This window comes from uncultured Litoreibacter sp. (assembly GCF_947501785.1).
Lineage (GTDB): Bacteria > Pseudomonadota > Alphaproteobacteria > Rhodobacterales > Rhodobacteraceae > Litoreibacter.
This window is the reverse complement of the sequence record NZ_CANMXB010000001.1, coordinates 786,246-1,016,931: the sequence shown is the minus strand read 5'-3', so window position 1 is coordinate 1,016,931 and position 230,686 is coordinate 786,246. Positions and strand designations below refer to the sequence as shown.

Genomic DNA, 230,686 nt, shown 5'->3' with positions numbered 1-230,686 from the left:
CACAACGCCCGATGGCACCAGCTCGATATTGCTGGCCTGCTGCGCGCGTGCAATCGCGGGGGTAAACAATGCGGCAGCCCCGGTCAAAAGCAGGGCGCGGCGTGTGGTCTTGCTCATCTCAAAGTCTCCGTTTTGCGAAGTTTTGATGTCCTTACAGCGTATCATGGAACAAATTAAGGGGCCAAATTGTCCATTTGGCCCCTTTCACGTCATTGTGTGACTTTGAATGGAAGGTGCTATTCCATGACCGGGATCGAGAACTCGCCGCCTTCTTTCAGGCCCGATGGCCAGCGGGAGGTGACGGTTTTCGTCCGCGTGTAGAACTTGAACGCGTCGGGCCCGTGTTGGTTCAGATCCCCAAAGACCGATTTCTTCCAGCCGCCAAACGTGTGGTAGGCCAAAGGCACAGGGATTGGGACGTTGACGCCGACCATGCCGACATTGACCCGGTTGGCAAAGTCACGCGCGGTGTCGCCGTCGCGGGTGAAGATCGCGGTACCGTTGCCATATTCATGGTCCATCGCCAGCTTCAGGCCGTCTTCGTAGGTCGGGACACGCACGGTCGACAGCACGGGGCCGAAGATCTCGTGCTTGTAGATGTCCATGTCTGGGGTGACGTTGTCGAACAAATGCGCGCCGACGAAGAACCCGTCCTCATAGCCCTGAAGCGAGAAGTCGCGGCCGTCCACGGCCAGCGTTGCGCCCTGGTCGATACCCGTCTGGACCAAACGTTCGATATTGGCCTTGGCCGCAGCGGTCACGACAGGACCGTAATCCACATCATCGCCAGCGGTGTAAGGCCCGACCTTCAGCGATTCCACCTTGGGGACCAGCTTTTCCAGCAGCCGGTCGGCAGTATCATCACCCACGGCCACGGCGACAGAGATCGCCATGCAACGCTCGCCTGCCGCGCCGTAACCTGCGCCGACCAGCGCGTCGGCGGCTTGGTTCATATCCGCGTCCGGCATGATGATCATGTGGTTCTTGGCGCCGCCAAAACATTGCACCCGTTTTCCGTGTTTGCAGCCCTCGGCATAGATGTAGGCGGCAATCGGGGTGGAGCCCACGAAGCCGATGGATTGGATCACCTCGTTCTCGATGATGGCGTCCACGGCCTCCTTGTCGCCGTTGACGACTTGCAGGATACCCTTCGGCGCGCCGGCCTCTTCCATCAGCTCGGCCAGCATCAGCGGCACAGATGGGTCACGCTCCGATGGTTTCAGAATGAAGGCGTTGCCGCAGACAATGGCGGGGGCGAACATCCACATCGGGATCATGGCAGGGAAGTTGAACGGGGTAATGCCAGCGGTCACCCCCAGCGCCTGACGCATGGAATACATGTCGATGCCGGGGCCTGCTGAGTCCGTGAAGTCGCCTTTCAGCATCTGAGGCGCACCGATGCAGTATTCGACCACCTCAAGCCCCCGGATCACGTCGCCCTTGGCGTCGGGCAGGGTCTTGCCGTGCTCGCGGCTCAGCGCCTCGGCCAGCTTGTCCATGTCGCGGTTCAGCAGGTCCACGAACTTCATCATCACCCGTGCGCGGCGCTGTGGGTTGACGGCGGCCCAGGCCGGTTGCGCGGCGGAGGCAGCGGCAACCGCCTGATCCAGCTCAGCCACGCTGGCCAGCGGCACCTTGGCCTGCACTTCGCCCGTGGCGGGGTTGTAGACGTCGGCGAAACGCCCGGACGTGCCTTTGACATGGGCGCCGTTGATGTAATGCGTCAGCTCTTGCATGGAATCCTCCTAAACTTCGTTGCGCGCATTCTATTCTTGCAATTTCGCCAGATAAAGCGCCAGTTTGCCAAAATCATTTTGCAAAAATGCAAGGATAGGTATGTCTGATCCAAAATGGGATGACCTGCGCGTCTTTCTGGCGGTCGCCCGGGAGGAAACTCTCTCGGCGGCGGGCAAGACCCTGAAGCTGGACCCCGCAACCGTCGGGCGGCGCGTCGCGCGGCTGGAAACCGACCTCGACGCGGCGCTGTTTCTCAAATCGCCACAGGGCTACGTGCTGACCCCTGCGGGACAGCGGCTGCTGGACAAGGCAACCACGGTTGAAACGGCCATGTTAGACCTCAGCGGTGACGTCACAGACCGGGCAGGGGCGCTGACGGGGCAAATCAGGCTCGGAGCCCCTGATGGTGCGGCCAACTACCTGTTGCCGCAAGTCTGTTCCAAAATCTGCGCCGACAATCCGGGGCTCGAGGTGCAGCTGGTAGCGCTGCCGCGCGTCTTCAACCTGTCCAAGCGGGAGGCAGACATGGCTGTCACCGTCTCCCCGCCAGCGACGGGGCGGCTGACGGTGCAAAAGCTCAGCGACTACAAGCTGCACCTCGCGGCCAGCACGTCCTATTTGCGATCCATGCCGCCGCTGCAGAGCCTGCAGGACCTCAAGGCGCATAAGATCATCGGCTACATCTCCGATCTGATCTTTGACAAAGAGCTCGATTACCTGTCGGAGATAGGCTCCCCCAAGGTGGATTTCGCGTCCAATTCCGTCTCGGTGCAGATCAACTGGGCGCGGGGCGGGGCGGGTGTGGTCATCGCCCATGACTTCGCGCTGCCCAACGCGCCGGAGCTGCAAAAGGTGCTGGCCGACCAAATGTCGCTGACCCGCAGCTTCTATCTGGTGCGCCACGCCGATGACCGCAAAATCGCGCGGCTGACCCGGTTTGCGGAGGAACTTGCGACGCATCTTCCGCGTGAAATCGCGCGTCTGGAGGCGCGTACTTGACGCAGGACCGCCGACCCGAGCAGAATTGTGCTATAGCTAGATGACATATTCACAATCGAAGGGGCCTGCCATGCGCGTCAGCCAAATCCTCCAAGCCAAACCTGAGGGCGGGGTCGTCACGATCGCCCCCGACGCCACGGTGTCTGACGCCGCCAATCTGTTATCGACCAAACGCATCGGGTCGGTTGTGGTGACGCCGGATGGCAAACACGCCATGGGCATCCTGTCGGAACGCGACATCGTGCGCGAAATCGGCAAGCGCGGCCCGGGCTGCTTGGACGATGCGGTCAGTGCCATGATGACCCGGGACCCGGTGACATGTTCGGTTGATGACACCGCTGACGAAGTGCTGTCGCGCATGACCGAGGGCCGCTTCCGCCACATGCCGGTGGTCAAGGACGGCGACATGATCGGGCTGATCACCATCGGTGACGTGGTCAAATCGCGGCTGAACGAGCTGGCAATGGAAAAGGATGCCCTTGAGGGCATGATCATGGGGCATTGATATGGGATTGACCGGAAAATGTTTGTGCGGGGCGATCAGCTACACGGTGACGGGCGAGCCCACCCATCTGTCGGCCTGCCATTGTTCGATGTGTCGCCGCTGGTCCGGCGGGGTTTTCCTTGGCATGGGCGCGGCGCCCGACGCTGTCACGTTCAAGGGCGAAGAAAATCTGACGATTTTTACCTCCTCAGATTGGGCGGAACGTGGGTTTTGTAAGACCTGCGGGGCCAATATGTTCTACCGCGTGACGGCACCAGGGCAGCATCAAGGGGTGTATCACTTGGGCTCAGGCACGTTGGACGACCACGGCGATTTGCAGCTGACGGAGCAATTGTTCATCGACATCAAGCCCAAGGGCTACGGGTTTGCGGACAAAACGAACGACATGACCCAAGCTCAGGTGGAGGCGATGTTCAGCGACGTCAGTTGAACTCACGCCCCGTCAACCGCTTGAATTCCCGCGCGGAATGCTGTTGCGTAGGTCAACGAACTGAGAGGCCCGCCCATGCGCACAGGATTGTACCCCGGCACGTTTGACCCCGTCACCCTGGGGCATACCGACATCATTCGGCGGGCCTGCTCGCTGGTAGACCGTTTGGTCATTGGTGTTGCAATCAATCGGGACAAGGGGCCGCTGTTCGAGCTTGAAGAACGCGTCGCCATGATCGAGGCGGAATGCGTCGCCCTGTCTGAACAGACCGGCTGCGAGATCGTGGCGCACCCCTTTGACAACCTTCTGATCCACTGCGCCCGCGATGTTGGCGCCAGCGTCATCATCCGTGGTCTGCGCGCCGTCGCGGATTTTGAGTATGAATACCAGATGGTCGGCATGAACCGCGCCATGGACGATTCCATCGAGACGGTGTTTTTGATGGCCGAGGCCCAACATCAGGCGATTGCCTCCAAGCTGGTCAAGGAAATCGCGCGCCTTGGCGGCGACATTTCGGGCTTTGTCTCGCCTGCGGTCGCGACCCAGTTAAAAGAACGGCTTGGCTAACTTTGCCTTGGGCTTTTCCTTCCTGCGTTCCCGCATTAAGTGTTGCGGCAACGATTATTGAAGGAGCAGCCACATGGCCGACGAAAAAGACCTCGAAAACACCATCCTCATCGAACTCAAAGACGGCACCGTCGAAATTGCGCTGCTGCCGGACGTGGCTCCAAAGCATGTGGAGCGGATGAAAACGCTGGCCCGTGCGGGCGCTTATGACAATGTGGCCTTCCACCGTGTCATCGAAGGCTTCATGGCGCAAACCGGCGACGTGGCAAACGGCAATATGGAGAAAGATTTCAACATCCGCATGGCGGGCACTGGCGGGTCCGAGCATCCAGATGTTCCGGCGGAGTTCTCCAAGCTGCCACATGATCGAGGCACTATCGGCGCGGCACGCTCTGCCAACCCTGACTCGGCCAATTCGCAATTCTTCATCAACTTCTCTGACAACGCCTTCCTGAACGGCCAATACACCGTCTATGGCCGCGTCACCTCGGGCATGGAGCATGTCGACAAGATCGCGCGCGGCGAGCCACCGATGAACCCTGATCGCATGATCTCCATGAAAGTGGCTGCGGATGTATAAGGCAGCACTAGCACTGGCTCTGATGTCCGGGGCGGCGTTTGCCTCCGGTCTGGAGATCGACGTCGCGGGCAAAGGCACGATCAAGATTGATCTGCTGGAAGACGTGGCCCCAAAACATGTCACCCAAATCACCGCAATCGCGGGCGAGGGCGGCTATGACGGCGTGGTCTTCCACCGCGTCATCGACGGCTTCATGGCGCAGACCGGCGATGTGGAGTTCGGCAAAGCGGGCGGCGATCTGCGGCGCGCAGGGACCGGCGGGTCACAATATGACGATTTGCCGTCCGAGTTCTCTGACCTCAACTATGACCGCGGCGTTGTCGGCATGGCGCGCAGCCAATCGCCCAATTCTGCCAACTCTCAGTTCTTCATCATGTTTGAGGAAGGCAGCTTCCTGAACGGGCAATACACCATCGTGGGCCGCGTCACCGAGGGCATGGAGGTGGTTGACGCCATCACCCGCGGCGACGGCGCAAACGGTGCGTTCGTAAACGCTCAGCAGGACGTGATGGAAGCTGTGCGGGTGACCGAGTAGTCGTCACATCAACCTCCCGTGAGGGGGGCTGAACAAGAACCGATTTTCGGGCCATGATGCGCTGACCAACAGGGGAGGCATATCATGGCCCGTTTTCTTTGCATCCTGGCATGCGCGCTGATGCTGCCAGCCATGGCGTATAGCAAGTCGCTGAAATCCGGATGGCCGGACACCGATTTTTCCAAAACCACCGTGGATCTGAATTCGATCCGCTCCGGCGGTCCGGGCAAGGACGGCATCCCGGCAATTGATGATCCGCAATTCATCAAGGTCGCTGACGAGACCCGCCTCGCAGACCGGGAACCCGTCATCGCATTGGAAATTGGCGGCCCGCCGCGCGCCTATCCGATCCGATATTTCATGGTCCATGAGATCGTCAACGATGTGGTGAACGGCACGCCCGTCGCGGTTACGTTCTGCCCACTGTGCAACTCGGCCATGGTGTTTGACGCGCGGGTGGGCGGCAAGCCGCACACATTCGGCGTCTCCGGCAATCTGCGCAATTCGGATATGGTGATGTATGATCGGCAGACGGAATCGTGGTGGCAGCAGGCCGTAGGCGAGGGGATCGTGGGACAGCACGCGGGGGCCGAGCTGAAACAACTGCCCAGCTGGATGGAAAGCTGGGCCGACTTCAAAGCCCGCAACCCCGACGGCATCGTGCTGAACGCGCCGCGCCGAAATTTCAACTACGGCTACAACCCTTATGTGAACTATGACAGCTCCGCCCGGCCGTTCCTCTATTCCGGCGAGCTGCCGCCAAATGGCATTGATCCGATGGAACGCGTGGTCCGCGTCGGCGACAGCGCGTGGCCAATGACCCGCATCGCCGCCCAGAGATCCATCACCGAGGCGGGCGTGACACTGACCCATGAGGGCCAGCAGGCCTCGGCGCTGGACACTGGCAACATCGCCAAGGGGAAGCCCGTGTCAACCATCCGGGTGCGCGACGCGCAAGGGCGCGACGTGCCCCATGATGTGATGTTCGCCTTCGCCTTTCAGGCCTTCTTTCCGGATGGGAACTGGCGGACAAACTGACGCCGAACTGCCGCCAGGCCGGGCACGGACACCCATGTGCCGCCCAGCGCGCGCGCCTGCGCGCCCGTGCCCAGCTTGAACCGCGCCAGCCCCGGCGCGGCGTCGATGTCCAGCGTGCCAAGGTCCAGCCGCACCACGCCGCGCGACGCAAAATGCGCCGCCGCCCGCCACAACATGACGCGATGCGCCTCCATCTGGCGGCCCAGCGGCGTGGTGAAGGAAATGTGGTAGGTGGCAACCTCGCCATGGCGCAAAAACACCATGCCCGCGACTACCGCGCCTTTGGCGCGTGCTTCGATCAACAAACTGTCCTTGGGGTGCAACGTGGCCCAGGCCCTTGTCAACCAAAGCGGCAACGCGCGGTAGCGTTTGTCCCGGGCCTGCCGCTGTTCAGCCATAAGCAGCCAATGGTTGCTGGCATCAGGCATATGGGTCAGCGCCAGCTTCAGCCCATCCGCGCGGTCCAAGGCGTGCCGCCAGGTTTTGCGCAGGCCGGACCGCAGATCAGGCCCCGAAATGTCCCATTCCGCGACTTTCACCGCCGGGCGCAGCCGGGCAAACCCGTGATCCTGCATCTCGGTGCCCATCGGATGGTCAGGGGTGAACAGCCGCAGCGTGCGGGCAGGGGGCTGCGCCTCCAACATCTCCGCCGAGCCGCGAGAGACCAAGCCCACATTCGCCAATCCGAACCGCCGCAGGAGCATCACGCCGGCATCTGTTTGCACGACTTCGCGCCCTCCGGCGCGCAGGCAGTCGGCAAAATGGGGGTGTTGTTGCAAGGGCCGCAGCATCGCTGCAGCCTCCTCCATCCATGGTTAAGGCGGGGTTAAACCAGCTTGACCAAAGCGTGGCGCTTCTTGCCTGCGCTCAACTTGATTGGTGCGGCCAATTCAGCCGGCGTCATGAACAGCCCCGCATCCGTCAGGTCCGCGTCATTCAGCTTGGCGCCGCCTTCCGCGATCAACCGTTTGGCGTCCTTGCCGGATTTCGCCAATCCAGAGCGCACAATCAACTGCACGACTGAAATGCCGTCGCCCAGATCGCTGGCCGACAATTCCAAAGTCGGCAGCTCGTCGCCCGTGCCGCCCTTTTCGAACACTTCGCGCGCCGTGGCTTCGGCGGCCGCTGCGGCTTCAGCCCCGTGCAAAAGGGTCGTCACCTCATTGGCCAACACGATTTTGGCGTCGTTGATCTCTTGCCCTTCCAATGCGCCCAATCGGTCGCACTCCGCAACCGGCAGTTCGGTATACAGCTTCAAGAAACGCCCCACATCCGCGTCCGTGGTGTTCCGCCAGAACTGCCAGAATTGGTAGGCCGAGACCAAATCCGCGTTCAGCCACACCGCGCCGTCCTGAGACTTGCCCATCTTTTTGCCGTCAGATGTGGTCAGCAACGGCGAAGTCAGCCCGAACACCTGATCGTCCAGAATGCGCCGGGTCAGGTCGATCCCGTTGACGATGTTGCCCCACTGGTCCGAGCCGCCCATTTGCATCAGGCATCCGTAGCGGCGGTGCAGCTCCATGAAGTCATACGCCTGCAGGATCATGTAGTTGAACTCCAAAAAGCTCAACGATTGTTCTCGGTCCAGCCGAGACTTCACGCTCTCAAAAGACAGCATCCGGTTGACCGAGAAATGCCGCCCCACGTCGCGCAGAAACTCAAGATAGTTCAGCCCGTCCAGCCATTCGGCGTTGTTGACCATGATCGCATCAGCCGCGGCCTCGCCAAAGGACACGTAATGCGAAAACACCTGTTTGATGCCCTCGATATTGCCGTTGATTTGGTCCTCGGTCAGCAAAGGCCGCTCATCCGCGCGGAAAGACGGGTCACCCACTTTGGTGGTGCCGCCACCCATCAAAACGATCGGTTTGTGGCCGGTCTTCTGCAACCAGCGCAGCATCATGATCTGGATCAGTGATCCCACATGCAAAGACGTCGCCGTCGCGTCAAACCCGATATAGGCTGGGACCACGCCTTTGACCAAAGCCTCGTCCAGCCCCTGATAATCGGTGCAATCGGCCAGAAAGCCGCGTTCGATCATCACGCGCAGGAAGTCTGATTTGGGGTGGTATGCCATGGGTTTTCCGTCCAGTATTTTTGCCACGGTATACGCATTGGCACGCGCAAGGGGAAGCAGTGAAAATCGCAATAAAGGCTGGCAAACCGATATGGGCGTTGGGGGCCATGTCCGGCACATCGCTCGATGGCGTTGATGCCGCGATGATCTTGACGGATGGGGAAGTGATTTCCGAGTTCGGTGGCACCGCCTTCCGCCCTTACAGCCCCAAGGAGCAGGCCCAGCTGCGAGCCGCCTTGGGCCAATGGTCGGATGGCGCACAAGTTCCCGCAGCGCAAGAGGTGGTGGAAACCGCCCATGCGGCAGTGCTCTCGCGCTTCACAGGTGCAGGCACTTCAGCCCGGAATGGCGAAGGCGAAACCGCACCGAAACCACGCCTTATCGGATTTCACGGCCAGACGCTTGCCCATGATCCTTACGGGCTGCAAGGCGCGCCACGAACGCACCAAACGGGCGACGGTGCGCTGATGGCTGAGCTGTTACAAACCCCGGTCGTGTGGGACTTTCGCAGCGCGGATGTCGAACTGGGCGGGCAGGGCGCGCCTTTGGCCCCGTTCTTTCACTTCGCTTGTGCCAAGTATATCGAGGCCACGGCCCCGGTCGCGTTCCTCAACCTTGGTGGCGTGGGCAACCTGACATATGTCGACCCCACCAAGACGCAGCCCGATGACGACGGCGCGCTTCTGGCGTTTGACACCGGCCCCGCCAATGCGCCAGTGAATGATCTCATGATGGCGCGGAGAAACCTTCCCTTTGATGAAAACGGCGACTGTGCGGCACGCGGGCATCCTAGCGCTGACATCGTGCAGAACTTCCTGACGCATCCCTATTTCCATAAAATGCCGCCTAAATCGCTGGATCGCGACGACTTCGAGGACCTGTCGGCAATGGTCGCATCGCTGTCTGACGAAGACGCCGCCACCACGCTTATCGCCTGCGCTGCCGCTGCCGTTGCGCGCGGGTTGGAACATGCGCCTAAGCCGCCAAAGACCATCTTTGTCACCGGCGGCGGGCGTAAAAACCTCATATTTATGAAATACCTACGAAACGAGATTAATGCTGATGTCGTAGACATCGACATCACCGGCCTGAACGGTGACATGCTAGAAGCGCAGGCCTTCGCCTTCCTCGCCGTCCGCGTCGCGCGCGGCTTGCCCACCAGCTGCCCCTCCACCACCGGCGTTGCCGCCAGTGTCGGCGGCGGGACGATCAGCAAGCCCTCAGAATAACCCCTTGAACACGTCTTTCGACGTGACCCCGCGCGGTATGTCGAAGCCTTCCGGCGCCAGTTCGAACCCCTCAAACTGAAACCCCGGCGACACGGTGCAGCCCACCAGCGCCCAGCCATCAGGCGCGGATGCCGCCTGCCACCGCCCGTCCGGCACCACGATCTGTGGCCGCTGGCCAGCCGCAAAATTCGGTCCCAACACATGGTCCGTAGCGGGTCCCTGATCCGTCTCTGACACTGACAGCACCAACGGGGTGCCCGCGTAGAAATGCCATATCTCGCTCGCGTCCACCCGGTGCCAATGCGAGCGCTCGCCCTGCTTCAGCAAGAAGTAGATGCAGGTCCCCGCAGGCCGCCCGTCGCCGTCCGCCGCCCAGGTCTGGCGGTACCAGCCGCCTTCGGGGTGGGGCTGCAGGGCGAGGCGGGCAATCAGGTCATCGGGTGTCATGCCAGCACCTTACCAAGCCAGCCGATGCCCGCAACGCCCCATCGCCTTGCCCCCCTCACACCTCGCGACTATACCGTGCCCCAACGGCAACCTCCCAGTAAGGACATCTCCTCCCATGAGCACCATCATCGATATTCACGCCCGCGAAATTCTCGACAGCCGGGGCAACCCGACGGTGGAGGTCGATGTGATCCTTGAAGATGGCACCATGGGCCGCGCCGCCGTGCCCTCGGGCGCGTCCACCGGCGCCTATGAGGCCAATGAGAAGCGCGACGGCGACAAAGCGCGCTACGCGGGCAAGGGCGTGCTGGAGGCGGTCGCCGCGGTCAACGGCGAGATTGCCGAGAACCTGCTGGGCGAGGACGCCACTGATCAAGTCTCCATCGATGAGATGATGATTGAACTCGATGGCACCGACAACAAGGCCCGCCTCGGTGCGAACGCCATTCTTGGTGTTTCGTTGGCAACCGCCAAAGCCGCTGCCGATTTCACCACCATGCCGCTCTACCGCTACGTTGGCGGCACCTCCGCCCGCGTTCTGCCCGTGCCGATGATGAACATCATCAATGGCGGCGAACACGCCGACAACCCGATCGACATTCAGGAATTCATGATCATGCCGGTCAGCGCCGGCAACATTCGCGACGCGATCCGCATGGGGGCAGAGGTCTTCCACGTGCTGAAAAAAGAGCTCTCCGCAGGTGGCTACTCCACCGGCATCGGCGACGAGGGCGGCTTTGCGCCCAACATCTCCTCCTCCCGCGAGGCGCTCGATTTCATTCTGAAGGCCGTCGAAAAAGCGGGCTACAAGCCGGGCGAAGACATCTATCTGGCCCTCGATTGCGCCGCGACCGAATATTACAGGGACGGAAAATACGAGATGAAGGGCGAGGGCAAAACGCTGTCTTCCGACGACAACGTCAAATACCTCGCAGCGCTTGCCGCCGACTACCCGATCATCTCCATCGAGGACGGCATGGGGGAGGATGACTGGGACGGCTGGGCCGCTTTGACGGCGGAACTTGGCGACAAGATCCAGCTGGTGGGCGACGACCTGTTCGTGACCAACCCCGCGCGTCTGGCCGACGGCATCGCTCGCAAATCGGCCAACTCCATGCTGGTGAAGGTCAACCAGATCGGCACGCTGACAGAGACCCTGCGCGCCGTCGACATGGCGCACCGCGCGGGCTTCACCAACGTGATGTCGCACCGCTCAGGCGAGACGGAGGACGCCACCATCGCAGACCTCGCCGTCGCCACCAATTGCGGCCAGATCAAAACCGGCTCCCTGTCGCGCTCCGACCGGCTGGCCAAATACAACCAGCTGATCCGCATCGACGAGGCGCTGGGCGAAAGCGCTGTCTACGCGGGCACGTCGATCCTGAAGGCTTAGGTTGATCAAAAGTTGATAGAACTTTTGGTTCGTTGGCTTCCTAATCACCTGTTCGACGTTTATCGCAGATGGTTCGGCACCTATGAAATTCTGGACCCGCGCCCAATGGCGCGGCAAAACCCTTACACTTTTCACCTTCCGGAAAACGAAGAGGTTGAGGCCATTGAACCCGGTGGTCTCGTCAAACTTATATTTACGTCCGTTCCAGAGGCGCGCGACACGGCTGGCGAAAGAATGTGGCTGATCGTGACCGGTCGTGACGGTGCTTTCTTTGAAGGTGTGCTGGACAATATTCCATCAGACATTCCGCAATTGCGGTATCAGCAGGAAATCAAATTTGAGGCGCACCACATCATTGATGTGATCTGGAACGACGATGCGAATCGCGCGAAATTTGCCGGTGACGATCAAAAGTGGTTCATGCGATGTCTAGTGGATGACTGCGTCGTTTATGAAGATGTACCAATAGGCTTGATCTACCGCGAAGAAGCCGAAAAACTTGGAGGTGAGCACGTCGATAGTGGATGGCGAATTCTCGGGGATCAGACCGGGCTTGATGAGTCTGAGATAGACGCACGCACCCGATCATGGATTGCGATAGGTGTCGTACTCAACCGGGACGATGGGTTTGTGGACCTACTTCATCATCCGGCCGGAAGCGCTTTCGAACGAGATGCAATTACAGGCCAGTATGTGCCCGAACGCATCCATTGATGCTGTGACAAGCTAGTCAGTTAGCATCCGTAACAGGCTTGGAGGTTCATAATTTTGAAAACCGCTCTCTACATCCTCGGCTTCATTGCCCTTGGCCTCGCCGCGCTCTTTGGTGTCGCGCTCTGGGTCCTGAGCGGCGCGCCCTCGTTCAATATCGCCCCGCGCAAGACCCCGCCGCCAGACGGCTTTGTCGCCGCCAACTTCCCGGTGATAGCCGACCTCGCTGGCACCGATGCCATCAGCGTCCTGAACCTCGGCGCGACCTATGGCCGACATTTCGAAAATTACTACCTGCCGGACCAACAAGTCGCCTATTTCATCCATCACAGCGATGAGGCGGGTGGCACCAATGTCTTCATCAACGCGTCCGGGGACAGAATTGGCACCATCAAGGACAGCGGCAATCGGCCCTTCCCGATTGGCAATGTTTTCGCGGGCTTGGACGGGTATCAGACCGTTACTTCCGATGGCGTCAAACCGTTCACGCCTTATGAGGTGCTGGAAAAGGATCTGACGTTTGAGGACCTCAAGGACCTGCACGCCGAAAGCACGTATTATCGAAGCTTTAGCCACAGTGACGCGGGCCCCGACCGCCCCGAATATGATGCCAAGCTGACCACACATGTCTTTCTACATGAAGGCGTGTGGAAGAAGGCCGTGACATCCGTCAGGGACTACATCGACTGGAAAGTTGCGTCGTTTGACGATCTAGACGTGCAATACGAGCATTCCGATCGGGGACGCTCGCCGTCATGGCTCAAGACGTTTTATGGCGGCAAATACCAGCTGCGCCTTACCCATTTTGACCAGCAGGATTACATTCGCAAAAGAGGCGCGCCGATGGGCAGCACCACCGGGACCGGCACGCCGGAGCATTGGCGCGGGACAGGGTACTATACGCTCAACGTCGGTGACGACGCGCTGCGCTTCTCTATCCCCAATGACATGCTGATCCTGTCGGGCGGGGGTCGCATCCTGATGACGCTTGAGGGCAACGAGGCGCTTGATTTCGTGTTTTTGAATTTTCACGGGTTCGGTGACGCGAAGGAGAGCTTCATCATCTCCACGCCGCAGTGACCGCTTCAAAGGTTAACGGCGCAAGTGGCTATGCGCTTTCTTCACAAGCGGCCCTAGCTGTCCTTGACCCCGTATAATTCCAGCCGGTGGCCCTTCAATTTGTAGCCCAACCGTTTGGCGATCCGCTCTTGCAGTTCCTCGATCTCGGGGTCAACAAATTCAATGATTTCACCGCTTTGCATGTCGATCAGGTGGTCGTGATGGTCCCGCTCCGCATCCTCATAGCGCGCGCGCCCGTCGCCGAATTCAAGGCGTTCCAGCAGGCCCGCCTCTTCAAAAAGCTTAACGGTGCGATAGACCGTCGCAATCGAGATGCTGGCGTCCCGCGCCACGGCGCGTTTGTGCAATTCTTCGACGTCCGGATGGTCCTGGGCATCTTCCAAAATACCTGCAATAACAACGCGCTGCCCCGTCATCCTCAAGCCCTTCTTGGCTGAGCGTTCTATCAATGTGTCCGCCATGGGGCCTCCGTGCTTTTGGTGCCATTTAAGCCAAGTTTTCCGTGCTAAACCACCCGAAAACGCACATAGCCATTGACTTACCACCCCCCAACCGCCACATCCCCCACAAGACGACGCCAAACGTGCCGCGTGAGACCTGCTAAGGGTTCAAGCATAGCGTCGCAAAACGTTCCCATTTTTCACGCGAAAGGGTCCGGCGGAACACGAGGTTCCGCACCCTGTAAACGCGACCCGTCCCTTGTTCGAAAGGGCGGTCTCCCATGTCTTGAAAGGACATGTCTTGAATAAATTCGAAGCCTTGGGCGTAGCGCCCAAACTTGGCCAAAAACTTACTGAAAACAATATTGTAGACCCAACACCGATCCAGGAAGAAGCGATCCCGATCATCCTGACCGGCCGCGATGTGATGGGCCTTGCCCAGACCGGCACCGGCAAGACCTTGGCCTTCGGTCTGCCGATCATTCACAACCTGATCAAAATTGGGACCAAGCCGGACCCGAAAACCGTCCGCGCGTTGATCCTTGCCCCCACGCGGGAGCTTGCAAAACAGATCCAGGACAACCTGAAAATGTTCCAGGGCGGCGGCCATTTGAAGATCAACATGGTTGTCGGCGGCCTGTCCATGAACACCCAGCGCAAGGCGCTGGAGCGCGGCACCGATATTCTTGTTGCGACGCCGGGTCGATTGATCGACCTGCTTGAACAAAAGGCGCTAACCCTCTCGGAATCCACATATTTGGTGCTGGATGAGGCGGATCAGATGCTCGACATGGGCTTCATCCACGCGCTGCGCCAGATCGCCAAACTGATCCCCGAGGAACGCCAAACCCTGCTGTTTTCGGCAACGATGCCGAAGCTGATGGAAGAACTGGCCGCCACCTATCTCGACCACCCCCGCAAGGTACAGGTGGCCCGTCCGGGTAAGACCGCAGACAAGATCACCCAATCGGTGCACTACGTCGCCAAAGCCGCCAAGAACGATCTATTGGTTGAGCTTCTGGATAAGCATCGGGACGAATTGGCGTTGGTGTTTTCGCGCACAAAACATGGCGCCGAGAAGCTGAAAAAGATGTTGGAAAAGAAAGGCTTCGCTGCCGGTTCGATCCACGGCAATAAGTCGCAAAACCAGCGCGACCGGTCACTGGCAGCGTTCAAATCCGGTGACATTCGCATTCTGGTGGCCACCGACGTCGCCGCGCGCGGTATCGACATCCCTGACGTGGCTTTTGTCTATAATTTCGACCTGCCCAATGTGCCGGAAAACTATGTGCACCGCATCGGCCGCACGGCCCGCGCCGGCAAAGAGGGGGAGGCAATCGCCTTCTGCGCGCCCGACGAGATGTCCGAGATGAAGGACATCGAAAAGGTGCTGAAAATGCAAATCCCAGTCGCGGGAGGCCGCCGTTGGGCCCCGTCCGAGGAAGAGGCCAAGCCCAAACGCGGCGGCGGCGGAAACCGTGGTGGCGGAGGCCGCGGTCGGGGCGCGCCAAAGGGCGGAAAACAGCGCAGCCAAGGCGCGCCGCAGGGCGAAAAACCGTCAGGCCCACCCAAACGTCGTCGCAATCGCAGACGTCGCGGGCAGGGGCCAAAGCAGGCAGCGTAATCCAAAAGGACGTCCCAAACGGGACGCCCTTCATAATTCTACCGATAGCAAACTCAGCTATAGAGCCGCGGGACGCCAAAACTGTCGTGGATCTCGTTCACCGTGCCTTCACTGATGCCCAGCGCGCCTGCCAACTCGTGCAGGTATTGGGCTTCGGCTGGGTGATCCGGCTCAATGGCCATAACGGACATTGAATAGACCTGTGTTTCCATACCCTGAGGCGTATCCTCTGCCAGGGTGCGGGCGCTGACTGGATCCTGCATTGCCGCGCGTACAAAATCCATGTCGGCAGGGGTCGCATCCTCGCCGATTGTTGCCATCAGCGTTTCACGTTCATTGCTGTCAATCTCACCATCGCAGCGCGCCGCCATAATCATGGCACGGATCATCAGACCGGCGCTTTCTTCCTCGGCGGGCTCTTCTTTAGGAACGTCCCGGCCAAGCAGGTCTTCGAGGCTTTCGCCTTGCGCCTCCGACCCGCCGCGTGCGGCCGCCATGCCACCAAGCAGCCCGCCGATACCTCCAAGTCCACCTGCGCCGCCGAGCATGCCACCCAATCCGCCGCCAGCAGACCCGGTGCTTCCGCCCGAGATACCACCTACGCCCTTGCTGGCGCTGCTCTTGAGGCCTTCCATCATTTTACCGACACCGCCTGACTTCTGGACTGCGTTGATACCCTTGGCGATTGCAAATCCGATCGCGACTTTGCCGACCATCTTCATCAATGACATGCGTGTTCTCCCAATGTGAGTGTTGATGTTGTTGCTATGAAGGTGGGGCACGACAGCCACGTTTGCAATGCGATCTCCCGGTCAAAACCATTTTCGGGCGCGAAACAGCAGATTGGGCCTCCACGAGGCGTCCCCGATCCGCTCCGTCAGCCTCCGCAGGTCAATGTTACCAGCGCCGCGGGGGACCGCGCCGCTTGGCCAGCCACAGCGGTCATACTAGATCCGGCTCGCGGCCCAACCGGCGCGCGAGGGGACCCACTGTCAGCCCCTGCACAATGATCGAGAAGATCACGACCACATAGGTCGCGGTCAGGATCGTTGCTTTCCATTCGCTCTCTGGCAATGACAACGCCAAGGCGACCGAGATGCCGCCTTTCAAACCACCCCAGGTCATGATCGGAATCACCCCGTTGGAGAATTCGCGGAAGGGTCGCAGCACCAGCACAGGTATGGCCACAGCAGCAAATCGGGCGATCAAGGCCAGCACAATGGACAGAAGGCCCGCCACGACTGCATCCGCCTCGAAGGCCACAGCGAAGACCTCAAACCCGATCATCAAGAACAGCACCGCGTTCAAAATTTCGTCGATCAACTTCCAAAACGCATCCACATAGTCCTGCGTTTCGTCCGACATGGCGTGTTGCGTGCCAATGTCGCCAATCAGCAGCCCTGCGCACACTGCCATGATGGGGGCAGAGACATGCAGGTACACAGCCAAGGAATACCCCCCGAATGCGAGGGCGAGCGTGATCAGAACCTCCAATGAGTAGTCGTTGACCCGCCGCATGACGCGGAAAGTCAGATAGCCCAACCCAAGGCCCAGCGCCGCGCCGCCCACGGCCTCCTGGAAGAACAGTTGCGCGGCGGCGGCCAGCCCGCTGGCGTGGTGATCGTCTTGAGGGAAGGCGATGCCCACCAGCACCAGAAACACGACGTATCCCACCCCGTCATTAAACAGGCTTTCGCCTGCAATCTTCGTTTCCATGCTTTTCTTCAGGTTAGCGGCGCGCAGGACGCCCAGCACCGCCACGGGGTCCGTGGGCGAAATGAGCGCGCCGAAAACCAGCGCCACGAGCAAGGGCATTCCGGTGATCCAGCTGAAACCCACCCCGGCGACAACCGTGGACAGGGCCACGCCCATAGTCGCCATCAAAGCCACCAGCCGCCATTGGTCTTTCAGGTCGCTCAGCTTCACATGGAGCGCGCCAGCAAACAGCAATAGGCCCAACATGCCTTCCAGCAAGGCCTCAGAGAAATCGACGCCAGTGACTACCGCCCGCACGGTGTCGGCCATCTGCAAAGCGGGCCAGACAAAGTCTGCACCCATCACCGCCAGGGACGCAATCAGCGCCACGATCAAGATGCCGATGGAGGAGGGAAGCTTCAGGAACCAATAGTTCAGCGTCCCGAAGAACGCCGCCAACACAATCAGCAGCGACGCGATTTGCAATAGGTCCATCTATTCCCCCTCAGCCCCATTCGGGGCAATTGGTAAGACCTTAGCGCGCGTTCACGTGCCGCAAAAGGTCTGATGCACCAGCTCTTGCGCGACCGGGGCGGACTGCAGGTCGCTATGATCGGGTTGATCCTCAAACGGAGTTGCCAGCACGCTCACAATCCGGTGGAAGCGGGAAAGGTCACCGGCGACCGCCTCCTTGATTGCCAGCTCAATCTGGTGGTTGCGCGGGATGAAGGCGGGATTGGCGCGCGCCATAAGTCCCGCATCCGGAGACAGGGCGTTCCAACCTGACGCCCAATCGTCAAAGGCAGTGGGATCCACAAATTGGTCACGGGCTGTCCCGTTTAGCAGGCCCTGGAATGTCAGGGTGAAATCCGCCTGATTTTCCGCCATCCGGGTGAGCAGATCTTGAACCAGCGCGACTTCTGTGTCGCCGCCATCCGGCAGTCCCAGCTTGGCAAAGAAGACCTCTTTCCAAGCGTCGGTGTAGGCAGGACCAAAATCCTGCAGCGCTGCTTGGGCGGTCTCAACGGCCTTGTCCATGTTGTCGTCAATCAGCGGCAGCAGCGATGTTGCCAACTGGGCGAGGTTCCAGACCAGTATCTCTGGCTGTGCGCCGTAGGCGTAGCGCCCGAACTGGTCGATGGAAGAGAAAACTTTCGACGGGTGATAGGCATCCATGAAGGCGCAGGGGCCGTAATCAATCGTCAGCCCGCCGACATGGCAGTTGTCAGTGTTCATTACGCCATGGATGAAGCCCAGCCCCATCCATTTGGCCACCAGGTTGGCCTGCGCCGCGATGACTGCCTTCAGGAACCCCAGAGCGTCGCCTTGTTCCAGGTCTGGATAGTGCCGGGTTATTGCGAAATTCAGCAGGGCGGAGATGCCGTCCGTGTCCTGCTGGGAGGCGAAGTATTGAAACGTACCGACGCGGACATGGCTGGACGCCACTCTCGTCAAGATCGCGCCGGGGTAGCGCTGCTCGCGTAGAACTGTTTCGCCGGTGCTCACGGCGGCCAAAGCCCGGGTGGTCGGCACCTCAAATGCGGCCATGGCCTCGCTGACAATGTATTCCCGCAACACAGGTCCCAGCCAAGCCCGTCCGTCGCCAGAGCGTGAGTAGGGCGTCGGGCCGGATCCTTTGAGCTGAATGTCCCAATGTGCGCCGTCAGGGCCGGTCACCTCCCCAAGTAACAAGGCCCGTCCGTCGCCCAACCTTGGAGACCAGCCACCAAATTGATGGCCGGCATAGACCTGTGCAATTGGCTCTGCGCCATCGGGCACGCTATTGCCTGCCAGCATCGCCAGCCCATCGGCTGACGCCAGAAAGCCGGTATCCAGCCCCATCTCGGCTGCAAGCGCGTCATTCAACTTTAACAGCGCCGGTGCAGAGACCGGTTCTGCCCTCATTTTGGTAAAAAAACGCTCCGGCAGACGCGCGTAGCTGTTGTCAAATTCTAGCACGGCACAGCCCCATCATTGTTGCCAAAGTATTTCCGCCAGAGGCGGCAGACCTTACAAGCGCGCAATCCGCTCGGTCAGGAGAGCAAAGAAACCATCGGCATCCAGATCTCCCATAAACATCGCATTGGGGGCGCGGTCAGTCACCCGCCACCAGTCGGCCACCGTCATGCCCAGGGTGAGTTCCGATCCGGTTTCAATCACCACATTGACATGCCGCCCGGTAAACAGGTCCGGTTCCAACAGATAGGCGATGACGCAGGGGTCGTGCAGCGGCGCGCCCGCCGAGCCATATTTTTCCTTGTCGAACCGTTCAAAGAAGTCGGTCCATTCTGCCACCATCCGCCCCGGTTCGGTCCCCATGGCGCGGAATGCCTCGACACGCGGTGCCGTGGTCAGGGCTTTATGGGTGACATCCAATGGCATGACAACAAGGGGGACGCCGGATTTGAACACAATATCAGCGGCTTCGGGGTCAACGTAGATGTTGAATTCCGCGGCGGGGGTGATGTTGCCGACCTGAAAATAGGCGCCGCCCATCAGTACAATTTCCTGAACGCGGTCGACGATGTCCGGCGCTTTGTCAAAGGCCGTCGCGATGTTTGTCAGCGGCCCCAGTGGGCAAAGGGTAACTGTTCCGGGGTCCTCGCGGCGCAGGGTTTCAATAATGAAGTCGACCGCGTGGCCGTCGTGCAATGCCATCTGAGGCGTCGGCAGCTGTGGCCCGTCCAATCCAGTTTTGCCATGCACATGCTCGGCAGTTACCAGTTTGCGCCCCATTGGCGCGTCACAACCGGCATAGACCGCGATATCGGTGCGGCCCGCCAATTCGCAAACGATCAACGCGTTTTTCTGCGTAAGCGGAAGGGGGACGTTGCCCGCAACAGCGGTGATGCCCAGCACATCCAGCTCTGGCGAGGCCAGGGCCAGCAAGATAGCAACCGCGTCGTCCTGTCCGGGATCAGTGTCAATGATGATCTTGCGCGCGCTCACAACGGGCGAACCTTCAAGTTGGTGATGCGGTTCTCCGATTTCTGCGCAACTTCAAAGCGGTAGCCATGGAAGCTGAAGACCTGACCCTCGTCAGGAATGGATTGCGCTTCGTGAATGACCAAGCCCGCAACCGTGTTGGCTTCCTCATCTGGCAGGTCCCAATCCATCTGGCGGTTCAGGTCGCGGATCGTCATCGCGCCCTCAATCGCGTAGCTGCCATCAGCGGCGGCCTCGGGCGCGCTTTCTTCCTCAAGGTCGAACTCGTCGGTGATCTCACCCACGATTTCTTCCAAAATATCTTCAAGTGTGATCAGCCCCTGCAGGCTGCCATACTCGTCCACAACCAACGCAAAATGGCTGCTCTGCGCGAGAAATTGGCGCATCTGCTCTTCCAGAGTGGTGGTCTCAGGTACGAAATAGGGTTTGCGCATGACTTGGGTCACGTCAAAGCCATTTAACGAGCCGGTAAGCCCGTTAGGGCCGCGCAAGGCCTTGTCCACAGCACGTAGCAGGTCTTTTGCATGCAGGACGCCTACAATATTTTCAGGTTCATCGCGGTAAATAGGCAGCCGCGTATGGGCTGACTTCAGGCATTGCGCGATGATGTCTTCGGGCGTTCCTTCGACATCGATCATCTCGATCTCGGAGCGGTGCAACATAATCTCTTCAACGTCGCGTTCCGCCAAATCGAGCGCGCCCAGCAAGCGATCCCGTTGTTCTTTCTCGACCACACCCTCTTGGTGGCCTAACTCCAAAGCACCCGCAATTTCTTCATGGACGGAAAGGATCTGGCTGTCGGGGTCGGTTTCGACGCCGAACACCTTCAACATCTGCCTGACAAGCGCGCGGACCACGTTGACGACAGGCGCAAACACAAGAACAATGACCGAGATCGGCCCAGAGACTTTTGCCGCCGCCGTTTCCGCATTTGTGATCGCGTAGGTTTTTGGGAGCACCTCCGCAAAGATCAGCACCAGCAGGGTCATCACAAGTGTTGCCAAAGCAACGCCGGATTCACCAAAAAGATTGGTAAACAACGCGGTAGCAAGCGAAGCTGCCAAAATATTCACAAGGTTGTTGCCCAATAGAACCGACCCGATCAGCCGCTCATTGTCTTCGGTGATAGTCAGGGCGCGTTCCGCCCCGGGGGAACCTTTGTCAGCTTGCGAACGCAGCTTACCGCGGGAGGCGGCAGTCAGCGCGGTTTCCGAGCCGGAGAAGAAGGCCGACATCACCAACAACAAGATGATCGCCCCCGCAGTGAGCCAGGAGGCGGTGTCGATCAGCGATGAAGGGTCGTCCATTTGGGGTGTTTTATCCAGCAACTATTAGGGTACGTAGCTGTTATGGGGCCACGGGCTGCCCGGTTCAAGGGCAGGCAGGTGATGAGCAGGACAAGACCATGACCAAAATCGCACAGATTGGCACGTTGACCGGCGATGTTTTGCTGTTTGGCGGTCCCTATTCCAACCTGCAAGCCGCGCAAGCCCTGTTTCGCGCCGCGGCACATATTCCCAAGCCAAACCGCATCTGCACCGGCGACATCATTGCCTATTGCGCCGACCCCGTTGCCACGACGTCATTAGTGTTGAGCGAAGCCGGTCATTGCATTGCAGGAAATTGTGAGGTGCAGATTGCCAACGAGGCCGCCGATTGCGGATGCGGGTTTGAAGAAGGCTCCAGCTGCGATCTGGCTGCCAAGGGTTGGTATCCTTTTGCATCCGACCAGTTGGGTGCCGATTTGCGGTCCACATTTGCCGCTCTGCCCGACGTTGCCGTCTTCACCCATAATGGCAGCAGATACGCCGTCATCCATGGCGGGATGACCGATATCGCGCGTTTCATCTGGTCAAACTCGCCAGAGACGGTCTTCAAACAAGAATTTGCCGCTGTTGAAGCGCTGACAGGGCCAGTTGATGGTGTGATCAGCGGGCATTCCGGCATCCCGTTCCACCGACGCATCGGTGGCAAGTCATGGATCAATGCGGGTGTCATCGGCATGCCGCCGCATGATGGGTCGCAGCGAACGAGCTACGCCACGTTGGGCCGGGACGGGGTGAAATTCCATCAGCTGACTTATGACGCGGACGCCGCGGCGCAGGCTATGACACGGGCCGGACTGACATATGGCTACGAGACGTCGCTACTGACGGGGATATGGCCGTCCGAAGATGTGTTGCCTTTGGATTTGCGACGCTGAGCGAAGAGGCCTCAGTTGCCCTTCGCCAATGGATGTTTTTCCAAGACCAGCTCTTTCAACCGCTCATCCAGAACATGGGTATATATCTCAGTTGTCGAGATGTCGGCATGCCCCAACAGGGTCTGAATGGCCCTGAGATCGGCGCCGCCCGCCAGAAGATGCGTGGCAAATGCGTGGCGCAATGTGTGAGGGGTGACCTTGGAGGGATCAACACCGCCCGCGACGGCTAACTCCTTGATCAACAAATAGAACCGGTGTCGCGTCAGGTGCCCCGTTTTCCCGCGAGATGGGAACAGGAACTTGGATGCTGCAGCGCCGTTTTTCCTGGCCGCATCTTCCAGAGCATCTCGTCGCTTTATCCAGACGCCCAGCGCATCACGTGCTGCGGGCGCAAGCGGCACCATTCGTTCTTTGTCACCCTTGCCGCGCACCAGGATCATGCGGGGGTCACCACGTGCGGCAGAGACGGGCAGGGTGACCAATTCGCTGACCCGCATTCCCGTCGCATAGAGCAGCTGCATCATGCAGGTGTTGCGCAGCCTGTCATCTTGGCTTTTGGCTGAGGTCTGCGCCGCGCCTAGCAACTGATCAACTTCCTCCAATGACAATGTCTTGGGAAGCGATTTCTGGCGGCCCGGGCCCTTGATTTGAATTGCGGGGTTTTCTGCGCGCCAGCCTTCCTCGTAGGCGAAGCGGTATAGCTGTTTGATCGAAGACAGCCGCCTTGCGCGGGTGGATTGAGCAAGGCCCGCAGCGTCACAATCGATCAGGTAATTTTCGACGTCTATCCGGCCTGCGACCTCAAATGTCAGCCCCTTGCGTTCCAGCCACGCGGCGTAGTCCATCAGGTCGCGCCCATAAGCAAGGCGGGTGTTCTCGGATGCGTCCAGCTCTGCCGCTTGCGCGTCAAGAAAGGCAGAGATCCAACGGGACGAGGCCTGCGATATCTCGCTCATGCCCGGGGCCGCGTCAGCAGCATGTGCAACGCGGTTTGCCGCGCGACGTCGGCGAGGCCGAGTTGGTTGAGCAGCGTGAGCCCACGCTCGATATCTGCGGGGTCACTGCGTGGCCCATCAGCCATAAGCCCCATTGCCTGGATCACGGCTTCCCCCAGCCGGCGCTCGCTTAGGAGGCTTGCGAAGATTTCCGGCGGCGTTTCGGCGTTGAATGCGGCGATGACGGCGGCTTCCAGCGCGTCATCGCTGCGCGCGCCACCCAATTGACCGGTCGCGACGCGCTTCCACAGCTCAGGCGTACCGGATGGCAGGTCGGAATTAGCGGCCAGTTCATAGTCCTTCGACATCAATCCCGCGCGTATCGCATCTGATTGCGCTTCCGAGGTGAGGGGGAATTTCCCCAACTGCGGACCGTAACTTTGTGCAAATGCATGTTCCAATCCGGCACTACGCATCGCCCGCATGGCACGGGGCAGATGGGTTGATATGCCTCCAGGGTCTCCGGCCTTTAGTGACGTCTCAAACGCCTGGATCGCCTCCACCCGATCCCAAACACCGCCAGAGGCAGCGGGCGTGCGTTCGTTGTACAACGCGAAGAGCTGCGAAGGTGGAATGGCACCGGTCCGTGTCAGCCGTTCAGCGGCCGAAATACGGGATTTCCAGCCATTCTTGTCAGACAGGTTTGCATAGGCAAACGCATGCGGCAGCCCGCCAAGGCTAAGCGGCTCGCCAATGGCTTCGTGCATTCGGAAGGTCAGCGGTGTGATGCGGTCGGGGATTGGCAGCAGAGGCTCGCCCTCAAACAGTTCGGGGTCAAGGAAGCGCGACAGCAGGTCGACTTCCTTTTTGGTGATGACGCCAAGCGTTTCGCCGGTTCCAAGGGTCAGTGCGGCTGCATCCCAATCGCCTGCGCGCGCCAGACAGAAAATGCGTGCGGGGTAGGTGGGGGCGATGGACGGTGTTTGCAGCATCGAAGTGCATGCGGCGTCTTCGCGCCCGGTCAGCAGGCTGACGTCAAACCACCTCCCAAATAGCACTGGCCGTGTGGGGCCGGCGCGTTGCACCAGTGCTTGCGCCTGGTCGAGCGCGCCAATTTCCAAAAACTTGTCCACACGGGCCAGAAACATCTCTGCCCCATCCGCGCTATCGGCCGGGGCTGGCAGTTCGGCCAGCAGCAAGGTTGTCAGGAATTGCGACAGCGGCGGGGGGAGATCGGCGCGCAGATCACTCAGCTGCATCCCCAGCGCCTTCGCCGACGATCGGGTCCAGAAATCAGCAGGTAAGCCGGTGGTCGAGCGGGGCAGCAACCCAACTGCGTCCAATTTTATTTGGCCTAATGGGGTCGTGGTCACCTCGATCACTGATGCGGACTCTGTCACATCTTGGCTAGAGGGCGCGGGTTGGTTGGTGATGGGCTTAGGCACTTCACGCACCACGTCGGACAGCCAGTCGATCGCCGAAAGCGGCTCAGAATCGGTTTGCGCGGCCAAGTGGATGGGCGCAGCCGCCAGGCTGAGGGTCAGGATTAGTCCAGGTCCGTTAATTCGCATCCAGCACAACCGGTTGATTCACCTCGACCCGATTTGGCGACAGGTCGCCAAAATACGCATAGCCGATAATTGCGACAATGCCCATCACGATCAGGAAAACCAATAGCTTTAAAAGCCGCCCCATATGCCTCTGCCTTAACTTTGCTCTGCCTCATTGGGGTGGTCATTCATTGTTACGCCGCCCCTTTCGTTGGATTTATATATGGCATTTGCAGCAAGATCACGCCATTCAGGCGTAAGAAATAATTTTTGAGCGAGAGAATGCCACCTGACGCGCCAAAATTACGCAAACCCGTCGTGCTAGTGGGGATGATGGGCGCGGGCAAAAGCGCTGTAGGACTGGCCCTGGCCCAATTGCTCGGCGTGGACTTCCTTGATTCAGATGACGCGATGGTGGAAGCGGCGAATATGAGCATCGCCGAGATTTTTGAACGCGACGGTGAAGACTTCTTCCGTGCCCGCGAAACGGAAGTGATTGATCGGCTGCTGACCGGAAAGCCAGCCATCGTGTCAACGGGCGGCGGCGCATTCATGGCCGAGCGCAATCGCATATTGATCGCCGAGAAGGCTGTCACGGTCTGGTTGAAAGCGGATCTGGAGCTGTTGTGGAACCGCGTAAAGCACAAAACCACCCGCCCATTGCTGCGCACCGACAATCCGCGCCGCACTTTGGGAGAGATTTTTGAGACGCGCACCCCGATCTACGCTTTGGCAGACCTGGCCGTTAACGCACGGGACGACTATTCAATCGAGGATATGGCGCGCGCGGTAATGGCCGCGCTGCAAGAGGCAGGAATTGTAGGGCAATGAGCATGGAAAAGCTGCGGGTTGAGCTGGGTGAGCGGTCCTACGACATTCTGATCGGTGAGGGATTGTTGGGGCAAGCCGGCCAGCTGATGTCCAATCTTGCTATTCGGGGCAGGGTGGCTGTTCTAACGGATGAAAACGTCGCGGCGCTGCATCTTGAGACTTTGCGGCACGGCTTGTCAGCAGCCGGTATTGAGATGGTGTCGCTGGCATTACCTGCCGGCGAGGCCACCAAAAGCTGGCCGCATTTCTCCCGTGCAGTGGATTGGCTGTTGGAACAACGTGTCGAACGCGGCGATGTCGTGGTTGCGCTCGGCGGCGGCGTCATTGGCGATCTTGCTGGATTTGCGGCTGCCGTGCTGCGACGTGGGGTGCGCTACGTTCAGATACCGACGTCTTTGCTGGCTCAGGTGGACAGCTCTGTCGGTGGTAAGACGGCAATCAATTCTGCGCATGGTAAGAACCTCATTGGCGCTTTCCACCAACCTGCTTTGGTTTTGGCTGATGTCACCGCTTTGGGCACTTTGTCGGATCGCGACTTTCTGGCGGGCTACGGAGAGGTGATGAAGTATGGGCTGCTCGGAGACGCCAGTTTCTTCGACTGGTTGGAATCCAACGCGCCCGATATGGCCGCGGGCGACGTGGCCAAGCGTATCTATGCGGTCAAACGGTCTTGCGAGATGAAAGCAGCGATCGTTGCCCGCGACGAGACGGAGCAAGGCGAACGGGCTTTGCTGAATCTTGGCCACACCTTCTGCCATGCGCTTGAAAATGCGACCGGATATTCCGACCGGCTACTGCATGGCGAAGGCGTCGCTGTGGGCTGTGCGCTTGCATTTGAGGTGTCGGCCCGGATGGGGCTTTGCAGTCAGGAAGATCCTAGCCGGGTTCGCGCGCATCTCGCGCAGATGGGACTTAAGCGCGACTTGCGCGATATCGCTGGCGACTTGCCGGGGCCAGACAAGCTGGTGGAGCTGATGGGCCAAGACAAGAAGGTCGTGGCGGGGACGCTGAATTTCATCATGGCACGTGGAATCGGCGAGGCCTTTGTGACTTCAGATGTTGATCTGCAAGTCGTTCGGGATGTCCTTGCCGACAGCGCTTAGGGTGCCCTTTCTTATCCAGTAAGCATGCCGGACGGTCGCTCCGGACCGCAATTGCCCTGTTTCCAAGGGTTTTGGGGTAGCAGGAAACCGTTGGCGTTAACCAATTTCCAAATTGGAAACGCTGTGTTCATGTCGAAAATGAGGCAACAATTTGACACCGAGGAGGCAATGGCAGACCTTCTCGCAGAGGGTTCATTGTACACGTCTGGGGTAACGACATGATTTCTGCTGCTTTGCTACTTGCCATATCTGGCTCATTTGCTGCTGGCTTGACGGTGTTTGAAGGCACCGATGAGGATGACCGCCTGGAAGGCACTGATGCTGATGAAGGGTTTAACGGTGGCGACGGTGATGACAGCATCTTCGGCGGCCTTGGGGCCGATGTCCTGTCGGGCGGTGCCGGCAACGATGAAATTGACGGCAGCTTTGGCGATGACCTGATTTCAGGGGGTGACGGCAATGACAGCCTGTTCGGCGGTCGCGGCGATGACGAGATCGCGGGCGGCGCGGGCGATGACTTTATCACCGCAGGTCGCGGCGACGACATCGTGTTCGGCGAGGATGGGGACGACATCATCAAGTCGCGCCAGGGCAATGACACGGTCTATGGCGGCAATGGGAACGACTCCATTGCGGCGGGTCGTGGCAACGATACGGTCGATGGCGGCGCCGGCGACGATGCCATTGACGGCAACTTCGGCGATGACACGATCAACGCGGGCGAAGGCGACGATATGGTCTTCGCCGGTCGCGGCGATGATGTGGTTGATTTGGGCGCGGGTGACGACAGCGTCACAGGCGGCCGGGGCGACGACATTCTGATCGGTGGCGAGGGCAATGACGTGCTGCAGGGCGACCGCGGCGACGATGTGCTGATCGCGGGCGACGGCGAGGACACGCTGACCGGCGGCAAGGCCGGTGCGGACCTGTTCGTGCTGGATCTGGGCAATCCGGGCAACACTATTACCGACCTGGATGCGCCGGACCAGATTGTGATCAACACTGCCACGCCGGTAGATATTGACGACGTCGAAATCGTGCAAGTGTCTGACGGCACAGCTGAATTGGTCATCGACGGCGCGGTGCATGCGACCATCTCTGGCGATGTGGCCGACCTGTTGCCTGAAGACATCCTGTTCCGCGACATTTCCGAGACGGGCAACACCGCCGAAGAAATTCTGGCGGGCTACTCGCTGCTTGAAGTGCCTTTGAACCTGATTGAGGGCACAGATATTGGCGAAGAGATTGACGGCACCGAAGTCGGTGACGACATCCAAGCGGGTGCTGGAGATGACATCGTGAATGCGCTTACTGGCGACGATAACATCTTTGGCGGACCGGGCGCAGATATGCTGAACGGCAATGAAGGTGACGACCGGGTATCCGGCGGGGCTGGAAATGATGTGGTCAACGGCAATGACGGGGACGACAACCTGCTGGGCGGCGGCAACACCGACCAGATCAATGGCGGCGACGGTGACGACCTGCTGAACTCCGGCGCGGGTGAGAACGACCTGCTGATGGGCGAAATGGGCAATGACACGTTGCTGGCTGAGGCGCTGAGCGTTGATGCGACACTCATAGGCGGCGAGGGCACCGACACATTCATTATTGAAGATGGTGCAAGCGGCGTGGAAATCGCCGATTTTGAAGCCGGCGAGATGATTGTCGTCCGCTTTGACGGGCTGGTACGCGACGTGGTGGTTGAGCCTCTGTCCGACACGCAAGCTCAGATCATCGTGAACCCGGGCAACATTGATTTGCGTTACGCGATTATCGTGAACGGGCCAGCGGCGGGCGCGCTGACAACGGATGATGTTGTGATCGAAGGCGATCTGCCTGTTGTAGCCGATCCGTTGCCACCTATAGCGGTAGACCCTGCACCGGAGCCAATGCCGGTTCTGTAGCGTCCAATCTGCGACTGATTAACTGAAGAGGCTGCGCCACATCTGGCGCGGCTTTTTCTTTTTTGTCAGACTAGTAACGGCGTTTCTTGATGTAACCCTTGCCGTAGCAATGGCCGCATTCCGTGTGCCCGCGCCTGCCATGATAGCTGCCGCGCCCGTCGCAGACATGGCAGGGTACGGTGTCGTCGCCGCCCTCACGGTCGTCGTCGAAATACCCCATCCGCATCTTGGCGATCTTGTTTCGGTCGGCGCGCCTTTGATTTTCGATGCGCTGCATCGCCAGCTTGTGTTCAAGCTGGCGTATATCTTCCGCGCGGCGATATTCAGGGTCGTCATTGAGCGAAAAGCGTTTTGCGATGGAAGGCTCAGTCGGCTTGGAGGTGGCCAGATGGCCAAGCGCGCCGAGCTTCACCTTCGGACCGCTCGGGGCAGGAGGCTCGGCAGCTTGCGCGCGGGCAGCGGCTTCTTCGGCTTTCTTCTTGGCCTGTGCTTCCTCATGTGCGTCCAGCACTGTTTTGGCGGCGGCGCGCAGCAGCTGTTGCCACAGGGGGCGTTGTGGGGCGGGCATGTCAGACTCCCATAAATACATCTCTTAAATGCGGGCAGGGTAACACAGACTGCCACTTTTGGGGAGGCCACGAAAAAGGCCGCCCCAAAGGGCGGCCTCTCGCAATGTCGTTTTGTGCAGCTTAACGCTTCGAGAACTGGAAGCTCTTACGCGCTTTGGCTTTACCGTATTTCTTCCGCTCAACCACACGGCTGTCGCGGGTCAGGAAGCCTGCGGCTTTCAAAGCGCCGCGCAGGGAGGGATCATAAAGCTGCAGCGCTTTCGAGATGCCGTGCTTGACCGCGCCCGCTTGACCGGACAGGCCGCCGCCTTTGACGGTCGCTTGCACGTCGAACTGATCTTCGGTGCCGGACACGGTGAAAGGCTGGCGCAGGATCATTTGCAGCACGGGGCGGGCAAAATAGGTGTTCTGCTCTTTGCCATTCACGGTGACCTTGCCGGAGCCCGGCTTGATCCAAACGCGGGCGACCGCGTCTTTACGCTTGCCGGTCGCATAGGAGCGGCCCAGCTCGTCACGGACAGGCTCGCGCGTGATGGCGGCGGACACGGCTTCAGCGGCAGTGTTTTCAGCCAGTGCACCGGCGTCCACAACCTCATTCAGGTCGTCGAGTGTTTTTACTTCGTCAGCCATGTCTATGCGCTCCGCGTGTTTTTCGGGTTCATGGCTTTAACGTCCAGAACCTCAGGAGATTGTGCTTCATGCGGGTGATCAGCCGATGCGTAGACACGCAGGTTGGTCATTTGCTGACGCGACAGCACGCCGCCGGGCAGCATGCGTTTGACTGCGTTCACAACAACGCGCTCTGGGTGTTTGCCTTCCAGAATTTGCTGCTTGGTGCGCGACTTGATCCCGCCGGGGTGGCCGGTGTGCCAGTAGAAGTTTTCTTCGCGCTTCTTGCCGGTCATCTGGATTTTGTCAGCGTTGATGATGATCACGTTGTCGCCCATGTCCATGTGCGGCGTGAAGGAGGGCTTATGCTTGCCACGCAGGCGCATAGCCACGATCGACGCGAGGCGGCCCAGAACAACGCCTTCAGCGTCGATCAGGATCCATTTCTTGTCGATATCGCTAGGTGTAGCGGTAAAGGTTTTCATGGTTCTTCCTCAGAAACTTGTGCCATGGGGCAGGTGCCCCTTGGGATTGGGGTGTTCTAAGGGAATTGGTGGCGTAGTCAACGCATGTTTTCGCGTTTTATGCTTTGCAAAACAATGGCTTGTAAATAAGGTATTTAGTTACCCCATATTTAGACGCCAATTTGCTCGGGCGGATTGTCCAACAGGTCGCGCAGCCGGGCAATGGCGTTCTCGTAGCTTTCCAGGCTGACCCCTGCATTCACCGCGAACCGCACTGCGTGGCAGGCGGGGGCTGAGCGGGCTTGATAATCCTCAGCAGATCGAATTTGCACTTCTTTCGCCTCCGCCGCCTGACAGAACGCACTTGCGCGCCAGCCCTCGGGCAGGGTGAGCCACATGAACAACACGTCATGGCGCCACTTCAGGTCATAGCCGCCAAGGATGTTCACCGCCGCTTGCACGTAGCTGTTTGTGGTTTCGCGGACGTGTTCGGTGATCTCGGGCAATTGCGGGTGGGTCAACAACTTAGCGCATAGGTCCGTCAAAGGGGTGGCGACGCCGAAGAAGGAATGCTCCGCCGCGCGGCGAAGGTAGGAGGCCTTGTCGGGCGGGGTCGCAACAAATCCCAAGCGAAGAGCTGGGGTCAGCGTTTTGGAGATGGAGGAGACGAACCATGTGCGTTCAGGTGCCAACATCCGGTAGGAGGGCGACTGCGCCGCGCTCATCCGGTAGCAGTCGTCTTCGAGAATTTCGATATCGAGCTTGCGGCAGACCCGCACGATCTGGTCACGACGTTCTTCAGGGGTAAAGGCGCAGGTCGGATTGTGGACCTCCGGCGACGTGCAGAGAATTTGAGCGCCATGATTGCGGGCGGCGGTTTCCAGGGCTTCTGGGATCAGCCCGTCCTCGTCCATTTTGATTGGTACAATGTCCGCCCGAAGCAGCTCAGCCGCGCGCCGGAAGCCGGGATAGGCCAGCTCTTCGACCAATATGGTAGGCTTGCGACCGCGCAAAAGCGCTTGGAACACCAGCAGGATTGCGTTTTGGCCGCCATTTGCAAGCACCACATCTTGTGCGCTGACGGGACCAATCGGCGCTTGTGAGAGCCATGTTGCCGTCGCCTCGCGCGCGGGCAAGGACCCTGCGCGGCTCGGATAATGCATCATGCCCGATGGCGGATCCTGCGCGATCTCGGCAAAAAGCGATCTAATGAGGCGTGACTGTCCGCGGCTTGGAAGGTGCGGGGACAGCATATTGACTGCGTAGCTGTTTGAGTCGGAATTGTGAGGGATAACATCGACTTCAATGGCGTTTCCCGTCAGTGGCGCATCTTGGCTGTCTGCGGAACCATCGGCAACGAAAGTGCCACGTCCCACCACGGCCTCCAAGGTTCCGGCATCGACAAGTAGTGAATAGGCGCGCGCGACGGTTCCCGGTGTGACGGACAACTGATATGCGACCTCGCGCACGGGCGGCAGCTTTTCGCCCTTGCGCAGATCGCCTTTCAGCACCGCGTTGCGGATTGCATCGGTCAGGGTTTGGTATTTGGGGCCGGTCGCGGCGGCCAGATCGGGAAACCATATTGTATTCATAACAATGTATCGCTCGACTCACACAATTTCACTTTGTATCAATGCATCTGTAGCAATCATGCTACATTGTATCAATACAAATTTGGAGGATTGTCCCATGTCATTGATCACTCAACCGCTCTCCGTTGACCTGACCGCATTGTCTGCCCGCCCCGTTTTGGCGCCAGCAGCCCGCGTGGCCGTCAAGGTGGCCGTTGTGTTGACGACTTGGGACGAGGCCTACCGCAGCCGACAGACGTTGAAGCAGCTAACCCCCGACCAGCTGCATGACGTGGGCCTGACGCGCGCCCAAGCGTTGACCGAGGCCAAGCGCGGATTCTGGTTCTCATAGTGCTTCCTGAGGGTCTCGCTTTCTTCCCCGTTGGCGCGACCCACAACTTGCCGGGCTCAAGGGCCCGGCCTTTTTTGCGGTTTATGTGGAATAGACGATGGCAGCGCCCATAGAGATACCCCACGCGATCAGCGCGAACCACGCAGGTGGGATGGCCAGCGACGCCAATGCGATTAGCCAACGTTTCCTAACCAGATAGCGCACCACCATCCCGAATTGTCCGAGTGCCAGCAGCATCCCGACAAAGAATGTGAAAATCTCCATCAGCACTGCGACCAATGGGTCCGCCATGCCTGCGAGAAACAGCTCCTGGCCCAGTTTCACTGCGCCCACGAAGGCTAGCCCCCAGACAATCGGGGAAATCAGGATTAGCGTCTCTATGGGTGTTGGGCGTGTCACGACGGCGGAATGGAATAGGTCAACGAGGCGCGAGCGACGGGTTTGTCGGGTGCAGCTTCGGAATAAAGCCGCCCTTCGGTGACGGCCAGCACGCGGCCGAGTTTCAATAGCTCCATTTTGCAAAGCAAGCGGCCGGGGGGCGGTTTGCGCATGAAGTCGATGGAGCAATTGGTGGTCACCGCCAAAGCCACGGGGCCAAGTTTGGACAGGATACAAAAATAGGCGCAGACATCGGCCAGTGCGAACATGGCCGGGCCGGACACAGTGCCGCCGGGGCGCAGGTGCTTGTCCTCGGCTGCAAGCGCCATGGTGACATGGGTGGGAGTGACCTCGACAAACTCGAAATCATCGGCGACCTGCGTGAAGTCGCGTTTGAGGAACTCTGCGAGGTCCTCTGCAGTCATTTTAAGGTCCATGCTTCCCTCTGGTCACTTTGTGGGGTTAGCTTGGCGCAAAGGAATGGGATGATGCAAGATGAGTGACGACTTACTGTTGCGCGAAGATCGAGGCGCGGTTGCATGGTTGACGATGAACAACCCGTCGAAGCTGAACGCCTTGTCGGACGAGATGTTGGCCGCTTTGCAAGGCGCGTTTGACGCGATTGCGGAAGATGGCGCGGTGAAGGCCGTTGTGTTGCGCGGCGCAGGCAAGGCGTTTTGCGCGGGCCATGACCTGAAGCAGATGACCGCCGCGCGCCAGTCGGAGGATGGCGGCACCGCTGCGTTCAAAGACCTGTTCGACCGATGCGCGGCGATGATGATGACGATCAAGCGGATGCCGCAACCTGTGGTGGCCTCGGTCCATGGAATTGCCACGGCGGCGGGCTGCCAACTGGTGGCGTCCTGCGATCTTGCCGTGGCCGAAGAGGGCACGCGCTTTGGGGTGAACGGGGTCAACATAGGGCTGTTCTGCTCCACGCCAATGGTGGCGTTGTCGCGCAACATCGCGGCGAAGCAGGCGTTTGAGATGTTGGTCACCGGCGAATTTGTCGAGGCCTCACGCGCCCGCGAGCTGGGGCTGATCAACCGCGTGGCGCATGATCTGGAGGCGGAGACGGCGGAGCTGGCAAACCTCGTGGCTTCCAAGCTGGGAGCGGCGGTTCGGATCGGCAAGCGCGCGTTTTATCAGCAGTTGGAGATGGGGTTGTCAGAAGCCTATGCCTTCACAGGCGACGTGATGGTCGAGAATATGGGCGTGGCCGATACGGAGGAAGGGATTGCCGCATTTCTGGAGAAGCGCCCGCCGAATTGGGACAGCTAGACGGCCCTGCGGGGCTTTGAGTATTTTTGGAGCAATGATGGAGGCTTAGCTGCCGAGAATTTTTCGGACGTAGTTCTTTGTCTCGCGGTAGGGCGGGATGCCGTTGTATTTTTCAACCGCACCGGGGCCCGCATTATAGGCCGCAAGGGCCAGCCGCCAGCTGCCGAATTTTTTGTACATCTGCCGCAGGTAGCGCGCGCCGCCTTCAAGATTTTGTTTCGGGTCATGCGGGTTGACGCGCAGCACGCGAGCTGTGCCGGGCATGAGCTGAGCCAGACCGATAGCCCCCTTGTGGGACCGTGCATTGGGGTTGAACCCGCTTTCTTGCTGCACGAGCCGCAAGAACAGGTTTTCGGGGATGCCGTGCTTGCGTGCGGCGGCTTTGGCTGCATTCAGGTATTGCCCACGATATTTGCCGCGGTATGTCGGGATCGTTGTGGCGCGGACCGACGCAAGTTTTGGCTTGCCCGGCTGATATCTGACTGAGCCTTTATATTGCTTGGACAGGCGCCCATCGAGCAGGCGGGCTTGCGATTTGAAGATGCGCTCACGAGAGGAGCTGGAGCCGGTCACGGACACGCCGTCGGCGAAGCCTGCTTGAGGGCCTATCAGCCCCAATGCCAGCACGACACTTAGTAATAACCGCATACTGCTCAACCACCCGTTTATCCTTGCGCGGGACTATAGCCGATTTTGGCCGATGGACCAGACCTTGTGTGTCTTGGGCGGGAATTCGCTGTTTATTAACCATCTGTAGGTGAGGTAGGGTCGCTGGAAATTCAGAATCGGGGAGAACGCCTGCCATGGCTGGTTCGGTCAACAAAGTAATTCTTATCGGCAATCTGGGGCGCGACCCCGAGGTGCGCACGTTCCAGAACGGTGGCAAAGTGTGCAACCTGCGCATCGCGACATCGGAGACCTGGAAAGACAAAAATTCTGGCGAACGCCGTGAGCGCACAGAATGGCACTCAGTCGCCATTTTCTCTGAGCCGCTGGCGCGTGTGGCCGAGCAATACCTCAAGAAGGGCTCGAAAGTGTATCTGGAAGGCCAGCTGGAAACCCGCAAATGGCAGGACCAAAGCGGCGCGGACCGGTATTCGACCGAGGTTGTGCTGCGGCCCTATACCTCGACCTTGACCATGCTGGACGGGCGTGGTGACAGCGGCGGAGGCGGCGGCAGCTACGGTGGTGGCGGCCAAAGCGGCGGCTACAGCGACGACCCGATGGGCGGCGGGGGTGGCAGCTACGGCGGCGGCCAACAAAGCGGCGGATCCAGCAGTGATTTGGACGACGAGATCCCGTTCTAGGCTCACGACCGGGGCTTGCTCTGAAAAGCTAATCGTTTCAAACTGATCCCCGGGTACGATGCCCGGGGATTTTTCGTCATAGCCACCTCACTTGATACCGAAGCCAAACGAGGGCTTTTGCTGATCTCGCCCACGGCGGTCTATGTGCTGTTGCTGTTAGCCGCACCTTTGGCGGCGGTGCTGACCTTCAGCTTTTGGACACAAGACTTTCTAACCATCGACCGCACCCTGACGTTGAACAACTACCGCGAGGCGTTCACCGACCCAATATACCGCACGCTGATGGTGCGCTCGCTCATCATCTCGGGCGTCGTGACGGTCGTAACGGTCTTGCTCGCTTTCCCGCTGGCCTATTTCGTCTCTTTTTATGTCGATCCGTCACGCAAGGCGCTATGGATTTTCCTGATCACCATTCCGTTCTGGACCAGCTACTTGCTGCGGGTGTTTCTGTGGAAGGTGATTTTGGGGTTCAATGGGGTCCTTAACTCTGGGCTTCTGTCGCTTGGGCTGATCGACGAGCCGATTACCTTTCTGCTTTATAACGCCAATGCCGTAGTCATCACGGCGGCCCATGCGTTTGCGCCCTTTACCATCTTGCCGATCTACGTCGCGCTCGAGAAGATCGACCGCTCGCTGTTAGAGGCGTCGCGCGATCTGGGCGAAAGCCGGATGAGGACGTTTTTTCGGGTGACCCTGCCATTGGCTATGCCCGGTGTTATCGCCGCAACCTTGATCGTCTTCATCCCGATCATCGGGGATTACGTGACGCCGCGCCTGGTCGGCGGGCCCAATGGTTTGATGATCGCAAACATGATCCAGACCCAGTTCCTGAAGCTCAACAACGCGCCCATGGGGGCGACGCTGGCGGTGTTGGCCATGTGCGCGGTCACGGCCATTTCGCTGATCTTCGTCTTCTTAAACCGAAAGTACCTGCGATGAAGGGCGGCTGGCTGCGCATATACGCGATCACTTACCTGATCTTTTTGTACCTGCCGGTGATCTTGCTGCCGATGTTTGCGTTCAACTCCGGCACCGTAATGGCGTTCCCGCTGAAGGGCTTCACCACGCAGTGGTTCGTGCAGCTGACAGGGATTGAGGCGCTACACGGCGCGTTGCTCAATTCGATCGTCATTGCGCTGACCACGGCGACATTGTCCGTGGTTTTGGGCATTTGCGCGGCGCGGGCCTCCACCCGGTTCAAGTTCCCGTTCAAGGCGCCGATCATGGGGGCCATTATGGTGCCGCTGGTGCTGCCCGAAATCATAGTTGCTGTGTCCTTGCTGGTGGTGGTGGTGCAGGTGTTCGGACTGCCATTGTCGGCGTGGACGGTGATTGCGGGCCACACTCTGATCTGCACACCATTCGCGATTGCAATCCTCACCTCGGCCTTCCAGGGGCTGGATCAATCTCTGGAAGAGGCCGCTGTAGATCTGGGTGAAACGCGTTGGGAGGCCTTCAAAAACGTAATTCTACCGCTCGTCTCTCCCGGCATTGTGGCGTCGTTTTTGATCTGTTTCACCATCTCGCTTGACGAGTTCATCATCGCCTTCTTCCTAACCGGGGCGGAGCCGACCTTGCCGGTCTACATCTGGTCGCAACTGCGCTTCCCGACCAAAATTCCGGCCGTTATGGCGTTGGGTACGCTGATGCTTCTGGCCTCGCTCATCATCCTGAGCGTGGCAGAGTTTTACCGGCGTCGCGGCGTGGCGCGGGTTGGCGGCAAAGACAGCGGGGGCTTCTTGTGAGCATCATTTCCCTTCAAGGCATCGAAAAGCACTATGGCGACTATCACGCGCTCAAGGGCATTGACTGCGAAATAGCGGAAGGGGAATTTTTCTCTCTTCTTGGGCCCTCGGGCTGTGGCAAGACCACGTTGTTGCGGGTGATAGCTGGATTTGAAGAGGTTTCAGGTGGGACGGTTCTGCTGGGCGGACAAAACATGGCCGGGGTGCCAGCCAATAAGCGCCCGACCAACATGGTGTTCCAAAGCTACGCCATTTTTCCGCATCTCAGCGTGGCACAGAACGTGGGCTACGGATTGCGAAAGGCGAAGCTACCAAAACCTGAGCTTGATGCTGCTGTTGCTGACGCTTTGTCGATGGTCGGGCTGACAGGGTTCGGAGAACGGGCCGCGCATGCCTTGTCCGGCGGGCAACGGCAGCGTGTCGCTTTGGCGCGCGCGTTGATCCTCAAGCCGAAGGTGTTGTTGTTGGATGAGCCGCTCTCAGCGCTCGACAAAAAGATGCGGGAACAAATGCAGTCGGAGCTGAGGCGCTTGCAACGCCAGGTTGGCATCACCTTCATTCTGGTCACGCATGATCAGGAAGAGGCGTTGATCATGTCGGACCGAATTGCCGTCATGTTCGAGGGCGAGATAGCGCAGGTCGCCTCGCCGCAGGAATTGTACCGCCGGCCAAATACCCGCAGGGTAGGTGAGTTTATCGGGGTAATGAATTTCCTTGAGGCCCGCCAGATTGATCTGGATGGTCAGGCGGTTCGCTTTTCCATCGAAGGCCTGGGCGAGGCGGAGATCACACCAGACCAGCTGCCCGCAAATGCCCGCGCCTTTGCGCCCGTGGTGGGGTTGCGGCCAGAAGCGCTATCGATCGTCTATGAGGACCCCAAATTGCGCGGACAGCGCATTGTTGAAGGCGAAGTCGTTGATCTCAGCTATTACGGCGACATGACCTACTACGAAGTCAAACTGGACGGCACCGCCCAACCGGTCTCCATTTCGATGAAAAACCTTGCGACACGCCCGGTACTGGAACGTGGCACGCGGACCTGCGTCACTTGGGATGAAGGCTCGTTGGTTATTTTTGCGGCTTAGCTATCGGGGCGGATCAAGCCCAAACCCCTGAGATAAATTCCGATACCTGTCTCTAACAAGTCCTCCGGCGGGAAGGGGGCTTTTGCGCCGGGGGTTCCCCGCGCATACAGCTCCACGACCCCGTGGCTTAACGCCCAGATATGAGCGGAGAACATGGACGCCGGTGGCCGCTTTTCCTCGGGAATGTGTTTGGACAGCTCGGCGGCCGCGGTTTCCAACACGCCGCGCGAGCGGCTTGCGGCAAGGGCGAGGTCAGGGTTGGCCTGCATCGACAACCCGCTTTCAAACATCGCCACGTAATGGCCGGGAAACTTGCGTGCAAAGGCCAGATAGGCGCGGCCCGTGGCCTCAAACGCTGCCAAGGCCGTGGGGTGGCCGCCGGCATAGGCATGTTCCATCAGGTCGCCGAAGATGCGGTGCCCTTGCAAGGCGCATTCCGCAATCAGGCTCTCGCGGCCATTGAAATGGCGATAGACGGCGGCTGGTGTAACGCCTGCGGCTTTCGCGGCCTCGGCCACAGTGAAGCCTGACGGGCCTTTGGTTTCGATCAGCGTCAGTGCCGCCTCAACCAAAGCCTGTTTCAGGTTGCCATGGTGGTAGCCGCGCTTAGGCATCTTGCCAGATGCTGGGGCCGCCGCAGATATCGGTGTCGGGGCGGGTCAATAGCTTGATGTCACGGCCCTCATATTCGACCTCACGCAAAACGGTTTTGATCGCGGCAATCCGCGCCCGGCGTTTGTCGTCAGAGCGGATGACGGTCCAGCGGCTTTGCTTTGTGTCGGTTTTGTCAAAGGTTTCTTTGATAGCAGCAGAGTAGGCGTCCCAACGCTTGAGGCCTTCCACGTCGATCCAGCTAAGTTTCCATTGCTTCAACGGGTCCTTTTCGCGTGACATGAAGCGTCGCAACTGTTCGGCGCGGCCTACATTGAGCCAGAGCTTCACAAGGATGATGCCTTCGTCTTTCAGCATTTGTTCAAACTGCGGAACCTGCCCAAAGAACTTGGCACGCTGCTCGTCAGTGCAGAATTCGAACACCTTTTCCACCACGCCGCGATTGTACCAGCTGCGATCAAACAGGACCATTTCGCCCTCGGTCGGCAGGTGGCGCACATAGCGCTGGAAATACCATTCTCCCTGCTCGCGATCAGACGGCTTGGAAAGGGCTACGGTGCGGGTCACACGTGGGTTCATATTCTCGCGGATGCGTTTGATTGTGCCGCCTTTGCCGGCGGCGTCGCGACCCTCAAACACCACGGCCATGCGGGTGCCGGTGGCCTTGATATGCGCCTGCATCTTGACCAGCTCAATCTGCAGCGCGGCCATGGTGCGGTCGTATTCCTTGCGGTCCATCCGCTCCGCATAGGGGTAGCTGTCAGACAGGACGTCCTTTTTGCCCGCGTTTTGGATCGCGTCGCGGACCTGTTTCGGCGTCTCGTCCTCGAAAAAGCGGCTGATCGCGCCGTCGAATGGCAAAGGCATAGTGGGCTCCGTTAAGTCAGCGCGCAGTATGGCGTGGATGCCTAGCGCAGGCCAGCCCGTTTCGCGGCGCGTTTGATGGCGGCTATGACCTGAGCCTCGGCGATATGCTGCGGCATGTGGCCGACCCCTTCCAGTACCGTGAGGTTTGCGCCGGGCACCTGCGTGACCAGCACCCGCCCATGCACGTCCAGCGGCACGGTGGTATCGCGGTCGCCATGCACAATTTCGACGGGCATTGAGATCGACGGATAGCGCGCCTCCATCTTGATGATCTCCGGCTTCAACCCGTTCACCTGCTGCGTGGTGGCATGCAGGATGGTTTTGTTCTTGGACAGCGCGACGCCCATATGGTCGAGATAGCCCTCAGGCACCGCGTTGGGTTCAAAGATGCCTGCTGTCGTGTCCTCAATGCGTTTGCGCGAGGCAAGGGCTGATGCGGTGGGAATCAACAAGTTCCGCCCCAGCCAAGAATTGGTGATGGTGTACCAGCTGCCCAGATCACCGGGCCACTCGTTGGACACTCCCGCCAGCATGACCAGCCCGCGCACCTGCTCTGAATGGTTCAAGACCCAAGCCAGCGAGACCGCGCCGCCGTAGGAATGCCCGACCACCACAGCATTTTTTACGCCGATCTGGTCAGCGGCCTTTGACAACAGGGCGGCCTGTTCCTGCGGGGTTTCTCCCAAATTTGCGCGGTCTGCGATCCGTTCGGTGTAGCCGTGGCCGGGGCGGTCGAACAGGATAACGCGGAAGTCAGATTTGAGCGCGTCGACGATGGAGAACGTGTAATCCCGCAAGCTGCCGCCCGCGCCGTGGATCATCACCAGATCAGGGCCTGACCCTTCGATCTGGTAATGTACCTTGGTGCCGTCCACGTCGATAAACTGCCCCGAGGGCGGCGTCTCCGCTAACGCGGCCCGGTCAATCTTCATGTTGGACCCTTCCACATAAGCCGCGCAGGATGCCAGCACCGTCACCGCACCGATTGCGATTATTTTCAAGGCCTTACGCACCGATCTTATCCACGTCAAACGGTGTCGTCTGATAGATTTGATTGATCCAGTTGCCATAGAGCAGATGCGCATGGCTGCGCCAACGGTTGAACGGTTTTTTTGCCGGATCATCATCCGGGTAGTAATTCATCGGTACGTTGATCGGCGTGCCAGCGGCAACGTCGCGGTCATATTCCTGCTTAAGCGTGTCATTGTCATACTCGAAGTGATTGAAGATATAGAGCGCCCGGTGCGCCGGGTCCTCGATCAGGCAGGGGCCGGTGTCCTGGCTACCCAGCAGTGTTTTCAATCCGCTGCCTGCGGCGTCAACTTCCGCCTGCTTCACTTCCGTCCAGCGGGAGACCGGAATCACGCATTCATCGGAGAACCCGTTTAGGTAGGGTGAGGTTTCATCCAAATTGGACTGCTTGAAACACCCAAACGCCTTGGCATCGAGCATATGTTTGTCGACCCCATGGAAATGCTTCAGCATCGCCATGGCGCCCCAGCAAATGCCGAAGGTTGCGTGCACGTTGGTTTGTGTCCAGGCCATCACCTCCAGGAGCTCGTCCCAATAGGTGACGTCTTCAAAGGGCAAATGCTCTATCGGCGCGCCGGTGATGATCAGCCCGTCGAATTTCTCACCCTTCACCTCTTGGAACGGGCGATAGAACTCTTCCATATGCGCGGCGGCGGTGTTCTTGGTCTGGTGCTCCGACATGCGGATCAGGGTCAGGTCGATCTGCAGCGGGGTGGACCCGATCAGCCGGCCAAATTGGTTCTCCGTCTGGATTTTCTTTGGCATCAGGTTCAACAGCGCGATGCGCAGCGGGCGGATGTCCTGCCGGTCAGCCTCGGCCAGGCCCATCACCATCACGCCCTCATCCTTCAACACCTTGAAGGCGGGCAGGGTGGAGGGCAGGCGAATAGGCATGGCAGGCGTTCCTTCGGTGTGGACTGACTAGGTAGGCCGCGAACTAGTCGTTGCCAAGTGTGTGGGCGATCAACTGATCGAGACCATCCGGCGTGGTGCATTTCGCCAAGTCGGTATGGGAGACCTTCACCCCGAAGTTTTCAAACATGGCGCGGTAGCGTGGCTCACGCTGCGAAATGGCGCGGGCGTAAGTGAAAGTGACAAAGTCGTTAGGGTCAACGTCGCCCTCTTTCACTTTGTTTTTGTTGAGATATTCGTCCCAGATATTGCTCAGAAACTCGGGCCGGTAACACATCGGCTTTGGCGCGCGTTTGAAGCGGCGCACCAGTTCAGCCTCATGTTCTTTCGAACCTTCGATCCAGACCATCAGATGGTCTTCGGCGAGGGCTGACAACAACGCGTCGTCTTTGTCGAACGGGTCGACTACCTCGCAGGTGGAGCCGCCGCTGTCGCACACGAAGTTATCGTAGCCATACAGATCCTTGGCGCGGTCAATGAAATGCGCGGTGTCATACAAGGCTGCCACCTCCGCGCGGTGATGTTGCGCCTGACGCTTCTGGTATTCGTCGAAGCTCAAACCGCCCTTTGCCGGATCGCCGGGTTTGCCCAGATAGGTGGACAGAGGCGACAGGTCGTCAAAGGTCAGGTTCGACGCAATGTAGATGCTGTCTGAGCGTAGAAGCTCCGCCAGAAACGGGTCCTGCATGGCGCGGCGTTTGAAATTGTCGGTGATGTATTCGCCCATGTAACGCGTACCGATGCGGTAGTCCGCGGAGTAATGAAACCATTGGCCTGAGGCGCGCAACATGTTGGAAACATGCGTTTTTCCAAGGCCGGACATGCCGAAGAACAGCACGCGTTTGGATTTGGCGTTCAGCCAGTCTTTGCCTGAATTGTATCTCATCACGCGTCTCCATTTCCCCGGCACCTGTGTTAGCGCCGCTGCCGCGACGCCGCTAGGGGGATTTGCGCAAAAGCCGCAAGATGCGGCCATCGAGTATCAGCAGTCCCAGCGCCAGCAGCGCGAACCCGGCCAAGGCCTGTGGGCTGAGTGTCTCGCCGCGCACCAATACGCCCAGCGTGATCGCAACCGGCACAATCAGCAATGTGCACAGCATCAGGTTGCCCGAGCCAGCCATGGCCAGCACCCGGTAATAGAGCAGGTAGGCCCCGGCCGTGGCGATGATGGCGTAGTAGCCCACGGCCAGAATGGTGTCGGTTTGCAGCGCCAGCTGCGGCGCGCCGTCGATGAAGAAAGCCAGCGGCACCATGATGAGTGTGGAGCCGGTCAACATCCCGGCGGCGGCGACCTGCGGGGCCAGCCCGCTCATCGTCGCGCGCGCCCACGAGCCGGCCAATGCGTAGGACACTGTGCCCAGCAAGACCGCCAATTGCGCCATGGATCGGATATCAAACTGCGTCAGGTTTTCAATCCCAATGGCGACCGTGACGCCCGCGAAGCCGATCAAGACCCCGATGATGCGGTTGGGCGTCAGCCGCTCATCCGTGAAGACGATCGCTGCCACAAGCACGCCAAAGATCGCGGTTGCAGCGTTGAAGATCGAGGTCAGCCCGGTTTCGATATACAGCTGGCCCCATGCCATCAGCGTGAACGGAATGGCGTTGTTCAACAGCCCCATGACCAGACAGGCCCCCCATATCCGCGCTGTGCCGGGCACGGGCAGGCGGCGCAACAGCACGTAAAGCCACAAGATCAACGCTGCCCAGAAGACGCGATGCGCCACGGCCGTCATCACCGGTATTTCGTCCAGCGCGACCCGGATTGACAGGAAAGAAGCGCCCCATATGGCCGAGAGCAGCGCCAGCTCGAACCAAGCGCGGGAGGACAGGGATATTTGTGCGTTCATGTGCGCAGCTAACGCGGAAGTAGCTCTGCCCGCGACCCGAAACTTGCCTGAAACCCTGTTTTGAAACTGAAAACGCCCTGCCGTTTCCGACAGGGCGTTTCAGAAATTTGTTTTTTTGGGGTCGGTTTAGAAGTTGAACCCGACGCGAACGCCTGCACCGAAGACGTCGTTATCCGTCCAAGTCACTGGCCCGAAGCTCTGATCGCCCAGCTTGCCGTAGGTAACACCGCCAGAAATCTTGGTGTTGCCTTGCGTGTAGGTCGCGCCGAGGCCGATGCTGCGGAAACCGGCGGTTGGCGCCAAAGGCGTTGTCGTCGGACGTGTTGTTGGGGATTCGTAACCAATGGTCACCGCGCCAGACCAATTTTCGTTGAATTTGCGTCCAACGCCCAATGTGTAGGATGTCGTATTTGCAGTGAAGTTTGCATAGGTGCCCAGACCGGGTGTGGTCAGGTTAAAGCCAGCCCATTCCACGTAGCGAACCGAACCGAACAACAACGTGTTTTCAGCGATGCCGGTTTGGAAGTCGAGGTTCCAGCTGGCCGGCGTTGTCACCGTGAATGCTGTTGGGTTGACCACATTTTCGGTGCCGGTCAGCCCGTGGTCAATTTCGCTGTTATATGTCAGCGCTACGCGAAGGGCGATGTCGGGGCGTTCGTAAGCAACACCGGCGACGTAACCAAGCTCAAGGTCGGATTCGGCTTGCAGCAAACCGATAGACACAATTGTGCCACCCAGTTCTTGCAGACGTAGGCCGCCATGTACGCTGAAGCCGTTATTGAACTTGTAGCGCAAGACACCTGTGAACGCGGTGCTGTCGATTTGCGCGGTACCGCCAGCGAAGGGGCCAGCGCCGTAGGTCACGTTCGCCGCAAAAGGCGTGTCCAGGATCAGAGCGAAGCTAAGCTGATCCGTGAGGTTCGTTTTGTATGCCAGACCAAACTGCGAATAGGCGTCGAGGCCGTCATCGCTGCCCAAGCTGCCGTTGGCGGTAGGGTCGGCGAAAGAATAGGAGAGCTCGGCATAGTTGCCCGTTTCGCCGCCGTCTTCGAAAAGAGCGCGGAGCGATTGACCTGAGCGGTCGATACCGCCTGCAGATGCCATCGAGGTTGTTGCGGCCAAAACAACTGCGGCTGTGGTGATGCGTTTCATGGGTGTCCCTCCCGGAAGACGTTTGTAATTTCCTTGTGACCAAAATAGCGGCGGTTTTGAAACTGCGTCAATTTGTGACCCTGCGTCAGACCGCGCACCCCCCTTGAAATCCTTCCAAGGTGCCCAAAGCGTGTCCTAAATCGCACAGGTGACCTAAGGGAACGGTTACCTGAGCGCCCTGTTGCGCCGACTTTCCGCTGAAATGTTTAGGTAATTTGCGCCGAAAATGATGCATGCCCCCAACAATACGGGCCATTCCAATGGCTCGGAGTACAACCAAACCCCGATCAATGCGATCACCGGAAGCCTGGCGAAATCGAAAGGCATCACGATTGTTGCCGGCGCATAGGACAGCGCGGTTGTCAGGCAGAAATGGGCAGCCAGTCCCGTGATCGCGACCACCCCAACCCACGGCATTATTGCCACTGATGGGATGGCGACATCGCCGTCAATTGCGGAACAGATTACGCCAAACACAGCCTGCATGACGGTGAGCCAGAACAGGATCGAGATAATGGGTTCGGTGCGGGTCAATATCTTGGTGAATATAGCTGACCCGGCAAAACCGATCGCCGCAGCCGCAGCGAAGATGACACCTGGCTCCACATTCGAAAAATCCGGTCGTGCGACGATCATTGCCCCAGCAAACCCCAGCGCCGCCACAAGTAGGCGCAAACGGGTCAATTTTTCGGCCAGAAAGATCGGGGCCAGCAGCGCGATCCAGATTGGGGAGGTGAATTCCAGTGCGATGACTTGCGCCAACGGGATCATGGTGATCGCGGCGAACCAGAAGTTCTGTCCGGCAAAATGCGAAATGTTTCGGGCCAGATGCAAAGGCATATTTTGCGTCGATATGTCGTTCAACTTGCCCAACGCGCCCGAAATGCCAACGACAAGCGCAATGCCGATGAAGGACCGGTACATCATCAACTCGAATGTATCGAGCTCTGCCGACACCGCACGACCAGCGACAGCCATGGCGCTAAACGAGGCAATTGCGCCGATCATCCAAGTGGCGGCCCTGACTGGGTTCGAGGCGTCGGTAGCTGAGGGCACGGGTTGCTCTGGCGATGAATGGATGTTGGCGCTACTCTTGTGCCCAGTTCGGGGAAAATGCAATGCGCCATATCTTCTTAGCCGTGGGCCTTGCGCTCGCTGCCTCTTCGGCAGCTGGCCAAGCCATCATTAAGACACCAAGCGACATAGAGGATGTAGCGCAAAAGCTCTTCAGCAACCTGCCGTCGTTGGAACCTGTGGTTCGCATGGAAGGGGAGTGCGGAGCGGATGCGAGCGTGAACCCTCAGGTGGCGTTTTGCACGACTAGAAACGTGCTTCTCTATCGCCTCAATGCCCATTTTGGCCTGGAAGAAATGTATGAGCTCGCCCATGTCTACGGGCACGCAGTTCAGGTGCGCCACGGGGTTGCGGATGTCGCGTTGCTCGAAATTCGAAAACGGCGCGACGATGAAGACAAGCTGCGCGGCTGGGTCACGCGGCAGGTGGAATGTATTGCCGGGTTCATTCTGGCTGAAGCGGGCGCACCGCAGCTGGATCTGCGCGCGCTTTTCGATGCCGAGCCAATGACCGACAGCCATTGGGGCAGGGACCCTCTGTCTGTTGGTCCCAAAGTCTCCATCGGGTTAGAGGCGCGGGCGGAATGGTTCGATATCGGCCAGAAAGGCTACCTATCGGCCTGCGCGGTGGGCGAATTCGGCGCGGAGCTGTTGATCGACGCGCTGCGCTGACTATTCTGCGACGGTGCAGCAGCCGGTCAAAATGACGGGCGTTTCACCCTTTTGGGTCAGGATGTTGACCTCGAAGGGGAAGGCGGTGACGAAGTCGCTGTCGCATCGGCGCTTGTTCAAGATCACAATCGCGGTGTCCCGCGCGGCCAATAGGGTCAGCGCCTTGGGGAAGTCCGCGCTCTCGGCATGCGTGATCTGCGGGACAGTCATGTCCAACGCTTTGCCGTTATAGTTGAATTGCGCGGTCTCCTCGTAGAGCCCCAGCTGCCAGTCCGGCGTGTCGCCTTCGCACGCGAGGGGCGGCAGGTTGTCCTGTGCCAACGCGGGCCATGCCGCGAGTGCAAATGCGAATAACGTCAGTCGAGCCATGGTTCCCGTGTCTCCAAAGTGATGCCGGCGACGCCGCCCAACTCGAAGCCTATCACGCGTATTCCATTAAACCAAAACGCGGCAACCTCCCGCAAGACCATGGTGATCGCGGGAAAACGGGAGCCGGGTGACGTGGCGCGAAACCGTTCGGAATGGCTGAGACGAATTTTTGGCTGTGCGGTGCCGTGATGCCATGCGGACCATCTGAACGAAAACGATCCGCGCAGCAGATGAAACCCTTCTGACACCAGTCGGATGCTGCGGGCCTCTGCGACAAAAGGATGCGAAAAATATGCGTTCTGCAGGGTAGATAGGGACCGATCTTCATGTGATATGGCGTCTGCAGGAACGCCCATTGATCGCGCCAATGCGGCCATCTGCTCCCCCGCCGAGGGGCCGTTTTCAATGGCCCTGCCACCAGCGAAATGGATGCGCGTAGCGGCCTTGGCGTGCCACAGCTTCACGCCGGTTTCGACCCGCAGCCTGGAAGACCGGTGCAGCGTGCCATCAGGGTCCATCCCTGCGCCGAGCACGACGATCATCTCCGTGGGAGGGGCGTTTTCGGCATCAAATGCGGGGTTGAACAGCGCCACACCGATGATGCCGAGTGCCGACACGGCAACCGCCATTAAGACTAATGCGGCAAGCGTCCTTAGCCTGCGAAGCAAGGGTTATTCCCACTCAATCGTGCCGGGGGGTTTCGAGGTTATGTCATAGGTCACGCGGTTGATCCCAGGCACCTCGTTGATGATGCGGGTGGCGGTTTCGCCCAAGAAATCATGCTCGAACGGGTAGTAATCCGCCGTCATGCCGTCGACCGATGTGACCGCCCGCAGCGCGCAGGCGTAGTCATACGTCCGCCCGTCGCCCATGACGCCCACGGTTTTGACCGGCAGGATTGCCACGAAGGCCTGCCAGATCTCGTCATACAGCCCATGTTTGCGAATTTGGTCGATATAGACGGCGTCCGCTTCGCGCAGAATGTCCAGCTTGGCGCGGGTGATCTCGCCCGGGCAACGAATTGCAAGGCCCGGTCCGGGAAAGGGGTGGCGGCCTATAAAGGATTTTGGAAGCCCCAGTTCCATCCCCAAGGCGCGCACCTCGTCCTTGAACAGCTCGCGTAGCGGTTCAACCAGTTTCAGGCCCATCTTCTCGGGCAAGCCGCCGACATTGTGGTGAGATTTGATTGTGACCGATGGCCCACCGGAGAAGCTGACGCTTTCGATCACATCCGGATACAGCGTGCCTTGGGCGAGGAATTCCGCGCCCTCGATCTCGTTGGCATATTTCTGGAACACGTCGATAAACAGCTTGCCGATGATCTTGCGCTTGGTCTCAGGGTCGGACTGGCCTTCCAGCTCGCCAAGAAACAGGTCCTGCTCGTCGGCGTGGATCAGCTTCATGTTGTAGTTGTCGCGGAACATGGTGACGACCTCTGCGGCCTCGTCCTTGCGCAACAAGCCGTGGTCTACGAACACGCATGTCAGCTGGTCGCCAATTGCCTCGTGCAGCAGCACAGCCGCGACGGAGCTGTCGACGCCGCCAGACAGGCCGCAGATCACGTGGCTGTCGCCGACCTGCTCGCGAATCGCGGCAATAGCCTGTTCGCGGTAGGCCCCCATGGTCCAGTCGCCGGTGAAACCCGCCATCTTAACGAAGTTTTCATACAATTTCGCGCCGTTGGGCGTGTGGTGCACTTCGGGGTGGAATTGCACCGCATAGAAGTTACGGGACAGATCGGCGGTGATGGCATATGGCGCGTTGGGGGAGGTGCCGTAGACCTCAAATCCCGGGGCCAGTTTGGCGACGTGGTCGCCATGGCTCATCCAGACCTGTTCTTTTTCAGCCTCAAACCAGCCATCCAGCAACGCCAACTCCCCGTTGGGAACGACGAAGGCGCGGCCAAATTCGGCCGTCCCGCCGCCGCCGGATATTTTGCCGCCCTCTACTTTGCCGCCCAGCATCTCCATCATGACCTGCTGGCCATAGCAAATACCCAAGATCGGCACGTCCAGGTCGAAGACCGACTCGGGTGGGCGGGGAGAGCCCGCATGTACAACCGAGGCGGGACCGCCTGAGAAGATCACCGCCTTGGGGGCGAACTCTGCGAGGAACGCGTCGTCGACCAAGTTGAACGGGTAGATTTCGCAATAGACATTCAGCTCCCGCAGGCGGCGCGCAATCAGCTGCGTGACCTGAGAACCGAAGTCGATGATGAGCAGGCGTTCGTGGCTTTGTTCTGTCATGGGCATGGGCTTAGGTCGAACGCGCAGCGGGTGCAAGCAGGGCGAATTTTCTTCGACGAAGAAAATTGCTTGGCCAATGTCGCTTTCTGGTCCCAAGGGGCGGTTTCCACCAACGCGAGGCAGGGGCGGGCCGCTAAGAGAACAGCAACATTTCTGCAGGGGAACACGTCCTATGACCGAGACAGCCGCACCCAGACGCCGCACCAGAGGCGGCGGAGGCGCAGCGCGCCGTGCCGAACGCACCGCCGTCAGCATCGAAACCGCCAAATATATCGAGCGCAATATCCCGAATTTCGAAGTCCTCGACGAGGAGGCCTTGCAAATCATCGAGGCCAATGCCGAAACGGTGCTGGCCGAGATCGGCGTCAATTTCGTCGATAACCCGCAAGCATTGGACCGCTGGCGTAACGCGGGGGCCGAGGTCGAAGGTGAACGGGTTCGCATTCCACGCGGTCTGGCACGCAAACTGTGTTCGACCGCGCCGTCGATGATCACGCAACACGCCCGCAATCCCGAACGCTCCGTCGAAATCGGTGGCCGCAACCTGGTGATTGCCCCGGTCTATGGGCCACCTTTCGTGCGCGACGCCGAAGGCGGGCGGCGCTATGCGACGATCGCGGATTTCGAGAAATTCGTGAAGCTGGGCTACATGTCGAAATGGCTGCACCATTCGGGCGGCACGGTGTGCGAGCCCACGGACATCCCGGTCAACAAACGCCACCTGGACATGCTGTACGCCCACATGGCCTATAGCGACAAGCCGTTCATGGGCTCGGTGACAGAGCCGGAGCGCGCGCAGGATTCGGTAGAAATGGCTGACATCCTGTTCGGTGGGCTAAATGACCGCACGGTGATGACCTCGTTGATCAACATCAACTCGCCCATGACATTCGATTCGATCATGATGGGGGCGCTGGAGGTGTACGCAAAGGCGAACCAGGCCTGCATCGTCTCGCCCTTCATTGTGGGCGGCGCCATGGCGCCCGTTTCTGTGGCAGGCACATTGACCCAAGTTCTGGCAGAGGTGCTGGCGGGCGTTGCCTACAGCCAGCTGATAAGACCCGGCGCACCTGTCATTATGGGCGCTTTTGTGACCTCCATCGACATGAACTCGGGTGCGCCAACATTTGGAACGCCTGAGGCGGCGCATATCACCTATGGTGCTGGCCAGCTGGCGCGGCGGCTAGGGCTGCCATACCGGTCCGCCGGTTCGTTTTGCGGTTCAAAACTGCCCGACGCGCAGGCGGCTTACGAGACATCGAATTCTCTGAATGTGGGACTTCTCGCGGGCGTAAACTTCATGTTGCACGGGTGCGGTTGGCTGGAAGGTGGGCTGGTCTCTTCCTTCGAAAAATTCGTTATGGATGCTGATCAGCTTGGGACCCTCCACGGGCTTGCAAAGGGCGTTTCTGTCGATGAAAACGCCCAAGCCATGGGCGCGATCGAGGAAGTTGGACCCGGCGGCCACTATCTTGGCTGTGCCCATACGCAGGCCAATTTCAAGGAAGCATTCTGGCGGTCTGATTTGTTGGATTACAAGCCCTTTGAAACCTGGCAGGACGAGGGCGCGCGCGATACGCAGGCTTTGGCCTCAGCGCGGGTTGAAAAACTGCTAAATGACTACCAGCAGCCGCACCTTGATCCTGCGATAGACGAGGCGTTGAAGGACTATATCCGGCAGAAAAAGGAATCTATGCCGGACGCCTTCGTCTGATCGTCAACTCTGAGTGGCGCGCGGAAGCAATTGGCATTCCGCCATCAACGCGACCAACAGCTCAATGTGGTGGGAGGCGCGATACGCCGCGTCGCCTGCCTTGCGCGTTTCTTCGAGCTGCTCTTCCTGCTCGACCAGATTTTCGACGATCGATCTGGTGCTTGCCCGTGCGTTTTGCCCGGTCAGGCGGTTTAGGTCTCGTCTGCGGTTGTAGTCGTGGAGGCCATGGCGGGCCGCACGTACCAAAAGGCGTGGCCGGCGCAATGTGGTCAGAATGTCGTGGACGTTCGGCATTGTTAATTTCCTAAATCTTTAGTTGGTCGAATCTCGGACCCAGAAATAGGCCGCCAAACCGACCCGTTGCGCCATTGATTGACCGCCGAACGGTTCATTTTCGTTTGTTCATTATTTGGAAACAATTTTGGGCCGATGCTGGCTTTGTTAACTAAGATTAAAGAAAGATCGCCCAATTCTGCCAGTGTTGCATTCGACGACGGGGGTAGACGTAACGTGCATATTATTAATCAAAATCAATTAGTAAGCGGTTTTCCTGGCTGGGTGCCCACCCCAGTGCAGAGGTATTTGAAGCATGTGGAGCATGGATTGTCGCTTCGTGATGTCGCTCGTGTCGAAGGATGCCATCCCTCGACCGTTTTGCGCCAGGTACGCCGGTTTGAAAACCGAAGGGACGACCCTCTCATTGATGAAGCCCTGGACGGTCTTGGCGCCTTGATGCGTCGGCCGACCTGCTCAGAAATTAAGAAAGGAAAACAGAACATGAATGCCTTTGCCCGCCCGCAAGCGTTGCCCGATGAAGAGACATTGGCCCGTGAGGCGCGCCGCATATTGCGACGGCTGTGCGAAAGCGGAGCGGTCCTCGCCTTGGCACCTGAGATGGGAAAGGCGGCCGTGTTGCGGTCACGACCGGACGCAGAACCGGTGCGCACGGCGGTGGTGGATCGGGACATTGCGCAGGCTTTTGCGCTGAAAGACTGGATCAGTTGCGCAGGAGCGGGGCGGGTTGCCCGCTATAGCATCACCACGGCGGGGCGGGCAGCCCTGAAACGCTATCTGGCCGAAGACATGAACAGCAGAAAGGCGCGTGAGCAGGGTGACCCTTTTCAGGACCAGCACATGGTTTGGGAAGAGAAATCCATCACCGACCCAAACAAGCCGGAACAAACTCTTACAGTCAGGTGCAATGTTGCAGAAAGCCCGCTCACCATGCTGGGCAGGCGTAAGGATCGCGACGGGAAACCATTCCTGGACACGGACCTGGTGCAAGCCGGTGAACGGTTTCGCGAAGATTTTGAATTGGCGCATATGGGACCAAGGGTGGCGCAGAACTGGGATCGGTTCATGACAACGGGCGATCGCGGCGCATTTGGGTCGGGAGCCGGTATCGGTGAGGGCCCCCGGGCCGCAAGGGCGCGCATTTTGACAGCGCTGAACGAACTGGGCCCAGGCTTGGGCGACATCATCATGCGGTGCTGCTGTTTCCTCGAAGGTCTTGAGGCTGCCGAGAAACGGATGGGCTGGTCTGCGCGTTCCGGTAAAGTTGTGCTCCGCATCGCGTTGCAACGGTTGCGCCGGCACTATGTCGAGCGGCATGGGTCGGTTAGCGCGTTAATCGGGGACTGAGGCACCGGTCCCTGTATGGGGCCGGAATGGGGCGGAAAAACTTGATGTGTGGGTGATCTTTCATAAGATAGTCTTATGAAAATCACCCTGCGCCAATTGTCCTACTTCGCTGCCCTTGCCGATGCCCGGTCTTTCGGGTCGGCAGCGGCACGATGCAATATATCTCAGTCTGCTTTGTCACAACAAATCAAAGAATTAGAGGGCAATCTTGATGTTCAACTCGTTGAGAGAATGCCCCGCGATTTACAACTGACGCGCGCCGGTGAAGACGTGCTGGCGCGTGCTTTACCAATTCTTGCGCAAGCTGAAGATCTTGAACAGGCGGCGCGGCTGCGCGACGGGCTGACGGGCGATCTGAAGCTCGGCATCATCCCAACGGTCGCGCCCTATGTCTTGCCTGACCTCTTAAGAGCGCTTCGCGCCGCTGAACCGGGATTGGACATCCGGGTTCGCGAAGCTCAGACAGAGCGGCTTCTGGATGGCGTGTTGTCGGGTCATTTAGATGCAGCGGTGATGGCGCTGCCGGTGAAGGACAAGCGACTGACGGCTCATCTGATCTGCAGCGACAGATTTGTGCTAGCCGGGCCCGCGGACCGCATAGCGTCCCTGCAGGGGCAAACGGATCGACTGCGGCCCAAACAGATCGACCCAGAGCAGCTGTTGCTTTTGGATGAAGGGCATTGTCTCGCAGATCAGGCCCTGGACGTCTGCGGATTGGCGGATCGCCGGCAAATCGACCTGGGGGCCTCATCTCTTTCGACGCTTTGCGGTCTGGTGTCCGAAGGTTTTGGACTTACTTTGTTGCCGGAATTGGCGGTCAAATCAGAGGGCTTGGCGCCAAATTTGTCGCTTGCTCGCTTCGCCGATCCGGAACCTGCCCGCAAATTGGCGCTTGTCAGAAGGACAAGCTCTCTGGATGCCGCGTGGGTGGATGAATTGTGCACTCATTTGACCGCCGCATGCGACGCGCAAACCGGATATGCGCGCAGCTTCCTTGCCCCGGCGAGCGGCGCGCCCTAGATTGTCCTTGAACGCAAAAGGACAAGCCAAATGGCCACCCGTGATTTGAAAATTCCCGATCAACGTCATCCTGAGAAGGCGCATAAGCCGGACAACGCCCAACCCAAGAAACCAAAGTGGATCAGGGTGAAAGCGCCGGTGGGGGAAGGTTACAAAGCGACCGCCAAGATCATGCGCGACAACAAGCTGGTGACCGTTTGCGAAGAAGCGGGCTGTCCTAACGTCGGCGAATGCTGGTCGCAAGGCCACGCAACGATGATGATAATGGGCGAAGTCTGCACGCGGGCCTGTACCTTCTGCAACATCGCGACGGGCAAACCGCCGGAGGCGCTGGACGTGTTTGAACCGGGCCGCGTGGCTGCGGCGGTCGAAAAACTGGGCCTGAACCACGTTGTGATCACCTCAGTCGACCGTGACGACATCGAAGACGGCGGGGCAGAGCATTTTGCGCAGACCATCCGGGCGATCCGGAAACGCTCGCCGTCGACCACGATCGAGATCCTGACGCCCGATTTCATCCGCTGCGCGCCGGAGGTTCTGGAACAGGTGGTCGAGGCGCGGCCTGACGTGTTCAACCACAACCTTGAAACTGTGCCGGGGCTTTACCCTGAGGTGCGGCCCGGGGCGCGGTACTTCCATTCGTTGCGGCTGCTGCAGCGGGTGAAGGAATTGGACCCGTCGATGTTCACCAAATCCGGTATCATGGTAGGCCTTGGTGAAGACCGGCAGTCCGTGGTGCAGGTTATGGAAGATATGCGGGCCGCGGATATCGATTTCCTGACCATCGGGCAGTACCTTCAGCCCACGCCGAAGCATCACCGTGTGGACCGCTTCGTGACACCGGAGGAATTCGCGGCCTATGAAAAGGCGGCCTACGGGAAAGGGTTCCTGATGGTCTCGGCCACGCCTTTGACGCGGTCTAGCTATCATGCCGGCGACGACTTTGCCCGGCTGAGAGAGGCGCGACTGAAGAAGCTGGGCGGCTGATCCGCGCGTGCGGGGGAAACGCTAAACCTCTGTAACAAAGTATCGATCATGAAATTGACGGATTTTTAGTTCGTCAACACGCCTGCGTTTTTCAGCTCTGCGGTGCTGGGGAACCACATGTCATCATGGGCAATCGCTAGGGCGCGGTCGAGGAAAGTGGCGTCGACGCCTTGGGCGATGAACGCGGCTTTGTCGCGGTCTTGTTCTTCGCTGGCATTGAGCGTCGCCACATTGCTGTTCAAGCGGTAGCCATGAAACCCGATACGAGCATTGCCTGACATCGTGCGACGGGGGCCTGCGGCGAAGATTAGGGTGCAGGCGGAGGCACAGGTGCCGTCAACATGCGTGGCCAGCCCGGCCTCCCGCACAAGGCGGGCCACACCGCGCGCGGCGCCGATACGACCGCCGCTGCTGTTGAGCTGCAGGACCGTTGGAGGCGGGGAGAGGGTCAGCGTTTTCTTCATAGCCTCATAGGTGTCAAAATCAATTGGGCCGGTGAGGTAGGCAATCTGGCCGTCCACCTTCAACGGCTGGGCCGATTTGATCGCAGGCGGCGGCAAGAGCCATGCCTTTGACAGCTGGTTCAGACCGGTGGTGCCAACAATCGCAATGGCGATGAGGCCCGCAATGCTCAGGACATAGGACCATAGTGAGGGGCCGGTGCTGCGGATAGTCGCGCGGATAAGACTGATTTGCCAAAGTAGAATGATTGTGTCGAGCAGCAAGCAGCCCCACAACACAACTGGCGCGGGCGAGGGGGGCAGCATTGCCCAAACGCCCAACATCGCAGCGCGGCCAAGGATCAGCGCAGACAGCGCGTGGGTCGGTTTGGTCTCTACAGAATGGGTCTGCATGGGGCGAGGCTACCCCAGTCTCGCAAAATCGCGAATACTTACTTGGGCACTCGCGGAATACGCTCCGCCGTGGCCCACTCGGGCCAACCCACATAATGCTCGATCAGGCCGATGGCGATGCAGGCGGCAATGATGGTGAAGACCAGCTTGACCCGCGCCGCAGAGGGCGGGTTCTGCGCCCATCGTTTGGCGCGTATGAGCCAGTGGAGGTTCATGGGGTTGGCCTTTTGGTTTTGACTGAGCTGGTATTTGCGGTTTCTGGCGTCAGGTCAAGTTTTGGCTTGGGGCGTGTCGGGACTAACCAGACTTTTAAAAAAAGTCTGCTGCCAAATCCTCAAAGAGGATTTGCGATCAATTTCTCCTCGAGAAATTGCCAGCACCATTGTTTTCCGATGAGGGGTGTTCACGTAACTCAGGGTTCAAAACAGACATTCATTCAACGCGCTGAACCGCCCGCCTTGGGGTGTTTAGATTGAGGGGCTTTGCGGACGCTCATCCAACGTGCTGGTCGGGACATTGGCGTCTACGCCGGATTTCAGGCGATTACGTAAACCGCACCTTCCCAATAAAGGGCAGGTTGCGGTTCCTCTGGGCGTAGTCGATGCCGTATCCCACGACAAATTCATCGGGGATTTCGAAACCGGTCCAGGTGGCTTTGACGTCGACCTCGCGCCGCGACGGTTTGTCGAGAAGGGCCACGGTTTCCATGCGGGCGGGTTCGCGGTTGGCCAGCAGCTTGACCACATGGGACAGTGTGAAGCCGGTGTCGACGATGTCTTCGACCACCAACACGTCACGACCATGAATTTCGCCGCGTAAGTCTTTGAGAATACGCACTTCACGCGAGGACTCGGTGCTGTCGCCGTAGCTGGATGCCTCAAGAAAATCGACCTCAACCGGCAGGTCCAGCTCGCGCACCAGATCGGCGATGAAGACAAAGGAGCCGCGCAAAAGCCCGACGATGACCAGCTTGTCGGTGCCCTCGAAATGGTCGTGAATTTCGGTGGCAAGGTCCTCGATCCGGGCGGCGATGGACTTGGCCGAGATCATCTGGTCGATCTCGTATGGTGGATGAGACATGTTACCCCCTTGAACTTGGGGCTTTATGCACCGAAAACCGTTGCGACGTCACTAAGGTTTATCTTCGACACATGCCCAGCCATTCCGAGACCCGCACCCTGCCGTTTACGGCTGACCAGATGTATGAACTTGTGGCGGATGTGGCCTCGTATCCCGAGTTTCTGCCCTGGACAGCCGCCGCGCGGATCAAGTCGCGGGAGGATCAGGGCGGCGTGGAAATAGTGATTGCCGATTTGGTGATCAGTTTCAAAGTGTTCCGAGAGCGGTTTACATCGAAAGTGACGCTGGCCCGAGAGGCGCGGCGCATTGACACCGAATATCTGGACGGGCCGATCAAGCATTTGGAGTCCGTGTGGCAGTTTGTGGATGTGGAGGGCGGCTGCGAGGTGGCCTTTGAGGTGGATTTCGAATTCAAATCGCGGTTGCTGCAGGGGGCGGCGGGGCTGTTTTTCAATGAGGCCATGCAGCGCGTTGTGCGCGCCTTTGAGGCGCGGGCGCATGACTTGTACGGCTAGTCAGTTAGGCAGGGCCATAAGGTAGGCGGCGATTGCCTCACGGTCTTCCTGCGTCAGCTGAGCGGTGTTTTCCACCACCTCCACCATGTGGCCGCCTGCGGTATCGAATTCCGGCGTGAAGCCGGAGTTCAGGTATTCGGCGATGTCGGCCTGCGACCAGCCCAGAATGGCGGGGGTGACACCCGGGATACGGCCTTTGCCGGAGGGGTCAGGCGCGCCTTGCATCCAATTGTCCTTTTGCAGCCCGCCAAGCGCATTCCGCGGCGTGTGGCATTCAGCGCAATGGCCCAGCGCCTCCACCAGATAGCGGCCGCGCTGCAATTGCGGATCGTCTGTATCCAGCACCCAGCTTTCCGAGACAAACAGCATCTTCCAACCGCCCAGCGTGCGGCGGATGTTGAAGGGGAAGCCTATGTCATGCGGCTGAGACGGCGTGGCATCCGCAGGCAGCGTTTGCATGTAGGCGTGCAGGTTAACCGCGTCCTGAGGCGTCATCTTGGCGTAGCTGGCATAGGGGAAGGCGGGGAAATAGTGCTGCCCGTCGGGGGAGGTGCCTTTAATGACGGCGCTTGCCAGGTCCGACGCGGACCAGCCGCCAATGCCGTGATCGGGGTCCTGGCTTATGTTGGGCGCAGTGAAAGTGCCAAAGGGCGACGGGAATGTCTGCCCGCCCGTGAGGACAAGCTTGTCTCCCGCCTCGGTCTTTGGGGCCGCGTGGCAGGACGCGCAGCCGGCGGCGGTGAAGACCTGCTGGCCCGCCGCCGCATCCGCAGTCAGCCCCGTCAATTCCCCGTCGGAGACCGATTGCGGCATCGTCACAAACCAGAAGGCGCCAAGCCCGACCAGACCCAGAAACACCCCCCAACGGAACAGACGCCCCAACATAGGCGCTTAGTTGCGCGGCCCTCGATAGGCCTTGTGGCAGTCGCCGCAGACCTTGCCCGCGCCGCCAATTCCACCTTGAAGAGCTTCCAACCCGTTGCCGGCAACGTCGGCCAATGCAGCTGACGCGGTTTGCAACTCGACGACGTGTTTCATGATGCCGCCACCGTCGGTCCAGATCTCAGCCTTGGCGCGCGATCCTTCGACCTCACCCTGGGCCGTGCCTTCGGGCCAGTAGCTGGATTGATCCATCGCGGCGAGCGTCGCCAGATTGGTGGCCGCGGTCTTTGCCGCGTCGGCGTTGTATTCTGTCGTGCCTTTGGCCATATCGCCCAGAATGCCAAGGTTGTATCCATATAGGCCCATATGGGCGTTGCGTGCTATTACCGCCGGGTTGCCTCCATGGCCGCCTGCGATAGCGACAGTACCGGTTGCGAGCGCAAGAGACATTGCAAGGATCGTCGATTTTTTCATCTGGGTGTCCTCCAAAAAGCTGGTGTAATGACGTTAACTGTACGCTAACATTATTTAAAATGAACTCTCCATTATTGTGAATTGGATTGCGATTAATGCACAGACAAAACTGGGATGATTTGCGTTTTGTGCTTGCGGTCGCCGAGACCGGGTCGGTGAGCGAGGCGGCCCGCGCCCTATCTGTCACCCATGCCACCGTGTTGCGCCGGGTCGCGGCGTTCGAGGAACGCCATGGCGAGCCCGTATTTTTACGCAGCGCGCGCGGTTATTCCGTGTTGCCCGACAAGCTGGCTGTCTTAGAGGCGGCTCAGGAGGTTGAGAATGCGGTGATGGCAGTGGACCGCCTGCTGACGGGCAGCACGGCCGCGCTGAAAGGGCCTGTCCGCATCACGTCAACAGACAGCCTTTGCCAAAGCGTGTTGCCGGGAATTGTCCAGGACATATCTGCGGCCTACCCGGATTTGCGGCTGACACTTCATAGCGCAAACCGGCATCTCGACTTCAACCGCCTCGCGGCGGATATCACGGTCAGGCCCGCAGAGCAGTTGGAGGACACGCTGATCGGCATCAAAGCGGGCGTTCTGACATTTGCGCTGTATGGTCCAACGGCCGCCGGGCGGGCGGATGAAAAGTGGCTGACGCTTGAGGGCCCATTGTCGCGTTCGAAGCCGGCCGAGTGGATGCGACATGCCTTGCGCAAGTCTCAGTTCGGCGTGGGCTCTGATAGCTTTATGGTGCAGATTGGGTTGATCGCCGCAGGCGCCGGGCAGGGGTTTCTTCCCACGTTTCTCGCTGACAGTAATCCAGGCCTTTCGCGCAAACCCGACGTCGCAGAAATCAGCGTCCCGATCTGGGTCGCAAGCGCTGCCGATATGGCGCACACATCCAAAGTGAAGGTGGTCAGCGAACAGCTGGTCGATGGGATACGCCGCGTGCTTGGCTAACAGCTACGCGCCGCGCCAGATCCAGCCGCCGCCGAGAATGCGGGTGGTGCCGTCTTCATAGAACACGCAAGCCTGCCCGGGGGAGACGCCTTCCTCAGGTGTCAGCAGTTCGACCGTTGCTTCCGTCGCTGAAAGCGGGCGGATGACAGCAGGCATGGGCGGCTTGGTGGACCGGACGCGCACATTGACGTGCCACTCTGCTTGGCTGTCAAAGGGGGCGTCCCCCAACCAGTTGATTTCGCGCACTGGCACCGTGCGGGTCGCCAATGCCTCTTTCGGGCCGACGATGACGTGTTTCTTGTCCACATCCAGCTTGACCACGTAAAGCGGCGTTTCCAGCCCGCCGATGCCAAGGCCGCGCCTTTGGCCGATCGTGTAGTGGATGACGCCGGCATGCTGCGCCATCACGTTACCGTCCATGTCGACGATATCGCCCGGGTCCGCGGCGTCCGGGCGCAGCTTTTCAATGACCGAGGCGTAGTTGCCGTTGGGCACAAAGCAGATGTCCTGACTGTCGGGCTTGTCCGCCACGCTGAGCCCATATTTTGCCGCAAGCGCGCGGGTCTCGGCCTTGGACGGCAGGTGGCCCAGCGGGAATCGCAGGTAGTCCAGTTGCGCGGGCGTGGTCGAGAACAAAAAATAGCTTTGATCACGGTTTGCGTCGGCCGCCGAATGAAGCTCGGCTTTGCTGTCGCCCATCTTGCGTTGGATGTAATGGCCCGTCGCCATGCAATCGGCGTCAAGGTCCTTGGCGGTTTCCAGCAGGTCCTTGAACTTCACCCGCTCATTGCAGCGGATACAGGGGACGGGTGTTGCACCGGCCAGGTAGCTGTCCGCGAATTCGTCGATTACAGCGTCCTTGAAGACGTTCTCATAATCCAGCACGTAATGCGGGAAGCCCATTTCTTCGGCCACCCGACGCGCGTCATGGATGTCGCGACCGGCGCAACATGCGCCCTTCTTGGCCAAGGCGGCGCCGTGGTCATAAAGCTGCAATGTGACACCGACCACATCATAGCCTTCCTCGGCCAGCATCGCCGCCACGACCGAGCTGTCAACGCCGCCAGACATGGCCACGACCACGCGGGTATCTGCCGGGGGCTTGGCAAAGCCCAGCGAATTGAGTTGTCCGTCGGTCCAGTCGAGGGCCATGATCTGCGCCTTGCATTGGTTGTGTCGTGGAAAGTCGCGCGAAATATAGGAAATTCTTACAGGTCTTCAAGCGCAGGCTTCACCGGTCTTTAAGGGTCTTGATGGCATGTGGGGCCGCACGAGGTAAGATGAAAGCCCTGAAATGTATATTAAACGCCCACACGGCCCGCGATTGGTGACGCTAGCGGATGGATCCACCATGACGCGCGCGGATCTGCCAAACGCCAATACGACCCGCTGGGTTGCCAGCCGAAAGGCCGCAGTGGTGAAGGCGGTGGACGCTGGCCTGTTGGAAAAGTCAGAGGCCTGCGCTACCTATGGATTGTCTGAGGAAGAACTGGACAGCTGGCGCAGCGCAGTCGCTGAATTTGGCGAAGGCGCATTGAAAACGACAGCTCTTCAGAAATTTCGTCACTCAGATCAAAAACTTAGCGGCCAAAATTGTTAGTAACCTTAGATTAACCTTTATAGATGATTATTAAGATTGAGTGTTTTGAGGGGACCTATCGGAGATAGTCCAATGCGCGTTCTTCTAGTCGAAGACGATCCAACGACAGCAAAATCCATTTCGATGATGCTAACCCACGCGAATTTAAACGTGTACACGACCGACCTTGGTGAAGAAGGGATCGATCTCGCGAAGCTGTATGATTACGACCTGATCCTGCTCGACCTGAATTTACCTGACATGACGGGGCATGAAGTGCTGCGGCAATTGCGGCTGAGCCGGATCGAAACCCCGATTCTGATTCTGACTGGCGCGGATGACACCGAAAGCAAGCTGAAGGGCTTTGGCTTTGGGGCCGACGACTACCTTACCAAGCCATTTCACCGCGAAGAGCTGGTGGCGCGCATCCATGCGATCATCCGCCGGTCCAAAGGGCATTCGCAATCGATTATCAAAACGGGCAGCATTGCTGTGAACCTGGACGCTAAAACTGTCGACGTGGACAACAAGGCTGTGCACCTGACGGGAAAAGAGTACCAGATGCTCGAGTTGCTGTCGCTGCGCAAGGGCACGACGCTGACCAAGGAGATGTTCCTGAACCATCTTTATGGCGGCATGGATGAACCGGAGTTGAAGATCATTGACGTCTTCATCTGCAAACTGCGCAAGAAGCTGGCCAATGCCAACGACGGAGAAAGCCACATCGAAACGGTATGGGGGCGGGGCTACGTGCTGCGCGATCCTCAACCGGCAGAAGACACTGGCGACGCGCGGTTGGCCATCGGCGCGTAATCTGAACCACCTATTTCCCCCCAAGAATGGCCTGCGCGCCCCGTGACACCGACATGTCGCGGGGCGCGGTGTCATTTGGCGTGACCGCATTGGTGCGGGTTAGAAACGCATGGCCGCCATCTTGTGGTGGACGCCCCGCCTGCACGCTTTTATCACTGGATGGCAAGATTGATTGCAAAGGCTCGGGATGGACCTGTGCCTGAAATCGCCGAGGGGTCATGTCCGAACTGAGATCAAAAGATGTTGGCGCGCTCGATATGTCCGAGGCGCGCATGGAACTGGCCCGTTTGGCGGAGGAATTGGCAGGCGCAAATCGTGCCTACCATACGCAGGACGCGCCGGACTTGGCTGATGCAGACTATGACGCGCTCAAACGTCGTAACGCCGATATTGAAGCGCGTTTTCCAGAGCTGAAGCGCGACGACAGCCCGTCTGATCAAGTGGGTGGGCCGTTGGCCGAAGGGTTCTCCAAGATCACCCATGAAGTGCGAATGCTGTCGTTGGGCAACGCGTTTGAAGACGGTGATGTTGCCGAATTTGATGGGCGCATTCGCAAATACCTTGGGCTGCGCGAGGACGCGGCACTGCAATATACGGCCGAGCCCAAAATTGACGGGTTGTCCTTGTCGTTGCGCTATGAGGGCGGCAATCTGGTCTATGCGGCCACGCGCGGGGACGGGGCGGTGGGGGAGAACGTCACCGCCAATGCGCGGATGATTGGCAACATCCCCCAAAAGCTGAACGGCGCGCCGGATGTGCTGGAGGTGCGCGGCGAGGTGTATATGTCGCATGCCGATTTTGCGGCGTTGAACACGAGGCAAGAGGCGCGTGGGGGCAAGGCATTCGCCAACCCGCGCAATGCGGCGGCTGGCTCGCTGCGGCAGCTGGATGCGGAGATTACGAAATCGCGGCCGTTGGAGTTTTTTGCTTACGCTTGGGGCGCGCTTAGCGCACCGTTGGCAGAGACTCAGATGGGCGCGATTGAACGGTTGGCGGAATTGGGATTTCAGACCAATCCGCTGACGCAGTTATGCGACGGGCCGGACGCGCTGATTGCGCATTACCAAAGCATTGACGCGCAGCGCGCGACCTTGGGGTACGACATCGACGGTGTGGTCTATAAGGTAAATGACCTTACGTTGCAGGGCCGTTTGGGCTTTCGGTCAACCACGCCGCGCTGGGCGATTGCGCATAAATTTGCCGCAGAACTGGCCTGGACCCGCCTCGAAGCAATTGAGATTCAGGTGGGCCGGACAGGGGCATTGTCGCCCGTGGCGCGCCTGCAGCCGGTGACTGTTGGGGGTGTGGTCGTGTCCAACGCCACGCTGCACAACGAAGACTACATCGCGGGGCGCGATGCCAAGGGCAACCCGATCCGGGATGGCAAGGACATCCGCGAAGGAGACTGGGTTCAGGTGTATCGCGCAGGCGACGTGATCCCGAAAGTGGCGGATGTAGATTTGAGCAAGCGGGCAAATGGCGCGACGCCGTATGTGTTCCCCACACTTTGTCCTGAATGCCAGTCCGACGCGGTGCGTGAGGAAGGCGATGCGGTTCGGCGGTGCAGCGGCGGGCTTATCTGTCCGGCGCAGGCTGTTGAAAAGCTGAAGCATTTCGTCAGCCGCGGGGCCTTTGACATCGAAGGGTTGGGGGCAAAGCAGGTCGAAGCGTTTTATCATGATGATCAACTGCCCATCAAAGAGCCCGCCGATATTTTTACCCTCAAGGAGCGTGACGCGGCGCAATTGGCCAAGCTGAAGAACCGTGACGGGTGGGGCGACAAATCGGCAGGCAACCTGTTTGATGCCATTGACGAGAAACGCAAAATTCCGGTGAACCGCGTGTTGTTTGCTCTCGGATTGCGCCATGTTGGCGAAAGCGCGTCCAACCTGCTGGCCAATCACTACACCAGCTGGTCCATTTTGGAAGCCTCGATGATCGAGGCGGCGGACCCTGAAAGTGCAGCGTGGGAAGAGCTCAATGGGATCGATGGGGTTGGCAAAGTTATGGCGTCTTCGGTCGTTTTGGCCTTTGCTCAAGGGGCAGAGCGCGCCTCAATCGATCGGCTGATTACGCAGTTGGATGTGCTCGACATGCCCAGGCGGGATACGTCCAGCAGCCCGGTGGCCGGTAAAACCGTGGTCTTCACCGGCACGTTGGAAAGGATGACCCGCGCTGAAGCTAAAGCACGGGCGGAAAGTCTGGGCGCGAAGGTTTCTGGCTCCGTGTCTGCCAAGACCGACATTCTGGTGGCAGGGCCGGGGGCAGGTTCCAAGGCCAAGAAGGCGGCTGACCTGGGTATTGAAACGATGGATGAAAACGGCTGGCTGGCGCTGATCGGGGCTGCTTAGGTGTCCGGCCGCCCCGAAATCCTATTCCCGCTTTTTGCGGATTTGACTAAGCTGGATGGTGTGGGCCCCAAGACCGCAACGCTGTTCGAGCAGCTGCATATCGAAAAACCCAAGGACCTGTTGTTGACGTTGCCGGGCTCGGGGATTGACCGGGCACGCAAAGCATCAATCAGGGACGCGATCTTGCCTGGTACAGTGACGGTCGAGGTTGAGATCGGAATGCATGTGCCCGCCCGCCAAAAGGGTCGGCCCTACCATGTGCATGTGCGTGACGCCCAGACCGAATTTCGGTTGGTGTTCTTTCACGCCCGCGGGGATTACCTGCAAAAACAATTGCCTACGGGGCAACGGCGGGTGATCTCAGGCAAAGTTGAAATGTTCGACAACATGGCGCAGATGGTGCATCCAGATCATATGGTGCCCGTGAGCGACGGGGACAGCATTCCGGAATTTGAGCCGGTGTATCCGTTGACCCAAGGCATCTCGCAGAAGGTGATGTACCGTGCGGCGCGGGCGGCTCTGGCGATGGTGCCGGAATTTGACGAATGGATTGATCCCTCGCAAATCAAACAGGCGAAGTGGCCCGCGTTTCGGGACGCCATTCATGGGGCGCATGCGCCGACCAGCTTGAAAGACATGGCTCCGACGGCTCCGGTGCGGGAAAGGCTGGCCTATGACGAGATGTTTGCCCATCAACTGACGCTGTCATTGGCGCGGGCCTCGGTGCGGGCGAAGCCGGGCATTGCCAGCGTGGCCACCGGGAAATTGCAATCGAAGGTCTTGGCGGCATTTCCCTACACACCGACCGGCGCGCAGACACGGGCGATTGCCGAGATTGCGGATGATTTGGGCACGAAGACAAGGATGAACCGGCTGCTGCAAGGCGATGTCGGCTCGGGCAAAACCTTGGTGGCCTTGATGGCGCTGCTGACGGTGGTGGAGGCCGGCGGGCAGGGCGTGCTGATGGCCCCAACCGAGATTTTGGCGCGCCAGCATATGGAGAGCCTTGAGCCATTGGCCGAAGACGCGGGCATCGTGATTGCGTTGTTGACGGGCCGGGACAAAGGGGCGGAACGGCGCGCGAAGCTGGAGGCCTTGGCCGCAGGCGACATCCATGTGCTGGTGGGCACCCACGCGGTGTTCCAGAAGGACGTGTTTTTCAAGGATTTGCGGCTGGCCGTCGTGGATGAACAGCACCGCTTTGGCGTGTCGCAGCGCATGGAGCTTGGCGCCAAGGGGACGTCGGTCGACGTATTGGTGATGACAGCAACGCCAATCCCACGCTCGCTGGCTTTGGCACAATATGGCGACATGGATGTGTCGGTGTTGGATGAAAAACCGCCCGGACGGAAGCCGGTGACGACGGCTACGGTCTCCACCAATCGCATGGACGAAGTGGTGGGCAAGCTCCGCAATGCCATCGACGAGAGAAGGCAGGCCTATTGGGTTTGCCCGCTGGTTGAGGAAAGCGAGGTATCCGACAAGACGGCAGCAGAGGAACGGTTCAAACGCCTGCGCGCGGCATTGGGCGACGGTGTGGTTGGTTTGGTGCATGGGCAAATGCCGCCCGCCGACAAGGACGCCGCCATGGCAAAGTTCGTCTCGGGAGAGACCAAAGTGCTGGTGGCCACCACTGTGATCGAGGTGGGGGTAAACGTGCCCAACGCCACGATCATGGTGATCGAACGCGCTGAGGGGTTCGGCCTGGCACAGCTGCACCAATTGCGGGGGCGTGTTGGACGGGGTGATGGCGCCTCGACCTGTTTGCTGATGTTCCAGGACCCGTTGAGCGAGACCGCGAAGCGGCGGCTGAACATTTTGCGCGAGACGGAGGACGGGTTCCGTATCTCGGAGGAAGATCTGGAAATGCGCGGGGCAGGGGATTTGATCGGGACCGCGCAATCAGGACTGCCACGCTTTCGTATTGCCAATCTGGAGACGCAAACCGCGTTGATGGCTGTGGCGCAAAGTGATGCGCGGGCGCTATTGACGACTGACCCTTCGTTAACCAGTCCGCGCGGGCAGGCGGCGCGCGTTCTTCTTTGGCTGATGGAGCAAGAGCGGGCGATCCGTTTGATTTCAGTTGGTTAGCGATGCTTTCGTCGCCAGAGGAACATTTTGTTCGCAAATGTTCTCAAAAAGTTCTTTACTTCGGTTAACGAAAATGAGAACAAAGTGACAACAAAAAGAACAAGACTTGAGGAGGTCACCGCCCATGATCGCAGATGTGAAAAAGATACTGTCCAACTCGCGCGCCACGCTGATGCAGGATGCCGCTGGAATTGCTGCGATCGGCGTGATGATGACCGTGACCTTGTATCTGCCGCAATTAATGTAACTCGGATAACTGCCTGCTGTCTGATGCCCTTGGAAGGGTTGTCCGTCTCTGTCCCGTGATGGATCAACCACCTGATACGCCCTTGTCCCCAACTTGTACGGACCGGTTTTGCCTCTTTCCCGCCGGTCTCCAGCGTATCAGACCATTCCAGACAAGCCGACTGCCGCCGCCTCCTGTCCCGGAGCGCGGCGGTTTTTTTATGCGGAGGTGGCCTCGACCAGGGCGTCGAGCGTCAGCATGATAGAGGCGTGTCGGTTTTTGTAATCGCGCGCGGGCAATAGGACTTTGAGCCCGTCAAAAGGTGCATCGGGTTCCGGACCGCCCTGCTTCAGCATGGCTTTCAACTGATCTCGGGCGGTTTCAATTTCCTGGGGTGTGCGCCCAACAGCTTGGGCGCCGACGACAGATGCCGCCGCCTGACCAAGCGCGCAGGCTTTGACGTCCTGGCCGAAGCTGTCGATCTTGCCGTCCTTCATCGTGATGTCGACGGTCACGGTAGACCCACAGAGCGGCGATCGTTTCTTGACCGTTGCATCGGGCGCGTCGAGCCGGTCGAGATGCGGGATATCTGCCGCCAGTGCAAGGATCTGGCCAGAATAGAGTTTGATAAGGTCGCCGTCAGTGCTCATGCCGCTTGTCCTTGCAGGGTCATGGGACATAGATAAGGCGGCACACGGCAGATGCAAAAGGAAACGTCATGCGCTTTGACCCTGCGACACTGAAATACAACGAGGCGGGGTTGGTGCCGTGCATCGCGCAAGCTGAAGGCACCGGTGAAGTGCTGATGATGGCGTGGATGAACGCGGATGCCGTGACGAAGACGCTAGAGACCGGGCGGGTGACCTATTGGTCGCGTTCCCGGCAGGCGTTTTGGATCAAGGGGGAGACATCAGGCCACACGCAGGAATTGGTGGATTTGCGGTTGGATTGCGACCGGGATTGCCTGTTGGCGATAGTGCGCCAGACAGGGGCCGCGTGCCACACCAACCGACGGGTGTGTTTTTACACCTCTGTCATGTCCGGCGACGAGGTGGAACTGATGGCGCCTTTGGCGGACTGACGGAGTCAGACTATTTTGATCACATAGCGATGGGGCCGGGCGCTTAGCCGGGCAGGCCGACCATTTTGCGGATATCTGAAGGTGAGAAGCCGTCCGCGCGGTATTTTGCGATCGCGCGCGCGTCGTCGCGCTTGGCAAGTCGTTTGCCCTGCTCGTCGCGGATGAGTTCGTGGTGATGATAGGTAGGCGTCGGCAGGCCCAAAAGGCGCTGCAGGATGACGTGGATTTTGGTGGCCTCGAACAGATCCTGGCCGCGGATGACATGCGTGATGCCTTGCGCCGCGTCGTCGAGAACCACCGAGAGGTGGTAGGACGTACCCATGTCTTTGCGGGCGAGGACGATGTCACCTATTTCGCGGGACACTTCGGACATATCGAATTCGATTTTTCCTGTTTCTTCGTCTGGGCCCAAGCCGGTCTCGGTGAAGCTGAATATGCCTTCATGGGCGACGCCGTTCGGCACGGAACTCATATCCAACCTTAGCGCCGCGGAATCGGGGGCGGGAATAGGGTAATGGTCGCGCTCCAGCACCGCGTTTCGACAGGTTCCGGGGTAGATCACGCCGTCGGGCCCGAGCAGCGGAGCGCCTTCCTGTGGCGCCGACGCCGCCTGCGCTATGTCACGACGGTTACAATCGCAGCGGTAGAGGAACTTATCCCACCACAGTTGATTGATCGTCTCACGATATGTCGCCAGCCTGTCGGATTGACGCATGACCGGAAGGGACCAGTCGAGGCCAAGCCATTCCAGATCATCGTAAATCTGCTGCTCCCAATCAGGGCGAGCGCGTGATCCGTCGATGTCTTCGATACGCAAGAGGAACGCGCCTCCGCTTTCCTTGGCCATGTCATGGGCGAGCATCGCTGAGTATGCGTGACCAAGGTGTAGCGGACCTGTAGGAGAAGGCGCGAAGCGAGTGGTGAAAGTCACGTTTTCTCAATGATATAGACGGTGGACTTCAAGTCAATGCCGGGGAGGTGCTCCCCATATTCTTCAAAGATCAACGCAAACCCGTTTTGACGATAATGCTGAACCCGCGCCGGGTACGTCGGATCCGCCAATGTATTGTCATTGAACGAAAAGGCGAGCCTATTGCCCGATGCCAGTTTTGTGGTCAGATCATCCAGCACCTTGATCGGTGCGGCTCCCGATCCAATGACGCCGCAGGCTGTGACCAGCCCGTATTCGCCGATATGGAAAGGAGGCGGCTGCGTTGCGTCGGCGTGGGTCAACGTACGGTAGGCGTTTTTAAGCCGCGCTTGTGCCAGCATGTCGGCCGAGACATCCATGCCGTCGATGACCTCGAACCCAATCAGCTTGAGCGCCGTACCAGACAAGCCCGTGCCGCAGCCAAAGTCGAGCACCGGGGCACCTTTGTCTTCTGTGACGCTGGCGACGGCATTGGCTATGCGGCCGGGTAGGGCGTAGCCGTTTTCGGACACTTCGGCATCGTAGGACGCGGACCATTGGCTGTAATGCTCCATCGTCTTCTCGACGCTATCGAGCCCGTATGTGTTCTTAAGAAAACCTTTGCTCATAGGCGGCAGAGTGGCGCAGGAATTAGGCTGCGTCCAGTCGCGCTTGGTCAAGCCACTGTGACCAGGCTGCTTTGGCGCGATCTGTGTACATCTTGTAGCGCGTGGCACGGTTTTTGCGGCCGGTCTTGGCGTCCACCACGGGCGGAAAAAGGCCGAAATTGACGTTCATGGGCTGAAAGGTCTTGGCCTCAGCGCCGCCGGTGATGTGGGTGACGAGCGCACCCATAGCGGTTTCCGGTGCCGGGCTTTCGATGCTTTGGCCCAAGATTTCCGCCGCCGCGAAGCGGCCTGCAAGCAGGCCCATGGCCGCGGATTCAACGTAGCCTTCGACGCCGGTGATTTGGCCTGCAAAGCGCAGATGCGGCTTGGATTTGAGGCGCATCTGGTTGTCCAGCAGCGTGGGGGAGTTGATGAACGTATTGCGGTGAATGCCGCCGAGCCGTGCGAATTCGGCCTCTTCCAGCCCCGGGATCATGCGCAACACTTCCTTTTGCGCGCCGTATTTCATCTTGGTCTGGAAGCCTACGATGTTGAACAGCGTCCCCAGCGCATTGTCGCGGCGCAGCTGCACGATGGCATGGGCCTTGACGTCAGGCTGGTGTGGGTTGGTCAGGCCCACGGGCTTCATGGGCCCGTAGCGCAGCGTTTCGCGGCCGCGTTCGGCCATGACTTCGATGGGCAGGCAGCCGTCGAAGTATTTGGCTGTTTCGCCGTCCTTGAACTCCGTTTTTTCAGCGGCGAGCAGCGCGTCGATGAAGGCCTCGTAGGTGTCCTTATCCATCGGGCAGTTGAGGTAGGCGGTGCGGTCTTCCTCGGTCTCGCCCTTGTCGTAGCGGGACTGGAACCATGCTTTGTCCATATTGATGGTGTCGAAATACATGATCGGTGCAATGGCGTCGAAGAACGCTAGCGCGTCTTGGCCAGTTTCAGCAGCGATTGCCTCTGCCAGATTGCCGGAGGTCAGGGGGCCGGTTGCGACGATCCAGTTGCCATCCTCAGGTAGGTCGGCAATTTCGTCATAGCTGACAGTGATGTTCGGGTGGGCTTTGATCTGCGCCGTGACGGTTTCTGCGAAAGGATCACGGTCGACAGCGAGCGCGCCACCTGCGGGCAGCGCATGTTTGTCGGCGGAGGCCATGATCAGCCCGCCAGCTTGGCGCATTTCCCAGTGGAGCAGGCCCACTGCGTTCTGCTCGTCATCGTCGGAGCGGAAGGAGTTGGAACAGACCATTTCTCCCAGATTGCCGGTGCGGTGCGCGAAGGTTTCAACCTTGGGGCGCATTTCATGGATGATGACTTGCACGCCCATATTGGCGGCTTGCCACGCGGCCTCTGACCCGGCCATGCCGCCGCCGATGATGTTCAGTGTTTTGATCATGTCGTGCATGTAGCGGGCCGGGGCTCGGATTGGAAGGTTTGGGAATTGAGTATTTTTGCCAAAACGAAGCGGTTAGTGGGCGTCGATGGAATACCTGCCGGGGCCGTAGGCGGCGAGCATCAGAAAGCCACCCGCGATGGACCAGTTCTTGACGAAGATGGACATTTGCCAAGGGTCCTCGGGGATATAGTGAAAGATGGATGTGACTGCGCAATAGGCGGCGGCCAACAGTGCGATGGGGCGAGTTTGCCATCCGGCCAGCAGTGCGGCACCGGCGACGGCGTTGAAGGCTAGGGCGGGGTAGACGAGGAATGCGGGCAGGCCCCAATTGGCGAGCAGCCCCATTGCGCCGCTTGCGTCACCAAGCTTTTGGAAGGCCCCCAGGATCAACAGAATGGCCAGAAGGAACCGGCCCGCGAAGGCCAGCCCGTCGGTCATTCTTCGGTGGCCTCTTCGCCGTCTTCTTCTTCACCCTGATCCGCGATGCGCGCAACAGAAGAGACGGTTTCGCCTTTGCCTGTGTCAAACACCTTCACGCCGCCAGCGGAGCGGGAGCGGAAGGAGATACCGTCAACCGGGCAGCGGATGGATTGGCCCTTGGACGTGGCCAGCATGATCTGGTCGTCCATCTCAACGGGGAAGGAAGCGACGATGTCGCCCGCTTTCATGGACATGGCTTGCACGCCCATGCCGCCGCGACCCCGCACCGGGTAGTCGTGGCTGGAGCTGATTTTGCCAGCACCTTGGGCGGTGATAGTCAGGATCAGGTCCTCGGCGGCGGACATTTCAGCGTAGCGTTCGGTGGAGAAGTTCGGATCGGCTGGTGCCTCGTCATCTGCATCCTCATCTGTGAGGCCCGCCATGGCGCGGCGCATCTTAAGATAGGCGGTACGTTCTTCTGGCGTGGCCACGAAGTGGCGGATGACGGACATGGAAACGACCTTCTGGTCGTCTTTCAGCTTCACGCCGCGCACACCGGTGGAGGCGCGGGAGCTAAACACCCGCACGTCTGTGGACGGGAAGCGGATGGCGCGGCCCGCGTTGGTGATGAGCATGACGTCGTCATTTTCATCCGCGATGCGGGCGTTCACCAATTCGACGCCCTCGGGCAGCTTCATTGCGATCTTGCCGTTGCGCATGACGTTGGTGAAGTCACTGAGCGCATTGCGGCGTACATCGCCTGCGGTTGTGGCGAAGACGATTTGCAAATCACCCCAATCTTCTTCGTCCCGGTCCACGGGCATGATTGCGGCGATGGAGACGCCTGTGGGGATCGGCAGGATGTTGACGATGGCCTTGCCTTTGGCGGTGCGGCCGCCTTGGGGCAGGCGCCATGTTTTCAGCTTGTAGGCCATGCCGTCTGTGGTGAAGAACAGCAGCTGCGTATGGGTGTTGGCCACGAAGAGCGTGGTGACGACGTCGTCTTCTTTGGTCGCCATGCCTGACAGGCCCTTGCCGCCACGACGCTGCGCACGGAAGTCGGCGAGAGGCGTGCGTTTGATCCAGCCGGACTGCGTGATGGTGACCACCACGTCTTCTTTCTCGATCAGATCTTCGTCTTCCATATCGCCGGACCAGTCGACAATTTCCGAGCGGCGATCGACGGCGAATTGTTCGCGGACTTCCTTCAGCTCGTTCGAAATGATCTCCATGATCCTTTCGCGGGAGCGTAGAATATCGAGATATTCCTTGATCTTGGCAGCGAGCTCTTCCAGCTCATCCGTGACTTCCTTGACGCCAATTTGGGTCAGACGTTGCAGGCGCAGCTCCAGAATGGCGCGAGCCTGAATTTCGGACAGATGATAGGTGCCGTCCTCGTTGACCGTGTGGGACGGGTCGTCGATCAGCTTGATATATTGCGCGATCTCGGCAGCGGGCCAGGCGCGGGTCATTAGCTTTTCGCGCGCCTCGGCTGCATCGGCGGAGTTGCGGATGGTGGCGACAACTTCGTCAATATTGGTGACCGCGACGGCGAGGCCACATAGAATGTGGGACCGTTCGCGGGCCTTGCGCAGCTCATATGCAGTGCGGCGGGCGACCACGTCTTCGCGGAAAGCGATGAAGTTGGTCAGGAAGGTGCGCAGGGTAAGCTGCTCAGGCTTGCCGCCGTTCAGCGCCAGCATGTTGCAGGAGAAATAGGTCTGCATGGGGGTGAAGCGGAATAGCTGGTTCAGGACGACTTCGGCGGTCGCATCGCGTTTAAGTTCGACCACGACACGGACGCCGACGCGGTCGGATTCGTCCTGCACATGGGAAATGCCTTCGATCTTTTTGTCGCGTGCGGCTTCCGCGATGCGTTCGATCATTGTGGCCTTGTTCACCTGATAGGGAATCTCGTCAATGATGATCGCCCAGCGGTCTTTGCGGATTTCCTCTGTATGGGTTTTGGCGCGCACGATGACGGAGCCTCGGCCTTCGGTATAGGCTTTTCGCGCGCCGGTGCGGCCCAGGATGATGCCGCCCGTGGGAAAGTCAGGGGCGGGGACGTATTCGATCAGGTCTTCCGAGCTCAGGTCAGGACTTTCGATCAATGCCAGCGTCGCGTCGATCACCTCCCCCAGATTGTGGGGCGGGATGTTGGTCGCCATGCCAACCGCGATGCCGCCGGCGCCATTGACCAGCATGTTGGGGAAGCGGGCGGGTAAAACCGTGGGTTCTTGCTGCTTGCCGTCGTAATTGTCCTGGAAATCGACCGTGTCCTTGCCGATATCGTTCAGCAGGAAGGCGGCGGGTTTGTCCATCCGCACTTCGGTATAACGCATGGCGGCGGGGTTATCGCCGTCCATCGAGCCGAAATTGCCCTGACCATCGAGCAGCGGCAGCGACATGGAGAAATCCTGCGCCATGCGCACCAGCGCGTCGTAGATCGCGCTATCGCCATGCGGGTGGTACTGGCCCATCACATCGCCCACGGGACGGGCGGATTTGCGGTAGGATTTGTCGTGGGTATTTCCGGTCTCATGCATCGCGTAGAGGATGCGCCGGTGTACCGGTTTCAGCCCGTCGCGCAGGTCGGGAATGGCGCGCGAAATGATGACGCTCATGGCGTATTCGATGAAGGAGGTTTTCATCTCGTCAGAGATGTTTACCTGTGGGCCGTCATGCTCCATGCGTTCAGGCAGGTTTTCTTCTTCGTTTTCAGGGGTTTCCGGCGTGTCGTTCACGTTGAGTCCGTTCTTTGTCTTTGGCCGTTATTTTGTTGTCTTGATATATAGCGCATACAGCATATGGGGTGCAATGGGGCGTGCCGTTTCGCAAATGTGCGCGTTCCGCGCGCGTGATGTTGTGCGTTTTTGGGGGAGTTTCACTCCCCCGCCACGCGGGCATCCCCCTTGAGCATATTTCCGGCAGAAAGAAGCTAGTTAGACCTGCGGGCCGCGGCGATCCAGATCAGGGCTAGGATTAGGGAGAAAACCGCATTCCAACCGGCCATAGAAAGGCCTGCGAATTGCCATGCGATCTCGTCGCAGCGCACGAGGGGGGCGTTGAGGATGCGTTCCAGCAGCTCATCAGGCGTCAGCCCTTCGGTCGAGCCGGAGGTGCAGGTGGAGGGGCCTTCCCACCATTGCTGTTCGACACCTGCGTGAAACAACCCTACGGCAGAGGTTGCGAGTGCGGCAATTGCGCCCAGCCAGAGCAGGGCGCGGGTCTTGAGCGCTATGAAGAGCAAACCGATGAGGATTGCCGCGGCATGCGGCCAGCGTTGCCAGAGGCACATTTTGCAGGGCGGGTAGCCTGCGAGTTGGAACAGGAAAGCACCGCCGAGAAGGAGGGCTGAGCCTGCAGCTGCAATCAGGGCGAGGCGGGTCGTGGTCATATGTATCTCACCAGAAGGAAACCGCCGATTAGCAATGCCAGAAAGACCGTGAAAACAAGGCCTAATCGACGTTCTATGAAGTCGCGTATGGGTTCACCAAACTTCCAGAGCAGCCCGGCGATGACGAAAAAGCGAAGGCCGCGCGCGATGATGGAGGTGATGATGAATGTGCCCAGCGGCATGCCGGTCCAACCCGACATAATGGTGATGACCTTGTAGGGGAACGGCGTGATGCCCGCGACCAGAACCGCCCAGAAGCCAAGATCGTTGAAACGTTGGTTGAATTCGGCAATGCGGTCGGCCTTTCCAAGCGCTTCCAGTATCGGTTGGCCAAGCCAGTCAAATGCCAATGCGCCGATCGCGTAGCCTAGAAGTCCGCCCAGCACAGAGGCCGACAGGCATACCGTGGCAATCAGAAAGGCGCGGTGCGGGGCCGCGATGATCATCGGGATCATCAGCAAATCAGGAGGGATTGGGAAGACCGAGCTTTCGATAAAGGCCACGAAGGCAAGCGCCCATAGCGCATTTGGATGCGCGGAGAGCGACATCGTCCAGTCATAGAGACGCTTCATCATTGGCCTGCCCGGTTTTTCTTTTTAGGGTATATGCTCATGGTCACCCCAACGGGGTCAAGTGTTAGGAGTGCGATATGCAGTGGCGGGGACGGCGTGGGAGCCGAAATATCGAGGATCGTCGCGGGCGGCGCTCTACAGGCAAGGCCGCGAGCGGCATTGGCGGGCTTGGCTTGGTCGCTGTCCTTGTGATCGGGTACTTTCTCGGGATTGATGTCACGCCGCTGCTGCAAGGCGGTGGTTTGACCGAGTCGCAAGAGCAGGCGGTTAGCCAGGAAATTACCCAGGCCGATCGGCAAGCCGGCGAATTTGTATCGGTCGTCTTGGCAGACACTGAAGAGGTCTGGGCAGAAATATTCCGCGACCAAGTTGGTGAGACCTACACCCCCGCTACTTTAGTCTTGTTCAAAGGGGCGACGCAGAGCCCATGCGGCGGGGCGTCAGGTGCCTCGGGGCCGTTTTACTGCCCTGCGGACAAGAAGGCCTATCTGGATACGGATTTCTTCGTGACCTTGGAAAAGCGACTTGGTGCCGGTGGTGATTTTGCCGCTGCATATGTGGTTGCGCATGAAATTGCGCACCATGTCCAGAACGAGCTGGGTATTTTGGTACAGGCCAACCGAATTCGACAGCAAAGCTCGCAGGAGCGGAGCAACCAGATTTCTGTGCGCATCGAGCTGCAGGCGGATTGCTTTTCTGGCATCTGGGCGCGCTATGCGCAGGCGCGGTTCAATTCGCTGGAACGCGGGGATTTGAGCGAGGCAGTGAATGCGGCCAGACAGATCGGTGACGACACGCTGCAGCGCAATGCCGGGCGCAGGCCAAATCCTCACACCTTTACACATGGGACCTCTGCGCAAAGGCAAAGGTGGTTTGCCAACGGTTACGAAAATCCAACGATTCAGGCCTGCGATACGTTCAGTGCCCAACAGCTGTGAAACTTTGCCCGGGCGCTGTTGACGGTTACAAAATGGTTTGAGACCAAGTTCGAGACCTAATTGAGGGGGGCCGCGGCTCCAAATTGTTTCTGGGAGGAAATCTAAATGAAAACATTCGTCACATCAGCGCTTGCAGGGGCCGTTGCCGTCAGCATCAGTGCGTCATTTTCTTTTGCGCAAGAGGTTACACTGCGCTGCCAGCATTTCTTGTCTCCAAAAGCGTCTGTGCCGCAATTCTTCATGCAGCCTTGGGCGGACAAGATCATGGCCGAAAGCGAAGGCCGCATTAAGGTAGAGCTGTATCCAGGCATGCAGTTGGGTGGCAAGCCACCGGCGCTCTACGATCAGATTCGTGACGGCGTAATTGACTGTGGCTGGGCGCTTCCCGGCTATACGCCGGGCCGATTCCCGGAAACAGAAGCGTTTGAACTGCCCTTCATGGGATCGATGAGCGCTGAGGCGACGTCGAAAGCCCTGTGGGAGTACTCGCAGAAATACCTGACTGAACGGATGGGGGATATTCATCTCTTGGCGACGCATGTGCATGGGCCGGGGGTCATCCATACCAAAGGGTCGACGGTGAACAAGCCAGGCGATCTGGCGGGGTTGAAGCTGCGCGGACCGTCGCGCCAGGCCAATGCGTTGCTGGAGGCCTTGGGCGCCACCACCGTTGGTATGCCGGTTCCTGCATTCCCAGAGGCGCTTTCGAAAGGTGTTGTTGATGGCGGGGTCATCCCATGGGAGATCGTTCCGCCTTTGAAAGTGCATGAGCTTGCCGACAGCCATACCCAGATCAGCGGCGACCGTGCGCTGTACAATACGTTTTTCGTCTGGGGCATGAACAAGGCCAAATACGACAGCCTACCGGACGACCTGAAAGCAATCATCGACAACAATTCCGGGTTGGAAGTCTCCGGCCTTGCCGGCGCTGCAATGGACAAAGGCGATGCGACAGGTGTTGACGTGGTCAAAGCCACCGACAACACGGTCGTCACATTTGACGACGCAAGCATGGAGCAACTGCGCGCAATTGGTGCCGAGCTCACCAACAAGTGGATCGAAGAGATGACCGCCGCCGGACTGGACGGCGCAGCGATGGTTGCGGATGCGCAGGCGCTGGTCGCCAAGTACTCCAACTGATCTGGACCTGACGGATGCGGATGGGGCCCTGAACGGATGTCAGGGCCCTATTCAATTGAGGGGGCAAGATGACGGTTCTTATTTCTGGAGCGGGGATTGGGGGGCTGACCCTTGGTTTAAGCTTGCACCAACGCGGTATCCCATTTCGGATATTCGAGGCGGTCCGCGAACTGCGTCCAATGGGTGTAGGGATCAACCTGCAACCCCATGCCGTCAGGGAGCTGTTTGAGCTGGGGCTCAAAGAGACGTTGGACGAAATCGGGCTTCGGACCGAGGAGCTTGCCTACTTTTCAGCGCAGGGCACACAGATTTGGTCAGAACCGCGTGGCGAACTGGCAGGGTATCAATGGCCTCAGTACTCGCTTCATCGTGGCAAATTTCAGATGGCGTTGTTTGAAGAAGTGGTCCGTCGGTGCGGGGCAGAGACTGTGTCGACGGGGGCGGCGTTGGGTCACTGGGACGATATTCAAGATGGCATTGAGATTTCACTGGTTGATCGGGGCAGCGGTGACGAACGCGGCAAGGCCCGCGGCGACGTCCTGATTGTTGCTGAAGGCATAAACTCTACGGCACGTGCCCGCTTGTATCCCGACGAGGGGCCGGCGCAGTGGGGTGGCACTATGATGTGGCGCGGCGTAACAAAAGGGCCGCGCTTTTTGACTGGGCGCTCGGTTACCATGACGGGGCGCAGGGATCTGAAATTCGCCGCGTACCCGATAGCAGACACACAGGACGGTGGCTCGGTCATCAATTGGATTGCCGATATGGCGATGCCAAAGGACTACATTTGGAGGCAGCAGGACTGGAATCGGGAGGGTGATCGCGCGGATTTCGCCAAACACTTTGAAGACTGGTCCTTTGACTGGCTGGATGTACCGGCGGTGATCGAAAATGCGGACGGTATCTGGGAATTCCCAATGGTGGACCGCGATCCGTTGGATCAATGGACCTTTGGGCGGGTGACATTGTTAGGGGACGCGGCGCACGCCATGTACCCAATTGGGTCAAACGGTGCGTCACAATGCATATTGGATGCGCGCCATCTGACGGCGGCTTTTGGCAATCACGGGCTGACCCCGGACGCATTGCACGCATACGAAGCAGAGCGGCGTCCGAAGGTGAACGCCTTGGTTCTGGCCAACAGAGGCGACGGGCCGGACAAAATATTGGACATCGCCGCCGCCCGCGCGCCCGATGGGTTTGCGCATATCAACGACATCATGACTCAAGCAGAGTTGGACGGCATGGCGAAAGACTATAAGGCAATTGCCGGAATGGATGTGGAGACGCTGAACGCGCGACCGTCCATTTTGGAAAGCTAGGGGCAACATACATGGCAATTGCGAAATCAGCAGAGGCGCGGGTCGGGCGTGGGTTGGAACATGTCAGTCGCTGGCTCGCCTATGCAGGTGGAGCGTTGTTGGTCAGCATGGCGCTTGTCACCGTCGCGTCGATTATCGGACGGGCTTTGTTGTCTTTGGGCCTTAGCCCGATACGGGGCGACTTCGAGATGGTGGAAGCGGGCTGCGCCATTGCCGTTTTCGCATTCTTGCCATGGTGCCAATTGAAACGTGGGCATGTGACGGTAGATATCGCCGTTGACCGCCTAGGGGCCCGCGCAAGGGCCTTCTTCGGGTTTATGGGCGATATCGTGATCGCGGTGATTGCGGGCCTCATTCTGTGGCGCATGTATTTGGGCTTCGGCGAGAAATTTCCCTATGGAGGCGAGGCGTTTCGGTCTGCACTGGGAATGGGGGCGAAGCCGTTTTTTCCTGAGACCACGTACGAGTTGGAACTGCCGGTATGGATTCCCTTCGGGCTGGCCACGGTTGGCGGCACGTTGTTCTTCATCGTGAGCGTCTACACCGTTTGGCGGTCTTTCAATTGGCTGGTGGACGGTGCGGAGGCAACGCCATGAGCGGCCTGGAACTCGCACTGTCCGGATTTGGGGTCATGCTGGTGGCGATCTTCCTGCGGGTCCCGATCGGCGCGGCAATGTTTGCCACCGGTTTCATTGGCACCTGGATCGTGCTTGGGCGGCCGTCAGCCACGCTGAGCCAAATGAAGACGCTGACCTATGACACGTTCTCCAGCTATTCACTGACCATCGTGCCGCTCTTTCTGCTGATGGGGCAGTTTGCCACCAAATCGGGTATGAGCGCGGCTCTTTTTAATGCAGCGTCCGACTGGCTGGGGCATCGAAAGGGCGGCGTTGCAATGGCCGCGGTCGGAGCCTGCGCAGGGTTTGGTGCAGTGTGCGGCTCGTCACTGGCAACGGCGTCGACCATGGGGCAGGTGGCCTTGCCCGAAATGCGCAAGCGGGGCTATTCGGACGCGCTGAGCACCGGTGTGCTGGCAGCGGGCGGGACATTGGGTATTCTTATCCCGCCTTCAATCATTTTGGTGATCTACGCCATCCTGACAGAGCAGAATATTGTCAAAATGTTCATTGCGGCCCTGGTGCCCGGCATCCTGGCAGCGCTGGGTTACATGCTTACCGTCGCAATCTATGTCCGGCTCAAGCCGGGGTCTGGTCCTGTTGCGGAACGCAAACCGCTGGGTGAACGGTTCCGGACATTGGGCCGAATCTGGCCAGTCGTGGTAATCTTCGGGCTGGTGATGGGCGGCATCGCTGGAGATTGGAACTGGTTCAAGCCGGGGTTGCAGGCGCTGTTTACGCCAACCGAAGGCGCCGCGGTTGGCGCGGTTGCGACCGGGCTCTACGGCGTGGCAACCGGGGGGCTAAATTGGCAGGGGTTTCTGGATTCAGTGTTGGAGACGGCGCAGGCCTCCGCAATGATTTTCTTCATCATCTTCGGCGCCCAGGTGTTCAATTCCTTTCTAGCCTTCACTCAAGCACCGCAGGCATTGGCGGATTGGGTGACGATGCAGGGCTATGCACCGATGACCATTTTGGTAGCCATGCTGGCGTGCTATCTGATTTTCGGCTGCGTAATGGACAGCCTGTCAATGATCTTGCTGACTATTCCGATCTTCTTTCCGATCATTGAGATTTTGGATTTCGGTATGACGGTCGAACAGACGGCGATCTGGTTCGGCATTCTGACATTGATCGTTGTGGAGGTTGGGCTCATCACTCCGCCAGTCGGGATGAACCTGTTCATCATCAATCAGGTTGGTCGCGACATTCCTATCTCGCAGACATATCGCGGTGTGTTGCCATTTGTGGCTTCGGACTTGGTGCGGGTCGTTATCCTTGTAGCATTCCCGTCCATCACGCTTTGGCTTGTCGGGGTGATGTTTTAGCCAACAATAGGGGCAGCTCACATCAAAGCCCGGTTGTTTGCGGGGGGGCGTGTGGGGCACGCGGACAGGGCCAGAGAAGGTTATGCCAATCGTAGTTTCTGTGTGACATCTGATCTGCCGGCGCCGAACCCCGGCCAGTGAGATATTTTTCGACTGTTTTTCTCGAGTAGGAGCGACGCCACCAATTGACGCCGCCTTTCAGCTTGGCTACACCGCCGCTACCCTGAGTGGCGGCTACCGCGCCATGATGACAACGGGGCCCGAGTGGTGGAATGGTAGACACGATGGATTCAAAATCCATTGCCGCGAGGCGTGCCGGTTCAAGTCCGGCCTCGGGTACCAAAACTCTCCGATACCAACCTGTCACTGCGACCGCCGCTCCGATGATTGTGAGCAAATTGAGGCGCTCGCATGTCATCACTTCGAATTTTAATACAATCCGACAAGAATCAGTCAGTTGTTTCTGATTTCTGGGTCAATAGGGGATGAAGGTGTCACAGTTCCCCAGGGGAAGGTGGCGGGTCGGCGTACACGATTCGGAGGCCGGTTGGCACATTTGTGGAACAATCAGCGTCTACCTGTGCGATTGTACACATTCGGTGCAAAGTGCCCCGACGTCATTTCGAGCATGGTTAATTCGCGCGGCAAGAGACATGCCGCAATTTGGACCTTTGCACCATTTCGGTGGAGTTGCTGCAAAATCATTCCTTTTGGCTACTCGAGCGCGCTGAAATAGATTAATTAATTCAAGAGCTTAAGTTCAATTGTGTCAGCTGAATTACCAGTCTATTCCAACCAGCCGGGCAAGGTTTCGGACGAAAAAATCCGATGGGTATCGTGATTTTTCGCCTCAATTTGCTGCCGAACCTTCGAGAATGTGACCGGATATGGACGAGTTTTGGCCATTTTTCGCTTTTTTTGACTCAAACCACCGGCTAAATCTGGCTCACACCCATCTGGGGGGTGAAGACATAGGCCACGGGGGCGGCCGCATGAAATGACGCATCTCTGCCGGATGCGGGAATTGATTTGTGCGACTGACCGTGTGCGCGTTTGGGTGTTCCAAGCCACTACACGACCGAGCGACCAAGTCTTCCGGGCCACACCCGGGACTCCTGTATATGGCGACCGCAACGTTTTGTGCGACCGCATCGACTGGCTGCTGTTTTCACTCATCACGGGTTTGAGACGTCTGATTTGCCTTGAGGGGAAAACACATGGCTTTTTATGCGACCGCGACGCTGGTTATGGCTGCCTTGGGCAGCCTTTTGGTGTTTCGGCAGACCTCAGCCGTGAACGCGTACATTTGTAATAGTAAAAAATTCTCTGGGTCGGGTGCGCAACGACCTGGTGCAGAGAATTTGTAAGGAGAAGACCATGCCTAACGTACTGCTCACGTTTGAAGACCTTCACAAAGGCGATATTGTTGGTAACCAGTACCAGAGCGACGGGGTCACGATCTCCACGCTGGACGATGATCATAAACCGATGGTGTTCGACACTGACCACCCAACCGGCCACGATTACGACCTTGCGACCAATAACATGGGCAACGTGCTGATCATTTCCGAGGATAATGACAGCCACGACCCGGATGATAACGCTGGCGGCGGCACCTTCGTATTTGACTTTGACGAGCCGACCGAGGTTCTGAACTTCCGTGTGCTGGACATCGAAGAGCATGGCGGTGTGGTGCGTCTGTATGACGAGGACGGTAACCTGATCAACACGGTCAACCTTCCTATCACCGGAAACAACGGCCAGGGCACGGTCCACATCAACACCGACAACGTTGCGCGTATGGAAGTTGAGTTGGCTGGGTCCGGTGCGATTGATGGCATTTGCTACTGCACACCAGACGACGTTGTGGACGGTATCGTGGAAGGCACGAATGATGGGGAAACCATTGACGTAGCTTACACCGGCGATCCAGACGGCGACATGATCGATGCCAATGACGCGGTGCCGGGCATCGGGTCAGGCGACGAGGATATTGTCGACGCATTTGGTGGCGATGACACTATCAACGCGGGTGAAGCCGACGATCAGGTCTTTGCAGGCTCTGGCAATGACACCGTGAACGGCGGCGCCGGTGATGACATCATCTATGGCGACAGCAACTATAGCGGCCCGGGCGAGGGCGTCACTGTACGTGAGAGCCTGAACTGGATTCAAAACCAGCACGACACTGGTGGCTTCACGCAAAACACCGGTTCCGTAGACGTTACGTTTTCGGTTGAGCGCGAAGAGGGCTCGGCAGAGACCGAATTTGCGTCAAATGATCAGCTGATCACTGGGATCAACTCCGGTGACGAAGCCATTGATGACGACAGCTCGCTCTCCTCGACCACAAATGGTCAAGGCAACGACATCGAATATGCGTTGGACTTCTCTGAATCGGTTGAGACAGTCTCGTTCCGCATCAACGACATCGATGGCGACGGGATCGTCACGGTTCGCGCATTTGACGAACATGGCAACCCGATCACCGTCAATCTGCGCGCAGGCGACGATCTGACATTGTCCGACACGGACGGTGTGGCTGGTGCCGACACGGCAGACAGCAATGGCGGCTACGCAAATGATACGGCAAACCAGTACTCGCTGCTTGTCACCATTCCGGGCCCGGTAAGCCGGATCGAAATCGATCACTCGCAGAACGGCGGCAACAACTCCGGCATCAACATCACGGACGTCTTCTTTGATGTCGCGGTTGTTGATAACGGCGAAGATGGCAATGACACGCTGCGCGGCGGTGACGGCAACGACACCATCTTTGGCGAGGGCGGCGATGACCGTTTGGAAGGCCAAGCTGGCGACGACACACTTGACGGCGGCGACGGCAACGACGTGATCATCGGCGGTTCGGGCAACGACACTGCCGAAGGCGGCGCGGGCAACGACGAAATCTGGATGGGGTCGGGTTCCGACACTGTAAATGCAGGTGATGGCAATGACTGGGTTCACGGTCAGGGTGGCGATGACACGCTGAACGGTGAAGACGGCGACGACATGCTCTTCGGGGAAGCCGGCAATGACACGCTGACCGGCGGCGCCGGTGCTGACGCCATCTCTGGTGGTGATGGTCGTGACACGATCATCGGCGGCAACGATGGCGACACTGTTGACGGCGGCACAGGCGGCGATGACTTCGACGTTCTGGATCTGACCGGCGAAGGTGTATTCCGTGTAGTGAACGAGACTGTGGATGCAGATGGCGATTCCACCTCCGGTACGGTTGAATTCCTGGATGGCGGCGGCAACGTCACCGGCTCGCTGGAATTCACGGAAATCGAACAGATCATCGGTGACCGCGTCAACCAAGGCCCAACGGCCAATGACGACACGGCAACTGTTGACGAGGATGACAGCGTCACCATCGACGTTCTGGGCAACGACACGGACCCAGAGGGCGACGACCTGACCGTGATCGAAGCGACATCTCCGGACGGCGATGTCACCATCAACGCTGACGGTACGATCACCTTCACGCCAAACGAAAACTTCAACGGCGATACGACGATCGATTACGAGATCGAAGACGAGGCCGGCAACATCTCGATGGCAACGGTCAATGTGACTGTGACACCGGTGAACGATGCGCCTGACGCGGTGAATGACGTCGATACGACAGACGAAGACACGCCAATCACCCTCGACGTGCTGGCCAATGACACTGACATTGATGGTGATGCACTGACTGTGACCGGGGCAACCGTTCCGGCAGAGCAGGGCACTGTTGAAATCGTTGGCAACCAAGTTGTCTTCACACCTGCTGAGAACTTCAACGGTCTGGCGACGATCAGCTACTCTATCGAGGACGGCAACGGCGGCACTGACACGGCGATCCACGAGGTCAATGTGACACCTGTCAACGACGCGCCTGTGGCCGTTGATGACATTGCGTCCACCCAAGAAGACACTGCTGTTGTTATCGATCTGATCGACAACGACTTCGACGTTGATGGCGATGACCTGACCATCGGAACTGTGTCCGTTCCTGCGGACCAAGGCACCGTGGTGGACAATGGTGACGGCACAGTAACCTTCACCCCCGCACCAAACTACACCGGTCCTGCAACAATCGAATATACGGTTGTTGACGGCAACGGTGGCGAGGACGTGGGCGGCGCAGTGGTCAACGTCTTCATCGAGGGCGTCAATGATGGGCCGGATGCTGTTGATGACGCGGTTACGACTGACGAAGACACGCCGATTACCATTGACGCGCTAGCCAACGACACCGACATGGAAGGCGATGCCCTGACGATCACAGGTGCCTCTGTGCCCAGTGAACAAGGCAGCGTCGAGGTTGTCGGCAATCAGCTGGTGTTTACACCTGCCGAAAACTTCAACGGCGAAGCGACGATCACTTACTCGATCACCGACGGGAACGGCGGCACTGATACAGCAGAAGTTGCTGTTACCGTGACCCCTGTGAACGACGACCCGGTCGCCGTGGACGATGTTGAGACAACTGATGAGGATCAAGCGATCACCATCGACCTGATCAGCAACGACACCGACGTGGATGGCGACCCGCTTAGCGTCGGCTCTGTGTCCGTTCCTGCGGACCAAGGCACCGTGGTGGACAATGGCGACGGCACTGTGACCTTCACCCCTGCGCCAAACTTCAATGGCCCGGCGACCATCACCTACACAGTGGTTGACGGCCAAGGCGGCGAAGACGAGGGCGAGGCGGTTGTCTCGGTCGGCGCGATAAACGATGGCCCTGTTGCGAATGATGGCAGCGACACCACCGATGAGGATACGCCGATCACGGTTGATCTTGTCGCAAACGACACGGATGCCGATGGCGACGCGCTGTCTGTGATTTCGGCCACCGTTCCTGCGGATCAAGGCACGCTGGTGAACAATGGCGACGGCACTGTCACCTTCACCCCAGCCGAGAACTTCAATGGTGACGCGACCATCAGCTACGAGATCTCCGACGGCAACGGCGGGACCGACACGGCTGACCACGTTATCACCGTGACGCCGGTCAACGACGACCCGGTTGCCGTGGATGATGATGTGACGGTAGATGAGGATGACAGCGTCATCATCGACCCGATCGCCAATGACACTGATGCAGATGGCGACACGCTGACGGTGCAAAGCATCGACACGCAGCCAACCAACGGCACGCTGATCGACAATGGCGACGGCACGTACACCTATGAGCCAGACCCTGGCTACAATGGGCCGGACAGCTTCACCTACACCGTCTCTGACGGCAATGGCGGCACGGATACAGGCACTGTCAACATCACCGTGAACAGCGTCAACGACGGCCCAGACGCCGTTGATGACACTGCGAACGGTACGATTGTTGCGCCGGTTATCATCAACGTTGTGGGCAACGATACCGATCCGGATGGCGATACCTTGACGGTGGACTCATTCACCCAGCCCGCTGCGGGCGGAACGGTCACCGACAATGGTGACGGTACGCTGACCTTCACGCCAGACGGAACTGTCGATGGTGAAATCACGTTTGAGTACACCATCACTGACGGCAATGGCGGTTTTGATACAGCGACTGTAATGGTCTTGGTCCGCGACGGTATCGTCGAAGGCACCGATGGTGACGACGTCATCCAGGCCGTGACCTATCTGGACGACCCGGAAGGTGATGTGATTGACGGCGGCGACGCAATCCTGCCGGGCGAAGCGCCACAGGACGACATCGTGTTTGCCGGTAACGGTAATGACATCGTCAATGCCGGCGAGGGCGATGATGAGGTCTACGGCGAAGATGGCGACGACACCCTGAATGGTGGTGCCGGCGACGACTACCTGTCGGGCGGCGAAGGCGCTGACATTCTGTCGGGCGGCGAAGGCAACGATACGCTGGACGCTGGTCAAGGCGGCGACGAGCTGTACGGCGAAGAAGGCGACGATCTGCTGCTTGGCGGGCCTGGTCCTGACTTGCTGGACGGTGGCGAAGGTGACGACGACATCCGCGGCGGCAACGCGTCGGATATCATCATCGGCGGTGACGGTTCCGACACGGTGCAAGGCAACGACGGCGACGACGTCATCGACACGTCCGGCGGCAGCCCAAGGCCTGATCTTGGTTATCCAGGCCTGTTCCCTGCGGACACCGACCCTAACGATGACATCGACTTCGTAGACGGCGGCGCAGGCGATGACACCATCACCACCGGCGACGACGCGGATACCATCTTTGGTGGCACCGGTAACGACACCATCGATGGCGGCATTGACGCCGACACGATCGACGGTGGCGAAGGTGACGACCGGATCGTTGGTGGCGAAGGCTCCGACATCATCGATGGTGGTGCTGGTGATGACACCATCTATGCCGGTATCGACCCCGATCTGGGCCTGCCTGACAATCTGGACATCCCAGACGCGATCGATCTCGTGCCGAACAACGGTATGGATGTGGTCAATGGCGGCGACGGCAACGACACTATCTTTGGTGCCGATGACGACGATGTGCTGAATGGCGACGCTGGCGACGACTTCATCGACGGCGGTATCGACGATGACACCATCACCGGTGGTACCGGCGACGATACCCTGGTTGGTGGCGAAGGCGCTGACGACATCTCTGGCGGCGACGACGCGGATACGTTCCTGGTTGGCGCTGGTGAGGGTATTGGCGATGTGATCGACGGCGGTACCGGCGGCAACGATTTCGACACGTTGGACCTGACCGGGTCTGGCCCGCTGCGGATCGTAGGTGAGACGGTTGATGCTGATGGCGACTCGACCTCCGGTACCATCGAATTCCTCGACGGTGTTGGCGGTGCGGTGATCGGCACGCTGGAATTCTCGGAAATCGAGAATATCGTGCCGTGCTTCACACCGGGTACCTCGATTGCCACACCACGTGGTGAGATGTTGGTCGAAGACCTTCAGGTCGGTGACAAGATCATCACCCGTGACAACGGCATTCAGGAAATCCGCTGGATCGGCGCCAAGCGCATGGACGGCCGCGAGTTGCAAAACAACCCGCACCTGCAGCCTGTCCTGATCCAGAAGGGCTCCCTTGGGAACGGCCTGCCAGAGCGTGATATGCTGGTCAGCCCGAACCACCGGATGCTGGTCAACAACGACCGCGTGTCGCTCTACTTCGAGGAGAACGAGGTTCTGGTTTCGGCCAAGCACCTGGTGAACCCGACAGAGGGTGTGCAGTCGATCAACTCGATGGGCACGACCTACATCCACTTCATGTTCGACAACCACGAGGTTGTGCTGTCGAACGGTGCGTGGACCGAGAGCTTCCAGCCGGGTGACTACTCGCTGAAAGGCATCGGCAACGCGCAGCGGAACGAGATATTTGAACTCTTCCCAGAGCTTCAAGGCCAGAAAGGTCGCGAGGCTTATGCCTCCGCCCGCCTGACGCTGAAGAAGCACGAAGCACGGATGCTGTTCAAATAAAAATATGCAGCTCTTCGGGCGGCGCCTTCGGGAGCCGCCCGAACAGAGAAGGGTAACGAGTTTTGGCTGTTCCTCCGGGGACAGCCTTTTTCGTTTCAGGACTTATCGCGCCAAGTGGCCCAGGCTTCTGGTGTATCCAAATCCAATGTTGCGTGGGTGCTGGGTAGGGGGACCAGATCAATCATTTCGTGATTTTGGCCCAGAATGGTGCGGCCGCTTTCATCGCCTTCAAGGGCCTGAAGCTTTGGGAAAAGGGCGCGTGGAAAGACAACCGGGCTACCGGCCACGCCGTCGCTGCTCGTCGCGCGAATGATGCGGTCGGGCGTCATGACATGTGCAGCAAGGAGCGCGTCTATGTCTGCGCTGGTCAGGTCAGGCATGTCAGCGGGCAAGATCATGGCCGCGTTTGTCGTCGGAGATAGCTCCGACACTCCGCACTTGATCGAAGAGGCCATCCCGCTGGCGGCATCCGCGTTGATGACTCGGCTACATTTAACATCCCGGATCACATCGGCACGGTCAATTTTGTCAGGCGGCAAGACGACCACCAACTGGCTTATGCCGCTGCCAAGCAGCATCAATGCCCGGTCCCGCAGCAATGGTACCCCTCTGACGTGTTCTGTGAGCTTATCCGCGCCGCGCATACGTCTGGACGCACCGGCCGCGAGCAATATTGCAGAAACACTCAATGCGCGGCGCTCTTTGAAAAGAGGTGGATCACGACGATGCCGGCGATGATCAGCGTTAGGCCAACAAAGGCGGGCAAATCCAGCTTTTGGCCAAAATAGATGAGCCCAATCCCCGCGATCAGAACGATGCCGAGCCCCGACCAGATGGCGTACATGATGCCAACGGGCATGTATTTCAGGGTAAGCGCCAACAAATAGAAGGAGATCGCGTAGGCCACCACCACCAGTACAGATGGCCAGAGCCGCGTGAATTGCTGACTGGATTGCAGGGCGGATGTGCCGACGGTTTCGGCGATGACGGCAAAGAGCAGGAATAGGTAGTGCTTGGGCATGGGCGCTCCGTTTTAGTCAGACTAGCCTTTGGTCCGACCTGTGGAAAGCGCCCTGAGTCACAAAAAAAGGCCAGCATATCAGCTGGCCTTTTCTACAAATTTTTGAGTGGCTTACATTGCCTTGTTCAAGTTCTCGTCGATCTTCTCAAGGAAGCCTTCGGTGGTCAGCCACTTCTGATCCGGCCCAACCAGAAGCGCGAGGTCTTTGGTCATGGAGCCGCTTTCGACCGTGTCTACTACAACGGTTTCCAATGTTGTCGCGAACTTCATCAGCTGTTCGTTGTTGTCCAGCTTGGCGCGGTGCTTAAGGCCGCCGGTCCATGCGTAGATCGATGCGATGGAGTTGGTCGAGGTTGCCTCGCCCTTCTGGTGCTGGCGGTAGTGGCGCGTCACGGTGCCGTGGGCGGCCTCTGCCTCGACCACTTTTCCGTCTGGCGTCATCAGTTGCGAGGTCATCAGGCCAAGCGAGCCGAAGCCTTGCGCGACCGTATCGGATTGAACGTCGCCGTCGTAGTTCTTACAGGCCCAAACAAATTTGCCGGACCATTTCATCGCTGCGGCGACCATGTCGTCGATCAGGCGGTGCTCGTATGTGATGCCGGCGGCTTCGAATTTCTCCGCGAATTCCTCGTCATAGACCTTTTGGAACAGGTCTTTGAAGCGGCCGTCATAGGCCTTGAGGATGGTGTTTTTGGTCGAAAGATAGACAGGCCAGCCAAGGTTCAGGCCGTAGTTCATCGACGCCCGCGCGAAGTCGATGATGGACTGATCGAGGTTGTACATGCCCATCGCGACACCGGCAGCGGGGCTGTCAAAGACTTCTTTTTCAATGACTTGTCCGTCTTCGCCGACAAATTTCATCGTCAGCTTGCCTGGCCCGGGCATTAGGAAGTCGGTGGCTTTGTATTGGTCGCCAAACGCGTGGCGCCCGATGACGATGGGGTCGGTCCAGCCGGGAACCAGGCGGGGGACATTGGCGCAGATGATCGGGGCGCGGAAGACGACGCCGCCGAGGATGTTGCGGATGGTGCCGTTTGGGCTGCGCCACATCTGTTTGAGGCCGAATTCTTCGACGCGCTGTTCATCCGGAGTGATAGTCGCACATTTTACGCCGACGCCAATTTCCTTAATCTTTTCAGCAGCATCGATGGTGATCTGATCGTTTGTTTCGTCGCGGACTTCCATGCCAAGGTCGTAGTAGAGCAGGTCCACATCGAGGTAAGGCAGGATGAGTTTCTTTTTGATGAAATCCCAGATGATGCGGGTCATCTCGTCGCCATCGAGTTCGACGACGGGGTTCTCTACCTTAATCTTGGACATGGGGCTGTTTCCCTTATGTGGTTGGCTGAATGAGGATTCGTTGGCCGCGTGATAGACCATGCGCAGCCGCATGGAAAGGCGGTATGCGAATGTATACCAAAAGAAAAGTTAACAGCGCGACATGTCCAAAACCCGCGTCTTCCTTTCGTCTATATTGCGTCTTCCTTTTGTCTATACAAACCCGCTCGGGCTCAATTCATTGGCGCGCGGCAAACCAAGCGCTGATTTGACCTTTCAAATGCATCCAAAGGGCAGGGGCGCCTTGTTTGACTTTGACGCCAACCCGCACCTCCAATTGTGCAGGCGTGACATTGTATTCCGGCCACGTGCCGCCGCCGGTTTCGAGATTGGCGACCACGGGCTGTACGCGGTCAACGGATTTGGCGAAGATCGCGTCATCTGTCTGGGCCGCTTCGAATTCGTCCCATAGCGCTCGGAACGTGTCGCGCTGATCTGGGGGCAGAAGGCCAAAGATGCGGTCCGCTGCTACGCGCTCGACCCTGTCTTGTTCCACCGGGTCGTGATCGCCATGGATCGGGTTATCGCCCGCGTCGATTTCGACTAGGTCGTGGATCAGCAACATCTGGATGACGCGGTCAATGCGGACCGGTCGGGTCGCGTGCTCTGCAAGGATCATGGCATAGAGCGCTATGTGCCATGAATGCTCGCCCGAATTTTCGCGCCGGGACCCATCGCAGAGCGTGGTGCCGCGCAATACGGATTTGAGGCGGTCGGCTTCCGTCAAAAACGCAAATTGGGCCGTGAGTCGAGAATCAGTCATGTTGTTTGAACGTCCGTTTTTGAGGTTGCGATCCGGTGGCTGCGAACCGCTGGGGTAGGATAAAACCATTTGTTGCAAAAGAGAGAATGGCCGTGGATTTTCTCTTCTGACGTTTGCGTCAATTTCGTCTTTCCGCGAGTTAGGCGCAACTAGGGAAAATACATAGGAAATTTGGGAGCAACGGTAGAACTGGCCGGTGAACAATCCGGCGGAAGTGGCGCAGTTTGTAGAGAATTCCCCTATTTCTGGTGGTTTACCGTAATTTACAACAAACATGTGGTGCGTTAGCGTCAGGCGGATCGACAGTTTGTTGCCATTTCGCTCGTCCTAAGTTGCCCGAATTTATGTGGGGCCAGTTTTTGAATTCGCATATTTTTTGCAGGCCGCGCGATTGGAAAAAATGAACCGCCCGGGACAAACCTGGGGGTGCACGGGGACCGATAGAATGACAAAGCTCTTTGAAGCGGTGTGGAGCAGATTTGTAGGGGCGGCTGCGATTTGCGCAGCGGCGTCGGGGATGGCTCCGACATCGGCCCATGCGACCACGTTTACGACCACCGTTCCCGGTACCTCCATCACGCTGCCCGATGACTACCCAGAGGCGGGCGGCGTCGTGATCGTGATGGTCGGCGTGAATGGCAATATCTACTACCAGTTCTCGGACCCCGAAAACGCGTTTCGCGGCTTTAACAATCGCGCCAACCGCGACGAGCTGGAAGGCAACCCGTTCACCGTCAATGACCCGATTGCGCTGGATTGCGGGTTTAGCAGCTGCCGGGACTATTTTGGCGGCGACCTTGCCCGGGTCTATATTCGCTTCTCAGCCTATGATGGTGACACGCAGGTTGGCGGGTTTGACCAGAACGACATCACCTTGCGGATCAACGGGTTCAACGTTGGCAATTGGTCAGGGCGGACCACGGAACGGACCAACAACAGCGGGACCCAATCACTTGGATTTGAAAATGGGTTTGGCAACAACGTGTTCAACACCGGCTGGTTTGACTCCACCAACCCCGCTTTGTTGGACAGCCTGTTGGACACCGGCGAGACCACCACGCAGGTGTTCGACCGAGACCCGAACGACAACTTCTGGGATTTCCAGCGCGGCCCACGGCTGACTCGCGACGAAATTCGGACGGTGGCGCCGGGCTACACAATTGAAAAGACCGCCTCGACCGGCACCTACACCGATGTCGGCGACACTGTGCTGTACACCTACCAGGTGGCCAATGTCGGCTCTGTCTTTATCCGCAATTTGGAGATTGAGGATGACAAGATCGACGAAGGCAGCAACCCGATTGTCTGTAACAAGACCACGATTGAGCCCAGACCTTTTGGTGACTTGCGCGGGCCTGACACCGCGACCTGCACGGTCACTTATTCCGTCACGCAGGATGACATTGATGCGGGATCTGTCACCAACACCGCCGTGGGGCAGGGCGATCCTGACGAGGGTGTTTTGGGGGCGGTGTCGGATGATGCCGTGATCACCGGCCCCACGGCGGCCCCCAGCCTGAACGTGGTCAAAACGTCGGTTTTGGACAATGGCGGCCCCGGGTTTGGCGCGGCGGGCAGCACCGTGCCATATGTCATCACCGCCACCAATGACGGCAACGTCACTCTGACCAACGTTGTGTTGACCGACGACCTGATCCCGTCCTTTTCCTGCACCATCCCCGAGCTTGAGCCCGGCGAAAGCGACAGCTGCAACGTCGACTACACCGTGCAGCAATCGGACGTTGACGCATTTGCGACCTCTGGCACCCAGCTGGTCAACACCGGGCGCGGCCGCGCTACGGCGGCGCGGGGCGCAAACCCCACCGGCTTTGGCCCCGGCGAGTTTGACGTGGACCAGATCCCCGGTCAGGCAGCCGCGCCGGACTTCACCATCGCCAAGACCGCGTTGAGCGGCACCTACGCCGCCGTCGGCGACACGCTGCAATACAACGTCGAGATCACCAACACCGGCAATGTGACCTTCCCGCAGGCGCCCACCGTCACCGACAGCCTTGGCGTGCCGGTGAACTGCCCCGCTGGAACCGTGGCCCCGAACGCCACCATTGTATGTACCGTCAGCTACGACGTGGATCAGGACGACATTGACCAGGGGCAGGTGGACAACACCGTCACGGCGGATATCACCGTGGGTGGCGTTGCCTCCCCGACGCGGACCTCCGACGCGACCGTGACCGCCACCCGCACGACCGGGTTGACCTTGGTCAAGCGTTTGGCCGCCAGCTCCCCCACCAGCTATGACGACGCGGGCCAGACACTGAGCTACGAATATGTGCTGACCAACACGGGCAACGTGACGCTGAACGCGCCGAGCGTGACCGACGACCGTATTGCGACCGTGACCTGCGCGCCGAGCGAAATTCTGCCCGACAGCTCGATCATCTGCACCGGCGATTATCCCACTGACCAGAACGACCTGAATGTGGGCGAGGTGACGAACACGGCCTCTGCCAGTGCCACGGCAGATGTCAGCGGCGAGACGGTCGCCTCCACCGACCAAACGCTGACGGTGCCCGCCGTGCAAACCCCCGCGCTGTCACTGGCGAAGTCGGGCGCGGGACCTGCGTCCTTCACCGTGGGGGCGACGGTGACCTACACGTTTACCGTGACCAATAGCGGCAATGTGGACCTGACCGACCCGATCACCATCACCGATGACAAGATTGGCACTTTCGTCTGTTTGCCCGGACCGCTGGCGCGCGGCGTGACGGACACGTGTACGGCGGATTACACCTTGTTGGTGGCTGATGTGGCGGCTGGCGCGGTGACCAATGTCGCGACGGCCTCGGATGGTGCTGTGACCTCGCCGGACGCCACGGCCACAGTGTCGAACGCCGGCACGCCGGCAATCACGGTGACCAAGCAGGCGCTGACCAACCCGATTGGGCCGAATGACACGTCGGTGCGGTATCGGTTCTTCATCACAAATACCGGCGACACGGACATTATTGAGAGTGTGTCGCCGATCACGATCACCGATGATAAGATCAATTCCTCGCCCTTCATCTGCTCTGGGCGGCAGCCGTCCATTTTGGCGCCCGGCGCCTCATATGATTGCGAGCGCAACTACAATTCCATCTCGTTGGAGGAACGCAACGCGGGGGAGGTGGTTAACACCGTCTCCGGCTCGTTCCCGTTCAACACCGGCACCGGCACCATTCAGGTGACTTCGCCGGAGTATGTTGAAACCACGCCGATCACGGCCGACACCTCGATGATCTTTACCAAGACTGCGCCTGCCCAGTTTACGCCGGGCGAGACGCTGACCTATTCCTTCTCGGTGGAGAATAACGGCTCTGTCACGCTGACCAACGTGACGGTGACCGATCCGCTGATCCCGGGGTTGAGCTGCCCCATCACGGACCTTGATCCCGGCCAGACGCAAACCTGTACAGGCGATTATCTGGTGATGCAGAACGACGTGGATACAGGCCAGATCGACAACAATGCGAGCGCCACGGGCGTCACCGCGCAGGGCACCCAGACCACCGACACCGATACGGCGACCTCGACGCTTGATCCGGCCAGCGACATCAGCAGCCTGACGGTCACCAAATCCGCGGACCGCGCGGCCTTTGCCGTTGCGGGCGAGATCATCACCTACACGATTGACGTGTTCAATGACGGCACCAAGACGCTGACCAACACGGTCGTCACCGACATTCTTGATCCGACTTATAGCTGCACCATCCCGACGCTGTTGCCGGGCAACAATTTTGACCTGTGCCAATTCACATATGAGGTGCAGCAATCTGACATTGATGCGGGGCAAATCGACAACCTGGCCTCTGCCGCAAACGCGGCGATCCCATTGCCGGTGGACAGCCTGCCTGTAACCGTGCCGGGCCCGACCCGCACGGCAGCGCTGGAGATCGAAAAGGTTGCGCGCAGCGGCTACACCAATGTGGGTGACGATGTCATTTTCGACATTCGGGTGCGCAACACCGGCAATGTGACATTGACAGGCGTGAGCGTAGAAGATGCCAGCATCTTCACGCCAGCAGAGACCTGTGCTGTCGGCGATATAGCTCCGGGCTTTGATCAGATTGTATGCTCGCTGACCTACACGGTGGATCAAGACGATCTGGACCGCGGCTTCGTGGACAACTCCGCAACAGCGACCGGTACCGGCGCCGACAGCACCGCAATCAACGAGACAGCGACGGAACGCGCGGATGGTCCTGCGGCCAACCCGATGGTGAAGGTCGAAAAGACCGCGGCGCAGCCGACCTTCAACAGCGCAACCGACAGCTTTGGGTTCACCTTCACGGTGACCAACACCGGCAACGTGACCCTGACCAATCTTGAGATTGTTGACCTTGAGGGCGACACGGATGGCGACGGCAACCCCGACGAGACGTTCCGTTGCTTCATTGATGATCTGCCACCTTTGCCCGCCGCCAACAGTACTTCTACCTGTACCGGCGGTTTGCCGATGCAATTCACCAAGAACTTCAGCCAGGCGGATGTGGACGCGGGGAGCTACACCAATACCGCGACCGTTACCGGCGAAAGCCTTGTTGGGGCGACGCCCGTTACCGACGAGGATGCGGAGACGGTGACAGGCCCAACGCAAACGCTGGATTTGGTGATCGACAAACGAGACACGTTCGGCACGACCTTCGCCGCCATTGGGGAAGAGATCACCTACGAGTACGACGTCACCAACAATTCCAACATTACCGTCTTTGGCGCGATCACTGTGTCTGACAGCGTCACCTCGCTGTCGCCTGCCGTTGATGTGCCCGTGTCTTGTCCGCCGACACCGGTGGCAGGGCTAGCCCCCGGCGCGAGTTTGACCTGCTCGGCCTCTTACACGGTGACGCAGCAGGATTTGGACAACAACCTGGTGACCAACTCGGCCACAGCGTCGGTTTCGCAGCGGATCAATGGTGGGTCGACGCCGACGACGGCCACGTCGGCCCCGGACAGCGTGACCGTGAATGCGGCGCAATCGCCGACATTCACTCTGTCTAAGGCGATCAAGGCGGGCTCCGCCACGACCTACACCAATGTTGGCGACCAGGTGACGTTTGAGTACACCATCACCAACACTGGCAACATCACCCTGACGCAGCCGATCACCGTCTCTGACGACCAGATCACCGGCACGACGACCTGTGGGCCATTGCCATTGGCGCCGATGGACAGTGTCACCTGCGAGCTGGTGTGGACGGCTGAGCAGGCGGACATCAACGCAGGCGACATCACCAATGTAGGCACCGCCTCCAGCCCCGAAGTGCCGCTGAACGCCACCGACACGTTCACCACGGCTGCGTTGCAGGAGCCGGGTCTGGCCATGGTCAAGACGAACACCGGCGGGAGCTTCGTATTCAACCCCGACCCGCTGGATAACAGCACTGACCTGACTTACGATTACGTCATCACCAATACCGGCAACACCGATATTGACACCGCCTTGATCAGCGTCACCGACAGCCGTACCACCGTGTCCTGCCCTCCGGGCGGCGGCATTCTGGAACCGCTTCGGGTTAACCCGACGGCGCAATACGTCTGCACCGCGACCTATAAGGTGACCTTCAACGACGCGCAGTTAGGCGAGGTGACCAACCTGGCCACGGCGACAGACGGCACTACGGACAGCCCGCAGGTATCAGAGACAGTGCCATCCGGGGCGACGCCATCCTTGAGCGTTGTCAAAAGCGCGATCAGCGGTGCCGACTTTGACGAGCTCGGCGACGAGGTGGTTTATGAGTTCGCGGTGACCAACACCACCAATGGCGGCGGCGCGACCTTCACGGAACCGGTGAATATCGTTGACGACAAGATCGGCGCTGAATTTCTGTGCTTCACCCCGACGCCCGCCAACCCATTCAACCCGGGCGAGACGGAGACCTGCCAGCGGAGCTACTTCATCACCCAGGCCGATCTGGACGCAGGCGAGGTAGTGAATGAAGCGACCTCAAACACCATCTTTGCACCGGCCAGCCCAAGCCCTGTGACTGTGGTGTCCGCGCCGGCTACGGAGACCATCGGCGGCGACACGGACCCTGAGCTGACCGTCACCAAGTCGGTGACCGGCGGACCGGCCGCGCCTGAATTGGGCCAGACCATCCAGTACACCATCCTGACCGAGAACACCGGCAACCAGACCATCAGCCAGGTCATGGTGTCAGACCCGCTGATCCCGACGCTGACCTGCACCGTGGATAACGGGGCGGGGACGCAGATACCGGCGCCAGCCAATGTGATACTGGCCCCGGATGAGATCCTGACCTGCACCGGCGACTATGAGATCACGCAAGGCGACGTGGACAACCAAGAGGTGGTGAACACTGCGTCGGCCATGGGCAACGACCCTCAGGGCAACAACGTGCCGGCCAGCGACGAAAACACATTTGACGCGGTTGTGGATGCTGACCCCGTACTGGTGGTCACCAAGCGCGTCACGCCGGAGCCGGGCGTGGGTGATCCCGCATTCAGCGGAGTGGATGAGGTGGTGACCTTCATCATTGAGGTCAGGAATGACGGCAACGTCACGGTGGACAGCATTTCGGTGGCGGACACGATCACCACAACGAACCCGGCGACACCAGCCACCTGCGACGTTGGCACATTGGCCCCGGGCGAGACTTTTGACAGCTGCGAGTTCTCCGTGGTGATCACGCAAGACGAGATCGACGCGGGCTCCTTCGACAACACCGGCACCGCGACGGGCACGCCACGCTCTGGCGGCAGCGTTGAGGGTACAACTACCATCACCGTGGAAGGCCCCGACGCGGAGCCTGCCTATGCCATGTCCAAAATCGCGGATGTGACTTCGTTCGATACGGTTGGCGACATCATCAACTACACATACACGGTGGGTAACACCGGCAACGTGACATTGTTTGCTCAGCCAGTCGTGACAGACGACAAGATCGGCACGTTCAACTGCGGCACGGTTCCGCCAGGCGGGTTGGCCCCGCTCGATACGGTGCAATGTGTGCAGCCCTATGCTGTGACGCAGAACGACGTGGACGCGGGGTTTGTGACCAACATCGCGCGCGTAGAAAGCACCGAAGTCACCACGCCTGCGGAGGCGACCGAGACAGTTGACGCGAACCGCACACCCTCGATGACGCTGGTCAAGACGCCCAGCATCGCGGCGGATGCGGCTGTGGATGACGTCATCACCTATACATATACCGTGACCAACACGGGCAACACGCGTCTGTTTGACGTGGCTGTATCAGACGAGCAGACCAGCGCCGCGGGCACCAATGCGCTGAGCATTGCAGGCGACACATTGGCCACGGATGCGGGTGAGCAGAACAACTCTACCGATACCAGCGCAGATGGCAGCTGGGACGTGCTGGGGCCGGGCGACGTGGCGGAATTTACGGCCAGCTATACGGTGACGCAGGCGGATGTCGACGCGGGCAACGCCTTGACCAATGACGCGACGGTGATGGCCACCGGTCCTCCGGGGACCACTGTTGACCCCGAAACGACCAGCGTGACTGTACTGCTGGAAGATCAAACGCCACTGCTGGAAGCTGAAAAGCTGGTGGCGGGCTCGACCGGCACGACGGCGGGCAGCACCGTGACCTTCTCGATCACTGTGCGCAACGCGGGTAACGTCACTTTGGACGGCCCGGTATTGACGGACACCCTGACACGCACCGATGGCACGCCGCTGACCATCACGACCGGTCCAGACTTTGACGGCACCGACATAGGTGAGGCGGGCAAACTGGATGTGGGTGAGATATGGACTTACGAGGCCACCTACATTCTGGAGCAGGCCGACATTGATGCTGGCGGTGTCGCCAACCAGGTCCTGGCGGAGAGCGCGGGCCCTGACGGCACCCCGACGCAGGATCAGTCTGGCAACGGTCTGCCGGGCGGCGACGACGCCACCACTGTGTTCTCAGTCCCGGCGGCTCCGGCCATTTCGGGTGAGAAGACCGTGACCTCTACCACTGTGCTGGTGGATGAGTTGGTTACCTTTGAGATCGACATTACCAATGATGGCAATGTCACGCTGACCGGCGTGAACGCCGATGATGACACGCTGACGCGCGCCGATGGCACGCCGCTGACACTGACAAGCGGGCCGAGCTTCCAAAGCGCCACCGAAGGCTCGCCTTCCGGCACGCTGATCCCGGGTGAGACCGCCACGTTCGTAGCCAGCTACCGGTTGGTTCAGGAAGACATTGATGCGGGTGGGATTTCGAACACCGCCACGGTTTCCGGCCAGCCGCCACTTGGGGCGCCAATCAGTGATGTGACGGATGATGGCGATGATGGCGACGGCAACACCGAAGATGACCCGACGGTGTTGGAGATTGCCCCAGCGCCGGTCCTGTCGGTGGCCAAAACCCTTGCCGCGGGCGAACCTGGCAATTTCGACACATTGGACCAAGAGGTCGCGTTCGACTTTACGATCACCAATGAGGGCAACGTCACGCTGAGCGGGCCGTTTACGGTCGCTGATGCGTTGATCGAAGGGCAGGGCAATGCCGTGTCTTGCCAGGCGGCCACATTGGCGCCGGGGGACGATCTGGTCTGCACCGGCTCCTATTTTGTGACGCAGGATGATCTGGACAACGGCTCTTTCACCAATGCGGCCACGGGCCGTGACGAGGGCACGGGCACTGACAGCCCCGAGGACACGATCACCGTGCCCGCGCTGCAAAACCCGTCCATGTCGGTTGAGAAGGTCGCTGAAGATGTGCCGCCAGCTGACTTCGATGAAGGGTTGGAAGTCACCTACACCTACACCGTTACCAATGACGGCAACATCACGCTTGAAGACCCGATCACGATTGACGACAACCTGATTGCGTCGGTCACCTGTGATCCGTTGCCTGCAGGTGGTCTGCTGCCAACCGAGTCTCTGGAATGTGAGGGCACTTACACCGTCACCGCCGACGACGTGGCGCTGTTTACGGTCACCAACCTTGCGTCCTCTGAAAGTGGTGGCGTTGAAAGTCCGCTGACATCCGAGACGATCCCGAATGATGCGGAGCCGTCGATCAGCGTGGTCAAGACGGCCGCTGCCGGGTCTACATTCGCGGAAGTTGGCGACCCGATCACCTACACATTTGACGTCACCAATGACGGCACGCAGGCGTTCAGCGCCGAGGTGTTGATCTTTGACGACAAGCTGCCGGGCGGCGATACCGGGCTGACCTGCCCGTTGCCTGCCGGGGACACCACGCTGAGCGCGGGCCAGACCATTTCTTGTGACTTCGTCTATGCCGTCAGCCAAGAGGATCTGGACGCGGGCGAGGTGGTCAATGAGGCCTTCGCGCAGACCAGCTTTGGCGATCCGGCAAGCCCGACGCCCGTGACCTCCGCTCCTACAACTGAAACCGTCGCCGCCGATGAGCAGCCGAATATGTCGCTGACCAAGACATCGGCGCCGAACCCGGCTGGGGCTGTTGGCACCACCGTGACCTACACGCTTGTGGCAACGAACACCGGCAACCAGACGTTGAACACGATTGCGGTGACAGACGAACGGCTGCCCGACCTGGTCTGTGAGGCGGCGACGCTGGACCGGGGCGAGGCGTTGACCTGCACGGAAGACTACATCGTCACGCAGGAAGACATAGATGCGGGCGAGATCGTCAACACCGCCGGAGTGACCGCGCAGAACCCGTCGGGCGATCCAGTAGGGGGCCCCGGCTCCCCGATCACCGGGACTGAAACCACCGGTGTGCCGGCGGCCGCCCCAGCCATGACTGTCAGCAAAACCGCCAGCCCGACCACTTTGGGTCCGGTTGGTAGCTTCGTGACTTATAGCTTCACAGTTCAAAACACCGGCAACACGACGTTGCAGAACGTCACTGTCGATGACGTTCTGGACACGGGGCCTGCCTGCGTGATCCCACGTTTGGCCCCAGATGCTGTAGACAACGTCAGCTGCTCCTTCATGCTGGAGGTGACCCAAGCCATGGTCGACGCGGGCGAGGTCGAAAACACCGTCAACGTCATCGCAACCGACCTGCTGGGCAACCCTACGGACACCAGCGACACACTGGTCACCGACGGCCCGCCGCGTGTGCCTGCGCTTGAGGCCACCAAGATCGCCACCACCACGGGGCAGGCGGTTAACGAGGTCGTGACCTACCTCCTGAGCGTCGAGAACACCGGCAACGTCACTCTGCAATTCCCATCGATCACCGACACGATGCGGCGCAACAACAACTCGCCGACCGCGCTTGATGCGCCGTTTGTTCTGGCCTCGGGCGACACCAATGGCGACAACCTGCTGGACGTGGATGAGACATGGGTGTTCGAGGCCCAACACACCATCACACAAAGCGACATAAACGCGGGAGGGTTCACCAACACCGCCGAAGTAACAGCCGACGGCCCGCCGGGCACCACGCCCGCCAACGACGTGTCCGACAACGGCGATGACGGCGACGGCAACACCGAAGACGACCCAACGGTGTTCGAGATCACCTCGGAGCCGCAGATCACCACGGTGAAAGCCATTTCCGGTACGCCGGGCGATGAGGCGGGCGAAAGCGTCACCTGGACCATTACGGCGCGCAACACGGGCAACGTGGATATCGCAGGCGTTTCGGTTACTGATACGCTGACCCGCGCGGATGGCACGGTGATCACCCCGGTGCCTGCGGCAGTGAACACGTCAGGCACCACCGATCTGGATGCGGGGCAGGAGATCGTCTGGACCCTGACCTACGTGCTGCAACAAGAAGACATTGATGCAGGTGGGCTGTCCAACTCAGCCACGGTACGGGGCGAGGCGCCAAACGGCGATCAGGTGGAGGATGTTTCCGCTAATGATGACCCGTTTGACGGCAACAATGAGGACGACCCGACGCCGCTGGTGATCCCGGCAGCTCCGGGGCTGGATGTGGTCAAGACGCTGACGACGCCGGGCGCGTTTGAGGGCGACGTCATCGCCTTTAGCGTGACGGTTGAGAACACCGGCAACGTGACGCTGGATGGCGTCACGGTTGCGGACAACATGACGCGGATCGGTGGTGGCGACCTAACGGTAGATAGCGTGAGGTTCGAATCTGCCACCGGAGGCTCGCCCGAGGGCACGATCCTTGTAGACGAGACGGCAACTTATGAGGTGCTCTACACGTTGCAACTGGCCGATGTGGATGCGGGCGGGGTGTCGAACTCTGCCGTGGCCACGGGCACAACACCTCTTGGCGCGACCTTGTCCGACACCTCGCGCGACGATGACCCTCTGGACGGCAACGACGTGGACGACCCCACAGTGGCTGTGATCGCGCCCGCGCCGGCCAACACGCTGACCAAGACGGCGAGCGAGCTGACCTTCTTGTTCCCAACCGTTTACCAGGTGACCTTCACCATCACGGCGGAAAACACCGGCAACATCACGCAGAGCGGCTACCAGATTGTCGACGACCTGTCGGACTTTGAGGGCAGTGCGGAAATCCTGCGCGAAGCGCCGTTCGGCATCGCAGTGCGCACATCCGGCTTCACCGGCGGCGGGCCGAACGGCGCCTATGACGGGGACGCTGTGGTGGAAACCATTGCAGGAGACGCCTCGCTTGCGCCGGGCGAGCAAGGCGTGGTCGAGATCGACGTCGTGTTCCAGGTGGATGCGGGCACCAGCGTGGGTGAAAACCGCGCCGAGGTTACATCAGCTGAGCTGACGACACCCACGCCGAGCAACTCTGCCATTGTGCCGGTGGTCGATACAGATGGCGACGGCTCGCCCGATGGGGTCGAGGGTTGTTCGCCACTGGCAGACAACGACCGTGACGGCGACGGCATCTGCAACGCGGAAGACTTTGACCCGACGGGATATTTCTACTGCGAGGATGACGGGCGCATTCTGCCGGGTGGCCTGATCTCGGTCACGGGGCCTGTGGGCACGCAGACAGGTGTTGGGTCCTCGAACAATATTCGCATCGTTCAGGATGGATCGACGGGCCAGTTTTCTTTCTTCGTGACGCGGCCGGGGACCTACACGCTGAACGCCACTTACCCCGCATTGGGCGCGCAAAGCACCACGCGGCTGAGTTCTGGCACGATTGATGTCACCTCGCTGCTGCCTGCCAACCCCGCCTCGCTGGGCGGTTCTGAGGTTGGCAATACGAACGTGTTGTCCGATTTCTCTGCGGGTGGGAATACGTTCTACACGACCTTCACGTTCGAACCGGGCGACCCGTTGATCATCAACAACAACCTGCCGCTGGAGAATTGTCAGGGCATCCCGGACATTCTGGCGACCAAGCAGGCGGACCGCGAAAGCGCCGTGTTTGGTGAAACGGTCAACTTCACACTGACCTTCACCAACAACACCTCAAACGTGGTTGCAAATATGAACCTCGTGGACCTGCTGCCAGCTGGCATGCTCTACACGCCAAACAGCGCCGCAGTGGACGCCGTCCCGACTGAGCCCACTGTGGACGGTTTGCGCCTGACATGGAGCGGGCTGACGATTGCGCCCACGCAGACGATCACAGTAACGCTGGCGGCGCGCGTGGTGGCCAATGGCAGCTATGGCGAGCTGATCAACCGCGCCTTCATGACGGATGCGGCGGGCAATCAGTTGTCCAATACCGCAACGGCGGTGGTCCGCATTGAGCCGGAGCACGTCTTCGACTGCGCCGATATCATTGGCAAGGTCTATGACGACCGAAACCAGAACGGGTATCAGGATCAGGGCGAGCCGGGGCTGCCGGGCGTCCGTTTGGCCATGGTGAATGGCTACCTGATCACAACGGATGAATATGGCCGCTATCACGTGCCATGTGCTGAGTTGCCCCAAGATATCGGGTCAAACTTCACGCTGAAGCTGGACACGCGCACATTGCCAACTGGGTACCGCGTCACCACCGAAAACCCCCGCGTGATCCGCGTCACCGCCGGTAAATTTGCCAAGCTGAATTTCGGTGCGGCGCTGTCTAACGTGGTGGATGTGGACCTGACGGCCAAGGCGTTTGCCGCCGATGGCACGCCGGTTGCGGGTCTGGTGCGCGGGGTCGAGCAACTGGTCGCCCGCATCGAGGTCACCCCATCCGTGCTGCGCCTGAGCTACATCATGCAGGACGACGACACCAAACTGGCGCGCGCCCGGTTGAAGATCGTGGAGCAACTGATCCGCGAAAAATGGCGGGGCGGGGGCAGATACAAGCTCAACATTGAACGCACCATCAAACGCGCAGCGAAAGGGGCGGGCCAATGAAACTGACTCATCTGATTTTTCCCGTCCTGACCAGCACCTCGGCGCTTGCGATGACGTCTCATGCCGCCGCGCAGGATCTCGATATTGATTGCACCTTGGTGAACAGGGCGTTGCCTGCGGGATGCGAACTGCCTAACGAAGACACCGTCGTGGTGGTTGATGTCGGGGCAAATACCGAGATTGACAATGACACGGCAATTATTGGCGAAGACGGTTTCTTCATCTCGATCGATGGCGAGGCCGTTGCCGGTGATGCCCGCGTCGAGGACCTGACCCGAAAAACCGACATCGCATTGTCCGAGGCGGATGTGCAGGTCAAGTTTGACGGGCTTGGGGCCGATCCGTCGTTGAACTTGGCGGTGACTGGCGAGCCGCGGGATTACAAGCCGGGCGAGCTGATCACCTTCCGCTCCAAAACCAATTACCCGGCCTATCTGGCGCGCGGCGAAGTACGGATCGTGGATTATTCCAACCGCTCCGGCCCGCGCGTGGTGGCCGTGATCCCTGTTGAGCCGAATGGTTCAGTCTCTTTTGCCATGCCGGAGGGCGACGATCTGGCGGCCATTCACCGCGTCTATGACGCGCGTGGCCGGTTTGACGAGACCGAGCCTTTGGGCCTGAACCAACGCGATGATCGTGGACTGTTTGTAGCCAATGACGAGGGCGCGGACCGCACCGCGGTCAGCCGGATCCCGGTGTCCGGCGGCGCGGTGACGGTGTACGGAACCGGGGTGCGCCCCGGCGCGACAGTGAACACGCTTGGCGCAACGGTGACGCCCGACCCTGACGGCAGTTTCGTGGTGCAACGCATTCTGCCTGCGGGCGACGCGGATGTTGACGTGCGCATTTCTGGCGGCGGCGAAGACGTGTATCTGCAGCGCGGCGTCACCATTCCGCGCTCGGAATGGTTTGGCGTGGCCACGGTTGATCTGACCTTTGGTTACCGTGCGGATGGCGGCAAGAACGCCGCGGGCGGGTCGTTTGAACGGTTCTACGACCGCGGGCGCTTGGCATTTTACACCAAGGGCAAAACCCAAAGCGGCATTGAGATCACGGCAAGCGCGGATACCGGCGAAGATGACCTGTCCGACCTGCTGCGCGACTTTGACAAGAAAGACCCGCGTCACTTGCTGCTGCGCCTCGATAGCGACGAGGCCTATCCGGTGTATGGCGACGATTCTACTATCGTCGAGGACGCGCCGACCTCTGGAAAATTCTACTTCAATGCGGAAAAAGACGGCAACCATGTGCTGTGGGGCAATTACAAAAGCAACATCAACGGCTCATATTTCCTGCGCAACGAACGCACGCTCTACGGCTTTCAGGGGCATTACGCGACGCAAGCCCAGACGGAAAATGGTGAGGCGCGCGCCTCCATCGACCTTTATGCAGCGCAGCCGGACAATCTGCCGGGGCGCGACGTATTTCGCGGCACTGGCGGGTCGGTTTACTTCCTGCAGCGCCAGGATCTGTCAATCGGGTCGGAAACCATCAGCGTCGAAATCCGCGACCCCGACACGGGCCGCGTGATCGACCGTCAAACGTTGGTCTACGGGCGAGATTACGACATCAACTACCTGCAAGGCATCGTGACGCTGAACCGGCCTTTGACCGGCGCTGTTGGCGGCGGCACCGTTGTGACCGACCCGCTTGGCGAGAACACGGTTTTGTTGACGGTGAATTACGAATTCACCCCGACCGCAGGCACCGTGGACGGCTACGCTTATGGCGGGCGGGCGCAGGTTTGGGCGACGGATAACCTGCGGCTGGGCTTCACCGGGTTGGTGGAGCAGACTGACATTGCTGACCAGAAGGCCTTTGGCGCCGATCTGCGCTACGAGATCAGCGACAATTCCTTCCTTGAACTGGAATATGCGCGAACCGAGGGGCCGGGCTTTGGTCAATCCTTCTCATCTGACGGTGGTTTGATCGTGACCAACACCAACGCAGTTGGTGGGACTGGCGACGCCTATCTGGCGCGGGGGCAGGTCGAGTTTGCCGATCTTAACCCCAATCTGAATGGCCGTGCGAGTTTCTATGTCGAGGAGCGTGAGGCGGGGTTCTCCACCCTTGATTTCCAGACCACCAATGATGAAAGCCTCTATGGCTTTGCCGTTGAATATGAGCCGTCCGAGCGGTTGAGCTGGCGGGTCTATTACGACGATTTTGAAGACAGCGCGGGCAAGACCATTCGCGAGGCGGGGGCCGAGCTGAGCTATAAGAGCTCCGAGCGCTTCACATGGGATTTCGGCGTCGAGCATATCCGCAAGAACACGCCCGGCGACGCAACAGAGACCGGCGAGCGGACAGATGTGGCGGTGCGCCTGAACGTCACTGAAAGCGAGCGGCTGGAATGGTATGTGTTCGCCCAAGGCACCGCGAAGCATCGCGGCGGACTGACCAAGAACAACCGCGTGGGCGCGGGAGTGTCGTACCAGTTTGCGCAAAACTGGACATTTGAAGGCGAGATTTCAGACGGCTCGACCGGTGTGGGCGCGCTTGCCTTGTTCTCTTATGAAAACCACGCAAACAGCTCGGCCTATTTTGGCTACACGCTGGACCCACGACGCGAATTCAACGGGGTGACGCTGACCGGAAAAGATCGTGGGCAGTTCATTGCAGGCGGGCGGCGCAAACTGGGCCGCGACGTGGAGGTTTACGCCGAGAATACCTATGATCTGTTTGGTGTTCACCGGTCGCTGACATCGACCTATGGCGTGGATTACGAGCGCAATCAGTTCCTGACCTATTCGGCCTCCGCCGAAATTGGCCGCATAGACGATCCGGCGGGCGATTTTGACCGCACGGCCCTGTCATTTGGAGTGCGCTACGAGGATGAGAAGGGACTGTCGGGACGCGGCCGATTGGAATATCGCCGCGACCGGGGGATCATCTCTGGCACACAGCGGGACGGGGATACCGTCGCGCTAGCCGCAACTGTGCGTTACAAAATTGATGAAGAGCAGCGACTGCTTTTCAGCTTTGACGGCAGCTACACGGATACGGATGGATCTTCGATCCCCGATGGCCGGTTCGCGGAGATCAGCCTTGGGTATGCCTACCGCCCGATTGAGAATGATCGCCTGAACATTCTGGCGAAATACACCTATCTGCATGACCTTTACGGCCAACAGGTGGATGGCACCAACGATCCCGGGCCGCGCCAAAAGAGCCATGTTCTGTCGGTTGATGCGTCCTATGATCTGGACCGGCAATGGACCGTTGGCGGCAAGGTCGGCTTGCGCTTCTCGGAAAGCTCGCCCAATGCCACGACGGCGTTTCAGGAAAATGACGCCTGGCTGGTCGTCGCCAATGCCCGCTATCACGTGACCCATAAGTGGGATGTGCTGGTAGAAGGTCGTGTGCTGAAGGCCGAGCAGGCGGGGACCACGGAATTTGGGCTTCTAGGGGCGGCGTACCGCCACTTCGGCAACAATTACAAACTCGGGGTCGGATATAATTTTGGCACGTTCTCGGATGATCTGACGGACCTGACCTTTGACGATAAGGGGTTGTTCATCAACCTGATCGCGAAGTTCTAAAGGCCGGAGCGGCTGCGCCGCACATGATGTTTTTGCGCTGCCGCGCAGGCTTGAGGGCGCTGCCCTCAAACTCCCGGGATATTTGTGAACATGGAAAGGACTAGCCGCGCAACCAGTCTTTGGCGAAAGCGATATTTTTGCTTTTGGCGAGGCGGGCGGTGCGTTCTAATGCGGATGTCAGGCGTTTGAGGCGGGCAGGGGTGATCTTGACCTTTGCTTCCGGCCAGAAGGCCTGGATGGTCATCACCTCGCTTTTGCGATCGCATTTCATGTCGATGCGCCCGATCAGGCGGTCGCCTTCCATCACGGGGAAGACATAATAGCCGTATTTGCGCTTTGCTTGCGGGACGAAGACCTCGATCCGGTAGTCAAAACCAAAGAGGCGTTCGGCCCTTTGGCGGTCGCGCAACGCCGGATCGAAGGGCGACATGATCCGCACCTGTGACGGCGCAGCGGGCAGGTCTTGCAATGTGTCGAGCGTCGCTGGCCGGATCAGGCTGGTTTTGATGCCTCCATCTGCGGTAACGACTTCGCATTCGATCAGGGAGCCGTCTTTCAGGCGATCAGCGCACCATGTCTTGGCTTCCGCTTTCGTGGTCAGGTCCCAGAAATTGGCAATCTCGGTTGATGTGGCGACGCCGAGCCGGTCAATGGCAGACTGGCAGGCCCAATCAACCGTGTCCGCCAGTTCTGTGCGTGCGTTGCGGTGCTCGGGCGGGATCACCCGCTCCGTCAGGTCGTAATATTTGCGAAAGCCCTTCCGGTGGCAGACCGACAAATCGCCCTTGCGCCAAAGGTATTCCAGCGCGGTCTTTGACGGGTGCCAGTCCCACCAACCGCCACTGGAGCGCTTTTCATCCGCGCCAACATCGGCCGAGCAGCAGGGGCCGTGATCGGCAATTTGGCTGAGCACCGCGTCAAACTTGGCCTCAAACCCGTCGCGCCGCCAGTTTTTCCATTGCGACCTGATCTTTTCGGCGCTGCGATCCATCTTGTGACGCCAATGCGGAAAGAACTGCATGGAAATGATCGACGCGTCATGCGTCCAATGTTCAAACGCCGCGCGGTCGCGGGTGACGATCGGGTCTAGATGGGGTTGGCGGTAACTCTGCCTGCGGCTGTGCAGGATCATGTGGTGGGCGCGTGCGACCGTATTGATGCTGTCGACCTGCACAAAACCCAGATCATCAATGACCTGCGCCAGATCCGCGCCGCGTCCCGTGCCGGATGGGCGGCCTGACAGCCCGTGGCGATCCAGAAACAGGCGGCGCGCGTCCTTGTTGAGCAGTCTTGGCAGGGTCATCGGGCCTCCGAATGTGCGGGTTTTCGCGATACTGCGCCAAGCGCCCCTTTCGCGCCACCCGGAACATGATAGTTTCTGCCACAACAAGGAGAGACCTCGGGCATGAGCGACAGGAAGAAGGCGGTTATCGTCGGGGCGGGGATCGGCGGATTGGCCGCGGGGTTAGCACTGAGCCGCGCCGGATGGGACGTGGAGGTTCTGGAGCAAGCGGCGGTGATCTCGGAAGTGGGGGCCGGATTGCAGATCAGCCCGAACGGTGTGCGGGCCCTGCGGGCCTTGGGCGTGATGGACGTGTTGCAACCCAGCCTCTTTGAGCCCGAGAGCATCAGCCTGTCCATGGGTGTCAGCGGGCGGCGTGTTTTTGATTTGCCGATGAAAGGCTACGCGCAGGGCCGCTGGGGGGCGCCGTTTTTTCAGGTGCACCGGGCGGATTTGCAGGATGCGTTGAAAACCCAGCTTGGCAAGGAGGCGGGGTTGGTGATCCGCACCAATGCAAAGGCCACGGGTTACGTGCGCGAACGCGGCGGCGCGAGCGTCTATCTGGAACGCGGCGAACGGGTGTTTGGAGATGTGGTGATCGGCGCAGACGGGCTGCATTCGGTCATTCGTGAACAAATAACGGGGCCGGACCGCGCCCGTTTCACCGGCAACGTCGCATGGCGGGCGGCCGTCCCACTTGCCGAGCTCGGGACGGCAGCGCCGCCTCCAAGCGGCTGCGTCTGGGCCGGCGACAGAAAACATGCAGTCACCACCCGCATCCGAGGCGGGTCGTTGGTCAATTTCGTGGGTGTCGTGGAGCAGGCGAACTGGCAGGAAGAAAGCTGGTCCCGCACCGGCGACCGTGCCGACGCGTTGCGCGATTTCGCGGGATGGGTGCCGCATATCACGGCCGTAATCGAGGCTGCACCTGCTCTGAACCGCTGGGCGCTGTTTGACCGGCCCGCATTGGCGACCTGGTCCGATGGGCCGGTGACACTGTTGGGGGACGCGGCGCATCCGATGCTGCCTTCGATGGCGCAAGGCGCTGTGCAAGCGCTAGAGGACGCCGTGATCTTGGCGGGGTGCCTTGTTGCGGAAACCGACCTGCTGGCCGCATTACAGCGTTACTATGCCGTGCGGATTGACCGGGTGAGTCGCATCCAACGTCGATCCGCCGACAACCTGGCCTTGTTCCACAAGTCGGGATGGGCCAACAAGATCGCCGCCTACGCGCCGATTTGGGCCGCGGGCAAGCTGTCACCGGCACTGATCCATGCACGGCAGGATTGGATATACGGGTACGATCCGACGGCTGCCCTATAGCTTGTCCGGAACCCAGTGCGAGACGTAGGTCTTGGCGTATTCGGTGCGCTTGTCGAACTCCTTACGCATGTCCTTGAACGCGGCCGTGTTGTGCTTGTTCAGCCATTGCTTTTTCGGTTTGGTTTTCTGGCCTTTGTCGGTCTTGATCATCATGACCCGGGACTTGGCTTTCTCGAACAACGCGTCCTCAATCGCTTTCATCGGGTGCCGCCACGGGCGTGATTTGCCAAAGGCCCAGACCTTGTTGGTGGGGATCATTGTCACAAAGTGATCGGCGTAATCGCCCTGCGCCATCCAGTTGATGTTTGGATGGTCGTCATCCTCGGTGCCATTGAGGGTGGCATTGTGGGAGCCGTGGTGACCAGCCTTGTAGAAGGTGCAGCGGGCCAGCAGGTCCCTGACGGTAACCGTTTTGTCCTTCTTGTCTGCGCCCTTGACCGTCCAGGACAGGTCTTTCCAGCTGATCCAGCTGCCGCGCTGCGCGTCGCCGGTGAAGAGCAGGATCTGGCGGCTTTCCGGCAGTTCAAACGCCAGGACGAGCGACGTGTTGTTCACCTCGTTGTTGATCCGCAAGGCCAGGCTTTCGGCATCTTGCAACCAGTCGCCGTCAATCCGGCGGTCTTCCTTGTCTTCGTCGCGGTAGGCTTTGGCGAAGAAACCTATGTCACCATTGGACCTGCGGCGATCAAAGTCGAAAACCTCGCTTTCTGGGATCGCGTGGCGAGGCGAGAAGGGTGAGCTGTTGCGTGCGTTGTCGCCATCACCGGCCATGGCGGCAAACAGCCCGGACCCGGGCTCACCCATGGCAAAGGGTCCGATATGGAACTCCTCCGCTTTGTGCGGGTTGAGGCTGGTCAGCAGCTTTTTCTCGCGGGGCGGGCCGAACGGGTATACCTGAACCCCGTCCACGCCGGGCAGAGTCCAGATCTTGTCGCCGGGTGAAAGAAACTTGATTTTCTTGGCCATGTGGCGGAGGCCCTGCAGTCGCCGTTTGTAACGCTCGCCCTTAATCTTGGCGTCTTTCGCGCCGAAAATAGCGGTGAAGGCGGCGCTTGCTTCGTCCATACCCATGGGGATTGCATCAACCGCGCCGCCTGCTTGAAGGTCCGCCAATTCGTCCTGCAAAATCTCCAAACCGCTTGTGAAACCAGTTTCCAGTTCCAGGAACTCTGCAAGATCCTCGGCCAAGGCGCTATCGGCACCGCTCATTGCCGAAAGTTTGTGCTGGGCAAGCGCGAGGGTCAGCACCTGGTCGCGGTACTTCTTTCGGAACTTATTGGCGTCTTTGTCGGTCTCATCCTCGGTCCAGGCCAGCCAAAGCTCTTTCACGGTGAAATCGGAGAACGGGTGGTCCTCGGATGTAGGCGAGGGGAAACCACTGACATGGTCTTCGTGCTCATGGGTGACCACAACCAGATCAAGCACACCGCCGGTGTGATCATGCAGGTCGCGGATCACATCATAGATGTCCATATCGTCAATAGCGTGGCTGCCCTTCTTCATGCCGCAGTCAATCAGCATGAAGAACGGTTCGTCATTGTCTTTGCTGCGCCGGAAATTCAGCAAGAAACAGTCACCGTGCCCAGCGCGATACATGCGGATTTCAACACCGGAGGCGGGAGCGGGAATACGGGTCATCCGAAGCTGTCCTCCGAGTGGGAATGGCGATGCAAATCGGTGAATGCCTGATCTGATCCGGGATTGGTGCCGGAATAGAACGCGTTGTTGGGGCGGGTTTCTTCGCCCGTCAAATGCGCGCGGTGTGCCTGCAAACCTGCTTCCGAATAGATCGAGTGCCTCGACCGGATGAGCCGCCTTATCGCAAAGCTTTGAGCATCAATGAGGAAGGTAACACCGGCACGATACTTGAAATCATGGGGCCTGCTGTTGTCCTTGGCGCTGGGCGGGCGGGCGTCTTCGGCTTCTTGTTGTTTCGGGTCAAAATATCCCCGCCGGGTCTGGATCAGCTCGATCACGTATTCCCGCTCCAACTTGGACCGCTGGCCATGGCGTTTTGCGATCCGCACGGAATGCACGTGAAGCGACGGCAGCCCGGTGATCGAGGACCGCCTTAGCGTTCCCATCGGATTGTCGGGGTCGTTGACGTGGGCGATGCCAATCAGATCCAGAAATTCCGGCGTCGCATCCTTTGAGATCAAGAGCCAAAGCAGGCGTTTGTAGTAGTTGGCGGCGTGGTACTCCAACACGCGGTCGGTGGTGTCAGCGATCTCCAGGAAGTTGGTGGAAGGCTGGGTCGACGCCGAGGTTTTGGCCGATTTGACCGTTGCCAGCGGAAGCGCATCGGCAAGATCAGACATCCTGCCCTGCATTCGCTCATGGAGATGCTTCTGCTCATTCAAAATCGTTGTCAGCGTTCCTTGAAAAGCCTCCTGCTGCGCTTTGGTCTGTGCGGACGCAACGCTGGAGCTGAGATCGCTGAACGCGCCAATCGGGTCAGACAACATCCACCCGATTTTCTTTTGAACCATGGTGGTGGTGACTTCAGCCGGGTTTGCTTCGGGCACGGATTGGCGGTTCTCCTCAGCCTCCGACAGGGTGGGCCATAGCAGCGCTTTCTCTGACAGGATCGAGACGTCACTCGGGGTGATGCCCCATGCGGTGAACGCCTCGATGAAGGCGGCGCGATAGCCATTCACATCGTCGGGAAACAGATCATGATCGGCCGTGATGATCGCGCGCAGGTAATCCCCGAAATTGACGTTGACCGGGGGCGTGTAATCCATCGCCCTGATGCAGATGCGCAGCACGCGGCGGGCGCATTGGGCGGCCTCAGCGGCAAGGCGTTTCTTGAGGTCGGGGTCAATTTCGCCGGTGCGCAGGATGCCGGTCCCGTTGGATGCGATGCGGAACAAGTCCGCTGTACGATGTTTGTAGATCGTCAGGAACGCGCGGAAGACGGCTGCGACCAGGACCGCGCCGCGGGCGTGTGCTCCATCCGCGGTGTGCAATGCGTCGCGTCGGGGGGGCTTCAACTCCCACTGGCCGGTCTTCTCATTCTCGCCGCCGAGAAAGTCGCGTAACGCGTGGCCACGCCCAATGGCCTGGCCCAGCTCCTGTGCGAGTTCGCCAAGCAAACTCTGGCGTTCCAGATCGCCGCGGGTTTTGCCAATCTGGTCCTCCAACACCTCGGGAAAGGAGAAAAGCTGGAACAGGGCGACGATGTCAGCGAACGCCTCATGAAGCGCGCGCATGTCCGGGTTGCAGTTTTCGGCGAAGCGGGGATGCATCCCGTCGAGTATCGCGTGAACCGTTTCGTGCACCACAATGTCATGGCTGAGACAGGTGAATATGGTGGTCCCCGCAGGGGCGCTGCTGCTGTTGGCGGGCGCATCGAAATAGCCAAAGAGCAGGGCCTTTTTGGCGGGGTTGTAGAAGGCATTGGCCTCCCGCAATGCGTGGGGGTAGATGCGCAGTTGCTGGACGAATTCCTCCTTCCAGACCTTGCCCACTTTCTTGCTGCTTGATGCCCAAAGCACGGAGCGGCCCAATGCCTCTTCAAAGACGGCCACCGTGTTCATTGCGACGGCATAAACCATTTGTTGGTGAAATTTGGGGTTTTCCGCCGACGGGGCCAACCCGTCATTCAGCCAGACTTGTTCGTCATTGAGGTCGATTGGTTTGTAAAACACGCCGCTTGCGGGGTCGTAGTCGATCACTTCGAAATAGGTGCCCGAAGGTCCGAGCTTGTCGCCATTTGGCTCCGATGGGTCCATCTCATAGGGAATGGAGATGGTGACAATGCTGGCATCGCGATTGGAAAACTTGCGCGCCGTGGCTGGGTCGAACGCGAATACGCGCAGGCGGCGAGGCGGTCGGAATTCGGTGGTGAAGGGGTTGTTCATCGCTCAGACCCCGTCAAAGCGCGGAAGGGCGTTGGGCCAATGGGGTGGGTCATAAAAAGAACCTCGAAAAATAAGTCGTACTCAATGGCAGAAGTCTAAGCCTGAATTGGGTCTTTGGTCAAAGTTTGGCTCATCTCGGTCAGAAGTGGTTGGCTATTGGGTCAATGTGCGGGTTTGTTCGCGGGCGGCCTGCAAGGAGACGGCGACGCGGCCGGTGATTTCTCGCAGCGCCGCCTCCGCCTGTGCCTGCGCGTTGGGGTTGGCTTGGCGAATGCGTGGGAATTCCTCGCGATATTGGCTGGTGATGGCGGTCATGTGATGTTCGGTCAGGCTGCTGAGCTTGTCTTTGACGGGGCCTTGCGCGGCTTGTTCGGCGCTTGCCAGCGAGCCGTCTGTGCCCTCGGCAATGAATGTCGCCAGATGGCTCAGCATCGATGTTTCCCCCTGCGCGGCAAAAGACGCGAAATTGGTGCGCTCCCCGGTGGCGGCGGTCACGCGGTCGGCAAGAGGTTTGTACAGTGGAATGGACCAGCCCGTCGCGTCGGTAAAGGTGCGCATGGGATGGCGGGCGCCAAAGAACAGCGCGCGGTTGTGAACCCGACGGCGGCGGTTCTGCACGTCATTGGGCAATGCGCCGATGGTATCCACTTCAAAGTTGGATTTGATGGTGGTGTCCAAGCTGGCCTTTTGTGTGTCCGTCAGCAAAGGAAGTTCGGCGATGTTTTTGGGGTAGGCTTTGTCAACCACATGGTCATTCTCAAGGTAGCCGGCATTGCCGCTTTGCGCGCTGCCATAGGCGCTGCCCGCGCCCTCCATCTGACGGAAATTGGGGGAGCGCCCTTCGCCGTTCATATGGGCGGCAGTGTCGTTCACACCTGCGTCCGGGCTGGCGGCCGGGACCTCTGATTGTTGGCCCAACGCGTAGATGCGCGCGTTGTCGCTTTGGATCGTGGTCAGCCCCGCTCGTACATTTGCGACAATTTCGGGCGGCGCAGTTGTGTCACCCGAAATCATGTCGACCACGGATTGAACTTCAAGCGTCAATTGCTCCTGCAGAGCGGTGCGCAGAACGCCGTGCTTATCGGTGGGGGCGGCAAGCGCACGCTCCACCAATGCCCGCGCGGATCCGCCATCGGCCCCGCCTGTGACGCGTTGGTGGTTCAGCTTATAGGTCGCGATCACCGGAAGGATGCCGCCGCTGGGTGAAATTGTCTGGTAATCGCCCGATCCCAAAAGCCCGAAGCGCTGCGCCGCGTTGTCGGCCTCGCGGGTCACGCGCTGCCGGTTGCCCGCGGCTGTTTCGGGCAGGTCGCGCATCACTGAGCCATCGGACGGGGCGTTGGGGTCAAGCCGGTCGAGATTGTTGAGAATGTTGATCGCATATTGCTTTTCGACAACGTGATCCAGCTCGTAGCGCTGCAGCTCGTCGCGCCCCAGGCCGGCGGCCTCTCCCAGTCGCGCTTTTTCGCTGGCCACATGGTCATAGGTGCCGACCATGCCTTCCAAGGCCTCGATGCGTCCCGGTTCGCCGCGCACAAGGGCGGCGTCATCGGCGTCCACCTCGGTGGTGACGCCCACCTCATCAATCAGCGTCGCGCTTTCCGAGGTAATCTCAGCAACTTCGGTCGTCGCTGTTTCTGAGCTGGCTGCCATTGGCCGACCCGTCGGTTGTCGCTCGGACTCGGTGTTGATGTTTTCGTGCCGTTCCATCTTGGCGGCGAGGTCGGCCACTTCTTCGGCCACGCGCTGCGCCTCTTGCTTGGCGCGCTCCGCCTCGATTTCGTTGGCGGCGCGGGTGGTCGCTGTGGCGACGACGTCTTTCTCCTTGGGGTTGTCAGACGCGATCATGTATTTGACCTTGCGACCGTCCTTGTGCATCTGGATTTCATGCGGGGTGTCGCCGACCATGAATGGCACGCTGGGCAGTCGTCTGCGCCCGTTGAGCCGTCGTATCAAAGCCGAGAACATCTTCTTTGCCTTCTTCACGACGAAGGCCACAAGGCGCTCCATTGCGCGTAAGATTGGGGCTTGCAGGCGATCAATGACACGCCGAATGCTGGTGGAGATGCCGCCTAACCCAAGTGCCGCGGCGAGGAAGGAAATGACCACCGGTACGGTGCGGCCGATGACCTGTTCAACGAAGTTTGCTGCCGGTTCCGTCTCGCCACGCGCAATGGCACCCACGGAGGAGAAGATCGCCTGCGCGACCTCCATGATCTGGTCGAGCCGCTCCAGGAAGGCCACGATCAGATCGTAGATACCCTTGATGACGCGCACCACGGCGCCCACAGGATTGGACAACCCCGCCAACCAGCCTATGCCTGCGCTGATCACATTGGTGGTCACCATCTGTACCAGCCCGGAAATCAGCGTTGTTTTGAAATTCTCAATCATCTCCAGCATCTTTTGCCAGATGCCCGCGAAGCCTTCGGTGATCAGGATGCGGACAATCTCGACGGAGGTCTCGATCATCGACACGATCCGTTCGCCGCGGGACCCCAGCTGGCGCACAAGAATGCGGCGGAAATTGGCGTAGGTCAGGCCAAGAATTTGCATGACCAGCGACATCAGGCCTTTGAAATCGAGCCGTTCGGGCATGGTGATGCCCGCGCCTGCGATCGCGCCGAAGAGCCAACCAAGGATGCCGTTCTTGAGGTGTGTCAGTATGTTGACCCCGAACTTGCGAAAGCCCCCCACGACGGCCCGCACGAGGTTCATGGCGAACCCCAAGGGGTCCTCCACAATGAGATGGATAACGTCCCGCGCTTGTTCGATGATGGCCCAGACTCGATCTGCGTAGGGGCCAGCAAGCTTCAGTGCTCCGCGCACGGCGAACTCCAGCACCTTCTTGCCCACATCAACCGCGAAGGTGATCAGGTCGCGCGTGATCGGGGCAAAAATTGCGATTACATCATCCAGCCCATGGCGGATCGGGCTGAGGTCCAGCACACGGTCCACCAGCCCGCGCACGCGTGACCAGGTCAGGTTGAGCTCACCCAGCCGGTCCGACACCCAGGTGAAGGCATCAGTGATCATGTTGGTTTCCTGTAGCTTGTCGAACAGCACGGTGCCCAGCGGGTGCAACCCGAATATGCCTTGCAAAAGGTTGGTCGCGGTCTTCAGCACGCGCCGCCCCGAAATCAGGGTGCGGCCCAGAATGACGGTCGCCAATGTGTAGCCGGGAACGTAGCGGGCTTTGTCTTCCAGCCAACCCTCGATATAGCCTTCGTCGTCATCATCACGCCGGATCGGCTCGCGCTGAACGGCGTCGCGGTGCAAGGGCAGGGCTTTGTCGCCTTGGGTTTGCTGCACCACGTGGGTTAGTTCGTGCGCCATCAGGCGGGTGTTGGTCGGACTTTCGCCATCCGCAAGCCAGATGTGGTTGCCATGGGTGAAGGCCCGTGCGCCAATGCGCGCGGCGGCATCGCGGTCGGCCGGTTTGTCATGCAGCCGCACGTCTTCAAAGCTGGTCTCGAAATGCGGCTCGACCCGCGCGCGCAGACCGGAGGGCAGGGGCCGTCCCGGCCCGGGGTTGGCCACTAGCGCTGCAACGTCCTTGGGGGCTGGACCGCCCATGCGGCCCACTACGGCACCGGGTCGCTCGGCGCGTCGTGCAAGCGCCACCTCACCTCCGATATCCTGGGGTTCGCCGCTTTCAAGTTCGCTCAAGTCAGAGGCGTCCAGATTGTCCGTGGCGACATCCTGCGTTGAGGGCAGGTCGAAATCCGCGTGATCGGCGGGGGGCGGTGTAGGCACCAGTTCGTCTGTGTTTGGTTGGTTGTCGGCATTGCGCCTGAGAGGGGCAGCGGGGGCATTTGCCGCCGCGCCGCCTTGCGCTGCAGGTGCCGCCGCCAGCGTCGGAGCAGAGGCACCAACAACGCGGGCGGCCATCGTCTCCGCCTCGCGTTCTGCAGGATCATTGACCGCGCCGACTCGCAGGCTGGGCTGCACCACCGGGGTGGGCAGCCGCAAAGGTTGCCTGCGCACAGGCACCCGCGCAGCAGGCGCCTTGCTTTGGGTCTTGGCGACGGCCTTGTGCTTCATCCCGGCCGCCACCCGTTATGGCCGTGCAATCGCGTCATTTCTTCGGCTTGTTCTGCAGGTTGCGCATCGCGCGCAGTTGCGCTGCCGTCGGGGTTTGCACTTTCAGCGCGGCCTTGGCCTGTTGCCGTTTCTTTGCGTCCGCCTGTTTTTTGGCCAGTGCCTTTTGCGCCGCTGCGCGCTTGGCTGCGGCGCGTTGATCGGCCTGTTTCTTTGCTGCCGCCTTTTGGGCTGCAGCCTTGCGGGCCGCTTCGCGTTTTTGCGCGGCACGTTTGGACGCCAGGGCCTTCTGCGCTGCCTGCGCCTTGCGCAGGTCATCGGCCTTCTTCGCCGCAGTGAGTTTATCGGCGGCCGCCTTTTTGGCCATATCGTTGCGCCGTTTGGCCACTTCTGCGGCCTTCAGGTCGGCCACCTTTTTCAGCTTCGCGGCGCGTCGGGCATCGGCCTGCTTTTTGGCGGCCAGCTCTTTTTTGCGGGCCTCCTCGGCCTTTTTCTGGGCCGCAAGCTGGGCCTTGGTCGGGCCTTTCTTGACGCCGCCCACGCCTTTGATGAGGTTGGGGTTCTTTTTGACCAGCTCGGCGGCAATCTTCGGGTCAAAAATGACGTCCTTGCGGCCGAAATCCTTGATCGTGACGCCCTTGGTGGGGTCCTTTGCCGGTACCTCTTTGAGGATGCGGGGGTCAATCTTGATGATGTCCAGCGGAATCCGGTCGAAGCGGCGGAGTGGTTTGCGGCGTTCCTGATGGATCACCACGAATTCCACAGCGAGCTCTTTATGGGTCAGCAACACAACGTGGTCGCCCTTTTGGGGGTAGCGGTTCAGCAATGGCCCGCGCGCCTTGGAGAGCTCAACGGCTTTGCTGATGCCCTCGATATCCACCGTTTCCACCAGATTGAAGCCGCCGCGTTTCAGGATCTCCTGCGCCTCTTGGGTCTTGCGGCCCTTGATGTCGAGGATGCTCGGCACGCGGCCTTTGCGCCAGCCGCCAAACCCGCGGTGTGCGGCGTTCAGGGAGTAGCCACGCAGCTTGGATTTCGGCAGATAGGTGGGGGCAGGCGGCCACATGTCGCCCGACTGTTCGGCGTCCCACGGGGCCGGTCCGCGCTCTTCCAGCCAGTCTTCGATCTGCAACCCGATATTGCCGTCGGGGTTCAACTTGTCTTCGCAGCACAGCTCTTTGAACTGGCTCAACATGCGTCCAATTTGGTCGCCAAAATAGTACCGCTGGCTCTTCCATGTCTGCGCCTGTTTGCGGCAGCACATCATGCAGGTATGGGTCAGGATCAATTCGCCCAGTTTCAGCGTCTCGGGATGGAATTCGAGGCAACCCACCGGGACCAAGGTGTAGCCCTCAAAAGCGTCGCTGCAGGACGGCACGGCGTTGTCGCAAAGGCAATCGACCCGCAGCTCGTCGTCCAGCTTCATCAATGTCGCGTAGATCATTGAGATGTATAGCAGTTCCTGCTGGCCGGGGCCCATCATCTGCTTCAGGTTTTCGATTTCCCGTTCTACATTGGCGAGCGCTTTCTTCAACCGTTGCTGGTCGTTGCGATCCACGCGCTTGGCGAAGTCTTCGATCAGCATCTCCATCAGCTTTCGGGCGCGCTCAAATTCCTCCTTGTTCAGGCCCAACCCGTCTTGCGGCTCCAACCCGCCGCGGAAACTGACATGTACCTTGGTCAACACGACCCGGTCTTCGTCGCTGAGTTTTTCGAAAAACTCGTTTTCTGCGAGGCTGCCTTTGGTCTTCAGGCAGCGTTCTATCCGCTGGGCGAGGGTCAGTTCCTCGCTGTTCTGGGCAGCATCGGGCGAGCACAAAACGATATGCTGCTCATCATCCCGCACGGCGAGCGCGAGGCAGATTTCACCAAATTTCTCCTGAATTTCGCCCAAATCCAGTTTGGGATCCCAAAGGTTCTTTTCGTTCAACTTGCGCACGTCGAATTCAATCGCATCGACCTCGTGCAGGATGCCGCTGCGGTCATGTACGATGCCCGCTGAGAGGGAGACAGAGTTTCGCAGTTGCTCCAGTTTCAGTCCGCAAACCACGCCCCAATCCATCATGGAACGCATCATCAGGCGGAACTGCTTCTCTACATCCGTTTCGCACAATGCGATCAGCGCCTCGCGCACGTTTTTAGTGCCTTCCAGCGTCTCGCAGCCCTCTTGAGGTGGGGTAAACGCTACATGCCCGGCGTTGATGTCGCACACTGCGTCCAGCCCTTCCTGCACCGTCAGCGCGCCATTCATCAGGTCGCATTTCGGGTCGGCGTCATAGCTGACGTGATCGGCTGGAATATCGCTGAGGGTCGGGAAGCTAAGGGAGCGGCGCAGCATGTCCGGCAGGGGCAGGAAGTCATCGCCTTCGGTGAAAAACAGCGGGCAGAAATAATGGTCGGGGCCGCGTGGCCCGCTTGGTCCATCGAACGGGCCGCCATTTAAAGTCAGCTGCTCATCCTCGGCGGCGTAGCGGCGCATCTCGACCTGCCAGTAGTCGCCAACGACGAAGGTTCTCCCCGTAACATCAAGATTTACCGTGAAGAATTCTGTTTGGACCTTGATGACTTTGCCGTTGGATTTGGCCGCTTTTGGGGTCTCGCCGGTGACTTCTTCAGCGGAGTCAAAGGGCACGTTGGCATGACCGTCCCAGCGCCGCACGCTGTCATAGGTGACACCGCCCACCTTGTTTGAGGCCAATGATCGGGTAAAGCCGGACCGGATAGGCTTGTACGCCTTCGGCGACAGATACCCGATCTGGGTTTCCGAGGCCTCGTTGAACAGCTGATACACCGCTTCTTTCTTGCTGATTGCGGATGCGCGGTCGAAGCTTTCGATCACCTCGCCGTTTTCATAGGACCAAGCCAGCTCAACGCCTGTCGCGCGCCCCGCAGCGTCCAGCGTCACATCGACAATTTCAATTCGAAACAAAGCGTTGGGTGGCGTCTTTTCTACGCTGATCTGGTCGGCGCAAGGGTCGCAATCGGCCGCTGCCAGTACCGTCGAGGATTTGGACAACGTCACCGTGGCGTTGCCTTTGCGCTGGAACGCCGGGTCGGCAATCAGCTTTTCTAGGTCGCGGGCGTCCTCTGGCAAAGACCGCAGCGGCAGCAGCTTGAGCTGCGTCATGGTCCGGGTGCGGAACGAGGTTTCAGCCCCATGCAGGCCAGGATCAGCCAGATACGGGTCTTGCAGCGCGAAAACTGGACGTTCCCACAGATCCATATAGGCCAAGGCCATTGACGGCAGGCCGCCTTCGGTCTGCAGGTCCGCCTGCAATTTCTGTACGACTTCAAGGCTGTTGGTTGGCTCGCCAAACCCGGGCATCGTGAAATGCCCTTGCTTGCCCTCGGCAAACACGGTGCCGTCCTGAACAAACACCTCGCCTTTGTCGCTGATCTGGATCATGCCGCCCTGGGCAGGTACGCCGGATCCCGCGAAAGCAGCACCTTGTGCCTCGTCCCGTCGCAAATTGAGCGTCGCGGCCTCGTTCAGGTCCGCATCGGTGATCATGCCGCCTTGGATGTGGCGCAGGCCGGAATAACGCTGCTCGGACCGGTCGCTTTGGCGTGAAATTGAGCCCTTCATGGTGTCGTCTCCTTATGCGTCAGCCGAGGTGTCTGGCAGCAGCACCGGTGGGGTGTGGGCCAGATGCGGATCGTAAAAAATTGCGATTTCCTGCCCGACCGGCAGGAAGGTTTCCAGTTTGCGGCGGATGGCGGTCAATGACGCGGCCAGATGCAGCCCGTGGCCTGCGCCCATCTCGCCTTCGTCTTCGGCACCATGCGTCACTGCGATGCCAGTGTCGGTGTCCAAGACCCCGTAGCCCGGTTCGCCATATTCGGCGGTGCGCTTGATGCATGTGCCATCGGGCAGGCGATGCCAACGGTCCACGAAATAGACGGGTTCAGTGGTGTTCGACACGGACAGCGTGTCGAGGCATTTGGCATTGGCCGTCTCCATCACCACCGGGGCGAAGCGGCTGAAACGCACGCAATTTGCGTAAGGCGCGCCGTCGCCCAACGTCTCATCGGGTGGACAGATCAGCGTGTCGGTCAAGGTGTTGAAGACGCAATCAGAGGCCTGAATGCGGCCCAGAATGGCGTCGCCGGTGAGGGTGCAATATTCCAGCCGCGCAATGCGGTTCTGGCAGGTAAGATCGTGAAAAATGCAATCGGCCGCGTCCAACCCAACGGCGTCAAGCTCCTCGCCGGCAAGCGAAACGCTGTGCACGGCGCAGTCGCGCAGCATAATTTCGGTACCCGCTGCGCCTCGTATCGATGAAGGTCCAACGGGCCCCACAAAACGGATGCCTTCGAAGTAGAAAGCGCCGTCCGGTAAATCCAGCGGTGCATCAATTTCCAGCACCACATGGGTGATGCCCGCCAAATCGGCCGGATCCATTGGGGAAAGCAGGTCCTCGGCTACGAGCCGTGGCTTTTCCGCCAACAGGGCCAGCAGGTCCTCGGTTCTCAGTGAAACATGCGGCAGGTTCACGTCGAACATGCCCTGCGGCGGGCGCACATGGATCAAGGTGCGGCGCGGGTGCGGGCCGACACGGCGCACCCGCGCGGGGTCGCGCATATCGGGGCAGCGCGGGGTCATGTCATCATAGGCCAGCGGAAAGCACGGCGCGCCACCGGGCGCGCGCTGCCGCCAGTATACCGGGCGTTCGCCGGACATCTTCTCTGGCTTGATGCGGAACAGCGGGTTGCTTCCCTCAGGGTCCTGCACGGCGCGGTTCATCTGGCGCATATCCGGTGTGCCTTGCGGGCGCATACCGGCGGTCAAAGCATCCTTTTCGCGCTGCGGCACCATTTCGGGCGGCACGGTGAAGGGCGGCAGGCCGACGCGCGGGCAGGTGGCGACATGACGCCAACCTTCGCGCGCCACCGTCTCGGTTCCGGCCACAACGTCCGACACGGAATCGACGCTTGCCAATGTGCCTTTGGATTTGAACCAGCTCACCGCGTTATTCAGTTCCGACACACGTTGGTCGGGGTCGGGCGCTGTCAGTTCGGCGCCAAAAAGCTCTGCCATATAGGGCACCAGCCACGACTGCATCGCGCGCCCGTCGGGCTGCGGCTCGGCGAAGGCGTCGGCATAGGCTTGTTCCGTGGTATTTCGAACCTGGTCCAGCAACGCACCAAACCCATGCAGGAACGCCTCAAGATCGCCAAGCTCGGCGTCTGAGCCGCCGTCGCGGTAGCGGTATTCCTCGGGCAATTCCCGATAAAGGATGCGCCCGGCGCGAGATCTGAGAGGGTCAATCGATTGGGTCATGGATGTCTTTCACGGTAATAAGCACCGAATTTGCGCCGACTTCGGACAGGTCACCGATATGGGCGACCTGTTCGGGGCGCGGGAAGATGGTGGCTATTGTGCCATCATTGATGGCCACGGTTTGCGGCTCGATCCCGGTGGGGCTGGTATAGTCAAAGCCACTGATGATCGCGTTTTCGATGCCATGAACGGATTCCAGCGCCGCGAGAGCCTCGGACACGTATGCAGGCTGCGCAAAGTCGCGTTCTTGCAGCGCAAACGCCCCGCGCAGCGCGTCCTCGCAGGCCCCCTGCAGGTCCGTTTGGTCGTAGCTGGTCAGATCCGCGCGCACGGTCGCTGCAAAACGCAGCAGGATAGGCGTGTAGGGCTGAAATGAGAGTACGACGCCGGGGATGGCCCGCGCCAGAATGGCGGCGCGCAGATCATGTTCCAGCAGCCCAAGCTCGGCACCACCGGCTGGAACAATTGTCATCATGATCTCGCGCGATCTGGTGGCCGTGGCGATTTCCTCAGCCCGCGCACGCCAGACCGAGGCGTGCCGGGCCGTCAGCCGCTCAAAATCGCGCAGCGACACCGCGCGGCCATTAGAGGACAGCCTTGAGGGCGCAGAACTGCGCAGACTTTCGACGGGTTCTCGGTCAGCACCGCCCGATGTGGAGAAAGGTTGATGAATTTCAGAAACATACGCCGTCTTCTTCATCGGCTTCGTGAAGCTGAACGGCGGGATGCGGCTGCCTTTCAAGCCGACACCCACCCGGTGACGGATCAGCCCGACATTGTTGGTGCCTGTCGGCAGGCGACGGCGGAAATGGATGCGCAGATACCCGTCCTCCCCCAAGGTGCTGGACCAGCTGCGCGTGCCTTCGGCGGCGGGGTCGATGTAATCGGCATAGGGCCAAACCTCGCCGTCCACTGCCACATCCAAAGCGGGGATAACGCCACTTTCAGACACTGGTGAGGGCACGTGGCTGATCTCACCCACTTGCAAGGTGAAATGCTGACGCGGTCGTTCGCCGTCGCCAGACCCAAGCGTTTTGGGTCCCTTGCTTTCGCCGTGGCTTATCTTGACCGCGTTCATTCGAAACACCGTGTCGCCCTTGGTGAAATGGTCGAAGCTTCGCTCGGCTTGAAGGGTGATCTCCACCTTGCCGTCGCCGCGTGGTTCAATCGTGACAAGGCTTGCTGCCACGTCCTCGCTGAACCCGTTCTCAATGGCGTTGATGATGACCTGACGGCCAGGGCGTAAGATGTCGGTCGCGGCATCAGACAGGCCACAGAGCATGATCTTTGCAGGCTCCCCAAACGTATCCGGGTTGCGGCCATGTCCGACGGCGGTGACCGAGGTTTTCATAGGCCCGAGGAATTCGAACCGGTCGGGCTGGCCGACGCTGTCATGAAACAGGATCGAATAGAGCCCTGTGCCCAGCCGCACACCTTGGACCCGCAACGGGCGCAGCCTGGTTGCGTTGGTCATCGAGCGGGAAACGAACCAATCACCTTCCGTCAGGCCTTTGGGGGGCTTGCCCAAAAACTCTACCGTGTTTTGCGCAGCCCCACCCAGTACTGTGCGGTCGCCGACCACTTTGGCACGCAGTGGTTTGGCGTCGCTGGTGGGCGCGAAGGCCAGTTTCAGGGACGGGTCAGACGGGATAAATGACACACCACTTGGCGCCCCAATGCCAGAGCCGTCCTCGTCTGACTTTTCATAAATCGGGCTCGCTTTGCCGCGCAGCTCTGGCACGGGCAGCTCGATGCGCCGCGTCCGTCTGCTACGCCGTGTGCCGGCATGTGCCGTGAACATGCGCAGCCCGCGTGAGGTCGCGAAATACATGGTCAACGCGTCAGTGGCGTTGAACGCGCCGGTCTCCTTGTCCTTGGCAATCGGGGCCATCGGCAGGATTTCGATGACGCCCTGCAGCGGTTCGCTCGGTTGGATCAGCAGTTTCGAGCCGCTCGCGGCTAGGATCTGGATCGGCATATCCAGCTCTCCCTCGCGTCGCATCAGCACCAGATCGCCTTTGCGAAACCCGGCGGGCTTCTCGAGGTACAGCATCGTATAGCCGTCAATCTGGCGCGGTTCGCCAATGATCAGGTCGGCGGGTTCCAGCAGCAGTCGCGCGTCATGGTAGGTGGTGCGGAAGGCGCGCACCGCTTTGGCGTCGAAGTCCACGCGGGCGGGGCCGTCTTCGGCGTCGCGCTCAAACCCGGTGACCGTGCCAGCTGCGCCGTTGCGCCCATCCGTCAGGATGGCCACGTCACCCGGCGCGACGTTCGTCTTTTCGCCAATCTCCCAACGCAAATCTGCATCGCCGGGCCTGAGCCGGTCGCCATTGACGTCCCACCCATCCACCATGGCGGCGTTCAGGTCGGGGTGCCCCACCAGCTTGCTCATCGTCTCAAAGATCAGCGGCTGGCCCTTGGGCGGTTGGTGCTTCATCGCCAGACCGGCCGCGACCTCGACAACATCAAGGGCTGGTTTGAGCGACAAGGCAACAGTGGTGGTGGCAGAGGCCGCAGGCGTCGGTTGGTAATTCACCAGTGCCGCAAGGCGGCGCAGGTTGTCCCATTGGGTGGCGGTGCGCAGGTAGCCTTCATTCGAGAACGCGTTGAGATGACCCATGGTGACATGCGTGGCCCGCGCAAAGGCCCGCATGATCTCCCAAGCCTGATCGCCATCAGCCGCCGCGCCGTATTGCGCATCCAGCCGCAGCTTGCGCTGTCCGCGGGTTTCCAGCTTGTGGGACGTGCCGTCCTCATCGATCGCAGGCGGAATCGTCTCGCGAAGCCGTTGCCACAAGACGCCTGCGCGCAGCCCCTCGATATCAATCGCGTCGCGCTCATGCTCGGGCGTTTCCTCCAAGAACAGCTTGTCGAAATCGGCTGCCATGCGGCTGTCCATCTCGGCCCCACGGCCGTACATGCCGACCAAGGCCGCGCGCAGCTTGTCCAGCCACACCGCCGCATCGCCGTCGACATAGTCAAACCGGCGCAGGCCTGCGCGATTCCATCTGGTCAGGTCGGGGCGGGTGCTCATCCGGTCTCTCCCCCTTGGACGGTGATCCTGAGCGTGCCATGCTCTGGCGCGCGCGGGTCATTGAGGCATTGGATGTATTCGTCATCCTCGACGATTATGATGCCTTCGCTGGACTGGTCTTCCTGCCCACGCCCCGTGCGGCGGAACAGGTTGAGGCAGGCCACGGCCACGCCCTCGATCTGCATCGTGGCGTCAATCACGTCCGAGGCGTAAAGCGGCGCGCCAAACCCCAAACGGCCGGGTTCAAAGAACCCGCCTTGATCTGAGGTGAACACGGCGGCCACGGCTTGGCGCAGCTCGGACCGGAAGTAACCCGACTTGGCGCGGATCGAGATCGACACGGTGATCGGCGCAGCCCGCGCGCCCTCCAGAAAGACCTCGGAGCCGATCATGCGGTACTGTTCGATCATGGTGCGCAGGATGGTCCGGCCTGACAGAGCCGCGGTCACTGGCGGGATGGGCAAGTTGCGTGCGTTGTGAAACGCCACCACCTGATCCCACAATTCGCGCCGCATCAGCGTGGGCGCATCCGCGTCGTCCTCGCCGTCATGAATGGGGGTGTCCAGAGGCAGGGCGTCTTCCAGCAAGGCCGAAACAAGGATCGTATGCCACGCGCCCGACCACACCATGCGCGCCTGCGCCAAGGCACAAAGCGGGTGGCGCTGCATCATGTCGGCGTGATCCTGCAGCGTCACCATGCGGTGCTGTTCGGCGATTTGATGCGGGCCCTCATAGCGGGCCGCTTCCATGGCAGAGGGGTGACGTTGCCAATAGCGCTCCAGCGCTTCGGCGTCTGTAGGGATATCAGCCCCCACATATTCGGCACGCGCGCGCTCCATCACGCCTGCATCCGCCTGCCAGCCGATCATTTGTAACAAACGCCGGACGCTTTCAGGGCGACGCGCGGTGTCTAGGTACCGTTCTGCCTGCACCCGGTCCATGGCGTGGGAGGCGCGGTCCAAAGCCGCCGACAACAGTTCCACGATGACCACTTCCATATCCGCGCTGGTCCAGCGGCGACGGTCGGGGAACCGGCTGGCGAGCTCCTGCATCATGAACAGCCGGTAGCTGTCATAGTCGCGCACCTTCCAATCGAAGTCATCCTCCACGCCGGGGATCGGCAAAGGCAGAACCTGCTGGCGTTCGCCGCAGTCGGGGCAGGTGCCGTCAAAGACGAGGGAGGGTGGGGCCAGCTCAGCCATTGGTCACCTCGAATGTGTGGGTTTCCTCGCGGGCAAGGGCGGCAATCGTGTAGCTGATCTGAACCAACAATACTTCCGGCGCATCTGGCGGGGCACCCACATCCACGCGAATGGTTTTGGGGTCCACTTCGCCTGCCAAGGCTTCGGCCAAGGCGCCATACAGCCGGTTCTGGGCGAATTCCCACAGCGTGGTGGAGTTCGGCTCGAACACATTTTGCCGCGCGCCGAACCCGTATTCGGGTCGGAACACCCGTTCACCCGGCGAGGTGAACAGCACCTGTTCCACCTGCTGGCGGATATGGTCAAACCGCGCCACGCTCTGCGCGCCGTTCAAAGTCATCCGGAACGGGAAGGCCATGTAGCTGGTGCGCGGCAGTTGGGTTTCAAAATCAGCCATCAGCTTGCCGTGCTCTTGGTGGTCAGGACCGACGGGGTCAGGGGCACCATCGGCGGCGCGGTCGGCGCGCCGGGGGCGGCGGTCGGGTGAGTGTGCGAATTGAACAGCGACAGGAAGGTCGACCCCTTGATCAGCGGCTCGCCGCCGGACCCAGCCACAGTCACCATCGAGCCTTCAATATTGACGGTGGCAGACGATTTGATTTCTACCCCTGATCCAGCTGCGGTGATCTCGTTGCCGTTGGCATCCGTGCAGGTGATGCCGGAGGAGGACATTACGATCGAATTGCCGTTGGCATCCGCCACGGTCAGCTCGCCGCCCGCCGCGTCCAAGGTCACGGTCGCGCCTTCTTTGTCGGTCAGCAGGATTGACCCGTCCGGGTCCATCAATATCTCGGCCTCGGTTGCCGTGGTTAAGGTCACAGCCTCTTCACCTTCGGTGTCGTTGAAGCTGAGTACATGGCCGGACTCGGTCTTGAAGAATTTCAAAGGCTGCCCGTCCGCGTCGCCATGTTCGGGCGGCACCTCGGATGCACTGCGCCAGAACGTGCCGGTCCACATCGGGCTGGAGGGGTCGCCTTCCAGAAACTCCGCCACAACCTGCGAGCCCACCGGAGGCACCGCCAGCATCCCGAACCCTTCGCCGCCGCCATATGGCACCACGGGCAAGGCCCAGTCGCTGATCTCTTCGCCAAGCACGGAGGGGATCTTGAGCTTGCACCGCCCGCGCAGGTCCGGGTCTTCAACATCGACAATAAACGCGCGGTATTTGCCGAAGTTCTTGGTCCGCTGCTGGCGGATCGTGCGTTCCAGGGCTTGCATCACTTCGCTCATATTGGTCCCCTAAAACAAACTTGAGATGGCTGAGATGACGTTGGACAGTGGCGGTGTGCCCAGCGCGTCGGTTTCGCCTACGCCGTTGCGGATCAGCTGGAAATTCTGCCGGTAGCCGTCTTGCGTGAATTTGTGCGCCACGCTGTCGACATAGTAGATGCCGCCGTTGCGGGTGCCGACGCCGTCGACCTTCACCAATTTGCCGACCCGCAGCACATGGCCGTAAAGCGCGCCGTCCAGCTCGCCGCTGGCCTTGACGCGGAACGAGTTTTCATTGGCAACACCCACCGCGCGGGCGGCCACTTCTTCCTCGGTCTCGTCGCCTTCGCCTTTGATGCGTGCAACGGATGGTGTACCCAATCCCGCCCCCTCGGCCGCGGCGGGTTCCGCCGCCAGCAAAGGCAAGTCCGGCCCAACTTCGTTGACCACCGGCTCGTCGCCTTCCTCACGCGGGGCCAGCTCATAGACCACGCTGTCAGCTTTCTGCGCATCGTCAGTGACCGAGAAGTTGAGGCAATTCGTGGCGCTGCCCGCATAGACCATAATGGTCGATTGCGGCTCGCCCTCCAATTGCATCGGGCCGAAATACACGTCCTCGCCGTTGAAGATCAGCTCAAACCCGTTGGCTTTGGCGCGCTCCTTTAGAAACACAATTGGGGTGCCATCCTGTGACAAGGCGCGGCTGGATTGCCCGTCGGGCCCGGAAGAGGCGCTGAGCGGCAGGGGGCTCAGCAGCTCAATCAAGATGTCGCGGTCCGAGATTGGCGTGTCTTCGTCTCCCCAGACGCGGCGCATATGTTCCCGGCTCAACGCGACCGAGCTGTCCTGACAGGTCACCACCAGCTTCGCCTCGCCACCGTTTTGCGGAAAGGTCGGCTTTAATTCGGTGATGTAGCCGCGGAATACTTCCTCGATATGGGTTTGAAAGTCGGCAGAAATCACGATGGGTTCCCATCGCGCAAACAATCCGCTGTCGCTGGCCATCCAGGTGCCATCGGTGTCGCGCCGGTCGTCAATGGTGATCGTGGCGCTCGCGGCCTCGACGCGCCCGACTTGAACCTCAATCTCGGAGATGAGCATTGCCAAGTCGCCAAGCTCGGATTTGGATTGCCCGACCTCCACCAGAACGGAAGCCGCCTGCCGAAACCCGGGATCCAGAAGCTGGTCCAACAGTCCCATCAGCGCACCTCCCGCCGGCGGGGCACCAGCATCAAGCGACCGGTTTTCTCAGCAGCGACAGAGCGCTGGTCAGGATGCCCGTCCGGCCCGTAGATTAGATCCTCCGGAAACAGCACATCCGCGTTGCAATCAGCCAGCCTGCGCCAGTCGCGCGGGTTGGCGTAATATTCCTGCCCCAGCTGGTCCAGCCGGTCGCCCACGTTGACGCCGTGCTCGAGGATAGGCTCGGGGTTGGCAATCGCGCGGCCCCGCAGGCCCCGGAACCCGCGGGTGCCGTCCTCGGGTGCCTCAAAAATCGCCGTGGTTTCGTAGTAGCTGCCTTTGAAAAATGCCATCCGCCTATGCCCCCATGCCGCTGACAAGGTTCAACGCAGTGCCCATGGTCTGACGCACTTTGTCGGCCATGAAGAAGGGGTTGGCGCTTTCGATCACCTGGAACGTCAGCCCCATATCGGCGCGGTAGGGCATCAGGTTGGGCAGGTGCAACACCTCCTTCTGGGTGACGCCGGTCAGAAACACCGGCAGCAGCTGCATCCCCCAGGCAAAGATCAGGACCGAGGCGACTTCCTGCCGTTCGAAAGCCCGCGCGCCATGCATGCCGAGGGAGGACAGCACCTTCACGCCGCTGGGGCCTTGCGTCTTGGGTTCCGCCATCGATCGCAGCGTGTCGATTTGCGGCTGTACGCCGAAAGTCTTGGCAATGCCGTCGCCGTCGTTCAGTTCATCCGTGGCGTCCAGCATGATGTCGATGGAGAAGCTTTCGGCCTGCATCTCGACCCCTTGGCTGACGCGGCCCGTCTCAAGGGGAGACACAAAGTCATACCCGCCACGTGACCCCGGCGCGTCGCCGGTTTTGACGGTCACCGTGCGCGACCGCGAAATGTCTTGCGGGTTGAATTTGAACACCAACGCCAACGGCGGCAGGCTCAGCCCGTATTCAAACAGCATGCCGCGTGTTTCAACCGCCATGACGCCCGCCTTTCATGCGACCCGTGACCTGATTGGCCAGCACTGACCCGCGCGGACCGCTTTGTACTGTGATTGGCCCATCGGCGCGCTGTCCCTTGGCCAAAGCCTTGGCGACGGCCTCACCTAATGCGCGCGCATCGTGATGTGCGGTGTGGCGCATATGGGCGGGCAGGGTGAGTGTGAGCCGTTTCAGCCTCATGCGGCCTCCTCCAAAAACTCTGCGAGAAAGCCCACCTCGGACCGGCGCACTTGCCGCGCGTCCTTGGTCAGCTCCGCCCAGACGGCGCGGGCGACATGGGGCAGGTCCAGATCGACGCCTTCGGTCGCGGCCAAGACGGCCGCATAGGTGGCCGCGTTGTGTATGGACCCGCCGGACAGACGCACGGCCTCGCCCAGCAGGTCCAGATCGACGCGTTCAGAGACGGGAGCTCGGGGAGGGAGCAGAACGCGCCACAACGCCGTGCGCGCCTGCGCATCGGGCGTGGGGAAATCAATGACCAACTGGAACCGGCGCAAAAAGGCGCTGTCCACATTGGTGCGCAGGTTGGTCGTCAGAATGACAGGGCCAGCGTGACGTTCAAATCGCGCCAGCATATGGCTGACTTCAAGGTTGGCATAGCGGTCGCGAGCGTCCGACACCTCGCCGCGTTTGCCCAGCAGCCCGTCGGCTTCATCAATCTGCAGCACAGCGCGGCGGCCTTCTAGGCTGTCAAGAAGCGCGTTCAGGTTGGCTTCCGTCTCGCCCACATATTTCGACATGATGCGCCCCAGATCGAGCGAGTAGAGCGCCCAAGGATGCCCGGTGCGCGTTGCAAGCTCGGTGACCAGCACCGAGGCCGCGAAGCTTTTGCCGGTGCCCGACGCGCCCGAGAACAGTGCCAGCGGGCCGTAGCCCTGTTTGCCTCCCCAGTCGCGGGTGACCTTACCGCCGTTTTCCACCCAACCGGCGAAGTCTTTCAGCTGCGCCAATGTCTCATTCGGCAATACCAGCTGATCCCATTGCCCGCGGCGGTCCGACAGGCTGGCTCCGGGTGGGGGGGCCAGTTCCGGGTCACGTCCCAGCATGGTGCGGATCAACGCAGGGCCGGGACGGATCATCTGTTGCGGCGTGTGGCCCTCTACGCGGATCAACCCGCTGGCCACAAGGGTCGACGTTGGGGTGAGAGACGAAAACAGCAGCCCAAGATCCGCGCCGCCATCCAGCATCAACAGCTCCTGGATCAGCGGAAGGCCGGGCCATGGGCTGGCCAGCTGCGGTTGCAGCGACTGAATGCGCGGCCCCAATGCCGGGTTGGCAACAGGGGCCAAAGCCAGGCTCATCAGGTCGACATCCAGCGTCGTCAATTCGCCCTGATGGTCTTCGCTCAGCACGTCGCGCAGCACGGCCCAACTGCCGCCATTGCGCGCGGTCGTGACCAGCGCTGACACTTTGTCGAACCGCTCCGCAAACCCGTCATCAAGGTGGTCGCGGGTCCGCGCGGCCTCCGAGATGCTGAGCATCAGGTGCACCCGCGCCCATTCGCTATCAATGGGGTCGCTCAGGTTGGGGATGTCAAACGGTGCGTTCATCAGGCGGCGACCTCCACAGTCAGGGTGTTGCCGAAAGGCGCTTTTTCATCACCGGAGGCCCGCACCGAAATCACGGCAACGTCGCCCAAAGCCGCATTTGTCAGGGTGATCGCCTTCGTCGGTGCCTCTGCCGTCAGCCGTGCGACGCTCACATCGGCCACTTGCGCGGCCTGCACGTCCTGCGTGCCATCCGCGCGGGTCCAGCTGACGACCACATCGGCGGTTTCGCCAACCTCGCCGGCAATCGAGATGTTGACCGAGGATGTGCCAGCCGAGACGGTCCCAGCTGCCGTCAATTCGTCACCGACACTTAGCATCGAGAAGGGCAGCCACGTGGTGGTCGCGCCCGCTGGCGGAATGCCAATCGGGCTGGGCCCCAGCCCCGGTTCCGCATCGACCGTGACCAGTGGCATCGCCGCGTCGATATCGAGGATCACGCTGCCCACATCCGGCGCGGGTTCGGCATGTTCCAGCGGCTCAATCGGGATCAACGCCAGTTCGAACGCGGCGGAAAGGCGATACGCCAAATCGCCCCCTTGAATGGACCAGATATGGTTCATCTCTTCCATCTCAGGCGCCTGCAACGCGGCCTGCATCTGGTAATAGGTGGTGCGCGGCGGCAGGTTGCCGGCCTCCGCGCTGCCCGGTGTGGCGGGCAGGATCACGGGGATGACGGGGTTCGATTGCAGCACCGACAAGGCATGACCCAGCACCCGCAAGTCGGTGTCTTTCAGGGACGCGTCGGTGCTGTTAGAAAACGCGGTTAACAAAACGTTGGCGCGGACAAACAGCGCCTCGCCAGAGGTTGCGTCGGGGTGAATGCCCGACGGCGTCAACCGATAGCAGAAAATGTTGAGGAGCGCCTTGTCGGCGCCTTTGACCTGCTCATGCGCCGCCTGTGGGCTGTCCACCGTGACCGTGACGTCTTGTGTGAATTTGGACGCCAGAAAATCGGCAAAGCCCTGCACGGCTATCGAGAGGGAGCTTTTGGCAATGGCCATGGCTCAATACCCTCCCAGATAAAGCCGTCGCGCCATGCGCGACATCTCGGCCATCCCGTCGCCGCTGCGGGCGACGCCAGGGGACGCGGGTTCCTGTACCACGACGTCAATCTGGTCGATGACCACCTTGGTGGGCTCGCTGGACGGCGGTGCGGGAACGTCTGTCACCAAACTGTTCGGCAGGCTGTCCCAGCTCATGTCGGCGGGGATAACGGGCTCTGCGCCAAATTCGGCTGGTGTGGCCTCGGACAGGGGTGTTGGCGCGGTTTCAAAGGGTGACACATTGGGTGTCGGGGCATCAACTGCGGCGGTCTGCGCAGTCGGGGCGGTCGGCGACGGTATCACCCCAGACATATCCCGGCGCAGCGTCATCATCGGTGCGACCTCGGCATTTTCGTTGCTGAGCTCCGCCGGTTGTGGGCTGTTTTCGGCCGTCAACTGCTCGCCTTCAGGTGGGGCCATACGCGCCAAGGGCTGCGCCTCGTCCTCTTCCAATCGCGCCAGCGGGGCCGCGACATCCTCTTCTGCCTCGCGCCGCAAGGGAGCCGCGTCTTCCTCCTCCATCCGATGGAGCGGCGCGGCCTCGTCCTTCTCAGTCCGGTGCAGCGGCATGGCCTCTTCTTCTTCCATCCGGCGTAGCGGCGCGGCGGCAGGTTCTTCTTCTTCCATCCGCATCAGGGCAGCGGTGGGTTCTTCCTCCTCCATCCGGCGCATAGGGGCAGCTGCCTCTTCGTCCTCGGCGCGGCGCAGCGGGGCCACATCTTCTTCCTCCGTTCGGCGCAACGGGGCTGCTTCCTCATCTTCCATTCGGTGCAGGGCCGCAGCGGGCTCTTCCTCCTCAGCGCGGCGTAAGGGGGTAGCAATTTCGTCATCCTCCGCCCGGCGCAACGGTGCGGCCTCTTCTTCCTCCATGCGCTGCAGAGGGGCGGGCGCAATCTGGCCTTTGGGTCGCGCCAAGGGCGCGCCGGTTTGGCCCGAACGGGTCAGGAGGCGGTTCAAAATGCTCATCGGCCCCGCGCCTCAGCCGCAATCATCTGGGCGTACCGGCGCCGTCTGGCGCTGGGTAGGGCATGAATGTCGCGCTCCCCCCAGCCGTAGGCGGAGGCGATCAGATGCGTGTCACGGTCCAGCGCGGCGGCGTTGGGGAAGGCAAATTCCAGCGGGTCAATCACGGTCGTGGTCTGTGCGGCGCAGGCGGGGCAGGCGGTGACAATGCTCTCGGAGATGTCGGGCGTCGCCGCATCAAGAGCTGCGTCAATCTCGGCCAGATCATCCTCGGTGAACGCGGCGGCGTCCTCCTCGGCGGACAGTGACAGCCCCGTCAGCGCCGCCAATGACCGCAGCCCGTCCATGCGTTCCGTTCCGGAGAGTTCCAGCTCGGTACGTCCGTTGGGCACCTCGAACCGCTTAGTCCCAAGCGATGTGGCGATGTCGATGACCGGGAATGCCTTTGACGGTTCCCCGCGGGGAACGTCGGCCAGCGATAGTGACAGGTCATAGCTTTCCCCGCAGGTGTCACAAGTCGATTGGAACCACTGGACACCGGGCAGGAACCGCACGGCCGCACGGGTCAGCAACCAGGCACGCGCGCCGGTGGGCAAGCGCTCGATCAAACTTCGTGAGGTCGCCACCCCGCCGATTTGTGCGAATACGGCCTCCAGAACCCCGCTGACCCGGTCGGGCCGGGGCAGGGCGCGTGAAAGGGCCGCGCCAAGCTGGCGTTCCACGTCGCCGGTCAGGGCGCGGGGGACGGAGCTTGGATAGGCCACGGCCAGTGTCATGGGGGCGCGTTCGCTCATCTGACCTAGCTTTCGGCGGGCTCGGCCACGGCCGCGTCGCGGGTGAAGCCTTCAAACGCCACGGTGATCGACTGGATGCCCACGGTGTTCATGTTGTTGGCGTCGAACTCGGGCAGCGCCTGATACTCGGTCACAAAGGCGCGGCGCAGCTGGTAGCTGATTGCGGGCGTGCCTTGCAGGTTCAGCACATTGACCACCAGGTCGCGGCGGAAATTCACCAGGCTCATGCCCGCGTCGCCATCCGCGACATTGTTGACCGAGTTGGCCCATTCCTCGAATGCGGGGTCGTGGCTGAGGCCCTGTTCAAAGGCCACGTTCTCAAACTTGGTGCCGCCGGGGATGGCGCGCTGGTAGCTGGGGTCACCGGCGGAGCGCCAGTTGACGACTTCGGTGGTCTTCTTCAGCGCGCCCATCTTGGACAGGCCTGCAATCACCTTGCCGTCCAGCACCATCTGAAACTTGAAGGTGCGGTAGGGGTCATATCGATGCGCATTTGCGGCAAACATTGGGGCTGGCATGGATCAAATCCTTTTCGAAATAGCTTCTAAAATACGGTGAGGCAGGCCTGCGCGAGGTTACGCGGCCTGTCCGACTTTCTGGCTGATCTGGACGACGACGAATTCGGCCGGTTTCAGCGGCGCAAATCCCACCGCAACCCGCACAATGCCCGCGTCAATGTCGCCTTGCGTCATGGTCGAGCCGAGCCCGCAATTGACGTAATACGCGTCGCTGGCCTTCTCGCCCTGAAATGCGCCAGACCGGTGCAACCCGTCCATGAAATTGCCGACAGAGGCGCGCAATCCGCCCCACAGCTTGTGGTCATTTGGTTCAAAAACAACCGCTTGCAACGCGTTGTAAAGGCTTTCGCCTATCATGTTCTGCGTGCGGCGCACCGAGATGTAGCGGTATTGCGGCTTGGCCTTGGTGGCCACGGTGCGCGCGCCCCAGATGACGGTCGGCCCGGTGATGGCGCGCAGGCAATTGACGCCCCATTCGTTGAGGTTGTCTTGCACCGCGTTGCCGATCAGCCGCTCCGGCCCAAAGGTGCCGCGTACCGAGGCCTCAAGCCCCGCAGGCGCTTTCCAAACGCCACGCGTGCCGTCAATCCGCGCCCACATGCCAGCCGCCACAGCGGCGGGGCCCACAAGGAAGGACTTTGGCACATCAGGCGCAAGCTCGGCGTCGAAATGCGGGTTGGCCAGATGCACGCGCGGGTAGTACAGCGCGGCATAGGGCGAATTGCTGAACACGGCCTCCTTGGCGTCCTTTGGCGTGATGATCGCATCGGCGCCGGGGTCGACCACGACCATGCGGTTTTGCATCTTCTCGGCATGCCCGATGGCTGCCTGATAGATGGTTTTTCCTGCGGTATCAGGCGTCACGTCCGGCAGCAGGAGGATCGACACATCGCGGTAGTCCGTCAGCCGGGCCAATGCGGCTTTATAGTCTGCTGCTTTGGGTGAATTGGTGTCCCCGCCGCCCGCCGTTTCGGCGCTGGAGGCCAGATCGTCAGCCGGTGAATGCGCGGTCGCGCCGAATGACACATTGACGATGTTGGAGGCGCCGTTGATGGCGGATTCCATGTCGTCATGCGCCACTTTGGTCAGGGGCAACCCGCCGAAACTTTCCAGCACGGTGTCCATCTTTTTGGTGCTGCCGTCGCTGTCGAGCGCCCAAGTGCCGATGGTCAGCTGGAACTCTTCGGTGTCCTCATTCATCGATAATTCGCATAACAGTCCGTTGGCCCAGGTGCCCTTGTCCTTTGCGGTCAACGTCATCGAGTTGCTGGCCGTGGCATCGGCGCCGCTGCCGATTTGCAGCCGCGCCGTTGCTGATGATCCGCCGCCGCCGTCGACGGGGACGATATAGGCCTTTGTGCCGCCATTGGCGAAGTAGCTGTTCACGGCCAATCCGGTCAGGTCGGGCACCTGATCGCTGCCGCTCATCAACAATTTGACACCGCCCGCGCTGCCATCAGCCGGGCCGAATTGCGAGACGTATTGCGCCACCGACGAGATGAAGGTGGGTTCGCCGCCATCCTTGTTGACGCGCGTGCCGCGTCGGACGTGACCGATGATGGCTGTCACTGATGTCGAGGCAGCCTCGATCGACAATGCGTTGCTGGGGACGTGTTCAATATAGACGCCGGGGTGTTGGTACATGGCTCATGCGCTCCGCTCTCAGGTGGGGCCGGAAGCCCGCACGACTGCGGTCCCCGACTGAATCGAGCGACACTTAGGTTCCCCCACAAGATCCCCACATGCCGACGGATTGATGCGCGATCGGCCCGAAAATTGAGCGCAGTGCATCGGACGCCGGAAGGCGCCGTCGGTGGTGGTTCATGTCCGTTGCGGAACTCTCGGGGCCTACACTGCCAAAATGCAGGATCATAGCAGGCCGAAGAGCGGCAAAAACAACTTCTAGATCAAATGGACGGCGCAAATGCCGCCAGTGCATTTACTGTGGTTGATTCTAGCGCGTCAAATCAAGGGGGGTATTTGGAGTTTGTTAATCTTTGGCTTTAACCGTTCAATATCATAGTATTACGGGGCGCTGTAAATGTCGCATTCCCGTTGCGTCGGCGTTATCGCGCTGCAAAGGGGGACTCGCTGCGATCCTATTCTAGCTGAGTCGTTTGGGGCTCAGCGCCCCTCCAAATAGGTCGCGCAGCCGGTCAAAGCGGCGAAATCGTCTTCGATCACGTGGACCGCAAAATTCTGCATAAATCCGGCAAATCTGCCCTTGTCGCGGAACGCTTCCAAAAATCCCAGATCGGAAAAATGCGCCGCAAAGGCGCGCGCAACGCCGCCGGCGAAGTAGATTCCGCCAAAGGGCAGCTGGATCAGGGACAGGTTTCCCGACACTGTACCCAGCATCCTGACAAACATCTGCGCGGCATCGCGGGCAATTGCATCCGATCCGTCTTCGTAGCCCATCATGATGTCTGCAGCGGATTTTTCGACCGCCGTACCGCGCGTTTCGGACAGCCATAGATAGACCCGCTCAAAGCCGCGCCCTGACAGCATGTCTTCCACAGCCGGGAAGCCGTGCGAGGTCTCAAAGTGGCGGATCAGCGCCAATTCGTCCTCGGCGCGGACCGGCAAGTTGGCGTGTCCAGCCTCTGCGGCGGGGACAAATCGCCCACCGGGCGTCTCGTAAACAGGGGCGATGTTAAACCCGGTACCGACACCGATCACCAGCTTCGCAGCATCCGGCTCAGCTGCAGGCCCGTCCACAAGCGTCCGTACCGAGCCACTTGGCAAATGCCCGATCGCATGACCCTGCGCCTGCAGATCGTTCAGCAGGGCAACTTTCTCGGCCCGCGTGGCGCGGGCCAATGTCGCGTCGTCAATCTCCCAATCAAGATTGGTCATGCTGCCGCGCCCGCCTTTGACGGGGCCTGCCAGGGCCACGCAGGCTCCCTTGCAATCCACGCCGTCTTCCTCGGCGATGAAGGCCTGCAGTACGGTTTCCAGGCCGGGGTAATCGGAGTTGCGGTATTTGCGGACCGTGTCTTTGAGCAGAACGGTTCCCTCTGCCAGGGCGACGCGGGTATTGGTGCCGCCGATATCGGCAACCAGAGTGTATGTGTTTGAAGCGCGCGTCATGTTGGTCCTTATGCCGCTAAGGCGCGGCTTAGGGCGTGATAAGATGCTTTGGGCGTGCGCTCAAGCGTGTCGAAGTCCACATGGACCAGCCCGAAGCGTTTTTCGTAGCCCAAGGCCCATTCGTAATTGTCCAGAAGCGACCAGAAGGTGTAGCCCGCCAGCGGCACGCCGTCTGCAATCGCAAGTTTCGCGGCGGCGACATGGCTGTCGAGATACGCGATGCGTTCCACATCATCCCGGCCAAGCCGGTCGGCGTTGGACATCCCGTTTTCTGTGACAAACAGCGGCAGGTCGCCGGTGTAATGCTCATGCACCCACGTCAGGAAGTAATGCAGACCTTCGGGGTAAATCTCCCACCCCATCTGCGTCTTGGGCAAGGGGCCGTCCAGATAGTCATGCGACGGCCAGGCGCCGGCGTTGGGACCGATCACCTTTCGGGTGTAGTAGTTCAGCCCCAGCCAATCCAGCGGTTGGCCGATCAGCGCCATGTCATCTTGCCAGCCCTTGGGCATATGCGGCTCAAGCCCCTCCAACACGTCCGAAGGGTAGGCACCCTTGAACAAACCGCCCAGGAAGAACCGGTTGTAATAGCCGTCATAGGTCCGCGCGGCCTTGATGGCCTCCGGCGTGTCATCCACCGGCTGCGAGAACTCAAAATTGCACACGGCCCCAAGGTTGCCGAGCCCCAAGGCCCGCATCGCCTGAATGGCGCGGGCATGGCCGGTCAATACGTGGTGCATCGCATGCGCTGTCGCGCGGATGTCGCGCAGACCGGGCGCGTGATGGCCCTCAAAATGGCTCAGCCAGCCCACGCACCAAGGCTCATTGATTGGCGCGACCGAAAACATGCGGTCCCCGATCCGCTCCATAATCACCGTCGCGAAATCGGCAAACCAATGGGCGATATCGGGGTTCCGCCAGCCGCCAAGATCAGCAAGTGCCACCGGCAATTCCCAATGATAAAGCGTCGCCTGCGGCTTCAATCCACGCTCCAGCATCGCGTCGACCAGCCGGTCGTAGAAGTCCAAGCCTTCTGCATTCACCGCGCCGCGCCCCTCCGGCATCACCCGCGCCCAGGAGGTGGAGAAACGGTAGGCATCCAGCCCCATGGCCGCAGCAAGATCGAGGTCTTCTTCAAAGCGGTGATAGTGGTCGCAGGCAATTTGCCCATGCTCGGCCCGCACCACGTTGCCCGGCGTCGCGGCGAATGTGTCCCAATGCGTCTTGCCCGCGCCGCCAAACCCGTGCCCCTCTATCTGGTAGGACGAGGTGGCGGCGGAAAACAGAAACCCTTCTGGGAAGTCAGAACGCTTAAACTCCATGTCTCAGGCTTTCTTGGGGGCGGGGCCGGTGGATCGGCCGACAACCAGTTCGGCTTCCCACAATTCAGAGAGCGGCTCGGCCTGTGGCGATTGGATCGAGGCGATCAACAATTCGGCGCACCGCCGTCCCGCGTCTCGGACCGACGACCTTGTGGCCGTGAAAATCGGCTCGCCCGCGCCGTTGGGCATGTAAGAAATTGCGTCGTCGAAGCAGATGATTGACACGTCTTTTCCAACAGTTAGTCCGCGTTCTTCAATTGCGCGGCGCACGCCCAGCGCAGGCACGATGGAGGACGCGATGAACGCTGTAGGTGCATCTTCCAGCTCTAGCAGCTCTGCCGTTGCTTGATGGCCGTAAGGTTCGGTCATCTCTGCCGACCGCATGATGGCGGGGTCCGGCGCAATGCCGCGGTCGCGCAGCGCTGCCTCGTACCCGTCGCGTCGGCGCTGCGCAAAGTCCATGCGTTCGAGGCCGTTGATCAACCCGATGCGGGTATGGCCGAGGTCCAGCAGAAATTCCGTGGCCCGTGCAAAGGCGCGTTTATTGTTTACATCCAAATGGTTGTAGTTCGTTGTTACATCTGATGACCGGCCATGCACGAAGAACGGGATCTTCAAGTCCTGCAGCAGCGCGATACGCGGATCGTCACGCGTCGGCCCGTGCACAATCACCCCGTCAACCGATCCTTTTCGGGCCAATTCGGAATAGGCGCCGATTTCGTTCTCGTCATTCACCACCGACAGCAGCATGTCGTAGCCGTTCTTGGCGTAGACCTCACCTGCGCCAGCGATGAAGTCGCTGAACACGACGTTTACCATTTCATGCTGGGTGGAGAAGGGGATCACGTGGCCGATTTGCATGGACCGACCGGTGGCCAGCGATTTGGCCCGCTGATTTGGCTTGTAATTATGCTGGTCGGCAAAATCCTGAATGCGTTTGCGGGTGGCTTCATTCACCTCCGGATAGCCGTTCAGCGCGCGGCTGACCGTCGTTTGGGACAGGCCCAACTGTTCCGAGAGTTCGCGAAGGTTCATCCGAATTATTGCCCAAAGCGCTTTGAAAGGTTGGCCATAGTCGTAGAGCGGAATCTGCACATGGTCAAAGCCCCAAATTCAGAAAATGCGAATTTTTCTGCGATAACCATAGAAAATGGGACGTTTCAATTGACAGGGCGTCGCCGCTGGGTCACCTTCTCGCCATCCAAAGCGCTTTGGAAATGATTCCCCAAGGTGCGACAGATGACATGACGGCACTAAATTCCGTGCCACCAATGGGAGGAAATCATGACAAAACAATTCTTTACAGGCATGGCCGCAGTCGCGCTGATGAGTACCACTGCTCTGGCCGACGGGCATCTGCCATTCGCGCCGGGCGAGGGTGCGTTCAGCTGGGACAGCTACACCGCCTTTGCAGACAGCAACGACTTCGCTGGCCAGATAGTTGAAATCACCGGCCCATGGACCGGCAATGAGAAAGAGAAATTCGATAAAGTTGTGGCCTACTTCACCGAAGCAACCGGTGCTGCGGTCAACTATTCCGGCTCCGACAGCTTCGAGCAAGACATCGTGGTCTCCACCCGTGCGGGCTCCGCGCCGAACCTCGCTGTGTTCCCGCAGCCTGGCCTCGCTGCTGATTTGGCAAGCCAGGGCCTGCTGACCCCGTTGCCTGAAGGCACTGCTGACTGGATCGCGTCGAACTTCGCTGCCGGCCCATCCTGGGTTGATCTTGGCACCTATGCAGACGCAGACGGCAACGACCAGACGTTCGGCATGTTCTACCGCGTCGATCTGAAGTCGCTCGTTTGGTATTCGCCCGAAGCGTTTGACGAGGCGGGCTACGACATTCCAGAGACCATGGAAGACCTGAAAGCGTTGACCGACCAGATCGTGGCAGATGGCGAAACGCCTTGGTGCATCGGTCTGGGGTCGGGTGCGGCCACGGGCTGGCCTGCGACCGACTGGGTCGAGGACATGATGCTGCGCACCAACTCGCCAGCGGATTACGACGCATGGGTCGCCAACGAGATGAAGTTCGATGACCCGAAAGTCGTCGCGGCGATCGAAGAGTTTGGCGCATTTGCCCTGAACAACGACTACGTTGACGGCGGCTCGTCCGCAGTGGCCAACACGGATTTCCGTGACAGCCCGACCGGCCTCTTCTCGATCCCGCCAAAATGCTACATGCACCGTCAGGCTTCCTTCATCCCCGCCTTCTTCCCCGAAGGTACGGTTGTTGGCGAAGATGCGGACTTCTTCTACTTCCCGGCCTATGCCGACAAAGACCTCGGCAAGCCGGTTCTGGGCGCAGGGACGCTGTTTGCGATCACCAGCCCATCAGACGCCACGACCGCGTTTCTTGAGTTTCTGAAGCTGCCCATCGCGCATGAGGCTTGGATGGCCCAAGGCGGCTTCCTGACAGCGCATGCCGGCGTCAATCTGGAAACCTACCAAGACGACAGCCTGCGGGCACAAGGTGGCATTATGCAGAACGCGACCACGTTCCGCTTTGACGCATCCGACCTGATGCCTGCCGAGATCGGCGCGGGCGCGTTCTGGACCGGCATGGTCGATTACACCACCGGCAAATCCGCCGCTGATGTGGCCAAGGCGATCCAGGAACGCTGGGACGCTCTGAACTAAGCGAGCGATGACAAGATCGGCCTCGGCAACACCTGCCGGGGCCACCCCATCACCTGATCACGGGAGGGATCAGCCATGTCACCCATCATTCAAGGCATATTGACGATCTTCATTGGCGTCGGCGGCTGCGTGGGTTATTTTTGGGCCTCCAACATGGTGCTCGACAAGGTGATCTTCCCCGCCCAATCCAAGAACCCGGGCCGAAACATCAATCGCGCCAACATGGTCCGCCCGTGGCTCTTCCTGTTTCCCGCGATGTTCGCGCTGGGCCTTTACCTAGTCTACCCTGTTATCGGTTCATTCTGGCGCTCGCTCTTCAATCGCTCCGGTGAAGACTTCATCGCTTTGGGCAACTACACCGCCTTGGCGCAGGACCCGACATTCCGCACTGCGTTCGTCAACAACTTCATGTGGATGCTGGTCGTTCCTGCCGCCTCCACCTTCTTCGGCCTCTTGGTGGCGCAGCTGACCGACCGGCTGAAATGGGGCAACATCGCCAAGTCGCTGATCTTCATGCCGATGGCGATTTCTTTCGTGGGCGCGTCGCTGATCTGGCGCTTCATGTATGCCAACAACCCCGACATAGGGCTGCTCAACGCCATCCGCTTCGCCATGGGCGCGACTGAGGCGCTGGACGTGTTGCAGCTGCAATTCTGGAACAACTTTTTCCTGATGGTCATTCTGATCTGGATCCAAACCGGCTTCGCCATGGTGATCCTGTCGGGCGCCTTGCGCGGCATCCCCGAGGAAACCATCGAGGCCGCCATCATCGACGGCGCCAACCCGTTTCAAATCTTCTTCAAGATCAAGGTCCCGCAAATCATGGGTACGATTGTCGTGGTCTGGACCACGATCACCATTCTGGTGCTGAAGGTATTCGACATCGTCTACACCATGACCGGCGGCAATTTCGGCACGGAAATTCTGCCCTCTTACATGATGAGCTACATGTTCCGCGATGATGGCCGTGCCACGGCTGTGGCCTTCGTCATCATGATCATCGTCTTGCCGGTGATGATCTGGAACATTCGCCAAGCCCGTGCCGAGATGAGATGATGAAGACAGAGTTTCATCGAAACTCTGCACCCAAACTCTCCTCGAGAGTTTGGCCCCGCCCAAGACGTTCAGGAGCCAACAATGGATAATATCGCTGGTACCAAATCCTCCCTCAATTGGGCCGTTCAAATCTCGGTCATCCTGCTGGTCATCATCTGGCTGATCCCGACGGTCGGCCTGCTGGTGTCGTCTTTCCGCGACCGCGACGCGATCACCGCGTCGGGGTGGTGGCTGTCGGCCCTTCCGGTGGAGCAAAACTTCGCCGTCAAAGCCGAAGGCGACCCCGTCTCCAAAGACGGGGTCAACGTGCTGGAAGGAAACGTCTTCGGCGAGGGCTCCGGCACCGTCGCCAAATTCGGCGGCCGCCGTGCGGCGCCGGACGCGTTCACCCCCGGCGAGGTGGCAGAGCTGACCCGCGACCGCACCCTGATCGTGCAAGAGAACGGCGACTTCATCTACACGTCACCTGCCGAAATCAAACGCGCGCCCTCCATCTACTTCGCCGCCGCGCAGCCGCCGGAGTTTTCGATGATCAATTACGAGACCATCATGGGCTCCGCCAACATGGACCGCGCCTTCATCAACACGCTGACGGTGACGATCCCCGCCACCATCATCCCCATCCTGATCGCGGCCTTCGCGGCATATGCGCTCGCGTGGATGGAATTCCCGGGCAGGGGGCTTCTGATCGCCGTGGTCGTTGGCCTGCTGGTCGTTCCGCTGCAACTGGCCCTCGTGCCGATGTTGAAGCTGCACAACGCCATGGGGGTGGGCCAAAGCTTCCTTGGCATCTGGATGGCCCATACCGGCTTCGGGCTGCCGCTCGCCATATATTTGCTCAGAAACTACATGGTCGGGCTTCCTCGCGACATCATCGAATCCGCCAAGGTGGACGGCGCCACGGACTTCCAGGTCTTTACCAAGATCGTCCTCCCGCTCAGCTTCCCGGCACTGGCCAGCTTCGCCATCTTCCAGTTCCTGTGGACCTGGAACGACCTGCTGGTCGCCAAAGTCTTCCTGCCGTCCAATTCGGAAAGCTGGGTCATGACCGTTAAAATCGCCGACGACCTCCTCGGCTCCCGCGGCGGCGACTGGGGCATTCTGGCGGCGGCAGCCTTTATTTCGATCGCGGTCCCGCTGATCGTGTTCTTCACCATGCAACGTTATCTGGTGCGCGGCCTGCTGGCCGGCTCCGTGAAATAGGCCAAGCCCATGACGCAACACACACCTGCACTCGCGACCGAGGCCAAAGCCCACGCCAACTGGTGGAAAGGCGCCGTGATCTATCAGATCTACCCGCGCTCCTACCAAGACAGCAACGGCGACGGCATTGGCGATTTGAACGGCATCACCATGCGGCTGCCCTATATCAAGTCGCTCGGCGTGGACGCCATCTGGATCAGCCCGTTCTTCACCTCGCCCATGAAGGATTTCGGCTACGACGTGTCGGATTATTGCGACGTGGACCCAATGTTCGGGCAACTGGCTGATTTCGACGCGCTCATCGCCGCGGCGCATCAACTGGGCTTGAAAGTGATGATCGACCTCGTGCTCAGCCACACCTCAAACCAGCACCCATGGTTTCAGGAATCGATCCAGGACAAAACCAACGACAAGGCAGATTGGTACGTCTGGGCCGACCCCAAACCCGACGGTACGCCGCCCAATAACTGGCTGTCCATCTTCGGCGGGCCGGCATGGCATTGGCACGGGGGCAGGGAGCAGTATTACCTGCACAACTTCCTCGCCTCCCAGCCCGACCTGAACTTCCACACGCCCGCCGTGCAAGACGCGCTTTTGGACACCACCCGGTTCTGGCTGGATCGCGGCGTCGACGGGTTCCGGTTGGACACGATCAATTTCTACTTCGCCGACGCGCAGTTGCGCGACAACCCGGCGCTGCCCCCTGAAAAGCGCAACGCGACAATTGCGCCGTCGGTGAACCCATACAACCACCAGGAACACCTCTATTCCAAGAACCAGCCCGAGAACATTGCGTTCCTCAAACGCTTCCGCGCGCTGTTGGACGAATACCCCGGCCGCGCCGCCGTGGGTGAGGTGGGCGACGCGCAGCTCGGCCTCGAAATCCTTGGCGAATACACCGAGGGCGATGACCGCATCCACATGTGCTACGCGTTCGAATTCCTCTCTGCAGAGCGTCTGACCGCCACCCGCGTGGTCGACACGCTCAACCGCCTCGACAAACACGCGCCCACGGGGTGGGCTTGCTGGGCGTTCTCCAACCACGATGTGCAGCGCCACGTCACCCGCTGGAACCTGACACCGGCCGCCAAGCGGCTTTATATCACCATGCTCATGTCGCTCAGAGGCTCTGCTTGCCTCTACCAGGGCGAGGAACTGGGCCTGCCCGAGGCCGACGTCGCCTTCGAGGATCTGCAAGACCCTTACGGCATTGAATTCTGGCCAGAATTCAAAGGCCGCGACGGCTGCCGCACGCCGATGGTGTGGGAGCAATCCAACCAAAACGGCGGCTTCTCCGACGGCCACCCGTGGCTGCCCGTCAGCCACGACCACCTCAACCGCTCTGTCGCGGCGCAAGAGGCCGATCCCTCAACCGCGCTGCACCACTACCGCCGCGCCATAGGTTTCCGCCGAACGCATCCAGCGCTGACCCAAGGCGAACACACAGAGCTGAAGGCACAAGGCGACGTGCTCAGCTTTATCCGCAGCGACGGGCCGCAGACCATCTTCTGCGCCTTCAACATGTCCGACACGCCGTCCACCATCGACATGCCTGAAGGGAACTGGCAGCCCATCGGCGCAGAGCTTGGCGTCACCGGGCCTGCATCCGACGGCAAATTACACTTAGGCCCGTGGCAACCTTGCTTCGCGCTGTCCTTGAACAAGGGGAGATAAACCATGGCAGACCTGAAACTGACCAATGTCGAAAAGACCTATGGTGGCACCGTCAACGTGCTCAAGGACATCAACCTCGACATCCAGACCGGCGAGTTGATCGTCTTCGTCGGCCCCTCCGGCTGCGGCAAATCCACGCTCTTGCGGATGATCGCGGGGCTGGAAAAGATCACCGGCGGCGAGTTGAAAATCGACGGCGAGGTGATGAACGATGTGCCGCCCGCAATGCGCGGCATCGCCATGGTGTTCCAATCCTACGCGCTTTACCCGCATATGACGGTGCGCGACAACATGGCCTTCGCGCTGAAATTAGCCAAGAAATCACCGCAGGAAATCGACGAGGCGGTGAATCGCGCGGCCAAAGTCCTGCAGCTCGATGAATATCTCGACCGCTTGCCCAAGGCGCTGTCGGGTGGGCAACGTCAGCGGGTAGCCATCGGGCGCTCGATCGTGCGCGACCCCAAAGTCTACCTGTTTGACGAGCCGCTCTCCAACCTCGACGCCAGCTTACGCGTCGCCACTCGGATCGAAATCGCGCAGCTCAAGGAATCAATGCCGAACTCCACCATGATCTACGTGACCCACGATCAGGTGGAGGCCATGACGCTCGCCTCCCGCATCGTGGTGCTCGCCAATAAGGGCATCGCGCAGGTCGGCTCGCCGCTGGAGCTGTACGAGCGTCCAGAAAACGAATTCGTCGCGCAGTTCATTGGCTCTCCGGCGATGAACCTTTTGGCCGGCGAGATCGTCAACACAGGCGAGGTCACCGAAGTGAAGGTTCATGACGGGGCAGGGACCATCATGGCCAACATCCCCACGACCGAGGCTGATCAGGGCCTCGCGGTCAATGTCGGCATCCGCCCCGAAGATATGGTCGCCACCACCGGCGAAAACTACGCTTTCGCCGATGAGGTCAGCATTGTCGAAGCGTTAGGTGAAGTGACCCAGCTCTATTTCGCGGCGCCTAGCTCCAGCGCGGATACGGACACAGTCATCGCCAAGTTGCCCGGCATCCATACGGATGTGCGTGGCAAAAAAATGACGCTGACCGCCGATCCTTCCAGGGTGCATCTGTTCGCAGACGGTCAGTCACTGCTCTACCGGTAAGTCAGCGAGGCTGCGTCTATACGTTGTCCATAAGCAAAGTAGACGTTTTTCAGACGTTGGTTTTATGCGTTTTCCTACTGGACTGTTAGCGCTAACAGCGCTATCTGACCGGCAACGCAGGAGAGCATTATGACCCTCAACTCCACGATTGAAGCCGTCACAGACCGTATCATACAACGCTCGCGCCACACCCGCGCGCGATACCTCTCGCGCATGGCTCAGGCCGCCGAGGAAGGGCCCCGCCGCGGCCATCTGACCTGCGGCAATCAAGCCCATGCCTATGCGGCAATGGGGGCTGACAAGGACGCTCTGGTCGCCGAAAAGATGCCCAATCTGGGGATCGTTACCAGCTACAATGACATGCTGTCCGCCCACCAACCCTTTGAAAAATATCCACAATTCATCAAAGAAGTGGCCCGCAGGAACGGCGCCACGGCGCAGGTTGCGGGCGGGGTTCCCGCCATGTGCGACGGCGTCACCCAAGGTCAGGTCGGCATGGAGCTGTCGCTGTTTTCGCGCGACGTCATCGCGCTGTCGGCGGGCGTGGCGCTCAGCCACAACACGTTCGATGCCGCTGTTTACCTGGGTGTCTGCGACAAGATTGTGCCGGGCCTCGTCATTGCGGCTGCCACTTTCGGCTACCTGCCGGGCATATTCATCCCAGCAGGCCCGATGACGTCGGGCATCCCGAACGACGAAAAAACCAATGTGCGCAAGGCCTTCGCCAAAGGCGAATGCGACCGCGCGACGCTGATGAAGGCCGAAATGGCCTCCTACCACGGACCGGGCACATGCACCTTCTACGGCACGGCGAACTCAAACCAGATGTTGATGGAATTCATGGGGTTGCACCTCCCCGGCGCGTCCTTCGTCAACCCAGGCACCGAACTGCGCGACGCGCTCACCGGCCACGCCACCAAGCGAGCGCTGGAGATCACCAAGCTCGGCAATCAATACACGCCTGTCTGCGATATTCTGGACGAACGCACCTTCGTCAACGGCCTTGTCGGCCTGATGGCGACGGGCGGCTCCACCAATCTTGTCATCCACATCATCGCCATGGCGCGCGCAGCGGGCGTGTTGCTGGACCTGCAGGACCTGTCCGACCTGTCCGACGCCACGCCGCTGATGGCGCGCGTCTATCCCAACGGCCTCGCCGACGTGAACCATTTCCACGCCGCCGGCGGCTTGGGCTACATGATTGGCGAGCTGCTCTCAGCGGGCCTGCTCCATCCTGACACGAAAACGGTTTATGGCAACGGTCTCAAAGACTACCACGCCGAACCTCATGTAAAGGATGGTGAGGTGACTTGGGGCAAAGGCGCCACCAAATCCGAGAATGAAAAGATCTTGCGGCCTGCTAAGGACCCGTTCCAAAAAGCGGGCGGCCTGAAGCAGCTGCAAGGCAATCTTGGGCGCGGGGTGATCAAAGTGTCCGCCGTTGACCCGGACCGTCACATCATCGAAGCCCCTGCGCGGGTGTTCTCCGGCCAGGCCGAGGTCAAAGCCGCGTGGCGCGCCCATAAACTGGACCGCGACTGCGTCATCGTCGTGCGGTTCCAGGGGCCCAAGGCCAACGGCATGCCTGAATTGCATGGGCTGACGCCTACACTCAGCGTGTTGCAGGACCGCGGCTTCAACGTGGCCCTCGTCACCGACGGCCGCATGTCCGGCGCGTCCGGCAAGGTGCCAGCCGCCATTCACGTGGCCCCCGAAGCGTTGGACGGCGGGTTGATCGCCAAAATTCAGGACGGCGACATGATCCGCGTGGATGCGGTCAACGGCACGCTTGATGTGTTGACCGAAGGCGTGGCAGAACGCGACGCAGCAACGCCAGATCTCAGCGACAATGGCCACGGCATCGGGCGCGAGCTGTTTGAAGTGTTCCGCCAATCCGTCGGCCGCGCCGATGACGGGGCAGGGGTCGTGGTCTAAGAGAGGGTGGTGGCGTAAAACGCACCCATTCCCTATCATTGTTTCAAAAATACCTCCGCCGGAGGCTCCGACACCTGCAAGAAGAAAGACAGTTATGACGCCGATGCAAGCCAGCCAAGACGCCCTGAAAATCTGCCAACTGGCCCCGATCGTCCCTGTTCTGGTGGTCGACGACGCCAAGGACGCGGGCCCGTTGGCCAAGGCCTTGGTTGCAGGCGGATTGCCCGCGCTTGAGGTCACGCTCAGGACACCAGCCGCGTTGGGAGCAATCGCCGAGATGGCGAAGGTCCAGGGCGGCGTCGTCGGCGCAGGCACGTTGCTGACCCCGCAAGACGTGGTGAATGCCAAGGAGGCAGGGGCCACATTCGGCGTCTCGCCCGGTGCCACCGACATGTTGTTGGATGCCTGCGAGGATGCGGACCTGCCCCTGTTGCCAGGTGCGGCCACGGCGTCAGAAGCGATGCGGCTGCTGGAACGCGGCTATTCCGTCCTGAAATTCTTCCCGGCGGAAGCCTCGGGCGGCGCGCCTGCGCTCAAGGGTATTGGCGCCCCGATCCCGCAGATCAGCTTCTGCCCGACCGGTGGGGTGTCGATGAAAAACGCCAATGACTACCTGAGCCTGCCCAATGTGGTCTGCGCGGGCGGCTCTTGGGTGGCGCCCAAGAATTTGGTCACTGCAGGGGACTGGGGCGGCATCGAAGCTTTGGCCCGCGAAGCGGCGGCCTTGCCACGGTAGACCTGACCCGTGCTAACGTGGTCGCATGACCACGGCGCACACATTGTCGCTTAGCGATATCGGCCAGGCGCTCAACGCCGGGGTCAGAGACTTCCTGCGGGCACCGGCCTTCGGGCTGTTTTTCAGCGCGTTCTACGTCCTGACCGGCTTTGTGCTGATCACGCTTAAGGCAGGCAGCTTTACCTGGACCTTGTTTCTCAGCCTGGGCTTCCCGCTGGTGGCCCCGTTCGCGGCCGTTGGTCTCTATGAGATCAGCCGCCGGTTGGAGGCGGGGGAGCCGTTTACCTGGTTGTCCATCCTCGGCGTTGTCTGGAACCAGCGCGGCGCGCAGACGCCCTACATAGGCGCGTTGCTGGTGGTGATCTTCCTGTTCTGGAGCTTCTTTGCGCATATGTCCTTCGCGCTGTTCTTGGGCAACATGTCGCTGACCAACATCTCCACCTCGTGGGAGGTGTTCATGACCCCCACAGGCCTCTCGATGCTGGCCTTTCAGTTCGTCGCCGGCGGCATAGTCGCGGTGCTGACCTTCGCCATGACGGTGGTCTCTTTGCCCTTGCTGCTGGACCGCGACATTGATTTCATCACCGCCATGCTGACGTCGTTAAAGGCATTCGCGGCCCACTGGCCGGTGCTGCTGGTATGGGGCGCGTGCATCGGGGCACTGGTGTTTCTGGCGCTGATCCCGATGTTTATTGGCCTGCTGGTGGTGCTGCCGGTGCTGGGCCACGCGACCTGGCACCTTTATACGCGGATACGCCCTAGTCTAAATGGATCGTAAACCGCTTGCGGATGGCCGCGTCCAACATGGGGTCAAACTCCGCTTCTGACGGCGCGGCCAAGATGGCCTCCTTGCGGGCGGTTGCGTTTTTCAGCAGGTCCGGCTTGTCCTTCTCCGCCCATTCCTTGGGGGAGGTGCGGTCGCCCAAACTCGGGTACACGTAATTCGATTCCATCAGGCCCAGCGTCTGGTCGGTGCCCAGGTAATGCCCCGGCCCAAGGCCCGATCCGTCCGTGCCCAGACATGTCGCGCGAATCTCCTCCAGCGCGAGGTCGGTATCTTCCACCTCAATGCCACGCACGCAGCGTTGCGCCTGGCCGATCAGGTCGTCGCCCAGAATAAGCGACTCGTGGCAGAACCCCAGCAGGGAGGCATGCATGCCCGCCGCCTCATACACCATGTTCAGCCCCGACAGCCCGGCCATGACGTTGGAACACATCTGCTCCCATCCCGCCTGCATGTCGGGCAGCTTGGAATCGGATGCGCCTGCCGCAGCGCCGCCCGGAATGCCGTAGAAGTGGTGCATCTGCGCGCAGCCTGCGGTCAGCAGCGCCTGTTCGCCTGATCCCACCGACATGGCGCCGGTGCGCAGGTCCAACCCGAACGGCCATGTCCCGAAAATGGCGGGGTGGCCGGGGGAGATCGAATTCACATAGACAATCCCCGCCAGGCATTCCGCAACGGATTGCACAATCGCCCCTGCCACCGTGGGCGGCGCGGTCGCGCCGGCCATTCCAGCGGACAAGAGCAACACCGGCATGCCGGCCTCAATGCAAACCTCCATCACCGAACAGGCATCGGTGGCGAACTTCATCGGCGGGACCACGAAGCAGTTGCTGTTGGACATGAAAGGCCGCGCGCGCCATTTGTCCTCACCGCCCGCGATCATGTGCAGCAGCTCGACGCAGTCGGGCACAAACGCGGCCTCGGTAAAGGATGTCCCGATATGTTTCATCGTCCCGCGTGTCGTGGCGTAGACGGTGTTGAGATCCATCTGCGCGTTGTCCGCAATGTCGCGGCACACCATGGGGCGCTGCAGGAAATGTACGTTGTCCAGCGTGTTGACGATCTTGGCGGCGTCAAACAGGTCCTGCACGGTGGACTCGCGGTAGTTGCGGCCATGCACGTCCACCATATGCACAGCGGCCCCTGCAGTGCCGTAATGCACATTGGTGCCCGACAGGTCCAGGTCATGGGCCGGGTCACGGCCATGCAGGGTGATGCTCTTGCAGGCCTTGGCCAACATGTCTTCGACCAGCGCGCGAGGGTATCTCAGGCGGCCGTCATCGCCCAGAATGGCTCCGGCGGCGACCATGTGGTCGATGCCCGATTGTGGCGCGTCGGCCAGGCCGATTTCCTCCAAGGCGCGCAGCGCGGCCTCGTGAATTCTGGCAATATCGGTATCGGATAAGGGTTTGTAGGTGCCGCCGCTCATGCCGGGGCGAATGGGGCGCTTATCCTCGGATAGGGGGGCTGCGCGAAGGGCGTGCCGCGCGGCGCGGCCGCCGGAACGGCGGGAACGGGCGTGTTGTGTCATGGCGTGGTCTCATAGGAAAAGGTCATCAGGGCAGGGTGAAGGATGGTTTCACTCAGCCGGACGTCCTCTGGCGGCGCGGCCACGGCGCGCCCCTATGGTTATGGTGACCAGCTCAAATTTGCAGCGCTTGCGTTGCATGATGCCTCCCCGACATGGGCAAAGGGTGCGGGGTCAGTCGGGCCGTATCTGTTCTGTTTGCGGCATCGCGGTCCAAATGCGTCACTTACCAGCTGCCCGACGCGCCCCCGCCCGACGAACTGCCGCCGCCAAAGCTGGATGACCCGCCACTTGAAGAGGAGGAGGAAGAGCTTTGCGTTCTACGCGGAATCGTCCGGTCCTCTGACGCGGTATGTCCGCAGTTTTTGCAGCTGTGATCCAACCGCTTCAACCCGGTGGACGACGTCGTGGCGTTCCGCAACACCGTGGTGCGGGTATGGTAGGTCTTGTATCGGCAATTGGGGCACGCCCCGTGGCTCGAAAACACTTTGGGGTAGCCCTTGACCATGATGTGGTCGTCATATTCGCAGACCCAGACGCCATAATCCTTGGAATTGAGCCGCTCCTCTACCAGTTGGCCTGCGTCCAGGTATTGGTCCTCCTGCACGTCTCCCAGCCGGACCATGCGCCGGCCGCATTCAGGACATTTGCGCGGTGCGTTGCGCACGCCCCAGCGGATGCCGAAAAAGCCGAGTATCGCTGTGATCGGGGCGCCGAAAATTCCCAGAATGACCAGCAGAACCTTTCGTTTGGGGTCCTCGTCGGTCCAGCGCTGCACCCGCTCCATCGGTGACAGTTCGGACGCGGGGCGCGTGTCCAGTTGCAGCCGGTCCAGGCTGGCGCGGGTGCCCTCCAGGATGCCCTGTTCCATCCGGCCATCTTTGAAGGCGGGGATCACGATGCTGTCGATGATCCGCTTGGCGATTCCGTCATACCGCGCGCGGTAGCCGGACCCCAGGGCGATACGCATGTCGCGGTCCTCTACGGCGACAACCATCATCAGACCGTCATTGCGCTCTGCGTTGCCGACGCCCCATTTGTTGAACAATTGGTCTGAGAAGGAGGCGATGTCGCGGAACCCGCCATAGGCGTGGCGGCTCTTGATGGTCACCACCGTCATCTCGTGGTCGCGCGCCTCGCGGGCCTGTTGCAGAATGCGGGTCAGCTCGGCCTCGGTCTCGGGCGATAGAATGTCGGCGAAATCGTTGACATAGACAGAGACGTAATCCGGCAAGTCCTTCGCGGCGGCGGGCAGCATCAGTACGCCCCAAACCAGAATCGCCGCGCATAAGGTTACCGCAGCGCCGCGTACGCGTTGAAAAACAAACATAGAGCCCCTCATCTCTGCTCGATCTATTCTCCTAGCATCGGGTCAACAACGGAGCCTGGCAAGGCCTGTGTGAGCGGGCCGAAGTCGCCCTCACCAAACATCGCCTGTGCCGCGTCGTGGATGGCGCGGTGCGTCACCCGCGCCAGGGCGGAGCCAAGCGAGATACGCGCCAGTCCGGCTTTGGCATAATCGGCGCGGCTGAATTTGGCATAGGGGCCTGCCGCGAGCACGTTCACTGGTTTGTCAGTGGCCGCAACAACGCGTTTGAGGTCGTCAAAGCTTTTGGGAAGCGGTACATAGATGCCGTCCGCTCCGGCGGCGTCAAAGGCTTTGACGCGGCGCAGCGCCTCTTCAATATCGTACCCGCCGGTCATCACACCGTCGGCGCGTGCGACAAAGAAAAAATCGTCAGCCAAAGCACGAGCCGCGGCGCTCGCCGCCCTGACGCGCTCGACCGCCAGGTCAAAATCGTAATACTTCGCAGAGGCCCCGATGGTGTCCTCGATGCATATGCCGGACAGCCCGGCTTCCGCCGACAGCCGTACGCAGTCCTCGCAATCTTCGGGGGAGGGGCCGTAGCCATCTTCCATATCGCCAGATACCGGCAGGTCGGTGGCGGCAACCAGGTCTTGCGCATGCGCCAGATGCGCATCCATCGAAACCTGCCCGCCATCTGGCACCCCCAAGGTGAACGCGTATGCCGCGGAGGACGTCGCAAGCGCCCGCGCCCCCATCGCCGCCAGCATCTTGGCCGACCCCACGTCCCAGGCATTGGCCAGGATGAACGGGTCGCCGGGTTTATGAAGCTCTCTGAATGTCGGCATCAGACAAGGTCTCCTGCAAAGTTCAAAACGGTGGTCAGGGCGGCAACAAACGCGTCGTCATCTACCGTCATCGCCACGCGGATATGGCCAGCGGCAGCGGTGCCAAAGCTTTCGCCCGGCATCACGGCAATTTGGTGGGCGTCCAATAGCCGGTTGGCGAAGTCCTCGCCCGACAGGCCAGTCGCGCGCATATCCAGCATCAGATACATAGCCCCGCCCGAGGGGACCAGCTTGGCGACGTTTTGCGTGGCGATCAACCCTTGCGCCACTAGGCGCCGCCGCTGAAACGGCGCGGCCACCTTTTCCTCCAGCGCGGGCCCTTCGTTCAAAGCAAACAGCGCGGCGTCCTGGATGTAGCCCGGCACGCCGTAGGTGGTGTGAGTGGCCAGGTTGATCAGCTGCTCAATGACAGGCGCAGGCCCCGCGACCCATCCCACGCGGCTGCCGGTCATGGCGTGGCTCTTGGACATGGAGCCCACCACAAGCGTGCGCTCCGCCATACCGTCCATGGTACGGGGGGAGATATGCTCCCCCTCCCAAACCTGCGTGTCATACACCTCGTCGGAAATGCACCACAGGTCGTATTCGCAACATGCCCGAGCAATCCCTTCAACGGTCGCGCGATCATAAACCACGCCCGTCGGGTTGTTCGGCGTGTTCACCAGCAGTGACCGCGCCCCGCGCGCCTGCTTGGCGATGTCGACAAAGGAGGGCTGAAACGCCTGTTCCGGCGACGTTACAATCGCGCGTGGCACCGCGCCGACGCCGCGGATGGTGCCGGGGTAAGTGGCGTAATAAGGGTCGCAGTAAAGCGCCACGTCGCCCTCGTCACAGGTCGCATGATGCGCCGCGAACAGCGCCGCCTGGCCCCCCGGCGTGATCACCACATTGTCGCGGGTTGTCGCCACGCCGGTACGCGTTTGAAGCCGCGTCGCCACCTCGTCGCGAAGGTCGCCGACGCCGGGCACCATGGCGTAGCCCGTATGCCCGCCTTTGGCGGACGCGTTCATCGCGGCCAAAATGGTCGGGTCCGTGCGGATGTCATGCTCGCCAATCGTCAGCTCGGTCACCGGGACGCCATCCGCCACCATGCCCCGCGCGCGGTAGAACACGTCCCACCCGTCCGAGCCGCCGGCCGTCAGTCCCGAAATTCGCTGAGATAGCTGCATCTGCGCCTCCTGTTCGCTTTTCGGCGGATGGAGCCAGCCGCCGCGTGGGAAGTCAAATCGCAAATGGTGATTGTTTCAATCAATCTCGTCTGGGTCGCCGCGCAGGTAGCGCGGGCCGGTGCCGTATTGCCGCGCCCGGTCGCGCGGGTTCCATAACGCGCAGCGTTTCAGCGACAAACACCCGCAGCCGATGCAGCCGTCCAGCCGGTCTCGCAAGGTCTGCAATCCCTCGATCCGCGCATCGATGTCGCTGCGGAATCCCGCGGCAATCCGGGTCCAATCCGCTTGCGTTGGGGTGCGCCCCTGCGGCAGGCCGTCCAGATGCTGTCTGATCTGCGCCAGCGAAAACCCCAGCTCCTGGCTGATCATAACAAAGGACAGCCGCCTAATATCAGCCCGGTCAAACCGCCGCTGCCCGCCATCGGTGCGCCAGGCCTGCACCAACCCCTCCGACTCGTAGTACCGGATCGCCGAAACAGTCAGCCCGGTACGCTCCGACAATTGCCCAATCGACAGACCGCGTTTTCCCAACGCATTGGCTTTCATGGATATTCTCCGTTTGACCTCAAGTTAACATAAGGAATTACACTCATTTCATAACCTAATCAAAGAAGAAGGAGCATTCCTCATGCCCACGCCTCGTCTCGAACATCTTAATCTGACCTCCTCTGACCCGCAGGCCATGGCCGCGATGCTGGACGATCTGTTCGGCTGGCAGATCCGCTGGCAGGGGGAGGCCAAGGATGGCGGCCACACAATCCATGTTGGCAATGACGACACCTATCTCGCGGTCTATGCCCCGAAAGCCCAAGTCGCCGCCAAGACCAACAACCATTACACCACCACCGGTGGGCTGAACCATGTCGGTGTCGTCGTCGATGACATCGACGCGGTCGAGGCCAAGGTCATCGCCCGCGGCCTCAAACCCGTGATGCACGGCGATTACGAACCCGGTCGCCGCTTCTACTTCCACGACCCTGACGGCATCGAATTCGAAGTCGTCTCCTACAGCTAACCCATTGCCTGAGGGGCTGGCCTCGTGCTATGCCCCTCACATGACCAAGACCTGCAACATTATCTGCTGCTGCATTACCATCTGAGAAATCTCAGGCGGGTCTTAATCATTTTCATCACAAGTTGAGTTTGCTAAGCCCGCCGCAACATCTGCGCGCGCGAGGCCCTATGACCATCACACTCTACAACACGGCGACCCGATCCAAGCAGCCGCTTGAGCCCATCGAGGACGGCAAGGTCTCCATGTATGTCTGCGGCCCCACGGTCTATGATCGCGCCCATATCGGCAACGCCCGCGCCGTGGTCGTCTTCGACATGCTCTACCGTCTGTTGCGCCATGAATATGGCGCGGATGCAGTGACTTACGTGCGAAACTTCACAGACGTCGACGACAAGATCAACGCCCGCGCCGCCGAAGAAGGCCGACCCATCTCCGAGATCACCGAGGAAACCACCCAGTGGTTCCTCGACGACATGGCCGCCATCGGCGCGCTGGAGCCAAACGAGATGCCCCGCGCCACGGCCTACGTGCCGCATATGGTCAAGATGATCGAAGGCCTGATTGAAAAGGGCCACGCCTACGCCGCTGAGGGCCATGTCCTCTTCAAGGTGCGCTCCTACGCTGATTACGGAAAGTTAAGCGGTCGCTCCGTTGACGACATGATCGCGGGTGCCCGCGTCGAAGTCGCCCCCTACAAAGAGGACCCGATGGATTTCGTCCTCTGGAAGCCTTCGGATGCTGACACCCCCGGCTGGGACAGCCCATGGGGCAGGGGCCGCCCCGGCTGGCACATCGAGTGCTCCGCCATGGCCTATGAATTGCTGGGCGAGCGCTTCGACATCCACGGCGGCGGCAACGACCTAACCTTCCCGCACCACGAAAATGAAATCGCCCAAAGCAAATGCGCGGGCCACGATTTCGCAAACATCTGGATGCACAACGAGATGCTGCAGGTCGAGGGCAAGAAGATGTCCAAGAGCCTCGGCAACTTTTTCACCGTGCGCGATCTGCTGGACCAAGGCGTGCCGGGCGCGGTCATCCGCTTCGTCATGCTCTCCACCCACTACCGCAAACCGATGGACTGGACGGAGAAGAAGCGGGCGGAGGCGGAGAAGGCTCTAGCCAAATGGTCGCGGCTTTTGGGTCTATTTGTTTTCGACAAGAGGCCCGAGAACATTGCTGTAAGCGAAGCAAATCAAGGAGTTGTCGCTGCACTTGCGGACGACCTTAACGCTCCGCTAGCACTGTCCCGAATACACGCCTTGTTTAACCAAGCAAAGAAAGATCAAGGTAAGTACCTTGAACTGGCGGCATCCCTGAAATTAGTAGGTCTGCTACCAAAAGTTCGATATCGCAAAGACATGAGTGAGGAAGAAATCGAACGTCAAAAGGAAGAAAGCCAAGTTCAATCCGAAGCTAGGGAAATTGTAGGACAAATTCTTGAACGCAGAAAGGCTGCCCGTGAATTGGGCGACTACGCCTTGGCGGATGATATCCGACAACAATTGGAAGAAGCTGGGATCATTCTGACTGACCGAGGGGCCGGTCAATATAGTTATAACTTTGGCCCGGACTTCGACCCCGCCAAGCTAGAGGCACTCAAATGACCAAACAACGCCTCCACCTCTTCGACACCACCCTCCGCGACGGGCAACAAACCCAAGGCGTGCAATTCTCCACGCCCGAGAAAATCCAGATCGCGCAGCTCCTCGACCAGATCGGCCTCGACTACATCGAGGGCGGCTGGCCCGGCGCGAACCCGACGGATTCCGAATTCTTCGAAAACCCGCCCAAGACCCGCGCCACCATGACCGCCTTTGGCATGACCAAACGGGCAGGGCGCTCCGCCGAAAATGACGACGTGCTCGCCGCCGTCCTGAACGCCAACACGCCAGCCGTCTGCCTCGTCGGCAAGACCCACGACTTCCACGTCAAAACCGCCCTTGGCATCAGCCTCGATGAAAACCTCGACAACATCGCTGCCAGCTTCAAACACATCGTCGCCAACAGCCGCGAGGCGATCTTCGACGCCGAACATTTCTTCGACGGCTACAAATCCAACCCCGACTACGCGCTCAAAGCCATCCACGCCGCCTTCGACGCGGGCTGCCGCTGGATCGCACTCTGCGACACGAACGGCGGCACGCTGCCCTCTGAGATCAGCGCCACGGTCAAAGCCGTCATCAAATCCGGTATCCCCGGCGAGAATCTCGGCATCCACACCCACAATGACACCGACAACGCGGTCGCAGGCAGCCTTGCCGCCATCGACGCAGGCGCGCGCCAGATCCAGGGCACCCTGAACGGGCTGGGGGAGCGGTGCGGCAACGCAAACCTCACCTCCCTGATCCCGACGCTGCTGCTGAAGGAGCCTTACAAAAGCCAATATGAGACCGGCATCGACCCCGAAAACCTGCCGCTGCTGACCCGCGCCTCGCGGAAATTGGACGACATCCTGAACCGCGTCCCCAACCGGTCCGCGCCTTACGTCGGTGCCTCCGCCTTCGCCCACAAGGCGGGCCTGCATGCGAGCGCGATCCTCAAGGACCCGACCACCTACGAGCACATCGACCCCAGCGTCGTCGGCAACACCCGCATCATCCCGATGAGCAATCAGGCGGGCCAGTCCAACCTGCGCAAACGCCTGGCCGAGATGGGCCTGAAAGACATCGACAAATCAGCCCTGCCACGCATCCTCGACCGGATCAAAGAGGCCGAAGACAAGGGCTACAGCTACGACACCGCGCAGGCCTCTTTCGAGCTGCTCGCCTGCGACGAGCTGGGCCTGATCCCCAATTTCTTCGAAGTGAAGCGCTACAAAGTCACCGTCGAACGCCGCAAGAACAAGTACAATAAGATGGTTTCGCTGTCGGAAGCTATGGTCGTGGTCAAAGTAGGTGGCGAGAAGATGCTCTCGGTCAGTGAAAGCCATGACGAACACGGCTCCGACCGCGGCCCCGTCAACGCGTTGTCCAAGGCGCTCGCCAAAGACCTTGGACCGTACTCCAAAATCCTCGAAGATATGCACCTCGTCGACTTCAAGGTCCGCATCACCCAAGGCGGCACCGAAGCGGTGACCCGCGTCATCATTGATTCAGCGGACAGCGCGGGCCGGCGCTGGGCCACGGTGGGCGTCAGCCCCAACATCGTGGACGCGTCTTTCGAAGCCCTCTTAGACGCCATCAACTGGAAACTCATCCAAGAGGGCGCGAAAGCGTGAGCCTGCAAGCCTGCGCCGAGCTGGTAGAAAGCGCCGATCCCGACCGCTTCGCGGTGACAATCACGGCGCCCGAGGAAACACAGAAAATCCTCTGGCCACTTTATGCCTTCAACATCGAGGTCAGCCGCGCGCCCTGGGTCACGCAGGAACCCATGATCGCCGAGATCCGCCTGCAATGGTGGCGCGACGCGCTGGAAGAAATCCGCGAAGGCAGGCCCGTGCGGGCGCATTTCGTCACCGGACCGCTGGCCGACATCCTGGATGCCGAAGGCGCCATGGTGCTCGACAAGCTGGTCGAGGCTCGCGCCTGGGACATCTACGCCGACGCCTTCCCGAACCGCGAAAGTTTCGACGCCTATATCGAGGCGACCTACGGCAACCTCATCTGGACCGCCGCCCGCCTGATCGCGCCGGAGACAGAGGAAAAGGTGATCCGAAAATTCGCCTATAGCTGCGGCGTCGCCGCCATGCTGCGCGCCACGGCCAAGCTGAAAGCAGCAGGCAAAAGCCCGCTTTTCGAGGACAACGTCACGGCCTTCCACAAGCTTGCCAAACATGGGTTTTTCAACATGAACTACGCCATCTACGCCCGCAAAAGCTTGGCCAAATCGCTCAACCCACTTCTGATGACCGGTTGGAACGCGTTCCCAACCTTCATCGCGGTGCGCCATAACGCGCAAAAAATCTACACCAACGGCTTCAGTCAAAGCGAATTCGCCCGCCGTTACCGCCTGTTGAAATTGACCTATCTGGGCTGGTGGCGCTGACCCCATCATTGTTTCAAAAATACCTCGGGGGAGGAGCGTCAGCGACGGGGGCAGAGCCCCCAACCTGTCGGCGCGCGCAAGCGCGGCGAAGCTAGATCGCCCGCCGCCGATCTACGATCAGCCAGACCAATGCGCCACCCGCCAGTGCCAGAAACGGGCCCATCGCGTAATTGACGGCGTTCCAGCCCTCCACCGGGGTGCCGCCTGAACAGTTCATCAACCCGCCCGACGCCAGGGAGGCCACGGTCACGCAGCCGAAGACCAGCGCGTCGTTCAGGCCCTGTACGCGGCCGCGTTCAGCGGGGGAGTGGGAGGAGGCCAAAAGGGTCGTCGCGCCGATGAAGCCGAAATTCCAACCCAGCCCCAGCAGGATCAACGCGCCATAAAAGTTGGTCAATTCAACACCTGACAGGGCGACCACCCCCGCAAAGGCCAAAATAGCGAGGCCAGCACCAATGATTTTCTCAACCCCGAACCGTGCAATCAGGTGGCCGGTGAAGAAAGACGGCGCGAACATCGCCAAGACATGGGCCGATACGATGTCGTTGGCATTGTCATTGGTGAAGCCGCAGCCCACCACGGCCAGCGGGGTGGAGGTCATCACCAGGTTCATCAGCGAGTAGGCAACCATGGCGCAGATCACCGCGACGATGATGCGCGGGTCGCGCAATAACGCGGCTTTGCTGCGGATCTCTGTGGCGGCCGAGGACGCGGCCTGTGACGTGCTTTTGGGCAGGTCCAGCGCAAAGAACAGGAACAGCCCGACAAGGTTCAGCACCACCACGGCGGCGTATGTGCCAAAGAAGGGCACCATCCAGGCCTCCATCACGCCCTTGTTCAGCTGTGGGCCGATGATGGCCGACAAAAGCCCGCCCGCCATGACATAGGAAATCGCCTTGGGCCGGAAGCTGTCAGACGCCATATCAGCGGCGGCGAAGCGGTAAAACCCTTGGGCGGACATGTAGATGCCGGTCAGGTAGCTGCCCACCAGCAGCGTCAGGAAGGAGCCGATCCACAGCCCGTAGGCCGCGATCGCGGCACCTGCCGCGCCTGCCAATGCACCCACGATGAAGCCGTTGCGGCGGCCATGGGCTTGCATGAACGGGCTGATCCACGGGGCGGTGGTCATCGACCCGAACACAATCATCGAAATCGGCAGCGTCGCCAGGCACGGGTTGGTCGATAGCATGTTGCCCGCCAGCCCGCCGGTGACAAAGATCATTGGCATCTGCGCGCCAAGAATGGCTTGGGCGGCGACCAGCACGGCCACGTTGCGTTTGGCGCGTGTGTCGTCGGTCGGGTGGGTGGGACTAACATCGGTCATAAGGTCTGACCTACGCCCGCGCGCAGGTCATGGCAATACGCGCTCGATGATATGGGCAAATGAACCTGACACGCGACCCTCTCTCAGCCCCATCGGGGGCAGGGCGTGCCCTTCGGCGTCCCGGGCCTCAAACAACGGCTGCCCATCGGCTTTCAACGTGGTGGCATAGTGGAACTCGTGCCCCCGGAACCTGCCCTGAAAAGAACCGTGCGTCGCGGCAAGTTCGCGGTATCCGAGTTGCAATTTGCGGGTCTCAAAGCTCGTTTGCAGCGACAGCAGACCGGCCATCTTGTGGCTGACGCCATCGGCGTCGGCCAGGGTTTCCCCCAAGGCCATGTAGCCACCACATTCACCATATATATCAGTGCTTTCCGAGGCTTCTCTTAAGCTACTTAAGAACGTGGAGGCGGCGGCCAGCTGCGCGGCGTGCAGTTCGGGGTAGCCACCGGGGAGGTAGACCAAATCCGCAGGCGGCACCGGCTCGTTCGCCAGCGGCGAAAAATACGTGATTGTGTCGCCTTGCGCGATCCAGTCTCGGATCATGTGCGGGTAAGTGAAGGCAAAGGCCACATCACGCGCGATCGCGACGTGGCGGCGCTTGGGCGGGATCGGCTTGAGAGCGGGCGCAACCGGCAAGGGCGCGCTGAGGTGCAGCAAAGCCTGCAGATCGACCTGACCCGCAAGCTGCTTGCCGGCGCGGTCCAGAAAAACATCCAGATCGGCGCGTTCGCCCGCCTGCACCAGCCCCAAATGGCGCGACGGGGTGGCAAGGGCCGCGTTGCGCATCACTGCGCCCAACACAGGTATCCCCAGCGGCGCAAGGGCCGCGCGCAGCATCTTCGCATGCCTGGGACTGCCGACTTTGTTGAGGATCAGGCCATTTATGCGAACATTTGGGTCGTGTCCGGCGAACCCAGCGACCAAGGGGGCCACGGATTGCGCCATATGGGACGCATCGACCACCAAAACGACGGGTAGGGACAATTGCCGAGCCAAATCTGCAACCGCGCCGCGCCCGTCAGGCGGCGCGCCGTCGAACAGCCCCATTGCTCCCTCGATGATCAGCAGGTCGTCTCCGGCGGCAAGGTCGGCAATCCGTTCCGGCGGCATCGCCCATGCGTCGAGGTTCAGGCAGGGCAGGCCGCAGGCTGCCTCGTGAAAGCGGGGGTCAATATAGTCGGGGCCGGATTTTGCGCCCCGCACGGGGTCGCCGCGATCGTGCAAGGCGCGCAGCAGTCCCAAAGTGATCGTGGTTTTGCCGCTGCCGGAGGCAGGCGCGGCAATGATCAGGCCCGGCATGTCACGCGTTCAGTCATGCGGTTTCGGCGGGCCGTCCGCGTCCCAGCGGGTCCAGATCGCGCGGGGCATGCCCCTCGGCCATGCCCTGCCAGTCCAGCACCTGCCGCATCATCACCGACCGACCCACACAAATGATCGCGGGCGGCTCCAGGCCAGAGGCTGCAACGTCTTCAACGCAGCCGCCAAGGGTGGTCTCAAGCACCTGTTGGTCCTCTGTTGTCGCCGTGGTCACGAAAGCCACGGGCTCGGAGGCGGGCCGTCCCGCTTCCATGAGCGAGGCCGCGATCCGGGCGATGTGCTTCATCCCCATATAGATCACAATCACCTGGGAACCCTTTGATATTGCAACCCAATCCAGTGACGAGGTCACGTTGCCCGACTGGTCATGCCCGGTCACAAAGGTCACCGACTGGTTCACGTCGCGATGGGTCACGGGGATGCCCGCATAGGCCAGCCCGCCAATGCCTGCGGAAATGCCCGGGATAATGCGGATAGGCACGCCGTGCTGCACCAATGTCTGCGCTTCCTCGCCACCACGGCCAAAGACGAACGGGTCGCCGCCCTTCAGGCGCAGCACGCGCTTTCCGGCCCGGGCCAGGTCGACCAGCCGCAGCGAGATATCGCGCTGCTTGGCTGATGGTTTGCCGCCGCGCTTGCCTGCGTAGATCAGCTCCGCCTGCGGGGCCCAGTCCAAAATCGCCTCTTGCACCAAAGCGTCGTAAATCACCACATCCGCCTGCCTGAGCGCATTCAGCGCGTGCAGTGTCAGCAGGCCGGGATCACCCGGGCCCGCGCCGCACAGCCACACCCAACCTTTTTCAAGGACAGGCCAGTTTTTGTCGGGAAGGGCGAGTGAGTCGGACATAGCGCCAATATGCAGCCCTGCCACGGGCGTGCCAAGCGAAAGAGCGACCTGCAATGCATCATTGGCGGCGCGAATTTCGACGCTATAGTCGCGGCTTATGAGCGAGGACCCCGCAACCCGATTGCGCCGTGGCTGGACCACCGGCGCCTGCGCAACAGCCGCCACCAAGGCGGCGCTGCAGATGTTGTGGGGCGATGAAACACCAGCAACCGTGGGCATCACCTTGCCCAAGGGCGAACAGCCGGTCTTTGCGGTGCATAATTCGGCCCAGACCGAAACATCCGCGACGGTAGAGATTGAAAAGGACGCCGGCGACGACCCGGACGTGACCCATGGCGCGATTATCGGCGTCACGGTAACGGCATCCGAGGGCGGGGTTGTGTTCAAAGCAGGCGAGGGGGTCGGGATCGTCACCAAACCCGGCCTGCCAATCCCCGTGGGCGAGCCGTCTATCAACCCCGTGCCACGGTCCATGATGGAAGGTGTCGTGGCCCAGATGGCCGCGCTTTACGGCCAAGCGCCGGACGTCGCCATCACCGTTCATGTGCAAAACGGCGCGGCATTGGCGTTGAAGACCTGGAACCCGCGTTTGGGCATCGAAGGCGGGCTGTCGATCCTCGGGACCACGGGTGTGGTGAGACCGTTCTCCTGCGCCGCCTGGATCGCGTCGATCCACCGGGGCATTGACGTCGCAATTGCCTCCGATACGCGCCATGTCGCGGGCTGTACCGGGTCCACGTCGGAGGCGACGGTGCAAAAGCTCCATAAGCTGCCGGATCACGCGATGCTGGATATGGGTGATTTCGCGGGCGGGCTGTTGAAATACCTCAAAAAGCACCCCGTCGCGCGCATCACCATTGGCGGAGGCATTGGCAAGATGACCAAGCTGGCACAGGGCGCGCGGGACCTTCATTCCAAACGATCTCAGGTGGATTTTGCGGTTTTGGGGGATTGGGCCATTGGCGCCGGATTGCCCGATGTGCGCGACGCCAACACCGCATTGGAGGCGTTTGAGCGCGCAGGATCGCAGCTGGCGGGCATCATTGCCCGCAATGCGCTCGCTGAGGTGAACAATATGCTGGAAGGCACTGATATAAAGGCCGATATTGTCGTCATAGATCGCGCTGGAAAAGTCATAGCGCAGGAAGAGGCAACATGAAAATTCTCCTTCTCGCAGGCACAGGCGAGGCGGGACAGCTGGCAACCGCGCTCAGCGCGCAAGGCCATGGGGTCATCGCGTCGCTGGCAGGGGCGACCCGCGCGCCTAAGGGTATGGATTGCCAAACCCGCATCGGCGGGTTTGGCGGAGATGCAGGGTTCGAGGCGTGGCTGGAAGACAACCGACCCGACCTCGTGGTCGACGCCACGCACCCCTTTGCCATCCGCGTCACTACCCGCACCGCACGGATCTGCAAGGAACGCGGGTTACCATACGTTCAACTGCTGCGCCCCGCTTGGACGGTTAACCCGGCGATGAATCAGCATGAGGTGAAGTCGGTTGCCGAGGCGCAGGAACTGATTCCCGAAGGCTCTCGCGTGTTTTTGGCGACGGGGCGGCAATCGTTGATGGATTTTGCGCCATTGCGGGATTGCTTTTTGATTTGTCGCCAGATTGACGCGCCGCAACGCGACTTTCCGTTCAAGAACGGCATGTTTCTGGTTGGGCGGCCACCGTTTTCGGCGCCGGACGAAAAGCAGCTGTTTCAACGGCTGGATGTCAATGTGCTGGTGGTCAAGAACGCGGGCGGGCGGGCGTCCTACTCCAAGATCGAGGCGGCCGCTGAACTGGGCATTCCGGTCATCATGTTTGCCCGCCCCGAACCGCCGGACGCGCCGCGGGTCACAACCGTAGAGGGCGCAATGCAGTGGGTGGCCGATCTTGAGGATCATTGAGACTGAAGCAGATGTCGCCGAAGGCGCTGCGTGGCTCGCGGCACATGAGCCGCGCTTTGCGGCCGTGTTGCCTGAGCTTCAGCCTTTGCCTCTGCGTCGCAGGCCGGACGGGTTCGGGCAATTGCTCAATGCAATCATGGGCCAACAGGTCAGCACCGCCTCAGCCGCCGCAATCAACGCGCGGCTGGAAGACGCCGGTTTGACCGAAGAGGCCAACGTGGCCGTCGCATCTGAAGACGCGCTTAGGGCCTGCGGCCTGTCGCGGCAGAAAATACGTTACGCGGGCGAGCTGGCCCGCGCGGGCATTGACTATGACGCGCTCAGAACTGCCGACAGCGCCACGGTGATCAAGACGCTGACCGCGGTGCCTGGCATAGGCGCATGGACCGCTGAGATCTACGCGATGTTCTCGCTTGGTCATGCGGACGTGTTCGCGCCCGGCGATCTGGCGCTGCAAATCGCAGTGCAACACCTGTTCGAGCTGGAAGACCGACCCAAGGAGAAGGACCTGCGCAAACGCGCGCAGGACTGGTCGCCCTGGAGGTCCGTTGCAGCCCGGCTGCTCTTTACCTACTACAGGACCATCAAAGGCCGTGAGGGGATCGGAACGTGACACGCGTATTGGAAGGCGGGCGCAAGGCGTCCAAATCGGGCGAGGTGGATTCGCTGGTGGTGTTTTTGCACGGCTACGGCGCGGATGGGGCGGACCTCTTGGGCCTCGCCGACCCGTTGTCGGAGCATCTGCCAAATACCGTCTTTGTGGCCCCCAACGCGCCGGAACGCTGCATCGGCAACCCGATGGGCTACCAGTGGTTCCCGATTCCGTGGATCGACGGCTCGTCCGAGGAAGAGGCCGAGATTGGCATGAACGCCGCCGCTGAGGACTTGAACGCCTATCTGGATACCGTCATGGCGGAGGAGGACGTGCTGGCCGAACAGGTTGTGGTCATTGGCTTCTCCCAAGGCACCATGATGGCGCTGCATGTGCTGCCGCGTCGCGAAGACGAGGTCGCGGGGATCGTGGGTATCTCAGGGCGGCTGTTGCGCCCGGAGCTGTTGAAGGACGAGGCGATCAGCAAGCCTCCGGTGCTGCTGGTCCACGGCGATCAGGACGAGGTGGTGCCGCCGATCTCCATGCCCGAAGCCGGCGACGCGCTGCAGGAGGCAGGGTTTGAGGTGTTCGGCCACGTCATGAAAGGCACCGGTCACGGCATCGCGCCCGACGGTTTGGGCGTCGCGCTGAGCTTCATCGGCAAGCAGTTCAACATTGATCTGGGGTAGGTCTTGGGCGAGGCAGGGATGTCTGCCTTGAGCCCATATTCTCTGATGGTGGGCTGCGAACAAACGTCTGCTACCTGTTCAAAACCAAGCGCGCGCCAAAGAATATCAGAACTGTGCCAAGAACGCGTTCAATCCATTTTGCGCCTGCCTGATAGAACCTGCGAAATGGCCCACGCGACAGGATGCCGGACACCAGCCCGTACCAAGACAGTTCTAGCGCGGCCCCGCCGACAAGAACCGCAATTCGTGTTTCAAGCGACGCATCAAGCGGCACTGCGACGGCATATAGTCCGACAAAGAACGCGATAGCCTTCGGGTTCGACAGGTTCACAATGGTACCAAGCCGGACGCCCCCGACAAAGGATTTGCCTGCTTGGGAAACGCCGTTGCTGTTGGGGCCATGCCCCTGATCCGACTCCCGCCACCCGTTGATACCCAGAAAAATCAGATAGAGCCCGCCAGCTATTTGCACAGTTCGTGCAATCCAACCGATTTCGTTTAGCAAGGTCGCGAGACCGATCATCGCCAGGACCGCATAGAAAGTTGCCGCTATCGCAAGACCAAGAATTGCGCCGCGACAAGTCTCTTTGCGTCCTTGCAGAGCAAGACGTGATACGAGCGCAAAGTTCGGTCCTGGGCTGATCACGATCGCGGCGTAGAGTCCCAAGGTGTAAGTCAGGACAGCGAAGTCGATTGCAGATACCGTCATGAAAGATCCTCAGTTGCCGCGAGACGGGCAACACATCCCAAGACAAAATCATAGGGGCAGGCAGCACCGCAATCAATCAATCCCCGCTGCACATTGCCGAGCTTGTGCAGCTAACGCGGTCATTGGGGCGGGCTCAGCGAAAGGACGCCTTGTCCGCGTGGGGCTTCAAGTGTCGTGGTCGGGGTGTTGGTTGGACGAGACAATGCGGTTCCAGGTCTCATCCGCATCTCGCAGGGTTGAAGGCTTTTCGGGCAGTTTTGCCAGACCATCAAAGCAAGCCCTGCGGTATCCCGCGTTCACTTGCACGACAGGTTGCGCCAGGTCTGGTTGGTCGAGGGCACCAATCGCAACTTCGACCACCCCCTCAAATTCATATGTCAGCGGTGTTCCGCAGTCGCGGCAAAACCCCCGCCAATTCGTTTTCGAGCTATGAAAGATGGCTCTCTCACCTCGTGTCCAGGTAATATCATGCGCCTCGACGAGCGGAGCAAAAAGCCCCCCGAAGGCCTTCTGGCACATGCGACAATGGCAGATAGATGCCTTTCCAAGACGTGCAATCGAAAACCTGACAGATCCACATTGGCAGCCGCCCGACGCGGGCTCATTTTGAGTGTCCATCTGCACCGGGAGGTCCGTTTTGCGAGCGTCTTCCATTTGTCCGTTTTGTTGGGTTTCACCTGATGTGTCAACGGCGGCAAAATCCGCATTGCGGCCCGTGGGGCTGTTGCCAACCCGTGGCCGGATTTTGGCCCAGGGCCCACCATCCGCAACTGCAACCATGTCCGTTCCAACCCTACTGTCCAAGCCGCCTCACTGCGCCCTTCAGCAGCAGTTTGGAATAGAGATCGTGAAACCGCATCAGCGGTTTCACGAGACGTGGAAGCTGGCCGGTGTCAGGGTTTGGCGTCACCACCGAGCCGAACCGCAGCCGGGTGCTGCCGCCCGCAAGCGGCTCCACCATGAACCAGGACTTCGTCGCGCCCGTCATATCATTCATCAGGAGTTGTGTGTCGTTGCGCTCCTCCATGTCCCAAGCGGCAAAGTTGGTGGCGGTACCTAGCGCAATTGCCCGTGCGTCTGCATCGGTGGAAGGGCGTTTGACAGTGTATTTCAGGATCACCCGCTCGCATTTGAACAGGGACCCTGTGTAGAAGGCCTCGACGAATTGGGGCAGGGTGACGGGGCCCTCGACCTCGGTTTCGTAGCAATCAGCGTGATGGCCGGGAAGGTCGCTGTATTTCGCGTGCAGCGCGCCGGATGGCAAGGTGGTCTTGATGATGAGCGTCATTGAAAGGTCCTCTGTCAGCGTCACGACCTTAGCGCGCCCCTCGCGAAGATGCCCCTGTGGATAATCGTCACATGGCTGTCATGCAGGTCTGCCAGACACGGAACAAACCCCGATATAGCGGGGGTTGTCAGTCGCTACATACGAGATATAGTTCAACAAGAAGCTAGGGCAGGGTGTCCTGCTCTGGTGCCTCGGACGGCAGATCAGAGCAGGAGACATATCGTCCAATGCAAGACCAAGCCACAGCGGAATTTCGGCATGACTTTGTGCGCGAACCCGGCAATCTGAAACACAATCCCGCGCTGGTTCTGAACGCAGATTACCGCCCGCTATCCTACTACCCATTGTCGCTCTGGACATGGCAGGAGGCGGTGAAGGCCGCATTTCTCGAGCGGGTGACGATCCTGAGTGAATATGAGGATGTCGTCCGCTCCCCCACGACCGAGATCAAGATCCCCTCGGTGGTGGTGCTGAAAGACTATGTGCACCCGCAAAAGAAGGTGGCGTTTACCCGGTTCAACCTGTTTTTGCGCGACGAGTTCTGCTGCCAATATTGCGGATCGCGCGGCGATCTGACTTTTGACCATGTGCTGCCACGCGCACGCGGCGGGATCACCAGCTGGGAAAACGTGGTGGCGGCCTGTTCGCGCTGCAACCTGTCCAAAGGGTCCAAGCTGTTGAAGCACTCGGGGCTGGCTTTGCGCAAACCGCCGGTAAAGCCCGCGTCAGAACAGCTGCGCAACATGGGGCGGAAGTTTCCACCCAACCATTTGCACGAAAGCTGGATTGACTTTCTCTACTGGGATGCTGAACTGCAGGAATGAGCAATTCCTTCTTTCAGCCGGTCCCCGGCACCGTCCTTCCCCGCTTCGCGGGCGTTCCCACCTTCATGCGGCTGCCGTATCTGCCGCCAGATGATCCGCGTGTCGGCGAGGTCGACCTTGGCTTCTACGGCATGCCCTGGGATGGCGGCACGTCGAACCGCCCCGGCGCGCGGCATGGACCGCGGGCGTTGCGCGACGCATCGACCATGATCCGCGCGGAACATGCGGTGAGCAATGTTCGGCCCTTTGAGGCGATGAATTGCGCGGATTTGGGCGACGTGCAGATCAACCCGGTGGAGCAAGACAGCTCGATGGCGGCGATCACCAAATTTGTGGGCGAAATGCTGGCACGCGACACCCGGCCCTTTGGCGTCGCGGGGGATCATCTATGCACCTTGCCGGTGCTGCGCGCGATTGCCGAGAGCGGGGTGAAACCTGCCTTGTTGCTCTATGACAGCCACACCGACCTGTTCCCGCCCTATTTTGGCAGCCCCGTGCTGACCCATGGCAACCCGTTCCGCATGGCGGTCGAGGAGGGGCTGATCGACTGCGAACGCTCCGTGATGATCGGCATGCGCGGCACCATGTATGACGACAGCGACCGGGTGTTCGGGGCCGAGCACGGGATTACCATTATCCCGATGCATGAAGCATTTGAGGCGGGGCTTGTGGCGACTGTGGAGCGCGCCAAGACGATCATAGGCGACGCGCCGACCTACTTTAGCTTCGACATTGATTTCATCGATCCGGCCTTTGCGCCAGGCACCGGCACGCCGGAGATTGGCGGCCCGACATCCGCGCAGACGCTCGACATGATCCGCGCGGCCGAGGGTTTGAATTTCATCGGGGCCGATCTGGTAGAGGTGTCACCGCCCTTTGACAATGGCGGGATCACGTCCTGGCTGGGCGCGTCGGTGATGTTTGAAATGCTGTGCCTGATGGTATGAATATAAGATGAGCCGAGAAGGCCGACACGCCGTCAGGAGAGTTTGGCGTGAGGTGTTTTTAAAGAGAGAAAAGATTTGTTGGGATATTGAATGAAGTTGTTAATGACCGCGCTGATACCAGTGCTAATTTGGGGGAGTTCACTACAAGCCCAAACACTCATTGGACCGAAAGTAGATAAAAGCTTTGCTGTCCATGGCTTCGCGCCAGTAAAGGCAAAAAGCGGTGAAACCGGATTCCTGTCCGTTTTCTACTACAAGATGATCAATTATAATGGAAAAATAGCGATCTGTGGGTCTTACACCGGAACCGTCTTTGATGACCGGAATGATCGGCTTTTCTTGCGTGGTGGACGGATCGGAACAAAGGTCGCATTGGCAAGCAACTTAACCTTTCTTCAACGAGTGGAAGATTTTGGACAAGCGCGATCGAAAGGTAAGGCTGTGTCTGGTGGGCACCTCTTTGCAGCATCAAACAAGTACGCTCTTGGGCTTCCTACCAAATGTAAGGTCTCTAAGCGTGCATGGGTGCCGGAGTTCACGGATCCTGACCTTTGGATAAGGGTTCCGACCCGACGCACGGTGATGCGCAAAGGATAGTGTACGGTCTGACTGAGTGTTAACCCGAACAGCTGGCCCCGCCCAATACGCAGAACTTGGCGCAATGGGGGTGGTTGAGATGCACGTCGGTTTCCGCCTCTTCCAACGTCGCGCCCAATTCGAATTCCGGCGAGTAGGGCAGCAAGGTGCAGGCCAGCACCGCCGGTTTGTCCGCGCCGCGACGTTTGACCACCATGCGGGAGGAGGAACACATCAGGGCGTCGGGGGATTTGTCGAGGATGCCCCAGCAGGCGGTGGTGATTTCGGGAACTTCCACCGTTTCGTCCATTTCGGGAAAAATCACCGTCATGGCCGGGTCTTGCGCGTCGATCTTGAAGTCATGCTCGGCAAATAGCCGGGCGTAGCCGGCGCGCGCCTCGTCTTGCGTCTCGTCCCACATTGAACGCCCCGCAATGGCCAGCCTGGCCCCTTGGTCGCGCAGCCACCCCATACCGTCCATCGTTTTCTCGAACGCGCCTTTGCCGCGCTCTTCGTCATGCAGGGTTTCGGACCAGTGATCCACAGAGACGCGGAAGGTGATCTTGTCGCCGTAATCGGCAATCAGCGCCGCAATCCCGTCACGTACCGATTTGCGCATCATCGGGCGCATGGCGTTGGTTAGGATCAGCACCTCGTAGCCGCGGTCCAGCGCGCGGCGGGTCATCTCGTTCATTTCGGGGTTCATGTAGGGTTCACCACCGGTGAAGGCGATTTCCGACACGTTCCAGTTGCGGGCGTCAAGCTGGTCCAGATAGTCGCTCACCTCGTCGGCGGTGATATAGACCAGCGCGTCATTGGTCGGCGAGGACAGGATGTAGCAATTGGCGCATTCAATGTTGCACAAGGTGCCGGTGTTGAACCACAGCGTTTGCGGGTTGCTCAGCGCGACAGAGGCGCGGGCCTCGCCTTTGGCGGTAACCAGCTGATCTAGAAACTTGCCCAAATTCGCCGTCAGGGCAGGGATCATCTGGTCTTTCATCGTCGTCTCCGGTATTCGTGGTGACCCTTGTTTAGCGGTTGCAGCGAAAAACGAAAGCGCGGCGAGGTGACGCTGACGGCTATGTGAACTCTTGTGGCCATTTGACTGCGTGCTAGACTTTGCGGGCGTTGCGGATTATGCGGTTTCCGTTACCGCTAACATGGCGCGCCATCCGGGCCGCCGCATGAAGGATTAAGGCCCATGGTTTCACGCGTCATACCTGTCGAGGATTTTGATCTGGTGATCTTCGGGGGGACCGGGGATCTGGCCCGCCGTAAGATCCTGCCCGGTCTCTATCGCCGCTTCTGTTCCGGCCAAATGCCGGAGACATCGCGCATCATCGGTGCCGCGCGGGGCGATTTGGATGACGCAGCCTACCAAAAGCTGATCGGGGAGGCGATTGCCGAGTTCGTGCCCCGGGACCGGCAGGACAAGGACAAGATCAAAGCCTTCCTGAAGCAGCTGCATTTTGTCCCGATTGACGCGCGCGGCGAGAAGGGCTGGCCTGATCTGGCCAAGCTGGTGCGCAAAGACGCGGTGCAGGCCTTCTACTTCTCGGTCGGGCCGGGGCTGTTTGGCGATCTGGCGACGCGGCTGCATGACCACAAGATTGCGGGGCCGCAGTCTCGCGTCGTGGTTGAAAAACCATTCGGTCGCGATTTGGAAAGTGCGAAAGCCCTGAACGCGGTGTTGGCCGACAGCTTTGACGAAAGCCAGATTTACCGCATCGACCATTATCTGGGCAAAGAGACGGTGCAAAACCTCATGGCGGTCCGCTTCGCCAACGTGCTGTTTGAGCCGCTCTGGAACGCCCAATATATCGACCATGTGCAAATCACCGTGGCGGAAACGGTCAGTGTTGACGGGCGCGGGGCCTACTACGACAAATCGGGTGCCATGCGGGACATGGTGCAGAACCACCTGATGCAGCTGTTGTGTTTGACGGCGATGGAGCCTCCGTCGAAGTTCGACCCTGACGCGGTGCGCGACGAGAAGCTGAAGGTGATCCGCGCGCTTGATCCCGTGCCAGCGGACAACATCGTGCGCGGGCAATACGGGGCGGAGGGCAAGGTTGCCTCCTATATCGAGCATTCCGAGAACCCGGAAACCAAGACCGAAAGCTTCATTGCCATGAAGGTCGACATCTCCAACTGGCGCTGGAAGGGGACACCGTTCTATCTGCGCACCGGCAAGCGGCTAAAGGCCCGGATGTCCGAGATTGTGATCTATTTCAAAGAGACCCCGCATTCTATTTTCGAGGAAGACGCCGGCAGCCATGCCAACGTGTTGACCATCCGGCTGCAGCCCGATGAGGGCATGGATTTGCGCGTCACGATCAAGGAGCCGGGGCCAGGGGGCATGCGCTTGATTGACGTACCGCTGGATATGACCTTTGCCGACGCGTTGGGGCCGGACGCCGAAGACGTGCCTGACGCCTATGAGCGGCTGATTATGGATGTGATCCGCGGCAACCAGACGCTGTTCATGCGCGGCGACGAGGTCGAAGCGGCGTGGAAATGGACCGACCCGATTATTGAAGGCTGGCAGACGCGTGGCGACAAACCAATGCCCTATGAGCCCGGTTCATCGGGGCCAGAAGACTCGTTGATGCTGCTGCACCGTGACGGTCGCCGCTGGCGGGAGATCCGCAAATGAACCTCATTGAATACCCTGACCGCGACATGATGATGATCGACCTCGCGCAAACCTTGGCCGGCGAGTTGAACTCCTGTTTGATGACACATGACCATGCCAGTTTTGCGGTGCCGGGCGGAACCACGCCGGGGCCGGTTTTTGATGCGCTCTGCGCTGCCGATCTGGATTGGAGCCGCGTGCATGTCATGCCCACCGATGAGCGCTGGGTTGACGAGGCGTCGGAGCGGTCAAATGCGCGGCTGATCAAATCGCGGCTGCTGACGAACCGTGCGAAGGACGCAGTGTTTGTGCCATTCTTTCAAGAAGGTTTGGAAGCCGAGGACGCGATGCATGGGCTGTCGGGGCGATTGGATGCCGAGTTTCCGATCTCTGTACTGCTCTTGGGTATGGGGGCGGATATGCATACGGCCTCGCTGTTTCCTGGTGCGGCCGAGCTACCGCGTGCTTTGAGTGCGGCGGCCCCGGTGATGGCGATCCGTCCTGAGGGGCAGGAGACGCGGGTGACCCTGACCGGCCCCGCCTTGTCGGGTGCGATGAGCACGCATGTGCTGATTTCTGGCGATGAGAAACGTGAGGCGTTGGAGCGCGCGCAGGGATTGGGCGTGGAAGACGCGCCAATAAATCTGGTGCTTGGCAATGCGACAGTGCATTGGGCGCCATGATGGATAAGGCGCGTTGGGATGAGCTGAAGCGGGCGGCGGAGACGCGGCCTACGATTGCGTCGCTCTTTGCTGGTGACGAAGCGCGGGCGGAGGGGTTCTCGGCCCGGTTTGGCGACATGCTGTTTGACTATTCAAAAACGCAGCTGACGGACGAGACGCTGGGCTTATTGATGGACATGGCGCGGGATGCGGGTGTCGAGACCAAGCGCGACGCCATGTTTGCAGGCGAGGTGATCAACGAAACCGAAGGCCGCGCGGTTTTGCACACTGCGTTACGTGCGCCTGAGGGGATGAAGCCAGCTAGGCTGAGCGACGCAGAATTTGGTGAGGTGCATACGACGCTGGCGCGCATGTCCGATTTTGCATCCGCTGTGCGCGACGGATCGTTCAAAGGGCAGGGCGGCAAGATCACGGATGTGATTAACATTGGCATTGGCGGGTCGGACCTTGGCCCCGCCATGGGCGTACTGGCTTTGGCCCCCTATCATGACGGGCCGCGCACGCATTTTGTGTCCAATATTGACGGCGCGGACATTGCCGAGGTGATGGCCGCCCTGAACCCCGAAACCACGCTGGTGATTGTGGCCTCCAAGACATTTACCACTATCGAGACAATGACCAATGCGCAGACCGCGTTGGATTGGATGGGCGCTAAGGTGTCTGATCCGGCTGCGCAATTTGCGGCGCTGTCGACCTCGGCCGAAAGGACCGCCGCCTTTGGGATAGATGCGTCGCGCGTGTTCGGCTTTGAGGACTGGGTCGGTGGCCGCTATTCCATGTGGGGCCCGATTGGGCTGTCGATGATGCTGGCCGTGGGGCCAGATGCCTTTGCGGAGTTCCTGCGGGGTGGGCATGAGATGGACCGCCATTTTGCGGACGCAGATTTTCGAGAAAATCTGCCGGTGCTCCTGGCTTTGGTCGGGCTCTGGCATAACCAAGGTTGCGGCCATGCAACCCGTGCCGTGCTGCCTTACGACAACCGCCTGTCGCGGCTGCCTGCCTATCTGCAGCAGCTGGAGATGGAATCGAACGGGAAATCGGTGGCCATGGATGGGGCCGCGTTGGAGGTGGCCTCGGGCCCGGTGGTTTGGGGCGAGCCCGGCACCAATGGGCAGCACGCGTTTTACCAGTTGATCCATCAGGGCACGCGAACCGTGCCCTGTGAATTCATGGTCGCCAAGGAAGGCCATGAGCCGGAACTGGCGCATCATCACGCGTTGCTGGTGGCCAATTGTCTGGCGCAATCCGAGGCGTTGATGGTGGGGCGGTCGTTGGAGGACGCGACCGCCATTATGGCTGAGAAAGGCCTGACCGGTGCAGAGCTGAAGCGGCAGGCGCGCCACCGTGTGTTTTCGGGCAACCGGCCCTCGACGACCTTGGTGTATCCGAAGCTGACGCCCTATGTGTTGGGCCAAATCATCGCTTTGTATGAGCACCGCGTATTCGTCGAAGGCGTGATGCTGGGCATCAATTCCTATGACCAATGGGGGGTGGAGCTGGGCAAGGAGCTGGCAACGGCGTTGTCGCCCATTCTTGCGGGCGAGGAAAGCGATGCGGGCAAGGACGGATCGACGCGGATGCTGTTGGGGTATTTGCGGGGGTAGCAAATTTTCCTACGAAAAATTTGTGGTAAGGCTTTGGAAAAGCCTTTGCCTCCGGCGGAGGTATTTTTGAAACAATGATGGAGAGCCGGTGCGCTTTTGGTAGCGTCCGGTTAGGTGTTTTGCTCGTGTTGGAGAACGTGGATGGGCCCACCCGTTTTGTTTGGGTCGAAACCTGTGTGTTCACGGGCGTTTTGCCCGCTTCTTCCTGTGTTTCACCGGTGAAACCGTGGACCCCGGCGCGTTTGATGTGGCGCTGGGGCGCTGGTCTCTGAGATGTTTGGCTGATCAACCGTGTGCGGGGTTGTAGCGGGGCTTTGTTAAGCAAACTTGACCGCGCCGTTCGCGGCTTTCGGCCTTATGGCAACAAAGGCTTGCGGGGCAGGGGGGATTGGTCTATGTGGCGCTTACTTCGCAGGCGGGGTCGGGTCGATTGGGGGAGACATCCCATGACATCCACCGGTTGAACCACATGGTTCTCACACCCCGCTGAGGCATAAACCGGAAAGGAAAACGGACATGGCTTTGCCAGAATTTTCGCTCCGTCAGCTCTTGGAAGCTGGCGTACACTTTGGTCACCAGACCGCACGTTGGAACCCACGTATGGACCCGTATATTTACGGCTCCAAAAACGGGATCCACATCATGGACCTCACACAAACCGTGCCAATGCTGGACCAAGCGTTGCAGGTTGTACGTGACACCACCGCAAAAGGCGGCCGCGTGCTGTTCGTTGGCACCAAGCGTCAGGCCCAGCGCCCGATTGCTGAAGCTGCTGAGAAATGCGCGCAGTATTACATGAACCACCGTTGGCTCGGCGGCACGCTGACCAACTGGAAAACCGTGTCGAATTCGATCTCTCGTCTGAAGAAGATCGATGAGGCCATGGAAACCGGTTTCTCCGGCCTGACCAAGAAGGAGCGTCTGGGCATGGAGCGGGACCAAGGCAAGCTGCAAGCGTCTTTGGGCGGCATCCGCGAGATGGGCGGCACACCTGACCTGTTGTTCGTCATCGACGTGAACAAAGAAGACCTTGCCATTGCCGAAGCCAAGAAGCTGGGCATCCCGGTGATCGCTGTTGTCGACACCAACTGCTCGCCAGACGGCATCGACTATCTGATCCCGGGCAACGATGACGCATCGCGCGCGATTGCTTTGTATTGCGACCTGGTGGCCCGTGCGGCGCTGGACGGCATGCAGGCGCAAATGGGCGCGGCTGGTGTTGATCTGGGTGCGGCTGAGGAAGCGCCGGTTGAGGAAGCTGTTGCTGCTGAAGCGCCTGCTGAGGCACCCGCTGCTGAGGCTGCCGCCGAAGCACCTGCTGAAGACGCAAAAGCCTAAGTTAGATTTGCCGAGGGCAGGGGACCTGCCTTCGGACATCCCCACTTTAGTTACAGGAGATCCATGAGATGGCGATTACTGCTGCGATGGTGAAAGAACTGCGCGATTCCACAGGCGCAGGCATGATGGACGCCAAGAAGGCGCTGACCGAAAACGCTGGCGACATGGAAGCCGCCGTTGACTGGCTGCGCACCAAGGGCCTGGCGAAAGCCGCCAAGAAATCCGGCCGCACGGCGGCTGAGGGTCTGGTTGCCGTTGCTGTCGAAGGCAATAAGGGCGTTGCTGTTGAGGTCAATTCCGAGACGGATTTTGTTGCTAAAAACGCTGAGTTTCAGGCGATGGTCGGTGGCATAGCGAAGCTGGCACTGACTGCTGATGATTATGAGGCGCTTCTCGCTTCCGACATGGGCGGAAAGTCGGTTGCCGACGTCATCACGGACAAAGTCGCCACCATTGGCGAAAACATGTCTGTGCGTCGCATGGCGTCGATCGAAGGTGCTTCGGTCGTTTCCTACGTGCACAACGCTGTTGTCGAAGGCATGGGCAAGATTGGCGTTCTGGTTGCCTTGTCTGGCGACAATGAAGCCTTTGGCAAGCAAGTTGCGATGCACGTTGCCGCTGTAAACCCAGCCTCTTTGTCCGAAGATGATCTGGACCCGTCCGTTGTCGAAAAAGAGAAGCAGGTTCAGATGGATATTGCACGCGAAAGCGGCAAGCCAGAAGCTGTGATCGAGAAGATGATCGTTGGCCGGATGAAGAAATACATGGCGGAAGTTACGCTGCTGAACCAGTCCTTCGTTGTGAACCCCGACCTGACCGTCGGCGCGGCTGCAAAAGAAGCAGGCGTTGAGATCACCGGTTTTGTGCGCCTTGAAGTGGGCGAGGGGATCGAGAAGAAAGAAGAGAACTTCGCTGAAGAGGTCGCAGCTCAGCTGAAAGGCTAAACCTGCATCAAAGTTTCCCCGGGCCGGTTGGTCCGGGGCCAAAAAAAACGGCGCCGCGAGGGACTCGCAGCGCCGTTTTCCATTTCAAGACCCCCAAAACGTGCTGGGGAGCCGATTGTGGGCCTTCTGTGAAATGATGTCGCCTGTCAGGTGGACTATAAACCCAACAGGCGACGAACCGGAAAAACCGGAACGGATGGCAAGCGCCTGTAAAGCCAAGCGATTTCCAACCGAAAAAGTCCCATGGCAAAAGCCACCACTCACGGAACATGCCATAAGTGCCAAAATATGCTGCAAATGCAAAGTAAGGTAAACCTTACCCTAATTCTTAACATATTGTTAAGATTGTGTGAATCAGCGCTCGATCAGGAAGAACTGGTTCTGCGATGACGCCTTCAAAATGGCCTGTGCCGTGGTGTCCACATCCAGCGCTTCGCGCGCCAAGCGCAGGTGTTTTTCGATTGTCGCCGGATTCAGACCCATGATCGTGGCTGTGTCCTGGATGGTTTTGCCATCCGCAACCCATTCCAAAACCTCGCGCTGACGCGCGGTCAGTTTGCGCCGTTGGCCGGTGGTGTGGGGCAGCTGAACAACCTTCAAATGCAGGATCTTGTTGGCCAGCTCGATATCGGATCCGTGTTCGGCCCAGATCGCATCAACCTCAGGCTGGGTCAGGCCGCGCCGCGCGGTCAGCCCGATTGCCCCTTTGGCGCGCAGCGACACTTCGTGGAAGCTGATCGTGTAGCCGGCCACCACATCCATGCGCATATTCAGCTCCATCGCCTCCATCATGTCGGGGGTGACGTTTCCGGCGGCAATTTGTTGGTGAACCATGTTCCAGCTGCACGCGCCGGTGTTCTCGGTCACCCAGGCCACCATCGGGCCCTTCATATACATGCCTTCGCCAATGAACACATCGACATAGGCCGGGTCGTGATTGGTCAGAATGAGCGCGTCCTGCAGATCACCGAGCGAATGGCCGGTGCCATAGCGCGTATAGGCGTAGAGCAGGCGGTCGAACCCGTATTCATCCATCTTGGCTGTATGGATTTCCCATGCGTCCTCGATCGAGTTGGCGTCAGTCATCTGGTGAAGATAACCGTCAATCATCGTGCAATTTCCAGATGATTGACCGCGGCGTCCATTGCCAGCGTATAGCCGCGTGCGCCAAACCCGCAGATGATGCCCAGTGCCACCGGTGCGATGAAGGACTTATGGCGGAATTCTTCGCGTGCATGGACATTGGACAGGTGCAGCTCGATCACTGGAAGCTCGACCGAGCTAATCGCATCCATCAGCGCCACCGACGTATGCGTATACGCACCGGCATTCAGGATGATCACATCATGCACGCCTTTGGCCGCGTGAATATGATCGATCATTTCGCCTTCGAGATTGGATTGCTCGAAGCTGAGCGATACGTTCAGCGCCTTGGCATGTGCCGCGCACATCTGTTCAATATCCGCGAGCGTCGTACGCCCGTAGACATCAGGCTGCCGGGTGCCAAGAAGGTTCAGATTTGGTCCGTTGAGGACGAGTAGGGATGACATGTTTTTGCTTTTGCTGTGGGGCTAAAAGACACTACGATTTGAAAGCCATTCTGTCGAGGCTTAGCACGGCAAATTCTACCCCAAAACGTTACAAAGAATTAACCTTTCGCTAGGTGCCATATTACCTTTCGCAAAAAAAGGAACGCCATTACAGAGATTAAGGATTCTTTCTTAAGGTGAAATAACGTATACATTATCCCTGATGATTCATGACCGCCGTTCGCGGCCCGCGTTCCCGCAAGTCCAGTGCGTAACCGAATGCACCGATAGCACAGTTTAGTTGGACTATCTGATCCCGGTTCGTTTAACGGTGCTCGATAAGCAGTTGTTATTTAATTGGTTATACTAGCCAGGGGTGTGTTGAGATCTTTGAAATATAACAGAATGACTGGTTTCAGGGTCAATGTTTTATTTACATAATACTGATTACAAGATGTAATACCTGCGCGATGGAAACCATGAATACGGCCCGCCCCGACACGCAAATTGCCGAGGTCAGCCGTCCAAAGCCGCCTCATCATCGGGTAACTTGGCGAGCGCGATCAGGCAGTCCCGCAGCACTTTCGTTTCCTTGGGCGTGAAACGTGCGGCAATTTGCGCGTCGAAGGCCCGTGCTTCGGTGTTCAGATCATTGAATGCGGCGCGCCCTGCAGGTGTGAGTTTCAATTGCTCGTGCCGACGATCATGTTCCAGAACTTCCCGTACCAGAAAGCGCTTTCGTTCCAGTGCTGCAACTGCCCGGCTGACCTTGGTCTTGTGGAGCGCAGCCAGATCGCACAGGCTCTTGGCGGTCATTGATCCGTAGCGGCCAAGGTGGAACAGCACGCGCCATTCGGTGCGCAACATGCCGTATCGGTTCTTGTAGATCTCGCGAAACTCAACGCTTGTCGCAGCCGCGGCCTGGTTGAGCAGATATGGCAGGAATTCCCGGAGATCAAATTCAGTATCATATTGGGGCATGCGGGCATCTCTAATGCTTGTTAGTTACAAAAACAACTAATACTCAGGCATGAACCGGAGGATGATCAGATGAACAAGAAATCAAGCCCTGCTGGACTTCAACGCGCGGTGACGCCCGTCGGTACGCATGAGGGATACATGCCCGGATTCGGGAATGATTTCGAGACCGAGGCGCTGCCAGGCGCCCTGCCCCAAGGCATGAATTCCCCGCAAAAATGCAATTACGGGCTCTATGGCGAACAGCTTTCGGGCACTGCTTTTACGGCTCCGTCACACCAGAATGAGCGGACTTGGTGCTATCGCATTCGTCCATCTGTCAAACATACGCACCGGTTCAAGAGACTTGATTTGCCATATTGGAAGAGCGCGCCGTTGGTCGACCCCGATGTTGTCTCTCTGGGACAGTATCGTTGGGATCCGGTGCCGCATGTCTCAGGGCCGCTGACCTGGCTGACGGGTATGCGGACGATGACCACATGCGGAGACGTGAACACGCAGGTTGGTATGGCTTCGCATATCTATCTGGTGACTGAATCGATGAAAGACGCGTATGTCTACTCGGCAGATTCCGAGATGCTGGTTGTGCCGCAGGAAGGCCGGCTGCGCTTTGCCACGGAGTTGGGCGTTATTGACGCAGAGCCGCAAGAAATAGCTATTATTCCCAGAGGCTTGGTGTACCGGGTTGAAGTGCTTGAAGGCCCTGCCCGCGGCTTCATGTGTGAAAATTACGGGCAGAAATTCGAGCTGCCCGGCCGTGGCCCGATTGGCGCTAACTGCATGGCCAACCCGCGCGACTTCAAGACGCCTGTCGCGGCCTTTGAGGACCGCGAAACGCCGTCCACGGTTACGGTGAAATGGGGCGGCCAGTTTCACATCACCGAGATCGGACATTCACCACTGGATGTGGTGGCCTGGCACGGCAATTACGCGCCATGCAAATACGATTTGCGGACCTACTGCCCCGTCGGCGCGATCCTCTTTGACCACCCTGACCCCTCGATATTTACCGTGCTGACCGCCCCGTCCGGCGTTGAAGGCACCGCCAATATCGATTTCGTTCTGTTCCGCGATCGCTGGATGGTGGCCGAAAATACGTTCCGCCCGCCTTGGTACCACAAGAACGTCATGTCCGAGCTGATGGGCAACATTCACGGCATATATGACGCCAAACCTAAGGGCTTTGTTCCCGGTGGGATGAGCTTGCACAACATGATGCTGCCCCATGGCCCGGATAAGACCGCATTTGAGGGGGCCTCGAACGCGGAACTGGGGGCGGAGAAGTTGGAGAACACGATGTCCTTCATGTTCGAGACCCGTTTTCCGCAGCATTTGACGCCGTTTGCTGCCAATGAGGCCCCGCTGCAGGATGACTACATTGATTGCTGGGGTGACCTGGAGAAGAAATTCGACGGCACGCCGGGGGTGAAATGAGGCTCTACAGCTACTGGCGGTCGACCACGTCCTATAGGGTACGGGTCGCGCTGCACCTCAAAGGCATCCCCTTTGAGACAATTCCGGTGAACCTGATCGAAGGAGAGCAGCGAAGCGCGACCTTTTCGCAGGTGAACCCGTCGGGCGGGGTGCCGGTGCTGGAACTGCAAGATGGTACACGGTTGACCCAGTCCCTTGCGATCCTTGACTACCTGGACACCATTGCGGCGCCCAAGCTGGTGCCCGCTGACCCGCTTTTGGCTGCCCAGGTGCGGGCTGCCGCGCAGATAATCGCGTTGGACATCCACCCGGTGAACAACCTCAAGGTTGTGGGCATGTTGCCGGACGCCGACGCTGACGCAAAGGTCAGTTGGATGCTGCACTGGATGCACGAAGGCTTTAACGCCTTTTCGCAAGCCATTCATAACAAGGACAAATACTGCTTCGGAGATACAGTAACCATCGCGGATATTTGCCTGGTTGGACAATTGATCAACGCCCATCGGTGGGGGCTTGATCTGTCCCCATATCCCCGATTGACGGAGATTGAGACCAACTGCCTCGCCCTGCCCGCTTTCCAGGCGGCAGCCCCTGACGCGCAACCTGACGCCACGACATAGAGAGCCCCCATGACCCAACTAATGCGCAGCTGGGTATCCAGCGCCAATTCCGACCAGACGCCGTTTCCGCTGAACAACCTGCCATATGGGGTGTTTTCAACAAAGGGGTCCGCGCCGAGATGCGGGGTGGCGATTGGTGACATGATCCTCGACATGCAGGCCGCGGAAGAGGCCGGACTGGTTGAACTGGACGAGGATGGCGCATTTGACCTGCCGTTTTGGAACGATGTGATGGAACTGGGGCCGGACGTTTGGGCAACCTTGCGTGCGCGCCTGACTGAGATGTTGGCCGAGGGGTCCACCGATCAGGCCGCGATCGAGCCGCTCCTGGTTCCGCAATCCGCGGTCGATATGCATATGCCAATATTGGTTGCCGAATACACCGACTTCTACGCTGGCAAACACCACGCTATGAACGTGGGCACCATGTTCCGCGGGCCGGAAAACGCCCTGCCCCCGAACTGGCTGCACATACCCATTGGGTATAACGGCCGGGCCTCGTCGGTTGTGGTGTCGGGCACTGACATCGTCAGGCCAAATGGGCAGACCAAGGCCCCGGAAGCCGAACTGCCGTCCTTCGGGCCGTGCAAACGACTGGATATCGAACTTGAGATGGGCGCGATTGTGGGCAGTTCATCGCAACTGGGCCAACCGGTCAGCGTGGCCGAGGCCGACGCGATGATCTTTGGATATGTGCTGCTCAATGACTGGTCGGCGCGCGACATTCAGGCCTGGGAATACCAACCCCTTGGGCCGTTTCAGGCGAAGGCATTTGCGACATCCATAAGCCCTTGGATCGTGACCAAACCGGCACTGGAGCCGTTCCGTGCCTCCACCCCCGAAAGGGAGAAGGAGTTGCTGCCCTATCTGCGCGAGCCCGGGCCAATGCTGTATGACATAGACCTGCACGTCACCATGGCACCCGCCGGTGGGGCCGAGACCGTCATTGCACGCACCAATTACAACCAGATGTATTATTCGGCGGCGCAACAACTGGCGCATCACGCCTCGTCCGGATGCGCGATGACAGCGGGCGACCTGCTGGGGTCCGGCACCATTTCCGGCCCGACCCCGACCGAGCGCGGGTCGTTGCTGGAATTGACTTGGGGCGGCAAGGAGCCGATGACTTTGGACACCGGCGAGACCCGCACCTTCATAGAAGACGGCGACACGCTGACATTGCACGGGGCAGCCATGGGAGACGGGTATCAAATCGGGTTTGGGACCTGTACGGGCACCATTCTGCCCGCCAAGACATTCCCCGCATAAAGGACAAGACACATGGCAAAGGCATTCGCGTCCCAAGGGGACATGACAGAAAAGAAAATCATCTTTGACGAGGTGGGCGACGGGCTGTGGGCCTTCACCGCCGAAGGCGACCCGAATTCCGGCGTCATCATTGGGGATGACAGCGTCATGATCGTCGAAGCGCAGGCCACCCCGCGACTGGCGCAAAAGGTGATCGAGAAAGTGCGTGAGGTGACGGATAAACCGATTTCGCATGTCGTACTGACCCATTACCACGCTGTGCGCGTGCTTGGCGCCTCTGCCTTCGCGGCCAGCCAGATTATCATGTCTGACGCGGCGCGAGCCATGGTTGTCGAGCGGGGCCAAGAAGATTGGGACAGCGAATTTCAGCGCTTCCCACGCTTGTTTGAGGGGCATGAGAGCATTCCGGGCCTCACCTACCCCACCACCACGTTCAGCGACTCCATGACCGTCTATCTTGGCAACCGCCGCGTCGACATAAAGCAGATTGGTCGCGCCCATACTGCGGGGGACGCGGTGGTCCATGTGCCGGATCAGAACGTGATGTTTACCGGCGATATCGTCGAGGATCACTCCGCCTGCTATTGCGGTGACGGGCATTTCGCCGATTGGGGCCAGACATTGGACAACATCAAGGCCTACGATGTTGACGCAATTGCGCCGGGACGTGGGGGCGCATTGGTCGGCAAGGAGGCCGTCGCCCGCGCGATTGAAAGCACCCGGGACTTTGTGGACAGCACCTACCGGCCAGCCGCGCAGGTCGCCGTGCGCGGCGGGTCGCTGAAGGACGCATGGGATGCGGTGCGCGCGGAGTGTGATCCGAAATTCAAGGATTACGCGATCTACGAGCACTGCCTGCCCTTCAACGTCGCGCGCGCTTATGACGAAGCCCGCGGCATAGCCCACCCCCGCATCTGGACCGACAAGCGCGATCTGGAGATGTGGGCCGCACTCCAAGGCTAGCCCGGCAAGGAAAGGAACTCGCATGGTCGCGGTGCGCTACGAAACCGCCATAGAGCTCTATCCCTACACGCAGGTACCTGCACAATCCATGGCGCCGGTGCGCCATCCGGTGGTGATTGTTGGAGGCGGCCCGGTGGGGCTGGCGCTCGCCCTTGATCTTGGGCTGAAAGGCACGCCGGCGCTGGTTCTTGATGACCACGAAGGGGCCGGGCTGGGCAGCAAAGCGATATGTTTCTCCAAGCGCACGCTCGACATTGCGGATCGCATGGGCGCAGGCCGTGCAATGGTCGACAAGGGGGTGGTCTGGAACGTCGGCAAGGTGTTTCACGGCGAAGGCAAGTTGTTTGAATTCAACCTTCTGCCCGAAAGCGGGCACCGCAACCCCGCCTTTATCAACCTGCAGCAACCATACTTCGAAAGGTTCTTGGTTGACGCGATCCGCGCGGCACAAGAACGGGGCGCGCCGATAGAGATCAGGGGCCGAAACCGCGCGACAGCTGTGATGGCGCATGCGGATCATGTGACGCTGGACGTTGACACCCCTGACGGGCCGTATCAGGTGGAAGCCCACTACCTGATAGCTTGTGACGGTGCGCGTTCCCCGATACGCGATGCCATGGGGCTGAGTTTTGATGGGCGGGTGTTTGAGGACAACTTCCTGATTGCCGACGTCAAGATGGAGGCTGACTTCCCCACAGAACGCTGGTTCTGGTTCGAGCCGCCCTTCGGGGGGGCGGGCCAATCCGCCCTGCTGCACAAGCAGCCAGACAACATCTGGCGGATCGACTTTCAGCTGGGTTGGGACATCGACCGCGCCAAGGAATTGGACCCTGATCGTATCCGGACGCGGGTTGACGCCATGCTGGCGACGCAAACAGGGACGACCCCTGAGTATGAACTGGAATGGACCTCGATTTATACGTTTCAGTGCCGCCGTATGGAGCAATTCCGCAAAGGCCGCGTGATCTTTGCCGGAGACGCGGCGCATCAGGTCTCCCCCTTTGGGGCGCGGGGCGCGAATTCCGGGTTGCAGGATGCCGAAAATCTGGCGTGGAAGCTCGACTATGTGCTGCGGGGCATCGCACCTGACGGCTTGCTTGATAGTTACGCCGCGGAGCGGGAGTTTGCCGCCGATGAAAACATCCTGAATTCGACACGTGCCACTGATTTCATGACCCCGAAATCCGATATCAGCCGAACGTTCCGCAATGCGGTGCTGATTCTGGCGGGCTTGCACGCATTTGCCAGACCATTGGTCAATTCCGGCAGGCTTTCAGTGCCATGCGTCTATGACGGGCTGTCGTTGACGGGTGAAGATGGGTTGGACGGGCCAAGCGTCTCCAGGCCCGGTGCCACCTGCCCCGACGCGCCGCTTGGGGATGGATATCTGCTCGCCGATCTGGATGGCGGCTTTGTTTTACTAGCGGTAGGCGGGGCCGCGCCCCAGGTTGACGAGATCAGCGGCGTTCCGCTGCGCACCGTCTCTATTCCCGAACCATCAGACGAGTTGCGGGCCCGATATCTGGGAGACGCGCCGGTTGGGTTCTATCTGATCCGACCCGACCAACATGTCGTCGCGCGTTGGGCGCGATACGACCCGGACGATGTCGCCCGCGCGATGAGCCGAGCGCTTGGAGAGGAGCCCACATGAGCCTGACCCTGACACCCAATATCCCAGATGGAGACGGGTTTTATGACGAGCTGCTGGCCGCCCATGAAGGATTGAGCAAGGATGAAAGCGACGCGCTAAATGCGCGCCTCATCCTCGTCTTGTGCAACCATATCGGCAATCGCGACATCATCCGCGCAGCCCTTGAGGCGGCGAAGCCCTGAGGCCTCCACCTCAATGGGGGCTTGGCGGCGTCTTGGTGCCATTGTCGAAGGCTTCCCACCCTTCGCCATTGAAGACATCCACGCCCAGTTGCGCCAGAACATGCGGGAAATCGACCATGACCCAGTTGTCGACAATCTTGCCGTCCACCACTTTCCAGAAATCCATGTAGCGGATCTCGATCCGGTTGCCGGTGGGCGCGATCCCCATGAAAGCGCCACCATGCGTTGCTTCCTGACGGCCGAAGGCGGCCGCCCATTCGCCCATGTAAAGCCGGGCCTCGTCAATGCAGGTCTTGTCGTGAAACGCGGCCTGAAACGGCTTCTGCCAGTTGTCCTGAAATTCCCGGATGCCGTCTTTGGAACCGCAGCCCGTGTTGCCCATCCAGCGAAATGTTTCCGAGAAGAAGTCGCCAATATCCGCAATGCGGTGATCGTTCAGCCCGTCCACCATGCCTTCGATCACGCGGCGCGTCTCGTCGGTTTTGGACATGTCGGTATCGCGGCTTAGCGCCGCCTGCTCTGGTCTTGAGCCCTTCATGGCAGGTTATCCCAATGCGTACCCCGCGCCGCGCACGGTGCGCAACGGATCGTCACCGCCCATGCTTGTCAGCACCTTGCGCAGGCGCCCGACATGCACGTCAACGGTGCGGGTGTCGACATAGATATCGCGGCCCCAGACACGGTCAAGCAGTTGCTCGCGTGACCAGACCCGCCCGGGGCGTTCCATGAAGGTGGAAAGCAGTCGGTACTCAGTTGGGCCAAGCTTCAGCGGCTGTTCGGCGCGGGTGACGCGGTGCTCTTCAATGTCCATGACAATGTCTTGGTATTCCAGCTTTTCGCCCATGGCAGCCGGGCGCGTGCGGCGTAGCTGGGTGCGGATACGCGCCAGCAGTTCTGCGACCGAATACGGCTTTACGATGTAATCATCCGCCCCAGTTTCCAGCCCTCTCACCCGGTCGTCTTCCTCTGACCGCGCAGACAACATGATCACCGGCGTCTTAGCGAGACCTGCGTCTTTCTTGATCTGGCGGCACACCTCGATGCCCGAGACATTGGGTAGCATCCAATCCAAAACGATCAGGTCCGGCTGGTCATCTTTGATCGAGATCAGCGCCTCGTCACCGTTTTCCGCTGTGAGCACGACATAGCCCTCGGCGCGGATGTTATAGGCCAGAACCTCGCGCTGCGAAGGATCATCTTCTACAACCAAAACAACGGGTTCGGTGGCCATCTTAACTTTCCTTTGTAGCCGTGACATAGGAGGTTTGGTCCGCTTTGTCCCGGTCCTCATCCGGCACTTCGCCGGTGACCAGATAGATCACCTGCTCGGCAATCGACGTCACATGATCGCCCATGCGTTCGATGTTCTTGGCAATGAAATGCAGGTGCATGCAGGCGGTGATGTTGCGCGGGTCTTCCATCATATGGGTCAGGAACTCGCGGAACAGCGCGTTATACATCTGGTCCACTTCGGTGTCGCGGGCACGCACGTCCGCAGCCAGATCAGCGTCGCGTTGAATATAGGCGTCCAGCGCGTCTTTCAGCATCACCGACACCAGCTTGGCCATGCGCCGGATCGAGGCGCCGGTGCCATCGACGGCCTGCATCTCTGCCAGCACTGAAGTGCGTTTGGCGAGGTTCTTGGCGTAGTCCCCTACCCGTTCCAGATTGCCGGAGATTTTCAGGACGGAAAGGACCGTGCGCAGATCACCTGCCGTGGGCGACCGCATGGCGATAACGCGGGCAACTTCCGTTGCAACCTCTTCCTCGAGCGCGTCGATCAGCTTGTCGTTCTTGCGCACAATTTCGGCCATGTCGGTGTCGCGCAGCTCAAGCGCTTTGGAGGCGTCGGAAATGGCGGTTTCAACCAAGCCGCCCATCTTCATGATCAGCGCCTGAATGTTGTCGAGATCACGGTCAAACGCGGATGCGATGTGCTGTGTGTCGTTCATTGCGGTGCTCCTTAGCCGATCCGGCCGGTGATGTAGCTTTCAGTGCGGGGGTCTTCGGGGTTGGTGAAGATCTTGTCGGTTTCGCCGTATTCCACCAGATTGCCGAGGTGGAAGAACGCGGTCTTCTGACTGACACGGGCGGCCTGTTGCATCGAGTGGGTCACGATCACAACGGTAAAGTCCTGACGCAGCTCGTCGATCAGTTCTTCCACCTGCGCGGTTGCAATCGGGTCAAGGGCGGAACACGGCTCGTCCATCAACAAAACCTCCGGGGCCGTCGCGATTGCGCGGCCGATGCACAGGCGCTGCTGCTGGCCGCCGGACAACCCCGTGCCGGGCGCATCGAGGCGGTCCTTGACCTCGTCCCAGATCGCGGCGCGGCGCAGGGATTTCTCGACGATCTCGTCCAGCTCCGCCTTGTTCTTGGCGAGCCCGTGAATTTTCGGGCCATAGGCGACGTTGTCATAGATCGACTTGGGGAATGGGTTGGGCTTCTGGAACACCATGCCCACACGTGCGCGCAGCTGCACCGGGTCCACGTCCTTTGCGTAGATGTCATTGCCATCAAGATGGATGTCGCCGGTGATGCGGCAGATATCAATCGTGTCGTTCATGCGGTTCAAGCAGCGCAGGAAGGTGGACTTGCCACAGCCGGACGGGCCGATAAATGCGGTCACGGCGCGGTTCTGGATGTTCACATCGACATTCTTGATCGCGTGGGTGTCGGCGTAGAAGACGTCAACGCCTTTGGCCGTGATTTTGATGTCGTCCTGGGCCATTACGCGCTCCGTTCTAAGATCGTCTAACATTGTGTTCACTCTACCAGCGACGCTCGAAGCGTTTGCGCAAGAAGACCGCGATTGCGTTCATGACCACCAGGAACAGCAGTAGCACACAAATCGCCGCAGCGGTGCGGGCCTCAAAAGCCCGTTCGGGGAAGTCGGACCAGCGGAACACCTGCACGGGCAGAACGCTGGCGCTGTCGGTGATGCCTTGCGGAATGTCCACAATGAAGGCCACCATGCCGATCATGATCAATGGCGCGGTTTCGCCCAAGGCCTGCGCCATGCCGATGATCGTTCCGGTCAGGATGCCGGGCATGGCCAAAGGCAGCACATGGTGGAACGTCGCCTGCAACGGGCTTGCACCCAGCCCCACGGCCGCATCGCGGATCGAGGGTGGGACTGCGCGGATCGCGGCGCGGGACGCGATGATAATCGTGGGCAGCGTCATCAGGGCCAGCACGATACCGCCTGCGAGCGGCGCTGATCGAGGCACGCCGAAGACACCGAGAAAGAGGGACAGACCCAGCAGACCGAAGACGATGGAGGGCACAGCGGCGAGGTTGTTGATATTGACCTCGATGAAGTCGGTGACTTTGTTTTTGGGCGCAAATTCTTCAAGGTAGATCGCGGCCAGAACCCCAATGGGGAAGGCCAAGGCGAAGGTCACCAACATCGTCCAGAATGACCCGACTGCCGCCCCGAGGATACCTGCAAGCTCTGGCTCCCGGCTGTCGCCCGCTGAGAAGAAGCGGGAGTTGAAGACCGTGGCCACCTGCCCTTTGTCTTTCAACGTCTCGATCCAGACAATCTGGTTGTCAGACACCTTGCGCGAGGCCTCCGGCAGCTCGGTCACGTAAAGGCCCCATGTGTTGGACGCAGAGACTTCGCGCGCCATCGGCACCAGCGCCTCGGCCACACCGCCTGCGGGTGTGATGCGGGTCATGCGCAGCCATCCATCCGCTACTTTGATCAGCACCGACCGGTTGTCTTCGGTCAGGGCTTCATCGCCGCCCTCTGCGGCGGAGCGTGCCTCCAGATCATCGGCTTCTGCCAGCAACTGGTCACGCTTCGCGGCGCGTTGTTCGACCAGTTTGAGATTCTTGTCACGGGTCGCGTCATCCGTGGCCGCGTCCGCGCGGCGTTGAAATTCGACGACACCGTTTTCCTGCAATGCGGCTTGCCTTCTGATCACGGCGGCCTGGTCGATCAGCCCCTCCTTGACGCGCTCCAGCGCTGCGGAAAAGTCACCTGTTGATGAGCTGACAATGAAGTCGTCGCCGTCAGCCGTCAGCGTCAGGTCGCCCTGCGTTTCGCGCGTTTCCAGATCACCGAAAGACCCTTTCAGATACAGGTCCGTCACGTCCGAGGCCAGGAAAGGGTAGTCGATGGTTTGCCCAATCAGTGTGGGATCAGCGGCAATCACCTCGGCCAGTTCGAACGGCGCGCCGGCGGATGTCAGGTCATATAGCTGGCGCTTCGCAGTCCGGCCTGTGGCGCTGGGAAACTGCGCCTTCAGCATGTCTTTGGTCAGCCCCGTGAAATCCGCACGGCGGATTACGTTCTCAGGGCTGTCGGCGTCAACTTCCAACTCGGCGGCGTCGATGGTGACGGGCAGCGTTACATAGGTCTCCGTCAGCGCGCCGGAGGCTTTGCCAACCACGGACCAAAGAAGGGCCACAAGCGCGGCACCCGCCAGTCCAATGGCGATCATACCGTAAAGCTTTAGCCGCCACTCCGCCGCGCGGCGTTTAGCGGTGCGGCGCGATGCCCCCTCGCCCGAATGCATGCCGGTCAGTTCTGTCATATCAACCATATCAGCCGGCCCTTAGTCGTAGAGTTCGCGGTATTTGCGCACGATGCGCTGCGCGACCACGTTCATCAAAAGTGTGACGCAGAAGAGTGTGAAGCCAAGCGTGAAGGCGGGTCCCGCAGCGGTCGAGGCCTCGGTGTCGCCTGTGATCAGCATAACGATCTGCACGGTGATGGTGGTCACAGCCTCCAGCGGGTTGGCCGTCAGGTTGGCCCCCTGCCCTGCGGCCATAACAACAATCATGGTTTCCCCGACAGCGCGTGAGATGCCCAGCAGGACGGCAGAGACGATGCCCGGCAATGCGGCTGGCAATACCACCTGACGGATGGTTTCCGCCTTGGTCGCCCCCAACCCGTATGAGCCGTCCCGCAAAGACTGGGGTACGGCGTTGATCACATCGTCGGATAATGACGAGATGAACGGAATAATCATGATGCCCATGACGATCCCAGCCGCGAGCGCGGATTCAGACGCGATGGACAGCCCGATACTTTCCCCAGAGTTTCGTAGAAACGGGGCCAAAGTGATGGCGGCGAAGAAGCCGTAAACCACGGTTGGAATGCCGGCGAGGATTTCGAGCATCGGTTTGGCCCATGCGCGCACCTTGGGGCTGGCAAAATCAGACAGATAGATCGCGGCAAACAAACCGATGGGGGTGGCCACCAGCATGGCGATGACGGTGATCAGCAAGGTGCCAGCGAATAGCGGGATAGCGCCCACTTTTTCGGGGTCCAGCTTGCCAGCTTGCACGCCTGACAAGGGCGACCATGTGGTGCCGAAGAGGAACTTGTGCACCTGCCAGTCAATATTGTTGAAGAAGTTCAGCGTCTCAAAGATCAGCGACAGGATGATGCCGCCAGTGGTGGCAACGGCAATCACCGCCATAAGCGCGAGAATACGACGGATGACGGTTTCCGAGCGGTTCCGCGCGCGCCAGCCGATATGGGCCGATTTCAGGCACCACAACCCCGCAAGGGCCGCAGCCAGAATAGACAACGCCATCGTGCCGTAGTGATGCAGCACCGTTTGTCCGCCGATCTCGGCGGCAATCTGTTCACGCAGCGCGTCTGTTTTGGAGGCAATACCGCCCTCCGCAAGAGCGCGAGAATCGTTGAGCACCAGCTCCACCTCAATGGGGCTCAGCTCGGGCTGTGCATCAAGGATATGCGCAACGAATTGGCTTTCGATGAAGCTGCCCCATGCGGTCCACACGATGACCAGAACGGCCAAGCCCGCGAGGCTGGCAAGCAGGAAGGCAAGCAATCCATGGTAGTTGGGGCGCGAATGCAGCTGTTGCGGGGTGTCGCCGCCTATTGTGACAGCGCGAGACCGCGCAGCGGTGTAAAATATCGCGCCAAGCACGAAAACCGCGATGAGTGTCAATCCGAACATCTGCCCCCCAAGGCGTAGCGTGATTTAGAGCATTTAGTCCGAGGACCCGCAGGGCGGCAAGCACCGCCCTGCGCATTTTCAAAGAAAGGGAACTATTTCCACTCGTCGCCGGTCATCTTGGTCAGCGACGAGACGTTGCCCGAAATGGTTTCGAACATGTCTTCCGGCAGTGGGATCAGGCCTTTGTCGATCAGATAGCCCTCCTCACCGGACGCATCCTCAGACATGAATTCGACAGCGAATTCCTGAAGACCCGGGACCACGCCAACATGGGCGTTCTTGATGTAGAAGTAGAGCGAGCGAGAGATCGGGTAGTCGCCAGCGGCGATGTTGTCGAAGGTCGGCTCGGTACCATCGACCAGCGCGCCTTGCAGCGCGTCAGAGTTCTGGTCGAGGAAGGAGAAACCAAAGACGCCCAAGGCGTTCGGGTTGGCCTCCAGTTTGGACACGATCAGGTTGTCGTTTTCGCCGGCTTCGATGAACGCGCCGTCCTCGCGGATGGTGATGCCTTCGCATTCGATGCCTGCGCCTTCGCAGCCTTCATGCATGACCAGCTCTTCGAAGGCGTCGCGTGTGCCCGATGATGGTGGTGGGCCAAGCACTTCGATATTGATCGCGGGCAGCGACGGGTCGACTTCGTCCCATGTTGTTGGCAGCGGGCCTTGAGCGGCAAGCGCCGTTACGATTTGCTCGCGCGTCAGTTCAAACGCCGGGCCGCCCTTCGCGTTTGCCACTACAATGCCATCATAGCCAATGACAGCTTCGGTCACGTCGGTGACGCCATTGTCCTGGCACAGCTTGAATTCTTTTTCCTTCATGCGGCGCGATGCGTTTGTGATGTCAGGGTGGTCGGTGCCTACGCCTGCGCAGAACAGCTTCAAGCCGCCGCCGGAGCCGGTGGATTCGACAACGGGCGTCTGAAAGTCAGTGGACCGGCCGAACTGTTCGGCTACGGCGGTCGAGAATGGGAATACGGTAGAGGAGCCCACGACGCGGATTTGGTCCCGCGCGGTTGCGACGGATGATGCAGCGGCAACCAGAATGGCGGCAGAGGCAGCGGTTTTGATGAACGACATAAAGTCACTCCCTTAGTTGTGGCCAGCACACCCCCTCGGCGCGCTGTATGAGGGAAGGCCTAGTCCCCCGTCGCTGGTCTTTTGTGACAGATTTGTAAGAGTTTTATGACAACAGCTTTCGCGGGCGTCAGGGCGCCGGCAAAATCACTGAAAAACAGCTTCCAACACCTTGATTAGACGTGATTTTTAGGCGACCGCGGTGCCGGTTGATAATATGTTTCACAATAGCCAGCCCGAGCCCGGTGCCCCCCATTTCCCGGCTCCGGTGATCATCGACGCGATAAAACCGCTCCGTGAGCCGCGGTAGATGTAACGGGTCGATTCCGTCGCCCTCGTCACGGATGTCGATTCTGAACGCGGGCATGCGCAGTGTTGCGTCCTGGGGGACATGGGACAGGCCGACATGCACGGTTTTGCCCTTTCCGCCATATTTGATCGCGTTTTCAATGAGATTGAGGAACAGCTGAATCAGTTGATCCCGGTCTGCCATCACCTCAGCCTCCTCCGAAAGGCCGGTGGTGGCCACCTCGACACTGGCATCTTTGAGCTTGCCTTCCAGCGTTGCGATAACCGACCGAACCACGCCGGCCACATTCACGAGGTTACGGGGGCGGACGCGTTCGTCAGCTTGCACCCGGCTGAGCGACAACAGATCAGACACCATCCGGTTCATCCGATGTGCCTCGTTTTCCATGATTTCAAGAAAGCGGTCACGGGCATCTGGATCGTTTCGCGCCGTGGTGCGCAAGGTCTCGATAAAGCCGGTCAGGCCGGTCAGAGGTGTGCGCAGCTCATGGCTGATATTGGCCACAAAGTCGCGGCGAATGATCTCTGAGTCTTCGGCCTGCGACCGGTCTTCGAAGCTGAGCACCGCGCCGGTGACCTTCGACCCGTCCGTCAAAGGTGAGGCCTGAAATTCATAGACAACTTCGCCTGATAAGCCGTTGAAAATAAATCGTGCGTTGCCTTTTTGACCATCCCGAATTGCGGTGTCCATAGCCGCAAGAACCGGGGCCTGCCTCAACAGGGTCAGAGCGTTCATTCCGCCCGGATCATGGCCGAACAGTTCCAGCAATGACGGGTTTGTCAGCGTGATCCGGTAGTCCGTGTCGATCAGCATCACCGGCAGCGGGATGCCCGCAAGGATCGGTTTGGCATCCCGGTGTGTCACAGTGCGGCAAAGCCCTTGGCAAATTCGTCTTTCAACAGCGAGATGTCTTCGACGCCGACAGACACGCGGAAAAAACCTTCGCTCATACCCAGCTCCGCGCGGCCTTCCGGGGTGAGCCCCCTGTGTGAAGACGATGCCGCATGGCTGACCGTCGTTCCGATGTCGCCAAGGGTTGGGGCAAAAGCCATATCGGGCATCGCGCGTGTGAATGCATTCGCAGCGGCGCGCCCGCCCTCGATCTCGAAGCTGACCATGTTGCCAAAGCGCGGACCCAGCAAGGCCCCTGCCCGGTTGTGGTCAGGGTGATCAGGCCTGCCGGGATAGAGCACGCGTTTTGCCCCGAGATCCGCCAAATGATCAGCCAGAATCGCAGCGTTTTCCTCCGCGCGGTCGTAGCGCAGGTGGAACGACATCATCCCGCGCTCCGCCATCCAGGCGTCATAGGGACTACCGGACAGGCCCAGCGTGACGATCGTGCCTTCAATGGCCTCGCGATGTTCAGGTGCCTTGGCGGCGACATAGCCCAACATGGCGTCGGAATGCCCTGACAGCAGCTTGGTAATCGAGTGGATCACCACATCCGCGCCGATATCAAAGGGGCGATAGGCGCGCGGAGTGGTGAAGGTGTTGTCGACCACCAGGATCAGACCGTGCGCCTTGGCAATTTTCGCTATGCCGTCCATGTCAGCTACGCGTAGGGTCGGGTTGGACACGACTTCGACCAAGATCATCTGGGTGGCGGGCGTAATCGCCGCTTCAATCGCGTTCGCGTCCGTTGGATCGGCCAAACTGTGCGTGATGCCGTAGCGCGGCAGCTCCTGCGTCAGCATCCGGAGCGAGCGGCCATAAAGCTGATTGCCACCAATGACGTGATCACCCTGCTGCAACAGCCCCAACATAACAGCAGTTACCGCAGACATGCCGGTTGAGGTGATAAGCCCGCCCTCGCAGCCCTCCATGGCGTCGATCTTCTGCGCCAAAACAGTCGCGTTGGGATGGCCTTCGCGGGAATAGGTGTACCCGAACGCCGTGCCGTCATATTGGCTATCCAACGTGTCGGGGTCCGGCGAGGCGTAAACCACTGAGGGCTGCAGCGGCGTAACAACGGCGCGGCTGACGCTGTGCGGAAACGCGGTGCGGCGGACCAGATTGTCGGGGATATCTTTGCTCATGCGCGCACCGTGCCGTCGCCGGTGACGACGTATTTGAAGCTGGTCAGCTGCTCGGCACCCACTGGGCCACGCGCGTGCATTTTGCCGGTGGCGATGCCGATTTCCGCGCCCATGCCGAACTCCCCGCCATCCGCGAACTGGGTGGAGGCGTTGTGCATCAGGATCGCGCTGTCCAACTCATGCGTGAAGCGGTCGGCGGCTTCCTGATCCTCGGTCATGATGCAATCGGTGTGGTTGGAGCCAAAGGTGCGAATATGTGTCATCGCGTCATCAATGTCGTCCACTACTTTGGCGGCGATCGCCATGTCGAGATACTCATGCCCCCAACTGTCACTTGTGGCTTTGTCGGTGCCTTCAATAAAATCGAGCTTCATATCGGCATCGACAGTGACGCCCTTGTCCAGCAAGGCCTTGATAACGCCCTGCCCGATGGTCTCCACGACATCTTTGTGGATCAGCAGGCATTCCGCCGCGCCGCAGATACCCGTGCGGCGGGTCTTGGCGTTCATCACGACGTTCAAGGTCTTCACGGGATCAGCGGCTTTGTCGATATAGATATGCACGATGCCTTCAAGATGGGCAAAGACCGGCACGCGCGCCTCGCGTTGCACTAGCCCGACCAAGCCCTTGCCGCCGCGCGGCACGATAACGTCGATGAATTGCGTGGCTTTCAGCATTTCGCTGACGGCCGCCCGGTCGCGGGTTGGGACCAATTGCACGGCGTCTTCGGGAAGACCGGCGGAGGCCAGCCCCTGTTGCAGGCAGGCGTGAATGGCCTGGCTTGAATGGAACCCTTCCGACCCGCCACGCAGGATCACCGCGTTACCAGATTTCAGGCAGAGCGCGCCGGCATCCGCGGTCACGTTGGGGCGGCTCTCGTAGATCACCCCGATCACGCCCAAAGGCGTGCGCACCCTTTTAATATTGAGCCCCGTTGACCGGTCCCATTCGGAGATCACCGCGCCAATGGGATCGCTTTGCGCGGCTACGGTGCGCAACCCCTCGACGATAGAGGCCACCCGGTCCTCGTCCAGCATCAGGCGGTCCATCATCGCGGGGCTAAGGCCTTTGTCGCGGCCAAATGCCATGTCCTTTGTATTGGCAGCAATGATGTCCGCACGCGCGGCCCAAACGGCGTCCGCAGCAGCCACCAAAGCGTCTTCCTTGGCCTGTGCCGTTGCCATGGCCAACTCGGTCGCGGCGGCTTTGGCGCGGGCGCCAATCTCGGCCATCAGGGCGGGTATGTTATCCATGTCTTTCATCGTCGTAACCTTTGAACGGCTCTAATGGGTGAATGTAAGCGAAGGATGACAGAACTACAGCACCATGTCATCGCGGTGCACAAGTGCGGCGCGACCGGGGTATCCCAGAACGGCCTCAATCTCGGATGACTTTCGGCCCATTATCTGCTGCGCTTCTTGTGCACTGTAGCGGGCAAGCCCGTGGCCCAACGTGGCCCCGTCTGCGTCATTGATAACCACCGGATCACCGCGCCCGAACGCGCCTTGCACGGCTGTTACACCGGCGGGCAACAGCGACTTGCCTTGCCCCAGCGCTTTGGCCGCACCTGCGTCCAGCGTCAGCGTACCTTGCGGCTTCATCGCGGCAATCCAACGTTTACGGGCGGCTTTGGGGTCGTCTTGCGCTGTGAACCACGTCGCATTCGCGCCGTTTTCCAGCGCGCTAAGCGGGTTCATGGCAGCGCCGTGAGTGATCACCAGCGATGCCCCGCTGGCGGTTGCGGTGCGCGCGGCAAGCAGCTTGGTCTTCATGCCGCCCTTGGACAGCCCAGAGCCAGCATCGCCCGCGGCGGCCTCCATCGCAGGTGTGATTTTGTTGACCGTGTCGTAGCGCGTGGCAGTCGGGTCTTCGTGCGGGTTGGCGGAATACAGACCGTCCACATCTGACAGCAGCACCACGAGATCGGCGCCGACCGTGACCGCCACCTGCGCGGCCAACCGGTCATTGTCACCGTAGCGGATTTCATCTGTGGCCACGGTGTCATTCTCATTTACGATGGGAACCACCCCAAAGTGCAAAAGCTGCTCCAACGTCGCGCGGGAATTGAGGTAGCGACGGCGGTCCTGACTGTCTTCCAAGGTGACCAGCACTTGCGCGGCGGAGATGCCGTGCGGCGCAAGCGCCTCTTCATAGGCGCGGGCCAATCTGATTTGGCCTACCGCGGCGGCGGCTTGGGATTGTTCCAGCGCCAAAGGGGTATTGGGCAGGTTCAATGCGCCGCGCCCCAGCGCGATCGAGCCAGAAGACACAAGGATCACATCCTGTCCCATGCCCTTGGCTTTGGCCACATCCTCGGCAAGTGCTTTTAGCCAGCCTGACCGCAAGTCACCTGTGTCGCGGTCGACCAGCAAGGCGGAGCCGATCTTGATGACCAGCCGTTTGGCTTTGCTCAGGGACGCCATGGCTCAGGCTCTTCTGTCAGTCGCTTTTCGCGCAAGCGGCTGTCGTCAATCTCAGCCCTCAATGCGCGTAAGACGTCTTGCACCCCTTCGCGGGCAACGCCGGACATTGGCATGACCTTGGCCTTGGACGCTTTCTTCAGCGCTTTCAGCTTTTCCTTCACCTCATCCGCGTCCAGCGCGTCCACCTTGTTCAACACGGTGACGCGCGGCTTGAAGGCCAGATCCCCGCCGTATTTCTCAAGCTCGGTGATGATGGTCTGATAGTCGCTCACCACGTCCTCAGACGTGCCATCAACCAAATGCAGCAACACCGAGCAGCGTTCAACATGGCCTAGAAAGCGATCACCGATGCCCTTCCCTTCGGACGCGCCTTCGATCAGGCCGGGAATGTCCGCGATGACAAATTCTACATTATCCACGCCAACGACACCCAGGTTGGGGTGCAGCGTGGTGAACGGGTAATCCGCGATCTTGGGGCGCGCATTGGATGTCGCGGCAAGGAAGGTGGATTTGCCGGCATTGGGCAGCCCCAGCAGACCTGCATCCGCAATCAGTTTCAGGCGCAGCCAAATCGTGCGTTCGACGCCTGGTTGGCCGGGGTTGGCACGGCGTGGTGCTTGGTTCGTGGCAGATTTGAAATGCAGGTTGCCCCAGCCGCCATTGCCACCCTTGGCGACCACAAAGCGCTGTCCGATCTCGGTCATGTCGGCCAGCACGGTTTCCTCGTCCTCGTCCAACACCTCGGTGCCGACCGGCACGCGCAGGATGATGTCCTCGCCGGTTTTGCCGGTGCGTTGCTGGCCCATGCCGGGCTGGCCGTTCTTGGCAAAGAAATGTTGCTGGTAGCGGAAATCGATCAGGGTGTTCAGCCCTTCAACCGTTTCGACAATCACATTGCCGCCGCCGCCGCCATCCCCGCCGTCGGGGCCGCCATACTCAATATACTTTTCCCGCCGGAAGCTGACAGAGCCGCCGCCGCCCGAACCGGACCGTATGTAAACCTTTGCGAGGTCGAGAAATTTCATGGGGTATCCTTACCGCAAAGGGATTGCGCGGCTCAATCGAGTTTCTTGATATAGGTCCAGGTGGGGACCGTCACCCCGCGAGCGACGGAAAAGCTTTCCGCTTCCCCGATATAGTCGAAGCCCGCATTTGTCAGCACACGCGCAGAGGCCGGATTGTCCTGAAAGACCGCGCCAAAGATCGTGCGGCAGGCCTGAGGGTTCGCCTCGATGATTGCAGAGACGGCTGCGGAGGCGAAACCGTTGTTCCACGCGGCGGGAGCCACCCAGTAACCAATCTCGGACTGGTTGCGATCCATCCGTTCCAGCCCAATGGCCCCCAACACTTCTGACCCGTCATCGGATGGGTCGATGACCCAGACATCCTCGGTCCGATCGACAGAGAGCGCGCGGGCGATAAATGCCTCCGTTACCCCGTCGGGAAGAGGATGCGGAATGGTCTTGGTGGCTTTGGCCACGCGCGCGTCGCTGGCATAGAGTGTGATTTGGCCGGCATCCGCCTCGGTCATCGGGCGCAGCGTAAATCCATCGGCCTTGATGACGGGCTGGGAAATGGGTTGGTTCATACTCATTTTGCTGCTCCTCCAAACAACACGAAGAGGACCGAGGCGACGGTTAAGGCCGCCAAAGTCCACATCAAATAACGTTCCGCAGGTGACCCTGCGACGGTGCGTGCGATCTGTTCCCCTCCAAAGGTCCAGACCGGGTGCAAGATGGCCTGAACGGCCAGGAACACCGCGGCAATGACCAACGTGGCCTCAAATGCCGGGGTGCCGGGGGCTGTGAAGGCCGTGAAGCCTGCGGTGATCATGGCCCAAGCCTTCGGGTTCAGGGGGTGCACAATCAGCCCCGCCATAAAGCCCGGCGCCTTTGCCTCCGCCCTTGTGCTCAACCGCATATTCGCCACCCGCCATGCCAACCAAATGATGTAGATGGCAGAGATGTATTTCAGCGCGGTAAACACCCAAGGCGCGGCTTCAGCCAATTGCATCAGGCCATAGCCGACGGGCCAGATGATCAACTGCTTTCCCAGGGCCACACCGGCCACGAAAGGCAATGCCGCCTTCAGGCCGTAGCGGGCGCCGGTGGCCAGCAACGCCATATTGGCGGGACCCGGGGTCCCGACCTGGCTGGCGGCAAACACCGCAAAGCTGGCCACGGCGACGCTCACGCCGCCGCACCGATTTCGAATTCGGTGCTGAGCAACCCCATGATGACGTCATCATACCAGACGTCATCGATATACGCGGTCTGCCGTTCCCGGCCCTCTTTGACAAAGCCCACCTTCTCATAGGCCGCTATCGCGCGGGTGTTGAATTCCAGCACGCGCAGGGCCAGACGGTGCAGGCCCAGCGGACCGAACGCATGACGAGCGACAAGCCGCATGGCGTCGGCGCCGTATCCTTTGCCTAGGCTGTGTGGGTCGAGAATGCCGACGGCCATCGTAGCGCGGTGATCCAGCGCGTTGACGGTGTGCAGGCGGATGCTGCCGATGAGACGGTTGTCATGCTCGATGATCCACGCGTAGCGCTCGCCCATTTGGCTTTCGACCCAGGACTTTGCGGCATCTTCGCTCAATTTCCGAAAATGGGCTGGGGACCCGCCAAAGAGCCGATGGATCTCGGGCGTATTGCCCAGCGCGAAGCGTCCTGCCCAATCCTCGGCAATGGGCGCGCGCAGCCGCACATGTTGGCCATTCAATGTTGGAAGGCTGCTCTGTGTCATTGCCTTCTCCCGTTAAAACGAAAAAGGGGACCGGTTTGCACCGATCCCCTAAAATCTTGTTTGGAGTTTCGGTTTACTCAGCGGCCTCTGCTGCCGGCAGGACCGATACAAACATGCGGCCCTTGAGGCCTTTGTGGAATTGCACGTTGCCTTCGACGGTTGCGAAGATCGTGTGATCCTTGCCCATGCCCACGCCTGCGCCCGGCCATTTGACCGTGCCGCGCTGACGCACGATGATGTTGCCTGGGATCACGGCTTCGCCGCCGTATTTCTTGACGCCAAGGCGGCGACCTGCGGAATCGCGACCGTTACGGGACGAACCACCTGCTTTTTTATGTGCCATCTCGTGTTCTCCTTAGCCTTTAGCGAGTTTCTTGGCTTGCTTGAGCCAATCGTCGCGGTCAATGCGGCCTTTGAAATTCAGTTTCTCGTCCATAGCAGCGATGTCCTCTTTTGACCATGCCGCGATTTGGGCGAATGTTGTCACGCCGAGATCGTTCAGCTTCTTGACGATCACCGGGCCCACGCCGCTGATCTGGGTCAGATCATCTGCGTCGGATTTGGCAGCCGCCTTCTTAGGAGCGGCTTTCTTTGGGGCGGCCTTCTTTTCCGCCTTCGGAGCGGCAGCTTTTTCGGCTTTCGCAGCCGGCTTTGCAGCAGCTTTCTTAGGAGCGGCCTTCTTCGGTGCAGCAGCGTCCAGCGCGGCTACGGAAACCCCTGCCCCACCGATAGCGGCCTTCACGCCGGATTTGCCCGCGCCTTTGGCGAGGATGTCCGTCACGCGCAGGAGCGTCAGTTGTTGACGGTGGCCTTTGGTGCGCTTGGACGAGTGCTTGCGGCGACGCTTGACGAAGTTGATCGTCTTGACGCCTTTGATCTGGTCGATGACTTCAGCTTGAACGCCAGCGTCTTTGACGAATGGAGCACCCACCTCGCCGTCAACCATCAGAATTTCGTTGAATTGGACTTTGTCGCCAGCGGCGGCGTCCAGCTTTTCGACGCGCAGAACGTCGCCCGAGGCGACTTTATACTGCTTGCCGCCGGTTTTCAGAACCGCGAACATATCGCATACCCTTTGTCTTCCGCGCCCTATGGCCCCGCATTGTGCGGCGTTTTCAAGGCCTTAGCCTTACCTCGGACAGCGCGCCCCCGGATCGGGGCGTCTGTTTCAAAATTCCAACGGGGTGTTGGAGAGGCGCATATGCGTCACGCAGGCCTTTTAGTCAAGCGTCTAAGTGTCGTCGCCTTCCATGAATTCGGCCATGGCGCGGCCCAGCTCGAAGCTCTGCAATTCGAACACCTGATCGAAGCCCGCGAAGAGCGCCGTGTTGAGCACCTGTCCGGGGCGGCTATCTGATGCGTCGATATAGGCATCCAGCTCCTCGTCCAGCAGGATTGAATAGGCCAGCACCGAGAAATTCATGGTCCAATCGACCATGTCCTCCCGGATTTCCGCCTCTTGGCCATAGACGCGCGCCAACATTGATTGCTCATCCATGCCACTAAACAGTGGGTTGGTCCCGAGCCCCTGATAAAACGCCAAATTGGCGTTCAGCGCGCCCATGACGTTGCTGTCGACCAGATCATTGACGCGAATGAAGTCGGCGTATTTCTGAATGCGCTCTGGCTGTTCTTCAAGCATGGCTTCGGCGCGATCCCGCATTGCGTCCTCAATGCCGTCCTCGCCCAGGGCGCGGCGGGCGTCCAATTCGATTGCCACGATACGGCGGCCCAATTCAGACTCGAAAAACTCCAATGCTTCGGTTGACGCCTCCAGATTGCTCACCTCGCCCATCCCTAGGCGGAAGGCGGCGTCCATCTTGTCGACGGCGTAGATGGCGCTGACACGCGACGTCCATGCGGGTGAGACGCTGATCCCCTCATCCCGCTCTGCAATCTCCAACGCGGATTCGATCCCCTCTTCGCGCAAAATCTCGAAAACTTCGGGCATATTCAACGCGTTGAAGTAGCGGTCAATCAGGTCGTCATCACTGGCTGCGACGGGAGAGACACTTAAGACAAAACAGGAGGCAAGGGCTGCGGCAAAACGCATTGGGCGGGCCTTTCAGGTGATTGACACCTAAAAGATAGGGGTTGCGGGCGAACTCGGCAATTCCGCGTCGGTGATTTCTGCGTGAACAGTGCGTTTTCCGCCCATAAATGGGTCTTGCACCATGTCCTGTGCTTGGGTACACCGCGCGCACCTGATCACGTGTCAGCGGTGCGGAGAGGTGCCGGAGTGGTCGAACGGGACGGTTTCGAAAACCGTTGAGCTCGAGAGGGTTCCCAGGGTTCGAATCCCTGTCTCTCCGCCACATTTCAGAATGTCATTGTGATTGTCTCAGATCGCGCATCAATGTCGTTTGTTGCCCCCCAATTGTCTTTATGATTACCAAATAGTTTACCAAATATGGCCAAATTGTGGCTGGCCAATCCCCCCCAAATGTCGATAGATTTCAGGCAGTAAATTGCCGATTTCCCTGGGGGTTCCATGACCAAACTCAAATTCCTCGTCGCTGCTGCGGCGCTTTTCGCTGCTCCTGCCGCTGCGCATGACAGCCATAAACACAGCCATTCGCACCAAACCGTTCAGCGCACCGTTCAGGTCGTTGTCGGCTGCTACCGCGGCCCTTGGGAGCTGGTTCACTGGGATCGTGCCCTTCCCGAATTCTATGATAGCTTGCGCGCGATGGGGTACTCGCCGGCGGTCGCCACGTCGATTGGCAACCGGATCTGCCGGGACCAAAACCTGGTGAATAACGAAAGCGCACTGCGCTCGGAAGCTTTGCGGGTTATCTCGTCTACGCCGATCCAATAACGGCCAAAGAACCGTTTGGCCTCAAGGGTTTCTGCCCTCGTAATGCGTTACGCGTCGCCTGCACGGAAGCATGCGACGCGTCCATTGTTTAGGGGCTCCAATTGTGGACGTTCGGCAGAACATTTGTCGATGGCAATCGGGCAGCGCGGATGGAATGCGCAACCGGTTGGTGGGTTGATCGGGTCAGGAATTTCACCTTCAGGCGGCTCGACCTCGCGGCCAAACCCATCCATGCGCGGCGCGGCTTCCAGCAGCATTTGCGTGTAGGGGTGTTGCGGGTTTTCGAACAGGTCCTTGGGCGCGGCTTCCTCGACCAAGCGCCCCAGATAGAGCACGCCAATCTTGTCGGCCATGTGCTGGATCACGGTTAAGTCGTGGGAAATAAACAGATAAGTCAGCCCAAACTCGTCTTTGAGGTCTGACATGAGGTTTAGAACCTGGGCCTGAACGGAAACATCCAGTGCGGAGGTGGGTTCATCACAAACGATGAGGTTCGGCTCGGAAGCCAATGCCCTTGCGACGCAGATGCGCTGTCGCTGGCCGCCTGAAAACTCATGCGGAAATTTGTTGGCGTCAGAAGCACTTAGACCAACTTGATCCAGTAGCTTTTCGGACAGTCCTTCTGTCGCCTCACCCTGTGCCTCGGCGGGTTCGGCAATGATGTCACGTACCTTCCAGCGCGGATTCAGGGACGCATAAGGATCCTGAAAAACCATCTGAATATCGGATCTTACAGTTTCGATCTTGTCCTCATCCGTTTCCGTGGCGAGGTTCACGCCTTCGATTTCGACTGTGCCTTCTGATGGATTAAGAAGACCCACTATCATCTTGCCAATAGTGGATTTTCCGGAACCGGATTCACCCACCAAAGCGTAGACAGAGTTCTCCTCGACCTCGAAGGACACGTCGGAAACAGCTGTCAAATTGCGTTTGGGCAACCGTTCGATGACGCGGTTAAGCCACGGTTTGGAGACGTCAAAATTCCGCGTCAGGTTCTTGACGGAGACGATTATCGACATGATCTGACCCCCGACCGCGCGTGTCTAGAAAGCGTATAGATTGCGTCTTCCTTCCGTCTATACATCATGCCACACCCTTTGCCGCTTGCGCGCCGTCCAGAGGGAACCAACACGCAGCGCGCCCATCGGTTGTCTTGAGGCGCGGTCCGGGGTTTTCCTTGCACTTGTCTTGCGTGTAGGGGCACCGCGGGTGAAAGGCGCAGCCATTTGGCAGATTGCCAAGGCGGGGCATATTGCCCGGAATTTGGTGCAACCGGTCCTTGCCCTTTGAGGCGAGCGGCGTCGAGCCCATCAGGCCATCCGTATATGGATGGCGCGGCGCGCCGATAACGTCGCGCACGGGGCCAAGTTCAGCAAGTTTGCCGGCATACATTACGGCAACCCTGTCAGCGGTTTCGGCAATCACACCCATATCATGGGTGACCAACATCACCGCCATCCCACGTTCACGGCACAGGCGTTTCAATAGCGCGGTGATCTGGGCCTGGACCGAGACGTCCAAAGCAGTTGTTGGCTCATCCGCGATGACCAGTGACGGTTCCGCACACAGCGCGAGGGCGATCACAACCCGCTGGCGCATACCGCCTGAAAATTCGTGCGGGTAGCTGCCGATGCGCTCGGCTGCGGCTGGGATACCGACCTCTTCGAGGGCCGCTACCGCTCTGCCCTCAGCCTCGGATTTTGAGACATTCAGATGTTCCTGGATCGTCTCGGTCAGTTGGTCGCCGATGGGCAACAACGGGTTGAGCGAGGTCAGCGGGTCCTGAAACACCATGCCAATCTGCTTGCCGCGATAGCTGCGCAGCTCGCGCAGCGACAGATTGTCGATACGCTCGCCGTTAAGGTAAATCTCGCCCTCAGCGATCCGCGCGGGGCGGTCCAGAAGGCCGATCACCGCGTTGCCGGTCATGGATTTTCCGGCGCCGGACTCCCCGACAACTCCAAGGATTTCACCCGGCGCAATGTCATAGCTGACCCCGTCCACAGGCTTTAACAGCCCATGACGGGTGGGGATTTCCACGACCAAGTCGCGGACGGAGAGGACGGGTTGGGTCAATTACTGCAGCTCAGTCTGCACGCGCTGCACGATGTTGCCCTGCATCTGCTGCATCGCGGGGCCAAGCGAGCCCATGGTTTGCTGCATATAGGGCGTCATTTTGCCCATGGCCGACGTGCCCAGGGGCGAGTTGTAGAATTCGGTCAGCGCGGTGATTTCTTCGATGGTGAAGGCGTCCGCGGCGCCTGCGATCATCGCGGCTTCCATCTGGGGGCGGATGCCGTCCAGCTCTTCGGTGACGATCTTGACCAGAACGTCGACCTTGTCGGCGGGCAGCTGGCCTGCGACGGCCTGCATCTGCGTCATGACCATTTCCGGGCTAAGCATGTCGTCGAGCAGCTTTTGCTGCACCGGAGATTGGATAAATGCGGTTGCGGCATCTGTGGCTTCGTCCGCGAAGGACGGGGCGGTGAGCAGGAGGGCCGCAACGAACGGGGTAACAAATTTCATAGAAACAATCCTTTAGCGAAGTTTTGGGTTGAGCGCGTCGCGCAGCCAGTCACCCAGAAGGTTGACCGCGAGCGCGAGCGCCAGCAGCGTGATTGAAGGGAACAGCAGGATCCACCATTCGCCGGAATAGAGATAGCCCTGCCCAATGCGGATCAGTGTGCCAAGGCTGGGCTGTGTCGGCGGCGCGCCGACACCGAGGAAGCTGAGGGTCGCCTCTGCGATGATGGCCAGTGCGAGCGATATGGTGGCGATGACCAGCACCGGGCTGAGCACGTTGGGCAGGATATGTTTGAGCATGATGAAATACGGCTTGCGACCGATGAGCTTGGCAGCTTGCACGTATTCCTTGTTCTTCTCCACCAGGGTCGAGCCACGCACCACGCGGGCGAATTGCACCCAGTCGCTGAGGCCAATCGCCACGATCAGCACGATAATCGCCATGGAATCGCGGTATTCCACCGGCGTAAACCCCTTCGCGACGCCGGTGATCAGCATCGCCACCAGGATCGACGGGAAGGTCAGCTGCACGTCAGCGATCCGCATGATCAACGTCTCCGTCCAGCCGCCGACATAGCCCGCAATCAGGCCAAGCGTGATGCCAAGGATCATGGCAAAAGCCACGGCGGAGAAGCCCACAAACAGCGAAATGCGCATACCGTAGAGGATGGTGGAATAGACGTCCCTGCCCTGATCGTCGGTGCCGAGAATGAACTGATCCCCGGTGAACTGGTTGGGGGTAGATGGCGGTGTGAACCCGTTCATCAGGTTCAGGCTGCCTGGGTCAAACGGGTTGAAGGGCGCGATCAGTGGCGCGAAGACCGCCGACAGGATCAGCACCAACGTGACCACCGCCGAAACGATCGCGACAGGCGACTTGCGGAACTGCCACGCGAAGTCGCTATCCCACATTTTGGACAGGCGGGTGGGTTCAGAAATGTCGCTCATGCATGCCTCCCGTCGATCCGCAGGCGCGGGTCAATGGCGAAATAGAGCAGGTCCACGATCAGGTTGATCGCCACGAACATCACCGAGATCAGCATGAGGTATGCCGCCATAACCGGAATGTCGACGAACTGGATCGCGTTGATGAACAGAAGGCCCACGCCCGGCCATTGGAACACCGTCTCGGTGATGATGGCGAAGGCGATGATGGCGCCCAGCTGCAGCCCCACCACCGTGATCACCGGCACCATGGTGTTCTTCAGCGCGTGTCGGAAGTTGACGCTTCTTTCTCTGAGACCCCGAGCGCGGGCGAAGCGGATGTAGTCCTGGCGGAGGACCTCCAGCATCTCAGATCGGACGAGGCGCATGATCAGCGTCATCTGGTAAAGGCCCAGCGTGATTGACGGCAATATCAAGGCCTTAAGGCCCGAAGCTGTCAGAAACCCGGTAGACCAACCGCCGATTTTGGTGGTCTCCCCGCGGCCAAAGCTGGGCAGCCAGCCCAGCGAGACGGAGAACACGTAAATCAGCAATATCCCGATAAGAAACGTGGGCAGCGACACCCCTATGAGGCTGGTCGTCATGATGACATTGGACGCTATGCCGTTGCGCCTGATTGCGGTGAACACCCCCAGACCGATGCCGAACACCAGCGCCAGGGTGCCTGACACCAGCGCGAGTTCCAGCGTCGCGGGCGCGCGTTCCTTGATGATGGTGGCCACTGGCCGTCCCTGCCGGTAGCTGACCCCGAAATTGCCCTGCGCCGCGTTCACCAGAAACTTGGCGTATTGCACGGGGAACGGCTGATCCAGACCCAGCGTGGTGCGCAGCCGTTCAATATCGGCCTGCGTCCGCTCCTGCCCCAGCATGTTGTCGATAGGATCGCCTACAAAGCGGAACATCGAAAACGCCACCAGCCCCACGACCAACAGGACAATGAGCGACTGAAAAACGCGGCGGATGATATAGGCGAGCATGGCAAGACTGTCGCCGCGCGGGCGCAGAGGGTCAAGGGCGCGTTGCCAGATAAACTCAAGAATTTCAGGCAGCTTAGCGTGGAGTCGACGTACCTTTTTACCCCATGGAAACGCTCTGTTTCCAACCAAGGCCTCACTCCCGGCCTTCGATTATGCCAAGATGGTGTTGAAAATACGGCATTTTGGTGACGCCGCAGCCTGCTTGAGGGAGCAGCCTGCGGCCTTTTTGAGGTTGAGAGAAACGATCATGGGTGCGCAACTCGGCGGTTGGGGAAATGACTGGGGCAACGGGCTGTATCAAAACCGCTACGCCGCCACTCTGAAGGAGGATTTCGGGGACTGGATGGCGGTGTCCAGCTCGCTCGACAAGACCATCAAGCGATTGGCTGAACGATACGACGTGGAAAACCGCCCCAAAAGCGCGGAGGCGTCGGCCTTCTGGCTGGCCATGGCCGATCTGCTGCACCAATACGGGTTGGAACATGAGCCCACCTTCAAACGCGCCAATGCGTTGATCGACAAGGGGACCGATCTCAAGCTGCGCCGCGCCATGACACCGGGTGAGGCCGATCTGAAAGACCGCGCCCGTGTCCTCAAGCGGCTGCAAACGAAATGGGCGGAGCCCGCCAAGCGGGTGCGCCGCGTCCCAAAACTGCGGCCCGAACCGTATTTGATGCAAGCCGGCGACGTGTTCAGCTACGACACGATGGCCGGCAACCCGCGCTACACCGACCAGGCCGCCGAATTCCCGCAGCCGGCGCTGCGCTTCAAGGCAGACGGGCGCAACGCTTTCGTCTGCGTGGCAACAGCGCGGGTGTTTTTCGATACCGAGCCGCGCTATTTCATAGTCCCGCTCGCGCTCTTCAACGCGGAGCGCCCCTCCATCTCCGACTGCCTGCGCGCGCGGCTGGTGTGTCATTGTGATCTGGAAACGCAGCGGTTTCAGCCGGTGGGCGGCTGGATGGCATGGGATCAGGGCGCGCTCGACACGGTCAACCCCCGCCGCATCGGGGTCGTGGACGTCAATATCGAGGCGCTGACCCGCGTCTTTGGCCAATCCGTGCACGCCCCGTTGTCGCGCCATGACGGGCCGCCCTACCCGCTTTGGATGAATTTCGGGCCCTTGTCGCCCATGTCGCGCGGCCATGTCTGGGGCGGGCCGGATGACCGGCTGGACCGGTTTGTGAAGGCCTGGCGCGCCGTTTAGGCTTGCCTGCCACCGGCGACTGCCGCAGGGTTTTGGAATGACAGAGACTACAGTTGGCCGCGTGCAAAGCCCACGTATCATCCGCATTGGCGCAGGCGCTGCATTGGAATTGGCCGACGTGCTGGCCCAGTTGGGGTTGTCGAGCCCTCTCATTGTCACTGATAAAGGCCTGGTGGCACTTGGTCATCTGGCACGCATCACAGATGTGCTGGAGGCCGCAGGCCTGCCTTGGGGTCTATTTGACGAGGTGACCCCCGACCCGACCGACGCTTGCGTCGATGCCGGGCTGCGCGCAGTTGGGGCGGGCAATTACGATTGCATCATCGGCTTTGGTGGCGGGTCCCCGATTGACACGGCCAAGGCGGTGTCTTTCATGGCCGTGAACCCGGGCCATGTGCGCGACTACAAAGCACCGGCCCAGATTGACCGCTGCGGGCTGCCGGTTATCGCCATCCCCACCACGGGCGGCACCGGGTCCGAAATGACCCGCTGGTGCGTGATCACCGACACTGAAAACCCCGAGAAATACAACTTGTCGGGGTTGGCCTGTGTGGCGACAGCGGCGCTGATTGATTGGACCTTCACGACCACCCTGCCCGCGCGGATCACGGCCGATACCGCCGTGGACAGCCTCACCCACGCGATCGAGGCTTATGTGTCGCGCCGCGCCTTCCCCTATACGGACGGCTTCGCGCTGCAGGCGATGCCGCTGATCGCGGATCATGTGCGCCGGGCCTATGCCGACCCCGAAGACCAGGTTGCGCGTGAGGCGCTGATGCAGGCGGCGTCACAGGCGGGCATGGCGTTCTCCAATGCCTCTGTCGCGTTGGTGCATGGCATGAGCCGGCCCATCGGGGCGCATTTTCACGTGGCGCATGGGTTGTCCAACGCAATGCTGCTGCCGGCGGTCACCGCATTCTCGGTGGATGGCGCGTGTGAACGATATGCCACCTGCGCGCGTGTCATGGGAGTGGCCTCGGACACCGATAGCGATACCGCCGCCTGTGCCAGACTGGTCGAAGCGCTGCGCCGGCTCAATGCCGACTTGGCCGTGCCAACACCGTCCTCGCTGGGCCACAAAGCGGATGCAGACATGCTGTTGCTGATGGCCAAACAAGCGCTCGCCTCCGGCTCTCCGCAAAACAACCCCCGCGTTCCCACGGGGGCTGAAATTGTGAAGCTCTATGAAATCATGTGGGGTTAATCTCCCCATCATTGTTTCAAAAATACCTCGGAGGGGTCTGGGGAGGCAGAGCCTCCCCAGCGTAGCGACGCCGTCAGGCGGCGCAAAACCTGTTAGTTCACGGTCACCCAACGCAGGATGAAGAAATTGTCCGGGCGTTGCGTCAGCTCGATATTGGCACCCGTCCCCCAGACCAGCGGCTGGATATACATCGGCACGTAAGCATGCTCGTCCTGGATGATCTTCGTGGCCTCGTCGATATAGGCCTGACGCTTGGTGTCATCGACTTCGGACTGCATCAAGGGCAGCAGCTCGTCGACGCGGGCGTTGGAGAAGTCACCAAAGTTCCACGAACCAAGCTTCTTCTCCGCATTTGGCGTTGAGGCCAGGAAGCGGATCGGGTGCTCGGCGTCGAATGTGCCCGGCGACCAGCCCAGCAAGTACATGTCGTAATTGTCCTCGCGCAGCTCTGGCCAGTAGTTTTGCACGGGCATCGCGTCCAGCTCAGCCGTCAAGCCAATTTGGGCCAGCATGCCGGTAACAGCCTGACAGACCGCCTCGTCATTGAGGTAGCGGTCATTGGGGCATTTCAACCCGAAGGAGAACCCGTCCGCATAGCCCGCTTCCGCCAACAGCGCTTTTGCACCGTCGATGTCAAAGGCCGGACGCGCTGCGAGCGCTTCGGAATATCCGCGCATGGCCGGGCTGACCAGTTGGGAGGCCGGTTCGGCGTTGCCGCGCATGATGGTTTGCAAGATGGCCGGCACGTTCACCGCCTTGGCGACTGCCTCGCGGACCTTCACATCCTTGAACGGGTTCGGTTTGCCGGCGTCGGCTGTGTATTTCAGCGCATCGGCCTGATGCGGGAAGCCCAGCATGATGACACGGGCCTCGATGCCTTTGATGACGTTCACATTACCGGCTGCGGCCATCCGTTCGGCGTCTTGAATGGGCACCGGGTTGATCATGTCAACGTCACCCGACAGCAAGGCTGCCACGGCCGTCGCAGGGTTTTGGATCGGGGTGAACTCGGCGCGGGTCACGTTATGCTGCGCCTCGCCCCACCAGCCGTCAAAGGGTTCCAGCACGGTTTTCAGGCCCGGTTGGCGTTCGACCAGCTGGAAGGCGGCGGTGCCATTGGTGTTCAGCGTCGCGTGATTTTCCGCGTCCTTGGCAGGACGTTCAGCGCCGTTATCAGCGGCCCAGCCGCTGTCCATGATCATCCAGTTGGCGATGCTGTCAGGGAAGATCGGATTGGGCGCCGTGGTCATGATGTCGATCGTGTAGTCGTCCACCACCTTTACCTCGGAGACCGGCGCGAACCAGCTGGCGGTGTCGGATTGTTCGGACGAGGCGCGCTCGTAGGAGAACATCACATCTTCGGCGTTGAAATCCGCACCATTGTGGAACTTGACGCCCTGGCGCAGCGTGAAGCGCCAGCCTTCTCCTTCGCCGATTGGCTCCCAGCTGGTGGCAAGCGCAGGCTCGATAGCCATATCCTTGCCGCGGCGCACGAGGCCCTCATAGACATTGTTCAGGAACCCCAGAACAGGCGCAGAGTTGACCGCATGCGGGTCCATGGTTTGCGGGTCGGTTGTGCCGGCCCAACGGAACGTTTCGGCGGAGGCGCTGGTCGCCATGATCAGGCTGAGCGCGGTGAGGGTCAAACGCATGAATATGTCCTTTCAAGAGCAGCAGGTGGCGGGTCGCAACCCGCCTGAAACCTGTGTGACTGTGCCTCGCAACGCACCGGTACACAAGTCTGCGCGAAAATTGTGATGCGGTTTCGAAATTTGTGCTGCGGCGGGCTCTGTGCGACGTTGGCGGGACCGACAATTGCAGTGACAGGTGCCAGGTGCTTCAAGACAGATACGGAAACGGGCTGACAACCGGCTCAGATGCGGCGCGGGATGCCTATGATGTGGGCGTGGATCATGTGCTGGCCGCGACCTACGGCGCGCGACAGGCGTTTGAGACTGCTGTTAAAGCAGATCCCGGTTTTGCGCTGGGCCATGTCGGGTTGGCGCGGGCAATCATGTATGAAGGCGACATGGCCAGCGCAAAGGCGGCGATTGCGACGGCGCAAACGCTGAAATCAGGATGCGCCGACAGGGAACGGCGCAGCATTGATATCTTTGACACCCTGCTGCAGGGCCGTCCCGTTGAAGCGCGCGACGCGATCCGGTCGCATGTCACCGATACACCGCGTGACGCGCTGGTGGCGCAGGTCTGCACCAATGTGTTTGGGCTGATCGGCTTTTCCGGCGAACCGGGCCGCGAGGCCGACTTGCTGGCCTACACGGCGTGGCTATTGCCCCATTACGGCGATGACTGGTGGATGATGAGCATGCATTCCCTGTCGATGTGCGAGACCGGCCAACCCGGCCCTGCCCTCGCCTTGATGGAGCGGTCGTTGGCCCTGAACCCCAACAACGCCAACGGGTCCCATTTCAAAGCCCATGCGCAGTATGAGATTGGCGAGACCGTGGCCGGGCTGACCTACCTGACAGACTGGATGAAGGGCTATGACCGGCGCGGCATCTTGCACGGGCACCTGAGCTGGCACGCAGCGCTGTGGGCGTTGCACACCGGCCAGATTGATCTGATGTGGCAGATGGTAGATGACGCAATTGCGCCAGACGCTTCGCAGAGCCTGCCGATCAATGTGCTGACCGACACGGCGGCGCTGTATTGGCGCGCTGAGTTGGCCGGGGTCGCAGTCGCGCCCGAACGCTGGAGCGTTCTGAGCAAATATGCCGCGAAAGCCTTTGCAAAGCCCGGTCAAAGCTTTGCCGACATGCATGCCGCGCTATGCCACGCCATGGCTGGGGACGCGGACCAACTGGCCGCCATTGCGGGGGCCACGAATGGCTATGCGGGCGATCTTGTGGCCCCGGTTGCGCGCGGCTGGAAAGCCATCGTTGCCGGAAACTGGCAGTTAGCGTTGCAAGAGCTGACACCCGTTATGGCAGATCACGCACGCATTGGCGGCAGCCGCGCGCAGCGCGACCTGTTGGAGCTGACATATCTCAATGTGTTGTTGAAGCTGGGGCGGCGCGAAGAGGCGGAGCGGATGTTGCGGATGCGCAGGCCCGTCTTGGCAGACAACCCACCTTTGGCCGCGCTTTCGTAAAGGAGCGGCTGCGCCGCGCATGATGTTTTTGCGCTATCGCGCAGATTTGGGGCCCTGCCCCAAGCCCCGGGATATTTATGAACATGGAAAGGGCCGCAGCGGGTGACGCTGCGGCCCTTCTTGTCGCGTTTTTTGGCGCGCTTAGTTCAGGGTAAAGTATTTGAACTTCGCGGTGTCATCCGGCGCCACGATGGTGCCGACTTTTGAAGCCATGCCCCAATTCAGCACCTGGTGGTGGATCGGGATGTAGAGCGCCTCGTCTTGGACGACTTGCCAGATCTCGTTGATCGACGCATTACGCGCCTCGAGATCAGTGTTGGACGCCAATGCCTGGATCTTGGCGTTCAGATCAGGGTTGTTATAGCGCACCGCGTTCCACGAGCCGTATTTCTCGTCGCGCCCATGGACCAGGAAGTTGAAGATATACTCCGAGTCGTAGGTCGGGACGCCCCAGCCGAGCATGTAGAAATCCGTTTCGTAGTTGCTGAGAAGCGGGAAGTGCTGCGCCTTGGGTTTGGCGTCGAGGTTCACCGTCACACCGATTTGGGCGAACATACCAACTGCGGCCTGGCAGATGCCTTCGTCGTTGATGTAGCGGTCATTGGGGCAATCCAGCTGGATCGAGAAGCCGTCGCCGTAACCTGCCTCAGCCAAAAGCGCCTTTGCGCCTTCGACATCGGTGGTGGACGAGCCGTCCATCTCAGTGTTCCAGCCATTCACGAAAGGCGGCGCGATCATGCCCGCAGGCACCGATTGGCCGCGCATGACCACCTGTTTGATGGCGTCGCGGTTGATCGCCATGTTCATCGCGCGGCGCACACGTACATCCGCAAATGGGTTTTTGCCGTCGACATCGTCATTCTCAAGATCAGCGTCGCCCATGTTCATCCCAAAGAAGATGACCCGGTTTTGCGGCGCGGTGCGCACGTCGAGGCCGTCCTGACCTGCCACGCGCTCAAGGTCCTGCACCGGGACGTCCTGGATGAAGTCAACCTCGCCTGACAGCAAAGCTGCGACCCGCGTCGCCGCGTTCTGGATGGGCGTATATTCGATGCCGGTGACCTGCATCGGGAATTCGTCCTTGCCCCAGTAGTTTTCATTCATTGCCAGCACGGTTTTCACATCAGGCTCGCGAGAGACCAGCTTATAGGGCCCGGTGCCATTGGCGTTCTTGGCTGCAAACGTGTCCTCGCCGCCCTCGTAATCCTGGACTTTGACGGCGTTATTCGCCTCCGCCCAGGTTTTGTCCATGATGAACATGTTGGTCAGGTTGTTGGGCATGATCGGGTTCGGGCCACCGGTCTCGATCTCGACGGTGTAGTCGCCATCGGCACGCACTTCTTTGACGGAGGCCAGCAATTCCTTGTAGTCGCTGTCTTCGGTCATGGCGCGGTTGAGCGAGAAGACCACGTCTTCTGCGGTGAACGCAGAGCCATCATGGAAGGACACGCCTTCGCGTAGCTTGAACACCCAGACATTGGGGTTTTCCTCGGATGGATTCCACTCAGTCGCCAAGGCCGGCACGATGGTGCCTTCCATGTCGCGCATCACCAGCGGCTCCATGATCTGGTGCGCCAAAGCGGAGGTTGGACCTTCGTTTTGGGCATGCGGGTCGAGCGTCAGCGCGTCGCCCGCGCGGGCCCAGCGGATGGTTTCAGCGGAGGCGGATAGCGTTGTGGTTGCCATCAACACGACCGCAATAGCGGTAAGGCTTTTCATCAGAAATTACTCCCAGGTTTTTAGGTGATTGCGGGAGTATGAGCGCGAAATCGTGGGGTTTGCAAGGCGTTAGAAGCGATCTTTTCGAGCGCGTATTTCTGTGAAGACCTCGGCATCGGTCGCGTCGCGCATGTTGAGCTGGGCGCGGATGCCGTTGTCATGGGGGCGCAGGAACGGATTGGTTTTCAGCTCGACCCCTATGGTCGTGGGCGATGTCGCCTCGCCCGCCGCCCGCATGAGCGCCACCCGCTCGGCCTGCGCGTTCAGCGTCGGGTTTGCGGGGTCGACACTGTTGGCAAAGGCCGCGTTGGTGGCGGTATATTCATGGGCGCAATAGACGGTGGTGTCGTCCGGCAGGGCCACCAGCTTTTGCATAGAGGCCCACATCATCGGGCCGTCACCTTCAAACAGACGCCCGCAGCCCATGGGAAAGAGCGTGTCACCCGGGAACAGCAGCTTTTCGTCCGCAATATGGTAGTTCAGCATGTCGAGCGTGTGGCCGGGTGTGTGAATGACCTCGACCTGGTGGCCAGCGAAATCGAAGCTGTCGCCACCCTTCAGGATTTGGTCCACGCCATTGATGCCGTCTGGGCCCATGGCCGTGGCCCCGGTCTTTTGTTTCAGCTCCGCCAGCCCGTCTGTATGGTCCCAATGGTGATGGGTTATCCAGATGTCCGTGATGTTTAGGTCTGCCTTGGTGGCAGCGCCGAGCGCTTCGGCGGCATCCCCGGCGTCGATGCAAGCCGTCCTGCCGGTCGCCGCGTCGTGGATCAGCTGGCCGTAATTGTCGGAATTGTAGGCGAATTGATGGACAGTTAGAGACATGGGCGGCGCTTCCTTGTTGTGGGGCTGAGGGGATGGTGGCACGGCGCCGGTTGCGTGACAACGCAGGGCCTTGTGCGAATTTACGCACATTCCGGCAGCGTCCGTGCGGTGCGCCCAAGCCGAGGTTTATATTTTTCAATGACTTAGCAGGTTTTTCGGAAAAAAGAATTTTGCGCTGTTGCGTTGGGTCGCCACTGTGGGAAGACTTTGGGCCATGAAGCGCCGATGACGTGGCGCATGTCTGGGAGGACTATGATGAATAAATTTTTGACCACCGCTTGCGGTATGGCGTTGAGCGTCGCGTTTGTCAGCGAGGCTGCGGCGACCGAATGGAACGTCTCGGTCTGGGGCAAGCGCCGCGCGTTTACCGAGCATGTTGAGAAACTGGCCGAGTTGGTGTCTGAGAAGACCGGCGGCGAGTTCACGATGAACATCTCTTATGGCGGCCTGTCCAAGAACCGTGAGAACCTTGATGGTATCTCCATTGGCGCGTTTGAGATGGCACAATTCTGCGCGGGCTACCACCGCGACAAGAACCGCGTGGTCACCGTGCTAGAACTGCCGTTCCTTGGCGTTGAAAATCTGGAGCAGGAAGTCGCTGTCTCCAAGGCGGTCTACGCCCACCCCGCCGCCACGGAAGAAATGGCGCAGTGGAACGCGAAGCTGCTGATGACCTCGCCGATGCCGCAATACAACCTTGTGGGCACGGGCGATCCTCGGATGACCTTGGCCGACATGGAAGGCATGCGGGTCCGCGCGACCGGCGGTCTTGGCAAAGCGTTTGAAGCCGTTGGCGCAGTGCCAACATCTGTGACCGCCACGGAAGCCTACCAGGCGATGGAATCTGGCGTCGTGGATACGGTGGCCTTTGCGCAGCACGCGCACCTGTCCTTTGGCACGATTAACCAGGCTGACTGGTGGACCGCCAACCTGAACCCCGGCACCGTGAACTGCCCAGTTGTGGTGAACATTGACGCCTATGAAGCCCTGAGCGACGCGGAACGCGAAGCGCTGGACAGCTCCATCGACGAGGCGCTGGACCACTATCTGGCCAACTACGCCGAGCTTTTGCAGAAATGGGATAGCGTGCTGGAAGAGAAAGGCGTCAAGAAGGTTGAGATTGACCCCGCCGTGATCGACGAGTTCCGCGCCAAAGCCGCCGAGCCTGCCCGTGAGGCGTGGATTGCGGATATGGAAGCCCAAGGCCTGCCGGGCCAAGAGCTGTATGACCTCGTGGTCAAAACGCTCGCAGAAGCCAAAGGCAGCTAAGCCTTCTCCGGGCCGCTCCTGATCGGAGCGGCCCTTTTTCTATTCTTGGGGGACCATCGCCATGGCCGGCTCTAGTGCTGTGCTGGAGGATTCCAGCTTACTCTCGCGGCTCGACCGCATGTTGCTGCCGCTGGAGCGCTTTATGGCGTTGATCTCAGGGCTGGCGGTGTTCTCGCTGATGTTTCTCGCGGCCTACTCGGTCACTGGCCGCAAGTTCTTCGCCTCGCCCATGATGGGCTATGTCGATTATATCGAGGCCGCGATGCCGATCATCGCCATAATGGGCGTGTCTTACGTACAAAGGGATGGCTCGCATATTCGCATGGACATGCTGGTGGGCGCTTTGAAGGGCCGCTTCCTGTGGTTTTTCGAATTGGTGTCGGTGCTGCTGATCCTGCTGCTGATCGTCGCGCTGATATGGGGCGGCTGGGCGCATTTTGACCGATCTTTTGATATGACCAAGCCTTTGTGGAGCCGGGATAGCTCCATTGACGTGGGCATTCCGATTTGGCCAAGCAAGCTGGTTGTGCCGCTGGCGTTCGGCGTTCTTTGCGCGCGGTTGTTGCTGCAAATCTGGGGCTACGGGCGGGCATTCGTCCTTGGCTTGGAAAACCCCGTGGCGGTGCCATTGACCTTGACCGTGGCCGAACAAGCCATGCTTGAGGCCGAAGCGCTGGAAGGGTCTGACTGATGGAACCGATTGAGATTGGCCTATGGGTCTCCGGCGGGATGCTGGTCTTTGTCATCCTGGGCATGCGGGTGGCGTTTGCCGCCGGTCTGGCCGGGTTTGTGGGCCTCGTCTGGCTGCGCTGGAACGGGTTTGACTACGACCCTGAGCGGTTTTGGAAGGCCGTTGAGATCAGCGTCAAGATCGCAGGGCTGACGCCGCATTCGAAGGTGTCCGCCCATGTGCTAAGCCTGATCCCGGTCTTCATCATGATCGGCTATCTGGCGTATCACGCCAAGCTGACCACGGCGCTGTTTGAAGCGTGCAAACGCTGGTTTGCATGGGTGCCGGGGGGCTTGGCTGTGTCCACCGTCTTTGCAACGGCTGGCTTCGCCGCAGTGTCAGGCGCATCCGTGGCGACAGCGGCGGTGTTCGCGCGAATTGCGATCCCCGAAATGCTGAAGGTCGGCTACAACAAGCAATTCGCGGCTGGTGTCGTGGCGGCTGGCGGCACTTTGGCATCTCTCATTCCGCCCTCCGCCATTTTGGTGATCTACGCGATCATCGTGGAGCAGGACGTGGGCAAGCTGCTGCTGGCGGGTTTCATCCCCGGCGCGTTCTCCGCTGTGGTCTATGCGGGGCTGATCATCAGCATCGCTGTCATCTTCAAAACGGTCGGCCCGCCGGTCTCAGGCTTCACTTGGAAAGAGCGGTTCGAGTCTTTGCCGCCTGCCCTGCCCATTGTGGCTGTGGTCGTGATCATCATCTTCTTCGTCTACAACCCGTTCGGCGACGCATGGGGCACGCCGACGGAGGGCGGCGCTGTGGGGGCGTTCATCGTGTTCCTGATGGCGTTGTACAAAGGCATGCGCTGGGCGAAGCTGAAGGAGGCGTTGCTGGAAACGGCGAAGCTGACGGTGATGATCTTCTCGATCATCTGGGGGGTGTTGATTTATGTGCGCTTCCTTGGGTTTGCAGAATTGCCGGACGCCTTTGCGGCGTGGATAACCTCGCTGGAAATGTCGCCGATGCTGATCCTGATCTGCATCTTGCTGGCCTACGCCGTGTTGGGCATGTTCATGGACGCAATCGGGATGCTGCTTTTGACCCTGCCGGTGGTGTATCCCGCGGTGATGGCGCTGAATGGCGGCGAAACGGTTGCAGCGGCTGACAGCGCGTTCGGAATGTCGGGCACCATGTGCGCGATCTGGTTCGGCATATTGGTGGTGAAGATGGCGGAGTTCTGTCTGATCACGCCGCCCATCGGGTTGAACTGCTTTGTGGTCGCCGGCGTGCGGGATGACCTGACGGTGCAGGACGTCTTCAAAGGCGTGACCCCGTTCTTCATCGCGGATGGGATCACCATTGCTTTGCTCGTAGCCTTCCCGGGGATCGTGCTGTGGCTGCCGTCGCTTGTGTGACCCGCCGCGGGGTTTGAGTATTTTTGCCAAAACGAAGCGAGGCGGTTTTTCTGCCAGCACGCGGGCGGTTTAACCTTAATTTGGGGTTAACTTGTAAAGAGCGTCATCATAGACGGACAGGAACCAGATGGCCCCGTCAGGGCCCTCGACCACATCGCGGACGCGGCCTGTCGTGTCATGTTGCAATTGTTCGACCTCTCTAAGATCGCTGCCTGACAGTCGTGAGATGTAGTCGAATTTCAGCGAGCCTACGAAAACGTCGCCCTTCCATTCGGGCCAAAGCTTGCCGGAATAAACCATCATGCCGGAGGGCGCGATGGACGGGTCCCAGTAGTGTTCGGGCTGAAGCATTCCCGCCTTGGATGTGCCCTCTCCGATCTTTGCGCCAGAGTAATGCACCCCGTAGCTGATCACCGGCCAGCCGTAGTTGCCGCCGGGCTTTATCAAGTTCACCTCGTCGCCGCCGCGTGCGCCGTGTTCTGCCACCCACAGGTTGCCTTGCAAGTCCAACGCCGCGCCTTGCGGGTTTCGGTGGCCGTAGGAATAGATTTCGGGCTCGACACCGGGGCGGCCGATGAACGGGTTGTCCGGCGGCACCGCGCCTGAGCGGTGCAGGCGCACCACGGTGCCGTTGTGGTTTCCAAGGTCCTGCGCAGAGGGACGGTCGCCGCGGTCGCCTATGGTCAGGAACAAGGTGCCGTCTGGGGCCTCCACAATACGGGAGCCGAAATGTCTGGCAGAATTCGACGGTTTGGCCATCTGCCAGAGCCGCTTGAAGCCTTCCAGCCGCGTGCCATCCGCGCTGAGCTTGCCCACCCCGATGGCGGTGCCGGCAACGCCGCCACGGCGCGCCACATAGCTCAGAAACACATCCCGGCTGGAAGCAAAGTCGCGCGGGATCATCACGTCGAGCATGCCACCCTGCCCTTCGTTGACCACGTCCGGCACCCCTGCAAGATCGACGCGGCTTCCATCGGCCATCAGGTGCACCACGGCGCCGTCGCGTTCTGTCACAAGCACGCCGCCATCCGGCAGATGGCCAATGGCCCAGGGTTGCTCCAATTCGCCCGCTACCTTGGTGACGCGCACCGTTCCGGCACTTGTGTCAAAACCCAATGCCGGTGATGCGGCAAGGAGCAGGGCGGCGGCAATTGTGGTGATGCGTAACATTGGGGTCCTCCGGTGTGTTGCCTTCAACCTAATGCGCGGACGGCCCGAAAACAGCGCTGTAACGGCCACGTGAACGGTGAATTTCGCCCAGGATTGCCGCAAGGTTGGGCTTTTCAAGGTCGCGCGAAGGCCCTAGTCTCGCTCCAATCAAAATAAGACTAAAGTCTAACTGGGAGAAAAGACTATGAAAAAACTGCTACTTGCGACAACCGCAACAGCGATGATGGCTGGCGGCGCGTTTGCCGACGGCCATGCAACGGACATCAAGCTGGGCATTATCTTGGGCTTCACCGGCCCGATTGAATCGCTGACGCCGTCCATGGCAGATGGCGCCGAGCTGGCCATGGCGGAAGTCACCGAATCCGGCATGTTGCTCGACGGCGCGAAAGTGTCCGCTGTCCGTGCAGACTCCACCTGTGTTGACGCTGCTGCTGCGACGGCTGCCGCCGAGCGTTTGATTACATCCGATGGCGTCAAAGGTATCATGGGCGCTGACTGTTCCGGTGTGACCGGCGCCATTCTGGCCAACGTGGCTTTGGCCAACGGCGTTGTCATGATCTCGCCATCCGCCACCTCGCCCGGTTTGTCGACCGCTGAAGATGATGGGTTGTTCTTCCGGACCGCACCTTCCGACGCGCGTCAGGGCGTTGTGATGACCGAGGTCCTGATGGACCAGGGCATCAAGTCCGTTGCGGTGACCTACACCAACAATGACTACGGCAAAGGTCTGGCCGACGCGTTCCAATCTGCGTTTGAAGAAGCGGGCGGCGAAGTGACCATCAACGCAGCCCATGAAGACGGCAAGGCCGACTATTCGGCTGAAGTCGGTGCATTGGCATCGGCGGGCGGCGACCGTCTGGTTGTTGCGGGCTATGTGGACCAAGGTGGCTCCGGCATCGTGCGCGCCGCTCTGGACACAGGCGCGTTTGACACGTTCCACTTCCCCGACGGCATGATCTCCGCCAAACTGGTTGAAAACTTCGGCGCAGAAATCGACGGCTCCTCGGGCCAGCACCCGGGCACAGACAGCCCCGGTGTTGCGAAGTTCACTGAGATGGTTGGCGACAAGTTTGATTCCACCTCGCCCTTCACACCTGAAAGCTATGACGCGGCTGCGCTGATCATGCTGGCCATGCAGGCCGCAGGGTCCATGGAGCCGGGCGACTACAAAGCCAAGGTCATGGATGTGGCGAACGCACCGGGCGAAGAAATCTTCCCGGGCGAGCTGGGCAAAGCGCTTGAGATTCTCAAGAATGGCGGCGACATCGACTATGTCGGCGCAACTGCCGTGGAGCTGATCGGGCCAGGCGAAAGCGCCGGTAACTACCGTGAAGTGATGTATGAAGGCGGCGAAGAGAAAACCGCAAAGTATCGCTAAGATCATCTTCTAACGTATTGAAACAGCCCGGGGTTTTATGCTCCGGGCTGTTTTGCAAAGGGGCAATGCGCGATGATCGAAGTACACGATCTGCACAAGCATTTCGGCGGCTTTCATGCCGTAGACGGGGCAACGCTGAAGATCGAGACCGGGTCAATCACCGGGTTGATCGGACCTAACGGCGCAGGAAAAACGACGCTATTCAATGCAGTAGCGGGAGTTCTTAAACCGACTTCCGGCCGGGTGACCATGGATGGCGAGGACATCACCGGCCTGCCGCCGCACGAACTGTTCGGCAAAGGCCTGCTGCGTACTTTCCAGATTGCCCATGAATTTACCACGATGACCTTGCGCGAGAACCTGATGATGGTCCCTGGCGGGCAGTCAGGCGAAAAGCTGTGGAACACATGGTTTGGCCGCAAACGCATCGCGGATGAAGAACGCGCCCTTGCCGCCAAGGCGGATGAGGTGCTGGAATTCCTGACCATCGACCACATCAGCGACGAGCGTGCGGGCAATATCTCCGGCGGGCAGAAGAAGTTGCTGGAGCTGGGCCGCACCATGATGGTCGACGCCAAGATCGTGTTTCTGGACGAGGTCGGCGCAGGCGTGAACCGCACGCTTCTGAACACCATTGGCGACGCCATCATCCGGCTCAACAAGGAACGTGGCTACACGTTCTGCGTCATTGAACATGACATGGATTTCATCGGTCGCCTCTGCGACCCCGTCATCTGCATGGCAGAAGGCAAGGTGTTGGCCCAAGGCACGCTGGACGAGATCAAGGCCAATGAGCAAGTGATCGAGGCCTATCTGGGTACCGGTTTGAAGAACAAGGCGAAGGCAGAAGCATGAGCGAGCCATTCCTGATCGGTGACACCATGTCCGGCGGCTACGGCTCTGGCCCGGATATCTTGCATGACTGCACCATTGCGGTTGATGAAGGCGAGATTGCCGTCATCGTCGGCCCCAACGGCGCGGGCAAGTCGACCGCCATGAAGGCGGTCTTCGGCATGCTGGACGTGCGCCAGGGCGCGGTGCGGTTGTTTGGCGAAGACATCACAAAGCTGACGCCGCAGGCCCGGGTCGCCAAGGGGATGGCCTTTGTGCCGCAAACATCGAACATCTTCACTTCGATGACCGTGGAAGAAAACCTCGAGATGGGCGCATTCCTACGCCGCGACGACATACAGAAGACCATCGAACAGGTCTTTGATCTGTTCCCGATCCTGCGCGAAAAGCGTGCACAGGCGGCGGGCGAGCTGTCCGGCGGGCAACGCCAACAGGTCGCCGTGGGCCGGGCATTGATGACGCAACCCAAAGTGTTGATGCTGGATGAGCCGACGGCGGGTGTCTCCCCCATTGTGATGGACGAGCTGTTTGACCGCATCATCGAGGTGGCACGCACCGGCATTTCCATCCTGATGGTCGAACAAAACGCCCGCCAAGCGCTGGAGATTGCCGACAAGGGCTATGTGCTGGTGCAGGGCCGCAACCGATTTACCGATACCGGACAGGCGTTGTTGAACGACCCCGAGGTCCGCAAATCGTTTCTGGGGGGTTAGGCGCAATGGATTTCCTAAACGCACTCGTCGCTTTTGCAAATTTCGTCTTCGTCCCGGGTTTTGCCTACGGCGCGCAGCTCGCATTGGGCGCTTTGGGCGTGACCCTGGTCTACGGTATCTTGCGGTTTTCAAACTTCGCGCATGGCGACACGATGGCCATTGGCACCATGTTCGTGATCCTGATCACGTGGGGCTTTCAGGGGATGGGCATCAGCTTCGGCCCGCTTCCGACCGCCCTGCTCGCCCTGCCTTTCGGCATCGTGCTGACCGGGCTGGTGCTGCTGGGCACCGACCGCGTGGTTTATCGGTTTTACCGAAAAACGCGGGTGAAGCCGGTGGTGCTGGTGATGGTCAGCCTTGGCGTCATGTTCATCATGAACGGGCTGACGCGGTTCATCATCGGGCCGGGCGACCAACGCTTTGCCGATGGGGAGCGGTTCCTGATCTCCGCGCGCGACTTCAAGGCGATGACCGGCTTGAAAGAAGGCCTGGCGATCAAAACGACGCAAGGCATCACGGTGGTCACGGCAGTGATCGTGGTCGCAATCCTGTTCTGGTTTCTCAACAAGACGCGCACCGGTAAGTCGATGCGGGCGTTCTCTGACAACGAGGATCTGGCGCTGCTGTCAGGCATCAACCCAGAGCGGGTGGTGATGTACACTTGGCTGATCGTGGCAGCCTTGGCGACCATTGCGGGCACGCTTTACGGGTTGGACAAGTCGTTCAAGCCGTTCACCTATTTCCAGTTGCTGCTGCCGATCTTCGCCTCCGCCATTGTTGGCGGCTTGGGCAACCCGGTTGGTGCAATCGCGGGCGGGTTCCTGATCGCCTTCTCGGAAGTCACCGTCACCTACGCATGGAAAAAGGTGGCCAATTACGCGCTGCCGGAAAGCTTGGCGCCAGACGGTTTGGCGCAGCTTCTTAGCACGGATTACAAGCTGGCAGTGTCCTTCGTGATCCTGATCATCGTGCTGCTGTTCAAACCCACAGGTCTGTTTAAGGGGCAATCGGTATGAAGATGCGCGACGTTTTGCTGTTTGTGTTTGTGGCCTGTCTGATCATCGGCACCGGCTTTGTGCAGTCGTGGAACTCGGCTTTGCTGATCCTGAACATGGGGCTGATCTCGGCCATCATGGCGTTGGGGGTCAACATCCAATGGGGCTATGCGGGGCTGTTCAATGTGGGCGTGATGGGGTTTGTCGCCTTGGGCGGCTTGGCCGCCGTGATTGTGTCGATGCCCCCCACCGCCGAGGCATGGTCTGCCGGTGGGATACGCGTGATCCTTGGGCTCATTCTCGGAGCCGCAACCATGGTGGCCGCCATCTTGATGTGGGGCCGCATGGCCCCGGGCCGAACGCGCGGTTTTGCGATGTTTGGCTTGCTGGCGGTGGGATTCTTCCTGTTCCGTTTCGTCTTTGACGGCGGCGTCGACGCGGTTGAAGCCGTGAACCCGGCGGCGACGGGCTATCTGGGCGGGCTGAACCTGCCGATCATGATCTCCTGGCCCGTGGGCGGATTGCTGGCCGCAGGGGCCGCGTGGGTCATTGGCAAAACCGCGCTGGGCCTGCGGTCCGACTATCTGGCGATTGCGACACTGGGCATCGCGGAAATCATTATCATCTCCCTCAAAAACGAGGACTGGCTCGCGCGCGGCGTGAAAAACGTCGTTGGGCTGGACCGCCCCGTGGTGGTGCCCTACGAGATTGACCTGCAAAACAGCCCGTCCTTCGTCGAAAGCGCCGCCGGTTTCGGGCTGGATGCGACCACCGCATCGACGCTCTATGTCAAAGGCATCTACGCCTTGCTCTTCACGGTCGTCTTGCTGCTGCTCCTGTGGCTGGCACAGACCGCGTGGAACTCCCCATGGGGCCGGATGTTGCGCGCCATCCGCGACAACGAAGTCGCAGCAGAGGCGATGGGCAAGGACGTCACCAAGCGCCACCTGCAGGTGTTCATCCTCGGTTCAGCCGTCTGCGGCATGGCGGGCGCGATGATGACCACGCTGGACGGCCAGCTGACGCCGGGCACCTATCAGCCCTTGCGCTACACCTTCCTGATCTGGGTGATGGTGATCGTAGGCGGCTCGGGCAACAATTTTGGTGCGGTGTTGGGCGGCTTTCTGGTCTGGTTCCTGTGGGTTCAAGTTGAACCGATGGGGCTGGCTTTGATGAACATCATCACAGCGGGCATGGCCGACGGGTCGGCGCTGAAAGACCACCTTTTGGACAGCGCCGCCCATATGCGCCTGCTGACGATGGGACTTGTGCTGCTGTTGGTGCTAAGGTTCAGCCCAAGGGGGCTGATCCCCGAACGCTAAAGGAGGCGACCGATGTCCCTAATTGCAATGATCCTAGTGGCACTGATCGCGGTTCTGCATCTCTACATCCTTTGGTTTGAGATGTTCGCATGGGAATCCCGCGGCCCAAAGGTGTTCCGCAGCTTTCCCAAGGACCTGTTCGCGCCGACCAAGGCAATGGCCGCCAATCAGGGCCTCTACAATGGCTTTCTGGCGGCGGGGCTGATCTGGTCGCTGCTCATCGGCAATGCCGACTGGAAGGTGAATGTCGCGACCTTCTTCCTGTTCTGCGTTGCCGTCGCGGGGGCCTACGGCGCCGCAACGGCGTCGCGCAGCATACTCTATGTGCAAACCGTTCCCGCCGTGTTGGCCTTGTTGGCGGTCTACCTGACCTAGGCGCGCAGCCTTTCGCCCTTCGGATCGAATGGCGGTTCTGCCAATACAACGCCGCGATGCGGCTTGCCCAGGATCATGACATCGACCTCCGCGCCCGCGTCCACGCCTTTCAGGAAACCCAGCGCCAGTGATTTGCCGACGGTGTAGCCATAGGTGCCGGAACTGACCCGGCCCACAGGGGTGCCGTCAGGCAGGAAGATCGGCTCGCCGCCAGAGGCGTCGGCTTGATCAACCTCCAACACGTCGATGACATGCAGTGTCTCACGCGGGGCGTTGTCTTTAAGCGCGACATAGGCCGCCTTGTTCAGAAAGTCCTTCTCCAGCTTTATCAGCTGGTCCAACCCGACTTCCTGCGGCCAGTACTCAGGCGAATACTCCCGGCTCCACGACCCGTAGCCTTTTTCAACCCTAAGCGACATCAATGCGCGCGATCCGACCGGGCCCGCGCCAAACGCCTTGCCGGCCTCTATCAGCGCCTCATAAAGCCGCTGCTGGTCTTCGGTATTGCAATGCAATTCCCACCCCAGATCGCCGGTAAAGGACACCCGCAGCGCCACCAGATCGACGCCGGCCAAGGTGATCTTCTGCGACCGCATGAAAGGGAACGCCTCGGTGCTTAGATCGGCATTGGTCAGCCGTTCCAGAAGCGCCCGGCTTTCGGGACCGGCGACGTTGAAGCCGCATATGGCTTCGGTCTTGCTTTCGAATGTCACGGTATCGGGCCGCGCGACGGCGTTGAAGAAGCGCAGATGATAGCGTTCCGCCAAGCCGGAGCCGATGATGAGGAACTCCTCGTCATCCAGCTTGGTCACCGTGAAATCGCCCGCAATCCCGCCGCGCACGCCGATCAATGGCGTCAGGCAGGACCGGCCAACCGCTTTTGGCATGTTGTTGGCAAAAACGGCGTTCAGCCACTCTGCGGCCCCTGCCCCTGTGACGGAGTATTTCGCAAAGTTGGAGATATCGATAATCCCGGCCTTGTCGCGCAGCATGTGGCATTCGGCCCCCACTGGCTCAAACCAGTTCTGGCGCGTGAACCCGTTTGTATCGACAGTTCCGGGCGTGTCGGAGAACCACAGCGGGTGCTCCCACCCGTAGTTCAACCCGAATACCGCGCCCATGGCCTTTTGCGCTTCGTAGATCGGTCTGACCCGCGCCGGGCGGCCCGCACTGCGTTCCTCATTTGGAAAATGGATCGAGAACCGGTTGGCATATTGGTCGCCCACGCGGGCCTTGGTAAATTTCTTGTCCGCCCACGCCCCGAACCGCGCCATGTCCCATGGGAACATGTCGAGATGCGGCTCGCCGGTGACGATCCATTCCGCAGTCAACGATCCAAGCCCGCCGGATTGTGAGAAGCCGGGGATGATCCCATTGCAGCAGAAATATCCTTTCAACTCCGGCACTGGCCCAAACAACGCGTTGCTATCGGGGGACCAGATCATCGGGCCGTTGATCACGCGCTTGATCCCGGCGCTGCCCACAACTGGCACGCGGTCAATGGCGCGCATCATGTTGGGCTCGATCCGCTCAAGATCATCAGCAAACAGCTCATGTCCGAAGCCTTGCGGGGTGCCGTCCTCGGCCCAAAACCGCAGGTCTTTTTCGTAGGCGCCGACCAGCAGTCCCAGCCCTTCCTGGCGCAGGTAATACTCCCCGTCGCGATCCGCCACGGATGGCAACCGCCGGTCCATGTCCGCAATCTCGCTGATTGTTTCTGTCACAAAATACTGGTGCTCGGTCGGCTGCAACGGCAGGTCGACGGCCGCCATTGCGGCCACTTCGCGCCCCCACAATCCAGCCGCGTTCACCACCACGGGGGTCACGATGTCGCCCTTCGGCGTCTTCACCACCCACGTGCCATCGGATTGTTGGTCCGTCGCGGTCACGGGCGTGAAGCGGTAAATTTCGGCCCCGTTCTGCCGGGCACCAGACGCGTAGGCATTGGTCACCCCCGACGGGTCCACATTGCCGCCCGAAGGCTCGTACATGATGCAGCGGATGCCGTCGTAATCGACCAGCGGGTGCAGCCGTTCGGCCTCGGCGCGGTCCACCTCGTAGAAGTTCAGCCCGTAATACTTGGCCTTCGCCGCCTGAAGGCGCAGCTGATGCTCGCGCGCTTCGGTCTGCGCCAGATACAGGGACCCGGGCTGGAACACGCCGCAGCTTTGCCCGGTCTCCGCTTCCAGCGCATTGTACAGATCCATCGTGTAATTCTGGATGCGGGTGATGTTGTTGTTGTCATGCAGCCCGTGAATATTGGCCGCCGCGTGCCATGTGGACCCTGATGTCAGCTCGTCGCGTTCCAGCAAAACCACATCCGTCCAACCCAGCTTGGTCAAATGATAGAGGATCGAGCAGCCTATTACACCGCCCCCGATAACGACTGCTTGTGCGTGGGTTTTCATGGCGGCATCCTTGCGTGAGCTGACCCACTTACCCTGCCCGCCAGCCGCGCGATTCTTTTGCCGCACCGCGACATTTCCTGTCGCAGTGATACAAGTCACCCGATCTACGCTGCGCGAGCATGGCCCAAAGCAACACAAGGACCCACCATGCAAACCACCACCAGAGTAGCCGTGATCGGCGGCGGCGTCGTCGGATGTTCGGTGCTGTATCACCTCACCAAACTCGGCTGGTCCGACGTAATGCTGATCGAACGTTCAGAGCTGACCTCAGGGTCAACATGGCACGCCGCTGGCGGATTCCACACATTGAATGGTGACACCAACATGGCCGCGCTGCAGGGCTACACCATCCGGCTTTACAAGGAGCTGGAGGAGATCACCGGCATGTCCTGCGGCCTGCACCACGTCGGCGGCGTAACGCTAGCTGACAACAAGGACCGGTTCGACATGCTGGTCGCGGAGCGCGCCAAGCACCGCTACATGGGACTAGAGACGGAAATCGTCTCCCCCGAAGAGATCGCCAAGATCGCGCCGGTGACCAATACGGACGGCATCATCGGCGGGCTCTATGATCCGCTGGATGGTCACCTTGACCCCTCCGGCACGACCCACGCCTATGCCAAGGCCGCCCGCATGGGCGGGGCCACGATCGAAACCCATTGCATGGTGCGCGAGACCAATCAACGCGCGGATGGCACATGGGATGTGGTGACGGACAAGGGCACGATCCATGCCGACCATATCGTCAATGCGGGCGGGCTGTGGGCGCGCGAAGTCGGCGCCATGGCGGGCGTCTACCTGCCGCTGCATCCGATGGAGCACCAGTATCTGGTGACCGAGGACGTGCCGGAAATTTACGAACGCGATGCGGA

General features: G+C 60.0%; 205 protein-coding genes and 2 tRNA genes (2 of these 207 only partly in view). 90 read left to right on the top strand and 117 right to left on the bottom strand.

The genetic code is table 11. The features are described 5' to 3' along the window. Together Q0899_RS04985 and Q0899_RS04980 are read right to left on the bottom strand one after the other, a co-directional pair. On the bottom strand, positions 1–117 hold the beginning of the coding sequence (locus Q0899_RS04985; protein ID WP_298290782.1) for a L,D-transpeptidase. It extends 468 nt beyond the left edge of the window; only the first 117 of its 585 coding nucleotides appear in the window; it begins with the start codon at positions 115–117; the stop codon falls past the left edge of the window. A gap of 119 nt (positions 118–236) precedes the next feature. Further along, positions 237–1,736: a CoA-acylating methylmalonate-semialdehyde dehydrogenase gene (locus Q0899_RS04980; protein WP_299191267.1), complete on the bottom strand. Its 1,500-nt coding sequence runs from the start codon at positions 1,734–1,736 to the stop codon at positions 237–239. Positions 1,737–1,836: 100 nt separating this feature from the next. Between Q0899_RS04980 and Q0899_RS04975 the strand changes: the two genes are divergently transcribed. The 7 genes from Q0899_RS04975 (at position 1,837) to Q0899_RS04945 (ending at position 6,391) form a co-directional block, all read left to right on the top strand. Then, complete coding sequence (locus Q0899_RS04975; RefSeq protein ID WP_298357354.1) at positions 1,837–2,736, top strand: LysR family transcriptional regulator; 900 nt, start codon at positions 1,837–1,839, stop codon at positions 2,734–2,736. A 70-nt stretch (positions 2,737–2,806) separates the two neighbouring features. After that, positions 2,807–3,241 (top strand): CBS domain-containing protein, encoded by a 435-nt coding sequence (locus Q0899_RS04970; protein WP_298290790.1) that lies wholly within the window; start codon positions 2,807–2,809, stop codon positions 3,239–3,241. Position 3,242: 1 nt separating this feature from the next. Beyond that, on the top strand, positions 3,243–3,671 hold the full coding sequence (locus Q0899_RS04965) for a GFA family protein (RefSeq protein WP_299191265.1): 429 nt from the start codon (positions 3,243–3,245) through the stop codon (positions 3,669–3,671). Between the two features lie 75 nt (positions 3,672–3,746). Continuing rightward, positions 3,747–4,238: a pantetheine-phosphate adenylyltransferase gene (gene coaD, locus Q0899_RS04960; RefSeq protein WP_298290796.1), complete on the top strand. Its 492-nt coding sequence runs from the start codon at positions 3,747–3,749 to the stop codon at positions 4,236–4,238. A gap of 73 nt (positions 4,239–4,311) precedes the next feature. Continuing rightward, entirely contained in the window at positions 4,312–4,818 is a 507-nt protein-coding gene (locus Q0899_RS04955) for a peptidylprolyl isomerase (protein ID WP_298290799.1), read from the top strand. Then, the gene (locus Q0899_RS04950) at positions 4,811–5,353 is read left to right on the top strand and encodes a peptidylprolyl isomerase (RefSeq protein WP_298290801.1); all 543 of its coding nucleotides are present in this window, start codon (positions 4,811–4,813) and stop codon (positions 5,351–5,353) included. The genes Q0899_RS04955 and Q0899_RS04950 overlap by 8 nt, the downstream gene beginning before the upstream one ends. 120 nt (positions 5,354–5,473) lie before the next feature. Continuing rightward, on the top strand, positions 5,474–6,391 hold the full coding sequence (locus Q0899_RS04945; RefSeq protein ID WP_298293269.1) for a DUF3179 domain-containing protein: 918 nt from the start codon (positions 5,474–5,476) through the stop codon (positions 6,389–6,391). Here the strand turns inward: Q0899_RS04945 and Q0899_RS04940 are convergent. Both Q0899_RS04940 and tyrS read right to left on the bottom strand, forming a co-directional pair. Further along, positions 6,352–7,182, bottom strand: a complete 831-nt coding sequence (locus tag Q0899_RS04940) for a GNAT family N-acetyltransferase (RefSeq protein ID WP_299191264.1) — start codon at positions 7,180–7,182, stop codon at positions 6,352–6,354. The two genes, Q0899_RS04945 and Q0899_RS04940, sit on opposite strands and share 40 nt — an antisense overlap. Before the next feature lie 35 nt (positions 7,183–7,217). Continuing rightward, positions 7,218–8,468: a tyrosine--tRNA ligase gene (gene tyrS / locus Q0899_RS04935; RefSeq protein ID WP_299191263.1), complete on the bottom strand. Its 1,251-nt coding sequence runs from the start codon at positions 8,466–8,468 to the stop codon at positions 7,218–7,220. Positions 8,469–8,575: 107 nt separating this feature from the next. Here tyrS and Q0899_RS04930 point away from each other — a divergent pair, with 107 nt between their 5' ends. Next, on the top strand, positions 8,576–9,697 hold the full coding sequence (locus tag Q0899_RS04930) for an anhydro-N-acetylmuramic acid kinase (protein WP_299195237.1): 1,122 nt from the start codon (positions 8,576–8,578) through the stop codon (positions 9,695–9,697). Here the strand turns inward: Q0899_RS04930 and Q0899_RS04925 are convergent. Further along, the gene (locus tag Q0899_RS04925; protein WP_299191262.1) at positions 9,689–10,144 is read right to left on the bottom strand and encodes a cupin domain-containing protein; all 456 of its coding nucleotides are present in this window, start codon (positions 10,142–10,144) and stop codon (positions 9,689–9,691) included. The genes Q0899_RS04930 and Q0899_RS04925 overlap by 9 nt on opposite strands. A gap of 115 nt (positions 10,145–10,259) precedes the next feature. On the opposite strand from Q0899_RS04925, the gene eno reads away from it, so the two are divergent. From eno to Q0899_RS04910, 3 genes are read left to right on the top strand one after another with little or no spacing between them, the layout of a single operon-like run. Next, positions 10,260–11,537, top strand: coding sequence for a phosphopyruvate hydratase (eno, locus tag Q0899_RS04920; RefSeq protein WP_298290814.1), 1,278 nt, complete (start codon positions 10,260–10,262; stop codon positions 11,535–11,537). Positions 11,538–11,549: 12 nt separating this feature from the next. Then, positions 11,550–12,251: a DUF2185 domain-containing protein gene (locus Q0899_RS04915; protein WP_299191261.1), complete on the top strand. Its 702-nt coding sequence runs from the start codon at positions 11,550–11,552 to the stop codon at positions 12,249–12,251. Between the two features lie 54 nt (positions 12,252–12,305). Beyond that, complete coding sequence (locus tag Q0899_RS04910; RefSeq protein ID WP_299191260.1) at positions 12,306–13,328, top strand: hypothetical protein; 1,023 nt, start codon at positions 12,306–12,308, stop codon at positions 13,326–13,328. A gap of 53 nt (positions 13,329–13,381) precedes the next feature. On the opposite strand, the gene Q0899_RS04905 is transcribed toward Q0899_RS04910, so the two are convergent. Then, positions 13,382–13,789, bottom strand: a complete 408-nt coding sequence (locus tag Q0899_RS04905) for a Fur family transcriptional regulator (protein ID WP_298357377.1) — start codon at positions 13,787–13,789, stop codon at positions 13,382–13,384. Positions 13,790–14,069: 280 nt separating this feature from the next. Between Q0899_RS04905 and Q0899_RS04900 the strand changes: the two genes are divergently transcribed. Next, positions 14,070–15,392, top strand: coding sequence for a DEAD/DEAH box helicase (locus Q0899_RS04900; protein ID WP_298290826.1), 1,323 nt, complete (start codon positions 14,070–14,072; stop codon positions 15,390–15,392). 53 nt (positions 15,393–15,445) lie between these two features. Here the strand turns inward: Q0899_RS04900 and Q0899_RS04895 are convergent, their stop codons facing one another. The 5 genes from Q0899_RS04895 to Q0899_RS04875 form a co-directional block, all read right to left on the bottom strand. Then, positions 15,446–16,123, bottom strand: a complete 678-nt coding sequence (locus Q0899_RS04895; protein WP_299191259.1) for a DUF533 domain-containing protein — start codon at positions 16,121–16,123, stop codon at positions 15,446–15,448. Between the two features lie 211 nt (positions 16,124–16,334). Continuing rightward, positions 16,335–17,582, bottom strand: a complete 1,248-nt coding sequence (locus tag Q0899_RS04890) for a sodium:proton antiporter (RefSeq protein ID WP_299191258.1) — start codon at positions 17,580–17,582, stop codon at positions 16,335–16,337. Between the two features lie 51 nt (positions 17,583–17,633). Continuing rightward, positions 17,634–19,046 (bottom strand): YdiU family protein, encoded by a 1,413-nt coding sequence (locus Q0899_RS04885; RefSeq protein ID WP_299191257.1) that lies wholly within the window; start codon positions 19,044–19,046, stop codon positions 17,634–17,636. A gap of 51 nt (positions 19,047–19,097) precedes the next feature. Continuing rightward, positions 19,098–20,036, bottom strand: a complete 939-nt coding sequence (locus Q0899_RS04880) for a nucleoside hydrolase (RefSeq protein WP_299191256.1) — start codon at positions 20,034–20,036, stop codon at positions 19,098–19,100. Beyond that, complete coding sequence (locus tag Q0899_RS04875) at positions 20,033–21,340, bottom strand: HlyC/CorC family transporter (RefSeq protein ID WP_298290852.1); 1,308 nt, start codon at positions 21,338–21,340, stop codon at positions 20,033–20,035. The genes Q0899_RS04880 and Q0899_RS04875 overlap by 4 nt, the downstream gene beginning before the upstream one ends. Before the next feature lie 98 nt (positions 21,341–21,438). Between Q0899_RS04875 and Q0899_RS04870 the strand changes: the two genes are divergently transcribed. Then, positions 21,439–22,236 carry a metallophosphoesterase family protein gene (locus Q0899_RS04870; protein WP_299191255.1) on the top strand — a complete coding sequence of 266 codons (798 nt, stop codon included), beginning with the start codon at positions 21,439–21,441 and terminating at the stop codon, positions 22,234–22,236. A gap of 11 nt (positions 22,237–22,247) precedes the next feature. On the opposite strand, the gene Q0899_RS04865 is transcribed toward Q0899_RS04870, so the two are convergent. From Q0899_RS04865 to Q0899_RS04855, 3 genes are read right to left on the bottom strand one after another with little or no spacing between them, the layout of a single operon-like run. Next, positions 22,248–23,192 (bottom strand): site-specific tyrosine recombinase XerD, encoded by a 945-nt coding sequence (locus Q0899_RS04865; RefSeq protein ID WP_299191254.1) that lies wholly within the window; start codon positions 23,190–23,192, stop codon positions 22,248–22,250. Continuing rightward, positions 23,189–24,742 (bottom strand): hypothetical protein, encoded by a 1,554-nt coding sequence (locus tag Q0899_RS04860; RefSeq protein WP_299191253.1) that lies wholly within the window; start codon positions 24,740–24,742, stop codon positions 23,189–23,191. Before Q0899_RS04860 ends, Q0899_RS04865 begins: the two co-directional genes overlap by 4 nt. Beyond that, entirely contained in the window at positions 24,732–24,866 is a 135-nt protein-coding gene (locus Q0899_RS04855) for a hypothetical protein (protein WP_298290863.1), read from the bottom strand. The genes Q0899_RS04860 and Q0899_RS04855 overlap by 11 nt, the downstream gene beginning before the upstream one ends. Before the next feature lie 137 nt (positions 24,867–25,003). On the opposite strand from Q0899_RS04855, the gene Q0899_RS04850 reads away from it, so the two are divergent. The 3 genes from Q0899_RS04850 (at position 25,004) to Q0899_RS04840 (ending at position 28,562) form a co-directional block, all read left to right on the top strand. Continuing rightward, entirely contained in the window at positions 25,004–25,552 is a 549-nt protein-coding gene (locus Q0899_RS04850) for a shikimate kinase (protein ID WP_299191252.1), read from the top strand. A gap of 2 nt (positions 25,553–25,554) precedes the next feature. After that, a complete protein-coding gene (aroB, locus tag Q0899_RS04845) occupies positions 25,555–26,655 on the top strand; it encodes a 3-dehydroquinate synthase (protein ID WP_299195234.1) in 1,101 nt (366 codons plus the stop codon). A gap of 218 nt (positions 26,656–26,873) precedes the next feature. Next, positions 26,874–28,562 carry a calcium-binding protein gene (locus Q0899_RS04840; protein WP_299191251.1) on the top strand — a complete coding sequence of 563 codons (1,689 nt, stop codon included), beginning with the start codon at positions 26,874–26,876 and terminating at the stop codon, positions 28,560–28,562. A gap of 70 nt (positions 28,563–28,632) precedes the next feature. Here Q0899_RS04840 and Q0899_RS04835 read toward each other — a convergent pair whose 3' ends face one another. The 4 genes from Q0899_RS04835 to Q0899_RS04820 form a co-directional block, all read right to left on the bottom strand. After that, entirely contained in the window at positions 28,633–29,130 is a 498-nt protein-coding gene (locus Q0899_RS04835) for a hypothetical protein (protein WP_298357411.1), read from the bottom strand. 121 nt (positions 29,131–29,251) lie between these two features. After that, positions 29,252–29,761: a 30S ribosomal protein S9 gene (rpsI, locus tag Q0899_RS04830; protein WP_298290875.1), complete on the bottom strand. Its 510-nt coding sequence runs from the start codon at positions 29,759–29,761 to the stop codon at positions 29,252–29,254. Between the two features lie 2 nt (positions 29,762–29,763). Beyond that, positions 29,764–30,225: a 50S ribosomal protein L13 gene (gene rplM, locus Q0899_RS04825; RefSeq protein WP_298290878.1), complete on the bottom strand. Its 462-nt coding sequence runs from the start codon at positions 30,223–30,225 to the stop codon at positions 29,764–29,766. Positions 30,226–30,374: 149 nt separating this feature from the next. Continuing rightward, positions 30,375–31,796, bottom strand: coding sequence for a PLP-dependent aminotransferase family protein (locus Q0899_RS04820; RefSeq protein ID WP_299191250.1), 1,422 nt, complete (start codon positions 31,794–31,796; stop codon positions 30,375–30,377). 97 nt (positions 31,797–31,893) lie between these two features. Between Q0899_RS04820 and Q0899_RS04815 the strand changes: the two genes are divergently transcribed. After that, the gene (locus Q0899_RS04815; RefSeq protein WP_298290884.1) at positions 31,894–32,127 is read left to right on the top strand and encodes a DUF1127 domain-containing protein; all 234 of its coding nucleotides are present in this window, start codon (positions 31,894–31,896) and stop codon (positions 32,125–32,127) included. Between the two features lie 81 nt (positions 32,128–32,208). Here Q0899_RS04815 and Q0899_RS04810 read toward each other — a convergent pair whose 3' ends face one another. Together Q0899_RS04810 and Q0899_RS04805 are read right to left on the bottom strand one after the other, a co-directional pair. Continuing rightward, the gene (locus Q0899_RS04810; RefSeq protein WP_299191249.1) at positions 32,209–32,460 is read right to left on the bottom strand and encodes a hypothetical protein; all 252 of its coding nucleotides are present in this window, start codon (positions 32,458–32,460) and stop codon (positions 32,209–32,211) included. Between the two features lie 62 nt (positions 32,461–32,522). Next, positions 32,523–32,942: a PaaI family thioesterase gene (locus Q0899_RS04805; protein ID WP_299191248.1), complete on the bottom strand. Its 420-nt coding sequence runs from the start codon at positions 32,940–32,942 to the stop codon at positions 32,523–32,525. A 58-nt stretch (positions 32,943–33,000) separates the two neighbouring features. Here Q0899_RS04805 and Q0899_RS04800 point away from each other — a divergent pair, with 58 nt between their 5' ends. Next, entirely contained in the window at positions 33,001–33,786 is a 786-nt protein-coding gene (locus tag Q0899_RS04800; protein ID WP_299191247.1) for an enoyl-CoA hydratase, read from the top strand. Between the two features lie 45 nt (positions 33,787–33,831). Here Q0899_RS04800 and Q0899_RS04795 read toward each other — a convergent pair whose 3' ends face one another. Then, positions 33,832–34,434: a lytic transglycosylase domain-containing protein gene (locus Q0899_RS04795; RefSeq protein ID WP_298290896.1), complete on the bottom strand. Its 603-nt coding sequence runs from the start codon at positions 34,432–34,434 to the stop codon at positions 33,832–33,834. 155 nt (positions 34,435–34,589) lie between these two features. Between Q0899_RS04795 and ssb the strand changes: the two genes are divergently transcribed. From ssb to Q0899_RS04775, 4 genes are all read left to right on the top strand, one after another. Continuing rightward, complete coding sequence (ssb, locus tag Q0899_RS04790) at positions 34,590–35,093, top strand: single-stranded DNA-binding protein (RefSeq protein WP_298290899.1); 504 nt, start codon at positions 34,590–34,592, stop codon at positions 35,091–35,093. Between the two features lie 117 nt (positions 35,094–35,210). Next, a complete protein-coding gene (locus tag Q0899_RS04785) occupies positions 35,211–36,032 on the top strand; it encodes an ABC transporter permease (protein ID WP_299191246.1) in 822 nt (273 codons plus the stop codon). Further along, on the top strand, positions 36,029–36,838 hold the full coding sequence (locus tag Q0899_RS04780) for an ABC transporter permease (RefSeq protein ID WP_299191245.1): 810 nt from the start codon (positions 36,029–36,031) through the stop codon (positions 36,836–36,838). Before Q0899_RS04785 ends, Q0899_RS04780 begins: the two co-directional genes overlap by 4 nt. A gap of 2 nt (positions 36,839–36,840) precedes the next feature. Beyond that, positions 36,841–37,923 (top strand): ABC transporter ATP-binding protein, encoded by a 1,083-nt coding sequence (locus tag Q0899_RS04775; RefSeq protein ID WP_299195231.1) that lies wholly within the window; start codon positions 36,841–36,843, stop codon positions 37,921–37,923. On the opposite strand, the gene Q0899_RS04770 is transcribed toward Q0899_RS04775, so the two are convergent. The 8 genes from Q0899_RS04770 to Q0899_RS04735 form a co-directional block, all read right to left on the bottom strand. Further along, positions 37,920–38,537, bottom strand: coding sequence for a TetR/AcrR family transcriptional regulator (locus tag Q0899_RS04770; RefSeq protein ID WP_299191244.1), 618 nt, complete (start codon positions 38,535–38,537; stop codon positions 37,920–37,922). The two genes, Q0899_RS04775 and Q0899_RS04770, sit on opposite strands and share 4 nt — an antisense overlap. Further along, entirely contained in the window at positions 38,530–39,402 is an 873-nt protein-coding gene (ppk2, locus tag Q0899_RS04765; RefSeq protein ID WP_299191243.1) for a polyphosphate kinase 2, read from the bottom strand. Before ppk2 ends, Q0899_RS04770 begins: the two co-directional genes overlap by 8 nt. A gap of 41 nt (positions 39,403–39,443) precedes the next feature. After that, positions 39,444–40,403 (bottom strand): alpha/beta hydrolase, encoded by a 960-nt coding sequence (locus Q0899_RS04760; RefSeq protein WP_298290914.1) that lies wholly within the window; start codon positions 40,401–40,403, stop codon positions 39,444–39,446. 4 nt (positions 40,404–40,407) lie between these two features. Continuing rightward, on the bottom strand, positions 40,408–41,328 hold the full coding sequence (gene metA, locus Q0899_RS04755) for a homoserine O-succinyltransferase (protein ID WP_298290917.1): 921 nt from the start codon (positions 41,326–41,328) through the stop codon (positions 40,408–40,410). A 43-nt stretch (positions 41,329–41,371) separates the two neighbouring features. Further along, a complete protein-coding gene (locus Q0899_RS04750) occupies positions 41,372–42,232 on the bottom strand; it encodes an ATPase (RefSeq protein WP_298290920.1) in 861 nt (286 codons plus the stop codon). 52 nt (positions 42,233–42,284) lie between these two features. After that, complete coding sequence (locus tag Q0899_RS04745; protein ID WP_299191242.1) at positions 42,285–43,196, bottom strand: DMT family transporter; 912 nt, start codon at positions 43,194–43,196, stop codon at positions 42,285–42,287. Positions 43,197–43,322: 126 nt separating this feature from the next. Then, positions 43,323–44,348: an outer membrane beta-barrel protein gene (locus Q0899_RS04740; protein ID WP_298357438.1), complete on the bottom strand. Its 1,026-nt coding sequence runs from the start codon at positions 44,346–44,348 to the stop codon at positions 43,323–43,325. Positions 44,349–44,513: 165 nt separating this feature from the next. Further along, positions 44,514–45,404 carry a DMT family transporter gene (locus tag Q0899_RS04735; protein WP_366942093.1) on the bottom strand — a complete coding sequence of 297 codons (891 nt, stop codon included), beginning with the start codon at positions 45,402–45,404 and terminating at the stop codon, positions 44,514–44,516. Positions 45,405–45,466: 62 nt separating this feature from the next. Between Q0899_RS04735 and Q0899_RS04730 the strand changes: the two genes are divergently transcribed. Next, the gene (locus Q0899_RS04730; protein WP_299191241.1) at positions 45,467–46,093 is read left to right on the top strand and encodes a hypothetical protein; all 627 of its coding nucleotides are present in this window, start codon (positions 45,467–45,469) and stop codon (positions 46,091–46,093) included. Here Q0899_RS04730 and Q0899_RS04725 read toward each other — a convergent pair whose 3' ends face one another. Genes Q0899_RS04725 through guaA form a run of 3 tightly spaced genes read right to left on the bottom strand, consistent with a single transcriptional unit; the run spans position 46,094 to position 48,708 of the window. Then, a complete protein-coding gene (locus Q0899_RS04725; RefSeq protein WP_299191240.1) occupies positions 46,094–46,462 on the bottom strand; it encodes a hypothetical protein in 369 nt (122 codons plus the stop codon). Next, the gene (locus Q0899_RS04720) at positions 46,450–47,079 is read right to left on the bottom strand and encodes a YdcF family protein (RefSeq protein ID WP_299191239.1); all 630 of its coding nucleotides are present in this window, start codon (positions 47,077–47,079) and stop codon (positions 46,450–46,452) included. The genes Q0899_RS04725 and Q0899_RS04720 overlap by 13 nt, the downstream gene beginning before the upstream one ends. A 54-nt stretch (positions 47,080–47,133) precedes the next feature. Further along, a complete protein-coding gene (gene guaA / locus Q0899_RS04715; protein ID WP_299191238.1) occupies positions 47,134–48,708 on the bottom strand; it encodes a glutamine-hydrolyzing GMP synthase in 1,575 nt (524 codons plus the stop codon). A gap of 172 nt (positions 48,709–48,880) precedes the next feature. On the opposite strand from guaA, the gene Q0899_RS04710 reads away from it, so the two are divergent. After that, positions 48,881–50,422, top strand: coding sequence for a trimethylamine methyltransferase family protein (locus Q0899_RS04710; RefSeq protein ID WP_299191237.1), 1,542 nt, complete (start codon positions 48,881–48,883; stop codon positions 50,420–50,422). 3 nt (positions 50,423–50,425) lie between these two features. Here the strand turns inward: Q0899_RS04710 and Q0899_RS04705 are convergent, their stop codons facing one another. Further along, positions 50,426–50,716: a DUF6477 family protein gene (locus tag Q0899_RS04705; RefSeq protein WP_298290944.1), complete on the bottom strand. Its 291-nt coding sequence runs from the start codon at positions 50,714–50,716 to the stop codon at positions 50,426–50,428. Between the two features lie 78 nt (positions 50,717–50,794). On the opposite strand from Q0899_RS04705, the gene Q0899_RS04700 reads away from it, so the two are divergent. The 3 genes from Q0899_RS04700 to lipA all read left to right on the top strand — a co-directional run bounded on the left by Q0899_RS04700 (position 50,795) and on the right by lipA (position 54,070). Next, entirely contained in the window at positions 50,795–52,063 is a 1,269-nt protein-coding gene (locus tag Q0899_RS04700; RefSeq protein ID WP_298290947.1) for a DUF6456 domain-containing protein, read from the top strand. A 75-nt stretch (positions 52,064–52,138) separates the two neighbouring features. Continuing rightward, positions 52,139–53,083: a hydrogen peroxide-inducible genes activator gene (locus tag Q0899_RS04695; protein ID WP_299191236.1), complete on the top strand. Its 945-nt coding sequence runs from the start codon at positions 52,139–52,141 to the stop codon at positions 53,081–53,083. A 30-nt stretch (positions 53,084–53,113) separates the two neighbouring features. Continuing rightward, positions 53,114–54,070 carry a lipoyl synthase gene (gene lipA / locus Q0899_RS04690; protein WP_298290955.1) on the top strand — a complete coding sequence of 319 codons (957 nt, stop codon included), beginning with the start codon at positions 53,114–53,116 and terminating at the stop codon, positions 54,068–54,070. A 65-nt stretch (positions 54,071–54,135) separates the two neighbouring features. Here lipA and Q0899_RS04685 read toward each other — a convergent pair whose 3' ends face one another. The 3 genes from Q0899_RS04685 to hpt all read right to left on the bottom strand — a co-directional run bounded on the left by Q0899_RS04685 (position 54,136) and on the right by hpt (position 56,004). Beyond that, a complete protein-coding gene (locus Q0899_RS04685) occupies positions 54,136–54,924 on the bottom strand; it encodes a hypothetical protein (RefSeq protein ID WP_299191235.1) in 789 nt (262 codons plus the stop codon). Positions 54,925–54,962: 38 nt separating this feature from the next. Then, positions 54,963–55,139, bottom strand: a complete 177-nt coding sequence (locus Q0899_RS04680) for a hypothetical protein (protein ID WP_298290963.1) — start codon at positions 55,137–55,139, stop codon at positions 54,963–54,965. A gap of 328 nt (positions 55,140–55,467) precedes the next feature. After that, the gene (gene hpt / locus Q0899_RS04675) at positions 55,468–56,004 is read right to left on the bottom strand and encodes a hypoxanthine phosphoribosyltransferase (protein ID WP_298290966.1); all 537 of its coding nucleotides are present in this window, start codon (positions 56,002–56,004) and stop codon (positions 55,468–55,470) included. Between the two features lie 71 nt (positions 56,005–56,075). Here hpt and Q0899_RS04670 point away from each other — a divergent pair, with 71 nt between their 5' ends. Further along, a complete protein-coding gene (locus Q0899_RS04670) occupies positions 56,076–56,519 on the top strand; it encodes a type II toxin-antitoxin system RatA family toxin (RefSeq protein WP_298290969.1) in 444 nt (147 codons plus the stop codon). On the opposite strand, the gene Q0899_RS04665 is transcribed toward Q0899_RS04670, so the two are convergent. Then, positions 56,520–57,404 carry a cytochrome c gene (locus Q0899_RS04665; RefSeq protein WP_299191234.1) on the bottom strand — a complete coding sequence of 295 codons (885 nt, stop codon included), beginning with the start codon at positions 57,402–57,404 and terminating at the stop codon, positions 56,520–56,522. Between the two features lie 6 nt (positions 57,405–57,410). After that, positions 57,411–57,875 carry a cytochrome c gene (locus Q0899_RS04660; RefSeq protein WP_299191233.1) on the bottom strand — a complete coding sequence of 155 codons (465 nt, stop codon included), beginning with the start codon at positions 57,873–57,875 and terminating at the stop codon, positions 57,411–57,413. A gap of 95 nt (positions 57,876–57,970) precedes the next feature. On the opposite strand from Q0899_RS04660, the gene Q0899_RS04655 reads away from it, so the two are divergent. After that, on the top strand, positions 57,971–58,819 hold the full coding sequence (locus Q0899_RS04655; RefSeq protein ID WP_298357469.1) for a LysR family transcriptional regulator: 849 nt from the start codon (positions 57,971–57,973) through the stop codon (positions 58,817–58,819). 3 nt (positions 58,820–58,822) lie between these two features. Here Q0899_RS04655 and mnmA read toward each other — a convergent pair whose 3' ends face one another. After that, entirely contained in the window at positions 58,823–59,971 is a 1,149-nt protein-coding gene (gene mnmA / locus Q0899_RS04650; protein WP_299191232.1) for a tRNA 2-thiouridine(34) synthase MnmA, read from the bottom strand. Between the two features lie 142 nt (positions 59,972–60,113). Between mnmA and Q0899_RS04645 the strand changes: the two genes are divergently transcribed. The 5 genes from Q0899_RS04645 to Q0899_RS04625 all read left to right on the top strand — a co-directional run bounded on the left by Q0899_RS04645 (position 60,114) and on the right by Q0899_RS04625 (position 65,900). After that, a complete protein-coding gene (locus Q0899_RS04645) occupies positions 60,114–60,419 on the top strand; it encodes a DUF1153 domain-containing protein (protein ID WP_298290983.1) in 306 nt (101 codons plus the stop codon). A 72-nt stretch (positions 60,420–60,491) separates the two neighbouring features. Beyond that, the gene (gene ctrA / locus Q0899_RS04640) at positions 60,492–61,211 is read left to right on the top strand and encodes a response regulator transcription factor CtrA (RefSeq protein ID WP_298357475.1); all 720 of its coding nucleotides are present in this window, start codon (positions 60,492–60,494) and stop codon (positions 61,209–61,211) included. A 218-nt stretch (positions 61,212–61,429) separates the two neighbouring features. Next, positions 61,430–63,562 (top strand): NAD-dependent DNA ligase LigA, encoded by a 2,133-nt coding sequence (gene ligA, locus Q0899_RS04635; protein ID WP_299191231.1) that lies wholly within the window; start codon positions 61,430–61,432, stop codon positions 63,560–63,562. Next, positions 63,563–65,653 carry an ATP-dependent DNA helicase RecG gene (recG, locus tag Q0899_RS04630; protein WP_299191230.1) on the top strand — a complete coding sequence of 697 codons (2,091 nt, stop codon included), beginning with the start codon at positions 63,563–63,565 and terminating at the stop codon, positions 65,651–65,653. A 124-nt stretch (positions 65,654–65,777) separates the two neighbouring features. After that, positions 65,778–65,900 (top strand): hypothetical protein, encoded by a 123-nt coding sequence (locus Q0899_RS04625; protein WP_298290998.1) that lies wholly within the window; start codon positions 65,778–65,780, stop codon positions 65,898–65,900. Positions 65,901–66,097: 197 nt separating this feature from the next. Here Q0899_RS04625 and Q0899_RS04620 read toward each other — a convergent pair whose 3' ends face one another. After that, positions 66,098–66,529 carry an iron-sulfur cluster assembly scaffold protein gene (locus tag Q0899_RS04620; protein ID WP_299191229.1) on the bottom strand — a complete coding sequence of 144 codons (432 nt, stop codon included), beginning with the start codon at positions 66,527–66,529 and terminating at the stop codon, positions 66,098–66,100. 68 nt (positions 66,530–66,597) lie between these two features. Between Q0899_RS04620 and hisI the strand changes: the two genes are divergently transcribed. Further along, entirely contained in the window at positions 66,598–66,960 is a 363-nt protein-coding gene (hisI, locus tag Q0899_RS04615) for a phosphoribosyl-AMP cyclohydrolase (protein ID WP_298357484.1), read from the top strand. A 43-nt stretch (positions 66,961–67,003) separates the two neighbouring features. Here the strand turns inward: hisI and gluQRS are convergent, their stop codons facing one another. From gluQRS to Q0899_RS04580, 7 genes are all read right to left on the bottom strand, one after another. Beyond that, positions 67,004–67,891, bottom strand: coding sequence for a tRNA glutamyl-Q(34) synthetase GluQRS (gene gluQRS / locus Q0899_RS04610; RefSeq protein ID WP_299191228.1), 888 nt, complete (start codon positions 67,889–67,891; stop codon positions 67,004–67,006). Further along, the gene (locus Q0899_RS04605; protein ID WP_299191227.1) at positions 67,888–68,499 is read right to left on the bottom strand and encodes a methyltransferase domain-containing protein; all 612 of its coding nucleotides are present in this window, start codon (positions 68,497–68,499) and stop codon (positions 67,888–67,890) included. Before Q0899_RS04605 ends, gluQRS begins: the two co-directional genes overlap by 4 nt. Before the next feature lie 22 nt (positions 68,500–68,521). Beyond that, positions 68,522–69,877, bottom strand: coding sequence for a methylenetetrahydrofolate--tRNA-(uracil(54)-C(5))-methyltransferase (FADH(2)-oxidizing) TrmFO (trmFO, locus tag Q0899_RS04600; protein WP_299195227.1), 1,356 nt, complete (start codon positions 69,875–69,877; stop codon positions 68,522–68,524). 72 nt (positions 69,878–69,949) lie between these two features. Then, positions 69,950–70,315, bottom strand: coding sequence for a DoxX family protein (locus Q0899_RS04595; RefSeq protein ID WP_299191226.1), 366 nt, complete (start codon positions 70,313–70,315; stop codon positions 69,950–69,952). Next, complete coding sequence (gyrA, locus tag Q0899_RS04590) at positions 70,312–73,041, bottom strand: DNA gyrase subunit A (protein ID WP_298291020.1); 2,730 nt, start codon at positions 73,039–73,041, stop codon at positions 70,312–70,314. Before gyrA ends, Q0899_RS04595 begins: the two co-directional genes overlap by 4 nt. A 194-nt stretch (positions 73,042–73,235) precedes the next feature. Continuing rightward, on the bottom strand, positions 73,236–73,694 hold the full coding sequence (locus Q0899_RS04585) for a disulfide bond formation protein B (protein ID WP_299191225.1): 459 nt from the start codon (positions 73,692–73,694) through the stop codon (positions 73,236–73,238). Beyond that, on the bottom strand, positions 73,691–74,269 hold the full coding sequence (locus Q0899_RS04580) for a YqaA family protein (RefSeq protein ID WP_298291025.1): 579 nt from the start codon (positions 74,267–74,269) through the stop codon (positions 73,691–73,693). The genes Q0899_RS04585 and Q0899_RS04580 overlap by 4 nt, the downstream gene beginning before the upstream one ends. Positions 74,270–74,343: 74 nt before the next feature. On the opposite strand from Q0899_RS04580, the gene Q0899_RS04575 reads away from it, so the two are divergent. From Q0899_RS04575 to Q0899_RS04545, 7 genes are all read left to right on the top strand, one after another. Beyond that, positions 74,344–75,204 carry a neutral zinc metallopeptidase gene (locus Q0899_RS04575; protein WP_299191224.1) on the top strand — a complete coding sequence of 287 codons (861 nt, stop codon included), beginning with the start codon at positions 74,344–74,346 and terminating at the stop codon, positions 75,202–75,204. A 105-nt stretch (positions 75,205–75,309) separates the two neighbouring features. Next, entirely contained in the window at positions 75,310–76,344 is a 1,035-nt protein-coding gene (locus Q0899_RS04570) for a TRAP transporter substrate-binding protein (protein WP_299191223.1), read from the top strand. Positions 76,345–76,412: 68 nt separating this feature from the next. After that, positions 76,413–77,666 carry a flavin-dependent oxidoreductase gene (locus Q0899_RS04565; RefSeq protein ID WP_299191222.1) on the top strand — a complete coding sequence of 418 codons (1,254 nt, stop codon included), beginning with the start codon at positions 76,413–76,415 and terminating at the stop codon, positions 77,664–77,666. Between the two features lie 11 nt (positions 77,667–77,677). Next, positions 77,678–78,262 (top strand): TRAP transporter small permease, encoded by a 585-nt coding sequence (locus tag Q0899_RS04560; RefSeq protein ID WP_299191221.1) that lies wholly within the window; start codon positions 77,678–77,680, stop codon positions 78,260–78,262. Then, complete coding sequence (locus Q0899_RS04555) at positions 78,259–79,611, top strand: TRAP transporter large permease (RefSeq protein ID WP_298291041.1); 1,353 nt, start codon at positions 78,259–78,261, stop codon at positions 79,609–79,611. Before Q0899_RS04560 ends, Q0899_RS04555 begins: the two co-directional genes overlap by 4 nt. A gap of 258 nt (positions 79,612–79,869) precedes the next feature. Then, a tRNA-Leu gene (locus Q0899_RS04550) sits at positions 79,870–79,953 on the top strand. Between the two features lie 1,035 nt (positions 79,954–80,988). Further along, a complete protein-coding gene (locus Q0899_RS04545; RefSeq protein WP_299191220.1) occupies positions 80,989–87,024 on the top strand; it encodes a cadherin-like domain-containing protein in 6,036 nt (2,011 codons plus the stop codon). Positions 87,025–87,119: 95 nt separating this feature from the next. Here Q0899_RS04545 and Q0899_RS04540 read toward each other — a convergent pair whose 3' ends face one another. From Q0899_RS04540 to Q0899_RS04525, 4 genes are all read right to left on the bottom strand, one after another. Further along, complete coding sequence (locus Q0899_RS04540) at positions 87,120–87,695, bottom strand: nucleotidyltransferase family protein (RefSeq protein WP_299195224.1); 576 nt, start codon at positions 87,693–87,695, stop codon at positions 87,120–87,122. Positions 87,696–87,709: 14 nt separating this feature from the next. Beyond that, complete coding sequence (locus Q0899_RS04535) at positions 87,710–88,045, bottom strand: SMR family transporter (RefSeq protein ID WP_299191219.1); 336 nt, start codon at positions 88,043–88,045, stop codon at positions 87,710–87,712. Between the two features lie 111 nt (positions 88,046–88,156). Next, entirely contained in the window at positions 88,157–89,365 is a 1,209-nt protein-coding gene (locus Q0899_RS04530) for an NADP-dependent isocitrate dehydrogenase (protein ID WP_299191218.1), read from the bottom strand. Positions 89,366–89,561: 196 nt separating this feature from the next. Continuing rightward, positions 89,562–90,146, bottom strand: coding sequence for an HD family hydrolase (locus tag Q0899_RS04525; protein WP_299191217.1), 585 nt, complete (start codon positions 90,144–90,146; stop codon positions 89,562–89,564). A 445-nt stretch (positions 90,147–90,591) separates the two neighbouring features. On the opposite strand from Q0899_RS04525, the gene Q0899_RS04520 reads away from it, so the two are divergent. Together Q0899_RS04520 and Q0899_RS04515 are read left to right on the top strand one after the other, a co-directional pair. Then, positions 90,592–103,317: a hypothetical protein gene (locus Q0899_RS04520; RefSeq protein WP_299191216.1), complete on the top strand. Its 12,726-nt coding sequence runs from the start codon at positions 90,592–90,594 to the stop codon at positions 103,315–103,317. After that, a complete protein-coding gene (locus Q0899_RS04515) occupies positions 103,314–106,859 on the top strand; it encodes a hypothetical protein (RefSeq protein WP_299191215.1) in 3,546 nt (1,181 codons plus the stop codon). Before Q0899_RS04520 ends, Q0899_RS04515 begins: the two co-directional genes overlap by 4 nt. A 100-nt stretch (positions 106,860–106,959) precedes the next feature. On the opposite strand, the gene Q0899_RS04510 is transcribed toward Q0899_RS04515, so the two are convergent. Further along, complete coding sequence (locus Q0899_RS04510) at positions 106,960–108,162, bottom strand: crosslink repair DNA glycosylase YcaQ family protein (RefSeq protein WP_298357528.1); 1,203 nt, start codon at positions 108,160–108,162, stop codon at positions 106,960–106,962. Positions 108,163–108,264: 102 nt separating this feature from the next. Between Q0899_RS04510 and Q0899_RS04505 the strand changes: the two genes are divergently transcribed. Continuing rightward, a complete protein-coding gene (locus tag Q0899_RS04505; RefSeq protein WP_298357531.1) occupies positions 108,265–109,464 on the top strand; it encodes an FAD-dependent monooxygenase in 1,200 nt (399 codons plus the stop codon). Here Q0899_RS04505 and Q0899_RS04500 read toward each other — a convergent pair. The 22 genes from Q0899_RS04500 to Q0899_RS04395 form a co-directional block, all read right to left on the bottom strand. After that, positions 109,459–111,102, bottom strand: a complete 1,644-nt coding sequence (locus tag Q0899_RS04500) for a hypothetical protein (RefSeq protein ID WP_299191214.1) — start codon at positions 111,100–111,102, stop codon at positions 109,459–109,461. The two genes, Q0899_RS04505 and Q0899_RS04500, sit on opposite strands and share 6 nt — an antisense overlap. Continuing rightward, entirely contained in the window at positions 111,099–113,327 is a 2,229-nt protein-coding gene (locus Q0899_RS04495) for a hypothetical protein (protein WP_299191213.1), read from the bottom strand. The genes Q0899_RS04500 and Q0899_RS04495 overlap by 4 nt, the downstream gene beginning before the upstream one ends. 153 nt (positions 113,328–113,480) lie before the next feature. After that, the gene (locus Q0899_RS04490) at positions 113,481–117,371 is read right to left on the bottom strand and encodes a DUF4157 domain-containing protein (protein WP_299191212.1); all 3,891 of its coding nucleotides are present in this window, start codon (positions 117,369–117,371) and stop codon (positions 113,481–113,483) included. 34 nt (positions 117,372–117,405) lie between these two features. Continuing rightward, positions 117,406–120,954 (bottom strand): hypothetical protein, encoded by a 3,549-nt coding sequence (locus tag Q0899_RS04485; RefSeq protein WP_299191211.1) that lies wholly within the window; start codon positions 120,952–120,954, stop codon positions 117,406–117,408. 12 nt (positions 120,955–120,966) lie between these two features. Next, positions 120,967–122,649: a hypothetical protein gene (locus Q0899_RS04480; protein WP_299191210.1), complete on the bottom strand. Its 1,683-nt coding sequence runs from the start codon at positions 122,647–122,649 to the stop codon at positions 120,967–120,969. Further along, positions 122,633–125,683 (bottom strand): hypothetical protein, encoded by a 3,051-nt coding sequence (locus tag Q0899_RS04475; RefSeq protein ID WP_299191209.1) that lies wholly within the window; start codon positions 125,681–125,683, stop codon positions 122,633–122,635. The genes Q0899_RS04480 and Q0899_RS04475 overlap by 17 nt, the downstream gene beginning before the upstream one ends. After that, positions 125,680–126,885: a hypothetical protein gene (locus Q0899_RS04470; RefSeq protein WP_299191208.1), complete on the bottom strand. Its 1,206-nt coding sequence runs from the start codon at positions 126,883–126,885 to the stop codon at positions 125,680–125,682. The genes Q0899_RS04475 and Q0899_RS04470 overlap by 4 nt, the downstream gene beginning before the upstream one ends. After that, complete coding sequence (locus Q0899_RS04465) at positions 126,878–127,282, bottom strand: GPW/gp25 family protein (protein ID WP_298291092.1); 405 nt, start codon at positions 127,280–127,282, stop codon at positions 126,878–126,880. The genes Q0899_RS04470 and Q0899_RS04465 overlap by 8 nt, the downstream gene beginning before the upstream one ends. Continuing rightward, on the bottom strand, positions 127,282–128,115 hold the full coding sequence (locus Q0899_RS04460) for a phage baseplate assembly protein V (RefSeq protein WP_298291095.1): 834 nt from the start codon (positions 128,113–128,115) through the stop codon (positions 127,282–127,284). The genes Q0899_RS04465 and Q0899_RS04460 overlap by 1 nt, the downstream gene beginning before the upstream one ends. 9 nt (positions 128,116–128,124) lie before the next feature. Further along, positions 128,125–129,294, bottom strand: coding sequence for a hypothetical protein (locus Q0899_RS04455; protein ID WP_298291098.1), 1,170 nt, complete (start codon positions 129,292–129,294; stop codon positions 128,125–128,127). Then, positions 129,294–129,629 (bottom strand): hypothetical protein, encoded by a 336-nt coding sequence (locus Q0899_RS04450; protein ID WP_298291101.1) that lies wholly within the window; start codon positions 129,627–129,629, stop codon positions 129,294–129,296. The genes Q0899_RS04455 and Q0899_RS04450 overlap by 1 nt, the downstream gene beginning before the upstream one ends. A gap of 4 nt (positions 129,630–129,633) precedes the next feature. Then, the gene (locus Q0899_RS04445; protein ID WP_299191207.1) at positions 129,634–130,263 is read right to left on the bottom strand and encodes a hypothetical protein; all 630 of its coding nucleotides are present in this window, start codon (positions 130,261–130,263) and stop codon (positions 129,634–129,636) included. Continuing rightward, positions 130,253–130,462 carry a hypothetical protein gene (locus Q0899_RS04440; RefSeq protein ID WP_299191206.1) on the bottom strand — a complete coding sequence of 70 codons (210 nt, stop codon included), beginning with the start codon at positions 130,460–130,462 and terminating at the stop codon, positions 130,253–130,255. The genes Q0899_RS04445 and Q0899_RS04440 overlap by 11 nt, the downstream gene beginning before the upstream one ends. After that, the gene (locus tag Q0899_RS04435; RefSeq protein WP_299191205.1) at positions 130,459–131,832 is read right to left on the bottom strand and encodes an ATP-binding protein; all 1,374 of its coding nucleotides are present in this window, start codon (positions 131,830–131,832) and stop codon (positions 130,459–130,461) included. The genes Q0899_RS04440 and Q0899_RS04435 overlap by 4 nt, the downstream gene beginning before the upstream one ends. Beyond that, positions 131,832–132,833, bottom strand: a complete 1,002-nt coding sequence (locus Q0899_RS04430; protein ID WP_299191204.1) for a Pvc16 family protein — start codon at positions 132,831–132,833, stop codon at positions 131,832–131,834. The genes Q0899_RS04435 and Q0899_RS04430 overlap by 1 nt, the downstream gene beginning before the upstream one ends. Positions 132,834–132,836: 3 nt before the next feature. Continuing rightward, a complete protein-coding gene (locus Q0899_RS04425; RefSeq protein ID WP_299191203.1) occupies positions 132,837–133,841 on the bottom strand; it encodes a hypothetical protein in 1,005 nt (334 codons plus the stop codon). Further along, the gene (locus Q0899_RS04420) at positions 133,838–134,632 is read right to left on the bottom strand and encodes a hypothetical protein (protein WP_299191202.1); all 795 of its coding nucleotides are present in this window, start codon (positions 134,630–134,632) and stop codon (positions 133,838–133,840) included. Before Q0899_RS04420 ends, Q0899_RS04425 begins: the two co-directional genes overlap by 4 nt. A gap of 5 nt (positions 134,633–134,637) precedes the next feature. Then, complete coding sequence (locus Q0899_RS04415) at positions 134,638–135,150, bottom strand: phage tail protein (protein ID WP_298291121.1); 513 nt, start codon at positions 135,148–135,150, stop codon at positions 134,638–134,640. A gap of 57 nt (positions 135,151–135,207) precedes the next feature. After that, positions 135,208–136,794: a phage tail sheath subtilisin-like domain-containing protein gene (locus Q0899_RS04410; RefSeq protein ID WP_298291124.1), complete on the bottom strand. Its 1,587-nt coding sequence runs from the start codon at positions 136,792–136,794 to the stop codon at positions 135,208–135,210. A gap of 480 nt (positions 136,795–137,274) precedes the next feature. Continuing rightward, a complete protein-coding gene (locus Q0899_RS04405; RefSeq protein ID WP_299191201.1) occupies positions 137,275–138,240 on the bottom strand; it encodes a glucokinase in 966 nt (321 codons plus the stop codon). Positions 138,241–138,248: 8 nt separating this feature from the next. After that, the gene (locus Q0899_RS04400) at positions 138,249–139,562 is read right to left on the bottom strand and encodes a GH1 family beta-glucosidase (protein WP_299191200.1); all 1,314 of its coding nucleotides are present in this window, start codon (positions 139,560–139,562) and stop codon (positions 138,249–138,251) included. 3 nt (positions 139,563–139,565) lie between these two features. After that, positions 139,566–140,597 carry a LacI family DNA-binding transcriptional regulator gene (locus Q0899_RS04395; RefSeq protein ID WP_299191199.1) on the bottom strand — a complete coding sequence of 344 codons (1,032 nt, stop codon included), beginning with the start codon at positions 140,595–140,597 and terminating at the stop codon, positions 139,566–139,568. Between the two features lie 249 nt (positions 140,598–140,846). Here Q0899_RS04395 and Q0899_RS04390 point away from each other — a divergent pair, with 249 nt between their 5' ends. From Q0899_RS04390 to Q0899_RS04355, 8 genes are all read left to right on the top strand, one after another. Then, a complete protein-coding gene (locus Q0899_RS04390; protein ID WP_299191198.1) occupies positions 140,847–142,202 on the top strand; it encodes an ABC transporter substrate-binding protein in 1,356 nt (451 codons plus the stop codon). 75 nt (positions 142,203–142,277) lie between these two features. Then, positions 142,278–143,258, top strand: coding sequence for a carbohydrate ABC transporter permease (locus tag Q0899_RS04385; RefSeq protein WP_299191197.1), 981 nt, complete (start codon positions 142,278–142,280; stop codon positions 143,256–143,258). 81 nt (positions 143,259–143,339) lie between these two features. Next, positions 143,340–144,461 (top strand): carbohydrate ABC transporter permease, encoded by a 1,122-nt coding sequence (locus Q0899_RS04380; protein ID WP_298291141.1) that lies wholly within the window; start codon positions 143,340–143,342, stop codon positions 144,459–144,461. A gap of 9 nt (positions 144,462–144,470) precedes the next feature. After that, a complete protein-coding gene (locus tag Q0899_RS04375; protein WP_299191196.1) occupies positions 144,471–146,135 on the top strand; it encodes an alpha-glucosidase in 1,665 nt (554 codons plus the stop codon). A 3-nt stretch (positions 146,136–146,138) separates the two neighbouring features. Next, positions 146,139–147,242: a sn-glycerol-3-phosphate ABC transporter ATP-binding protein UgpC gene (gene ugpC, locus Q0899_RS04370; protein WP_299191195.1), complete on the top strand. Its 1,104-nt coding sequence runs from the start codon at positions 146,139–146,141 to the stop codon at positions 147,240–147,242. Between the two features lie 129 nt (positions 147,243–147,371). After that, complete coding sequence (edd, locus tag Q0899_RS04365; RefSeq protein ID WP_299191194.1) at positions 147,372–149,177, top strand: phosphogluconate dehydratase; 1,806 nt, start codon at positions 147,372–147,374, stop codon at positions 149,175–149,177. A gap of 94 nt (positions 149,178–149,271) precedes the next feature. Further along, positions 149,272–149,913 (top strand): bifunctional 4-hydroxy-2-oxoglutarate aldolase/2-dehydro-3-deoxy-phosphogluconate aldolase, encoded by a 642-nt coding sequence (gene eda / locus Q0899_RS04360; RefSeq protein WP_299191193.1) that lies wholly within the window; start codon positions 149,272–149,274, stop codon positions 149,911–149,913. A 25-nt stretch (positions 149,914–149,938) separates the two neighbouring features. Next, entirely contained in the window at positions 149,939–150,691 is a 753-nt protein-coding gene (locus tag Q0899_RS04355; RefSeq protein WP_299191192.1) for a DUF2189 domain-containing protein, read from the top strand. Here Q0899_RS04355 and Q0899_RS04350 read toward each other — a convergent pair. The 5 genes from Q0899_RS04350 to soxR form a co-directional block, all read right to left on the bottom strand. Then, a complete protein-coding gene (locus tag Q0899_RS04350) occupies positions 150,672–152,228 on the bottom strand; it encodes a trimethylamine methyltransferase family protein (protein WP_299191191.1) in 1,557 nt (518 codons plus the stop codon). The two genes, Q0899_RS04355 and Q0899_RS04350, sit on opposite strands and share 20 nt — an antisense overlap. Positions 152,229–152,451: 223 nt before the next feature. After that, positions 152,452–153,555 carry a YgcG family protein gene (locus tag Q0899_RS04345; RefSeq protein WP_299191190.1) on the bottom strand — a complete coding sequence of 368 codons (1,104 nt, stop codon included), beginning with the start codon at positions 153,553–153,555 and terminating at the stop codon, positions 152,452–152,454. A gap of 23 nt (positions 153,556–153,578) precedes the next feature. After that, entirely contained in the window at positions 153,579–154,379 is an 801-nt protein-coding gene (locus tag Q0899_RS04340; protein WP_299191189.1) for an isocitrate lyase/phosphoenolpyruvate mutase family protein, read from the bottom strand. Further along, the gene (locus Q0899_RS04335) at positions 154,379–155,548 is read right to left on the bottom strand and encodes an aminotransferase class I/II-fold pyridoxal phosphate-dependent enzyme (protein WP_299191188.1); all 1,170 of its coding nucleotides are present in this window, start codon (positions 155,546–155,548) and stop codon (positions 154,379–154,381) included. Before Q0899_RS04335 ends, Q0899_RS04340 begins: the two co-directional genes overlap by 1 nt. 75 nt (positions 155,549–155,623) lie before the next feature. Next, entirely contained in the window at positions 155,624–156,094 is a 471-nt protein-coding gene (soxR, locus tag Q0899_RS04330) for a redox-sensitive transcriptional activator SoxR (protein WP_298357589.1), read from the bottom strand. 82 nt (positions 156,095–156,176) lie between these two features. On the opposite strand from soxR, the gene Q0899_RS04325 reads away from it, so the two are divergent. The 4 genes from Q0899_RS04325 (at position 156,177) to Q0899_RS04310 (ending at position 160,550) form a co-directional block, all read left to right on the top strand. Beyond that, positions 156,177–156,563 (top strand): VOC family protein, encoded by a 387-nt coding sequence (locus Q0899_RS04325; protein ID WP_299191187.1) that lies wholly within the window; start codon positions 156,177–156,179, stop codon positions 156,561–156,563. A 167-nt stretch (positions 156,564–156,730) separates the two neighbouring features. Then, a complete protein-coding gene (gene cysS, locus Q0899_RS04320) occupies positions 156,731–158,170 on the top strand; it encodes a cysteine--tRNA ligase (RefSeq protein ID WP_299191186.1) in 1,440 nt (479 codons plus the stop codon). Next, on the top strand, positions 158,167–159,783 hold the full coding sequence (cimA, locus tag Q0899_RS04315; RefSeq protein WP_299191185.1) for a citramalate synthase: 1,617 nt from the start codon (positions 158,167–158,169) through the stop codon (positions 159,781–159,783). Before cysS ends, cimA begins: the two co-directional genes overlap by 4 nt. Then, complete coding sequence (locus Q0899_RS04310) at positions 159,780–160,550, top strand: squalene/phytoene synthase family protein (protein ID WP_299191184.1); 771 nt, start codon at positions 159,780–159,782, stop codon at positions 160,548–160,550. The genes cimA and Q0899_RS04310 overlap by 4 nt, the downstream gene beginning before the upstream one ends. Positions 160,551–160,641: 91 nt before the next feature. Here Q0899_RS04310 and Q0899_RS04305 read toward each other — a convergent pair whose 3' ends face one another. The 3 genes from Q0899_RS04305 to cobA are packed head-to-tail and all read right to left on the bottom strand — an operon-like array spanning position 160,642 to position 164,038. Further along, positions 160,642–161,874 carry an MFS transporter gene (locus tag Q0899_RS04305; protein ID WP_298357598.1) on the bottom strand — a complete coding sequence of 411 codons (1,233 nt, stop codon included), beginning with the start codon at positions 161,872–161,874 and terminating at the stop codon, positions 160,642–160,644. Positions 161,875–161,901: 27 nt separating this feature from the next. Further along, complete coding sequence (locus Q0899_RS04300) at positions 161,902–163,173, bottom strand: cobyrinate a,c-diamide synthase (protein WP_299191183.1); 1,272 nt, start codon at positions 163,171–163,173, stop codon at positions 161,902–161,904. A 13-nt stretch (positions 163,174–163,186) separates the two neighbouring features. Further along, positions 163,187–164,038 (bottom strand): uroporphyrinogen-III C-methyltransferase, encoded by an 852-nt coding sequence (cobA, locus tag Q0899_RS04295; RefSeq protein ID WP_298357602.1) that lies wholly within the window; start codon positions 164,036–164,038, stop codon positions 163,187–163,189. Positions 164,039–164,135: 97 nt separating this feature from the next. Between cobA and Q0899_RS04290 the strand changes: the two genes are divergently transcribed. From Q0899_RS04290 to Q0899_RS04275, 4 genes are read left to right on the top strand one after another with little or no spacing between them, the layout of a single operon-like run. Further along, positions 164,136–165,197, top strand: a complete 1,062-nt coding sequence (locus Q0899_RS04290; RefSeq protein ID WP_299191182.1) for a cobalt-precorrin-5B (C(1))-methyltransferase — start codon at positions 164,136–164,138, stop codon at positions 165,195–165,197. Continuing rightward, a complete protein-coding gene (locus Q0899_RS04285) occupies positions 165,194–165,931 on the top strand; it encodes a cobalt-precorrin-6A reductase (protein WP_299191181.1) in 738 nt (245 codons plus the stop codon). Before Q0899_RS04290 ends, Q0899_RS04285 begins: the two co-directional genes overlap by 4 nt. Then, a complete protein-coding gene (locus tag Q0899_RS04280; protein WP_299195221.1) occupies positions 165,915–166,544 on the top strand; it encodes a DNA-3-methyladenine glycosylase 2 family protein in 630 nt (209 codons plus the stop codon). The genes Q0899_RS04285 and Q0899_RS04280 overlap by 17 nt, the downstream gene beginning before the upstream one ends. After that, positions 166,541–167,212, top strand: coding sequence for an alpha/beta fold hydrolase (locus Q0899_RS04275; RefSeq protein WP_298291201.1), 672 nt, complete (start codon positions 166,541–166,543; stop codon positions 167,210–167,212). Before Q0899_RS04280 ends, Q0899_RS04275 begins: the two co-directional genes overlap by 4 nt. A gap of 70 nt (positions 167,213–167,282) precedes the next feature. On the opposite strand, the gene Q0899_RS04270 is transcribed toward Q0899_RS04275, so the two are convergent. The 3 genes from Q0899_RS04270 to Q0899_RS04260 form a co-directional block, all read right to left on the bottom strand. Continuing rightward, positions 167,283–167,921 (bottom strand): LysE family transporter, encoded by a 639-nt coding sequence (locus Q0899_RS04270; protein WP_299191180.1) that lies wholly within the window; start codon positions 167,919–167,921, stop codon positions 167,283–167,285. Positions 167,922–168,086: 165 nt separating this feature from the next. Then, a complete protein-coding gene (locus tag Q0899_RS04265; protein ID WP_299195218.1) occupies positions 168,087–168,539 on the bottom strand; it encodes a GFA family protein in 453 nt (150 codons plus the stop codon). Between the two features lie 175 nt (positions 168,540–168,714). Further along, positions 168,715–169,209 (bottom strand): hypothetical protein, encoded by a 495-nt coding sequence (locus Q0899_RS04260; RefSeq protein WP_299191179.1) that lies wholly within the window; start codon positions 169,207–169,209, stop codon positions 168,715–168,717. Between the two features lie 227 nt (positions 169,210–169,436). On the opposite strand from Q0899_RS04260, the gene Q0899_RS04255 reads away from it, so the two are divergent. From Q0899_RS04255 to Q0899_RS04245, 3 genes are all read left to right on the top strand, one after another. Continuing rightward, the gene (locus tag Q0899_RS04255; protein ID WP_298291213.1) at positions 169,437–170,033 is read left to right on the top strand and encodes an HNH endonuclease; all 597 of its coding nucleotides are present in this window, start codon (positions 169,437–169,439) and stop codon (positions 170,031–170,033) included. Further along, the gene (locus Q0899_RS04250; protein ID WP_299191178.1) at positions 170,030–170,980 is read left to right on the top strand and encodes an agmatinase; all 951 of its coding nucleotides are present in this window, start codon (positions 170,030–170,032) and stop codon (positions 170,978–170,980) included. The genes Q0899_RS04255 and Q0899_RS04250 overlap by 4 nt, the downstream gene beginning before the upstream one ends. 102 nt (positions 170,981–171,082) lie before the next feature. Then, positions 171,083–171,577, top strand: a complete 495-nt coding sequence (locus Q0899_RS04245; RefSeq protein ID WP_299191177.1) for a hypothetical protein — start codon at positions 171,083–171,085, stop codon at positions 171,575–171,577. Positions 171,578–171,596: 19 nt separating this feature from the next. Here Q0899_RS04245 and Q0899_RS04240 read toward each other — a convergent pair whose 3' ends face one another. After that, positions 171,597–172,556, bottom strand: a complete 960-nt coding sequence (locus tag Q0899_RS04240) for a radical SAM protein (protein ID WP_299191176.1) — start codon at positions 172,554–172,556, stop codon at positions 171,597–171,599. 201 nt (positions 172,557–172,757) lie between these two features. Here Q0899_RS04240 and zwf point away from each other — a divergent pair, with 201 nt between their 5' ends. From zwf to tsf, 5 genes are all read left to right on the top strand, one after another. After that, entirely contained in the window at positions 172,758–174,212 is a 1,455-nt protein-coding gene (gene zwf / locus Q0899_RS04235) for a glucose-6-phosphate dehydrogenase (protein ID WP_299191175.1), read from the top strand. Then, positions 174,209–174,874, top strand: coding sequence for a 6-phosphogluconolactonase (gene pgl, locus Q0899_RS04230; protein ID WP_299191174.1), 666 nt, complete (start codon positions 174,209–174,211; stop codon positions 174,872–174,874). The genes zwf and pgl overlap by 4 nt, the downstream gene beginning before the upstream one ends. Next, a complete protein-coding gene (gene pgi / locus Q0899_RS04225; RefSeq protein WP_299191173.1) occupies positions 174,874–176,478 on the top strand; it encodes a glucose-6-phosphate isomerase in 1,605 nt (534 codons plus the stop codon). Before pgl ends, pgi begins: the two co-directional genes overlap by 1 nt. Before the next feature lie 516 nt (positions 176,479–176,994). Beyond that, entirely contained in the window at positions 176,995–177,816 is an 822-nt protein-coding gene (rpsB, locus tag Q0899_RS04220; RefSeq protein WP_298357625.1) for a 30S ribosomal protein S2, read from the top strand. A gap of 68 nt (positions 177,817–177,884) precedes the next feature. Then, positions 177,885–178,760: a translation elongation factor Ts gene (gene tsf / locus Q0899_RS04215; RefSeq protein ID WP_298291234.1), complete on the top strand. Its 876-nt coding sequence runs from the start codon at positions 177,885–177,887 to the stop codon at positions 178,758–178,760. 354 nt (positions 178,761–179,114) lie between these two features. Here tsf and Q0899_RS04210 read toward each other — a convergent pair whose 3' ends face one another. The 3 genes from Q0899_RS04210 to Q0899_RS04200 all read right to left on the bottom strand — a co-directional run bounded on the left by Q0899_RS04210 (position 179,115) and on the right by Q0899_RS04200 (position 181,270). Next, positions 179,115–179,870 carry a LuxR family transcriptional regulator gene (locus Q0899_RS04210; RefSeq protein WP_298291237.1) on the bottom strand — a complete coding sequence of 252 codons (756 nt, stop codon included), beginning with the start codon at positions 179,868–179,870 and terminating at the stop codon, positions 179,115–179,117. Next, a complete protein-coding gene (aroQ, locus tag Q0899_RS04205) occupies positions 179,867–180,310 on the bottom strand; it encodes a type II 3-dehydroquinate dehydratase (RefSeq protein WP_298291240.1) in 444 nt (147 codons plus the stop codon). The genes Q0899_RS04210 and aroQ overlap by 4 nt, the downstream gene beginning before the upstream one ends. Before the next feature lie 495 nt (positions 180,311–180,805). Beyond that, positions 180,806–181,270: a MarR family winged helix-turn-helix transcriptional regulator gene (locus Q0899_RS04200; protein WP_299191172.1), complete on the bottom strand. Its 465-nt coding sequence runs from the start codon at positions 181,268–181,270 to the stop codon at positions 180,806–180,808. A 69-nt stretch (positions 181,271–181,339) separates the two neighbouring features. On the opposite strand from Q0899_RS04200, the gene hmgA reads away from it, so the two are divergent. The 6 genes from hmgA to Q0899_RS04170 are packed head-to-tail and all read left to right on the top strand — an operon-like array spanning position 181,340 to position 187,386. After that, on the top strand, positions 181,340–182,701 hold the full coding sequence (gene hmgA / locus Q0899_RS04195) for a homogentisate 1,2-dioxygenase (RefSeq protein WP_299191171.1): 1,362 nt from the start codon (positions 181,340–181,342) through the stop codon (positions 182,699–182,701). Continuing rightward, a complete protein-coding gene (gene maiA, locus Q0899_RS04190) occupies positions 182,698–183,321 on the top strand; it encodes a maleylacetoacetate isomerase (RefSeq protein WP_299191170.1) in 624 nt (207 codons plus the stop codon). Before hmgA ends, maiA begins: the two co-directional genes overlap by 4 nt. Before the next feature lie 9 nt (positions 183,322–183,330). Continuing rightward, positions 183,331–184,590, top strand: coding sequence for a fumarylacetoacetase (fahA, locus tag Q0899_RS04185; RefSeq protein ID WP_299191169.1), 1,260 nt, complete (start codon positions 183,331–183,333; stop codon positions 184,588–184,590). 12 nt (positions 184,591–184,602) lie between these two features. Continuing rightward, positions 184,603–185,553, top strand: a complete 951-nt coding sequence (locus tag Q0899_RS04180) for an MBL fold metallo-hydrolase (protein ID WP_299191168.1) — start codon at positions 184,603–184,605, stop codon at positions 185,551–185,553. Positions 185,554–185,575: 22 nt separating this feature from the next. Next, entirely contained in the window at positions 185,576–187,204 is a 1,629-nt protein-coding gene (locus Q0899_RS04175) for an FAD-dependent oxidoreductase (protein ID WP_299191167.1), read from the top strand. Next, positions 187,201–187,386, top strand: a complete 186-nt coding sequence (locus Q0899_RS04170) for a DUF2783 domain-containing protein (protein WP_298291261.1) — start codon at positions 187,201–187,203, stop codon at positions 187,384–187,386. Before Q0899_RS04175 ends, Q0899_RS04170 begins: the two co-directional genes overlap by 4 nt. A 10-nt stretch (positions 187,387–187,396) precedes the next feature. Here the strand turns inward: Q0899_RS04170 and Q0899_RS04165 are convergent, their stop codons facing one another. The 18 genes from Q0899_RS04165 to Q0899_RS04080 all read right to left on the bottom strand — a co-directional run bounded on the left by Q0899_RS04165 (position 187,397) and on the right by Q0899_RS04080 (position 203,967). Continuing rightward, a complete protein-coding gene (locus Q0899_RS04165; RefSeq protein WP_298291263.1) occupies positions 187,397–187,924 on the bottom strand; it encodes an ester cyclase in 528 nt (175 codons plus the stop codon). Positions 187,925–187,930: 6 nt separating this feature from the next. Next, entirely contained in the window at positions 187,931–188,617 is a 687-nt protein-coding gene (gene phoB / locus Q0899_RS04160) for a phosphate regulon transcriptional regulator PhoB (protein WP_298291265.1), read from the bottom strand. A 1-nt stretch (position 188,618) separates the two neighbouring features. After that, positions 188,619–189,338 carry a phosphate signaling complex protein PhoU gene (gene phoU, locus Q0899_RS04155; RefSeq protein ID WP_298291266.1) on the bottom strand — a complete coding sequence of 240 codons (720 nt, stop codon included), beginning with the start codon at positions 189,336–189,338 and terminating at the stop codon, positions 188,619–188,621. Positions 189,339–189,349: 11 nt separating this feature from the next. Next, positions 189,350–190,117, bottom strand: a complete 768-nt coding sequence (pstB, locus tag Q0899_RS04150) for a phosphate ABC transporter ATP-binding protein PstB (protein WP_298357653.1) — start codon at positions 190,115–190,117, stop codon at positions 189,350–189,352. Between the two features lie 40 nt (positions 190,118–190,157). Continuing rightward, positions 190,158–191,936 carry a phosphate ABC transporter permease PstA gene (gene pstA / locus Q0899_RS04145; protein ID WP_299191166.1) on the bottom strand — a complete coding sequence of 593 codons (1,779 nt, stop codon included), beginning with the start codon at positions 191,934–191,936 and terminating at the stop codon, positions 190,158–190,160. A 12-nt stretch (positions 191,937–191,948) separates the two neighbouring features. Then, positions 191,949–193,325 (bottom strand): phosphate ABC transporter permease subunit PstC, encoded by a 1,377-nt coding sequence (gene pstC / locus Q0899_RS04140; protein WP_299191165.1) that lies wholly within the window; start codon positions 193,323–193,325, stop codon positions 191,949–191,951. A gap of 92 nt (positions 193,326–193,417) precedes the next feature. Next, the gene (locus tag Q0899_RS04135; RefSeq protein WP_298357658.1) at positions 193,418–194,401 is read right to left on the bottom strand and encodes a substrate-binding domain-containing protein; all 984 of its coding nucleotides are present in this window, start codon (positions 194,399–194,401) and stop codon (positions 193,418–193,420) included. A gap of 127 nt (positions 194,402–194,528) precedes the next feature. After that, complete coding sequence (locus tag Q0899_RS04130) at positions 194,529–195,572, bottom strand: ATP-binding protein (RefSeq protein WP_298357661.1); 1,044 nt, start codon at positions 195,570–195,572, stop codon at positions 194,529–194,531. Further along, on the bottom strand, positions 195,569–196,744 hold the full coding sequence (locus tag Q0899_RS04125; protein ID WP_299191164.1) for an aminotransferase class I/II-fold pyridoxal phosphate-dependent enzyme: 1,176 nt from the start codon (positions 196,742–196,744) through the stop codon (positions 195,569–195,571). The genes Q0899_RS04130 and Q0899_RS04125 overlap by 4 nt, the downstream gene beginning before the upstream one ends. Further along, the gene (locus Q0899_RS04120; protein WP_299191163.1) at positions 196,741–198,006 is read right to left on the bottom strand and encodes a glutamate-5-semialdehyde dehydrogenase; all 1,266 of its coding nucleotides are present in this window, start codon (positions 198,004–198,006) and stop codon (positions 196,741–196,743) included. The genes Q0899_RS04125 and Q0899_RS04120 overlap by 4 nt, the downstream gene beginning before the upstream one ends. Before the next feature lie 54 nt (positions 198,007–198,060). Then, complete coding sequence (gene proB, locus Q0899_RS04115) at positions 198,061–199,167, bottom strand: glutamate 5-kinase (RefSeq protein ID WP_299191162.1); 1,107 nt, start codon at positions 199,165–199,167, stop codon at positions 198,061–198,063. Then, the gene (gene obgE / locus Q0899_RS04110; RefSeq protein ID WP_299191161.1) at positions 199,155–200,192 is read right to left on the bottom strand and encodes a GTPase ObgE; all 1,038 of its coding nucleotides are present in this window, start codon (positions 200,190–200,192) and stop codon (positions 199,155–199,157) included. The genes proB and obgE overlap by 13 nt, the downstream gene beginning before the upstream one ends. Positions 200,193–200,224: 32 nt before the next feature. Beyond that, positions 200,225–200,761 carry a GNAT family N-acetyltransferase gene (locus Q0899_RS04105; protein ID WP_299191160.1) on the bottom strand — a complete coding sequence of 179 codons (537 nt, stop codon included), beginning with the start codon at positions 200,759–200,761 and terminating at the stop codon, positions 200,225–200,227. Then, a complete protein-coding gene (locus Q0899_RS04100; protein WP_298291292.1) occupies positions 200,758–201,360 on the bottom strand; it encodes a LysE family translocator in 603 nt (200 codons plus the stop codon). The genes Q0899_RS04105 and Q0899_RS04100 overlap by 4 nt, the downstream gene beginning before the upstream one ends. Then, entirely contained in the window at positions 201,357–201,914 is a 558-nt protein-coding gene (locus Q0899_RS04095; protein WP_299191159.1) for a GNAT family protein, read from the bottom strand. The genes Q0899_RS04100 and Q0899_RS04095 overlap by 4 nt, the downstream gene beginning before the upstream one ends. A 73-nt stretch (positions 201,915–201,987) precedes the next feature. Then, entirely contained in the window at positions 201,988–202,257 is a 270-nt protein-coding gene (rpmA, locus tag Q0899_RS04090) for a 50S ribosomal protein L27 (RefSeq protein ID WP_298291298.1), read from the bottom strand. 12 nt (positions 202,258–202,269) lie between these two features. Beyond that, positions 202,270–202,977 carry a 50S ribosomal protein L21 gene (locus tag Q0899_RS04085; protein ID WP_299191158.1) on the bottom strand — a complete coding sequence of 236 codons (708 nt, stop codon included), beginning with the start codon at positions 202,975–202,977 and terminating at the stop codon, positions 202,270–202,272. A 168-nt stretch (positions 202,978–203,145) separates the two neighbouring features. Next, a complete protein-coding gene (locus Q0899_RS04080; protein WP_298291303.1) occupies positions 203,146–203,967 on the bottom strand; it encodes a hypothetical protein in 822 nt (273 codons plus the stop codon). A 172-nt stretch (positions 203,968–204,139) separates the two neighbouring features. Here Q0899_RS04080 and Q0899_RS04075 point away from each other — a divergent pair. Both Q0899_RS04075 and Q0899_RS04070 read left to right on the top strand, forming a co-directional pair. Further along, positions 204,140–204,229: transfer RNA gene (locus tag Q0899_RS04075), tRNA-Ser, on the top strand. Positions 204,230–204,405: 176 nt separating this feature from the next. After that, complete coding sequence (locus Q0899_RS04070) at positions 204,406–204,732, top strand: hypothetical protein (protein ID WP_298291306.1); 327 nt, start codon at positions 204,406–204,408, stop codon at positions 204,730–204,732. 47 nt (positions 204,733–204,779) lie between these two features. On the opposite strand, the gene Q0899_RS04065 is transcribed toward Q0899_RS04070, so the two are convergent. The 5 genes from Q0899_RS04065 to Q0899_RS04045 form a co-directional block, all read right to left on the bottom strand. Next, complete coding sequence (locus Q0899_RS04065) at positions 204,780–205,751, bottom strand: oligopeptide/dipeptide ABC transporter ATP-binding protein (RefSeq protein ID WP_298357688.1); 972 nt, start codon at positions 205,749–205,751, stop codon at positions 204,780–204,782. Positions 205,752–205,815: 64 nt separating this feature from the next. Then, positions 205,816–206,808: an ABC transporter ATP-binding protein gene (locus Q0899_RS04060; protein WP_298357691.1), complete on the bottom strand. Its 993-nt coding sequence runs from the start codon at positions 206,806–206,808 to the stop codon at positions 205,816–205,818. Further along, positions 206,809–207,258 (bottom strand): DUF2059 domain-containing protein, encoded by a 450-nt coding sequence (locus Q0899_RS04055; RefSeq protein WP_299191157.1) that lies wholly within the window; start codon positions 207,256–207,258, stop codon positions 206,809–206,811. Between the two features lie 12 nt (positions 207,259–207,270). After that, positions 207,271–208,203, bottom strand: a complete 933-nt coding sequence (locus Q0899_RS04050) for an ABC transporter permease (protein ID WP_298291316.1) — start codon at positions 208,201–208,203, stop codon at positions 207,271–207,273. Further along, positions 208,200–209,177, bottom strand: coding sequence for an ABC transporter permease (locus tag Q0899_RS04045; protein WP_298291318.1), 978 nt, complete (start codon positions 209,175–209,177; stop codon positions 208,200–208,202). The genes Q0899_RS04050 and Q0899_RS04045 overlap by 4 nt, the downstream gene beginning before the upstream one ends. 247 nt (positions 209,178–209,424) lie before the next feature. Between Q0899_RS04045 and Q0899_RS04040 the strand changes: the two genes are divergently transcribed. Both Q0899_RS04040 and Q0899_RS04035 read left to right on the top strand, forming a co-directional pair. Further along, positions 209,425–210,384, top strand: coding sequence for a hypothetical protein (locus Q0899_RS04040; RefSeq protein ID WP_299191156.1), 960 nt, complete (start codon positions 209,425–209,427; stop codon positions 210,382–210,384). Between the two features lie 37 nt (positions 210,385–210,421). Continuing rightward, positions 210,422–211,588, top strand: coding sequence for an iron-containing alcohol dehydrogenase (locus Q0899_RS04035; RefSeq protein WP_299191155.1), 1,167 nt, complete (start codon positions 210,422–210,424; stop codon positions 211,586–211,588). Between the two features lie 92 nt (positions 211,589–211,680). Here Q0899_RS04035 and Q0899_RS04030 read toward each other — a convergent pair whose 3' ends face one another. Further along, positions 211,681–213,240 carry an ABC transporter substrate-binding protein gene (locus Q0899_RS04030; RefSeq protein WP_299191154.1) on the bottom strand — a complete coding sequence of 520 codons (1,560 nt, stop codon included), beginning with the start codon at positions 213,238–213,240 and terminating at the stop codon, positions 211,681–211,683. Positions 213,241–213,422: 182 nt separating this feature from the next. Here Q0899_RS04030 and Q0899_RS04025 point away from each other — a divergent pair, with 182 nt between their 5' ends. Beyond that, entirely contained in the window at positions 213,423–214,700 is a 1,278-nt protein-coding gene (locus Q0899_RS04025; protein ID WP_299191153.1) for a tetratricopeptide repeat protein, read from the top strand. A gap of 141 nt (positions 214,701–214,841) precedes the next feature. On the opposite strand, the gene Q0899_RS04020 is transcribed toward Q0899_RS04025, so the two are convergent. Further along, complete coding sequence (locus Q0899_RS04020; protein WP_299191152.1) at positions 214,842–216,419, bottom strand: ABC transporter substrate-binding protein; 1,578 nt, start codon at positions 216,417–216,419, stop codon at positions 214,842–214,844. Positions 216,420–216,488: 69 nt separating this feature from the next. Further along, a complete protein-coding gene (gene gloB / locus Q0899_RS04015; protein ID WP_299191151.1) occupies positions 216,489–217,244 on the bottom strand; it encodes a hydroxyacylglutathione hydrolase in 756 nt (251 codons plus the stop codon). Positions 217,245–217,499: 255 nt separating this feature from the next. Here gloB and Q0899_RS04010 point away from each other — a divergent pair, with 255 nt between their 5' ends. The 3 genes from Q0899_RS04010 to Q0899_RS04000 all read left to right on the top strand — a co-directional run bounded on the left by Q0899_RS04010 (position 217,500) and on the right by Q0899_RS04000 (position 220,601). Then, the gene (locus Q0899_RS04010; protein WP_298291333.1) at positions 217,500–218,513 is read left to right on the top strand and encodes a C4-dicarboxylate TRAP transporter substrate-binding protein; all 1,014 of its coding nucleotides are present in this window, start codon (positions 217,500–217,502) and stop codon (positions 218,511–218,513) included. A gap of 61 nt (positions 218,514–218,574) precedes the next feature. Further along, positions 218,575–219,204, top strand: coding sequence for a TRAP transporter small permease subunit (locus Q0899_RS04005; RefSeq protein WP_299191150.1), 630 nt, complete (start codon positions 218,575–218,577; stop codon positions 219,202–219,204). Continuing rightward, positions 219,204–220,601, top strand: coding sequence for a TRAP transporter large permease (locus Q0899_RS04000; protein ID WP_298291337.1), 1,398 nt, complete (start codon positions 219,204–219,206; stop codon positions 220,599–220,601). Before Q0899_RS04005 ends, Q0899_RS04000 begins: the two co-directional genes overlap by 1 nt. Positions 220,602–220,676: 75 nt before the next feature. On the opposite strand, the gene Q0899_RS03995 is transcribed toward Q0899_RS04000, so the two are convergent. Next, a complete protein-coding gene (locus Q0899_RS03995) occupies positions 220,677–221,771 on the bottom strand; it encodes a PQQ-dependent sugar dehydrogenase (RefSeq protein ID WP_299191149.1) in 1,095 nt (364 codons plus the stop codon). Between the two features lie 184 nt (positions 221,772–221,955). Between Q0899_RS03995 and Q0899_RS03990 the strand changes: the two genes are divergently transcribed. The 6 genes from Q0899_RS03990 to Q0899_RS03965 all read left to right on the top strand — a co-directional run bounded on the left by Q0899_RS03990 (position 221,956) and on the right by Q0899_RS03965 (position 227,406). Continuing rightward, complete coding sequence (locus Q0899_RS03990) at positions 221,956–223,149, top strand: ABC transporter substrate-binding protein (protein WP_299191148.1); 1,194 nt, start codon at positions 221,956–221,958, stop codon at positions 223,147–223,149. 72 nt (positions 223,150–223,221) lie between these two features. Further along, a complete protein-coding gene (locus Q0899_RS03985; protein ID WP_298357718.1) occupies positions 223,222–224,004 on the top strand; it encodes an ABC transporter ATP-binding protein in 783 nt (260 codons plus the stop codon). Continuing rightward, positions 224,001–224,714 carry an ABC transporter ATP-binding protein gene (locus Q0899_RS03980; RefSeq protein ID WP_299191147.1) on the top strand — a complete coding sequence of 238 codons (714 nt, stop codon included), beginning with the start codon at positions 224,001–224,003 and terminating at the stop codon, positions 224,712–224,714. Before Q0899_RS03985 ends, Q0899_RS03980 begins: the two co-directional genes overlap by 4 nt. A gap of 5 nt (positions 224,715–224,719) precedes the next feature. Next, a complete protein-coding gene (locus tag Q0899_RS03975; RefSeq protein WP_298291348.1) occupies positions 224,720–225,730 on the top strand; it encodes a branched-chain amino acid ABC transporter permease in 1,011 nt (336 codons plus the stop codon). Then, complete coding sequence (locus tag Q0899_RS03970) at positions 225,721–227,031, top strand: branched-chain amino acid ABC transporter permease (RefSeq protein ID WP_298293281.1); 1,311 nt, start codon at positions 225,721–225,723, stop codon at positions 227,029–227,031. The genes Q0899_RS03975 and Q0899_RS03970 overlap by 10 nt, the downstream gene beginning before the upstream one ends. Before the next feature lie 12 nt (positions 227,032–227,043). Continuing rightward, positions 227,044–227,406, top strand: a complete 363-nt coding sequence (locus tag Q0899_RS03965; RefSeq protein WP_298291350.1) for a DUF1304 domain-containing protein — start codon at positions 227,044–227,046, stop codon at positions 227,404–227,406. Here the strand turns inward: Q0899_RS03965 and Q0899_RS03960 are convergent. Continuing rightward, positions 227,403–229,814, bottom strand: a complete 2,412-nt coding sequence (locus Q0899_RS03960) for an FAD-dependent oxidoreductase (protein WP_299191146.1) — start codon at positions 229,812–229,814, stop codon at positions 227,403–227,405. The two genes, Q0899_RS03965 and Q0899_RS03960, sit on opposite strands and share 4 nt — an antisense overlap. A 147-nt stretch (positions 229,815–229,961) precedes the next feature. Here Q0899_RS03960 and Q0899_RS03955 point away from each other — a divergent pair, with 147 nt between their 5' ends. Beyond that, positions 229,962–230,686: the 5' portion of an FAD-dependent oxidoreductase gene (locus Q0899_RS03955; protein ID WP_299191145.1), read on the top strand. Its footprint extends 1,684 nt past the window's final position; the window shows 725 of its 2,409 coding nt (coding positions 1–725); its start codon is at positions 229,962–229,964; its stop codon lies off the right edge, out of view.

Excerpts from the sequence above, each read along its gene's own strand:
- pgi (WP_299191173.1), top strand. The coding sequence starts at position 174,874 with ATGGATAAGGCGCGTTGGGATGAGCTGAAGCGGGCGGCGGAGACGCGG.
- Q0899_RS04520 (WP_299191216.1), top strand. The coding sequence starts at position 90,592 with ATGACAAAGCTCTTTGAAGCGGTGTGGAGCAGATTTGTAGGGGCGGCT.
- Q0899_RS04565 (WP_299191222.1), top strand. The coding sequence starts at position 76,413 with ATGACGGTTCTTATTTCTGGAGCGGGGATTGGGGGGCTGACCCTTGGT.
- Q0899_RS03975 (WP_298291348.1), top strand. The coding sequence starts at position 224,720 with ATGGATTTCCTAAACGCACTCGTCGCTTTTGCAAATTTCGTCTTCGTC.
- Q0899_RS04555 (WP_298291041.1), top strand. The coding sequence starts at position 78,259 with ATGAGCGGCCTGGAACTCGCACTGTCCGGATTTGGGGTCATGCTGGTG.
- Q0899_RS04385 (WP_299191197.1), top strand. The coding sequence starts at position 142,278 with ATGTCACCCATCATTCAAGGCATATTGACGATCTTCATTGGCGTCGGC.
- Q0899_RS04980 (WP_299191267.1), bottom strand. The coding sequence starts at position 1,736 with ATGCAAGAGCTGACGCATTACATCAACGGCGCCCATGTCAAAGGCACG.
- Q0899_RS04660 (WP_299191233.1), bottom strand. The coding sequence starts at position 57,875 with ATGAAAAAATCGACGATCCTTGCAATGTCTCTTGCGCTCGCAACCGGT.
- Q0899_RS04875 (WP_298290852.1), bottom strand. The coding sequence starts at position 21,340 with ATGGACGACCCTTCATCGCTGATCGACACCGCCTCCTGGCTCACTGCG.
- Q0899_RS04595 (WP_299191226.1), bottom strand. The coding sequence starts at position 70,315 with ATGACCGACGGGCTGGCCTTCGCGGGCCGGTTCCTTCTGGCCATTCTG.
- coaD (WP_298290796.1), top strand. The coding sequence starts at position 3,747 with ATGCGCACAGGATTGTACCCCGGCACGTTTGACCCCGTCACCCTGGGG.
- Q0899_RS03960 (WP_299191146.1), bottom strand. The coding sequence starts at position 229,814 with ATGAAAACCCACGCACAAGCAGTCGTTATCGGGGGCGGTGTAATAGGC.
- ctrA (WP_298357475.1), top strand. The coding sequence starts at position 60,492 with ATGCGCGTTCTTCTAGTCGAAGACGATCCAACGACAGCAAAATCCATT.
- Q0899_RS04575 (WP_299191224.1), top strand. The coding sequence starts at position 74,344 with ATGCAGTGGCGGGGACGGCGTGGGAGCCGAAATATCGAGGATCGTCGC.
- rpsI (WP_298290875.1), bottom strand. The coding sequence starts at position 29,761 with ATGGCTGACGAAGTAAAAACACTCGACGACCTGAATGAGGTTGTGGAC.
- guaA (WP_299191238.1), bottom strand. The coding sequence starts at position 48,708 with ATGACAGAACAAAGCCACGAACGCCTGCTCATCATCGACTTCGGTTCT.
- Q0899_RS04035 (WP_299191155.1), top strand. The coding sequence starts at position 210,422 with ATGACAGAGACTACAGTTGGCCGCGTGCAAAGCCCACGTATCATCCGC.
- Q0899_RS04390 (WP_299191198.1), top strand. The coding sequence starts at position 140,847 with ATGACAAAACAATTCTTTACAGGCATGGCCGCAGTCGCGCTGATGAGT.
- Q0899_RS04200 (WP_299191172.1), bottom strand. The coding sequence starts at position 181,270 with ATGCCCCAATATGATACTGAATTTGATCTCCGGGAATTCCTGCCATAT.
- Q0899_RS04820 (WP_299191250.1), bottom strand. The coding sequence starts at position 31,796 with ATGAATACAATATGGTTTCCCGATCTGGCCGCCGCGACCGGCCCCAAA.
- Q0899_RS04835 (WP_298357411.1), bottom strand. The coding sequence starts at position 29,130 with ATGCCCGCCCCACAACGCCCCCTGTGGCAACAGCTGCTGCGCGCCGCC.
- Q0899_RS04165 (WP_298291263.1), bottom strand. The coding sequence starts at position 187,924 with ATGAAGGGCTCAAGACCAGAGCAGGCGGCGCTAAGCCGCGATACCGAC.
- rpsB (WP_298357625.1), top strand. The coding sequence starts at position 176,995 with ATGGCTTTGCCAGAATTTTCGCTCCGTCAGCTCTTGGAAGCTGGCGTA.
- Q0899_RS04525 (WP_299191217.1), bottom strand. The coding sequence starts at position 90,146 with ATGACTGATTCTCGACTCACGGCCCAATTTGCGTTTTTGACGGAAGCC.
- Q0899_RS04860 (WP_299191253.1), bottom strand. The coding sequence starts at position 24,742 with ATGCGAATTAACGGACCTGGACTAATCCTGACCCTCAGCCTGGCGGCT.
- edd (WP_299191194.1), top strand. The coding sequence starts at position 147,372 with ATGACCCTCAACTCCACGATTGAAGCCGTCACAGACCGTATCATACAA.
- Q0899_RS04895 (WP_299191259.1), bottom strand. The coding sequence starts at position 16,123 with ATGTCATTGATGAAGATGGTCGGCAAAGTCGCGATCGGATTTGCAATC.
- Q0899_RS04975 (WP_298357354.1), top strand. The coding sequence starts at position 1,837 with ATGTCTGATCCAAAATGGGATGACCTGCGCGTCTTTCTGGCGGTCGCC.
- Q0899_RS04685 (WP_299191235.1), bottom strand. The coding sequence starts at position 54,924 with ATGCAGACCCATTCTGTAGAGACCAAACCGACCCACGCGCTGTCTGCG.
- Q0899_RS04695 (WP_299191236.1), top strand. The coding sequence starts at position 52,139 with ATGAAAATCACCCTGCGCCAATTGTCCTACTTCGCTGCCCTTGCCGAT.
- Q0899_RS04010 (WP_298291333.1), top strand. The coding sequence starts at position 217,500 with ATGAATAAATTTTTGACCACCGCTTGCGGTATGGCGTTGAGCGTCGCG.
- ligA (WP_299191231.1), top strand. The coding sequence starts at position 61,430 with ATGTCCGAACTGAGATCAAAAGATGTTGGCGCGCTCGATATGTCCGAG.
- Q0899_RS04750 (WP_298290920.1), bottom strand. The coding sequence starts at position 42,232 with ATGAGATACAATTCAGGCAAAGACTGGCTGAACGCCAAATCCAAACGC.
- Q0899_RS04180 (WP_299191168.1), top strand. The coding sequence starts at position 184,603 with ATGGCAAAGGCATTCGCGTCCCAAGGGGACATGACAGAAAAGAAAATC.
- pgl (WP_299191174.1), top strand. The coding sequence starts at position 174,209 with ATGAACCTCATTGAATACCCTGACCGCGACATGATGATGATCGACCTC.
- Q0899_RS04050 (WP_298291316.1), bottom strand. The coding sequence starts at position 208,203 with ATGAGCGACATTTCTGAACCCACCCGCCTGTCCAAAATGTGGGATAGC.
- Q0899_RS04420 (WP_299191202.1), bottom strand. The coding sequence starts at position 134,632 with ATGAGCGAACGCGCCCCCATGACACTGGCCGTGGCCTATCCAAGCTCC.
- Q0899_RS04815 (WP_298290884.1), top strand. The coding sequence starts at position 31,894 with ATGTCATTGATCACTCAACCGCTCTCCGTTGACCTGACCGCATTGTCT.
- Q0899_RS04435 (WP_299191205.1), bottom strand. The coding sequence starts at position 131,832 with ATGAACGCACCGTTTGACATCCCCAACCTGAGCGACCCCATTGATAGC.
- maiA (WP_299191170.1), top strand. The coding sequence starts at position 182,698 with ATGAGGCTCTACAGCTACTGGCGGTCGACCACGTCCTATAGGGTACGG.
- Q0899_RS04840 (WP_299191251.1), top strand. The coding sequence starts at position 26,874 with ATGATTTCTGCTGCTTTGCTACTTGCCATATCTGGCTCATTTGCTGCT.
- Q0899_RS04405 (WP_299191201.1), bottom strand. The coding sequence starts at position 138,240 with ATGACGCGCGCTTCAAACACATACACTCTGGTTGCCGATATCGGCGGC.
- Q0899_RS03965 (WP_298291350.1), top strand. The coding sequence starts at position 227,044 with ATGTCCCTAATTGCAATGATCCTAGTGGCACTGATCGCGGTTCTGCAT.
- Q0899_RS04085 (WP_299191158.1), bottom strand. The coding sequence starts at position 202,977 with ATGTTCGCGGTTCTGAAAACCGGCGGCAAGCAGTATAAAGTCGCCTCG.
- Q0899_RS04175 (WP_299191167.1), top strand. The coding sequence starts at position 185,576 with ATGGTCGCGGTGCGCTACGAAACCGCCATAGAGCTCTATCCCTACACG.
- Q0899_RS03985 (WP_298357718.1), top strand. The coding sequence starts at position 223,222 with ATGATCGAAGTACACGATCTGCACAAGCATTTCGGCGGCTTTCATGCC.
- Q0899_RS04170 (WP_298291261.1), top strand. The coding sequence starts at position 187,201 with ATGAGCCTGACCCTGACACCCAATATCCCAGATGGAGACGGGTTTTAT.
- Q0899_RS04605 (WP_299191227.1), bottom strand. The coding sequence starts at position 68,499 with ATGAGCAAAGGTTTTCTTAAGAACACATACGGGCTCGATAGCGTCGAG.
- tyrS (WP_299191263.1), bottom strand. The coding sequence starts at position 8,468 with ATGGCATACCACCCCAAATCAGACTTCCTGCGCGTGATGATCGAACGC.
- ssb (WP_298290899.1), top strand. The coding sequence starts at position 34,590 with ATGGCTGGTTCGGTCAACAAAGTAATTCTTATCGGCAATCTGGGGCGC.
- rplM (WP_298290878.1), bottom strand. The coding sequence starts at position 30,225 with ATGAAAACCTTTACCGCTACACCTAGCGATATCGACAAGAAATGGATC.
- Q0899_RS04740 (WP_298357438.1), bottom strand. The coding sequence starts at position 44,348 with ATGAAACGCATCACCACAGCCGCAGTTGTTTTGGCCGCAACAACCTCG.
- Q0899_RS04265 (WP_299195218.1), bottom strand. The coding sequence starts at position 168,539 with ATGGACACTCAAAATGAGCCCGCGTCGGGCGGCTGCCAATGTGGATCT.
- Q0899_RS04535 (WP_299191219.1), bottom strand. The coding sequence starts at position 88,045 with ATGCCCAAGCACTACCTATTCCTGCTCTTTGCCGTCATCGCCGAAACC.
- pstB (WP_298357653.1), bottom strand. The coding sequence starts at position 190,117 with ATGGCCCAGGACGACATCAAAATCACGGCCAAAGGCGTTGACGTCTTC.
- Q0899_RS04305 (WP_298357598.1), bottom strand. The coding sequence starts at position 161,874 with ATGACCGATGTTAGTCCCACCCACCCGACCGACGACACACGCGCCAAA.
- aroB (WP_299195234.1), top strand. The coding sequence starts at position 25,555 with ATGGAAAAGCTGCGGGTTGAGCTGGGTGAGCGGTCCTACGACATTCTG.
- mnmA (WP_299191232.1), bottom strand. The coding sequence starts at position 59,971 with ATGGCCCTCGACTGGACCGACGGACAACTCAATTCGCTGGGCTTTGCC.
- Q0899_RS03980 (WP_299191147.1), top strand. The coding sequence starts at position 224,001 with ATGAGCGAGCCATTCCTGATCGGTGACACCATGTCCGGCGGCTACGGC.
- Q0899_RS04500 (WP_299191214.1), bottom strand. The coding sequence starts at position 111,102 with ATGACCCGTATTCCCGCTCCCGCCTCCGGTGTTGAAATCCGCATGTAT.
- Q0899_RS04800 (WP_299191247.1), top strand. The coding sequence starts at position 33,001 with ATGAGTGACGACTTACTGTTGCGCGAAGATCGAGGCGCGGTTGCATGG.
- cimA (WP_299191185.1), top strand. The coding sequence starts at position 158,167 with ATGACCAAACAACGCCTCCACCTCTTCGACACCACCCTCCGCGACGGG.
- cobA (WP_298357602.1), bottom strand. The coding sequence starts at position 164,038 with ATGTCCGACTCACTCGCCCTTCCCGACAAAAACTGGCCTGTCCTTGAA.
- zwf (WP_299191175.1), top strand. The coding sequence starts at position 172,758 with ATGGTTTCACGCGTCATACCTGTCGAGGATTTTGATCTGGTGATCTTC.
- Q0899_RS04415 (WP_298291121.1), bottom strand. The coding sequence starts at position 135,150 with ATGCCAGCCCCAATGTTTGCCGCAAATGCGCATCGATATGACCCCTAC.
- Q0899_RS03990 (WP_299191148.1), top strand. The coding sequence starts at position 221,956 with ATGAAAAAACTGCTACTTGCGACAACCGCAACAGCGATGATGGCTGGC.
- Q0899_RS04665 (WP_299191234.1), bottom strand. The coding sequence starts at position 57,404 with ATGTTGGGGCGTCTGTTCCGTTGGGGGGTGTTTCTGGGTCTGGTCGGG.
- fahA (WP_299191169.1), top strand. The coding sequence starts at position 183,331 with ATGACCCAACTAATGCGCAGCTGGGTATCCAGCGCCAATTCCGACCAG.
- cysS (WP_299191186.1), top strand. The coding sequence starts at position 156,731 with ATGACCATCACACTCTACAACACGGCGACCCGATCCAAGCAGCCGCTT.
- Q0899_RS04470 (WP_299191208.1), bottom strand. The coding sequence starts at position 126,885 with ATGGCTGAGCTGGCCCCACCCTCCCTCGTCTTTGACGGCACCTGCCCC.
- eno (WP_298290814.1), top strand. The coding sequence starts at position 10,260 with ATGAGCACCATCATCGATATTCACGCCCGCGAAATTCTCGACAGCCGG.
- Q0899_RS04350 (WP_299191191.1), bottom strand. The coding sequence starts at position 152,228 with ATGACACAACACGCCCGTTCCCGCCGTTCCGGCGGCCGCGCCGCGCGG.
- Q0899_RS04585 (WP_299191225.1), bottom strand. The coding sequence starts at position 73,694 with ATGACCACGACCCGCCTCGCCCTGATTGCAGCTGCAGGCTCAGCCCTC.
- Q0899_RS04890 (WP_299191258.1), bottom strand. The coding sequence starts at position 17,582 with ATGGACCTATTGCAAATCGCGTCGCTGCTGATTGTGTTGGCGGCGTTC.
- hisI (WP_298357484.1), top strand. The coding sequence starts at position 66,598 with ATGCGCTTTGACCCTGCGACACTGAAATACAACGAGGCGGGGTTGGTG.
- Q0899_RS04125 (WP_299191164.1), bottom strand. The coding sequence starts at position 196,744 with ATGAGCAAAGATATCCCCGACAATCTGGTCCGCCGCACCGCGTTTCCG.
- Q0899_RS04440 (WP_299191206.1), bottom strand. The coding sequence starts at position 130,462 with ATGAGGCTGAAACGGCTCACACTCACCCTGCCCGCCCATATGCGCCAC.
- Q0899_RS04455 (WP_298291098.1), bottom strand. The coding sequence starts at position 129,294 with ATGGGACTGTTGGACCAGCTTCTGGATCCCGGGTTTCGGCAGGCGGCT.
- Q0899_RS04250 (WP_299191178.1), top strand. The coding sequence starts at position 170,030 with ATGAGCAATTCCTTCTTTCAGCCGGTCCCCGGCACCGTCCTTCCCCGC.
- Q0899_RS04950 (WP_298290801.1), top strand. The coding sequence starts at position 4,811 with ATGTATAAGGCAGCACTAGCACTGGCTCTGATGTCCGGGGCGGCGTTT.
- ugpC (WP_299191195.1), top strand. The coding sequence starts at position 146,139 with ATGGCAGACCTGAAACTGACCAATGTCGAAAAGACCTATGGTGGCACC.
- Q0899_RS04465 (WP_298291092.1), bottom strand. The coding sequence starts at position 127,282 with ATGGCTGATTTTGAAACCCAACTGCCGCGCACCAGCTACATGGCCTTC.
- Q0899_RS04325 (WP_299191187.1), top strand. The coding sequence starts at position 156,177 with ATGCCCACGCCTCGTCTCGAACATCTTAATCTGACCTCCTCTGACCCG.
- Q0899_RS04955 (WP_298290799.1), top strand. The coding sequence starts at position 4,312 with ATGGCCGACGAAAAAGACCTCGAAAACACCATCCTCATCGAACTCAAA.
- Q0899_RS04745 (WP_299191242.1), bottom strand. The coding sequence starts at position 43,196 with ATGAACGCACAAATATCCCTGTCCTCCCGCGCTTGGTTCGAGCTGGCG.
- Q0899_RS04505 (WP_298357531.1), top strand. The coding sequence starts at position 108,265 with ATGAGCGACAGGAAGAAGGCGGTTATCGTCGGGGCGGGGATCGGCGGA.
- soxR (WP_298357589.1), bottom strand. The coding sequence starts at position 156,094 with ATGAAAGCCAATGCGTTGGGAAAACGCGGTCTGTCGATTGGGCAATTG.
- Q0899_RS04270 (WP_299191180.1), bottom strand. The coding sequence starts at position 167,921 with ATGACGGTATCTGCAATCGACTTCGCTGTCCTGACTTACACCTTGGGA.
- Q0899_RS04805 (WP_299191248.1), bottom strand. The coding sequence starts at position 32,942 with ATGGACCTTAAAATGACTGCAGAGGACCTCGCAGAGTTCCTCAAACGC.
- aroQ (WP_298291240.1), bottom strand. The coding sequence starts at position 180,310 with ATGTCATCCCTACTCGTCCTCAACGGACCAAATCTGAACCTTCTTGGC.
- Q0899_RS04705 (WP_298290944.1), bottom strand. The coding sequence starts at position 50,716 with ATGCCGAACGTCCACGACATTCTGACCACATTGCGCCGGCCACGCCTT.
- Q0899_RS04255 (WP_298291213.1), top strand. The coding sequence starts at position 169,437 with ATGCAAGACCAAGCCACAGCGGAATTTCGGCATGACTTTGTGCGCGAA.
- Q0899_RS04965 (WP_299191265.1), top strand. The coding sequence starts at position 3,243 with ATGGGATTGACCGGAAAATGTTTGTGCGGGGCGATCAGCTACACGGTG.
- Q0899_RS04300 (WP_299191183.1), bottom strand. The coding sequence starts at position 163,173 with ATGCCGGGCCTGATCATTGCCGCGCCTGCCTCCGGCAGCGGCAAAACC.
- hpt (WP_298290966.1), bottom strand. The coding sequence starts at position 56,004 with ATGTCTCATCCACCATACGAGATCGACCAGATGATCTCGGCCAAGTCC.
- Q0899_RS04335 (WP_299191188.1), bottom strand. The coding sequence starts at position 155,548 with ATGCAGCTATCTCAGCGAATTTCGGGACTGACGGCCGGCGGCTCGGAC.
- Q0899_RS04055 (WP_299191157.1), bottom strand. The coding sequence starts at position 207,258 with ATGAAATTTGTTACCCCGTTCGTTGCGGCCCTCCTGCTCACCGCCCCG.
- pstC (WP_299191165.1), bottom strand. The coding sequence starts at position 193,325 with ATGTTCGGATTGACACTCATCGCGGTTTTCGTGCTTGGCGCGATATTT.
- Q0899_RS04670 (WP_298290969.1), top strand. The coding sequence starts at position 56,076 with ATGCCCAGCCATTCCGAGACCCGCACCCTGCCGTTTACGGCTGACCAG.
- Q0899_RS04135 (WP_298357658.1), bottom strand. The coding sequence starts at position 194,401 with ATGTCGTTCATCAAAACCGCTGCCTCTGCCGCCATTCTGGTTGCCGCT.
- Q0899_RS04930 (WP_299195237.1), top strand. The coding sequence starts at position 8,576 with ATGTCCGGCACATCGCTCGATGGCGTTGATGCCGCGATGATCTTGACG.
- Q0899_RS04570 (WP_299191223.1), top strand. The coding sequence starts at position 75,310 with ATGAAAACATTCGTCACATCAGCGCTTGCAGGGGCCGTTGCCGTCAGC.
- Q0899_RS04045 (WP_298291318.1), bottom strand. The coding sequence starts at position 209,177 with ATGCTCGCCTATATCATCCGCCGCGTTTTTCAGTCGCTCATTGTCCTG.
- phoB (WP_298291265.1), bottom strand. The coding sequence starts at position 188,617 with ATGGCCACCGAACCCGTTGTTTTGGTTGTAGAAGATGATCCTTCGCAG.
- Q0899_RS04580 (WP_298291025.1), bottom strand. The coding sequence starts at position 74,269 with ATGATGAAGCGTCTCTATGACTGGACGATGTCGCTCTCCGCGCATCCA.
- Q0899_RS04680 (WP_298290963.1), bottom strand. The coding sequence starts at position 55,139 with ATGAACCTCCACTGGCTCATACGCGCCAAACGATGGGCGCAGAACCCG.
- Q0899_RS04120 (WP_299191163.1), bottom strand. The coding sequence starts at position 198,006 with ATGAAAGACATGGATAACATACCCGCCCTGATGGCCGAGATTGGCGCC.
- gloB (WP_299191151.1), bottom strand. The coding sequence starts at position 217,244 with ATGTCTCTAACTGTCCATCAATTCGCCTACAATTCCGACAATTACGGC.
- Q0899_RS04095 (WP_299191159.1), bottom strand. The coding sequence starts at position 201,914 with ATGACACAGAGCAGCCTTCCAACATTGAATGGCCAACATGTGCGGCTG.
- Q0899_RS04945 (WP_298293269.1), top strand. The coding sequence starts at position 5,474 with ATGCTGCCAGCCATGGCGTATAGCAAGTCGCTGAAATCCGGATGGCCG.
- proB (WP_299191162.1), bottom strand. The coding sequence starts at position 199,167 with ATGGCGTCCCTGAGCAAAGCCAAACGGCTGGTCATCAAGATCGGCTCC.
- Q0899_RS04260 (WP_299191179.1), bottom strand. The coding sequence starts at position 169,209 with ATGACGCTCATCATCAAGACCACCTTGCCATCCGGCGCGCTGCACGCG.
- Q0899_RS04710 (WP_299191237.1), top strand. The coding sequence starts at position 48,881 with ATGACCGAGACAGCCGCACCCAGACGCCGCACCAGAGGCGGCGGAGGC.
- Q0899_RS04870 (WP_299191255.1), top strand. The coding sequence starts at position 21,439 with ATGACCAAAATCGCACAGATTGGCACGTTGACCGGCGATGTTTTGCTG.
- Q0899_RS04730 (WP_299191241.1), top strand. The coding sequence starts at position 45,467 with ATGCGCCATATCTTCTTAGCCGTGGGCCTTGCGCTCGCTGCCTCTTCG.
- Q0899_RS04355 (WP_299191192.1), top strand. The coding sequence starts at position 149,939 with ATGACCACGGCGCACACATTGTCGCTTAGCGATATCGGCCAGGCGCTC.
- Q0899_RS04480 (WP_299191210.1), bottom strand. The coding sequence starts at position 122,649 with ATGACCCAATCGATTGACCCTCTCAGATCTCGCGCCGGGCGCATCCTT.
- Q0899_RS04905 (WP_298357377.1), bottom strand. The coding sequence starts at position 13,789 with ATGGCGGACACATTGATAGAACGCTCAGCCAAGAAGGGCTTGAGGATG.
- Q0899_RS04000 (WP_298291337.1), top strand. The coding sequence starts at position 219,204 with ATGGAACCGATTGAGATTGGCCTATGGGTCTCCGGCGGGATGCTGGTC.
- Q0899_RS04395 (WP_299191199.1), bottom strand. The coding sequence starts at position 140,597 with ATGAACCTTCGCGAACTCTCGGAACAGTTGGGCCTGTCCCAAACGACG.
- Q0899_RS04850 (WP_299191252.1), top strand. The coding sequence starts at position 25,004 with ATGCCACCTGACGCGCCAAAATTACGCAAACCCGTCGTGCTAGTGGGG.
- eda (WP_299191193.1), top strand. The coding sequence starts at position 149,272 with ATGACGCCGATGCAAGCCAGCCAAGACGCCCTGAAAATCTGCCAACTG.
- Q0899_RS04425 (WP_299191203.1), bottom strand. The coding sequence starts at position 133,841 with ATGAGCATTTTGAACCGCCTCCTGACCCGTTCGGGCCAAACCGGCGCG.
- Q0899_RS04285 (WP_299191181.1), top strand. The coding sequence starts at position 165,194 with ATGAAAATTCTCCTTCTCGCAGGCACAGGCGAGGCGGGACAGCTGGCA.
- Q0899_RS04020 (WP_299191152.1), bottom strand. The coding sequence starts at position 216,419 with ATGAAAAGCCTTACCGCTATTGCGGTCGTGTTGATGGCAACCACAACG.
- phoU (WP_298291266.1), bottom strand. The coding sequence starts at position 189,338 with ATGAACGACACACAGCACATCGCATCCGCGTTTGACCGTGATCTCGAC.
- Q0899_RS04625 (WP_298290998.1), top strand. The coding sequence starts at position 65,778 with ATGATCGCAGATGTGAAAAAGATACTGTCCAACTCGCGCGCCACGCTG.
- Q0899_RS04450 (WP_298291101.1), bottom strand. The coding sequence starts at position 129,629 with ATGGCATTTTTCAAAGGCAGCTACTACGAAACCACGGCGATTTTTGAG.
- obgE (WP_299191161.1), bottom strand. The coding sequence starts at position 200,192 with ATGAAATTTCTCGACCTCGCAAAGGTTTACATACGGTCCGGTTCGGGC.
- Q0899_RS04445 (WP_299191207.1), bottom strand. The coding sequence starts at position 130,263 with ATGGCGGTTGAAACACGCGGCATGCTGTTTGAATACGGGCTGAGCCTG.
- Q0899_RS04495 (WP_299191213.1), bottom strand. The coding sequence starts at position 113,327 with ATGAACAACCCCTTCACCACCGAATTCCGACCGCCTCGCCGCCTGCGC.
- Q0899_RS04530 (WP_299191218.1), bottom strand. The coding sequence starts at position 89,365 with ATGTCCAAGATTAAGGTAGAGAACCCCGTCGTCGAACTCGATGGCGAC.
- Q0899_RS04460 (WP_298291095.1), bottom strand. The coding sequence starts at position 128,115 with ATGAGCGAAGTGATGCAAGCCCTGGAACGCACGATCCGCCAGCAGCGG.
- Q0899_RS04515 (WP_299191215.1), top strand. The coding sequence starts at position 103,314 with ATGAAACTGACTCATCTGATTTTTCCCGTCCTGACCAGCACCTCGGCG.
- Q0899_RS04655 (WP_298357469.1), top strand. The coding sequence starts at position 57,971 with ATGCACAGACAAAACTGGGATGATTTGCGTTTTGTGCTTGCGGTCGCC.
- rpmA (WP_298291298.1), bottom strand. The coding sequence starts at position 202,257 with ATGGCACATAAAAAAGCAGGTGGTTCGTCCCGTAACGGTCGCGATTCC.
- Q0899_RS04770 (WP_299191244.1), bottom strand. The coding sequence starts at position 38,537 with ATGCCTAAGCGCGGCTACCACCATGGCAACCTGAAACAGGCTTTGGTT.
- Q0899_RS04105 (WP_299191160.1), bottom strand. The coding sequence starts at position 200,761 with ATGAGTATGAACCAACCCATTTCCCAGCCCGTCATCAAGGCCGATGGA.
- Q0899_RS04340 (WP_299191189.1), bottom strand. The coding sequence starts at position 154,379 with ATGCCGACATTCAGAGAGCTTCATAAACCCGGCGACCCGTTCATCCTG.
- Q0899_RS04380 (WP_298291141.1), top strand. The coding sequence starts at position 143,340 with ATGGATAATATCGCTGGTACCAAATCCTCCCTCAATTGGGCCGTTCAA.
- Q0899_RS04410 (WP_298291124.1), bottom strand. The coding sequence starts at position 136,794 with ATGTACCAACACCCCGGCGTCTATATTGAACACGTCCCCAGCAACGCA.
- Q0899_RS04490 (WP_299191212.1), bottom strand. The coding sequence starts at position 117,371 with ATGAAGCACAAGGCCGTCGCCAAGACCCAAAGCAAGGCGCCTGCTGCG.
- Q0899_RS04510 (WP_298357528.1), bottom strand. The coding sequence starts at position 108,162 with ATGACCCTGCCAAGACTGCTCAACAAGGACGCGCGCCGCCTGTTTCTG.
- Q0899_RS04645 (WP_298290983.1), top strand. The coding sequence starts at position 60,114 with ATGTATATTAAACGCCCACACGGCCCGCGATTGGTGACGCTAGCGGAT.
- Q0899_RS04560 (WP_299191221.1), top strand. The coding sequence starts at position 77,678 with ATGGCAATTGCGAAATCAGCAGAGGCGCGGGTCGGGCGTGGGTTGGAA.
- Q0899_RS04240 (WP_299191176.1), bottom strand. The coding sequence starts at position 172,556 with ATGAAAGACCAGATGATCCCTGCCCTGACGGCGAATTTGGGCAAGTTT.
- trmFO (WP_299195227.1), bottom strand. The coding sequence starts at position 69,877 with ATGATCAAAACACTGAACATCATCGGCGGCGGCATGGCCGGGTCAGAG.
- Q0899_RS04400 (WP_299191200.1), bottom strand. The coding sequence starts at position 139,562 with ATGGAGTTTAAGCGTTCTGACTTCCCAGAAGGGTTTCTGTTTTCCGCC.
- Q0899_RS04475 (WP_299191209.1), bottom strand. The coding sequence starts at position 125,683 with ATGAGCACCCGCCCCGACCTGACCAGATGGAATCGCGCAGGCCTGCGC.
- Q0899_RS04855 (WP_298290863.1), bottom strand. The coding sequence starts at position 24,866 with ATGGGGCGGCTTTTAAAGCTATTGGTTTTCCTGATCGTGATGGGCATT.
- Q0899_RS04620 (WP_299191229.1), bottom strand. The coding sequence starts at position 66,529 with ATGAGCACTGACGGCGACCTTATCAAACTCTATTCTGGCCAGATCCTT.
- hmgA (WP_299191171.1), top strand. The coding sequence starts at position 181,340 with ATGAACAAGAAATCAAGCCCTGCTGGACTTCAACGCGCGGTGACGCCC.
- Q0899_RS04940 (WP_299191264.1), bottom strand. The coding sequence starts at position 7,182 with ATGCTGCGGCCCTTGCAACAACACCCCCATTTTGCCGACTGCCTGCGC.
- Q0899_RS04245 (WP_299191177.1), top strand. The coding sequence starts at position 171,083 with ATGACCGCGCTGATACCAGTGCTAATTTGGGGGAGTTCACTACAAGCC.
- Q0899_RS04070 (WP_298291306.1), top strand. The coding sequence starts at position 204,406 with ATGACCAAACTCAAATTCCTCGTCGCTGCTGCGGCGCTTTTCGCTGCT.
- Q0899_RS04485 (WP_299191211.1), bottom strand. The coding sequence starts at position 120,954 with ATGAAGGGCTCAATTTCACGCCAAAGCGACCGGTCCGAGCAGCGTTAT.
- Q0899_RS04040 (WP_299191156.1), top strand. The coding sequence starts at position 209,425 with ATGGGTGCGCAACTCGGCGGTTGGGGAAATGACTGGGGCAACGGGCTG.
- Q0899_RS04290 (WP_299191182.1), top strand. The coding sequence starts at position 164,136 with ATGAGCGAGGACCCCGCAACCCGATTGCGCCGTGGCTGGACCACCGGC.
- Q0899_RS04080 (WP_298291303.1), bottom strand. The coding sequence starts at position 203,967 with ATGCGTTTTGCCGCAGCCCTTGCCTCCTGTTTTGTCTTAAGTGTCTCT.
- pstA (WP_299191166.1), bottom strand. The coding sequence starts at position 191,936 with ATGGTTGATATGACAGAACTGACCGGCATGCATTCGGGCGAGGGGGCA.
- Q0899_RS04430 (WP_299191204.1), bottom strand. The coding sequence starts at position 132,833 with ATGGCCATTGCCAAAAGCTCCCTCTCGATAGCCGTGCAGGGCTTTGCC.
- Q0899_RS03995 (WP_299191149.1), bottom strand. The coding sequence starts at position 221,771 with ATGTTACGCATCACCACAATTGCCGCCGCCCTGCTCCTTGCCGCATCA.
- Q0899_RS04970 (WP_298290790.1), top strand. The coding sequence starts at position 2,807 with ATGCGCGTCAGCCAAATCCTCCAAGCCAAACCTGAGGGCGGGGTCGTC.
- Q0899_RS04375 (WP_299191196.1), top strand. The coding sequence starts at position 144,471 with ATGACGCAACACACACCTGCACTCGCGACCGAGGCCAAAGCCCACGCC.
- Q0899_RS04795 (WP_298290896.1), bottom strand. The coding sequence starts at position 34,434 with ATGCGGTTATTACTAAGTGTCGTGCTGGCATTGGGGCTGATAGGCCCT.
- ppk2 (WP_299191243.1), bottom strand. The coding sequence starts at position 39,402 with ATGCCTTTGCCATTCGACGGCGCGATCAGCCGCTTTTTCGAGGACGAG.
- Q0899_RS04545 (WP_299191220.1), top strand. The coding sequence starts at position 80,989 with ATGCCTAACGTACTGCTCACGTTTGAAGACCTTCACAAAGGCGATATT.
- Q0899_RS04865 (WP_299191254.1), bottom strand. The coding sequence starts at position 23,192 with ATGAGCGAGATATCGCAGGCCTCGTCCCGTTGGATCTCTGCCTTTCTT.
- Q0899_RS04030 (WP_299191154.1), bottom strand. The coding sequence starts at position 213,240 with ATGCGTTTGACCCTCACCGCGCTCAGCCTGATCATGGCGACCAGCGCC.
- Q0899_RS04005 (WP_299191150.1), top strand. The coding sequence starts at position 218,575 with ATGGCCGGCTCTAGTGCTGTGCTGGAGGATTCCAGCTTACTCTCGCGG.
- Q0899_RS04925 (WP_299191262.1), bottom strand. The coding sequence starts at position 10,144 with ATGACACCCGATGACCTGATTGCCCGCCTCGCCCTGCAGCCCCACCCC.
- Q0899_RS04725 (WP_299191240.1), bottom strand. The coding sequence starts at position 46,462 with ATGGCTCGACTGACGTTATTCGCATTTGCACTCGCGGCATGGCCCGCG.
- Q0899_RS04780 (WP_299191245.1), top strand. The coding sequence starts at position 36,029 with ATGAAGGGCGGCTGGCTGCGCATATACGCGATCACTTACCTGATCTTT.
- lipA (WP_298290955.1), top strand. The coding sequence starts at position 53,114 with ATGGCCACCCGTGATTTGAAAATTCCCGATCAACGTCATCCTGAGAAG.
- Q0899_RS04345 (WP_299191190.1), bottom strand. The coding sequence starts at position 153,555 with ATGTTTGTTTTTCAACGCGTACGCGGCGCTGCGGTAACCTTATGCGCG.
- Q0899_RS04065 (WP_298357688.1), bottom strand. The coding sequence starts at position 205,751 with ATGTCGATAATCGTCTCCGTCAAGAACCTGACGCGGAATTTTGACGTC.
- tsf (WP_298291234.1), top strand. The coding sequence starts at position 177,885 with ATGGCGATTACTGCTGCGATGGTGAAAGAACTGCGCGATTCCACAGGC.
- Q0899_RS04210 (WP_298291237.1), bottom strand. The coding sequence starts at position 179,870 with ATGATTGACGGTTATCTTCACCAGATGACTGACGCCAACTCGATCGAG.
- metA (WP_298290917.1), bottom strand. The coding sequence starts at position 41,328 with ATGCCTATTCGCCTGCCCTCCACCCTGCCCGCCTTCAAGGTGTTGAAG.